Annotated in this window: 227 protein-coding genes and 3 pseudogenes (1 of these 230 cut by a window edge); 109 read left to right on the top strand and 121 right to left on the bottom strand. The window is 63.0% G+C overall.

All coding sequences use genetic code 11. The features are described from left to right. The 8 genes from M729_RS0116095 to M729_RS0116060 form a co-directional block, all read right to left on the bottom strand. Window positions 1-1092, bottom strand: the 5' portion of a protein-coding gene (locus M729_RS0116095) for a formate--tetrahydrofolate ligase (RefSeq protein WP_013529948.1). The gene continues 588 nt to the left of window position 1, outside the view; 1092 of the gene's 1680 nt are visible here — the first part of the coding sequence; it begins with the start codon at window positions 1090-1092; its stop codon lies beyond the left edge, outside the window. 313 nt (window positions 1093-1405) lie between these two features. Continuing rightward, the gene (locus M729_RS0116090; protein ID WP_013529949.1) at window positions 1406-2530 is read right to left on the bottom strand and encodes a DUF2333 family protein; all 1125 of its coding nucleotides are present in this window, start codon (window positions 2528-2530) and stop codon (window positions 1406-1408) included. 106 nt (window positions 2531-2636) lie between these two features. Next, the gene (locus tag M729_RS0116085; protein WP_027162177.1) at window positions 2637-3941 is read right to left on the bottom strand and encodes a DUF6638 family protein; all 1305 of its coding nucleotides are present in this window, start codon (window positions 3939-3941) and stop codon (window positions 2637-2639) included. A 42-nt stretch (window positions 3942-3983) separates the two neighbouring features. Continuing rightward, the gene (locus M729_RS0116080; RefSeq protein ID WP_027162176.1) at window positions 3984-5894 is read right to left on the bottom strand and encodes an ATP-binding protein; all 1911 of its coding nucleotides are present in this window, start codon (window positions 5892-5894) and stop codon (window positions 3984-3986) included. A gap of 24 nt (window positions 5895-5918) precedes the next feature. Further along, window positions 5919-7064 carry a hypothetical protein gene (locus M729_RS0116075; RefSeq protein WP_027162175.1) on the bottom strand — a complete coding sequence of 382 codons (1146 nt, stop codon included), beginning with the start codon at window positions 7062-7064 and terminating at the stop codon, window positions 5919-5921. Window positions 7065-7095: 31 nt separating this feature from the next. Further along, the gene (locus M729_RS0116070) at window positions 7096-8184 is read right to left on the bottom strand and encodes a hypothetical protein (protein WP_024504535.1); all 1089 of its coding nucleotides are present in this window, start codon (window positions 8182-8184) and stop codon (window positions 7096-7098) included. Window positions 8185-8495: 311 nt separating this feature from the next. Continuing rightward, the gene (locus M729_RS0116065; protein ID WP_027162174.1) at window positions 8496-8885 is read right to left on the bottom strand and encodes a cytochrome c family protein; all 390 of its coding nucleotides are present in this window, start codon (window positions 8883-8885) and stop codon (window positions 8496-8498) included. Between the two features lie 89 nt (window positions 8886-8974). Next, on the bottom strand, window positions 8975-9586 hold the full coding sequence (locus tag M729_RS0116060) for a thymidine kinase (RefSeq protein WP_027162173.1): 612 nt from the start codon (window positions 9584-9586) through the stop codon (window positions 8975-8977). 237 nt (window positions 9587-9823) lie between these two features. On the opposite strand from M729_RS0116060, the gene M729_RS0116055 reads away from it, so the two are divergent. The 3 genes from M729_RS0116055 to choV all read left to right on the top strand — a co-directional run bounded on the left by M729_RS0116055 (window position 9824) and on the right by choV (window position 12926). Next, window positions 9824-10759, top strand: coding sequence for a choline ABC transporter substrate-binding protein (locus M729_RS0116055; protein ID WP_013529956.1), 936 nt, complete (start codon window positions 9824-9826; stop codon window positions 10757-10759). Between the two features lie 134 nt (window positions 10760-10893). Further along, window positions 10894-11748 carry a choline ABC transporter permease subunit gene (choW, locus tag M729_RS0116050; protein WP_024504538.1) on the top strand — a complete coding sequence of 285 codons (855 nt, stop codon included), beginning with the start codon at window positions 10894-10896 and terminating at the stop codon, window positions 11746-11748. After that, window positions 11745-12926 carry a choline ABC transporter ATP-binding protein gene (choV, locus tag M729_RS0116045; protein WP_013529958.1) on the top strand — a complete coding sequence of 394 codons (1182 nt, stop codon included), beginning with the start codon at window positions 11745-11747 and terminating at the stop codon, window positions 12924-12926. Before choW ends, choV begins: the two co-directional genes overlap by 4 nt. A gap of 52 nt (window positions 12927-12978) precedes the next feature. Here the strand turns inward: choV and M729_RS0116040 are convergent, their stop codons facing one another. Further along, window positions 12979-14385 (bottom strand): ATP-binding protein, encoded by a 1407-nt coding sequence (locus M729_RS0116040; RefSeq protein WP_024504540.1) that lies wholly within the window; start codon window positions 14383-14385, stop codon window positions 12979-12981. Then, on the bottom strand, window positions 14382-15098 hold the full coding sequence (locus M729_RS0116035; protein ID WP_027162172.1) for a response regulator transcription factor: 717 nt from the start codon (window positions 15096-15098) through the stop codon (window positions 14382-14384). Before M729_RS0116035 ends, M729_RS0116040 begins: the two co-directional genes overlap by 4 nt. A gap of 253 nt (window positions 15099-15351) precedes the next feature. Between M729_RS0116035 and M729_RS1000000138840 the strand changes: the two genes are divergently transcribed. From M729_RS1000000138840 to clpS, 4 genes are all read left to right on the top strand, one after another. After that, window positions 15352-15654, top strand: coding sequence for a hypothetical protein (locus M729_RS1000000138840; RefSeq protein ID WP_024504541.1), 303 nt, complete (start codon window positions 15352-15354; stop codon window positions 15652-15654). 39 nt (window positions 15655-15693) lie between these two features. Then, complete coding sequence (locus M729_RS0116025; protein ID WP_013529962.1) at window positions 15694-15927, top strand: hypothetical protein; 234 nt, start codon at window positions 15694-15696, stop codon at window positions 15925-15927. Between the two features lie 216 nt (window positions 15928-16143). Further along, complete coding sequence (locus tag M729_RS0116020) at window positions 16144-16509, top strand: hypothetical protein (RefSeq protein ID WP_027162171.1); 366 nt, start codon at window positions 16144-16146, stop codon at window positions 16507-16509. Window positions 16510-16648: 139 nt separating this feature from the next. Then, the gene (gene clpS, locus M729_RS0116015; RefSeq protein WP_013529964.1) at window positions 16649-16954 is read left to right on the top strand and encodes an ATP-dependent Clp protease adapter ClpS; all 306 of its coding nucleotides are present in this window, start codon (window positions 16649-16651) and stop codon (window positions 16952-16954) included. 55 nt (window positions 16955-17009) lie between these two features. Here clpS and M729_RS0116010 read toward each other — a convergent pair whose 3' ends face one another. The 4 genes from M729_RS0116010 to M729_RS0115995 all read right to left on the bottom strand — a co-directional run bounded on the left by M729_RS0116010 (window position 17010) and on the right by M729_RS0115995 (window position 23937). Continuing rightward, window positions 17010-19088, bottom strand: a complete 2079-nt coding sequence (locus M729_RS0116010; protein WP_027162170.1) for a membrane protein — start codon at window positions 19086-19088, stop codon at window positions 17010-17012. Between the two features lie 63 nt (window positions 19089-19151). Further along, window positions 19152-21974 (bottom strand): DUF4159 domain-containing protein, encoded by a 2823-nt coding sequence (locus M729_RS0116005; protein WP_027162169.1) that lies wholly within the window; start codon window positions 21972-21974, stop codon window positions 19152-19154. Continuing rightward, entirely contained in the window at window positions 21971-22933 is a 963-nt protein-coding gene (locus M729_RS0116000) for a DUF58 domain-containing protein (RefSeq protein ID WP_013529967.1), read from the bottom strand. Before M729_RS0116000 ends, M729_RS0116005 begins: the two co-directional genes overlap by 4 nt. Continuing rightward, window positions 22933-23937 (bottom strand): MoxR family ATPase, encoded by a 1005-nt coding sequence (locus M729_RS0115995; RefSeq protein ID WP_013529968.1) that lies wholly within the window; start codon window positions 23935-23937, stop codon window positions 22933-22935. The genes M729_RS0116000 and M729_RS0115995 overlap by 1 nt, the downstream gene beginning before the upstream one ends. Window positions 23938-24091: 154 nt before the next feature. Between M729_RS0115995 and M729_RS0115990 the strand changes: the two genes are divergently transcribed. Genes M729_RS0115990 through M729_RS0115980 form a run of 3 tightly spaced genes read left to right on the top strand, consistent with a single transcriptional unit; the run spans window position 24092 to window position 26618 of the window. Then, the gene (locus M729_RS0115990) at window positions 24092-24721 is read left to right on the top strand and encodes a DUF1285 domain-containing protein (RefSeq protein WP_024504545.1); all 630 of its coding nucleotides are present in this window, start codon (window positions 24092-24094) and stop codon (window positions 24719-24721) included. Beyond that, a complete protein-coding gene (locus tag M729_RS0115985; RefSeq protein ID WP_027162168.1) occupies window positions 24721-25356 on the top strand; it encodes a CoA pyrophosphatase in 636 nt (211 codons plus the stop codon). The genes M729_RS0115990 and M729_RS0115985 overlap by 1 nt, the downstream gene beginning before the upstream one ends. After that, entirely contained in the window at window positions 25353-26618 is a 1266-nt protein-coding gene (locus M729_RS0115980; protein ID WP_027162167.1) for a CCA tRNA nucleotidyltransferase, read from the top strand. Before M729_RS0115985 ends, M729_RS0115980 begins: the two co-directional genes overlap by 4 nt. Window position 26619: 1 nt before the next feature. Here M729_RS0115980 and M729_RS0115975 read toward each other — a convergent pair whose 3' ends face one another. The 3 genes from M729_RS0115975 to hemF form a co-directional block, all read right to left on the bottom strand. Continuing rightward, on the bottom strand, window positions 26620-26805 hold the full coding sequence (locus M729_RS0115975; RefSeq protein ID WP_013529972.1) for a DUF1059 domain-containing protein: 186 nt from the start codon (window positions 26803-26805) through the stop codon (window positions 26620-26622). A 233-nt stretch (window positions 26806-27038) separates the two neighbouring features. Beyond that, window positions 27039-27299, bottom strand: coding sequence for a DUF1344 domain-containing protein (locus M729_RS0115970; protein WP_013529973.1), 261 nt, complete (start codon window positions 27297-27299; stop codon window positions 27039-27041). A gap of 311 nt (window positions 27300-27610) precedes the next feature. Beyond that, window positions 27611-28525 carry an oxygen-dependent coproporphyrinogen oxidase gene (gene hemF / locus M729_RS0115965; RefSeq protein ID WP_024504549.1) on the bottom strand — a complete coding sequence of 305 codons (915 nt, stop codon included), beginning with the start codon at window positions 28523-28525 and terminating at the stop codon, window positions 27611-27613. A 114-nt stretch (window positions 28526-28639) separates the two neighbouring features. On the opposite strand from hemF, the gene M729_RS0115960 reads away from it, so the two are divergent. After that, window positions 28640-28897 carry a hypothetical protein gene (locus M729_RS0115960; RefSeq protein WP_013529975.1) on the top strand — a complete coding sequence of 86 codons (258 nt, stop codon included), beginning with the start codon at window positions 28640-28642 and terminating at the stop codon, window positions 28895-28897. Window positions 28898-29000: 103 nt separating this feature from the next. On the opposite strand, the gene soxR is transcribed toward M729_RS0115960, so the two are convergent. Then, window positions 29001-29474: a redox-sensitive transcriptional activator SoxR gene (soxR, locus tag M729_RS0115955; protein ID WP_027162166.1), complete on the bottom strand. Its 474-nt coding sequence runs from the start codon at window positions 29472-29474 to the stop codon at window positions 29001-29003. 132 nt (window positions 29475-29606) lie between these two features. Further along, the gene (locus M729_RS0115950; RefSeq protein ID WP_027162165.1) at window positions 29607-30065 is read right to left on the bottom strand and encodes a tRNA (cytidine(34)-2'-O)-methyltransferase; all 459 of its coding nucleotides are present in this window, start codon (window positions 30063-30065) and stop codon (window positions 29607-29609) included. 443 nt (window positions 30066-30508) lie between these two features. On the opposite strand from M729_RS0115950, the gene M729_RS0115945 reads away from it, so the two are divergent. From M729_RS0115945 to M729_RS0115925, 5 genes are all read left to right on the top strand, one after another. Then, on the top strand, window positions 30509-30904 hold the full coding sequence (locus M729_RS0115945; protein ID WP_084652660.1) for a hypothetical protein: 396 nt from the start codon (window positions 30509-30511) through the stop codon (window positions 30902-30904). 29 nt (window positions 30905-30933) lie between these two features. Continuing rightward, window positions 30934-32820 (top strand): ABC transporter ATP-binding protein, encoded by a 1887-nt coding sequence (locus M729_RS0115940; protein ID WP_032808610.1) that lies wholly within the window; start codon window positions 30934-30936, stop codon window positions 32818-32820. Window positions 32821-32830: 10 nt separating this feature from the next. Further along, window positions 32831-34714, top strand: a complete 1884-nt coding sequence (locus M729_RS01000000135255) for an ABC transporter ATP-binding protein (protein ID WP_032808649.1) — start codon at window positions 32831-32833, stop codon at window positions 34712-34714. A gap of 4 nt (window positions 34715-34718) precedes the next feature. Continuing rightward, complete coding sequence (locus M729_RS01000000135250) at window positions 34719-35126, top strand: GNAT family N-acetyltransferase (RefSeq protein WP_245267588.1); 408 nt, start codon at window positions 34719-34721, stop codon at window positions 35124-35126. Between the two features lie 74 nt (window positions 35127-35200). Next, window positions 35201-35512, top strand: a complete 312-nt coding sequence (locus M729_RS0115925; protein ID WP_013529982.1) for a DUF6665 family protein — start codon at window positions 35201-35203, stop codon at window positions 35510-35512. A 3-nt stretch (window positions 35513-35515) separates the two neighbouring features. Here M729_RS0115925 and M729_RS0115920 read toward each other — a convergent pair whose 3' ends face one another. Beyond that, window positions 35516-35860: a cupin domain-containing protein gene (locus tag M729_RS0115920; RefSeq protein WP_027162162.1), complete on the bottom strand. Its 345-nt coding sequence runs from the start codon at window positions 35858-35860 to the stop codon at window positions 35516-35518. A gap of 314 nt (window positions 35861-36174) precedes the next feature. On the opposite strand from M729_RS0115920, the gene petA reads away from it, so the two are divergent. From petA to M729_RS0115890, 6 genes are all read left to right on the top strand, one after another. Then, window positions 36175-36735 carry a ubiquinol-cytochrome c reductase iron-sulfur subunit gene (petA, locus tag M729_RS0115915; RefSeq protein ID WP_013529984.1) on the top strand — a complete coding sequence of 187 codons (561 nt, stop codon included), beginning with the start codon at window positions 36175-36177 and terminating at the stop codon, window positions 36733-36735. Window positions 36736-36752: 17 nt separating this feature from the next. Continuing rightward, a complete protein-coding gene (locus M729_RS0115910) occupies window positions 36753-38054 on the top strand; it encodes a cytochrome b N-terminal domain-containing protein (RefSeq protein WP_013529985.1) in 1302 nt (433 codons plus the stop codon). Between the two features lie 28 nt (window positions 38055-38082). Next, a complete protein-coding gene (locus tag M729_RS0115905) occupies window positions 38083-38955 on the top strand; it encodes a cytochrome c1 (RefSeq protein WP_013529986.1) in 873 nt (290 codons plus the stop codon). A 127-nt stretch (window positions 38956-39082) separates the two neighbouring features. After that, complete coding sequence (locus tag M729_RS0115900; RefSeq protein ID WP_027162161.1) at window positions 39083-39778, top strand: phosphatase PAP2 family protein; 696 nt, start codon at window positions 39083-39085, stop codon at window positions 39776-39778. Between the two features lie 176 nt (window positions 39779-39954). Then, the gene (locus tag M729_RS0115895; RefSeq protein WP_027162160.1) at window positions 39955-41100 is read left to right on the top strand and encodes an alpha-hydroxy acid oxidase; all 1146 of its coding nucleotides are present in this window, start codon (window positions 39955-39957) and stop codon (window positions 41098-41100) included. 9 nt (window positions 41101-41109) lie between these two features. Next, window positions 41110-41655 (top strand): adenine phosphoribosyltransferase, encoded by a 546-nt coding sequence (locus M729_RS0115890; protein WP_013529989.1) that lies wholly within the window; start codon window positions 41110-41112, stop codon window positions 41653-41655. A gap of 45 nt (window positions 41656-41700) precedes the next feature. Here M729_RS0115890 and M729_RS0115885 read toward each other — a convergent pair whose 3' ends face one another. From M729_RS0115885 to M729_RS0115850, 8 genes are all read right to left on the bottom strand, one after another. Continuing rightward, the gene (locus M729_RS0115885; RefSeq protein ID WP_027162159.1) at window positions 41701-42171 is read right to left on the bottom strand and encodes a MaoC family dehydratase; all 471 of its coding nucleotides are present in this window, start codon (window positions 42169-42171) and stop codon (window positions 41701-41703) included. Next, window positions 42168-42644, bottom strand: a complete 477-nt coding sequence (locus M729_RS0115880; protein ID WP_013529991.1) for a MaoC family dehydratase — start codon at window positions 42642-42644, stop codon at window positions 42168-42170. The genes M729_RS0115885 and M729_RS0115880 overlap by 4 nt, the downstream gene beginning before the upstream one ends. A 123-nt stretch (window positions 42645-42767) precedes the next feature. Next, window positions 42768-43742 (bottom strand): magnesium/cobalt transporter CorA, encoded by a 975-nt coding sequence (gene corA, locus M729_RS0115875; protein WP_013529992.1) that lies wholly within the window; start codon window positions 43740-43742, stop codon window positions 42768-42770. 189 nt (window positions 43743-43931) lie between these two features. After that, a complete protein-coding gene (locus M729_RS0115870; RefSeq protein ID WP_032808607.1) occupies window positions 43932-44603 on the bottom strand; it encodes an HAD family phosphatase in 672 nt (223 codons plus the stop codon). A gap of 66 nt (window positions 44604-44669) precedes the next feature. Beyond that, window positions 44670-45773 carry a redox-regulated ATPase YchF gene (gene ychF / locus M729_RS0115865; RefSeq protein ID WP_024505635.1) on the bottom strand — a complete coding sequence of 368 codons (1104 nt, stop codon included), beginning with the start codon at window positions 45771-45773 and terminating at the stop codon, window positions 44670-44672. Window positions 45774-45862: 89 nt separating this feature from the next. Continuing rightward, window positions 45863-46588, bottom strand: a complete 726-nt coding sequence (pth, locus tag M729_RS0115860; RefSeq protein WP_027162157.1) for an aminoacyl-tRNA hydrolase — start codon at window positions 46586-46588, stop codon at window positions 45863-45865. A 23-nt stretch (window positions 46589-46611) separates the two neighbouring features. After that, on the bottom strand, window positions 46612-47253 hold the full coding sequence (locus M729_RS0115855) for a 50S ribosomal protein L25/general stress protein Ctc (RefSeq protein ID WP_013529995.1): 642 nt from the start codon (window positions 47251-47253) through the stop codon (window positions 46612-46614). A gap of 249 nt (window positions 47254-47502) precedes the next feature. After that, entirely contained in the window at window positions 47503-48537 is a 1035-nt protein-coding gene (locus M729_RS0115850; RefSeq protein WP_013529996.1) for a methyltransferase, read from the bottom strand. Between the two features lie 295 nt (window positions 48538-48832). On the opposite strand from M729_RS0115850, the gene M729_RS0115845 reads away from it, so the two are divergent. Then, the gene (locus M729_RS0115845) at window positions 48833-50839 is read left to right on the top strand and encodes an EAL domain-containing protein (protein WP_032808605.1); all 2007 of its coding nucleotides are present in this window, start codon (window positions 48833-48835) and stop codon (window positions 50837-50839) included. A gap of 46 nt (window positions 50840-50885) precedes the next feature. On the opposite strand, the gene M729_RS0115840 is transcribed toward M729_RS0115845, so the two are convergent. Then, complete coding sequence (locus tag M729_RS0115840; RefSeq protein WP_013529998.1) at window positions 50886-51314, bottom strand: MarR family transcriptional regulator; 429 nt, start codon at window positions 51312-51314, stop codon at window positions 50886-50888. A gap of 151 nt (window positions 51315-51465) precedes the next feature. Here M729_RS0115840 and M729_RS0115835 point away from each other — a divergent pair, with 151 nt between their 5' ends. Beyond that, window positions 51466-52323, top strand: coding sequence for an alpha/beta hydrolase (locus M729_RS0115835; protein WP_027162155.1), 858 nt, complete (start codon window positions 51466-51468; stop codon window positions 52321-52323). Window positions 52324-52391: 68 nt separating this feature from the next. On the opposite strand, the gene M729_RS0115830 is transcribed toward M729_RS0115835, so the two are convergent. Continuing rightward, window positions 52392-53633, bottom strand: a complete 1242-nt coding sequence (locus M729_RS0115830; RefSeq protein ID WP_032808647.1) for an MFS transporter — start codon at window positions 53631-53633, stop codon at window positions 52392-52394. 151 nt (window positions 53634-53784) lie between these two features. Between M729_RS0115830 and M729_RS0115825 the strand changes: the two genes are divergently transcribed. Beyond that, window positions 53785-54669 carry a helix-turn-helix transcriptional regulator gene (locus tag M729_RS0115825; protein WP_024505630.1) on the top strand — a complete coding sequence of 295 codons (885 nt, stop codon included), beginning with the start codon at window positions 53785-53787 and terminating at the stop codon, window positions 54667-54669. A gap of 12 nt (window positions 54670-54681) precedes the next feature. Here the strand turns inward: M729_RS0115825 and M729_RS0115820 are convergent, their stop codons facing one another. The 6 genes from M729_RS0115820 to lgt form a co-directional block, all read right to left on the bottom strand. Then, a complete protein-coding gene (locus M729_RS0115820; protein ID WP_013530002.1) occupies window positions 54682-55617 on the bottom strand; it encodes a ribose-phosphate pyrophosphokinase in 936 nt (311 codons plus the stop codon). 237 nt (window positions 55618-55854) lie between these two features. After that, entirely contained in the window at window positions 55855-56484 is a 630-nt protein-coding gene (locus M729_RS0115815; RefSeq protein ID WP_027162153.1) for a hypothetical protein, read from the bottom strand. A gap of 43 nt (window positions 56485-56527) precedes the next feature. Then, window positions 56528-57679, bottom strand: coding sequence for a Xaa-Pro peptidase family protein (locus M729_RS0115810; protein WP_027162152.1), 1152 nt, complete (start codon window positions 57677-57679; stop codon window positions 56528-56530). Then, a complete protein-coding gene (gene pgeF, locus M729_RS0115805) occupies window positions 57679-58473 on the bottom strand; it encodes a peptidoglycan editing factor PgeF (RefSeq protein ID WP_027162151.1) in 795 nt (264 codons plus the stop codon). The genes M729_RS0115810 and pgeF overlap by 1 nt, the downstream gene beginning before the upstream one ends. A 105-nt stretch (window positions 58474-58578) precedes the next feature. Then, window positions 58579-59667, bottom strand: coding sequence for a class I SAM-dependent methyltransferase (locus tag M729_RS0115800; protein WP_027162150.1), 1089 nt, complete (start codon window positions 59665-59667; stop codon window positions 58579-58581). Further along, window positions 59664-60518, bottom strand: a complete 855-nt coding sequence (gene lgt / locus M729_RS0115795; RefSeq protein ID WP_027162149.1) for a prolipoprotein diacylglyceryl transferase — start codon at window positions 60516-60518, stop codon at window positions 59664-59666. Before lgt ends, M729_RS0115800 begins: the two co-directional genes overlap by 4 nt. Window positions 60519-60687: 169 nt before the next feature. Here lgt and M729_RS0115790 point away from each other — a divergent pair, with 169 nt between their 5' ends. From M729_RS0115790 to M729_RS0115780, 3 genes are all read left to right on the top strand, one after another. Then, window positions 60688-60990, top strand: coding sequence for an accessory factor UbiK family protein (locus M729_RS0115790; protein WP_013530008.1), 303 nt, complete (start codon window positions 60688-60690; stop codon window positions 60988-60990). 344 nt (window positions 60991-61334) lie between these two features. Then, entirely contained in the window at window positions 61335-61835 is a 501-nt protein-coding gene (locus M729_RS0115785; RefSeq protein ID WP_013530009.1) for a YbjN domain-containing protein, read from the top strand. Between the two features lie 27 nt (window positions 61836-61862). Further along, window positions 61863-62222: a tRNA-binding protein gene (locus M729_RS0115780; RefSeq protein WP_013530010.1), complete on the top strand. Its 360-nt coding sequence runs from the start codon at window positions 61863-61865 to the stop codon at window positions 62220-62222. On the opposite strand, the gene M729_RS0115775 is transcribed toward M729_RS0115780, so the two are convergent. The 4 genes from M729_RS0115775 to M729_RS0115760 all read right to left on the bottom strand — a co-directional run bounded on the left by M729_RS0115775 (window position 62219) and on the right by M729_RS0115760 (window position 66166). Beyond that, complete coding sequence (locus tag M729_RS0115775; RefSeq protein WP_027162148.1) at window positions 62219-63241, bottom strand: glycosyltransferase family 1 protein; 1023 nt, start codon at window positions 63239-63241, stop codon at window positions 62219-62221. The genes M729_RS0115780 and M729_RS0115775 overlap by 4 nt on opposite strands. Window positions 63242-63461: 220 nt before the next feature. Next, window positions 63462-64877, bottom strand: coding sequence for an ATP-binding protein (locus tag M729_RS0115770; protein ID WP_013530013.1), 1416 nt, complete (start codon window positions 64875-64877; stop codon window positions 63462-63464). A gap of 49 nt (window positions 64878-64926) precedes the next feature. Beyond that, the gene (locus M729_RS0115765; RefSeq protein WP_013530014.1) at window positions 64927-65646 is read right to left on the bottom strand and encodes a response regulator transcription factor; all 720 of its coding nucleotides are present in this window, start codon (window positions 65644-65646) and stop codon (window positions 64927-64929) included. Then, complete coding sequence (locus M729_RS0115760; protein WP_024505623.1) at window positions 65633-66166, bottom strand: MarR family transcriptional regulator; 534 nt, start codon at window positions 66164-66166, stop codon at window positions 65633-65635. Before M729_RS0115760 ends, M729_RS0115765 begins: the two co-directional genes overlap by 14 nt. 246 nt (window positions 66167-66412) lie before the next feature. Here M729_RS0115760 and M729_RS0115755 point away from each other — a divergent pair, with 246 nt between their 5' ends. From M729_RS0115755 to M729_RS0115745, 3 genes are all read left to right on the top strand, one after another. Continuing rightward, window positions 66413-67306 (top strand): branched-chain amino acid aminotransferase, encoded by an 894-nt coding sequence (locus M729_RS0115755; protein ID WP_013530016.1) that lies wholly within the window; start codon window positions 66413-66415, stop codon window positions 67304-67306. A gap of 145 nt (window positions 67307-67451) precedes the next feature. Beyond that, window positions 67452-67769, top strand: a complete 318-nt coding sequence (locus M729_RS0115750) for a hypothetical protein (protein ID WP_013530017.1) — start codon at window positions 67452-67454, stop codon at window positions 67767-67769. Window positions 67770-67906: 137 nt separating this feature from the next. Further along, window positions 67907-68545, top strand: coding sequence for an MBL fold metallo-hydrolase (locus M729_RS0115745; RefSeq protein ID WP_024505622.1), 639 nt, complete (start codon window positions 67907-67909; stop codon window positions 68543-68545). A 126-nt stretch (window positions 68546-68671) separates the two neighbouring features. On the opposite strand, the gene M729_RS0115740 is transcribed toward M729_RS0115745, so the two are convergent. The 3 genes from M729_RS0115740 to M729_RS0115730 all read right to left on the bottom strand — a co-directional run bounded on the left by M729_RS0115740 (window position 68672) and on the right by M729_RS0115730 (window position 70031). Then, window positions 68672-69103 carry a BA14K family protein gene (locus tag M729_RS0115740; protein WP_013530019.1) on the bottom strand — a complete coding sequence of 144 codons (432 nt, stop codon included), beginning with the start codon at window positions 69101-69103 and terminating at the stop codon, window positions 68672-68674. 183 nt (window positions 69104-69286) lie between these two features. Next, the gene (locus M729_RS0115735; RefSeq protein WP_013530020.1) at window positions 69287-69499 is read right to left on the bottom strand and encodes a cold-shock protein; all 213 of its coding nucleotides are present in this window, start codon (window positions 69497-69499) and stop codon (window positions 69287-69289) included. Between the two features lie 319 nt (window positions 69500-69818). Next, window positions 69819-70031, bottom strand: coding sequence for a cold-shock protein (locus tag M729_RS0115730; RefSeq protein ID WP_006202520.1), 213 nt, complete (start codon window positions 70029-70031; stop codon window positions 69819-69821). Window positions 70032-70532: 501 nt separating this feature from the next. Between M729_RS0115730 and M729_RS0115725 the strand changes: the two genes are divergently transcribed. Beyond that, window positions 70533-70952: a Kazal-type serine protease inhibitor domain-containing protein gene (locus M729_RS0115725; protein ID WP_013530021.1), complete on the top strand. Its 420-nt coding sequence runs from the start codon at window positions 70533-70535 to the stop codon at window positions 70950-70952. Window positions 70953-70983: 31 nt separating this feature from the next. Here M729_RS0115725 and M729_RS0115720 read toward each other — a convergent pair. Then, window positions 70984-71422: pseudogene (locus M729_RS0115720) on the bottom strand (EAL domain-containing protein); the annotation flags it as partial. A gap of 195 nt (window positions 71423-71617) precedes the next feature. On the opposite strand from M729_RS0115720, the gene M729_RS0115715 reads away from it, so the two are divergent. Further along, complete coding sequence (locus tag M729_RS0115715) at window positions 71618-73240, top strand: sulfotransferase (RefSeq protein ID WP_224621480.1); 1623 nt, start codon at window positions 71618-71620, stop codon at window positions 73238-73240. A 67-nt stretch (window positions 73241-73307) separates the two neighbouring features. On the opposite strand, the gene M729_RS0115710 is transcribed toward M729_RS0115715, so the two are convergent. Together M729_RS0115710 and M729_RS0115705 are read right to left on the bottom strand one after the other, a co-directional pair. Beyond that, window positions 73308-73661 (bottom strand): DUF1428 family protein, encoded by a 354-nt coding sequence (locus M729_RS0115710; RefSeq protein WP_027162146.1) that lies wholly within the window; start codon window positions 73659-73661, stop codon window positions 73308-73310. Window positions 73662-73735: 74 nt separating this feature from the next. Then, the gene (locus tag M729_RS0115705) at window positions 73736-74164 is read right to left on the bottom strand and encodes a glyoxalase/bleomycin resistance/extradiol dioxygenase family protein (protein ID WP_013530024.1); all 429 of its coding nucleotides are present in this window, start codon (window positions 74162-74164) and stop codon (window positions 73736-73738) included. Window positions 74165-74401: 237 nt separating this feature from the next. Here M729_RS0115705 and M729_RS0115700 point away from each other — a divergent pair, with 237 nt between their 5' ends. After that, the gene (locus M729_RS0115700) at window positions 74402-75016 is read left to right on the top strand and encodes a glutathione S-transferase (RefSeq protein WP_024504188.1); all 615 of its coding nucleotides are present in this window, start codon (window positions 74402-74404) and stop codon (window positions 75014-75016) included. Window positions 75017-75032: 16 nt separating this feature from the next. Here the strand turns inward: M729_RS0115700 and M729_RS1000000137310 are convergent, their stop codons facing one another. From M729_RS1000000137310 to M729_RS0115650, 9 genes and pseudogenes are all read right to left on the bottom strand, one after another. Then, window positions 75033-75191 (bottom strand): hypothetical protein, encoded by a 159-nt coding sequence (locus tag M729_RS1000000137310; RefSeq protein ID WP_013530026.1) that lies wholly within the window; start codon window positions 75189-75191, stop codon window positions 75033-75035. A 143-nt stretch (window positions 75192-75334) separates the two neighbouring features. Further along, a complete protein-coding gene (locus M729_RS0115690) occupies window positions 75335-75634 on the bottom strand; it encodes a HigA family addiction module antitoxin (protein WP_024504187.1) in 300 nt (99 codons plus the stop codon). Between the two features lie 12 nt (window positions 75635-75646). Continuing rightward, window positions 75647-75929 (bottom strand): annotated as a pseudogene (locus tag M729_RS01000000135245) (type II toxin-antitoxin system RelE/ParE family toxin). A 128-nt stretch (window positions 75930-76057) separates the two neighbouring features. After that, complete coding sequence (locus M729_RS0115680) at window positions 76058-77584, bottom strand: ABC-F family ATP-binding cassette domain-containing protein (RefSeq protein WP_027162145.1); 1527 nt, start codon at window positions 77582-77584, stop codon at window positions 76058-76060. Between the two features lie 294 nt (window positions 77585-77878). Next, window positions 77879-78358, bottom strand: coding sequence for a hypothetical protein (locus tag M729_RS0115670; protein ID WP_164919876.1), 480 nt, complete (start codon window positions 78356-78358; stop codon window positions 77879-77881). A 183-nt stretch (window positions 78359-78541) separates the two neighbouring features. Next, entirely contained in the window at window positions 78542-78877 is a 336-nt protein-coding gene (locus M729_RS0115665; protein ID WP_013530030.1) for a hypothetical protein, read from the bottom strand. Window positions 78878-78940: 63 nt separating this feature from the next. Then, window positions 78941-82111, bottom strand: coding sequence for an excinuclease ABC subunit UvrB (uvrB, locus tag M729_RS0115660; protein WP_027162143.1), 3171 nt, complete (start codon window positions 82109-82111; stop codon window positions 78941-78943). A 125-nt stretch (window positions 82112-82236) separates the two neighbouring features. Beyond that, on the bottom strand, window positions 82237-83841 hold the full coding sequence (locus tag M729_RS0115655) for a DUF2778 domain-containing protein (RefSeq protein WP_027162142.1): 1605 nt from the start codon (window positions 83839-83841) through the stop codon (window positions 82237-82239). Between the two features lie 437 nt (window positions 83842-84278). Further along, window positions 84279-85544 (bottom strand): hypothetical protein, encoded by a 1266-nt coding sequence (locus M729_RS0115650; protein WP_027162141.1) that lies wholly within the window; start codon window positions 85542-85544, stop codon window positions 84279-84281. A 107-nt stretch (window positions 85545-85651) separates the two neighbouring features. Between M729_RS0115650 and M729_RS0115645 the strand changes: the two genes are divergently transcribed. Both M729_RS0115645 and M729_RS0115640 read left to right on the top strand, forming a co-directional pair. Further along, window positions 85652-86707: a CapA family protein gene (locus tag M729_RS0115645; protein WP_027162140.1), complete on the top strand. Its 1056-nt coding sequence runs from the start codon at window positions 85652-85654 to the stop codon at window positions 86705-86707. An 83-nt stretch (window positions 86708-86790) separates the two neighbouring features. Further along, window positions 86791-87741 carry a DUF3137 domain-containing protein gene (locus M729_RS0115640; protein ID WP_164747158.1) on the top strand — a complete coding sequence of 317 codons (951 nt, stop codon included), beginning with the start codon at window positions 86791-86793 and terminating at the stop codon, window positions 87739-87741. 13 nt (window positions 87742-87754) lie between these two features. On the opposite strand, the gene M729_RS0115635 is transcribed toward M729_RS0115640, so the two are convergent. Continuing rightward, the gene (locus M729_RS0115635; protein WP_224621473.1) at window positions 87755-88225 is read right to left on the bottom strand and encodes a DUF2314 domain-containing protein; all 471 of its coding nucleotides are present in this window, start codon (window positions 88223-88225) and stop codon (window positions 87755-87757) included. 470 nt (window positions 88226-88695) lie between these two features. Here M729_RS0115635 and M729_RS0115625 point away from each other — a divergent pair, with 470 nt between their 5' ends. From M729_RS0115625 to M729_RS0115610, 4 genes are all read left to right on the top strand, one after another. Further along, complete coding sequence (locus tag M729_RS0115625; RefSeq protein ID WP_027162139.1) at window positions 88696-88938, top strand: DUF1344 domain-containing protein; 243 nt, start codon at window positions 88696-88698, stop codon at window positions 88936-88938. Between the two features lie 187 nt (window positions 88939-89125). Further along, window positions 89126-90748: an FAD-binding oxidoreductase gene (locus M729_RS0115620; protein ID WP_027162138.1), complete on the top strand. Its 1623-nt coding sequence runs from the start codon at window positions 89126-89128 to the stop codon at window positions 90746-90748. 17 nt (window positions 90749-90765) lie between these two features. Continuing rightward, window positions 90766-91398 carry a hypothetical protein gene (locus M729_RS0115615; protein ID WP_024504178.1) on the top strand — a complete coding sequence of 211 codons (633 nt, stop codon included), beginning with the start codon at window positions 90766-90768 and terminating at the stop codon, window positions 91396-91398. Between the two features lie 88 nt (window positions 91399-91486). Then, on the top strand, window positions 91487-92017 hold the full coding sequence (locus M729_RS0115610; protein WP_027162137.1) for a dihydrofolate reductase family protein: 531 nt from the start codon (window positions 91487-91489) through the stop codon (window positions 92015-92017). A 33-nt stretch (window positions 92018-92050) separates the two neighbouring features. On the opposite strand, the gene M729_RS0115605 is transcribed toward M729_RS0115610, so the two are convergent. The 3 genes from M729_RS0115605 to M729_RS0115595 form a co-directional block, all read right to left on the bottom strand. Continuing rightward, entirely contained in the window at window positions 92051-92572 is a 522-nt protein-coding gene (locus tag M729_RS0115605) for a hypothetical protein (RefSeq protein ID WP_013530041.1), read from the bottom strand. 150 nt (window positions 92573-92722) lie between these two features. Then, window positions 92723-93853 (bottom strand): hypothetical protein, encoded by a 1131-nt coding sequence (locus M729_RS0115600; RefSeq protein ID WP_027162136.1) that lies wholly within the window; start codon window positions 93851-93853, stop codon window positions 92723-92725. Between the two features lie 6 nt (window positions 93854-93859). Beyond that, window positions 93860-94294, bottom strand: coding sequence for a DUF4383 domain-containing protein (locus M729_RS0115595; protein WP_013530043.1), 435 nt, complete (start codon window positions 94292-94294; stop codon window positions 93860-93862). Window positions 94295-95153: 859 nt separating this feature from the next. On the opposite strand from M729_RS0115595, the gene M729_RS0115590 reads away from it, so the two are divergent. Next, window positions 95154-96092: a diacylglycerol kinase family protein gene (locus tag M729_RS0115590; protein WP_027162135.1), complete on the top strand. Its 939-nt coding sequence runs from the start codon at window positions 95154-95156 to the stop codon at window positions 96090-96092. Between the two features lie 79 nt (window positions 96093-96171). Here the strand turns inward: M729_RS0115590 and M729_RS0115585 are convergent, their stop codons facing one another. From M729_RS0115585 to M729_RS0115575, 3 genes are read right to left on the bottom strand one after another with little or no spacing between them, the layout of a single operon-like run. Continuing rightward, window positions 96172-97089 (bottom strand): NAD(P)-dependent oxidoreductase, encoded by a 918-nt coding sequence (locus tag M729_RS0115585; protein WP_027162134.1) that lies wholly within the window; start codon window positions 97087-97089, stop codon window positions 96172-96174. After that, window positions 97086-98297, bottom strand: a complete 1212-nt coding sequence (locus M729_RS0115580) for a mandelate racemase/muconate lactonizing enzyme family protein (RefSeq protein WP_027162133.1) — start codon at window positions 98295-98297, stop codon at window positions 97086-97088. Before M729_RS0115580 ends, M729_RS0115585 begins: the two co-directional genes overlap by 4 nt. After that, window positions 98294-99910 carry a GMC family oxidoreductase N-terminal domain-containing protein gene (locus tag M729_RS0115575; RefSeq protein WP_027162132.1) on the bottom strand — a complete coding sequence of 539 codons (1617 nt, stop codon included), beginning with the start codon at window positions 99908-99910 and terminating at the stop codon, window positions 98294-98296. The genes M729_RS0115580 and M729_RS0115575 overlap by 4 nt, the downstream gene beginning before the upstream one ends. Window positions 99911-100148: 238 nt before the next feature. Between M729_RS0115575 and M729_RS0115570 the strand changes: the two genes are divergently transcribed. Together M729_RS0115570 and M729_RS0115565 are read left to right on the top strand one after the other, a co-directional pair. Further along, a complete protein-coding gene (locus tag M729_RS0115570; protein ID WP_027162131.1) occupies window positions 100149-101090 on the top strand; it encodes a phosphoribosylaminoimidazolesuccinocarboxamide synthase in 942 nt (313 codons plus the stop codon). 237 nt (window positions 101091-101327) lie between these two features. After that, window positions 101328-101723 carry an acyl-CoA thioesterase gene (locus tag M729_RS0115565; protein WP_024504171.1) on the top strand — a complete coding sequence of 132 codons (396 nt, stop codon included), beginning with the start codon at window positions 101328-101330 and terminating at the stop codon, window positions 101721-101723. A gap of 14 nt (window positions 101724-101737) precedes the next feature. Here the strand turns inward: M729_RS0115565 and M729_RS1000000136525 are convergent, their stop codons facing one another. The 4 genes from M729_RS1000000136525 to M729_RS0115545 all read right to left on the bottom strand — a co-directional run bounded on the left by M729_RS1000000136525 (window position 101738) and on the right by M729_RS0115545 (window position 109417). Next, a complete protein-coding gene (locus M729_RS1000000136525) occupies window positions 101738-105814 on the bottom strand; it encodes an autotransporter domain-containing protein (RefSeq protein ID WP_050596269.1) in 4077 nt (1358 codons plus the stop codon). 118 nt (window positions 105815-105932) lie between these two features. Beyond that, window positions 105933-107828, bottom strand: a complete 1896-nt coding sequence (locus tag M729_RS0115555; protein ID WP_084652653.1) for a 7TM diverse intracellular signaling domain-containing protein — start codon at window positions 107826-107828, stop codon at window positions 105933-105935. After that, window positions 107738-108472: a response regulator transcription factor gene (locus M729_RS0115550; protein ID WP_032808595.1), complete on the bottom strand. Its 735-nt coding sequence runs from the start codon at window positions 108470-108472 to the stop codon at window positions 107738-107740. The genes M729_RS0115555 and M729_RS0115550 overlap by 91 nt, the downstream gene beginning before the upstream one ends. A gap of 576 nt (window positions 108473-109048) precedes the next feature. Next, window positions 109049-109417 carry a helix-turn-helix domain-containing protein gene (locus M729_RS0115545; protein ID WP_027162128.1) on the bottom strand — a complete coding sequence of 123 codons (369 nt, stop codon included), beginning with the start codon at window positions 109415-109417 and terminating at the stop codon, window positions 109049-109051. An 89-nt stretch (window positions 109418-109506) separates the two neighbouring features. Here M729_RS0115545 and M729_RS0115540 point away from each other — a divergent pair, with 89 nt between their 5' ends. Then, window positions 109507-110112, top strand: a complete 606-nt coding sequence (locus tag M729_RS0115540; RefSeq protein ID WP_013530052.1) for an NADPH-dependent FMN reductase — start codon at window positions 109507-109509, stop codon at window positions 110110-110112. A gap of 60 nt (window positions 110113-110172) precedes the next feature. Here the strand turns inward: M729_RS0115540 and M729_RS1000000137300 are convergent, their stop codons facing one another. Then, window positions 110173-110895: an MBL fold metallo-hydrolase gene (locus M729_RS1000000137300; protein WP_245267589.1), complete on the bottom strand. Its 723-nt coding sequence runs from the start codon at window positions 110893-110895 to the stop codon at window positions 110173-110175. Window positions 110896-111261: 366 nt separating this feature from the next. Between M729_RS1000000137300 and M729_RS0115530 the strand changes: the two genes are divergently transcribed. Further along, window positions 111262-112188 (top strand): DMT family transporter, encoded by a 927-nt coding sequence (locus M729_RS0115530; RefSeq protein ID WP_027162126.1) that lies wholly within the window; start codon window positions 111262-111264, stop codon window positions 112186-112188. A 10-nt stretch (window positions 112189-112198) separates the two neighbouring features. Here the strand turns inward: M729_RS0115530 and M729_RS0115525 are convergent, their stop codons facing one another. After that, the gene (locus tag M729_RS0115525; RefSeq protein WP_245267587.1) at window positions 112199-113227 is read right to left on the bottom strand and encodes an alpha/beta hydrolase; all 1029 of its coding nucleotides are present in this window, start codon (window positions 113225-113227) and stop codon (window positions 112199-112201) included. On the opposite strand from M729_RS0115525, the gene M729_RS0115520 reads away from it, so the two are divergent. Beyond that, the gene (locus M729_RS0115520; protein ID WP_027162124.1) at window positions 113226-113822 is read left to right on the top strand and encodes a CGNR zinc finger domain-containing protein; all 597 of its coding nucleotides are present in this window, start codon (window positions 113226-113228) and stop codon (window positions 113820-113822) included. The genes M729_RS0115525 and M729_RS0115520 overlap by 2 nt on opposite strands. Before the next feature lie 54 nt (window positions 113823-113876). On the opposite strand, the gene M729_RS0115515 is transcribed toward M729_RS0115520, so the two are convergent. Continuing rightward, window positions 113877-115385, bottom strand: a complete 1509-nt coding sequence (locus tag M729_RS0115515; protein ID WP_027162123.1) for a winged helix-turn-helix domain-containing tetratricopeptide repeat protein — start codon at window positions 115383-115385, stop codon at window positions 113877-113879. A gap of 139 nt (window positions 115386-115524) precedes the next feature. Between M729_RS0115515 and M729_RS0115510 the strand changes: the two genes are divergently transcribed. Then, window positions 115525-115767 carry a hypothetical protein gene (locus M729_RS0115510; protein ID WP_013530057.1) on the top strand — a complete coding sequence of 81 codons (243 nt, stop codon included), beginning with the start codon at window positions 115525-115527 and terminating at the stop codon, window positions 115765-115767. Between the two features lie 28 nt (window positions 115768-115795). On the opposite strand, the gene M729_RS0115505 is transcribed toward M729_RS0115510, so the two are convergent. Both M729_RS0115505 and M729_RS0115500 read right to left on the bottom strand, forming a co-directional pair. Next, on the bottom strand, window positions 115796-117106 hold the full coding sequence (locus tag M729_RS0115505; protein ID WP_027162121.1) for a hemolysin family protein: 1311 nt from the start codon (window positions 117104-117106) through the stop codon (window positions 115796-115798). Between the two features lie 75 nt (window positions 117107-117181). Then, the gene (locus M729_RS0115500; protein WP_027162120.1) at window positions 117182-118096 is read right to left on the bottom strand and encodes a LysR family transcriptional regulator; all 915 of its coding nucleotides are present in this window, start codon (window positions 118094-118096) and stop codon (window positions 117182-117184) included. A gap of 156 nt (window positions 118097-118252) precedes the next feature. On the opposite strand from M729_RS0115500, the gene M729_RS0115495 reads away from it, so the two are divergent. Next, on the top strand, window positions 118253-119245 hold the full coding sequence (locus tag M729_RS0115495; RefSeq protein ID WP_027162119.1) for an NAD(P)-dependent alcohol dehydrogenase: 993 nt from the start codon (window positions 118253-118255) through the stop codon (window positions 119243-119245). Between the two features lie 11 nt (window positions 119246-119256). On the opposite strand, the gene M729_RS0115490 is transcribed toward M729_RS0115495, so the two are convergent. The 4 genes from M729_RS0115490 to M729_RS0115475 all read right to left on the bottom strand — a co-directional run bounded on the left by M729_RS0115490 (window position 119257) and on the right by M729_RS0115475 (window position 122653). Then, a complete protein-coding gene (locus M729_RS0115490; protein ID WP_027162118.1) occupies window positions 119257-119964 on the bottom strand; it encodes an LssY C-terminal domain-containing protein in 708 nt (235 codons plus the stop codon). A gap of 74 nt (window positions 119965-120038) precedes the next feature. Further along, entirely contained in the window at window positions 120039-120845 is an 807-nt protein-coding gene (locus tag M729_RS0115485; protein ID WP_027162117.1) for an extensin family protein, read from the bottom strand. 116 nt (window positions 120846-120961) lie between these two features. Next, a complete protein-coding gene (locus M729_RS0115480) occupies window positions 120962-122095 on the bottom strand; it encodes an extensin family protein (RefSeq protein WP_050596270.1) in 1134 nt (377 codons plus the stop codon). 132 nt (window positions 122096-122227) lie between these two features. Then, window positions 122228-122653: a DUF3775 domain-containing protein gene (locus M729_RS0115475; RefSeq protein ID WP_013530064.1), complete on the bottom strand. Its 426-nt coding sequence runs from the start codon at window positions 122651-122653 to the stop codon at window positions 122228-122230. A gap of 142 nt (window positions 122654-122795) precedes the next feature. Here M729_RS0115475 and M729_RS0115470 point away from each other — a divergent pair, with 142 nt between their 5' ends. Beyond that, on the top strand, window positions 122796-123335 hold the full coding sequence (locus M729_RS0115470; protein ID WP_027162115.1) for a tetratricopeptide repeat protein: 540 nt from the start codon (window positions 122796-122798) through the stop codon (window positions 123333-123335). Between the two features lie 271 nt (window positions 123336-123606). Continuing rightward, on the top strand, window positions 123607-124080 hold the full coding sequence (gene greA, locus M729_RS0115465) for a transcription elongation factor GreA (protein ID WP_013530066.1): 474 nt from the start codon (window positions 123607-123609) through the stop codon (window positions 124078-124080). A 239-nt stretch (window positions 124081-124319) separates the two neighbouring features. On the opposite strand, the gene waaC is transcribed toward greA, so the two are convergent. From waaC to rfaD, 3 genes are read right to left on the bottom strand one after another with little or no spacing between them, the layout of a single operon-like run. After that, window positions 124320-125294 (bottom strand): lipopolysaccharide heptosyltransferase I, encoded by a 975-nt coding sequence (gene waaC, locus M729_RS0115460; protein WP_027162114.1) that lies wholly within the window; start codon window positions 125292-125294, stop codon window positions 124320-124322. Next, a complete protein-coding gene (waaF, locus tag M729_RS0115455) occupies window positions 125291-126298 on the bottom strand; it encodes a lipopolysaccharide heptosyltransferase II (protein WP_027162113.1) in 1008 nt (335 codons plus the stop codon). The genes waaC and waaF overlap by 4 nt, the downstream gene beginning before the upstream one ends. Next, window positions 126271-127227: an ADP-glyceromanno-heptose 6-epimerase gene (gene rfaD / locus M729_RS0115450; protein WP_027162210.1), complete on the bottom strand. Its 957-nt coding sequence runs from the start codon at window positions 127225-127227 to the stop codon at window positions 126271-126273. The genes waaF and rfaD overlap by 28 nt, the downstream gene beginning before the upstream one ends. Here rfaD and M729_RS1000000139285 point away from each other — a divergent pair. The 5 genes from M729_RS1000000139285 to M729_RS0115420 all read left to right on the top strand — a co-directional run bounded on the left by M729_RS1000000139285 (window position 127199) and on the right by M729_RS0115420 (window position 131552). Further along, window positions 127199-127612 carry a type II toxin-antitoxin system Phd/YefM family antitoxin gene (locus tag M729_RS1000000139285; RefSeq protein ID WP_245267586.1) on the top strand — a complete coding sequence of 138 codons (414 nt, stop codon included), beginning with the start codon at window positions 127199-127201 and terminating at the stop codon, window positions 127610-127612. The genes rfaD and M729_RS1000000139285 overlap by 29 nt on opposite strands. Window positions 127613-128053: 441 nt before the next feature. Next, the gene (locus M729_RS0115435) at window positions 128054-128686 is read left to right on the top strand and encodes a LysE family translocator (RefSeq protein ID WP_027162112.1); all 633 of its coding nucleotides are present in this window, start codon (window positions 128054-128056) and stop codon (window positions 128684-128686) included. A gap of 140 nt (window positions 128687-128826) precedes the next feature. Then, window positions 128827-130320 carry a D-glycero-beta-D-manno-heptose-7-phosphate kinase gene (gene rfaE1, locus M729_RS0115430; RefSeq protein WP_027162111.1) on the top strand — a complete coding sequence of 498 codons (1494 nt, stop codon included), beginning with the start codon at window positions 128827-128829 and terminating at the stop codon, window positions 130318-130320. A 7-nt stretch (window positions 130321-130327) separates the two neighbouring features. Beyond that, complete coding sequence (locus tag M729_RS0115425) at window positions 130328-130900, top strand: SIS domain-containing protein (protein ID WP_024504153.1); 573 nt, start codon at window positions 130328-130330, stop codon at window positions 130898-130900. Then, complete coding sequence (locus M729_RS0115420) at window positions 130893-131552, top strand: HAD family hydrolase (protein ID WP_027162110.1); 660 nt, start codon at window positions 130893-130895, stop codon at window positions 131550-131552. The genes M729_RS0115425 and M729_RS0115420 overlap by 8 nt, the downstream gene beginning before the upstream one ends. Window positions 131553-131556: 4 nt before the next feature. Here the strand turns inward: M729_RS0115420 and M729_RS0115415 are convergent, their stop codons facing one another. Together M729_RS0115415 and M729_RS0115410 are read right to left on the bottom strand one after the other, a co-directional pair. Then, window positions 131557-132351, bottom strand: coding sequence for a glycosyltransferase family 2 protein (locus tag M729_RS0115415; RefSeq protein WP_027162109.1), 795 nt, complete (start codon window positions 132349-132351; stop codon window positions 131557-131559). A gap of 252 nt (window positions 132352-132603) precedes the next feature. After that, window positions 132604-133083 carry an Lrp/AsnC family transcriptional regulator gene (locus tag M729_RS0115410; RefSeq protein ID WP_023809735.1) on the bottom strand — a complete coding sequence of 160 codons (480 nt, stop codon included), beginning with the start codon at window positions 133081-133083 and terminating at the stop codon, window positions 132604-132606. A 249-nt stretch (window positions 133084-133332) separates the two neighbouring features. Between M729_RS0115410 and trxB the strand changes: the two genes are divergently transcribed. Together trxB and M729_RS0115400 are read left to right on the top strand one after the other, a co-directional pair. Beyond that, a complete protein-coding gene (gene trxB, locus M729_RS0115405) occupies window positions 133333-134307 on the top strand; it encodes a thioredoxin-disulfide reductase (RefSeq protein ID WP_013530078.1) in 975 nt (324 codons plus the stop codon). Window positions 134308-134386: 79 nt separating this feature from the next. Continuing rightward, window positions 134387-135283: a LysR family transcriptional regulator gene (locus M729_RS0115400; RefSeq protein ID WP_013530079.1), complete on the top strand. Its 897-nt coding sequence runs from the start codon at window positions 134387-134389 to the stop codon at window positions 135281-135283. Between the two features lie 66 nt (window positions 135284-135349). On the opposite strand, the gene M729_RS0115395 is transcribed toward M729_RS0115400, so the two are convergent. Next, entirely contained in the window at window positions 135350-135847 is a 498-nt protein-coding gene (locus M729_RS0115395) for an isoprenylcysteine carboxylmethyltransferase family protein (RefSeq protein ID WP_027162108.1), read from the bottom strand. A gap of 720 nt (window positions 135848-136567) precedes the next feature. Beyond that, entirely contained in the window at window positions 136568-138619 is a 2052-nt protein-coding gene (locus tag M729_RS0115390; protein WP_013530081.1) for an elongation factor G, read from the bottom strand. Window positions 138620-138929: 310 nt separating this feature from the next. Here M729_RS0115390 and M729_RS0115385 point away from each other — a divergent pair, with 310 nt between their 5' ends. Then, window positions 138930-139325, top strand: a complete 396-nt coding sequence (locus M729_RS0115385) for a cupin domain-containing protein (protein ID WP_027162107.1) — start codon at window positions 138930-138932, stop codon at window positions 139323-139325. 178 nt (window positions 139326-139503) lie between these two features. After that, a complete protein-coding gene (locus M729_RS01000000135225; protein ID WP_084652649.1) occupies window positions 139504-141021 on the top strand; it encodes an MFS transporter in 1518 nt (505 codons plus the stop codon). A gap of 60 nt (window positions 141022-141081) precedes the next feature. On the opposite strand, the gene M729_RS0115375 is transcribed toward M729_RS01000000135225, so the two are convergent. Continuing rightward, window positions 141082-142284 (bottom strand): pyridoxal phosphate-dependent aminotransferase, encoded by a 1203-nt coding sequence (locus tag M729_RS0115375; protein WP_027162106.1) that lies wholly within the window; start codon window positions 142282-142284, stop codon window positions 141082-141084. Window positions 142285-142491: 207 nt separating this feature from the next. Here M729_RS0115375 and M729_RS0115370 point away from each other — a divergent pair, with 207 nt between their 5' ends. The 3 genes from M729_RS0115370 to M729_RS0115360 all read left to right on the top strand — a co-directional run bounded on the left by M729_RS0115370 (window position 142492) and on the right by M729_RS0115360 (window position 144951). Next, complete coding sequence (locus M729_RS0115370; protein ID WP_013530085.1) at window positions 142492-143385, top strand: EAL domain-containing protein; 894 nt, start codon at window positions 142492-142494, stop codon at window positions 143383-143385. After that, entirely contained in the window at window positions 143382-144230 is an 849-nt protein-coding gene (locus tag M729_RS0115365) for an EAL domain-containing protein (protein WP_027162105.1), read from the top strand. Before M729_RS0115370 ends, M729_RS0115365 begins: the two co-directional genes overlap by 4 nt. Window positions 144231-144342: 112 nt before the next feature. After that, the gene (locus M729_RS0115360; RefSeq protein WP_013530087.1) at window positions 144343-144951 is read left to right on the top strand and encodes a glutathione S-transferase family protein; all 609 of its coding nucleotides are present in this window, start codon (window positions 144343-144345) and stop codon (window positions 144949-144951) included. Window positions 144952-144973: 22 nt separating this feature from the next. Here the strand turns inward: M729_RS0115360 and M729_RS1000000139275 are convergent. The 3 genes and pseudogenes from M729_RS1000000139275 to M729_RS0115345 form a co-directional block, all read right to left on the bottom strand. Next, window positions 144974-145227 (bottom strand): annotated as a pseudogene (locus tag M729_RS1000000139275) (hypothetical protein). Further along, entirely contained in the window at window positions 145224-145424 is a 201-nt protein-coding gene (locus M729_RS0115350) for a hypothetical protein (RefSeq protein WP_013530089.1), read from the bottom strand. The pseudogene M729_RS1000000139275 and the gene M729_RS0115350 overlap by 4 nt, the downstream one beginning before the upstream one ends. 271 nt (window positions 145425-145695) lie before the next feature. Further along, window positions 145696-145908: a cold-shock protein gene (locus tag M729_RS0115345; protein WP_010910991.1), complete on the bottom strand. Its 213-nt coding sequence runs from the start codon at window positions 145906-145908 to the stop codon at window positions 145696-145698. 274 nt (window positions 145909-146182) lie between these two features. Here M729_RS0115345 and M729_RS0115335 point away from each other — a divergent pair, with 274 nt between their 5' ends. Then, entirely contained in the window at window positions 146183-146512 is a 330-nt protein-coding gene (locus M729_RS0115335) for a hypothetical protein (protein WP_027162103.1), read from the top strand. A gap of 26 nt (window positions 146513-146538) precedes the next feature. Here the strand turns inward: M729_RS0115335 and M729_RS0115330 are convergent, their stop codons facing one another. Next, complete coding sequence (locus M729_RS0115330) at window positions 146539-147429, bottom strand: LysR family transcriptional regulator (protein ID WP_024504141.1); 891 nt, start codon at window positions 147427-147429, stop codon at window positions 146539-146541. A 149-nt stretch (window positions 147430-147578) separates the two neighbouring features. Between M729_RS0115330 and M729_RS0115325 the strand changes: the two genes are divergently transcribed. The 3 genes from M729_RS0115325 to M729_RS0115315 are packed head-to-tail and all read left to right on the top strand — an operon-like array spanning window position 147579 to window position 149387. Continuing rightward, the gene (locus tag M729_RS0115325; RefSeq protein WP_027162102.1) at window positions 147579-148481 is read left to right on the top strand and encodes an MBL fold metallo-hydrolase; all 903 of its coding nucleotides are present in this window, start codon (window positions 147579-147581) and stop codon (window positions 148479-148481) included. A 1-nt stretch (window position 148482) separates the two neighbouring features. Then, window positions 148483-148872: a nuclear transport factor 2 family protein gene (locus M729_RS0115320; RefSeq protein ID WP_013530093.1), complete on the top strand. Its 390-nt coding sequence runs from the start codon at window positions 148483-148485 to the stop codon at window positions 148870-148872. A gap of 26 nt (window positions 148873-148898) precedes the next feature. Beyond that, on the top strand, window positions 148899-149387 hold the full coding sequence (locus tag M729_RS0115315) for a nuclear transport factor 2 family protein (protein WP_027162101.1): 489 nt from the start codon (window positions 148899-148901) through the stop codon (window positions 149385-149387). Between the two features lie 30 nt (window positions 149388-149417). Here the strand turns inward: M729_RS0115315 and M729_RS0115310 are convergent, their stop codons facing one another. Then, window positions 149418-149987: a methylated-DNA--[protein]-cysteine S-methyltransferase gene (locus M729_RS0115310; RefSeq protein WP_027162100.1), complete on the bottom strand. Its 570-nt coding sequence runs from the start codon at window positions 149985-149987 to the stop codon at window positions 149418-149420. Between the two features lie 181 nt (window positions 149988-150168). Here M729_RS0115310 and M729_RS0115305 point away from each other — a divergent pair, with 181 nt between their 5' ends. From M729_RS0115305 to M729_RS0115285, 5 genes are all read left to right on the top strand, one after another. Beyond that, window positions 150169-151074 carry a lytic transglycosylase domain-containing protein gene (locus M729_RS0115305; RefSeq protein ID WP_027162099.1) on the top strand — a complete coding sequence of 302 codons (906 nt, stop codon included), beginning with the start codon at window positions 150169-150171 and terminating at the stop codon, window positions 151072-151074. Between the two features lie 5 nt (window positions 151075-151079). Further along, a complete protein-coding gene (locus M729_RS0115300; RefSeq protein ID WP_024504138.1) occupies window positions 151080-151568 on the top strand; it encodes a GNAT family N-acetyltransferase in 489 nt (162 codons plus the stop codon). Window positions 151569-151852: 284 nt separating this feature from the next. Further along, entirely contained in the window at window positions 151853-153121 is a 1269-nt protein-coding gene (locus M729_RS0115295; protein WP_027162098.1) for an ABC transporter substrate-binding protein, read from the top strand. A 46-nt stretch (window positions 153122-153167) separates the two neighbouring features. After that, on the top strand, window positions 153168-154130 hold the full coding sequence (locus M729_RS0115290; RefSeq protein WP_050596268.1) for a sugar ABC transporter permease: 963 nt from the start codon (window positions 153168-153170) through the stop codon (window positions 154128-154130). 1 nt (window position 154131) lies between these two features. Then, complete coding sequence (locus M729_RS0115285; protein ID WP_027162096.1) at window positions 154132-154956, top strand: carbohydrate ABC transporter permease; 825 nt, start codon at window positions 154132-154134, stop codon at window positions 154954-154956. A 28-nt stretch (window positions 154957-154984) separates the two neighbouring features. Here the strand turns inward: M729_RS0115285 and M729_RS0115280 are convergent, their stop codons facing one another. Continuing rightward, window positions 154985-155320 (bottom strand): hypothetical protein, encoded by a 336-nt coding sequence (locus tag M729_RS0115280; RefSeq protein WP_013530101.1) that lies wholly within the window; start codon window positions 155318-155320, stop codon window positions 154985-154987. Between the two features lie 145 nt (window positions 155321-155465). Between M729_RS0115280 and M729_RS0115275 the strand changes: the two genes are divergently transcribed. Together M729_RS0115275 and M729_RS0115270 are read left to right on the top strand one after the other, a co-directional pair. Next, the gene (locus M729_RS0115275; RefSeq protein WP_032808587.1) at window positions 155466-156209 is read left to right on the top strand and encodes a DUF899 family protein; all 744 of its coding nucleotides are present in this window, start codon (window positions 155466-155468) and stop codon (window positions 156207-156209) included. Window positions 156210-156343: 134 nt separating this feature from the next. Continuing rightward, the gene (locus tag M729_RS0115270) at window positions 156344-156898 is read left to right on the top strand and encodes a DUF4142 domain-containing protein (protein WP_027162094.1); all 555 of its coding nucleotides are present in this window, start codon (window positions 156344-156346) and stop codon (window positions 156896-156898) included. Window positions 156899-157060: 162 nt separating this feature from the next. Here the strand turns inward: M729_RS0115270 and M729_RS0115265 are convergent, their stop codons facing one another. Then, window positions 157061-157381 (bottom strand): DUF1476 domain-containing protein, encoded by a 321-nt coding sequence (locus M729_RS0115265; RefSeq protein WP_027162093.1) that lies wholly within the window; start codon window positions 157379-157381, stop codon window positions 157061-157063. Window positions 157382-157592: 211 nt separating this feature from the next. Between M729_RS0115265 and M729_RS0115260 the strand changes: the two genes are divergently transcribed. The 5 genes from M729_RS0115260 to M729_RS1000000136520 all read left to right on the top strand — a co-directional run bounded on the left by M729_RS0115260 (window position 157593) and on the right by M729_RS1000000136520 (window position 161632). After that, window positions 157593-157976, top strand: a complete 384-nt coding sequence (locus M729_RS0115260; RefSeq protein WP_027162092.1) for a DUF6152 family protein — start codon at window positions 157593-157595, stop codon at window positions 157974-157976. Next, window positions 157977-158438, top strand: coding sequence for a DUF6644 family protein (locus M729_RS0115255; protein WP_027162091.1), 462 nt, complete (start codon window positions 157977-157979; stop codon window positions 158436-158438). It abuts the gene before it with no gap. Between the two features lie 226 nt (window positions 158439-158664). After that, the gene (locus tag M729_RS0115250; protein WP_027162090.1) at window positions 158665-159057 is read left to right on the top strand and encodes a RidA family protein; all 393 of its coding nucleotides are present in this window, start codon (window positions 158665-158667) and stop codon (window positions 159055-159057) included. A gap of 164 nt (window positions 159058-159221) precedes the next feature. After that, a complete protein-coding gene (locus tag M729_RS0115245) occupies window positions 159222-160010 on the top strand; it encodes a type I restriction enzyme HsdR N-terminal domain-containing protein (protein WP_050596267.1) in 789 nt (262 codons plus the stop codon). Between the two features lie 119 nt (window positions 160011-160129). Then, window positions 160130-161632, top strand: a complete 1503-nt coding sequence (locus M729_RS1000000136520; protein WP_156949302.1) for an RNA-directed DNA polymerase — start codon at window positions 160130-160132, stop codon at window positions 161630-161632. Between the two features lie 51 nt (window positions 161633-161683). Here the strand turns inward: M729_RS1000000136520 and carB are convergent, their stop codons facing one another. From carB to M729_RS0115220, 4 genes are all read right to left on the bottom strand, one after another. Then, window positions 161684-165190 carry a carbamoyl-phosphate synthase large subunit gene (gene carB, locus M729_RS0115235; protein ID WP_027162088.1) on the bottom strand — a complete coding sequence of 1169 codons (3507 nt, stop codon included), beginning with the start codon at window positions 165188-165190 and terminating at the stop codon, window positions 161684-161686. 309 nt (window positions 165191-165499) lie between these two features. After that, entirely contained in the window at window positions 165500-166402 is a 903-nt protein-coding gene (locus M729_RS0115230) for an SH3 domain-containing protein (protein ID WP_027162087.1), read from the bottom strand. Between the two features lie 123 nt (window positions 166403-166525). Then, entirely contained in the window at window positions 166526-167290 is a 765-nt protein-coding gene (locus M729_RS0115225) for a metallophosphoesterase family protein (protein WP_027162086.1), read from the bottom strand. Between the two features lie 68 nt (window positions 167291-167358). Beyond that, complete coding sequence (locus tag M729_RS0115220) at window positions 167359-167721, bottom strand: helix-turn-helix transcriptional regulator (protein WP_013530112.1); 363 nt, start codon at window positions 167719-167721, stop codon at window positions 167359-167361. A 208-nt stretch (window positions 167722-167929) separates the two neighbouring features. Here M729_RS0115220 and M729_RS0115215 point away from each other — a divergent pair, with 208 nt between their 5' ends. Beyond that, window positions 167930-169108 carry an MFS transporter gene (locus M729_RS0115215; RefSeq protein WP_027162085.1) on the top strand — a complete coding sequence of 393 codons (1179 nt, stop codon included), beginning with the start codon at window positions 167930-167932 and terminating at the stop codon, window positions 169106-169108. A gap of 21 nt (window positions 169109-169129) precedes the next feature. Here M729_RS0115215 and M729_RS0115210 read toward each other — a convergent pair whose 3' ends face one another. Next, window positions 169130-169588, bottom strand: coding sequence for a MarR family winged helix-turn-helix transcriptional regulator (locus M729_RS0115210; protein WP_024504123.1), 459 nt, complete (start codon window positions 169586-169588; stop codon window positions 169130-169132). Window positions 169589-169798: 210 nt separating this feature from the next. On the opposite strand from M729_RS0115210, the gene M729_RS0115205 reads away from it, so the two are divergent. Next, window positions 169799-170593, top strand: a complete 795-nt coding sequence (locus M729_RS0115205) for an SDR family oxidoreductase (protein ID WP_013530115.1) — start codon at window positions 169799-169801, stop codon at window positions 170591-170593. Between the two features lie 235 nt (window positions 170594-170828). Here M729_RS0115205 and M729_RS0115200 read toward each other — a convergent pair whose 3' ends face one another. Continuing rightward, window positions 170829-171428 (bottom strand): LysE family translocator, encoded by a 600-nt coding sequence (locus M729_RS0115200; protein ID WP_027162084.1) that lies wholly within the window; start codon window positions 171426-171428, stop codon window positions 170829-170831. Window positions 171429-171526: 98 nt separating this feature from the next. Between M729_RS0115200 and M729_RS0115195 the strand changes: the two genes are divergently transcribed. Next, on the top strand, window positions 171527-172396 hold the full coding sequence (locus tag M729_RS0115195) for a LysR family transcriptional regulator (RefSeq protein ID WP_027162083.1): 870 nt from the start codon (window positions 171527-171529) through the stop codon (window positions 172394-172396). Between the two features lie 79 nt (window positions 172397-172475). Here M729_RS0115195 and M729_RS0115190 read toward each other — a convergent pair whose 3' ends face one another. From M729_RS0115190 to M729_RS0115180, 3 genes are all read right to left on the bottom strand, one after another. Beyond that, window positions 172476-173126: a dihydrofolate reductase family protein gene (locus M729_RS0115190; protein WP_027162082.1), complete on the bottom strand. Its 651-nt coding sequence runs from the start codon at window positions 173124-173126 to the stop codon at window positions 172476-172478. Between the two features lie 102 nt (window positions 173127-173228). Continuing rightward, the gene (locus tag M729_RS0115185; RefSeq protein WP_032808633.1) at window positions 173229-174077 is read right to left on the bottom strand and encodes a protein-L-isoaspartate O-methyltransferase; all 849 of its coding nucleotides are present in this window, start codon (window positions 174075-174077) and stop codon (window positions 173229-173231) included. A gap of 87 nt (window positions 174078-174164) precedes the next feature. Continuing rightward, window positions 174165-175529, bottom strand: a complete 1365-nt coding sequence (locus M729_RS0115180) for an Nramp family divalent metal transporter (protein WP_013530120.1) — start codon at window positions 175527-175529, stop codon at window positions 174165-174167. 235 nt (window positions 175530-175764) lie between these two features. Between M729_RS0115180 and mntR the strand changes: the two genes are divergently transcribed. From mntR to M729_RS0115160, 4 genes are all read left to right on the top strand, one after another. After that, a complete protein-coding gene (gene mntR / locus M729_RS0115175) occupies window positions 175765-176214 on the top strand; it encodes a manganese-binding transcriptional regulator MntR (protein ID WP_024504117.1) in 450 nt (149 codons plus the stop codon). A gap of 89 nt (window positions 176215-176303) precedes the next feature. Next, entirely contained in the window at window positions 176304-176492 is a 189-nt protein-coding gene (locus M729_RS0115170; protein ID WP_013530122.1) for a hypothetical protein, read from the top strand. Window positions 176493-176691: 199 nt separating this feature from the next. Continuing rightward, entirely contained in the window at window positions 176692-177612 is a 921-nt protein-coding gene (locus M729_RS0115165; protein WP_027162080.1) for a neutral zinc metallopeptidase, read from the top strand. A 156-nt stretch (window positions 177613-177768) separates the two neighbouring features. After that, window positions 177769-179034, top strand: a complete 1266-nt coding sequence (locus M729_RS0115160; protein WP_027162079.1) for a tetracycline resistance MFS efflux pump — start codon at window positions 177769-177771, stop codon at window positions 179032-179034. A 73-nt stretch (window positions 179035-179107) separates the two neighbouring features. Here the strand turns inward: M729_RS0115160 and carA are convergent, their stop codons facing one another. Further along, window positions 179108-180325 (bottom strand): glutamine-hydrolyzing carbamoyl-phosphate synthase small subunit, encoded by a 1218-nt coding sequence (gene carA / locus M729_RS0115155; RefSeq protein ID WP_027162078.1) that lies wholly within the window; start codon window positions 180323-180325, stop codon window positions 179108-179110. Window positions 180326-180601: 276 nt separating this feature from the next. On the opposite strand from carA, the gene M729_RS0115150 reads away from it, so the two are divergent. Together M729_RS0115150 and M729_RS0115145 are read left to right on the top strand one after the other, a co-directional pair. Beyond that, window positions 180602-181051 (top strand): GatB/YqeY domain-containing protein, encoded by a 450-nt coding sequence (locus M729_RS0115150; protein ID WP_027162077.1) that lies wholly within the window; start codon window positions 180602-180604, stop codon window positions 181049-181051. 127 nt (window positions 181052-181178) lie between these two features. Beyond that, entirely contained in the window at window positions 181179-181493 is a 315-nt protein-coding gene (locus M729_RS0115145) for a hypothetical protein (protein WP_027162076.1), read from the top strand. Window positions 181494-181538: 45 nt separating this feature from the next. On the opposite strand, the gene M729_RS0115140 is transcribed toward M729_RS0115145, so the two are convergent. After that, window positions 181539-182513, bottom strand: a complete 975-nt coding sequence (locus M729_RS0115140) for a LysR family transcriptional regulator (RefSeq protein ID WP_027162075.1) — start codon at window positions 182511-182513, stop codon at window positions 181539-181541. 101 nt (window positions 182514-182614) lie between these two features. Here M729_RS0115140 and M729_RS0115135 point away from each other — a divergent pair, with 101 nt between their 5' ends. The 3 genes from M729_RS0115135 (at window position 182615) to M729_RS0115125 (ending at window position 184216) form a co-directional block, all read left to right on the top strand. Continuing rightward, window positions 182615-183517, top strand: coding sequence for an alpha/beta fold hydrolase (locus M729_RS0115135; RefSeq protein ID WP_027162074.1), 903 nt, complete (start codon window positions 182615-182617; stop codon window positions 183515-183517). 180 nt (window positions 183518-183697) lie between these two features. Further along, the gene (locus tag M729_RS0115130; RefSeq protein WP_027162073.1) at window positions 183698-183943 is read left to right on the top strand and encodes a hypothetical protein; all 246 of its coding nucleotides are present in this window, start codon (window positions 183698-183700) and stop codon (window positions 183941-183943) included. 57 nt (window positions 183944-184000) lie between these two features. Beyond that, a complete protein-coding gene (locus M729_RS0115125; protein ID WP_013530133.1) occupies window positions 184001-184216 on the top strand; it encodes a hypothetical protein in 216 nt (71 codons plus the stop codon). A 62-nt stretch (window positions 184217-184278) separates the two neighbouring features. Here M729_RS0115125 and M729_RS0115120 read toward each other — a convergent pair whose 3' ends face one another. Next, on the bottom strand, window positions 184279-184719 hold the full coding sequence (locus M729_RS0115120) for a DUF2267 domain-containing protein (protein WP_027162072.1): 441 nt from the start codon (window positions 184717-184719) through the stop codon (window positions 184279-184281). 167 nt (window positions 184720-184886) lie between these two features. Between M729_RS0115120 and M729_RS0115115 the strand changes: the two genes are divergently transcribed. Further along, window positions 184887-185636, top strand: coding sequence for a hypothetical protein (locus M729_RS0115115; RefSeq protein ID WP_245267585.1), 750 nt, complete (start codon window positions 184887-184889; stop codon window positions 185634-185636). A gap of 32 nt (window positions 185637-185668) precedes the next feature. Here M729_RS0115115 and M729_RS0115110 read toward each other — a convergent pair whose 3' ends face one another. The 3 genes from M729_RS0115110 to M729_RS0115100 form a co-directional block, all read right to left on the bottom strand. After that, complete coding sequence (locus M729_RS0115110) at window positions 185669-186586, bottom strand: NADP-dependent oxidoreductase (protein ID WP_027162070.1); 918 nt, start codon at window positions 186584-186586, stop codon at window positions 185669-185671. Between the two features lie 212 nt (window positions 186587-186798). Then, complete coding sequence (locus M729_RS0115105) at window positions 186799-187155, bottom strand: SPW repeat protein (protein WP_027162069.1); 357 nt, start codon at window positions 187153-187155, stop codon at window positions 186799-186801. A gap of 577 nt (window positions 187156-187732) precedes the next feature. Further along, window positions 187733-188710 carry a hypothetical protein gene (locus tag M729_RS0115100; RefSeq protein WP_027162068.1) on the bottom strand — a complete coding sequence of 326 codons (978 nt, stop codon included), beginning with the start codon at window positions 188708-188710 and terminating at the stop codon, window positions 187733-187735. Between the two features lie 582 nt (window positions 188711-189292). Between M729_RS0115100 and M729_RS0115095 the strand changes: the two genes are divergently transcribed. After that, window positions 189293-190006, top strand: a complete 714-nt coding sequence (locus tag M729_RS0115095) for a DNA helicase (protein ID WP_027162067.1) — start codon at window positions 189293-189295, stop codon at window positions 190004-190006. Between the two features lie 20 nt (window positions 190007-190026). Here the strand turns inward: M729_RS0115095 and M729_RS0115090 are convergent, their stop codons facing one another. Then, complete coding sequence (locus M729_RS0115090) at window positions 190027-190980, bottom strand: hydrogen peroxide-inducible genes activator (protein WP_027162066.1); 954 nt, start codon at window positions 190978-190980, stop codon at window positions 190027-190029. A 265-nt stretch (window positions 190981-191245) separates the two neighbouring features. On the opposite strand from M729_RS0115090, the gene katG reads away from it, so the two are divergent. Both katG and M729_RS0115080 read left to right on the top strand, forming a co-directional pair. Beyond that, a complete protein-coding gene (gene katG, locus M729_RS0115085; RefSeq protein WP_027162065.1) occupies window positions 191246-193441 on the top strand; it encodes a catalase/peroxidase HPI in 2196 nt (731 codons plus the stop codon). A gap of 182 nt (window positions 193442-193623) precedes the next feature. Then, window positions 193624-194181: a GNAT family N-acetyltransferase gene (locus M729_RS0115080; protein ID WP_027162064.1), complete on the top strand. Its 558-nt coding sequence runs from the start codon at window positions 193624-193626 to the stop codon at window positions 194179-194181. An 8-nt stretch (window positions 194182-194189) separates the two neighbouring features. On the opposite strand, the gene M729_RS0115075 is transcribed toward M729_RS0115080, so the two are convergent. Beyond that, window positions 194190-194606, bottom strand: a complete 417-nt coding sequence (locus M729_RS0115075) for a helix-turn-helix domain-containing protein (RefSeq protein WP_013530143.1) — start codon at window positions 194604-194606, stop codon at window positions 194190-194192. 104 nt (window positions 194607-194710) lie between these two features. Between M729_RS0115075 and M729_RS0115070 the strand changes: the two genes are divergently transcribed. After that, entirely contained in the window at window positions 194711-196924 is a 2214-nt protein-coding gene (locus M729_RS0115070) for a heavy metal translocating P-type ATPase (protein WP_027162063.1), read from the top strand. 61 nt (window positions 196925-196985) lie between these two features. Here M729_RS0115070 and M729_RS0115065 read toward each other — a convergent pair whose 3' ends face one another. After that, window positions 196986-198170 (bottom strand): MFS transporter, encoded by a 1185-nt coding sequence (locus M729_RS0115065; RefSeq protein WP_027162062.1) that lies wholly within the window; start codon window positions 198168-198170, stop codon window positions 196986-196988. A gap of 146 nt (window positions 198171-198316) precedes the next feature. Beyond that, complete coding sequence (locus M729_RS0115060) at window positions 198317-199981, bottom strand: Na/Pi cotransporter family protein (protein WP_013530146.1); 1665 nt, start codon at window positions 199979-199981, stop codon at window positions 198317-198319. A 387-nt stretch (window positions 199982-200368) separates the two neighbouring features. Here M729_RS0115060 and M729_RS0115055 point away from each other — a divergent pair, with 387 nt between their 5' ends. From M729_RS0115055 to M729_RS0115025, 7 genes are all read left to right on the top strand, one after another. Continuing rightward, entirely contained in the window at window positions 200369-200740 is a 372-nt protein-coding gene (locus tag M729_RS0115055) for an RcnB family protein (protein WP_013530147.1), read from the top strand. A gap of 140 nt (window positions 200741-200880) precedes the next feature. Then, window positions 200881-202818, top strand: coding sequence for a DNA primase (gene dnaG / locus M729_RS0115050; protein WP_013530148.1), 1938 nt, complete (start codon window positions 200881-200883; stop codon window positions 202816-202818). A 426-nt stretch (window positions 202819-203244) separates the two neighbouring features. Next, on the top strand, window positions 203245-205266 hold the full coding sequence (gene rpoD / locus M729_RS0115045) for an RNA polymerase sigma factor RpoD (protein WP_013530149.1): 2022 nt from the start codon (window positions 203245-203247) through the stop codon (window positions 205264-205266). A 181-nt stretch (window positions 205267-205447) separates the two neighbouring features. Further along, window positions 205448-205741 carry a GYD domain-containing protein gene (locus M729_RS0115040; RefSeq protein ID WP_027162061.1) on the top strand — a complete coding sequence of 98 codons (294 nt, stop codon included), beginning with the start codon at window positions 205448-205450 and terminating at the stop codon, window positions 205739-205741. 131 nt (window positions 205742-205872) lie between these two features. Further along, the gene (locus M729_RS0115035; protein ID WP_027162060.1) at window positions 205873-206241 is read left to right on the top strand and encodes a DCC1-like thiol-disulfide oxidoreductase family protein; all 369 of its coding nucleotides are present in this window, start codon (window positions 205873-205875) and stop codon (window positions 206239-206241) included. A 159-nt stretch (window positions 206242-206400) separates the two neighbouring features. Further along, window positions 206401-207087, top strand: coding sequence for a PadR family transcriptional regulator (locus tag M729_RS0115030; RefSeq protein WP_027162059.1), 687 nt, complete (start codon window positions 206401-206403; stop codon window positions 207085-207087). Between the two features lie 113 nt (window positions 207088-207200). Continuing rightward, complete coding sequence (locus tag M729_RS0115025; RefSeq protein ID WP_024505488.1) at window positions 207201-207500, top strand: HlyU family transcriptional regulator; 300 nt, start codon at window positions 207201-207203, stop codon at window positions 207498-207500. Between the two features lie 147 nt (window positions 207501-207647). On the opposite strand, the gene M729_RS1000000138835 is transcribed toward M729_RS0115025, so the two are convergent. From M729_RS1000000138835 to M729_RS0114980, 7 genes are all read right to left on the bottom strand, one after another. Further along, window positions 207648-208490 (bottom strand): hypothetical protein, encoded by an 843-nt coding sequence (locus M729_RS1000000138835; protein ID WP_198032102.1) that lies wholly within the window; start codon window positions 208488-208490, stop codon window positions 207648-207650. 278 nt (window positions 208491-208768) lie between these two features. Further along, window positions 208769-208978, bottom strand: a complete 210-nt coding sequence (locus tag M729_RS0115010; RefSeq protein WP_013530154.1) for a hypothetical protein — start codon at window positions 208976-208978, stop codon at window positions 208769-208771. 92 nt (window positions 208979-209070) lie between these two features. Next, the gene (locus tag M729_RS0115005; protein ID WP_027162056.1) at window positions 209071-209706 is read right to left on the bottom strand and encodes an outer membrane lipoprotein carrier protein LolA; all 636 of its coding nucleotides are present in this window, start codon (window positions 209704-209706) and stop codon (window positions 209071-209073) included. Window positions 209707-209762: 56 nt separating this feature from the next. Next, window positions 209763-210026, bottom strand: a complete 264-nt coding sequence (locus M729_RS0115000) for a YMGG-like glycine zipper-containing protein (protein ID WP_013530156.1) — start codon at window positions 210024-210026, stop codon at window positions 209763-209765. A gap of 118 nt (window positions 210027-210144) precedes the next feature. Then, complete coding sequence (locus tag M729_RS0114995) at window positions 210145-210828, bottom strand: hypothetical protein (RefSeq protein ID WP_245267584.1); 684 nt, start codon at window positions 210826-210828, stop codon at window positions 210145-210147. Between the two features lie 20 nt (window positions 210829-210848). After that, window positions 210849-212051 (bottom strand): MFS transporter, encoded by a 1203-nt coding sequence (locus M729_RS0114985; RefSeq protein ID WP_027162053.1) that lies wholly within the window; start codon window positions 212049-212051, stop codon window positions 210849-210851. 126 nt (window positions 212052-212177) lie between these two features. After that, a complete protein-coding gene (locus M729_RS0114980; RefSeq protein WP_027162052.1) occupies window positions 212178-212636 on the bottom strand; it encodes an Lrp/AsnC family transcriptional regulator in 459 nt (152 codons plus the stop codon). A gap of 170 nt (window positions 212637-212806) precedes the next feature. On the opposite strand from M729_RS0114980, the gene M729_RS0114975 reads away from it, so the two are divergent. Together M729_RS0114975 and M729_RS0114970 are read left to right on the top strand one after the other, a co-directional pair. Then, a complete protein-coding gene (locus M729_RS0114975; protein ID WP_027162051.1) occupies window positions 212807-213541 on the top strand; it encodes an AzlC family ABC transporter permease in 735 nt (244 codons plus the stop codon). Continuing rightward, on the top strand, window positions 213538-213837 hold the full coding sequence (locus M729_RS0114970; protein WP_024505491.1) for an AzlD family protein: 300 nt from the start codon (window positions 213538-213540) through the stop codon (window positions 213835-213837). Before M729_RS0114975 ends, M729_RS0114970 begins: the two co-directional genes overlap by 4 nt. A 54-nt stretch (window positions 213838-213891) precedes the next feature. Here the strand turns inward: M729_RS0114970 and M729_RS0114965 are convergent, their stop codons facing one another. Next, window positions 213892-214527 (bottom strand): FMN-dependent NADH-azoreductase, encoded by a 636-nt coding sequence (locus M729_RS0114965; protein ID WP_027162050.1) that lies wholly within the window; start codon window positions 214525-214527, stop codon window positions 213892-213894. 113 nt (window positions 214528-214640) lie between these two features. Here M729_RS0114965 and M729_RS0114960 point away from each other — a divergent pair, with 113 nt between their 5' ends. Beyond that, the gene (locus M729_RS0114960) at window positions 214641-215597 is read left to right on the top strand and encodes a LysR family transcriptional regulator (RefSeq protein WP_027162049.1); all 957 of its coding nucleotides are present in this window, start codon (window positions 214641-214643) and stop codon (window positions 215595-215597) included. On the opposite strand, the gene M729_RS0114955 is transcribed toward M729_RS0114960, so the two are convergent. Next, entirely contained in the window at window positions 215530-216156 is a 627-nt protein-coding gene (locus M729_RS0114955) for a TetR/AcrR family transcriptional regulator (RefSeq protein ID WP_027162048.1), read from the bottom strand. The two genes, M729_RS0114960 and M729_RS0114955, sit on opposite strands and share 68 nt — an antisense overlap. Window positions 216157-216222: 66 nt before the next feature. Here M729_RS0114955 and M729_RS0114950 point away from each other — a divergent pair, with 66 nt between their 5' ends. Next, window positions 216223-216648, top strand: a complete 426-nt coding sequence (locus M729_RS0114950; protein WP_013530166.1) for a VOC family protein — start codon at window positions 216223-216225, stop codon at window positions 216646-216648. 9 nt (window positions 216649-216657) lie between these two features. On the opposite strand, the gene M729_RS0114945 is transcribed toward M729_RS0114950, so the two are convergent. Further along, on the bottom strand, window positions 216658-217608 hold the full coding sequence (locus tag M729_RS0114945; RefSeq protein WP_027162047.1) for a trypsin-like peptidase domain-containing protein: 951 nt from the start codon (window positions 217606-217608) through the stop codon (window positions 216658-216660). A 226-nt stretch (window positions 217609-217834) separates the two neighbouring features. Here M729_RS0114945 and M729_RS0114940 point away from each other — a divergent pair, with 226 nt between their 5' ends. From M729_RS0114940 to M729_RS0114930, 3 genes are all read left to right on the top strand, one after another. Then, complete coding sequence (locus M729_RS0114940) at window positions 217835-218707, top strand: S1C family serine protease (protein ID WP_027162046.1); 873 nt, start codon at window positions 217835-217837, stop codon at window positions 218705-218707. A gap of 8 nt (window positions 218708-218715) precedes the next feature. After that, window positions 218716-219345: a helix-turn-helix transcriptional regulator gene (locus M729_RS0114935; protein ID WP_027162045.1), complete on the top strand. Its 630-nt coding sequence runs from the start codon at window positions 218716-218718 to the stop codon at window positions 219343-219345. A 110-nt stretch (window positions 219346-219455) separates the two neighbouring features. Then, window positions 219456-220322 (top strand): NAD(P)-dependent oxidoreductase, encoded by an 867-nt coding sequence (locus M729_RS0114930; RefSeq protein ID WP_027162044.1) that lies wholly within the window; start codon window positions 219456-219458, stop codon window positions 220320-220322. A gap of 133 nt (window positions 220323-220455) precedes the next feature. Here M729_RS0114930 and M729_RS0114925 read toward each other — a convergent pair whose 3' ends face one another. Then, the gene (locus M729_RS0114925) at window positions 220456-220971 is read right to left on the bottom strand and encodes a TIGR00645 family protein (protein WP_013530171.1); all 516 of its coding nucleotides are present in this window, start codon (window positions 220969-220971) and stop codon (window positions 220456-220458) included. Between the two features lie 304 nt (window positions 220972-221275). Beyond that, window positions 221276-222904 (bottom strand): OmpA family protein (locus M729_RS0114920; RefSeq protein WP_027162042.1); only part of this gene is annotated, 1629 nt, incomplete at its 5' end.

The raw sequence follows: 222904 nt of genomic DNA, 5'->3' as shown, positions 1-222904 counted from the left end.
GCCAAGATTGGCGCAGCCCTTCTTCACCGCTTCGACGTTTTCCTTGCCGAGGTCTTCCTTCTTGACGCCGCCATTCATCTTCATGGCGCGCACGGTGGCGACGATGACCGCCGCTGCCGGCTTCAGGCCCGCCTTGCGGCACTTGATGTCGAAGAACTTTTCAGCACCCAAATCGGCGCCGAAGCCGGCTTCGGTGACGACATAGTCGGCGAGCTTGAGCGCCGTCGTGGTGGCGACGACCGAGTTGCAGCCATGCGCGATGTTGGCGAACGGGCCGCCATGCACGAAGGCCGGGTTGTTCTCCAGCGTCTGCACCAGGTTCGGCTGCATGGCGTCCTTCAGCAGCACAGCCATGGCGCCGTCGGCCTTGAGGTCGCGGGCATAGACGGCTGACTTGTCGCGGCGATAGGCGACGATGATGTCGCCGAGGCGCTTTTCCAGGTCCTTCAGGTCGGTCGACAGGCAGAGGATCGCCATGACTTCCGAGGCGACGGTGATGTCGAAACCGCCCTCGCGCGGGAAGCCGTTGGCGACGCCGCCGAGCGAGCAGATGATCTCGCGCAGCGCGCGGTCGTTCATGTCCATGACGCGGCGCCAGACGACCCGGCGGGTGTCGATGCCGAGCTCATTGCCCCAGTAGATGTGGTTGTCGATCAGCGCCGAAAGCAGGTTGTGTGCGGTGGTGATGGCGTGGAAGTCGCCGGTGAAGTGGAGGTTCATGTCCTCCATCGGCACGACCTGCGCATAGCCGCCGCCGGCGGCACCGCCCTTGACGCCGAAGTTCGGGCCGAGCGAAGCCTCGCGGATGCAGACGATCGCCTTCTTGCCGATGCGGTTCAGGCCGTCGCCGAGACCAACCGTGGTCGTGGTCTTGCCTTCGCCGGCCGGCGTCGGGTTGATGGCGGTTACGAGGATCAGCTTGCCGTCCTTGTTGCCCTTCACCGATTTGATGAATTCGGCTGATATCTTGGCCTTGTCGTGGCCGTAGGGCAGCAGGTGTTCGGTCGGGATGCCGATCTTCTGGCCGATCTCCTGGATCTGCTTTTTCCTGGCGCCGCGCGCGATCTCGATGTCGGACTTCACTTCGGCCATGACGGCTTTCCTCTGGATTGGACGGTGGAGGGGACGGGTTTGGTCTTACTGGCAAGCAGGTTGGAACCGGGCGGGGGCATGTTCTAACCCTGTCGCTGCCGCGGCGTCAACTTGTATGCAACTATGTTTCCTCTTGAGAAAATTCTTCTGCGGACCGGCCGACCTGTCGTCGGTTCTTCCTGGCTCCGTTGCCGCGCCGTATAGAAGCCAGAGGACGCGTCGTTCCGCCGTCTCAAAACAGCCGCACAATGCACGGAATGCGACAGAGGCGACGGCGCAAATTCACCATCGCCTGGTCCCTAATGGAACAGCGCTACTGCGTCAGAACGTTGCTGATTTCGACCATGTTGGAGCGCACCCTGAGCACATAGAAGCCCATCGTCGTCAGATGCGTCGGCAACAGCCAGCCATCCTCGCGGCCATTGGCGATGATGAAAGGCTGGATCTTCAGCGCCGAAACGAACTGCGAGTCCATCGTGTCCCACAGGTTCTGCAGATGCTTTTCCTTGATGACGTCCTCGAAGTCGGCCTGGGCGCCCTTCATCAGGCCGTAATAGCCATAGAGCTGGCCATAGGCGAACCAGTAGCGGTCGTCGGCGCGGAAGTCGAACCAGCCATTGTTGTGGTTCTCGGCGCGTTCCTTGAGGATCGCCGAGGTCGAGCCGATGTCGGACGAGATGCGGTCGATATACTGTTTCAGATTGTCGGCGCGGGCGTCGAATGTCGCCTGGCAGGTGGCAAGGCGAGCGTTGAAGGAACGCAGCATGCGCACGGCGTCGCGATAGTAGCTCGGCGTCGGTGTCTTGGGGCCGAACGGGTTCAGGCCGAAATACCAGGTCTCCTCGTCGAACTGCAGGTTGCCGCGGGCATTCTGCAGATCGCTGTCGATCTGCGAGGTGGTGCGGACGCGGCCGAGATTGTCGGCGAGTTCGGTCGCCGTGCGCCGCACCGCCTGGTTGATGCCGCGCTGGAAGGAGGCCTTGTTGTCCATCCACGGCGTGTTGTCCCAGTCGATGCCGAACAGGCCGAGCTTGTAGAGGATCATCGACGAGATCCAGGCATTCTGGTTGACGTTGAAGTCGGTCAGGTCGGCGGCGATCTGGGCAATGCCGGAGTTGCCGCAGGTCTTGGCCGTGTCGGTGCCGGCGCCGGCGGAGACCTGTTCGCCAGCGGAGACATTGCGCTTCTCGAACGTGTAGGTGTCTGGATAGTTCGGGTTGAAATTGTTCCACCACTGGGTGGCGTAGAAGAAATTGGCATAGAGGCCGATCAGCACCAGCAGAGCAAGGCCGACCGCCGCCTTGAGGATCCAGCCGCGCTGCGTGTACCAGCGTCCGGCCCACAGGAACGGCCACAGGATGACGCCGATCAAAAGCCCGATACCGCGGCCGATCCACTGGAAAATGCGGGTGAAGAAGTTCACGATCGGATCGAGCATGGCTGTGTCACCCCCTCAAAGCATGATGCCAAAAAGTTGCAGACTTTTTGGATAACATTATGCGCCAAAACAAGAAGTTAGAACAAAATAAACGGTTCATTTCGTTCTAGTCAGTCAGGCCGTAGAGGCGCGTGCGAAACGCCACCTTGTCCTTCAAATATGTGGTTTTGAGAACGTCCACAACATGCGATCGCCAGGCGTCGCTGAAGCCGCCATAGTCCTTGTAGAAGCCGTCCTTGTTGAAGATGTAGCGCGAGACGAAGTCCGACGGTACGAAATCCGAGATCAGCCGGTTGGTCAGCCAGGCGTCAGGATGGTCAGGCTTGGCGCGGATCACCAGGAAGCGCTGCTGCGGGAAGACATCCTCGATCTTCAGGTGGCCGAGCTGGGCGATCTCGCGCTTGGCGGCGTTGAGGAAAGGGAAATTGCCGTCCCTGGTGATCAGGTCGGCATGGCTCTGGATCCAGGTCTGCAGCCAGACCTTGTCGACATTGGTCAAGTTGCGGTTCGGCTCGGCATCGCGGATCAGCGCGCGCACCACCATCTCGGCGCGGTGCTCGAGATAGCCCGAGGCCTCGACCCAGGAGGCGCGCGGCAACTCGATGCGGCCGGTGGTGGCGAGGAACTTGAACACCTTGTCGGCGTCGTTAATGGAGAGATAGCTGACCTGCCACGGCCGCGAACGGCGGAAGCCTGGCGCCGCAGGATCGCTGATCACCGTCGTCACATCCGGGTCGACGAAGACGTAAAGGCCACCGAAATGGCTGGTCCAGTAGGCGTTGTGGCGGAAGATCACCTGGTCGGGCACCAGCGCGTTCTCGCGGATGTCGCCGCAGATCTTGGCGAGCTCGACCATGCGGTTCAGCATGGCGCTGTCGCGCCAGGCGTCGGGCTCCTGCTTCAACCAGTCGACGAGCTTGCCGAGCTCGGCGGCCTTGCCCAGCACATCCTCAGCCGACAGCACCTTGAACTCGACCTGGCTGATCGACAGCAGGTCCTCGATATCGTTGACCTTGGGAACGGAATCCTCGATCTCGCCGTAGATGACATCCTTGATCGTCAGCGCATCGATGGCGCGCTGGTTCTTGGACATGAACTCGAACATCAGCTGCGAGGTATTGGAGAAGGCGGTGTGCACCACCGGCAGGTCGATCTGCGACGGCGTCAGGATGATGAAACGGCGGTTGACCTCGTTGGGATCGAGATAGTCGTAGTCGTCGCATTCCTCGGCCACTTCGGGCGAAAAGCCGGTGCGATCGATCTGGAAGGTCTTCAGCTTGGTCGGCTTCAAGCCGAATGCGGCGAGCGCCTTGTTGTAGCGCTGGATCAGATGCGGCTCGTCGACCGTCAGCAGCCGGCCATAGATCAGCTCATTGTCGCGCAGGAGATCGGGTTTCTTGGCGGGGCTCATCTTGCCTTCTCCCACAAGGGGTGAAGGGAAGGCCGGCGCAGCTCACGCATTCCATAGCCCCTTCTTCTTCATCTCCTCCATCTCGCGCGCAGCCCGTTCGCGCAGGCGGGCGTCGCGCAGCAGTTTTTCCACGGCGGAGTCGTCGGACTTGTCGGAATAGCGGAACTCCGAGTCGGCGTAGCGGTTGATCTCCTGCATGACCATGTCCATCGAGAACGGCCCGCGCAGTTCCTCGATCATCGCTTTCTTCTCGTCGTAGCCCTTGTGCATGAAGACTTCCGGCTTCTCGAACCAATCGTCGGGAAGCTCGATGTCCATGGCGCGCATCTTGATGGCGTCGGTGACATTCTTGATGGCGCGACCGGTGAAGCGGGGCTCGGCATCCTTGATCAGGTGCAGATAGGTGCCGATATCGGCCATCGATTTCGGCGCGCCGTTCTCCTTCATGTAGCGCTCGTAGACCTTCATCAGCCCATCTTCCTGCGGCTTCTCGTGCTCCTCATAGGCTTCGGTCACGGCGCGCTGGATTTCCTGCGCGGCGTAGAGGTCGTGGTCGCCGAGCGGGATCTTGTGGTTTTTCCCCGCCAGCAGGACAAAAATATCGATGTAGTCGTCGCGGCTCTGCGGCCCGTCGACCAGCCAGCGGGCGCCGGCGCGCTGGCGCAGCGCGTCGTCGACATTTTCGGGGTAGTTGGAGAACATGCCGAACGAGCAGTTGCCGCGCACCACGGTGGCGGCGCCGGCGAAGGCGTCCATCAAGACGCCTGTTATCTCCTGCTGGCCGGCGGAGGCGCGGTCGTCGGAGCGTCTGGCGGCCACCTGGTCGATGTCGTCGATGGTGCCGAAGCCGATGACGCGTGGGTTCAAGACATTGTTGATGAACTGGCGGCAGTTCTGGCCCGACTTGCCCTGGTAGGACGAGATCTGGTCGACGCCGAAATTCTCGTAGGCGAAGGGATAGCCGGCGACCTGGCAATAGCCGTTGACGAGGCCGGCGATCATCTGGATCAGCGTCGTCTTGCCGGTGCCGGGGGCGCCGTCGCCGATGAAGGTGAACAGGAAGCCGCCGAGCTCGACGAACGGATTGAGTTCGCGCTCGAAATCATAGGCCATCAGCATCTTGGCGAGCTTGACCGACTGGTATTTGGCGATGTGGTTGCCGACGACCTCTTCCGGCTTCTTGAAGGTCATCACCAGCGGTTTTGAGCGCTTGCCCGGCGCGACGTCGAAACCATCGAGAGTGAAATCGTCGGCATCGATGCGGATATGGGCGTTCTCGAACGGGCCGATGCCGTCGAAGCGGCCCTTGCGGGCCAGAAGCCCGTCGATGGCGACGCGGGCGAAGGCGCGTGCCCTTGTCATCAAATCGGCATCATCGGACGATCCCGAGATCGCCTTGTCGAGGCCAGCGAGGATCGACTTCACCGCATCCTGCGGCGTGTCGAACAGGAAGTCCGGCTCGGGGATGTCGTTGGGTGCCTCGCCGTCGCTGTCGATCAGCTGGAACAGGTAGGAGGCGAGGCTGAAGGCGGAGATGTAAGCCGAGGCCGACAGAAGCTTCTTGAAGGTGGCCGCTTCGTCGCCTTCGAGCGGCGCGCGGGTATTCCTGGCCTGCAGGCTTTCGAGGTCGGAGCCTTCGGCAAAGACGTCCGATATGGCCAGCGCGATCGCCGTGCCGCGCCGGGCGCGAAACAGGAGCGTGTGCTGCGGGATGGTCAGCAGCTGGTCGTCGGGATGAACGGCGCCGACGGTCTTGGCCAGCTCGACCTCGCGCGTGCGACGCACCGAGCCGACCGAGACGGTCGAGACGAAGCGGCGGTTGGTGCCGGCAAGCGCGGTGCCGGACTCCCGTGACAGGTCCTCCAGCACGACGATGCGGGTGATGAAGCTCTGCGCGGTGGCGCGGTGCTTCTCGATGGCGGCTTCCGGAATGGTGGTCAGGCCGGTATCCATGAAGGGTGCTCCGTGGTGTGACGGTCAGACGTCTGAGATGACCTGTCCGTTGGACAGGATATGAACCTTGTAGCCGGCAAAAATCTTCTGTGCTTCGCCGGCGGCGTAGAGTGCCTGATAGGCCTCGTGCGGAATCAGCGCATGGTTTTCATAGCTCGACACGCCCTGACGCGCGGCTTCCAGATCATCAGTGTTGATGAAGAATTCCTGCGTTGTCTTCTCACTCGAAAACAGGCCCTTGCGGCCGGGCTTCTCGCTCTTGGAATAGACCTCCTGGATCGTCCAGGTCAAAAGCCAGGCATTTTGCGGCTTGCGCACCTTGGCCAGAACCTCGGTCACCGTCGAATTGTTGTCGGTAATCCCCACCGAATAGAACGGGCCGAGCACGACGCGGCGCAGCTGCTTGGGGTGCAGCGGTTCGAAATCCTTGTCGAGGTTGACCGCGATGGTTGCCGGCGACAGCGTATAGGCGGAGTTCTTCTCGGTGAAATCGTCGAAACGATGGGCAAGCTCGGGATTGAGCAGGCCGTCGACCGGCAGCGGAATGTCGACCGTCTCGTTGAGTTTGCCGTTTCTGTCGACAAGCTGGCGGATCATCGCGTCGGAAGAATCCTCCACCGTCACCATGTAGACCAGAGGCAGGTTGGCGCTGCCGTCGAACGTCGCCCAATGGACGAGATAATAGGGCCGTCCCGTCTTCGGATTGACCGAGACCTTGGCGGTTTGCGCCAGCGTGAAGGGACCGAAGGTGTTCTCGCTTTTCACGTCCTCGAGATAGAGCCGCTCGGCCATCGACTTCTGCAGCGCCTCGGGGAATTCCTTGTGGCGCAGGATGAAGTCGGCCATTTCCTCGCGCAATTCGCCGGCGAGCGGGATGTTGGCAAGCCGCGCGTCGGCCTGGCGGCGGTCGTTTTCCAGTTCGAGCAGGTTCTGGAACACCGGGAATCCGCTTTCGGCCCGCGAAATGCGGAACGTGTCCATGAAGCCCAGCCGGTTGCGCCAGCAGGAAAACGACTTGTCGAGCCGGGCGATGTATTCGGCGACGATCTTGGCGACGATGCCGTGCCGGTAAAGCGGCGAGCGATCGTCGCGCATGAACACTTCAAGGCCGCTCAGCGCGGCCGTGATGGCGGAGAAATATCGTGCCGCCGCTTCGTTTTCGGGGGTCATGCCTGTGCGCTCGCGGGCAGTCCTATCACCCCTAAGACTGCACGTAGTTTGCCGAATTGTGCTTCTTCAGCACCTCGTCGAAGCGGCGGGCAAAGGCATCGTCGGCCAGCTTCTTGCGGCGCTGGATGTCGGCGGTGGCGACCATGTTCTTCTCGTGCATCTCGAGTAGGTCGCCGATGTGTTTTTGCGAAGCAGCACCGATGCCGGCCATGGTTTCCTCGGCGGTGTTGTCGACCTGGCTGCCCAGCGTGTTGATCTTGTGGGCGACGTCCTGCTGGGCGGCGGTCTTCAGCGAATCTTCCAGCGCCTTGTAGAGCACGATGCGCTGCTCGGTATCGATGGTCAGCTTGTTGATCAGCGTCGATTGCGCGGCGATCTGGTTGTTGAGCGAATCGACGAAGGTCTGGAACATCGAGGTGTAGCGCTCGAGCGTCTGGCTCTCGGCCAGCAGCTCCTGCTCCTTGGCCTGCTTTTCGTTGTATTCCGTCGCCAGCTTGGAGCGTTCGCCTTCGAGCTGCGTGCGGTCCTTCTGGCTGGTCGAAGCGGCGATCTTGTTTTCGATGTCGAGCAGCATCGGGTTGAGCTCCTCGATGCGCTTCTGCACGGCTTCGAGGTTGGTCATGGTGGTCTTGCGGCGCTCGATCACCTGCGACAGGCTGGTTTCCGAGGTCTTGTAGCGCTGGTCGAGGACCTCTTTCTGCGCCTTCAATATGCCGACGATGGTGTCGGATTTGACCAGCAATTCCTGCAGATTGCCCGCCAGCGACATGTTGCGGACGCGGTCGGTGCGCATGCGCTGCTTGCTCTGGCTGGAGAAGATACCGATGAATTTTTCCCAGCCGGTGTAGTTCTTCATGCTCTCGAACTCGGAGCCGAAGACGTTGGTGGCGTCCTCCAGGCCGATGATCAGGTCGGCAATGTTGCCTTCCATCACCTTTTGCTGCTTCAGCACATCCTCGATGCGGGCGTTCTCGAGGTCGAAATTGGCGTCGCCGATCTTCTTGTCCGATGTGGCGAGCGTATCAAGCATGGTGCCGGACTGCTCGATCTTGGAGCGCATGTCCTGCACGACCTGCTTGGTCTTGGCAATTTCGGCGTCGAAATTCTGCAATGTCGCCATTGGGGCCTCCCGCTTCGGCATGACGTCGCTGGTCGCGAACAGCGGCGAATATATGTGGGGCATCGGGGGATTGAAAGACGTGAGGACAAGGGCGGCGTGAAAACAAAAGAATCCATCAGGGTCTTGAAAACCAGTGAAGGCGGGGGCCTGGCGTGATTAGCTTGCCTGCCAGCCGTAGTTCAGCTGTCATTGAACTTTCATGCGGCAAGCCGATGGCGCACGGATGCCTTTGTATTCGGCAAACGACTGAAGCAATCGCGGCCGCGATATGCGAGGGGAAAGCCGGTTTTACAGAGCTGACGAACAGCGGATCAAGGCTTGGGATCGGCCTTCAGATAGGCGATGACATTGGCGATGTCGTCGTCATTGGTCAGGCCGCCGAAGGCCATCTTGTTGCCCGGCACCTTCAGCTTTGGGGCCTTGAGATACTCGGCGAGATTGGCTTCATCCCAGACCAGGCCGGCGGCGCCAGCACTCTTCATCGCCTCGGAATAGTGGCCAAGAAAGCTCTCGGCGCTGCCGGCGGTGCGGCCAACGACGCCCAACAGATGCGGACCGACCTTGTCGCGGTCGGTGGCTGCGTCATGGCAGGCCATGCATCGGTTGAAGACCTTCTTGCCCAGGGCAGGATCACCGCCGGCATGGGCTACGAGCGAGCTGGCAAGGAGAAGGATACTGGCGAACGAAGCGGCTCGAAGCATGGCTGACCCCGGGGAGCTCTGGCTGGCTGCGTTATAGTACCGAGGCCTTAAGAAACGCTGCATAGGGCCGGGGTCAAGGCCGCCGACCGTCAGCCCTTGATAAAGCCGATGAAGTCGTCTGGCGCGGCGCGGCCCATCTCTTCCTCCCAGTGGCGGCGGCAGAGCGAGACATAGACGTCCTTGCCGATCGCCACCTGCTCGCCCTGGCGCGCCACCTTGCCATCGGGGCCGAGGCGCACGACCATCGTCGCCTTGCGGCCGCATCGGCAGATGGTGCGCACTTCTCGCAAATCGTCGGCGATGGCCAGCAGCGCGCGCGAGCCGGGAAACAGCTTGCCCTGGAAATCGGTGCGCAGGCCGTAGCACATGACCGGGATGTTCAGCCGGTCGGCGATGCGGGCGAGCTGCCAGACCTGCTCTTCCTCGAGGAACTGCGCCTCGTCGACGAAGACGCAATGCACCGACGTATGCGCGTGATGAGCGGCGACGCGGGCGAACAGATCGTCGCCGTCGCGAAACATCTCGGCTTCCGTCTCCAGGCCTATGCGCGACGAGATCAGGCCTGTATCGCCCTTGCGGTAGTGGCCGGCGACGAACAGCATCGTGCCCATGCCGCGCTCGCGGTAATTGTAAGAGGCCTGCAAGAGCATCGTCGTCTTGCCGGCGTTCATCGTCGCGTAGTGGAAGTAAAGCTTGGCCATGCCGCTCTTTTAAGCCGACTTGGCCTGACACGGGGAGGGGCCAGAGCGGCATTCCCCTGAAAAAGCCGGCTGGCCAGACAAAAGCGCCTGATGTGTCGCTGATTGGCCAGCCCGCGCCGTTGATCGTGATTGTCTTAATGCTTGAAACCACACCAGAATGGTGTTTGGCTGACGAAACAAGGCGGGCATAGAAACCGTAGCTACGCTTCGCCAAAGAATCACAATGGGAGACTGTCTATGTCGCGTATGAACTCTTTCGTCGCCGGCCTCGGCCTGGCGGCTTTTTTGTCCACCAGCGCTGCCTACGCCGGTGATCCGGCGAGCTGCAAGGCGGTGCGCCTTTCCGATGTCGGATGGACCGACATCCAGGCGACGACCGGCGTCGCCTCCGTGCTGCTGACCGCGCTCGGCTATGAGCCGCAAACGATCCAGCTGTCGGTGCCGGTGACCATGGCGTCGCTGAAGAACAAGGATCTCGACGTGTTCCTCGGCAACTGGATGCCGTCGATGACCAACGACATCAAGGACTATACAGCCGACGGTTCGGTCGAGACGATCAGCACCAACCTGACCGGCGCCGGCTACGGCATCGTCGTGCCGACCTATGTCGCCGACGCCGGCGTCAAATCGCTGACCGATATCGGCAAGTTCAAGGACAAGTTCAACGGCAAGATCTATGGCATCGAGGCCGGCAATGACGGCAACCGCATCATCCTCGACATGATCAAGAACCCGAAGGACAATCTCGAAGGCTTCGAGCTGGTCGAATCCTCGGAAGCCGGCATGCTGACGCAGGCCGAGCAGTCGATGAAGAACAATGAATGGATCGCCTTCCTCGGCTGGACGCCGCATCCGGTGATGGGCGCCATGAAGATCACCTATCTCGACGGCATGGGCGACAGCGGCTTCGGCGCCGCCACCGTCTACACCAATGTGCGCAAGGGCTACACCACCGAATGCCCGAACGCCGGCAAGTTCATCGCCAACCTGAAGTTCAACCTGGACATGGAAGGCGAGATGATGGACGCGATCCTCAAGGGCGGCGACGCCAATACGGTTGCAACCGACTGGCTGAAGAAGCACCCGGATGCCGTTGCCCCGTGGATAGCCGGCGTGACTACCTTCGACGGCGGTGACGCTGCCGCCGCCATCAAGACCGCGCTCGGAAGCTGAGCCGACTGAATTCGGCAAAGCCGAACCAGGAAGGGCAGCCATCTTAGAAAAGGCTGCCCTTTTTCATATCCTGTGACAAGATGACGACGGCCGAGGCCGAGGGGCAGGGCGGTCTCCTGCACGAGAGGGGCGATATGGATCCGATTTCGAAATTCATGGTCGATCACAAGATTCCGATCGGCGCCTGGGGAAAGGCCTTCTTCGGTTTCCTCACCGACAATTTCGACACTGTGTTCAGGGCCTTTTCGAATGGCCTCAATTTCCTGCTGGATGGGCTGGTCGGCATCCTCTTGATGGTGCCGCCGGTGCTGCTGGCGCTGGTCATCGCCGTTGTCGCCTGGCTGCTGCAACGCTCGCGGCCACTTGCCATCGGCGTCTTTCTCGGCCTGATCTTCATCATCAACCAGAACCTTTGGAAGCAGACGGTGCAGACGCTGGTGCTGGTCGTCGCGGCCGCTGCCATGGCCATGGCCATCGGCGTGCCGCTCGGCATCTGGGCAGCGCACAAGCCGAAGGTCTACCGCGTCATGCTGCCGGTGCTCGACCTGATGCAGACGCTGCCGACCTTCGTCTACCTGATCCCGGTGCTGACGCTGTTCGGCCTCGGCAACGCGCCCGGCCTCATCGTCACCATCATCTTCGTCATTCCGACCGCGGTCCGGCTCACGCATCTGGGCGTCGTCTCGGTGCCGAAGTCGATCGTCGAGGCCGGCGAGGCTTTCGGCGCCACCAAGAGCCAGCTGCTGTGGAAGGTGGAACTGCCGTCGGCACTGCCCACCATCATGGCCGGCCTGACGCAATCGATCATGCTGTCGCTGTCGATGGTGGTGTTTGCCGCACTGATCGGCGCCGGCGGGCTCGGCACCGAGATCAACCGGGCGCTCGGCTCGCGCCGCATCGACCTCGGGCTTGAGGCGGGGCTTGCCATCGTCGTTTTGGCCATCGTGCTCGACCGGATGACCCGCATCGCCGTTGGAGGCAAGAAATGACCGTCGCCGTCGATTTCAGGAACGTCGATATCGTCTTCGGGGCCGACCAGGCCGGATCGCTGAAGATGATCGACGCCGGCGCCAGCCGCGCCGAGATCCTCGAAAAGACCGGCAATGTACTGGGCTGCGCCGGCGCCAGCCTGACCGTGAACGAGGGCGAGATCTCCGTTCTGATGGGCCTCTCCGGTTCGGGCAAGTCGACATTGCTGCGGGCGGTCAACCGGCTCAACGTGGTGTCGCGCGGCCAGGTGCTGGTCAAGGATGGCGACAAGACCGTCGATGTCGTCACCTGCGACGAGGCGACCTTGCGGCGCCTGCGCCAGAAACAGGTGGCGATGGTGTTCCAGCAGTTCGGCCTTTTGCCCTGGCGCACGGTGGAGGAGAATGTCGGTCTCGGCCTCGAACTGGCCGGCGTCCCGGAAGCCGAACGCAAGGAGCGCGTCCAACGCCAGCTCAAGCTGGTCAATCTCGACCAGTGGTCGAAGAAATATGCGCATGAGCTTTCGGGCGGCATGCAGCAGCGCGTCGGCCTGGCGCGGGCCTTCGCCACCGAGGCGCCGATCCTGTTGATGGATGAGCCGTTCTCGGCGCTCGACCCGCTCATCCGCACCAAGCTGCAGGACGAATTGCTGCAGCTGCAGACTGAATTGAAGAAGACCATCATCTTCGTCAGCCACGACCTCGAGGAGGCGCTGAAGATCGGCTCCCACATCACCATCATGGAGGGTGGGCGCATCGTGCAAACCGGCGCGCCCGAAGACATCGTGCTGCGGCCCGCCAACGACTATGTCCGAGACTTCATCGCCAATGTGAACCCGCTGTCGGTGCTGACCGCCTGGAACGTGATGCGCGACCGTCGCGATCTGGAGCACGGCAAGGACGGCTGGGTCTGGCTCGACCGCCGCAAGACGACGCGCTTCAAGATCGACGATCACGGGCTGGTTGCGGCGGCCGAACGCGACGGCAAGCCGGCGGTCTGGGTGTCGTGCGCCGACGTCGAAGGCCAATCCGAGGAAGCCGCGCAAGTGTTCTGGGCCAACCCGGGCACCTCGCTGAAAACCGTCATGCTGGCCATGCACCGTTCGCAGACCGCTCCGGTAGCGCTGTTTGACGACCAGTCGCGCTTCGTCGGCGCCATCGGCATTCGCGACGTGCTGAGCGCGGTGTTGCGGCGGTAGTTTCTCCGGAATCCAACGGCGGCGAGGCGCGGCGACCGGGCGCGCCTTGTTTTTATGCCGCCAGCGGCAGGCGCAGTTGCGTCAGCAGGCCGCCGCCGGGATTGTTGGACAGGCGGATCTCGCCACCTGCGGCGCGCGCGATGTTGCGGGCAATGGTCAGGCCGAGACCAAGACCGCCGGTCTGGCGGTTGCGCGATTGTTCGAGGCGCACGAACGAGCCGAACACGGCGTCGATCTGCGCCTGCGGTATGCCAGGCCCTTCATCGCGGATGGTGAGCAGGATCATGTCCTCCGACCGGCGCAGCGAAAGATGCGCCTTCTTGCCGTAGGTGACCGCGTTCTGCACCAGATTGGTGACGCAGCGCTTGAGCGCGACCGGCCGCGCCATGCAGATCAGCCCGCGCGAACGGGTCTCGTCGTCGAACGAGACGTCGTCATAGCCGTCGGCGATCGATTCCACGAGCGACCAGAAGTCGATGCGTTCGTTCTTTTCCTCGGTCACTTCGAAGGTGGCGAAGTCGATCACCGAGCTGGCGATGCTCTCGACATCGGCGAGGTCGTGCGCCAGCGCCTCGCGGACCGCCGATTTGCGCAACAGCTCCAGGCGCAGGCGCATCCTGGTCATCGGCGTGCGCAGGTCATGCGCCAGTGCCGCCGCCAGATGTTCGCGGTCCTCGACATATTCGCGCAATCTCGCCTGCATGGCATTGATCGCCTTGGCGGCGGCACGCACCTCGCGGCTGCCGCTCTCGGCGATCGGCGGGCTCTTCAGATCCTTGCCGATCCGGTTCACGGCGGTTTCCATCATCCGGTAGGGCGCCGTCAGCCGGCGCAGCGACCAGATCGACATGATCACCACCAGCCCTGCGATCAGCGAATAGAGCGGCAGGCTGTCGAAGCTCAGGATCGGGCCGACGGGCGTGATCGGTTCGGTGAAATTCAGCCATTGGCCGTCGGCGAAGCGCAGCGATGCCGTCAGCTTGTCGCTCTGGGCGAAGTCGGCGGCCAGCACCAGAAGGTCGCGCTCGACCTGGCCGATGTCGGGTCCTGGCGTCGTGCCGTCCGCGTCGTCGGCCTCGCGCGTCGCCGGATCGCGGCGCACGCGTGCATCGGTGATGCCGAATTTGGACAGCCGGCCGACGAGGATGTCTTCGAGTTCGGCCAGTTCGTCATCGCCGGCGATCGACGAAGTGACCGCCGGCGTGTCCGAAACGGTGAGCGCGTAGGTGGAGTTGAACAGGCCGGTCGCCGTCGCCTTGCGCTCGTCCGGACTGGCGTCATGCATGAGCTGCACCAGCGAGAAGGCACGGTCGTTGAGCCGGTAGAGGTCGACGACGTCGTTGGCGGCAGCGCGGTCGCGCGAGACGATGTAGAGGGTCGCGACCTGGCTGATCAGCAGGCCGGCAATGACGATCAGCAGCACCCAGACAGGCAAGGTCTGCGGCAGGAAACGTCTCATTCGGAGGTCGTCTCGGGCAGGAACTGGTAGCCGCCGCTGCGTACGGTCAGGATCAGCTTGGGCGCCTTCGGGTCGTCCTCCATCTTGCGCCGCAACCGGCTGACCAGGATGTCGATGCTGCGGTCGAAGGAATAGTCGCTGTCGCCGCCGGACAGTTCGATGAGCTGGTCGCGGGTCAGCACACGCTGCGCACTCTTGACGAAGGTCTGCAGCAGGTTGAATTCGGCCATGGTCAGCTCGACCCTGACATCGTCGGGTGCGATCAGCCGGCGCCGGGCACAGTCCATCGTCCAGCCGGCGAAGCGGTAGATCTGCTTGGTGGTGGCGCGCTTCGGCTCGGCGGCGCCATTGCGCCTGAGCACGGCCCGGATGCGCGCCAAAAGCTCGCGCGGGTCGAAGGGCTTGGGCACATAGTCGTCGGCGCCCATTTCCAGGCCGACGACGCGGTCGGTCGTCTCGGTGACGGCGGTCAGCATGATGATCGGCGTCGAATACTGGGCGCGCAGGTCGCGGCACAGCTCCAGCCCGCTTTTGCCGGGCAGCATCACGTCGAGGACGATGAGGTCCACCTGGACGCGCCGCAGGATGGTCTCCATCTCGATGCCGTCGGCCGCAACCGAGGTGTGCAGGCCCCGCTTCTGGAAGAATTCCTGCAGCAGGTCGCGGATGCCCTTGTCGTCGTCGACGATCAGTATGTGTGCATCGGATTTCACAGCAGCCCTGTCATTGTTGCCAAGCCCTTCTGTCTTTGATTGCCAAGCCCTTCGGTCGCAACCCACACGATAGAATTCAGGCCATATGTTGGCCAGTGGCTATGATGGGGTTCACACCGGCTTTCTCAGACACACTCCAGAAACAAAATTCTACAGTTCAGAAAAACTCCTGAAAAATTTCAAAGGCATAACTGATCTCGTGGCGGTCAGGTCATCGGCTGCGACGCTAGTCTCCGGGTTTACGGATAAACCGATGCCAAGGTTGTCGATCAGTTTGTTGGGTGCGTTGCTGGGCTTCTGCCTGGTCACTGCCGCTGTCGGACAATCGGACGCAAAGGCGACGCTCACAACCCGGAGCGAACGGTGCGCCAATCTCAGCCACCAATTTGATGAAGCCCTCGAAACCCATGCCACGGCAACGCAGGTCACCGCGGCAAAGGCACTTCAGAGAAAGGGCAACCGGTACTGCGCCGCCAAGAAACAGGCACAGGGCATCCGGATGCTCGCCAATGCTTTGAAGCTGCTTGGAGTGACGCCGAACGACCCGGTTCAGTAACGCTCCGAAACTTGACCCGCATAAAAAGGAAACGAAGCCATGAAAAAGTCCATCCTCTCCGCAACCGGTCTCGCCGTCGCTCTCGCTTTCGCGATGCCGGCTCTCGGCAACGCCGCCGCCACCACGACCGCTGCTCCGGCTGCTTCGACGACCACCGCTCCGGCGACTGCCGCTCCGGCCAAGGCTGCTCCGAAGAAGGTCGTCAAGAAGACCGTCAAGAAGCACAAGAAGGCTGCTGAGAAGGCCGTCAAGAAGGACGCCCCGAAGACCTGATAAGGTCCGGCATAAAATGCCGGCCTGTTGACCAAGGCCGCTCCAGCTGGTTTCGGTTGGAGCGGCCTTCTTCCTGTCCGAGCCGCTGAAGCCCTGACATTGGCGATGAAGCGGGTCGATGGGTTCAACTGATCTTTGGCGAAGTCTGGCACCGGCAGTTTCCGCCTCGACTGACACTTAACCCGTTTGCAACGCCGGCCGTGTAGGACAATCCGCATGAAGAAGCGGCTTTCGTCCATTTTGCGCTCGATGGTGATCGGCGGTCTGGTTGCCACCGGCCTCGCCAGAGTGCTTATCCTGTTCACCGCCAGCCCGGTCCCCGATCCGGCCAGCGGACGCACCGAGCCTTCGCTGTTCGCGCCGGCGATTTCCACCAACTGGGACTACATAACGCCGGCACAGACCTGGCTGCTGGTCGTGCTGACCGGCGCGACGTTGATCTGCGTCGCCGCGTGGCCGATCGCGACCTGGCTGGAACGCCGGGCGGATGCCGGCGGAAACCGTTTTCGGTCCGATATACCGCCCGCTGCGGCCGTGCGGCAGATTCCCGGCCGTCGCATATTCGGCCGCCAGGGCCGTTGAACGGCAACCGACACTTTCCCACATGATTGTGAATGGCCGCGTCGGCGGACACCGGTTTCGCGCGTCGATCAAAATGGACGACCGTTTTCACCGGTGCCAGAATGGCGGTCACGTCGCTTACGCAAAACTGTCGGTTCCGATGCCTGAAATCACCACAAAACCGCGTACCCAGATCAAGCCGCAAGTCGAACGGCCAAAACTCTACAAGGTCATCCTCATCAACGACGATTTCACGCCGCGCGAATTCGTGGTGACGGTGCTGAAGGGCGAGTTCAAACTCAGCGAGGACCAAGCGCACCGGGTGATGATCACTGCGCATCGGCGTGGCGTCTGCGTCGTCGCCGTGTTCACCAAGGATGTCGCCGAGACCAAGGCGACGCGCGCCACCGATGCCGGCAAGGCCAAGGGCTATCCGCTGATGTTCACGACGGAGCCGGAGGAGTAGAGCAGGGGGCTTTCCCTTCTCCCACAACAAGGGGAGAAGGAAAAAGAGCGCCGCGCTACCGTCCCTCGCGGTACCACATCGAACCCATTGCCAGAAGCAGCAGGCCGAGGCCGAGGAAGCCGCCGAACAGCGGCACGCGCGAGACGGCTTTGAGCACGCTGTCGTCTGTCGTGCGCAGGCCGATCCAGTCGCTGCCGGATGCGGCACCAGCCGAGCGCACCGGCACGATGGAAGGCAGCGTCACGTCGCTGCCAAGGGCTGTGGAAGACGCCAGCCGGCGCACGCTGCCGCCGGTGGCTTCCGCCGGCGCCTTCAGCCGGTTTTCGGTGGAAATGACGTCGGCGAATTCCGGTGCGTTGACCGGCCCGACATGGGCGAGCGCGGTGAGGTCGCCATTGGCGACCTGGTAGAGCCCGATCTCGCTGGTCTCGACGCTGCCGAGGAAGACCCCGGGCTCGGCTTTGTCGAGCTTGACCGTCAAGGTTTTGCCGGACGGAGTGATGATCTGCGCGGCGCCGGGATCGTCGGCCATCGTCTGGCGGCGGATTTCCAGCACCATGCCACGACCATCGGCGGTCAGCCGCTCCTCCTCGAGCTCCGGCTCCTTCATCAGCCAGTGCGCGATGCGCCGATAAAGCTGGACATGCGGGCCGCCGCCCTCGAAGCCGCGCGCCCACAGCCAGCCCTGATCGGACAGCAGCATGCCGACGCGGCCTTCTCCCTTGCGGTCGAGCAGCAGCAGCGGCCGGTTGTCGGCGCCCTTCATGACCACTTCGCCTTCCGGGTTCTGCACGCCTATGGTGCGGAACCAGCGGCTCCAGTGCGGCGGCTCGGTGGCCGAGCCATCGAGCCCACGCGTCACCGGGTGGCGCTGGCCGAGTTCGGTGAGGCGCGGATAGAAGGCCTTGTCGACAACTTCGCCGGTCGGCATCGCCGGCAGGGCGGCCATCAGCGGCGTGCGCGCGATCGAGCTTTCGCCGGCATATTCGGGGCCGGCCGCGATCAGCAGCGCGCCGCCCTTTTCGACATATTCGGAGATGTAGTCGTAATAGAGGATCGGCAGCACGTCGCGATGCTGGTAGCGGTCGAAGATGATGAGGTCGAAATCCTTGATCTTCTCGACGAACAGTTCGCGGGTCGGGAAGGCGATAAGCGACAATTCGTTGATCGGCGTGCCATCCTGCTTTTCCGGCGGCCGCAGGATGGTGAAATGGACAAGATCGACCGAGGCGTCGGATTTCAGCAGGTTGCGCCAGGTGCGCTCGCCGGCATGCGGCTCGCCGGAGACGAGCAGCACACGCAGGTTCTCGCGAATGCCGTCGATCAGTGCGATGGCGCGGTTGTTGGTGTCGGTCAGTTCGCCCGGCTCGCGATCGATGGCGAGTTCGACGATGTTGCGGCCGGCACCCGGAATGGTGACCTGCAGCGGCATGGCCTGGCCAACGGTGGCGTGCTCGACGGCGACCTGCTCGCCATTGACCGAGACGCGCACATCGACCGGGCCAGTCTCGTTTTCGGTCGAGATGACGCGGTAGGTCATGTCGAGCGGCTTGCCAACAAGGCCGAAGCGCGGCGCGTTCTCGAAGCGGATGCGGCGGTCCTTTTCGTGGTCGTTGCCGGTGATCAGCGCATGCAGCGGGGCGTTGAAATCGGGCGCGCCCGGCGGCGCGTCATGGACCTCGCCATCGGTGATCATGATCGCGCCGCCGATGCGTGACGGCGGCACGTCGCGGAAGGCGCCTTCAAGCGCGCCGAACAGCCGTGTCTCGGTGCGCTCTTCGGCGGCCTCGGATTTGCCGGCCTCGACGACCCGCACGTCGAACTGCTTGAAGCGGCCAAGCCGCTGCTGCAGCCCGGCCAGCGCCTCGTCGGTCTGCTTGGTGCGATCGCCGATATCCTGGCTCTGGCTGCGGTCGACGACGAGGGCGACAACGCTTTTCAGCGGCTCGCGCTCCTCGTTGAGGAACACCGGGTTGAACAAAGCGGCGGCGAGCGCCAAAAGGGCGATGAAGCGGAAGACCGAGCCGCGCTGGCGAAACCACAGGCCGACAAGCGCCAGCAGCGCCAGCGGCACCAGCGCCAAGGCCAACAGGGGCCAGGAGATCAGCGGTTCGAAGGAAATCGACCAGTTCATCCCTTACCCTCCTCTTTTTGGGGAGGGTTTATCCGCGACCGGAGGGAACCAAACAAACTCATCTTACTGCCCCAGCCGTTCGAGCAGTATGGGCACGTGCACCTGGTCGGATTTGTAGTTGCCGGTCAGCATGTACATCATGATGTTGACGCCGGCGCGCAGCGCGTAGACGCGCTGCATCGGGTCCGCCGGTACGGTCGGCAGCAGCGGATCGCCATTCTCGTCGACCGCCCAGGCGCCGGCAAAATCATTGGCGGTGATCATGATAGGCGAGACGCCGTCGCCGGTGCGCACCGGCCGGTTCTCGGCATTGCTGGCGTCGAGCGACGCCTCGACCCACAGTGGGCTGCCGGCGAAGCGGCCGGGGAATTCGGGCAGGATGAAGAAGGATTTGGTCAGCACGTGGTCGGACGGCACCGGCTCCAGCGGCGGCACGTTGAGGTTGCCGAGGATGTCGCGCAGCCGCTCCGTCGCCGGGCTGGTCGAATCGGCGCCGATGCCGTTGGCGAACTGGTCGCGGGTGTCGAACAGCACCGTGCCGCCCTGCTGCATATAGGCGTCGATGCGGGCGATGGCGGCCTGGCTCGGCATCGGGGCGGCCGGATCGATCGGCCAGTAGATCAAAGGATAGAACGACAGCTCGTCCTTCGAAATGTCGACACCGGCTGGTGCGCCCGGTTCAAGGGCCGTCTTTTCGACCAGGAAGCGGGTCAGGCCCTCGAGCCCGGCACGGCTGATCGAATCGTCGCCCGGCACACCGGTCAGCACATAGGCGATGCGGGTCTTCGAAATCGCCTCGATGGCAATTTCGTCACCCGGCTTGGCGTCGTCGGCGCGGGCAAGGTCGGCATGACCAAACAAGCTACCCAGCGCAATCAGGACCGCGGCGGTGGTTGCCACGGCACCGGCGCGGCGCGGTCGGCGTGAGAACAGGCCGCCCATCCAGAACACCGCCAGCGTATCGAGCAGCATCAGCACCAGGGCGGCCGCGACCAGCGCGCCCTTCAAATTGCGCGATTCGTCAAAGGCATACTGGATCGAGGTGACGGGAACAGTGATTTGCGGGCGCGCCAGCGGGGCCAGCGTGCTGTCGGCTTCAAGCAGATTATGGGCAAACACGCCCGTCTCGGAACCATAGAGACCGGGCGGGTTTTCAAAGGTCACCGGCAGCGCGCCGGCGCCCGGTACAAGCGGCCGTGCATCCGGCGTCGGCGGCACCAGCGAGCCGTCGGCTGCAATCATGCGATAGGGCGCCAGCGACGCCGCGGCGGCTTCGGCATTGGCGATGGCCGCGCCCTGGTTGCGCGACAGCTGCACGATGCGGCGCAGCATCTCGACGAAGCTGCCGGAGATCGGCAGGTTCGACCAGGTTGCCTCAGGGGTGACGTGGAACAGCACCAGCGTGCCCTTGCCTTTCTTCAATCCGGTGACCAGCGGCGTGCCGTCGGCAAGGGCCGCCCAGGTGCGCTCGACGATATCGGGTGTCGGCTCGGCCAGCACCTGTCTGCTGACAGTGACCTCGGCCGGCGGCGCCAGATCGGCGAACGGGCCGGCCTTGGGGAATTCGGTGACAGGCTGCGGCGACGTCCATGACAGCGCGCCGCCGAGCGAACGCTCGCCGGTGCGCAGGCGGACCGGCAGCAAATCGTCGTCATCGCCTGCGGTGGCCAGCCGCGAACCGGCGAAACGCACCAGCGTGCCGCCATTGTTGACCCAATCGACAAGTCTCTGCCGGACCTGTCCGGGAATGGTGCCGATATCGGCCATGACAATCATCGCGGGCTTCTGGTCGAGGATCTGCGGGATGGCGTCAGCGAGGTCGGCGCTGGAGGGTTCGACCAGATCGGCGAAGGGCTGCAGCGCCCGCCTGATGTAGTAGAGCGGCGACAAAAGCGGCTGCGCCTGGTCGGCCTCGGCCTGCGACAGCAGCCCGACGCGGCGACGCTTGGAGCTTTCGTCGAGGACGCGCACCGCACCGGCCTGCCGCTCGCCGTCGAGCGCGATCGAAGCGAAGTCGTTGCGCAATTCGAACGGCACCGCCATGGTGCCGGTGGCGGTGGTTTCGCCAGGCGAAAAGGTCAGCGTCGCATCGGCGATGCGGCGGCCCTTGTCGTCGAAGGCGCCGGCGGTGACCTGCGCCGGGGCAGGGTCGCCCGGCGCGCGGATGGCGGTCAGCGCAAAGCCGTCGACCTGGTTGTCGGCGGCGGTCAGGCCCGTCAGCGATAGCCTGTCGGCGGTTGCCCAGACGACACGGGCGGCATTTTTCGACAAAAGCGTGTTGAAGGCGGCTTCATCGCCTTTTGCCGCCAGGCCGTCGGCAAGCACGGCGACACTGGCCCCGGGCAAGGTCTCCAGCACGCCGGCGACGCGGGTATAGACGGCCGGCCGGTCGGTCGGGATCGGCCGCGGCTTGGCGGCGCGCAGCCGGTCAAGGGCGGTGGCGGCATCGAACGGGCCGATCTCGGCATTGGCCTTTTCGGCAGTGAAGGCGATGACGACCGGCACGCCGTTGGAGCCGGCGTCGTTGATCAGCCGCTCGGCGGTGGCGACGCGTTTGCCCCAGTCGGCGGCACTTGCCCAGTCATTGTCGATGACCAGGGCAAGGGCGGCTCCCTCGGCCGGCAGCTTTTCGCGCGGATTGAAGACCGGGTCGGCCAATGCCGCGACGATGAGGGCCGCCATCAAGAGCCTGAGCAGCGTCAGCCACCACGGACTCTGCTGCGGCGTCTCCTCGCGCTTCAGTACGCGCGCCAGGATCTTCAGCGGCGGGAAGATCTCGGTCTGCGGCTTGGGCGGCGTCAGCCTGAGCAGCCACCAGATCACCGGCAGTGCCAGCAGGCCCCACAGCACCATGGGGGCGCCAAAGGAGAGCGGCAGCCAACTCATGCGACAGCCTTTCCTGGCCGATCGCCACCAGCGATGCCTGCACGACCGCCAGCGGTCGGCCTGACCGAGGGGCCATCAGTGGTCATCGCCATGTGCAGCCGCACCAGCGCGTCGGAGGCGAGCCGATCGGTGTGGTTGACGGTAAAGCTCCAGCCAAGCCGCTTGCACCAGGCGGCCAGTTCGTGGCGGCGGGCGGTGTAGAGCAGGCGATACTCATCACCCAGCATTTCGGCGCGGCCGGCGGTCAGCTTGTCGCCGGTCTCGGGATCGGTGAATTCGGTGCGGCCGGCATAGGGGAAGGTCTCCTCGGCCGGGTCGGCGACCTCGATCAGGTGGGCACGCACGCCGTGGCGGGCCAGCACGTCGAGCCAGGCCATCGTCTCCTCGACAGGATCGAGGAAGTCGCTGACGATGACGATGTCGCAGAAGCGCCTGATGTCGGACAGGTCGGGTTTTGCCGGCAGCTCGCCGGCATGCATCAACTGGGCGGCAATGCGTTCGGCGCCGTTGCGGGCGGTGAACGGGTCGGTGAGGCCCGGCCAGGCGATGCGTTCGCCGCTGCGCGACAACAGCTCGGCCATGGCCAGCGCCAGCACCAGCGCGCGCGATTGCTTGGAAACGCTGGCGCCTGTCGATTTGTAGAGCATCGACGGCGAGGGGTCGGCCCACAGCCAGACGGTATGGGCGGCTTCCCATTCGCGGTCGCGCACATAGGTGTGATCGTCGCGGGCCGAGCGGCGCCAGTCGATGCGCGAGGAATCACCCTCGACGTAGGGGCGGAACTGCCAGAAATTCTCGCCGATGCCGCGCTTGCGGCGGCCGTGCCAGCCGGCGATCACGGTGTTGACGATGCGCCGCGCCTCGACCAGCAGGTCTGGCACAAGCGAGGCCCGCAACCGGCCACGGGCGAGCGCGTCGCGCGTCGCTGCCGGAGCCTGGACCTCGCCGATGCGCGGCATCAAATCCCTTTCACGAGTTTCGCCACCACGTCACGCACGCTGGTGCCTTCGGCGCGGGCGGCGAAGGTCAGCGCCATACGATGCTGCAGCACCGGCTCGGCCAGCGCACGGACGTCGTCGACCGAGGGCGCCAGCCGTCCGTCGTAAAGCGCGCGCGCCCTTGTGCACAGCATCAGCGCCTGGCTGGCGCGCGGGCCGGGACCCCAGGCGACGTTCTTGTCGGTCTCGGCATTGCCTTGGCCGGGACGCGCCGAGCGCACCAGCGTCAGGATCGCCTCGACGACGCTTTCAGGCACCGGCATGCGGCGGATCAGCGTCTGGATCTCCTTCAGCCGCACCGGCTGCAGCACGTTTTGCGCTTTCGCGTCCTCGATGCCGGTGGTTTCCAGAAGGATGCGGCGCTCCGCCTCGATTTCGGGATAGAGGATGTCCACCTGCATCAGGAAGCGGTCAAGCTGTGCCTCGGGCAGCGGATAGGTGCCCTCCTGCTCCAGCGGGTTCTGGGTTGCCAGCACGTGGAAGGGCGCCGGCAGGTCATGGCGGGCGCCGGCAATGGTGACGTGGTATTCCTGCATGGCCTGCAGCAGCGCCGACTGGGTGCGCGGCGACGCGCGATTGATCTCGTCGGCCATCAGCAGCTGGGCGAAGATCGGCCCGGAGATGAAGCGGAAGGAGCGTTTTCCGGTCTCGTCCTGCTCCATCACTTCGGAGCCGAGGATATCGGACGGCATCAGATCCGGCGTGAACTGGATGCGACGCGAATCGAGGCCGAGCACGATGCCAAGTGTTTCGACCAGCTTGGTTTTGGCGAGACCCGGCACCCCGACCAGCAGCGCATGGCCACCGGCCAGCAGCGCCACCAGCGTGCGCTCGACGACGCTTTCCTGTCCGAAGATGACCCGGCCGACCCCGTCGCGGATCCGGGAGATGTCGGCAAGCGCCTTTTCGGCCTCGGCGATCATGTCCTTTTCGCTGATCGGGCTTTCCTTGACCATCACGCTCATGCCGCATCGATCCTTGTGGTTGGAATACCATGGCTGGAACAACGGCTGCACCATACCATAAGTTGCCGCGATTCGGCCTCGCGTGGCGCCTACATCGAAACTTAAATCACAGACTTAGGCTGACAAGCGGAACAACAGTGACTATTTCGTGACCATGACGGGACCCTTGGGACATCGTGAAGAAAGCCTGACTGATGCCACCGAGGCGCGTGGTCTCGAGGCGCTGATCTCGCGCGCCGCCCGTGCCGGCAAGGGCGCGGCACCTGTCGAACGCTGGAATCCCGACTTCTGCGGCGATCTGGACATGGAGATCAAGGCCGACGGCACCTGGTTCTATCTGGGCACGCCGATCGGGCGCATGCCGCTGGTGCAGCTTTTCTCCTCGGTGCTGCGCAAGGACGCCGATGGCAGGACCTATCTGGTGACACCGGTGGAAAAGGTCGGCATCCGCGTCGCCGATGCGCCGTTCATCGCCGTCGAAATGGACGTTTCGGGCAGCGGCGAGGCGCAGACAATCACCTTCCGCACCAATGTCGGCGACGTCGTCGAAGCCGGGCCGCAACGGCCGCTGCGGTTTGTCGACGAGAACGAGACCGGCGGGTTGAAGCCCTATGTGCTGGTGCGTGGCCGTCTGGAGGCGCTGGTGGCGCGGCCGGTGATGTATGAACTGGTCGGGCATGGCGAGGAGATCGAAATCGACGGCGAGACGATGTTCGCGGTGCGCTCCAAGGGCGCCGTGTTCCCGATCATGCCGGCGGACCAGTTGAAGCGGTTGAGCGCGTGATGGACCAGGCGACGCCGGCGCCGTTTTCATCCGCGGATTTTCGCGCGCGCTTTGCCGTGCAGCCCGATGCGCATGCAGGCGACGACGACTATGGCGACCATCGCTTCAACCCCGGCCATCCGCGCCTCAACCAGGGCAAGGCGCTGCGCAATGCCGCGGTGCTGATCCCGGTGGTCGATCATGAGGGCGATGCGACGGTTCTTCTGACCAAACGGGCCGAAAAGCTGCGCAGCCATTCGGGGCAGGTGGCCTTTCCCGGCGGCACTATCGATCCGACCGATCCGAGCCCTGAGGCGGCGGCGCTGCGCGAGACCTTCGAGGAGATCGGGCTTGGCCGAGATCGCATCGAGATCATCGGCCGCATGCCCGACTATGTCGCCGGCAGCGGCTACCGCATCGCCCCGGTGCTTGGCATCGTGCGGCCCGGTTTCCAACTGACGCTCAACGCAGACGAGGTCGATGCCGCTTTCGAAGTGCCGCTGCGCTTCCTGATGGACCCGGCCAACCACAAGCGCGACAGCCGTATGTGGAACGATCTCGAATGGTTCTTCTACGACATGCCTTACGGCGACCGGCGCATCTGGGGCGTCACCGCCGGCATCATTCGTACTCTCTATGAAAGGCTCTATGCGTGAGTGTCTCGATCGCAGGCAGGGCCGATTGGCTCACCGACAAGCATCTGCAGCGCCTGCTGTTCGCACTGGCCGAAGGCGGTGAAGAGGCGCGAGTCGCCGGCGGCGCGGTGCGCAACACACTGATGGGCCAGCCGGTCGCCGACATCGACATCGCCACCACCTGCTTGCCGCAGGAAACCCTCCGCCGCGCCGAAGCGGAAGGGTTCAAGGCGGTGCCAACCGGTATCGAGCATGGGACAATCACCGTGGTTGCCGGTGGAAAGCCCTATGAAATCACCACCTTGCGCGCCGATATCGAAACCGACGGGCGGCGCGCGAAAGTGTCGTTCGGGCGCGACTGGAAGCTCGATGCCGAGCGGCGCGACTTCACCATCAACGCGCTCTATGCCGAGGCCGATGGCAAGGTGGTCGACCTGGTCGGCGGCATTGCCGACATCGAGGCGCGCCGGCTGCGATTCATCGGCGACCCGGAAGCGCGCATTCGCGAAGACTACCTGCGCATCCTGCGCTTCTTCCGCTTCTTCGCCTGGTACGGCGACGGACGGCCGGACGCCGAGGGGCTGAAAGCCTGCGCCCGTCTGAAGGAAGGGCTGGCCCAGCTTTCGTCCGAGCGCATCTGGTCGGAACTGAAGAAACTTTTGTCGGCGCCCGATCCGTCACGGGCGCTGCTTTGGATGCGGCAGGCAGGTGTCTTGACCGCGGCGCTGCCGGAAAGCGAGAAATGGGGTATCGATGCCATCCATGGGTTGGCCAAGGCCGGCAAGGATCTGGGCTGGGCACCCGACCCGCTGCTCAGACTGGAAGCGATCGTGCCGCCCGATGCCGCTCGCATGAAGTCGCTCGCCGAGCGGCTCAAACTCTCGACCGCCGAAGCGGATCGCCTGCGCCACTGGGCGCTCGCCACCGCCGTCGAGCCGAAGACGACCGAGGGCGAACTGGCAAAAAGGCTCTATCGCGGCGACCGGCAGGGGTTTGTCGACCGTCTGCGGCTGTCGCTTGCGGCAGCCAGGATGCGCGCCGTCGAGGACAATGAGGCGCTGCTCGAAGCCGGTGGCTTTTCGCGCCTGCTTGGCTTCGCCACCAAATGGGAAAAGCCGTTGTTTCCGCTGAAAGGTGCCGATCTGACGGTGCTCGGCGCAACTCCAGGCCCGAAACTCGGCGAAATCCTGAGGAATCTCGAAGCGGAATGGGTCGAAGCCGGGTTTGCCCCTGATCGCGACGCGCTCCTCAAGCGCGCCGCCGAAGCCTTGCAGGCCGGGTAGATCAGGCCGCGTCGCGGGTCTTTTCGATGCGCGAACGGATCGCCTCGATCATCGTCTCGCGGATGACCGTCTCGCCATGTGTCTCGCGCATGTGCTCGACGGCACGGCGCATGACCTCGGCTTCCTCGTCGGCACGTGTGTGCCAGTCACAGCCGGGCACGAGCGACCCGCAGTGAAATTCCTTCATGAGATTTCTCCTTTTCCTCCGTGGAGCCTGGTCGAGGCTCCGGCACTTTTTTTGGCTCATGTCCGGTTCCAGGGTTGAAACCGCGGACCGCGAACGGGTGAGAAGCATAACACAGATGGGGTGGTATTGGTTGCCGTCAACGGCAAAAGGGCGGAGCAGCATCGCTCCGCCCTCTAAACACTACCCCGAAACAGGGCCAGACATCGTCTCGTCCCGTTTTGGCGGGCAGGCCTTCACTTGGCGATCTTGACAGCCTCGGCAATCTTTTTCTTGCCGCTCATGTCCCATGAGACACGGACCTTTTCACCGACCTGCAGGCCAGGATCCTTGAAGGTCTTGGGAAGCGTAAAAGACGATCCATCGTCGAGGACCAGGCTCATGGCCGTCGTGTCAAAGGTCTTGATCGTCCCGGTGGTGTGCTTGACGGCGGCGAACGCCACCGAACCGGAAGCAAGAAGGGCAGCGGCGGCCGCCGAAACAATGATCTTGCGCATTGCGAAGTACTCCTGGAAAGGCGGGTATCTTTTTGACGAAGATGTCCCGCGTCGTCTTGGGCCGTCCGGTCGCGTCGGGTCGCGGCTCGCTTTGTCTTGACGCAATTCCGGTCGGAAAGCCGTTTCGCACTTTCCTGAAATTGCGCGCAGGCGAACCGCCGGCGCTTCCCGACCCCGCGCCACAAATAGACCAGTCTTTTCAAGAGCCTATTAGACGAAAAAGAAATTTTTCGCCGCACCGTGTGCCACATTCCATGCCCATTTCGAGCGAATGGGACATCAATGCGGCTCACGCCGGGCTCACCATTTTGTTACGGCCAGCGGACCTCGGGCGGCAGGCTGGAGAGGATGGCGGCGACATTGCCGCCGGTCTTCAGTCCGAATATGGTGCCGCGATCGTGAAGCAGATTGAATTCGACGTAGCGGCCGCGGCGGATGAGCTGTTCGTCACGGTCGCCATCGGTCCAGTTCTCGTTGAAGTTGGCGCGCACAAGGTGGCCGTAGACGACGAGAAAAGCGCGGCCGACATCCTGGACGAAGTTGAAATCGGCATTCCAGCCGCCCTTGTCCTCACCCGAATGCAGCCAGTCGAAGAAGATGCCGCCGGTGCCGCGCGGCTCGTTGCGGTGCGACAGATAGAAGTACTCGTCGCACCAGGCCTTGAATTTTGGGTAATCGGCCACCGCGACATTCTTCTCGCAAGCGAATTGCATGGCGCGGTGGAAGGCGACCGTGTCGGGGTCGTCCTGGGTGCGGCGGCGATCGAGCACCGGTGTCAGATCGGCACCGCCGCCGAACCATTGGCTGGATGTGACCACCATGCGCGTGTTCATGTGCACGGCCGGAACGTTGGGATTCCATGGGTGCGCGATCAGCGAAATGCCGGATGCCCAGAAGCGCGGGTCTTCCTCGGCCCCGGGCATCTGCTTCCTGAATTCGGGTGAGAACTCGCCATGGACGGTCGATGTGTGGACGCCGACCTTTTCGAAGACGCGACCGTGCATCATCGACATGGTGCCGCCGCCGCCGCGCCCCTCGTCACGTTCCCATGGCGTCTTTTCGAAGCGGCCGGGTGACCACGAGGCCAGCGGCCCGCCAAGATCCTGCTCGATCTGCTCGAAGGTGGCGCAGATGCGTTCGCGCAGCGCCTCGAACCAGAGGCGCGCCTTCATCTTCTTCTGTTCGATGTCGGCGGGCAGGCCCGCCGGTATTTCTGGTCGTTCCAAATGCCGTCTCCGGTTGGGGCGGCGAGTCCCACAAATGACTCGTCTTTTGCCGGCGCGATCCCTAATCTCTTAGGGGACAGGGTCAAGTGTCATTACGGTGCAAGGAGTTGTTTCGTGCGCACCCCGGCAAGACCGCCGCTGGATGGCCTAAAGAAAAGGCTCGACCAAAGCCGTGCCGAGCGCGTGCGTATGCCGCGCGACGGTTTCCTGCGCGAGACCTTCGTGCTGCCACGCTCCGATGCCCGGCTCAAGGCCAAGGAATGGTTCGAGCGCTTTCCCAAGCAGGCCTACTGGACCGAGATCGAAAGCTGGTTCGAGCGGCCGGGCGACCTGATCGAGTTCACCATCAGGCGGTTGCCTGCGGCCGACTAGGATTTCGTCGCCCCGTTTACGGGGAGAGGGTGCCGGCAGGCAGGTTGAGGAGCGGCACGAACCTCTCAATGCTGGCGCCGCCCCTCATCTGCCTTCACTGCGTTCAGGCACCTTCTCCCCGTGAACGGGGAGAAGGAAGAGCGACCAGCCTCCTTGCCCCCGTTCCCTCGCGTGCCAGCCGGTCACCCTTGTTGCGCAGCGGGCATTTGTCGATCGACATGCAGCCGCAGCCGATGCAGTCGGTCAGCCCTTCGCGCAGTTTCTTCAACTGGGCGATCTTGTGATCGAGCCCGTCGCGCCAGGCGGTCGACAAAAGGTTCCAGTCGTCGCGCGTCGGCGTGCGGCTTTCGGGCAGTGATTCAAGTGCGGCACCGATTTCGGCCAGCGAGATGCCGACCTCCTGTGCAACCTTGATGATCGCCACGCGCCGCAGCACGTCGCGGCCGTAGCGGCGCTGGTTGCCCGACGTGCGGTGGCTGCGGATCAAGCCGCGGGCCTCGTAGAAATGCAGCGCCGACACCGCCACCCCGCTGCGCATGGCCATCTGGCCAACCGTTAATTCCGTTACAGGCGCCATGTCTGATTTTCCGTCCCGATTTTTCTGCTTGACCTCAAGTTAAGTTGAGCTTGTAGCGAAGAAACCCTGGATGTGCAAACGAAGGAGAAGGCGATGTGCGCCTGGGTCAAGATGTCGGGAGACGGAGTGCCGTTATCCGAGTTGCCGGATGGCTTCGCCCACCACCATGGCGACGGAGAGCGCCACGTTGATGCTGCGCGCCGTACCCTGCATGGGGATGGTCAGGCGCGCATCCGCCGCCTGATGGACAGGATCCGGCACGCCTGCGGATTCGCGGCCGAACAGGAGGACGTCACCGTCCGCGAAGCTGAAGCTGGTGTAGGCCGTCGTGGCTTTGGTCGACAGCAGCACCAGCCGGTGCGAATCAGCCTTGCGCCATTCCTCGAAGGCGTGCCAGTCGACGTGCCGGGTCAGGGCAGCCATTTCGAGGTAGTCCATGCCGGCTCGCTTGAGCGCCTTGTCGGAGAGCGGAAATCCGACCGGTTCGATGATGTCGACGCCAAGTCCGAGGCACGCGGCGAAGCGCAGGATTGTTCCGGTGTTGCCGGCAATGTCAGGCTGGTAGAGCGCGATGCGGAGACGACGGTTCATTTCCGCGTCCTTCTAATAAGTGGCGGATCGGCCACAGCGGCTTGGCGGTTTTGGAAATTGCTGGACCTGCGGGTGGCCATTTTCTGCGAAGTCGGGTATACAACCAGCATTGTCAACCCGAACCGATGGAGGGGTAATTCATGATGACCATGCACATCCAGCGCCCCTCTCGTGGGCTTACCTGCCTGCCGGCGGTTTCGGTACGACGATTCTCCTGACTCTCTAAGACTTGATCGCACCGATTCCCGCCGAAACGATTTTTCGGCTCTCGAAGGAATCCTGCGATGTTTTTCAAAAAGTCAAAAGGGCTGAACGCCCCAACTGAAGCTGTCCGGACCGACACTCGTCATGTCCGGACCGATGCAATGCGTGTCTCCGGGCGAATGCCGGCGGACGATATTGCTTCGCCTTTTTATCTCGATTTTCACACGGAGGACGGACCGATGTTCGATCCCTACAGAATACCGGGCTCGAGGAGCCTGCATATCCACCGACTGCCGACCTGGGCGCTGCTGATCGGCGACACCTATTCGTCGGCGGTTCACGCCGAGGTTCGCCGCCGGCCGCATCGCGGCATGCTGCCGGATGTCGATTTTTCGCGCGCGGTTCCCGATCCCGGGCGGCCGTCGCTGGTGCGCCGGATCATCCGGCTGATCCGGCCTGGCCCGAAAAACCGGGCTGGCGGCACCGTGTCGTCAGGATCGTCTGGCGCAGCTGTCGGCGAAAAGCCCGCGAGCCCCTATATTGCGCGAAGCATTGCCGACGGTCCGGGTGATTCCGGACCGTCGGCACTCGACGCCATCGGTTCCGGGGACTTCGTACGCTCACGTGCCGCGTAAGCGGCAAACCCATTTCACAGGCATGACCTATGTTGTTGTTTAGCTGGTTTGAAAAAAGGCTCGATCCGTTCCCCGCGGCGGAACCGGTCGAGCCGCCCAAGACGCTGGTTGCCTTCTGCCTGCATTATACGCGCGGCGCCTGGCCCTATATCCTTTTCGACGCAGTGCTGGTGACGGCCATCGCGATCGCGGAAGTGTGGATGTTCGGCTTCCTCGGCCGCATCGTCGACTGGCTGTCGGGACAGAATCGCGAAACCTTCCTGCAGACGGAAGCCTGGAAGCTTGCCGGCATGGCCTTCATCGTGCTGTTCGCACTGCCGGGCACCGTATGGCTGCATTCGCTCCTCAACCAGCAAACGCTGATGGGCAACTATCCCATGCGCATCCGCTGGCAGGTGCACCGCTATCTGCTCAAGCAGTCGATGAGTTTCTACCAGGACGAGTTCGCCGGCCGCATCGCGACCAAGCTGATGCAGACGGCTCTCGCCGTGCGCGAATGCGTCATCAAGGTGATCGACGTCCTGAATTACGTTATCGTCTACTTCCTCGGCATGCTGCTCATCGTCGGCTCGGCCGACTGGCGGCTGGCCGCGCCGCTCGGCGTCTGGCTGGTCGGCTATATCCTTTTGCTGCGGTTTTTCATTCCCCGGCTGGGCAAGGTCGGCGAGGAACAGGCCAATGCGCGCTCGATCATGACGGGCCGGGTCGTCGACAGCTACTCAAACATCCAGACGGTCAAGCTGTTCAGCCATGCACGCCGCGAAGCGTCATTCGCCAAAGACGGTATGTCCGGCTTTCTCGAAACGGTCTACCGGTCGATGCGCCTGGTGACAGTGCTTTTCGGCTCGCTCTACATACTGAACGCGCTGCTCTTGTTCTCGGTGACCGCGATGGCGCTGTGGCTGTGGCTGGGGCGAGCAGTGACGATCGGCGCGGTCGCCGTGGTCATCGGCCTTGTGCTCAGGTTGTGGGGCATGTCGCAATGGATCATGTGGGAAATGTCGGGCCTGTTCGAGAACATCGGCACGGTGCAGGACGGTATCGCCTCGATCTCGCTGCCGCGCCTTGTCGAGGACCGGCCGGACGCGAAGGAGATCAGCGTCTCCAGGGGTGAGATCCGCTTCGAGGACATCCGCTTCCACTACGGCAAGCAGAAGGGTGTGATCGAGGGCCTGTCGCTGGCGGTGAAGCCGGGCGAGAAGGTCGGCATCGTCGGCCGTTCCGGCGCCGGCAAGTCGACGCTGGTCAACCTGTTGCTGCGCTTCTACGACCTCGAAGCCGGGCAGATATTGGTCGATGGCCAGGAAATCGCCGCTGTGAAGCAGGATTCGCTTCGTGCGCAGATCGGCATGGTCACGCAGGACACCTCGCTGCTGCATCGTTCGGTGCGCGAGAACATCCTTTATGGCCGGCCCGATGCAACCGACGAGATGCTTGCCGAGGCGGCGCGGCGCGCCGAGGCGCTGGACTTCATATCAGGGCTTTCGGATGCCAGCGGCCGCAAGGGCTTCGACGCCCATGTCGGTGACCGCGGCGTCAAATTGTCCGGTGGCCAGCGGCAACGCGTCGCCATTGCTCGCGTTATGTTGAAGGACGCACCTATACTTATCCTTGACGAAGCGACCTCGGCGCTTGATTCCGAAGCCGAGGCGGCGATCCAGGAGAATCTCTACAAGCTCATGCAAGGCAAGACCGTCATCGCCATCGCGCACCGGCTGTCGACCATCGCGGCGATGGACAGGCTGGTGGTGATGGACAAGGGCCGTGTCATCGAGGAAGGTTCGCACGAAGAACTCGTCGCCAAGGGCGGGCTCTACGCGCAGCTCTGGCAGCGCCAGTCGGGCGGGTTCCTGCTTGAGGACGGTCCCGCCGACGCCGCCAACGACGCACTTGCAAAGGGGCAAGCCGCAGAATGATGGCCGCCGCATGATGACAGCCGTCTATCGCTGGTTCGAGAACTGGGTCTATCCGTTCAGGGAGCCGGCGAATCTTCGGCCACCGATCAGTGTCGGCGGCTTTCTCTGGCACTATGTCGGCCAGGCGAAGTTCGCCTTCTTCGCCATGCTGGTCATCGGCGGCATCGCGCCGCTGGTCGAGGCCGGCCTGTTCTACTTCGTCGGGCGGCTGGTCGATATTCTCGACCAGCTTCCCGCCGAGCGCAGCTGGCACGCACTGTGGGCCGCTGCCGGCCCTGAACTGGTTTTCATGGCCGTGGTGGTGCTGGTCATCCGCACCGTCGTCGTCGGCTTGTCGGCGCTGGTCGACGAACAGACGATCACGCCGGGCTTCTACAATCTGGTGCGCTGGCAGGCGCACCGGCATGTCTCGCGCCAGTCCTACGCTTTTTTCCAGAACGATTTCGCCGGCCGCATCGCGACAAAGGTCTGGCAGGCGGGCCAGGCGACCGGCGACTTGATGGAAAGCTTCATCGAGGTCGTCTGGTTTATGATCGTCTACACGGTGACGACGCTGGCGCTGGTCGCAGGCCTCGATCTCAGGCTGGCGGTTCTGGTGGTGATCTGGATTTCCGCCTTCGGCTGGCTGGCCAAGCTCTATTTGCCGGCAATCCGCAAGCATGCCGAGGAAACAGCCGAGGCCGGCTCGATGATCACCGGCCGCATCGTCGATTCCTATTCCAACGTGCAGACGCTGAAACTGTTCTCGGCCGATGGCGACGACCGCTACATCAGGAACGGTTTCGACATCTATCTCGACGCATTGCGCCCGTTCACCCGCCGGCTGACCGGCGTGCGCATGGCGCTGACCACGCTGTCAGGCATCATGATCACGGCGATCGGCTGCTTTGCCGTCTATCTCTGGGTCGAGGGCTCGATCACCGTCGGCGCGGTCGCCTTCACCCTGTCGCTGGTGCTGCGGCTCAACATGCTGCTCGGCCGGCTGATGATGCAGCTCAACAGCATCTTGCGAAACCTCGGCGTGCTGGAGAACTCCAAGGCGCTGATTTCGCAGCCGCTCGGCCTCACCGATGCGCCCGACGCCAAGGAACTCGTCGTGGCAGGCGGCCGTATCGCGGTGAAGAACGTCGAGTTCCACTACGGCAAAGGTTTCGGCGTGCTGAACGGCATCGACCTTGTCGTCAGGCCAGGCGAGAAGGTCGGGCTGGTCGGACCGTCCGGCGCCGGCAAGACGACCCTCGCCAATCTGATCCTGCGCCTCTACGATCTCGAGAGCGGGTCGATCACCATCGATGGCCAGGATGTCGCCAAAGTTACGCAGAATTCGCTGCGCGCCAATATCGGCGTCGTCAGCCAGGACACGGCGCTGTTCCACCGTTCGCTGCGCGACAACATCAAGCTCGGCATGCCTGACGCGACCGATGCGGAGGTGATCGCGGCGGCGAAAAAGGCCGAGGCGCACGAGTTCATCCTGACCTTGCGCGACAACAGGGACCGCGCCGGCTACGAGGCGTTTGTCGGCGAGCGCGGCGTCAAGCTGTCGGGAGGCCAGCGCCAGCGCGTGGCGATCGCCCGCGTCTTCCTCAAGGATGCGCCGATCCTGATTCTCGATGAGGCGACCTCGGCACTCGATTCCGACATCGAGGCGGCGATCCAGGAGAATCTGACACGGCTGATGGAAAACAAGACGGTCATCGCCATCGCCCACCGGCTGTCGACGATCGCAGCACTCGATCGTCTGGTGGTGCTCGACGGCGGCCGCATTGTCGAGCAAGGCACGCATGACCAATTGGTGGCGCTCGACGGGCTCTATGCGCGGCTGTGGAAGCGGCAGTCCGGCGGTTTTCTCTATCACGAAGACAGCGTGCTCGAAGAGACGCGCCCGGCGGAGTAGCTCCATGGGTGGATCGACAGGCGCCATCCCAGAGGTCGGCTACGTGCTCAAGCGGCTCCGGCCGACCATGCCGGCCTTCGACACGCTGAAGGAAGAGAGCCGGCTGGAAGGCTACTGGATGCTGGTACGCCTTGCGGATGGCTGGGCAAGTGGCCGCAACAAGTTCCTGAAACGGGGGGAGGCGCTGTACGGAGCATGGTATGGAAGGGAACTCGCCGGCGTGTGCGGGTTGAACATCGATCCCTATTTCGAGGGCAGGGGCCACGGCCGGGTCCGGCACCTGTTTGTGAGCGCGCGCCACCGTCGCGCCGGCCTTGGCCGGATGCTGGTCGAAACCGTTGTCGACAGGGCACGTCACCATTTCGCCATGCTGAACACCCGCGCGCCGCAAGAAGCCTTTCAGTTTTTATGAACGGCTTGGCTTTCAGCGCGTAGCAGGCGAAGAGTTCGTCACACACCGCATGGTTTTCGGGAAAGGAGGCTGAAATGTCCTTGCGTCCGCCATCTCATCTTGCCGGCGCCTCGGCCGCCGAAGCCGCCTTCGACGCGCTCGGCCATGAAATATTGGCGGAAAAGGCGGCAGCACTCGGCCGCGCCGGCCAGCGGGTAGAGGAAACGCTGGCCAGGCTGCGCGACAATGCCGACGAGCAACTGCGCCCCCTTCTGCTCAAGGATGCCGCCGAGGCGGTGCATGGCTATTTCATCCAGCGCGAGCTGTGCGGCTTGCGCAAGCACGATGCCGTCATTCGTGAATACAACATCCCGAAAGCGGTGCTGGCCAGGCTCGGCGCGAAATAGGGATCACTCCAGCCATTCGGTGATGAAGCTGCCATTCTCGTGGATGTCGGTCGTTTCCAGCGGGCCTGGGCCGAGATTGGTGAATTTGTGCGGCGTATTGGGTGGCACGATCAGGATCTGGCCGGCGGATGCCTCGATTTCCTGGTCGCCGACAGTGAACAGGCCGGTGCCCTGGCGGATGATGAAGATCTCCGCGTAGGGATGTGTGTGCAGGCGCGGGCCGCCGCCGACATCAGACAGATAGTTGAAGATCAGGCAGGAGTTGGAGCCGTAGGCGCCACATTGCAACTCGCCCTTCCAATGGTCCGAGCGAACGGCCCAGGTGTCGCGGTCTATGACGTGTGCCATGATGACAAGGATAGACCCGGCTGGGGCCTTGTGTCGAGCCGAACAAGGGCGTCGGATTTGCGGTTGTTTCCCGGTTGTTTAGTGATGGTTGGCGGCTATCCGGCGTCGTGTTGACCGGCGGCGGATTTTGTCCCCGCGACAATCTGCCCTTGTGCCTTCACCCGTCTGGACAAAAACGGGCTTCACGCATAAACCGAAGTCCAAATGCCGGAGGAATTCGCAAGCCTGTTCGCCATGCGCTGTCGGGTTGGCGTAATTGAGCGGGGAACAAGGCTCAACCACCGGCACGGAAGAGGCGAAAGGATCAGGCACCCGTGAGCGCAACCGACACCCAGGATCCCAACCGTCGTGATTTTCTCTACGTCGCCACCGGCATGGCCGCAGTGGTCGGCGCGGGTGCTTTCGCGTGGCCGTTCATCGACCAGATGCGCCCTGACGCCTCGACGCTGGCGCTCGCCTCGGTCGAAGTCGACGTCGCCTCGCTGACGCCGGGTATGTCGCTGATCGTCAAATGGCGCGGCAAGCCGGTCGTGGTCCGCAACCGCACCGAACAGGAAATGAAGGACGGCGAGGCGGTCAAGCTGGCCGATCTCAAGGATCCGATCGCCCGCAACGCCAATCTCCCGGCCGACGCACCGGCGACCGACGCCAATCGCACCACGCCCGGCAAGGAAGCCTGGATGGTGATGGTTCAGGTCTGCACGCATCTCGGCTGCATTCCGCTTGGCCAGGAAGGCGATTTCGGCGGCTGGTTCTGCCCGTGCCACGGTTCGCAATACGACACCGCCGGCCGCATCCGCAAAGGCCCGGCGCCGGAGAACATGGCGGTTCCGGTATTCAAGTTCATTTCCGATACCAAGATCCTTATCGGTTGAGGCAGGGGGATATTTCGATGAGCGAGGGACACTCGACCTATACGCCCAAAACCGGTCTCGGACGCTGGTTCGACGCCCGCATGCCGCTGCCGCGGCTGGTCTATGACAGCTTCGTTGCCTATCCGGTGCCGCGCAACCTCAACTATGCATGGACCTTTGGCGGCATCCTGTCGATCATGCTGGTGGCGCAGATCCTGACCGGCATCGTGCTGGCCATGCATTACACGGCCGACACCAATCTGGCCTTCGGCTCGGTCGAGAAGATCATGCGCGACGTGAATTCGGGCTGGCTGCTGCGCTACATGCATTCGAACGGCGCCTCGTTTTTCTTCGTCGCCGTCTACATCCACATCTTCCGTGGCCTCTATTACGGCTCCTACAAGGCGCCGCGCGAACTGCTGTGGATCCTCGGCTGCATCATCTATCTCCTGATGATGGCGACCGGCTTCATGGGCTACGTGCTGCCATGGGGCCAGATGAGCTTCTGGGGCGCCACCGTCATCACCGGCTTCTTCAGCGCCATTCCGCTGGTCGGCGACTGGATCCAGCAGCTGCTGCTCGGCGGCTTTGCCGTCGACAACCCGACGCTGAATCGTTTCTTTGCACTGCACTACCTGCTGCCGTTCATGATTGCCGGCGTCGTCGTTTTGCACATCTGGGCGCTGCATGTCGTCGGCCAGTCGAACCCGACGGGCATCGAGGTCAAGTCGAAGACCGACACCGTCGCCTTCACTCCTTACGCGACCATCAAGGACGCGTTCGGCATGATCGTGTTCCTGTTCTTCTTCGCCTATTTCGTCTTCTACCTGCCGAACTATCTCGGCCATCCCGACAACTACATCGTCGCCAACCCGCTGAAGACGCCGGCCCACATCGTGCCCGAATGGTACTTCCTGCCGTTCTACGCGATCCTGCGCGCCATCACCTTCAATGTCGGGCCGATCAACTCCAAGCTCGGCGGCGTGCTATGCATGTTCGGCGCCATCGTCATGTTGTTCCTGGTGCCGTGGCTCGACACTTCGAAGGTGCGCTCGGCTGTTTACCGGCCCTGGTACAAGCTGTTCTTCTGGCTGTTCGTGGCCGATGCCATCCTGCTTGGCTGGCTGGGCTCGCAGCCGGCGGAAGGCAGCTATGTGTTCATGGCGCAGATGGCGACATTGTTCTACTTCGCCTTCTTCCTGATCGCGCTGCCGGTGCTCGGCCTGATTGAGACGCCGCGACGGTTGCCGAACTCGATCACCGAGGCGGTGCTCGAGAAGAACAAGGGCGGCAGCGGACATCCGGCGGGCGCTACGGCGGCTCCGGAAACCAAAGGCTGAGCGGGTAGAGAATCTAAGGGGATTTGGCATGAAAAAGATTCTCACCTCGCTGGCGCTGATCGGCCTTGTGGCCGTCGCCGCTGGGGCCGCGGGCACTCGGGCGATCGCCGCCGAAGAGGCACACAATGTGGCCAATCCGACGCATTTCCCGATCGACGAGCCGAAGGAAATGGACTGGAGTTTCACCGGCCCATTCGGCACCTATGACAAGGCGCAGCTGCAGCGCGGCCTCAAGGTCTACAAGGAAGTCTGCTCGGCCTGCCATTCGATGAACCTGGTGGCGTTCCGCACGCTGTCGGACCTCGGCTATTCCGATGCGCAGATCAAGACGCTGTCGGCCGAGTACACCATCCACGACGGTCCCAACGATGCCGGCGACATGTTCGACCGTCCCGGCAAGCCGTCCGACCACTTCCCGCCGCCCTTCGCCAATGAGGAAGCCGCCGCTGCCTCCAATGGCGGTGCTGCTCCGCCAGACATGTCCCTGCTGGCCAAGGCTCGCGGTGTCGAACGCGGTTTTCCGCAGTTCGTCTTCGATATCTTCACCCAGTATGACGCGGGCGGCCCCGACTATATCCACTCGCTGCTGACCGGCTACGACCAGACGCCGCCTGCCGGCATGGTGATCCCGGAAGGCACCCACTACAATCCGTACTTCATGTCCGGCGTGTCGCTGAAGATGCCCAAGCCGCTCTCCGACGGCCAGGTGACCTATGATGACGGTGCGCCGCAGACCATCGACCAGTATTCCCGCGACGTCTCCGCCTTCCTGGCATGGGCGGCCGAGCCGCATATGGAAGACCGCAAGAAGACCGGTTTTCGCGTTCTGGTGTTCCTGCTTTTGTTCGGCGCGCTGGTCTATCTCACCAAGCGCAAGGTGTGGGAAGGCGTGGCGCATTAAGCCACACGATCAAGTGATCACGAAGGGCGCCGAGAGGCGCCCTTTTGCATTTCCAGAAGCCGGCCATGTCACATGGCCGTCACCGCATCCGGCGATCCTGTGCTGCTCTCATCAAAGGATCGCACCCATGAAAAGATACGCATCGCTCGCGGCAGGCCTGTTGCTGCTCATCGTCGGCTCGGCCGCGCAAGCGGAAGACGCCCAGCCTTTCGTCACCAACAAGGATGTCGACCTGACGATGATCCTGCCGCCGCCGCCGGCAAACGATTCGGCGCAGACCAAGGCCGAACTCGGCGAGGTGCTGATGCTGCAGGTGACACGCACGCCCGAGATGGTAGCCAGCGCCGTCGCCGATGCCGACGAGAATGTCTGGCGCTTCGCCAACGTCATGGGGCCGAAATTCAACAAGGAAACGCTGCCCAAATTCAGCGCCTTCTTCGATCGCGTCGTGGCCACCGAAGGCGCCGTCGTCGATCCGGCCAAGGATTTCTGGAAGCGCCCGCGTCCGCACCAGCTCAGCGACCTCGTCAAGCCGGCGGTCAAGTTGTCGAGCTCCGGTTCCTGGCCGTCCGGCCACGCCACCGTCGGCACCATGATGGGCATTATCCTGTCCGATATGGTTCCTGAAAAGCGCGCAGAGATCATGGCGCGTGCGGCCGAATACGCCCACAACCGCGAGGTCGGCGGCATCCACTATGCGTCCGACGTCGAGATGGGCAGGATTTCCGGCAGCGTCATCGCCGCGGTCCTGCTCAACCGGGACGACTTCAAGGCCGAGTATGAAGTGGCCAGGGCCGAGCTTCGTTCGGATCTCGGCATGTAATCTTCGTCAGTCGGATTAGACCAGAAAGGGGCGCTTCGGCGTCCCTTTTTTTGCTCATGGCCATGTCCGGAGGGCAGCTCGAAAAATAGTCCGTTGGCACGCCGACAACAGGTTGATATTCGATGCATCGAACGGTGGCGAGAAACTTGTCCCGCCATGGCCTTTGGAATTCGATGATGCGGCTCAGCGACTGTCACAACTTTTCCGATTACCGCCGCATGGCGCAGCAGCGGCTGCCGGGGCCGATCTTTAACTACATCGACGGCGCGGCCGACGACGAGGTCACCTATCGCCGCAACACCGAAAGCTTCGAGACCTGCGATCTGGTTCCCAACGTGCTGCGCGGGGTGAGCGAGGTCGACATGTCGGTGACGGTCATGGGCCAGAAGCTGGCGATGCCGTTCTATTGCTCGCCGACCGCCTTGCAGCGCCTGTTCCATCACCAGGGCGAGCGCGCGGTCGCCAAGGCCGCCGCCAAATACGGCACGATGTTCGGCGTGTCGTCGCTGGGCACTGTCAGCCTCGAGGAGGCGCGCAGCATCAGCAGCGGCCCGCAAGTCTACCAGTTCTATTTCCACCGGGATCGCGGTCTTAACCGGGCGATGATGCAGCGGGCAAAGGCGGTCGGGGTCGAGGTGATGATGCTGACCGTCGACAGCATCACCGGGGGAAACCGCGAGCGCGACAAACGAACCGGCTTTGCCATTCCCTTCAAGCTCAACCTTACCGGAATGGCGCAGTTCGCGCTCAAGCCGGCCTGGGCGATCAACTATTTCACCCATGAGGGCTTCAAGCTGCCGCAGCTCGACGAGCATGTCGACATGGGCGGCGGCACGATGTCGATCAGCCGTTACTTCACCGAGATGCTCGATCCGTCGATGACATGGGACGACGTCGCCGAGATGGTCAAGCTCTGGTCGGGTCCGTTCTGCCTCAAGGGCGTCATGTCGGTGGAGGATGCCAAACGCGCTGTCGACATCGGCTGCAGCGGCATCGTGCTGTCGAACCATGGCGGGCGGCAGTTGGATGGCTCACGGGCGGCGTTCGACCAGCTTGCCGAGATCGTCGATGCCGTTGGCGACAGGATCGACGTCATCATGGATGGCGGCGTGCAGCGCGGCACACACGTGCTGAAAGCGCTGTCGCTCGGCGCCAAGGCCGTCGGCGTCGGACGCTACTATCTGTTTCCGCTCGCGGCGGCCGGCCAGCCCGGCGTGGAACGGGCGCTCGAACAGATGCGGGTCGAGATCGAACGCGGCATGAAGCTGATGGGCTGCAGCTCTATCGAACAATTGTCGCGCAACAATCTCCGTTTCAGGTAATCTCGACCCATGAAATCCTCGCTCGAAGACACGCTGCTTGCCGCGATCCGCACCATTCCGGACTATCCCAAGCCCGGCATCCTGTTTCGCGACATCACCACGCTGCTTGGCAATGCGCGCGCCTTCCGCCGCGCCATCGACGAACTGGTGCATCCCTATGCCGGCCAGAAGATCGACAAGATCGCCGGCATCGAGGCGCGCGGCTTTATCCTTGGCGGCGCCGTCGCCCATCAGCTCTCGGCCGGTTTCGTGCCGATCCGCAAGAAGGGCAAGCTGCCCTACGAGACGGTGCGCGTCGCCTACAGCCTGGAATACGGGCTGGACGAAATGGAGATGCACAAGGACGGTGTTGCTCCGGGCGAGAAAGTGATCCTGGTCGACGATCTGATCGCCACCGGCGGCACGGCTGAAGCGGCGGTCAAGCTGCTGCGCCAGATCGGCGCCGACATCCTCGCCGCCTGTTTCGTCATCGACCTGCCGGACCTCGGCGGCCGCGCCAAGCTGGAAGCGCTTGGCGTGCCGGTGCGGACGCTGATTGGGTTCGAGGGGCATTGAGTGTTCTTCCCTTCTCCCACATGGGAGAAGAAAGAAGCGCCGCCTCTACTCGGCCTTCACCAGCACGGCGCTTTCGAACTCGAGCACTTTGTCGCCGGTCGAATCGAAAGCTTCCGAACGCAGCGCCAGCAGCCGCCAGCCGGGGCGTGAGGCAATCGGGCGGTGCGACAGCGCGGTGCGCGTAAAGGTGATGGTTTGCCCGGCATAGACCGGCTTCAGCCATTTCAGGTTCTTGAAGCCAGGCGAGGGGCCGAATTCCGGCACCGGACCGGGGCCGCTCCACGCAGCGATCTCGGCGTCCATGCGGTTTTCGAGATTGAGTTTCATCCAGGTGGCGGCGGTGTGCCAGCCGGATGCGCAGAGCCCGCCGAGCACGCTTTTCTTCGCGGCCTCCTCGTCGGTATGGAAGATCTGCGGGTCGTATTTGCGGGCGAAGGCCTTGATCGCCTCGGGCTCGAATGTGTGCGAGCCGAGCGTCACCGTGGTGCCGATACGAAAGAACTCGTCCAGTGTCATGCTTGGCTCCCCGCGGCATCGCGCGTGAGGAACATGGCGGAGTTCTCGAGCTCGAAGACGCTTTCGCCGCGCTGGTTGAACAGTTCGCTGCGCATTGTAACGAAGCCGAGTTGCGGCTTCGATTTGGACAGGCGCTTGGCAACGACCACCAGGGTGCCGGTCAGTTGATCGCCGGCCAGGACCGGCTTCTTCCATTTGACCTGATCGACGCCGGGCGCGCCCTGGCAGGTCGAGTCCAACAGGAAGGCATCGCACAGCATGCGCATGAACATGGCGCAGGTGTGCCAGCCCGACGCCGCCAGCCCACCGAGGATGCTGGCCTTGCCGGCTTCCTCGTCGAGATGCATCGGCTGCGGGTCGAATTCTCCGGCGAATTCGACGATCTCGGCGGCACTCACGAGCTTCGAGCCGAGGTCGATCGATGCACCCTCGATGAAGTCCTCATAGGCCCATGTTTTTATCTCTGCGGTCATGGTCTGGAATCCGGCTTGTCGACCCACGATCCTCAGGATCGGGGTTTCCGGATGCAGGCCGGCGTTCATTTGGTCAAGCGATTTCTACTGCGCCAGCCTGTGGCAGCCGATCGACAGGCCCACTCAGAGCCAGCCGCGGCGGCGGAAATACCAGAAGGGCAGGATCGCCGACAGCACCATCATGGCGATGGCGAAGGGATAGCCAAGTTCCCATTTCAACTCGGGGATGACGTCGAAATTCATGCCGTAGATCGAGGCGACCAAAGTCGGCGGCAGGAAGATGACGGCGGCGACCGAAAAGATCTTGATGATGGCGTTCTGCTCGATCGAGATCATGCCGAGCGTCGCGTCGAGCAGGAAGGAGATCTTCTGCGACAGGAAGGTGGCGTGGTCGGCGAGTGACAGCACGTCGCGAGACAGCGTCTTGATGCGCGCCTTGGTGTCCTTGCTCATCTTGGTGCGGGTCGAGGCATGGGCGAAAAAGCCCGCCAGGCGCTGCAGCGAGATCAGGCTGTCGCGGATCGAAGACGCGATGTCCTCCTTGCGGCCGATGGCTTTCAACAATTCCTGGAAGTCGCGATTGCGCTTGGAAACCTTGGTCGATCGCGCCTCGAAGATATCGCGCGAGATCGCCTCGATGTCACGGCCGGCACGCTCCAGAATGTCGGCGAGACGGTCGACGATCGCCTCCAGCAAGCCGATCAGGATGGTGTCGCCGCTGGTGCAGCCGGTCGCCACCTTCTCGGCGCGCTGCGGAAAGGTCTTGAAGGCCTTCGGCTCGTGGTAGCGCACAGTGATCAACCTTGTGCCGGCGAGCACGAAGGTGACCGGCGACATCAAGGGATCGTCGACCTCGGTCTGGGCGGGCAGGGTTGCGGTCATGAAGTAGGCGCCGTCCTCGACATAGAGGCGGCTCGAAATCTCGATCTCCTCCATCTCCTCGCGTGTCGGAATGGCCACGCCGAGCCAGCTCTCGATCGTCGCTTCCTCTTCCTTTGTCGGGTTGAACAGGTCCGCCCAGACGATGGTCTCGCTGTTTGCCAGGAGATCGTCGACGAGGCGCAGGCGATCATTGTCCACGACGAAGGCCTTGATCATCGCCTGATATCCCTTGCTGGGGCCAAAGGGTGTGTTCGGATTGACGCGTCGTGTTGGATTGCACGGTTCCCGGCGCCAGCGCCGACCGTGCGTCTGCCGCTTAGACCTGTGACGTGACAAAATCAAGACAAGCCCGAATCGGGCCGGGGGACGGCCCTCGCGGCTCGGAAGCCGCGTCAGCGGATCGATCTAAAGACTGGCTAGAGTGACCTCCAAGTCCTCGTATGCGCCGACGAGGGCATCCGCGCCATGTCGCAACAGAGCATCGCCATGAGTGCCGGTGCAATGACTGCCAGCGGTAAATCCGATCACGCGCATACCTGCTGCCTTGCCCGCCAGGACGCCATTCACGCTGTCCTCGACCACGATGCACTCCTTTGCATGAACACCGATCGTGTCCGCCGCATGCAAGAACAGGTCTGGTTCCGGCTTTCCATTGACGACCATGTCCGATGAAAAAATATTAGGATCGAAAAGGTCGACAAGGCCCGTGTGTTCGAGTTTCCAACGCAATCGGGCCAGCGGCGTGCTTGACGCCACACATCTCCATGCGGCGAGCCGGCCAATCACATTCCGTGCATCGGGTAAGGCCGCCAGATTCTTACGCAAGCGTTCGTTGGTGTGGTCGGCAAGCTGTTCAAAAAAGAGCGGAGAGAGCGGCTTGGCTCGCTCTTGGCCGATCGCTTCGAGCTTCGCCTGCCACATAGCGGGAGACAATCCCATGAAGGCTTGCGTATAGGCGCTTGGTTCGAACGTGATGCCGGCCGCCGCCAGATATTCAAGCTCGGTTGCCTGGTATATCTCCTCGCTGTTCACGAGGACGCCGTCACAATCAAATATTATCAGCTTTATAGGCGACACTTTGGGCCTGATATCTGGTGGTCGGCTCAGCCGGCCCGCGGACAGTCTCGAAGGACTTCCATCAAATCACGTGTTGAACTTGAACAGCAGGATGTCGCCGTCCTGGACGACATATTCCTTGCCTTCGTCGCGGGCCTTGCCGGCTTCCTTGGCCGCCACTTCGCCGCCCAGTGTGACGAAGTCATTGTAGGCGATGGTCTGGGCGCGGATGAAGCCGCGCTCGAAATCGGTGTGGATGACGCCGGCGGCCTGGGGGGCCTTGTCGCCCTTATGGATGGTCCAGGCGCGCGTCTCCTTCGGCCCGACGGTGAAGTAGGTGATGAGGTGCAACAGATCGTAGCCGGCGCGGATGACCTTGTTGAGGCCGGGCTCGTCGAGGCCGAGCGAGGACAGGAATTCCATCTCTTCCTCATCGGAGAGCTGTGCGACCTCGGCTTCGATGGCGGCCGAGATCACCACGGTGCCGGCGCCCTGGGCGGTCGCCATCTTTTCCACGGCCCTGGTGTGCTCGTTGCCGGTGGCTGCGTCGGCCTCGGCGACGTTGCAGACATAGAGCACGGGATGCGAGGTCAGAAGGTTCAGGCCCTGCAGGATGCGCAAATCTTCGGCCGAAATATCCTTGAGCAGGATGCGGGTCGGCTTGCCGGCCTGCAGCAGTTCTAGCGCTGCCTCCATCATCGGCAGCACTGACGTCGCTTCCTTGTCCTTGCTGCCGGCGCGCTTGCGGAATTGCACGATGCGGCGCTCGAGGCTGTCGAGGTCGGCGAGCATCAGCTCGGTTTCGACCGTCTCGGCATCGGCCACCGGGTCGATGCGGCCCTCGACATGGGTAATGTCGTCATCCTCGAAGCAGCGCAGCACATGCACGATGGCGTCGACCTCGCGGATGTTGGCGAGGAACTGGTTGCCCAGCCCTTCGCCCTTCGAGGCGCCGCGCACCAGACCGGCAATGTCGACGAAGGAGATGCGGGTCGGGATGATCTCCTTTGACTTGCCAATCGCCGCGATCTTCTGCAGGCGCGGATCGGGCACCGCGACCTCGCCGGTATTCGGTTCGATGGTGCAGAACGGATAGTTGGCGGCCTGCGCCGCAGCCGTTCTGGTCAACGCGTTGAAAAGCGTCGACTTGCCGACGTTGGGCAAGCCAACGATGCCGCATTTGAAACCCATTTTGTCCGGTCCTATCGGGAAATAGAAATTTGATCAGGGCTATGGGCGATAGGGGTGATCAACGTCAAGCCCTTCGGTTCCCTTGATGCTCAGTCCTTGCCGCCGAACAGCTTCTTCAGCATGGCGGCCATCGGACCGCTTTCCGGCAGCTTGGCCAGGGGCTGTTGGGGCCGTGCCTGGCGGACGTGACTTTGCTGCTTCTGCGCCGGCTGCTTAGGTGCCGATTTTTCGGGCTCCGGCCCGGCCTTGCCCTGGACGGCGAGACTGGCTTTGTTCATGAAGCCGGATTCGTCGCCTTTGGCGATCATGGCGGCGTTGTCGGCGATCGCGTCGAGCAGCGGGTCAAGCCATTCGCGGTCGGCCTTGTCGAAATCGCCGAGCACATGGTGCTGGACCATTTCCTTGACGCCTGGATGGCCGACGCCGATGCGTACGCGGCGATAGGCGTTGCCGACATGGCCATCGATCGAACGGATGCCGTTATGGCCGCCGGCGCCGCCGCCGGTCTTTATGCGCAGCTTGCCTTCGGCAAGATCGATCTCGTCATAGAAGACGGTGAGCGCGGAAAGCTCGAGCTTGTAGAAGCGCAGCGCTTCGCCGACCGACTGGCCGGACAGGTTCATGAAGGTCTGCGGCTTGATCAGGACGACTTTTTCGCCGCCGAGCGAGCCCTCGGCGATCAGGCCCTGAAATTTCTTCGACCAGGGCGAAAAGGAATGGCGGCGGGCGATTGCGTCCGCCGCCATGAAACCGACATTGTGCCGATTGCCGGCGTATTTCGCGCCCGGATTGCCGAGACCTGCAAACAGCAGCATCGCCTGCTCCGGGCGTGAAAGAGTTACTTCTCTTCGGCGGCAGGAGCCGCTTCAGGTGCAGCCGCTTCAGCCGTCTCTTCCGTCTCCGGCTTCATCGCCGACGAACCGGCAATGGTCGCGATGGTGAAGTCGCGGTCGGAGATCACAGGCTTGACCCCAGCCGGCAGCTTGACCGCCGAGATGTGGATCGAATCGCCAATGTTGGCGCCGGTGAGATCGACGGTGATGAATTCCGGGATCGCATTGGCCGGGCAGTGGAACTCGACTTCGTGACGCACGATGTTGAGCACGCCGCCGCGCTTGATGCCGGGCGACTTGTCCTCGTTGATGAAGTGGACAGGCACGTCGACATTGACTTCGGTGTCCTTGCCGATGCGCAGGAAGTCGACATGGACAGGGAAATCCTTGACCGGGTCGAGCTGGAAGTCCTTCGGCAGGACCTGGATCTTCTTGCCGTCGACATCGATCGTGGCGATCGTGGTCAGGAATCCGCCGCCATGGATCTTGTAGTAGATGTCCTTGTAGGTGAGCGCGATAGCCAGGGGAGGCTGCTTGTCACCATAAATTACTGCAGGCACTTTACCGTTGCGGCGAACTGCACGGGCGGACCCCTTACCGACCTGTTCGCGTGCTTCGGCCTTGAGCTCGTAAGTGTCGTGGCTCATGGCATTTCCTTTCGGTTTGTTCTGGAGCGCTCACGGTGGGCAGAGTGCCTGGACCGTAAACGTCGAAAGCCGACATACCCATGCATGATCTGGTCCGAAAACCGGAATCCACTTTTCGGGATCATGCGGGAAGGCGGCCTTCCGCCGCGTTGCCTCCAAGGGTGTCTACGCGGGTGGCGGCTCTATAGCGGAAGGCGGCCGGAGGTGCAAGCCAAAGGCACGACCGGCCTGGTGCAGCCCAGACGGCCGCTATCCGCGCTTTTCGATGACGGCATAGAGCACGTTGCGGTTCTCGCCGAAGAATACCTGCGCCTCGACGGTGTTGCGGTCGACGCTGGCATTGACGATGTTCCACATATCGACCTCCGATCGCAGCAGCAACACCCAGTCCATGAACGTCTCCCGATACCCCGCGTCGGGGGTGCCCTCGGCGTAGTTGGCGAACAGGAATGTTCCGTTCGGCTTCAACATCTGCAGGCAGGTCTTCGTGAGTTTCACCGCGACGTTGTGGGCGAGGTAGTCGTAAAGGCCGGAGGCGTAGATGAAGTCGAATTTGCCGAGCTTGTGGCCCCGCGTGAGCACGGTTCGCACCGAGCCGTCGATGGCTTCGACGGCGGTGCCCTGGAAGTCGCGCGAGATCAGCCCAACGCTCTGGGGATCCTGGTCGAGCGCAACCCAGCGCTTGAGACGGCCCTCCGTCAGGGCGACCGAACGATTGGCTTCCCGCAAATGGCCGGCCGCGATCGCCAGAACCTCGGTTTCCGGTCCGTTCTTGGCCGCGATCTCGTCGACATATCGGGTCAGGAGGTCGCGTCGTTCCCGGGCCGCGACGCATGACGGTACGTTCTGGGTATGGCTATAGAGTGCTTTGCCGACCTCCGAGGCGTTCGCCACGCTCTCTGCCACGTGCGGATCACAATAGATGTAGTCGAGCAACTGCGCGTCGCCGGAATAGCCCCTAGGTTTGGTGAAGGACCAGTGCGTCAGTGGATCCTCGAGAAAATACTTCAGGATCGGATGGTTCTGCGCGACCGGTATCAACGCATGCCAGACGTCGGGATGAACCTTGGAATGCAGGCCATTGAGGAAGGACAGCAAGCGGCCGACGATCTCGGCCGGGTTCTTGTCCTGTTCGACCTGCTGCTGTGTCGCGTGGAGAATGAGGGCAAGCTCCGCGCGCGCGGTTTCGAACGCCTCGCCATGATGCTCGATCTTTCCCCGAGGCAGCGTGCCGGCGAGCATCTCGGCAGTAATCAAGCTTTTGCCATCAAGAACGGTCTGCACGCCATCACTCCATAGTTAACAGTCGGTTAACTTATTGCGTAGAATGCTCCCTTTGCCAATGTCGGGCCGACGGCATTTTAGGTTTATGATTAATTTCCCGCCAACCATGTTCGTTGGTTAATCAGTTTCCGAGCCGGATTCCGGGTTCGAGTTAACGGAAACTTGTCTTGCGCGATTGCATTTGTTTGCCCGGCGTTCGCAATCGCCGTCGCGTCCCAAGGAGCCGGCCCGCGTGGGGGCAGAAGCTGGAAATGAGTTCGGAAAACAAAATCCCTTTCAAAAGGGGTCGATTGTGATGAACGAACACGTGTCATCCGCATTGGCCGATACGGTTGACGCTGAGCCGTACGAGCCGCGCTACGAACTGGGGGCCGACGAACTTCGCGCCCTCTACCGCACCGAAGCCCGGGCGACGCGAAGAGGGGAAGCCAGGCCAGGGCTTTGGATCGCAGTTGCGATCTATCTCTTGTTTTCGGCAACGGATCTGCTGCTGATCCCGGATGTGGCCGCCTATACGATCACGGCGCGCTTCGCGGTCGGCTTGAGCGCGCTTTTGATCCTGGAAGCGCAGCTTCGCCACGGCGTCGGGACGGAATGGCTCGACGTGACCTGCGCCGGGGCCATCATCTTTGGCTATGTTGGTTGGCTGTGTCCGGCGATTATGGGCGCGGACAAGGAAAGCGTCTCTTACTATATGGTCTTTGGGACCATATTCATGATGAGCGCCAATCTTTTCTTTACATTCAATTTCAAGCTTTCTATCGTAACCTCGACAATAATCTTATGTATACTTTATATCGTAAATTACTTTGTTCCATCAACCCTCATATACAAAATGGTATTTGGGGCTTTCTATGTTTCTTGTTTCACGTTCACCTCATATGTGAACTGGAAACTGAACGAGGAACGCTACAACGTCTTCCTGAACGCCCTGGAAGCCAAGATCCAGCACAATGAGGCGACCGAACGCGGCAAGGCCCTGCTGAGGTTGTCGCGGACCGATCCGCTCACGGGTCTGGAGAACCGGCGCGCGATCGACGAGAAGCTGCGAGACTACTGGAACGATTGGCAAAAGGTCGGCACCAGCTTTGGGGCGATCCTCATCGACGTGGACTTCTTCAAGAAGTTCAATGACTGCTACGGCCATCAGGAAGGCGACCGCTGCCTGATCCATGTCGCCAATGCCCTTAGCGATATGATCAAACAGTATAATGGCTCCATCGGCCGCTATGGCGGCGAAGAGTTCATCGTCCTGGCTCGCATGGAGAAAAAGGAGCAGATCCTGGACATTGCGGAAGCCATTTGCAGCACGGTGGAGAACCTGGCTCTGACGCACGAACTGCGGCGCGACGGCGTCTCGATCGTAACGGTAAGCGTTGGCGCCGCATTCACCCGGACGCAGACCGGGGCCAAGCTGGAGAAAATCATTCACGAGGCCGATCGCGCTCTCTATCTGGCAAAAGCCGGCGGCCGAAATTGTGCCCGGCTGTTCGATCCAACCGACCCGCAAAGCAGTGACGAGAGCGAGAACATTGCGGCTTTGCTGAAGATCGCGATCGGCCAGAATCTCGTTTCACTCGTTTACCAGCCTATCCAGGATGTCAAATCGGACCGGGTTGAAGCGGTGGAGGCTCTGATGCGCCTCAAGATGCTCGACGGCACATCGGTTCCGCCGAGCCTGTTCATTCCGGTCGCCGAACGGACCGGTGCGATCCTGGAACTCGGGCGCTGGGCGATAAGGACAGTGTGCGCCGAACTGCTGGCGGACGACCACGTCCGTGTCGTCAGTGTCAACGTCTCCCCGATCCAGCTCAAGACACCGGGCTTCGCGACGTCGGTCGCGACCATTCTGGGCGAGACGGGTGTCGCAGGCAGCAGGCTGGCCTTCGAGATCACCGAAGGGCTGGAGATGGAGATGCACTCCGACATCCTGCGCTGCATCAGCGACCTGAAGCTGCTCGGGATCAAGATCTGGCTTGATGATTTCGGGACCGGCTTTGCGGGCCTTTCGTGGCTTCGCCTGATCGATTTCGATACGGTGAAGATCGATCGCTCGTTTCTGCATGACTGCAGCTCCCCGAGCGGCAAGGCGATGCTGCAGGACATTATCACCCTGGTTCGAAATCGCGGCCACAAAATCCTGGTCGAAGGGGTGGAGACAGACGAGCAGATGGCCCTTATGCGCGAATTCGGCATAGACAAGATCCAGGGCTTCCATGTCGGCCGTCCCGCTCCCGCCGTCAGTTTCCAGGCAAAGCGGGCCATGCGCAAACGGCCATTTGCCGTGCTTAAGTCCGCATGATGGTGGCCTCTTCCGACGTTTGGCTTAGCCGTCGTCAAAAGCCGTGCTAGCGGTCGCCGGTCAACGCGGCGCGTAACGCCTGGATCTGCCGGTTCAGCGCATCGAGCTCAGTCAGCGTCATGCCCGAGCGTTCGACCAAGGCTTCGTTCAGGCAGTTGCATTGGACAAGCAGTGCGCGCCCGGCTGATGTCAGATCGACCTGCACCTGGCGCTCGTCGGTCTGGCTGCGCTGGCGGGTCACCAGCCCGGCCTGCTCCATTCGCTTCACCAGCGGCGTGACGGTGCTCGATTCCAAAGCGAGCCGATGGGCGATGGTGCCGACCGACATGCCGTCGGCCTCTCCAAGCGCGTTCAACACCAGGTACTGCGGATAGGTGATGCCCATCTCGTCCAGCATCGGCTTGTAGGTGCGGTTGATGGCCATGCTGGTGGCATAGAGCGTGAAACAGAGCTGATTGTCCAACGGGAGAGGCACGGCGCATTCCTTTTGCCAATGTGGGCATCAAATCGATACCACGAAAAATGATATCGCGATACATATTTTTGTGGACAAGGGTTTTAGGCCGCGTTAGCTATATCGATATCGCGATATTGTTTATCGCGAAAATAACCAGAAGGAGATTGAGATGACCTCGCAAACCAAACCCAGCTCCGGCAGCGGCATGATCACCACCAGGGACGGAACGCAGATTTACTACAAGGACTGGGGGACCGGGCAGCCTGTCGTCTTTCATCACGGCTGGCCGTTGAGCAGCGACGATTGGGACGCCCAGATGCTGTTCTTCGTGTCACAGGGCTACCGTGTCATTGCCCATGATCGCCGAGGCCATGGCCGCTCGACCCAGACGGATATCGGCAACGAGATGGACACCTATGCCGCCGACGTCGCGGAACTCGCAGCCCATCTGGAACTCAAGAACGCCATCCATGTCGGCCATTCGACCGGCGGCGGCGAAGTGGCGCGTTATGTCGCCAAGTATGGCGCCGGCGGCCGTGTCGCCAAGGCGGTGCTGATCGGCGCGGTGCCGCCAATCATGCTCAAGACTGCCGCCAATCCCGGCGGCCTGCCGATCGAAGTGTTCGACGGCTTCCGCTCCGCGCAGGCAGCCAATCGCGCCCAGTTCTTCCGCGACGTTCCATCAGGTCCGTTCTACGGCTTCAACCGCCTGGGCGCAGAGGTATCGCAGGGCGTCATCGACAATTGGTGGCGCCAGGGCATGATGGGCGGCACCAAGGCGCATTATGATTGCATCAAGGCCTTTTCGGAAACCGACTTCACCGAGGATCTGAAGGCGATCGACGTGCCTGTGCTGGTCATGCACGGCGACGACGACCAGATCGTTCCCATCGCGGACTCGGCGCTGCTGACGATCAAGCTGCTCAAGAAGGGCGAGCTCAAGGTCTACAAGGGCTTCCCGCACGGCATGGCCACGACCCATGCAGACATCGTCAACGCCGACCTGCTGGCCTTCTTCAAAGCATAGGCCGTTGGAACGAAAAAAGCACCCGCCGTCCGGCGGGTGCTTTTCCTTGCGTGGGTTTCAGGCCTGATCTAGGCGGCCGCCTGCGCCTTGCGCGCTTCCTTCATGTTGGGCAGGAACACGGTCAGCAATCCAAGGAACGGCAAATAGGAGCAGATCTGGAAGACGAAATCGATGCCCTTCATGTCGGCGACGACGCCGAGCACGGCCGCCGCGATGCCGCCCATGCCGAAGGCGAAGCCGAAGAAGATGCCGGCGATCATGCCGACGCGGCCCGGCACGAGTTCCTGCGCAAAGACGACAATGTTGGAGAAGGCCGAGGAGAGGATCAGCCCGATCAGCACCGTCAGCACCATCGTCCATTCCAGATTGGCGTAGGGCAGGGCGAGCGTGAAGGGCAGCACGCCGACGATGGAGAACCAGATCATCGCCTTTTGCCCATAGCGGTCGCCGAACGGGCCGCCGAGCAGGATGCCCAGCGCCGAGGCACCGAGGAACAGGAACAGCATGACCTGGCTCATCTGCACAGAAACGCCGAACTTATGCATGGAATAAAAGGTGTAGTAGCTGGCGAGGCTGGCGATGTAGGCATTCTTGCTCAGCACCAGCAGTGTCAGCACCATCAGTGCAGTCATCACCTTGCGGCGCGGGAAGGGCGAAACGAAGCTCGCCGCCTTGCGGGTGCCCTGCGCGGCACGCAGCCGGCTGTACCAGCCGCCGACCTGCCACAAAACGATGATGCCGATCAGCGAGCCGACGGCGAACCAGGAAATGCTGGTCTGGCCGAACGGCACGACGATGAAGGCCGCCAGCAGCGGCCCCATGGACTGGCCGAAATTGCCGCCCACCTGGAACAGCGACTGCGCCAGGCCGAAGCGGCCGCCGGAAGCGAAGCGGGCGATGCGCGAGGATTCCGGGTGGAAGATCGCCGAGCCGATGCCGATCAGCGAGGCGCCGATCAGCAGCAGCGAATAATGCCCGGCATAGGCGAGCACGATCAGGCCGATCAGCGACGACGCCATGCCGTAGGGCAGCGAATAGGGCATCGGCCGCTTGTCGGTGATCATGCCGATCAGCGGCTGCAGCAAGGATGCGGTCACCTGGAAAGTGAAGGTCAACAAGCCGATCTGCCAGAAATCGAGGCCATAATTCTCTTTCAGGAGCGGGTAAATGGCCGATAGCAGCGACTGCATGATGTCGTTGATGCAGTGGCAGAAGCTCACCGCCAGGATGACGGTGAAGGCCGTCGCCTGGGCTGAGGCGTGACTGGCGCTCGCCGGTGGGGCGACGCTGGCTGCTGTCGTATCGGTCAAGGTAGGCTCCGTGGTCTTTTTGGCGGGCACGCCCGCAGGCAACTGGCGGACGCTCCTTGCGGCCACCCTAGGGACGGTGCCTTATAAGCCGCTTGCGAGACGACTTCTTTCGTGGTTTGGTCCAATAGTTTCGCAAGTGGGCCATAACTAGATGCCGCACGGCAAAGAAGTCTTTCACGCTGGCAATGCCAATCTCGGCCAGTTGCACGAGAGCCGCTGGCAGTGGCTTGAGCAAGTGGCCGGGCCGGCGGTGGCATTGCCGACCGAATATCCTGACGGCTACCGCGTGCCACAGCACCGCCACAGCCGCAGCCAGCTCTTGCATGCGCTTGTCGGTGTGGTGCTGGTGACGACACGCTACGGGCGCTGGATGGTGCCGCCCGACCACGCGATGTGGATTCCAGCCGGCACCGAGCATTCCGTCGAGATGCTGGGCGACGTCTCGATGCGTTCGGTTTATGTCATGCCACAGGCGATCCCCGGGCTGCCCGAAGGCTTGCGCGTCGTCGGCGTCACCGACCTGATGCACAGCCTGATCGTGGAATCGGAGAAGCTCCCGCAAGGCGGCGTTCTGGAAGGACGCGGTGGGCTGATCATGAACCTTCTGCTGCACGAAATCCCGACCTTGCCGGAACGGCCTCTCGGGCTGCCATTTCCGTCGGATCCAAGATTGTCGGCGCTGTGCCGACGCTTCGTCGCAGCACCATCGCCGCATGCGACCATCGACGAGTGGGCCGATGCAGCCGGCATGAGCCGCCGTTCCTTCACGCGCGCCTTCCAGCGCCAGACCGGCCTGCCGCTGTCGACATGGCGCCAGCAGGCCTGCCTGTTCGCGGCGCTGCCCAGGCTGGCGGACGGCGAGCCGATCACCAGGGTGGCGCTTGATCTCGGCTATGACAGCGTGCCGGCCTTCATCACCATGTTCAAGCGCATGCTGGGGACCTCGCCGCGCGGCTATATGCGCGGCGCACGCGAGAACGTCGAGGTCGCTCGTCGCCTGATCGGCCCGGTTCGGTTGGAAAGCTCCGCGCCTTAAGGGCAGGCGGGTTTAGTCGAACAGGCTGGACACCGATTCCTCAGTCGCCGTGCGCGAGATGGCTTCGCCCATCAGGTCGGCGATCGAGATGACGCGGATGTTGGGCGCGTCGAGCACGCCCTGGGTCGGCTGGATGGAATCGGTGATCACCAGTTCCTGCAGCTTCGAGCCGCTGATGCGGGCAACGGCACCGCCCGACAGCACGCCGTGGGTGATATAGGCGGTGACGCTGGTGGCGCCGTTGGCCAGCAGCGCATCGGCGGCGTTGCACAGCGTGCCGCCGGAATCGACGATGTCGTCGATCAGCAGGCAATCCTTGCCGGCGACCGCGCCGATGATGTTCATGACTTCCGATTCGCCCGGCCGTTCGCGGCGCTTGTCGACGATGGCCAGTTGCGCATCGAAGCGCTTGGCCAGCGCACGGGCGCGGACCACGCCGCCAATGTCGGGCGAAACCACCACGACGTTGCCGAGTTGCTTGTATTTGGCCTTCACGTCGCGGGCCATCACCGGCACGGAAAACAGATTGTCGGTCGGGATGTCGAAGAAGCCCTGGATCTGGCCGGCATGCAGGTCGAGCGTCAGAACGCGGTCGACGCCGGCGCGGGTGATCATGTTGGCAACCAGCTTGGCCGAGATCGGCGTGCGGCCGGAGGCGCGGCGGTCCTGCCTGGCGTAGCCGAAATAAGGGATGACCGCCGTGATGCGCTTGGCCGAGGAGCGCATGAAGGCATCGATCATGATAAGCAATTCCATCAAATGATCGTTGGTCGGGAACGAGGTCGACTGCAAGATGAAGACATCCTCGCCGCGCACGTTTTCCTGGATTTCGACGAAGATTTCCTGGTCGGCGAAGCGCCTGACCGTGGCTTTGCCCAGCGGGACGTTGAGGTACCGGGCGACTGCTTCGGCCAGCACCCTGTTGGAATTGCCCGCGAAGAGTTTCATGCACGGTTCCTGGTGGAGGATGATGAGGCCTGACGGACTCGCTTGCGCCCTTTAACCGGGCTTTTAGCGGCCCGCGCTGGTATTGCAAGCGCCGAGATCGGGAATCCGCCGGCTAAACTCAAGAAAGCTCCGCGCCATCGCCGGACTGCAACAGGGAGCAGGGGACTTGTGCTGGTTCTTCTTCTCATTGGGCATCGGATTTTCCCAAAACCGTCTCCACTCTGGGGTCCGATGCCTCTAGCCCGCCTTGCCGCCGAGCCAGGCGGCGAACTGGTCGATGGTCTGGTCGGCGATCGCCTGCATGGTGGCCGGCGAGATCCCCTTCCAGCTGTCGCCGCCCGCGCTGGCGCCGGAATTGACCGACGGAGCCTTCTGCTGGCCATTGATGCGGTGCAGCCGGTTGCCAGCGGGGTCATAGACGTCCCAGACATAGATGACGGTGGTGTCGGCGCCTTCCGACATCGTCGAGAAATAGCCTTTCAGCACATGTGTCACGGTCTGGTCGGCGCTGCCGGCGAGAGTGATGCCGCGCTGCCTGGCACGGGTCTGCAACTCCGCCGTCAGAGGTGTCGCAGCTTCCACCGAAGCGCCTACGATCGGCGCGATCTGCAAGCGGGTCTTCGACAGGATGGCAGTGCTTTGGGCCGATGTGACCGGTGCGGCGGCGGTTGCGGGAGCGCCAGACGTGCTGGTGGCGGGCCCGGCCGGAACCGTTGCCGCCGTGTTGCCTGACGTTGCGGGCAGCGTCTGGGTCGACGTCGCCGGCGGGGTGATCGCCGACGGTTCGAGCACGTCCTTTGCGTTGGTGCAGGCGGCAAGAGCCAATGCCACAAGCAATGACACGGTCGTCACATGCGATCGTCTCATTTGCCTTCTAACTCCTTGGCGAAGAACGCCTCCCACTGTGGATTCACTTTACGATCAAGTCGAGATCATGGCGGGACAGCGGCCTGGGCTGGGATTCGGTGGTCAGGTAGGTGCGGCCAAGCGTCATCGCCGTCTCGGTGTCGGAGTCCATGATGATCATATGGGCGAACAGCGTCATGTTGGGCGCGATCGGTTCGGGATTGCCCTGGTAGAACATCGGCATGTCCATCCAGGACGGGGTGAAGCGGGCGCCGACCGAATAGCCGCAGGCGTTCAGCCGGTGCTTGGTCAGGCCGTGTGCCTCCATGGTGCGGGCATGCGCATCGAAGACGTCGCCGAAGCTGTTGCCCGGCATCATCGCCTTCTCGACAGCCAGGAGTGCTGCGCGGGCGGCGTCGAACAGTTCCTGATGGCGCTTCGACACCTTGCCGGTCAGCACCGTGCGCATCATCGGCGCATGGTAGTGGTTGAAGACGCCGGCCCATTCGAGCGTCAGCTGGTCGTTCTTGGTGAGCTTGCGGCGGCCGGCCTTGTAGCGGCACAGCAGCGCATCGACGCCGGAGCCGATGATGAACTCGTTGGCCGGATAGTCGCCGCCGCCGGCGAAGATCGCGCCCTGCATGGCGGCCAGGATCAGAGCTTCGTCGCCGCCTTGCTTGATCAGCGGCAGTGCCGCGTCGAACGCATCGTCGGAGAGATTGGCGGCCTTCTCGGCCTTGGCGATCTCGGCCGGGCTCTTGAACAGGCGCAGCCGGCCGACAATGCCGGACGCATCGGCGATCTGGCCGAAGGTCTGCAACTGCTCGTCCAGGCGGCGGCCGTTGAAGGCGGTCAGGCCGTGGGTGTCATATTCGACACCGATGCGGGCGCCGAGCAGGTCGAGTTCGTTGAGCAGATTGCGCAGGTCGACCGCGGGATTGGCGCCGTTGCGGTCGGTCCACAAGACGATGTTGTCGATAATCGAGGTCTGACGTGCCTGGCGCAGGTCGGCCGAGCGGGTCAGAAGCACCATCGAACCGTCGGCCTTGACCACCAGGCACTGGAAGAAGCAGAAGCCGAACGTGTCGTAGCCGGTCAGCCAATACATGCTTTCCTGCGCGAACAGCAGGATGGCGTCGAGCTTCTTTTCGGCCATCTCGATGATCAGCCGGTCGCGCCGCGCGTCAAATTCAGATCGTTCAAAATGCAGCGCCATTATTCCCTCTCCAAGACAATTGCCGAAACCTGCCGGCCGTAATCGGGCTCCTTGCGATGCGTGGTGCGCCGATAGGAGTAGAACAGGCCTTCCTCAGCGTAAGTGCAGCGGTCGAGGCCCTCAGCCGTCACGCCTGCCTTGGCCAGCCGGTCAACCGTGTAGCGGTTGAGGTCGAACATCGCATGGCCGGCATTGGCGGACGGAGCGAAATAGAGGATGTTTTCGGCGTCGGATTCGACAAAGCGGGCGACGAATTCCGGGCCGACCTCGTAGTTTCGCGGGCCGATGGAGGGGCCTAGCACGGCGACGATGTTTTGGCGCCGGGCGCCGAGGCTTTCCATCGCCAGGATGGTGTTTTCGAGCACGCCGGTGAACGCGCCTTTCCAGCCGGCATGCGCAGCGCCGATGATGCGCGCCTGCGCATCAGCGAACAGCACGGGACCGCAATCGGCGGTCGAGGCGCCGATGGCGATGCCCGGCCGATCGGTGACGATGGCGTCCGCCTTGGGGCGCTCGCCGGCAAAGGGCTCCCTGGCAATGACGACATCGGGCGAATGGATTTGCCAGGCGGTCAACAGATGGCTTGCCGGCACGCCCATCCAGGCAGCGACACGGGCGCGGTTCTCGGCAACCAGCGTCTGGTCGTCATTCGATCCGGTGCCGATGTTGAGGCCCTGATAGATGCCGCCGGAAACACCGCCGACGCGGGTGAAATAGCCGTGGCGGATGCCTTGTGCCTGCGCCTCGTCCAGCAGCGGCGACCGAACGGGATCCGGTTTGGTCTGATTCAGCATGCGGGCGTTGTTGTCCGTGTGGGCGGTTTCGTCAAGAAGAAGGTGCTTGGTCGAGAACAGGCTGCAAAGCGCGGACGGGAGATTGGGAGGGGCGGCGGTAAAAAGTCAATCCGCCTCGGCAAAGGGCCGAACCGCCACGCCGCGAGGCAGCACCGCAAGCACCTTGAACAGCTCGCCCATGGCTTGCGGCCCGGCGAGGCGCTCGACGTCGCCGGCGATCCTTTCGCGCGCCGCCTGACCGGCATCGGCGCCAAGGCGGCCGGCGCGCTCGAGGATGCCCATGCCGAGCAGGAAGTCGCCCTGTGTCGTCAGATGGGCTTCGAGGCCATGTGCACGCGCGATCGCGGCAAGGGCGGCGAAATCGACGTGGGACGTGAGGTCGGCCTCACCGGGATTGGCCAGCACATCTTCGTGATCGTGGCTGCGCAAGGCCTGCAGCGTGTCCCCGACACCCGGCTGGAAATGGCCGTAATCGAGAAACAGGCCGGCGCCGCCATGCCTGGATATGCGCTCGGCGATTGTTGCCATCAGCGCGGTGCGGGCAGGTGCCACTTCGGCGATCGCGCCTTGCGGCGCGTGAGCGGCATCGGCGGGCAGCAGCGTCGGGTCGACCGAGCCGGCGCCGGCGAAGAAGCAAAGGTCGTTGGTCTCGTCGAGGCCGACCATGCGCTCGCGCCAGCCGGCGCCGGCGCGGATGAACTGGCGGATGGGAACGGCGTCGAACAGTTCGTTGCCGACGATGAACAGCGATTGTTGCGGCAAGGTCTCGATGGTTTCGTGCCAGCCAACCGCGAAGGGTGTGACGCCAAGCGTCTTTTTTTGCACCTCGGTCAGGCGCGGGCTTGTCTCGATCATGGCGAAGGTGGCGCCGTTGGCCAGGTCAGGATCGAGCCGCGACAGCGTGCGCAGCATGTCCTTCATCAGCGTGCCGCGGCCGGGTCCGATCTCGGCGATGGTGGCCGACCGCGACCGGCCGCCCGCCAGCCAGGCTTGATAAAGCCACACGGCGACCAGTTCGCCGAACATCTGGCTGATTTCCGGCGCGGTGATGAAGTCGCCGCCCGCACCAAAGGGCTCGCGCGTCGTGTAGTAGCCGTCCGCCGGGTCGAACAGGCAGAGCGCCATGTACTCGTTGACGGGAAGCGGCCCCAGGGCCTCGATCAGGTCGACGATGCGGGTCTTCAGCCGTGTCATGCCGGCTGCGGCTGTGCCACCGGCTTGGCGGTCAGCATCGCCCAGATGCCGGCCAACACCATCGGCGACGACAGGATCATGCCCATGGTCAACCAGTTGGTGCCGAGGAGATAGCCGAGCTGCTGGTCGGGTTCGCGGAAGAACTCGACGAAGATACGCGACAGGCCGTAGCCGCAGATGAAGGCGCCGCCGACGAAGCGCGGCGTCTTCAGCTTAAGGCGCGAATGGGTGAGGATGCGCAGCACGAGGAACAGCACCACGCCCTCCAGAAGCGCCTCGTAAAGCTGGCTCGGATGACGGGCAAACGGCCCGCCATTGGGGAATTCGAACGCCCAGGGCACGTCGGTTGGCCGGCCCCACAGCTCGGAATTGATGAAGTTGGCGACGCGCACCAGGCCAAGGCCGACCGGCACGCCGGCCGCCACGACATCGAACAGCGACCAGGTGCGGATGCCGCGCTTGATGGAAAACAGCGTCATGGCGAGGATGACGCCGAGCAGGCCGCCATGGAACGACATCCCGCCCTGCCACACGGCGAAGATATCGAGCGGGTGCGCGATGTAGCGCGCCAGATCATAGAAGAGCACATAGCCGGTGCGGCCTCCGAGCACGACGCCGATGGCCGCCCAGACGATGAAATCGTCGAGATCCTCCGGCTTCATCGGCAGGACGCCGTTCGGCCACAGCCTGGCATTGGCGGCGAGCCGCTTGGCATACCACCAGGCGAACAGGATGCCGACGATATAGCCGACGCCATACCAGTGCACCGCCAGCGGCCCGATCTGGATGAGGATCGGGTTGATGTTGGGGAAGGGCAGGGAGGCCAGCGGCAGCAGGAAATATTCGTTCAACGGGGAACTCTCGATTGCGAGCGTGTTTGGGCGCGGACCATGCGGCAGGGTTTTGGCAGGGTCAAGGCAAGGTGGGCGCACTCGACTTGATGCCGCAGCAAGGTGCAACAAGCTTGCATTCGACGCGCGGCGCCACTACGTCAATTTTGTGCAAGCGCGAGGATTTGCCATGTCGACCGGACCGAACCGCATTCTCGATGAATTCGCCAAGCTGATGACCGACGCCGCCGGCGCCGCCCAGGGCGTGCGCCGTGAGGTGGAGACCGCCTTCAAGGGTCAGGCCGAGCGCATTCTCAACACGATGGACGTGGTGCAGCGCGAAGAGTTCGAAGCCGCGCGCGAGATGGCCGCCAAGGCGCGGGAAGAAAACACCCGCCTTGCCGCCCGCATCGAGGCGCTCGAGGCGAAGCTTGCCGAACTGGCCGGTGACGCCACACCAGCGACGGCCGCCAAGCCGCGCACAAAAAAATAATCGTTAAACTTTTCCACATAGCCCGATCCTGAAAAGCGCTTTGCCGTGAATCGCTTAACGGCATTGCATGAATCTTTGTGACAGCGGCTTTCCACATGCGAATGACGCAGTGCGAAAAATTGGGCTGTTCACGCGACTCCCGATCAATAGACTGAATTTGTTGCATGATTCGGAGCAGGATCATGCGACCGGGCGGTGGGGTCCGGTCTGGGGTCTTTGCGTCGAGAAGTCGTCTTTGCGCGAAGAAAGTCCTGGCCGTCCGAGTTCTAGACAAGATTGTTCGTTGTGTGTGCCCTCCCGCGGAGCGTGTGGCGGCGCTCGTACAGAACGACAGGAAGCATTCCATGGAACTTCTCGAACTCGAATTCTCCCGCGAAATCCATCCGGTGGATGTTATCGAGCAGGTGGCCCACAACAACGACTGGTCCTTCGAGCGGGCCGGCGACGACGAGATTTCGATCTCGGTTGCCGGAAGCTGGACCGACTATCACGTCTCCTTTTCGTGGATGGAGGATTTCGAGGCGCTGCACCTGGCCTGCGCCTTCGATATCAAGGTGCCGGAGACCCGCACGCTGGAAGTGATGCGGCTCTTGTCGCTGATCAACGAGCAGATGCTGTTTGGCCATTTCGACCTCTGGGAGCAGGAGGGCGCGATCATGTTCCGCCAGTCGCTGCTGCTGGCCGGCGGGGTCGAGCCGTCGAGCCAGCAGGTCGAAGTGTTGCTGTCGTCGGCGCTGGAAGCCTGCGAATGCTATTTCCAGGCATTCCAGTTCGTCGTCTGGTCGGGAACCTCGGCCAAGGATGCCCTGGCCGGCGTGCTGTTCGAGACTTACGGCAACGCCTGAGTCCCCGTTAAGGCAGACAAGACCAAGATGAGTTCGAACACCGAGCGCAAGCCCGAGATCAGTTTTGCCGATTTCGATCGTGTCGACATCCGCGCCGGCACGATCGTCGAGGCCGAACCGTTTCCCGAGGCGCGCAAGCCCGCGTTCAAGCTGAAGATCGATTTCGGCGCCGGCATCGGTATCAAGAAATCGTCGGCGCAGATCACCAAATACTATACACCGGAGACGCTGATCGGCCGGCAGGTGTTCGCGGTGGTCAATTTCCCGCCGCGCCAGATCGGTCCATTCATGTCGGAAGTGCTCACTCTCGGCTTTCCCGACGAAGAGGGCGCCGTGGTGCTCGGCGCGATCGAGCGTAAGGTGCCGGATGGCGGGCGGTTGTTTTAGGCCGCCAGCTTTCGCGGTGTGCCCAGTGCTTCCTCGACCGTATCGAGGAACATTTCCGCACAGGCCTTCCAGCTATAGCGCATGGCGCGTTCGCGGGCTTCGGCACGGTCGACGTTGAGCGCGGCGAGTGAGGCCTCGCGCAAATCGTTGGAGACCGCGCCGCCAAAACCATCGCCGACAATGTCGATCGGCCCGGTCACCGGATAGGCGGCAACCGGCGTGCCGCTGGCCAGTGCCTCGATGATGACGTTGCCGAACGTGTCGGTGCGGCTCGGGAAGACGAAGACGTCGGCCGAGGCATAGATCTCGGCCAGTTCGTCGTTGGGGCGATGGCCGAGGAAATGCGCTTGCGGATATTTCGCCTTCAGTCTGGCAAGCTCGGGGCCTTCGCCGACGATCACCTTGCTGCCGGGCAGGTCGAGGTCGAGGAAAGCACCCAGGTTCTTTTCGATGGCGACGCGGCCGACGCAGAGGAAGATCGGGCCGGGGAAGCCGAGGTCCTTCTTCCTGTCCGGGCGGAAATGGTCGGTGTCGACGCCGCGCGTCCATGGCCGCAGCTTGGTGAAGCCGCGCGCGGAAAGGTCGTCGGCGAGCGACTGGGTGGCCACCAGCGTGCCCTGGCCGGAATTATGGAAATCGCGCAGCCAGCGATAGGCCCAGCTTTCCGGCACCGGCAGGCGGGCGCTGAGATATTCGGGAAAGCGCGTGTGATAGCTGGTGGTGAATGGACGGCCGGCATTGCGGCAATAGCGCCGCGCCATGATGCCCAGCGGTCCTTCGGTGACGATGTGGATGTGGTCGGCCTTGCCGGCGTCGATCAGGCGCGCGACATGGCCGGGCGTGGTCAGCGCCAGCCTGATGTCGGGATAGGTCGGCAAGGGCAGGGTGCGAAAGATATTGGGCGTCAGGAAATCCACCGCGACGTCGAAGGATTTCAGCGTCTCGGTGAGCCGCTCCAACGTGTGGACGACGCCGTTGACCTGCGGGCGCCAGGCATCGGTGACCATCAGTATGCGCATGGCGGCCCTTTGCTTGAAAGGTCGACGGTTGCCTTGAGACGATGCCGGAACGGCGACCAGCCTGCTGCTCTCGCTTCGCTCCAGCGCACCCGGACAGGTACGGGGTCGAAGATAGGCGGCAAGGCCGAATCAATTGAGGTCGCGCGCTTCATGCGCGCTCTTGATCATGGTTTCATGACGGGCGGATGAAGCGGTTTCCACTTTTCGGAATCGTGCCCGGTTATGCCGGAACCTTGATGATGGCGCGCAGTCCGCCGAGCGGGCTGTCTTCAAGAGTGATGTCTCCGCCATGGGAGCGGGCGATGTCGCGGGCGATCGACAGGCCGAGCCCGGTGCCGCTGGCATCGAGGTTGCGGGCCTCGTCGAGCCGCACGAAAGGCTTGAACACGTCTTCGCGTCGGTCGGCGGGAATGCCCGGACCATCGTCATCGATGGTGACCAGCAGCGAGCCGCGGCCATGGGTGGCGTTGACCTCCACCGTCTTGGCATAGCGGAAGGCGTTGCCGATGACGTTGGACATCAGCCGGGCAAAGGCATTGGGCCGCACATGCACATCGTGATCGCCGGCAAGCGTCGTCGACAGCTTACGCTTGCGCAGCCTGGCTTCCTCGTCGAGCTTTTCGAAATAGGCCTCGAGATCGAACCGTCCGGCGTCTTCCGAAGCTTCGCCGCGGGCAAAGGACAGATAGCCTTCGAGCATCGACTGCATGTCGTCGATGTCCTGGTCGAGCGCTGCCTTGGTCTCGGCCTTGCCGCCGGAAAGCGCCAGCTGCAGCTTGAAGCGAGTGAGGATGGTTCTGAGGTCATGGCTGACGCCGGTCAGCATGGCGGTGCGCTGTTCGATCTGGCGTTCGATGCGCTCGCGCATCTGCATGAAGGCAAAGCCGGCGCGGCGAACCTCCTCGGCGCCGCGCGGCCGGAAATCGCGCGGCATCGGCCGGCCCTTGCCAAAGCTTTCGGCGGCTTCGGCAAGCATCAGGATCGGCCGGATCTGGTTGCGCAGGAAGGGAATGGCGATCATCAGCAGCACCAGCGAGGTGCCGACCATCCAGATCAGGAAGATGTGGGTGTTCGAGGCATAGGCCTGGCTGCGGCGCACGAAGACGCGCAGCACCTTGCCCTCGAGCTGCACGCGCACCTCGACGATGTTGGAGTTGCCGACCGTGTCGATCCAGAACGGGCGGTTGATCTGGCGGGTGATCTCGGATGAGAGAACATCATCCAAAATCGAGAAAAACGGCTTTGGACCGGGCGCGGGGAGTGGGTCGGGCGGCAAGAGGTCGACCTTCAGCTGCATGCGGTCCTGGGCGATGCGGATGATGTTGGTGTAGTCGGCATCGCGCGGATAGGTCTCGATCAGGTCGATGATGGCGGCGATGTCGCGCACGGTGGCCTGCGACAGGCGCTGCGTCACGGTTGCCCAGTGACGTTCCATGAAGACGAAGGCGACGACCGATTGCAGCAGGATCATCGGCGCGATGACGATGATCAGCGAGCGGGCATAGAGCCGCTTGGGCATATAGAGCGAGACGAGGCGCCAGAAGCGGTTCCAGGCGCGCGGCACCGCCTTCAGCGTCCGCGCGGCGCGTGCGCTCAAGCCGCCATTGCCCGGCTGTTCCAGTTCCGTGGTTGCCATTCGCTCTTTTCGCTTGCCCGCAGCCGTTCAGCCGGCCGCAGGCGGCATTCTATTCCACGCTGAGCCGATACCCAATACCGCGTACGGTCTGCAGCCAGACCGGATTGGACGGATCGCGCTCGATCTTGCGGCGCAGGCGGTTGATCTGGACGTCGATGGTGCGCTCGCCGACTTCCGAATCGTCGCCGACAAGCTCGTGGCGGGGTATCGTCTCGCCCGCCCGCGCGGCGAAGATCGCCAGGATCTCCTGCTCGCGATCGGTCAGCTTCAACGCCTCGCCGCCACGCTTCAATTCGCGCCGGGCGATCTGGAACGTGTAGGGGCCGAAGACCAACTGCTCGACCTTGGGCGTGGTCGCCGGGCCACCGCGGCGCAGGATGTTGTTGATGCGCAGGATCAGCTCGCGCGGATCGAACGGCTTTGGCAGATAGTCGTCGGCGCCAGCCTCCAGCCCTGAGATGCGGCTGTCGGTCTCCGACAGCGCTGTGAGCATCAGGATCGGTACGTTCTTTTCGGCCCGCAGCGACTTGGTCAGGTCGACGCCCGTCTCGCCGGGCATCATGACGTCCAGCACCAGAAGGTCGAAGTCGAGGCCGGCAAGCTTGCGCCTGGCTTCGCCGGCATTGCCGGCAACGGTGACGCGAAAGCCATTTTCGGTCAGATACTGCTTGAGAAGATTGCGGATGCGGGTGTCGTCGTCGACGACAAGCAGATGCGGCGCGTCGTCGTCCGGCGCGGCCGCGTGATCGACCCGTTCAGTGCTCTCCATGGCTTTTCCCTGACATTTTTGCGGACCCAACGTCGATCTGCGCCCTCAGTTCCGGATTGACCATCGCTTCGAGGAACCGTTCCACCAAGGTCCGTTCGGTTACTCCGGAATCCCCCAATGCAGCATGGATGCGGCGCGACTGTGGCCGCGCCAGCGCCAGCGCCAGCGCACGGCCCTTGGCTGTCGGATAAAGTTCGCGCTGGCGGCGGTCGCGCGGACCTTGCAACTGCACGATATGGTCGGTGTCGATCAGTTGCTTGAGCACACGGGCCAGGCTCTGCTTGGTGATCTTCAGCACGTCGAGCAGTTCGGCGACCGTCAGGCCCGGCCTGCGGTTGACGAAATGCAGCACCCGGTGGTGGGCCCGGCCGAAGCCGTAATCGGCCAGGATCTGGTCCGGATCGGAGGTGAAGTCGCGATAGGCAAAGAAGAGCAGCTCGATGATGGCGAAGTCGATGCCGTCCTCGACCGACATTGCGGTCCTGATCGGTTTTCCGGCGGCTGGGCTTCGATCCGTCATTATTTCTCCGTGGGAAAGAGAGATTATGTCAGTACTATTGACGTAATTTCCCTGCAATGGTAATTTTTGACAAGCTTTTGGGCGGATTGCGAACGAAAAGGCAAGGGAAGCCGGTTTTTCCGGAATTTCCTAAGTTTGCCAGAGCGCAATTATCCGCCTACGCTCCACCATAAAAGCCGCTTTGGGCGGCCGACACGAAACACACAACGATACAACTATCCGGGCTGCCGCCCGTGGGAGGTTACCATGGCATCCGTTCCCTTCGATCAACTCGATGGCTTCATCTGGATGAACGGCGAATTCGTCCAATGGGGTGACGCCAAGATCCATGTGCTGACGCACGGGCTGCATTACGCCAGCGCTGTTTTCGAGGGAGAGCGCGCCTATGGCGGCGAGATCTTCAAGCTCAACGAACACACCGAGCGCCTGCATGAATCGGCACGCCTGCTCGGTTTCAAGATCCCCTATTCGGTGGCCGAGCTCAACGACGCCTCTTCCACGCTTCTCAAGAAGCAGGGTTTCCAGGACGCCTATGTCCGGCCGATCGCCTGGCGCGGCAGTGAGCAGATGGGCGTCTCGGCGCAGAACAACCGCATCAACTGCGCCATCGCCATCTGGCAATGGCCAAGCTATTTCGATCCTGCGCAGAAGCTGAAAGGCATCCGTCTCGATGTGGCGGAATGGCGCCGGCCCGACCCGCGCACCGCGCCTTCCAAGTCGAAGGCCGCCGGGCTCTACATGATCTGCACCATGTCCAAGCACGCCGCCGAGGCCAAGGGCTATGCCGACGCCATGATGCTCGACTGGCGTGGCCAGGTCGCCGAAGCGACCGGAGCCAACATCTTCTTCGTCAAGGACGGCAAGATCCACACACCCAAGCCCGACTGCTTCCTCGACGGCATCACCCGCCGCACGGTCATCGGGTTGGCCAAGGATCGCGGCCTGGAGGTAATTGAACGCGCCATCCTGCCGGAAGAGCTGGAAAGCTTCGAGCAGTGCTTCCTGACCGGGACGGCAGCGGAAGTGACGCCGGTTTCGGAGATCGGGCCTTACCGATTCGAGGTCGGCGAAATAGCCAAGAATCTTATGAATGACTATTCTGCGGCCGTTCAGCCCAAGCACGCGATCGCCGCAGAATAACGAAAGCCACAGCTTTTTTAAGAAGTAGGGGCGGTTTTCGGGCCGCCCCTTTTATTTCAGCGTTTCTGCATTTGACTTTCGTCCAATTCGGCGTCTCATGATGGTGTCGGCCCGGGAGGCTGACAGCTATGGAGGGACTAATCATATGGACATGAACACGCTTCTTCCGATCATCATACAGGTGATTACTGGCATCATCGGTGGTCAGGCGGTCGGTGCGGCGCTCAAGACGGCGGCGATGGGTCAGCTTCCCAAAATCCTGGGCGGAGCCATTGGCGGCGTCGGTGGTGCGGCGATCCTCGGCAGCCTGCTGGGTGGCGGTGCGGTCGATCCGGCGGCTGCGGCAGCAGCAACGAGCGGTCTCGGCAGCGCGCTGAACCTGCAGAACATCGTCGGCGGCGCCGGCGGCGGCGCGATCCTGACCGCCATTCTCGGCGCGGTCATGGGCGCCATGAAGAAGTAAGCAGGCCGTTTCGGTCTTTTCAAATGGGCGGCTTCGGCCGCCCATTTCCGTTTTGGGGCTACTGACTGTTCGTCTTTCGAGGGTGGACGCCCTTTGTCCGCGCCTCTACATCACCCGTGAACATCGAAAGGACGATCATGGGTCAGCTCAATGCCGGCATCGTGCCGGTCACACCGTTCCAGCAGAATTGCACCATCCTGTTCGACATGGATGACAAGCATGGCGTCGTCGTCGATCCGGGCGGCGATATCGACAAGGTACTGGCGGTGCTGAAGGACAATGCGATCTCAGCCGGAGCTATCTGGATAACGCATGGCCACATCGACCATGCCGGCGGTGCAATGGAGTTGAAGGAGGCGCTCGGCGTCGAGATCATCGGTCCGCATGAGGCCGACAAGTCGCTGCTCGACAATCTGGAAAACCAGGGCAAGCGCTACGGCATCGCCGGAGCGCGCAACTGCGTGCCCGACCGGTTCCTGGCCGAAGGCGAGACCGTGTCGTTCGGCGGCCATGTGTTCGAGGTGCTGCACTGCCCCGGCCATGCGCCCGGTCACGTCGTCTACTACAACCGCGCAGCCAAGTTCGCCCATGTCGGCGACGTGCTGTTCCGCGGCTCGGTCGGCCGCACCGACCTGCCGGGCGGCGACCACGCGGCGCTGATCGCTTCGATCAAGGACAAGCTCCTGCCGCTCGGCGACGACATCGGCTTCATCTGTGGCCACGGTCCCGGCGGACGTTTTGGCGAGGAGAGGCGGACCAATCCTTTTTTGACTTGAACCAGGCTCGGAACCGTAGCTGTTTTTCATCAGCCCAAGCGGACCGTTGACATTGTAGAGACCACAACAAAAAAGCGCTGGCCTTGCGGTCAGCGCTTTTCTGTTTTGGGGCAGGGAAGCCCTTGGTTAGTTGGCAGTGCAGAAATGCTGTTCGCCGTCATTGCCGGTGAACGTGCCGGTACGGGAATTGAAGCTGCGGTAGCGGTCCGAGCAATATTCGTACCAGTCACGCGTCCACGGTTCGGCATAACGATTGGCGTAGACCACCCGCGGCTCCGCATAATAGCGGCGGACCGGGGCCGGGCGCACCACGACGTCACGATCGTAGTAACCGTCATCGTAGTAGCGGTCAGCGTCGGGCGGCGGGCGGTCATTGGCCAATGCGCCACCGATCAGCGCCCCGGCCGCGAGGCCGAGCACGCCGGCGGCAATGGCATCGCCATTGCCATGATGGCCATGATGACGGCGCCAGTCGCGCGCATTGGCGGCGGGCAAGGCCGTGAGCGTGGTGGCGGCCACGGCAGCGGCCAGGACGGCGGTTTTGAAAATTCGGTTCATGTCGGTCTCCTTCGTTCCGGCCCGTGCAGTTTCGGGGATGCGGTCCGGCTTTACCGAAGACTAATATGCGACCGTGGCTGAACGGGGGCTGAACGGATTTTAACGTGTTTATTCAAAACGGACGTCAAAAATCACAGGCTCTCAAGGGAGCGATCTGCCCGGGAGCGCCGGTTCGAAGCCGGCTCAGCCGACCGACAGGTTGACGGCCTTGGGACCCTTGCCGCGCTTATCCGGCTCGGTATCGAACGACACTTTCTGCCCATCCTCGAGGCCGGGAAGACCGGACGCCTGCACAGCTGAAATATGGACGAAAACATCCTTCGCGCCATCATCGGGCGTGATGAAGCCGAAGCCCTTGGCATGATTGAAGAATTTGACGGTGCCGGTCTGCGGCATGGGAAGCTCCTTTGTCCCATAAACTCCAGTCTCGGGCCGGCAAATGCCCGAGTGGAAATTTGTCCTTTATTTTAGCGTCATCGGCAAGAGAAAGTTTTGCGGGCGTCTAAAGCACGTTGCGGCATGCTTCGGGTCTTTGTTTTTATGCAAGTCGTTGCCCAGAACCCGGCCGCTTGGGCGACATCACTGGCCCGCGCCTTCGATAAGGAAAAGGCGCGACGAAGATCGCCGCGCCTTTCCAAATTCAGATCCCTCTCCAGGCAGGTGCAGGCATGGAGCCTCCGTCGCACGTCTAAGTGACATGCGGCGCGCCGATGGCTCAGGCTGCGCGGAGGTTGACGGCCTTGGGGCCCTTGCCCATGCGGTCCGGCTCGACGTCGAAGGTGACCTTCTGGCCGTCAACGAGCGTGCGCAAGCCGGAAGCTTCGATCGCGGAGATATGGACGAACACATCCTTGGCGCCACCATCGGGCGTGATGAAACCGAAGCCTTTGGTCGCGTTGAAGAATTTAACGGTGCCGGTCTGGGCCATTGGGGAAACTCCTTCACCCGTTCAGTCTTTGGTGGTCCCGCCCGCCGCCTGGCGCAAAGGGCAGTTCCCGGTGGTTGCTTCGGCAGTCATGCATTGGCGCATGGTCAAACCCCCCGCCGAAAACGGGGCCGTCAGAGATTCACAGTATCGGGGAAAGGTCGTCCAAAACGTTCCGCTCTCCGGGTCGCAAATGCCCGAACACGGAATTTATCGCACGGAAACGTGATGGTTGCAAGATACCGCCGCGGGCCGCCGTACTGGCGCGTCCCGACGCATCAATCGACTGACCTGAGCATCGATGGGCTCGGCATAGGCTTGCTTGCCGGCCGGGTCATCGGCCAGAACCGGGCCACGAATGGGCCAGATGTCGAGGTGGCCGAGGAAGTCGACGCCGCCTACAGCCCCAGCGCGTTTCCGACTGAAAGGGCTGCAAACGGGGGTTGCATTTGGCAAGGGAATGGCGAGGATCGGCAACCGGGGACGCGATCGTGGGAGATCATCATGAAATATCTGGCGGCAATCTTTTCGCGGCAGGGTTTTGTCATCCTGTTGCTGTCGGCACTTCTTGCCGCCTGCACCGTCGTCGTCGATGACGGACCAGGGCCGCGTCCGCGTCCGCCCCGGCCGGAACCGCAATATTGCAGCAAGCAGTACGAGCCGGTCTGTGCCCGGCGCGGCGGCGATCGCCAGACCTTCGCCAATGCCTGTCTTGCCGACCGGGCCGGCTACCGCATCGTGCGCGACGGTCCGTGCCGCGACGGTGGCGGCGGTGGCGGTGGCGGCGGTGGTGAAGAGCAGACGTTCTGCACCCGCGAATATGCGCCGGTGTGCGCGCGCCGGCATGGCGAGATGCGCACCTTTCCCAATTCCTGCGAAGCCCGTGCCGCGGACTATCGCGTCGTTGGCGACGGGCCGTGCTGAGAACGCTGCGCCTCGTTGAGGAAGACAATCATCAAGCCGTCGGCTTCACCTGGCGACAGTCGGCGATGAACTCGGACGCGGGCATGGGTCTGGCAAACAGCCGGCCCTGGCCGTAGTCGACGTCGCGCGCCGCGAGGTAGTCGGCCTGCGCCTGCGTTTCCCCGCCTTCGGCAACGATCTTCAGCTTTAGTGTCTTGGCCATGTCGATGATATATGGGGCGACGGAACTGGTGGCGGAATTCGTGCTGATCGTATCGATGAACGATTTGTCGATTATGAGCGCATCGAGCGGCAGCCCCTCGAGATAGGACAGGCTGGAGTAGCCGGTGCCGAAGTCGTCGATTGCCACTGCGTGGCCAAGTTCGTGGGCACGAACGAGCGTTGAGCGGGCCGAGTTGATATTGATGAACGCGCGCTCCGTGGCCTCGAGCAGATTTGCTGGGGCCGGTCCCGGTGTGCTGATTTGATTTTTCCGCACCGACGAAAGGACGAGACAGCAAGCGAAGCCTTGAACCTGCGGCGCCGATGGCCTAGATCGCCACAGGCGGATAAAACACGGCAGGTTTCCCATCAACAGAGATCAAAGACGAGCGGCGGGTGCGGGAGCCAGGTCTGGCGCAGGCGGACAGCCGCCGCTGGGCCTCGACCAGTATGTGCAGCAGGCGTTGCAACTGCATCAGGCCGGGCGCCGGCAAGAGGCTGAGACGATCTACCGGCAGGTGCTGGCGCGTCAGCCCAAGCACGCGGCCGCGGCGCATTTCCTGGGACTGCTGCTTCACCAGACCGGGCGCAGCGAAGAAGGGCTGGATCTCATCGAACGGTCGGTGAGCCTGCAGCCGACGAATCCCGATTTCCTCAACAATTTCGGTACGGTGATGCGCGACCTCGGCCGCCCTGCTGCGGCCATCGATTTCTTCCGCGGCGCAGTAGATCTGCGGCCGGACCAACTCGCGGCGCGCGACAATCTCGGCTCATCGCTGAAACAGGTCGGCCAGTTCGAAGAGGCCGAAGAGATTTATCGCGGCACGGTTGCACGCAACCCATTTCATGTGCGCGCCCGCATCGGGCTTGCCGAAACCCTGCAGGAAGCCGGGCGGCTGGATGAGGCGCTGGCTGCCTTCCGCGAAGCGCTGGCGATCCGACCCAAGGATGCCGACCTGCTGCACGGGCTCGGCGTCGGGTTGATGGAAAAGGGCAAGCTCGACGAGGCGGCCGACCTGTTCCGGCAGGCGTTGGCGATCAACCCCGCCATGGCCACAGCCTGGCTGATGCTGACGCAGGTCAAGCGCCAGAAGGAGCGCGACAGCGAGCTTGGGGGCATGGAAGCCCAGCATGCCAAGGCGCCGCAGGACAGCCTGGCGCGCATGCAGCTGTCCTTCGGACTCGGCAAGGCGAATGACGATCTCAAGGATTATGGCCGGGCCTTCGACTATTTCGCCGAGGGCAATGCGATCCGCCGCAAAGGCATCGACTACGACCAGGCCAGGACGCGGGCCGAGTTCGAGGCGATGAAGGCCACCTTCGATGCCGGCTTCTTCGAGAAGCACAGGCCCAGCTCAATCAGCGACGACACGCCGATCTTCATTGTCGGCATGCCGCGTTCGGGCACGACGCTGGTCGAGCAGATCATTGCCAGCCATCCGCAGGTCTATGGCGCAGGCGAGCTCAGCATATTGAAGAAGGCGGTCGGCAGGCAGTTCCCGGCGACTATGCCGGGTGGCTTCCCATGGGGCGTATCGGATACGGGCGATTCGGATTTTGCCGAGGCAGGCCAAGCCTATCTCGACATGCTCCATGCCCGCTATCCGAACATGCGCCACGTCACCGACAAAATGCCGGGCAACTTCCTGCTTGTCGGCTTCATCCACATGATGATGCCGAAGGCCAGGATCATCCACTGCGCGCGCGATGCGGCGGCCACCTGCCTGTCGATCTACAAGGTGCATTTCCGCGGTGACAGCCATCGCTATGGCTACGATCTCGGCGAGCTCGCCGACTTCCACAATCTCTACACCGACATCATGAAGCATTGGCACACGGTGCTGCCAGGCGTCGTGCACGATGTACGCTACGAGGATTTTGTCGCCGACCAGGAAGGCCAGACGCGGGCATTGATCGCCCATCTCGGCCTGCCCTGGGACGACGCGGCACTATCGTTCCACGAGACCGACCGACCGGTGCGCACGGCTTCAGCCGCACAGGTGCGCCAGCCGATGTATCAGGGGTCGGTCGATCTATGGAAGCGCTATGGTGACCGGCTGAAGCCGCTTCTGGACAGGCTGGATTAGCGCAACGCTCCTGCTTCGTCCTAGGATGACGAAGCTGAGGGGCTTCTGCCAATCTGCTACCGGCTGCTCAAAGCTCTATGAATGGCTTGAAGCCACCGAAGATCATGCGCTTCCCGTCGAACGGCATGTCCGCCCAATCGGCCTTCAGGCGCGGATCTGCCATCACTTTGGCCATGACGGCATCGCGGCTCTCCCGCGACTCATAGAGGGCCCAGGCGAAGACGACGATCTCGTCGTCCTTGGCCTGCACGGCGCGCGGGAACGAAGTGACCTCGCCATAGGGCACGTCGTCGCCGATGCATTCGACATAGCCGAGCGCGCCGTGTTCCATCCATATAGGGCCTGCGAGGTTGGCCAGCCTCTTGTAGTCATCGAGATTTGCCTTGGGCACGGCAAGCACGAAGCCATCGACATAGGACATTGTGGGTCTCCTCCTGGAAGTTCACAATCCCTCACCGACGCCAGCCGGTGAGGGACTTCGCCATTTGCGATAGATCAGGCTTTCTTGACCGGCGCGTTCATCGCCCATTCGACGCCGAACGGGTCGCGCATATTGCCCCACTGGTCACCCCAGAACATGATCTGGAGCGGCACGGCGACTTCGCAGCCGGCATCGACGGCGCGCTTCCACCAGGCTTCGATGTCGTCGCTGCCGAGGTGAAGCTGCATGGTGTAACCCTGCGGCTTGACGGCAGGCATGCCGTTTTCGGGATAGAAGTCGGAGAGCATCAGCGTCGAGCCGTTGATGTGGAGGTGGATGTGCATGGTGCGGCCTTTTTCGTCCGCCGGATAGGCAAAGACCTGCTCGGCACCAAAGGCCTTCTTGTAGAATTCGGCAGCCTTGAAGGCGCCATCCAGCTGCAGATAGGGGGTCAATCCGCCGAGCACTTTGGCCGCGGGCTGAACGGGGGTCTGATCGGTCATCTGTTGTTCCTCTTTGCGTTTGGCCTTGCGAGCCAAAGGACGGATGAGGTGCCGGCGTTCCTACATGGCCGGCAGATTTTTTTGGCCGACCGGCCCTGGACAGTCCACGCAGCCGCAGTTGGACGAGAGGCGTGAAACGAACTTGCGTCGACCGCGCCCAATCAGAGCGCAATTCTCTCGGCTCGCAGGCTAGAACAGATGGATCAGGCGAACGCCTCTTCAAATCCTGGGACGACAATGATCCTCTACTATCAGACCCACTCACCCTTCGCGCGCAAGGCGCTCGTCTTCGCCCACGAGGTTGGCATTGCCGATCGGCTGGAGGTCATTCATCACGAGACCAGTCCGACCTTGCGCAATGCCCGCGTCTACGCCGAAAACCCGCTCGGCAAAGTGCCGGTGCTGTTGCGGCCCGACGCGTCGCCGATCTTCGATTCCGATGTCATCTGCGCCTATCTCGACACGCTGCATGACGGTCGCAAGCTGCTGCCGCAGGACGGCGAGGCGCGCTGGCAGGCATTGCGGTTGCAGGCGGTCGCCCAGGGCCTGGCGCAGACGGGTATAGCCTTGCGCTGGGAGACGGAAAGGAGACCCGAAAAGTTGCGCTATGGTGCTCTCGCCGACGGATACCGGGAAAAGATCGAGGCGAGCTACGACTGGATCGAGAGCACGCTGGACGACGAGGCGCCGCTCCATATCGGCCACATCGCCTTGGCCACCACGCTGTCCTGGATGGCGTTCCGTCACCTTCCGCCTTTTCGCTCACGGGCACTGCTGACGCGCTGGTTCGAGGCTTTCGAAAAACGCGTATCGATGCAGGCGACGCCGCTTTCGGGCGATACGCATGACTGACTGGCGCCCCGCGAGGTCAGGGGCGGCGGCCGTTTTGCGCATCGAAGACGTCCGGAAACCCGATATCCTTGCGCAGCGAGGCAGGCAGTGAACGCAGGACGCGTTCGCTGCGGTGACGAGCGCGCGCTGCCGCATACCGGGTTGCGATGCGACCGATGGACGAAAGAACCGACATGATAATTCTCCCTGGGTTGGGCCGGCATCATCGTGTCGGCATCCCAAGGACGCGACGGGCTGAGGCTATCCGACAGACCGTCGAGATTTTTTATCGCTAGCTCCGTAGCCTGCTTGAAGCGGGTTGTTGCTAACGCGATTACTTCAGGCCGCGGTTTGTAGACGTTCGATTGTTTCAAGATCGGCCTTCTTCGCCTCTCCCTCTACGGCGAGGTCGTAGCTCGCCTGCATATTCATCCAGAACTGCGGCGTGGTTCCGAAGAACTTCGCAAGGCGCAAAGCGGTGTCGGGCGTTACCGGTGTCGTCTCGCTGGCCAGGCGCTCGATGCGTGTGCGGGGCACATGCAGCTTTTTGGCCAGCGTGTAAGGCTTCAGATTGAGCGGCACGAGATATTCCTCACGGAGAATTTCTCCGGGATGGACAGGTGGGTTGATGTTCAGCATTTTGAACCCTCTTCAATGATAGTCGGTGATTTCAACATCCTCCGCTTGCCCTTCCACCCACCGAAAGCAGACGCGGAATTGATCGTTGATGCGGATCGAATGCTGGCCCGCACGGTTACCTTTCAGCGGCTCAAGCCTGTTGCCGGGAGGCGTCTTCAGATCCGACAGTTCGGCGGCGTTGTCGATCATGAACAGCTTCCGCTGGGCTGAGCGGACAAAGGTCCGATGGGAAGCCCTTCGGAGCCTTGCCGTTCGAAACGGCTTCGCTGGTCTTGTCTTTGAAGGAGCGTATCATCTTGCCGACCCGAGTGGCGTACCATGGCATGATACGCTTCGGAAGTCAAGAAGACGTCTCGTAGCATGATACGAAACTCCGGCCTGCGCTCGACAGGCCGGAACTTCATCGGCAGTTTTGTTCACCGATTAGCCAGCGCCCTCCCCCACCGAGCGGAAGAAATCCTCTGGGTCTTCGACTTCGGTCAGCCGCCGTTTCTCGATCAGCCAGAAGCGGTTGCCGATGGCGCGGATGAAGGAGCGGTCGTGCGAGGCGAGCACACAGCTTGCCTGATGTGCCAGCAGTTCCGCTTCCAGGGCTTCCTGGCCGTCGATGTCGAGATGGTTGGTCGGCTCGTCCAGCAGATAGAAGTTGGGATTGGCGAGCCTCAGCGCCAGCATCATCAGCCGCGCCTTCTGGCCGCCGGACAGCGCACCGATCTTTTTCTCCTGCATCTCGATGACCACGCCGGCGCCTGCCAGCAGCGAGCGGGCACGCTGCTCGCCGACATCGTAGCGGCGCGAGACCAGCATCAGCGGCGTGTCGTCGCCGCTGATGCCCGACAGCGCCTGGTCGCTGTAGCCTAGCACCGTCGACGGCGTCACCTTCACATTCGGCACCGTGTCCGGTTCGACAATGGCATTGCGGATCAGGGTGACGAAGCGCGACTTGCCGACGCCGTTGCGGCCGAGCAGCACGATGCGGTCGCCCTGGCAGATATGGCGCTTGCCGGTTCGAAACAGCGGGGTGCCGTCGGGTGTTTCCACAGCCGCGTCGTCGAGCGTGATCAGCACCTTGGCGTGGGTGCCGCGATTGGCCAGTTTTATGGCACCCGCCGACTTTTCGCGGTGCGCCGGTGCGGCCGCTTCTTCCAGTTTTTCGGCCCGCAGGTTGAGCTGCTTGGTCTTCACCGTCAAAAGGTCGCTGCCCGAATTGATGCCGATGTTGTTGAGCTTGGCCGCCTGCCGGCGCAATTGCTGCGCCACCTTCATGTCGCGCTGGAACTTGCGCTCGGTCGAAGCATCGACCTCGTCGAGCGCCTGCCTGGCGCGGGAGTAGGGCAGGGCAAACACCGGCGACTGTTCCGGGCGCAGGAATAGGGTCCGGTTGGTGGTGGCGTCGAGGAAGGCGCGGTCGTGGCTGGCGATGACGACGGGCACCTCGCGCGGCAGCGTGTTCAGCCAGGTTTCGAGCTGGCTGATGCGGACAAGGTCGAGATGGTTGGTCGGCTCGTCGAGTAACAGCACGTCCGGATCGGTGACCCAGACGCGTGCGATTAGCGCAAGCCTCTGCCAGCCGCCACTTAGCGCCTGCATTGGCCGCTCGCGCATCGGCTCGGGCACGTCGAGTGAATCCAGAACCACGTCGACACGCCACATCTCGCTTTCGGCCTGCTCGGACGGCAAGGCATCCGCCACCACCTGCCGGAACGTACGGGTGAGAAGGGCCTGGGCAACCGACTGTTCGACATGACCGACGCGCAGGCCGCGCGTGCGGGTGATGTCACCGGAGGTCGGCTCAATCTCGCCGGTCAGGCATTTCAGCAAAGTCGACTTGCCGCGGCCATTGGCGGCGACAATGCCGAGCCGGTCGCCGGTGCCGATGGTGAGGTCGAGATTGGCAAACAGCGGCGCACTCATGGTGACGCCGAGGGATTTGAGGCTGATCAGGGCCATTTTGATTTCTCTGGTCTTGCCGGAGCTACTCCGGTCCACTTTGACGGTGCGCTTTCCGGCCATCAGGCTCGGCATTACGCACCACGAAGGGCAGACCAAAAAATCGAAGCGGGAAAAACCCGGACCGTCCCTGGTCAGCCCTGCAAGCAAGCTCGCAGGGCAGAAATCGGGCCACGCTGACGATGGTGACGATGAAACGTAAACACGTGAGCCCTCCTTTCGAGACGTTCGAGTGTGGGGAGCGATTACACCAAAGGCGGGGCGGATGGCAAGTAGATGCTCTGCGGGCAGGCCTTAATCTCGCGGGCGGATTACCCAGTCACCCTTAGTTCGCTGGATTTCCTGCGGTGTCAGGAAGTGAAACTCCATCAGGATCGGTTCTTCCGGTCCCTTGAAGAAATGAAGCTCGGCGTGGGGGAGCACGAGCCGGCGGACAGTTTCAGATACGCTTTCCACCTTATATTCCTCGGCTTGCAGTCCTAGACCTGCGAGGAGCGTCCTGGCGGCCGAAATCGTCATTGCCGGGCCAAAGCCATCGAGATCGATTTGGCTGTTGCCGCTCCATTTCAAAGGCAAAGGCTTGGGGACATCAGGCATGTGCCAAAGTTTGATGCTGATGCGATGGACGCGTGCTCGATTGCGCCTGGTCAAAATGTCGATTTCCAGATCGCCATAACCTAGAAGAAAGCCGCACGGCTGATCCTGATAGACATATAGCCATTTAGGAAAGCCAAGATGTTTCTGGACCCGACCGAGATCAGCTCCGGCCCGCAAAGGCGTGTCCTTGCTGCCTAAGATTAGGGGGAGGATATGGAGTTTGCCTCGCTGTCGCATCGATCAAACCTTGGTTGGCTGGATATCCCGTCGCGGGAGCATATTCCGCCTGCCCTGACCATTGTGCTACCCAGCTGATTGGGCCCAGCGGATTAATTGAGCTTCACAGGTCAAGGGGCCGGATCAGACAGGTCTCAAGTAGCCGCCGCTTAGTCCATATTCTTTGTTGAGATCGAGTAGGAAATGCCCGAACACCGCGCTTCTGCCGAGATCGACAACGATCACAAGCAGGGCGTTGAACCTGCCGGTGCCAATCAAAACTTGATCAAACCGGTTTTGAACGTCCCGGTAAACATAATGGACGTCGTTCAAATAGGGCACGCCGACTTCGTCCAGATTTAGCGCGTCGACATAGGACCATATGTCTACGACAGCATTCGCCGTCGCGGTGATATTCGTCATCGGCTCGGCAAAGCAAGCCTTGAACTCCTCTTCATCAAGTCTGCGAACGACGACCATCACTCATTCTAAGCGGCGGCATCTGAAATCCGCAACCGATCGCAGGCTCGATGCTGCAGCTTCCTACCGTCCCGGCCGTCCCGTCTTCCCCGGCCGGCGTTTGTCGCGGCGGGCGTCGCCTGGATCCTCGTATGAGCCGATGCCGGCGCGCTGGCGAACGATTGGCTTAGCGGAATCGTCGCGTTCCTTCGCGCCTGTCCTGCCGGGCATCTCCCCCACTTGGGGGGAGATTGACTGCGGCTTGGCCGGCACTTTTCCTTCGACCGGCTTTTCCGTCCGCCGTACAGTCATTTCATCGAGCGAGTTCTTCTTGAACAGTGGCTTGGTGACGTCGCCGGGAATGCCGAAGTCGGAGCCGTGCGCCTCTTCGGCCGACTGTTTCTTGAACAGCGAGCGTGACACCGCGCCGGCCGGCGTCGGCATGTCGGTACCTGGACCCATGTCGTCGATCGAGGGTTTCGAAAACAGCGGCTTTTTCACCGGCACAGTGCCATCGGCGCCCATCTCGTCGAGATCAGGCTTGCGGAAGAGGTTGGGCCGGGCAGCCTTGGCTGCCTCTTCGGCGGCACGCGCTGCGTCGAGCTTGCGAAAACGCTCCTGTTCCTCTGCTGTACGATGTTTGGCCACGCCCTTGTTGTGCTTGCCCTTTTCGCGGCCGGAGGCCGGGCTTTCCATGTCGGCGTATTTGGCCAGCGGGTCTTCGGAGATGGACAGTTCCATCTCACGCAGGCGCTTGATTTCGTCGCGGATGCGGGCCGCCTTCTCGAAGTCGAGATTGGCCGCGGCATCGCGCATCTGCTTTTCCATCGCGTCGAGATGGGCCTTGAGGTTGTTGCCCATCATGGCGCCGGCACCGTCGGTGAACTGCGAGATATCGGCGCGGACGTGGTCCTTCTCGTAGACCGAATCGAGAATGTCGGAGATGCGCGACTTGACCGATTCCGGTGTGATGCCGTTGGCCGCGTTCCACTCCATCTGCTTTTCGCGGCGACGGTTGGTTTCGGCCATCGCCCGTTCCATCGAGCCGGTCACCTGGTCGGCATAGAGGATGACCTTGCCGTCGACGTTTCTGGCGGCGCGCCCGATGGTCTGGATCAGCGAGGTTTCCGATCGCAGGAAACCTTCCTTGTCGGCGTCGAGAATGGCGACGAAGCCGCATTCGGGAATGTCGAGGCCTTCGCGCAGAAGATTGATCCCGACCAGCACGTCGAAGGCGCCGAGGCGCAGATCGCGCAGGATCTCGATGCGCTCCAGCGTATCGATGTCGGAGTGCATGTAGCGGACGCGGATGCCCTGTTCATGCAGATACTCGGTCAAATCCTCGGCCATGCGCTTGGTCAGCACGGTGACCAAGGTGCGGTAGCCGGCCTTGGTGGTATCGCGAATCTCGCCGACGACATCGTCGACCTGGCTCTTGGCCGGGCGGACCTCGACCGGCGGATCGATCAGGCCGGTCGGACGGATGACCTGCTCGGCGAAGACGCCGCCGGCCTGTTCCATCTCCCAGGCGCCAGGGGTCGCCGAGACCGCGACCGAAAGCGGACGCATGGCATCCCACTCCTCGAAGCGCAGCGGCCGGTTGTCCATGCAGGACGGCAGACGGAAGCCGTATTCGGCCAGCGTCGCCTTGCGGCGAAAGTCGCCGCGATACATGCCGCCGATCTGCGGCACGGTGACATGGCTTTCGTCGATGAAGACCAGCGCGTTGTCGGGGATGTACTCAAACAGCGTCGGCGGCGGATCGCCCGGCTGGCGGCCGGTGAGATAGCGCGAATAGTTCTCGATGCCGGCGCACGAGCCGGTGGCTTCCAGCATTTCGAGGTCGAAGCGGCAGCGCTGTTCCAGCCGCTGTGCCTCAAGCAGGCGGCCGGCCCGCTCCAGTTCGACCAGCCGGTGCTTGAGCTCTTCCTTGATCGACTTGATCGCCTGGTTCAGCGTCGGGCGCGGCGTCACATAGTGCGAATTGGCGTAGATCTTGACGCTTTTCAGCTCGCCGGTCTTCTGGCCGGTCAGCGGGTCGAATTCGGTGATCTGCTCGATCTCGTCGCCGAACATCGAGATGCGCCAGGCGCGGTCTTCCAGGTGGGCCGGGAAGATTTCGATGGTGTCGCCGCGCACGCGGAACGAGCCGCGGACAAAGTTGATGTCCTGCCGCTTGTACTGCTGGGCGACGAGATCGGCGAGCAGCGCGCGCTGGTCGAGCCGGTCGCCGATCTGCATCTGGAAGGTCATCGCCGTATAGGTTTCGACCGAGCCTATACCGTAGATGCAGGACACAGAGGCGACGATGATGACGTCGTCGCGCTCAAGCAGCGAACGCGTCGCCGAGTGGCGCATGCGGTCGATCTGCTCGTTGATCGAGGATTCCTTCTCGATGAAAGTGTCGGTGCGCGGGACGTAGGCTTCCGGCTGGTAATAATCGTAGTAGGAGACGAAATACTCGACGGCGTTTTCCGGGAAGAATTTCTTGAACTCGGAATAGAGCTGCGCGGCAAGCGTCTTGTTCGGCGCCAAGATCAAGGCAGGCCGCTGCGTCTCCTCGATCACCTTGGCCATGGTGAAGGTTTTTCCTGAGCCGGTGACGCCGAGCAGCACCTGGGTGCGGTCGTGGTTATCGACGCCTTCGACCAGATCCTTGATCGCGGTCGGCTGGTCGCCGGCCGGCTCGAACTCCGACACCATCTTGATGGCGATGCCGCCTTCGGATTTTTCGGGGCGGGCAGGGCGGTGCGGCGTCCACAGCACGCCGTCCTTGTGCAGCGGATTGCCGGATTCGATTAGCGCCGACAGTGCCGCCACCGTCGCGGTGACGCTGCCCGAGGCCATGGTCTCGGCGTCCTCCAGCGAAATGTCGAGGCCGGCGACCGGATTGAGCCCGGCTGCCGTGCGCTCCCTGGCTGACGCCGCGCCACCCATCGAGGTGCCGCGCGAACTGCGCCCCGGCGAGCTTGAGCGCTCGGGTATCTTCTTCGACGGCTTCGGCGATTTGCCGCCGTCACCCTTGGCGACAAGACGTCCTTCGTTTTCGGCTTCCTGCTCGATCTGCTCGGCCCAATCCGCGATCGAACCGGTCAGCGGCGTGCCAGAGAGTTCCGGCTGCGGCATCTCGGCGAAGCCGCCTTTGTGCAGCGGCTCGGAGGCGTCGAGGAAATCGGTCAGCGGGCTGCGCCGCTTCGGCGCGGCGCGGTCGTCGTTCGCCGTCGGCGGCGTTTTCTGATCGGGAGATTTGGCCATGTCCCGAATATGGGATTTCCTGGCCAAAATGGAAAGAGCGCGGTGGGGAGAGGCGTGCCGGACAGCGCTGCTCCTGACAGCAGGCTGTCAGCAGCAGCGGGAAGGCGCCCGAAAGCCTCTTGTCGTTACACGCCCCTGGCGGCTGATGCGACCTGCGTCGCCGACCCGTTCAGGCGCGGCACCACGACGAGGCGTTTGATTTTGCCCTTCTTGAAAGCGGCGAGGAAGCGCGCATAGTCCTTGAAGGCGACGCAGCCGCTCGACTGGGCGTAGCGGCCCCGGAGCAGGTAGGTATGGGCCAGCAGGCCGTTGCGATTGTATTTGTTGCGGCCATCGACCGGTGTCAGGCGCAAGGCCTCCACTCCGTGGAAGCGCGACTCGCGCATCGACAGATTGTAGGTGTTGGGCGGCGTCGGTCCGCGATTCTTCTGGTCGGCATAACGCGGCTGGTCCGCCATGGCGCCGATGCCTGAATGCGCCTCGAGCCTCGAGCCGTCAGGCATGTAGACGGTCGCGCTGCTGATGTCGTACACGGCGACGCCATTGCCGGCTCCGCTCCTGGCGGCTGGCGAGTTGAAGAGGTTCCTGAACGCCTTGCCAAGGCCGCCCGAGGGCGTGTCGGGCTTGGCATAGGCCAGCACATCGCCGCCATCGGCCGGCCGGCCTTGCCGCGTCGGTTTTGCCGGCTGGGCCTGCTGGACCGTCTCGCGTGCCGGCTTCGGCTGCTGAACGGATTTCGGCTGCTGGACGGACTTAGGCTCCTGCTGGACCACTTTGGGCTGCGGCGCGTCGAATTGCGGACGCCGGGTCGGCAACGGCACGTCGTCGGTCAGAGCGTCCGGCAGGGAGGCGGCATCGCCGGGTTGATCCTGCTGGGTTTCGACGGGTGAAACCACGACATCGGCTGACGATTCCTCGATCGGCAGCGGTGAGGCGAACGCCTCGTCATCGGCCGGCAGGGACTGCACCAGAGCAAGCGCCAACTGCGAATTGTCCGGCGTACCGGATTGGGCAAAGCCCATCGGAGGCGGTGCGGTCTGAACGACCACCGAGTCGGTATCCAGCCGGGCGAAACGTTCGGCCGCCGGAACTGGCATGCTATCGGACAGGCTGGCTGTGACCTGGACGGAGGGCACCAACGACGCCTCGGCAATTCGCGGTGCGACTGTGGAGATCACCGGGCGGGTGTTGGCACTGGCGGCAGGCTTTCCGGCGTCGGCAAAGGCAGCGGCCAGCTTCATCGGCGAAAGCGACGCTTCCATGCGTTCGAAGCGCTCCTGCGCCTTCGACTTCACGGCGGCGGGCATCGGCTTTGCCTGCGCTACAAGACGTTCGGATTTTTCCGCCCGCGCGCTTACCCTGGCCAGCTTGAAACAGCTGGCGCCGCACTGCACCGAATGATCATGCAGGGCCTGAGTGCCGCCATTGGCGTTGGCCAGCACGAAGGGTGCTTTCAAAAAGTGCTGCTTCAGCGGATCGGCAAGTGCGAGCGATCCCGGTGTCGACAGTGTCTGGGGCAGGCCAACCGAAGTTGCCGATAGAGAGGCGCCGACGGAACTGAGGCCAGCCATGGTGCCGATCAACCAAAGGCCGATGGCGGTGCTGACGCAAGGCAGCGCGACCCAGCGGGCCACCCGGCCAGCGTTGAAGGAAGGGGAACGTGGAGCATCGACGAACTCGCCGCCCTCACGCTGTCCCCGGTTTTTTTTGTGTGTACTCAACAACGCCATGCAACCAATCTCGCTTCAATCGGTTTCCCCGTACGTGGCCTTGAGAGCCGCGACGACCATTCTGTGAGTGATCCCAGGTGGTCCCCGACGCGTTTGCCGCGTCTGTAGTTGGTTGCCGATTGCTTCAAAATATGGACAAAGTTGGTTAATCAATTCCTCTCAAAACCAACGACGAGATGTGGATTTTGGCCAAATCAGCCTTCGTCCACGGCCAGGAAAGTGGTGTTGTCGCCCTTCCGACCTGGTTTTGCTGCCTGTTTTTGGCGGCCGAGTCAAGCAAAACAGCCACTGCTAATTTTTACGCAGCGCCTCCGCGCGGTGTATGCAGCGAACCGACTGTCGGCAGACCTGCCTACAAAAGGCGCGCGTGTTTCCGGTAAAACTGTTGCCTGCCATGCTAGATTTCTCGCGGGAAGGCGGCCTCAAACGGCCCACCCTCAGTTGAACCAAAGCGCAAACGTCAAAAACCCGCCGCCGCCGAACTGGCGCTGGATCTGGTCGAAATCGTCGCTGGTCGCGAGCTCGCCGCTTTCGAGGTAGGGCGCGATGGCCGGGCCGGTGATCGACAGCACGAGATCGAAGTTTTTTGGCTCGTCGAAGAAGCGCTTCATGTTGATGCCAAGCCCAGTACTGGCGGTGACGCGGAAATGCGGCAGCAGCTTGCGGCCCTCCAGGAGATCCTCGGCCATGGTCAAGGCGGCGAGCCAGGCCTGGACCTGCTCCTCGCCGACTTCGAGGCCGGTGAGCGGGTTCTCGCCCTTCTGCTGCGGTCCAGGCAGCCATTCGCGGTCATTGTCGGTCTCGGCGCGGATCGCCTTCCAGTCCTCGCGCGACAGCCGGATCATTTCCAGCAGGTGGCGGCGCGCTGCTTGCCGGCGCTCCGGTTCGATCACCGGCCAGTTGACGAGATGCACCATCGAGATGAAATCGGCGATGCGCCATTCCGAGGAGAAGATGCTCGAGCCCATGTCGCCGGCCGGCGGCACCAGAATATCCTGCAGCGGCAATTTGGCGCGCGGGAACAGCATGTGAAACGAGCCGTCGAAGGTGCTCCTGAAATCATGCGCAAGCCAGAAATCGGCCTGCGCCATCAGGAACTCGGCATAGCCCTGCAGCCAGTAGCCGTCGGCGCGGTCGAAGCGGAAGGTGAGCGTGGGGGCGGCGGCGTCCGACGAGATACCGCCGCGCGAGAGTGAGGCGATGATCGCCGCCATGCTCTCGTCCGGCGCGATGGTGCCGTCCTCGTTGAGGTCGATGCCGGCATGGGTGAGATCGATGACCATGCCGATATCGGCATCGGGCGGCACCGAGGCAAACGTGGCTGCGGATTTCTCCAGCCGGTCACGGAAGCCGACCAGGATGGCGCGGAACTGCTCGTAAGTGAGCGGCTCGGGATTGGGATTGTCGGGCACCGGCAACCGCATCAGCGGCAGCATGAAGGATTGCGGGCTTTCGAAACCATGACGGTGCAGGCCGGTGGCCAGGATCTCCAGTGCGGTAAAGAACTCGCCCGCCCCGGCCGCATAGGCGGATGCCGGGTCTTTTGGCGCGGCAGCCTTCAGCGTCGAGAGAGCGGTGTCGCGCGCGGCCACGGTCTTCGCCTCAAACAATGTGGTTGCCGCTTCTGGCATTGCCGCCGACGCGGAAGACAGCGGCAGGAGCAGAATGAAAGCGGATGTCAGCAGGCCTGCCAGTCGTGTCATCTTTTCCCCCCAATGTTTGTCGCGCAGTGCAAACATACACCATTTGCAGCGTCGCGCTTCAACCCGCCCCGCGGACGGTCTACACAGGGCAAACAATTGGGCATCGCGTGTCGAATTATCCGTTTTCCTACAAGCTGTCCTGGCTGCCGCGTTTCCTGAAGCCGTCACTGGCCGGCGACGCTCAAGACTTTGCGCCGATGGCCGGGACGCTGATGGATCCACCGCCGAAGCAAGCGGTGCGGCTTGCCTTTGTCGGCGACATCTCGGCGGTGGCCAACCGCAGCGCGCCGGATTGCGATCCGGCGATCAAGGCGCTGCTCGGCGCTGCCGATCTGGTGATCGGCAATTGCGAAAGCCCTGTTGTGGACAGGCCAAGCGCGGTGCTGGGCACAAGGCTCGGCACGCATCATGCGATGAGCGAGCCGTTCCTGGCCGAGGCGCTGACGGCGGTTGGTGTTGCGCGCGAAAAACTCGTGCTGTCGCTGGCCAACAACCATGTGCTGGATCAGGGCATCGCCGGTTTCGACGAGACAATCGCGGCGTTGCTGCGGCTCGGCATCCGCACGATCGGCCTGGCCGACGGTCCGGTTGTGCCGATTCAGGTTGGATCGCTTGATATCGGCTTCGCCGCCTTCACGCTGTGGCGGAACGCCGATGAAAAACTGTTTGCCGGGCGCGTTTCGATGGACAGCGATCCGGCGAACTGGCCACCCGCTGGCTTGGACCTTCTCTGCGCCGTGCCGCATTGGGACTGGGAGTTCCGACATTTTCCGCGCGACGGGACGCGAGCGCTGGCCAGGCGGCTGGCCGGGCAGGGCGTCAGGCTGATCGCCGGCCATCATGCCCATGTCGTGCAGCCGGTGGAAAAGATTGACGGGACGATCGTCGCCTATGGGCTCGGCGATTTCCTCGGTACCGCCTTTGCCCGGCAGCCATGGCCGGGCCGCATCGGCTCTATCCTCGTTGTCGATGTCAGTGCCGATGCCGGTACGCGCGGCAGGATCGCGTCTTACCGGATGCATCCCTTCATGCGCCTGCGCGCTGGCGACCACGAGCGGCTGGTGTTGGTGGAGGCTTTGGAGGGCCGAATGCGTGACAGGGTCGCGGAGCGACTGAAAGCGGTCTTCCCTTCTCCACCAACCGATGAAGGCGTTCCCGCTTAACCATCTGGCGGCCCTTGCAAAACCAACTATCATGCTCCCGCAGAGGCAGGCTTGCGGGGGTAGCGGTGGAATCAGCGGATTTCATGCCGAGCGAAACGGTCATCGCCGGCATCCGAAAAGACATCGAGGCCTATGAAGCGGCGAGGGCTTCGGCGGTCCGGCAGGTGCGCTGGCGGGTGCCGGTGTTCGTGGGGCTGGTGCTGGTGGCCGTGGTGCTGGTCGCCTGGCTGTTCAACAAGGTCGCCGACCCCAACGAGCAATGGGTCTCGACGCCGCATGTATTTCTCTATGTGATCGGCTTCGCGGCTTCGATCCTGCTCTATTTCCAGGCCAGGAAACCGGCGACGCGGCTGCAGCAATCGTTCCGCGAGACGCTGCTGCCGATCATATTCGGCTTCATCGCCGACATGCGCTACCAGCATGGCGTGACGCCGAATTCCTTCGACCGGTTGCCGCGCACGGCGGTTGGTCCGTTCAACCGGCAGGCGTTCGACGACATCGTGGCGGGCCGCTATGAGGGGTTTCCGTTCGAGCTGTACGAGGCGCATCTGCGGGAAGGGTCGGGCAAGGGCTCCTCGACCGCCTTCCAGGGCGTCATCGTCGCTTTCGAGACCATCGCGCCGTTTCCCGGCATATTGGTGGCGACGCGGCGGACCAACGCGGTGATCAGCTTCTTTCGCGGCATATTTGCCAGCAAGCTGCAAGAGCTGTCCAGCGGCGATGCTTTGCTCGATGCCGCCTACGAGTTCCGCACCGACAATCTCGGGGCGGCACAGCCATTGGTGAGCGGCCGGCTGGCGCAGGCGCTGAAATGGCTTGGCGAAACCTGGCCGGACGACCCAGCCCGCGTCGCGCTCAACGGCAGCGATGGTTTCCTACTGTTGCCGCAGACGAAGAACTTCTTCGAGCTGCCGGATATTTCGGTGCCGCTCGACTACAGCAGGCATGTCGCGCCGATGATATCGGACATGGGCGCGATGCTGGCGACGGCGGCACTTGTGCGCAAGATCGGCGCGAAGGACGAAGCGGGTTGATCGGGCTGCGCTTTCAGCACTCGAAGCCGTATTTGTCACGCATGTAGTCCGCCTCTTCTTTCGACATTTTGTTGAACATGACGCACACGGTGAAGCTGCCGACCTGACGTCCGCCGCGTGTGTATCCCCAGTCGGAAATATCGTCCCTGGTGAATTCTATGTTCTGGCCGAGGACGACGTTGTGCACTTCCTCCGGCTGGTTTGCCAATATGCCGACAAATCCGGTTTCGGTGCGGCGGAACGGTATGACCCAGAAGTGTTCGGTGACGTTGCCGTCCCGTACCTTGACCTTCAATTTGAACCTCTCTGTGTCGGCGGGAGGCGCCTCGGACAGTGCCAGGAAGTCGTCCAGGCTGGCGAGCGCCTGCGCGGTCGCCGCTGCCATCTCTGGGTCGCCGGGAGTGAAGATAATTGTTTTGTCGTCGCCCGGATCCGTGGCTTGTGCGCCGGCCAATCCTGGAGCAAGCGCCAGCATCAGGGACATCGCAGTCCGGACTGCAAGCTTCATGGAAGGCCCCCCTTCATGTCAACGGTCGACACCATTCCGCATTCGAAGTCGGTTTGCAACCGTAGCGCGAGTTTGATCAGCGTTGGCGTGGCGGTTTTTGAACTGATCCGCGAAACAAAATGTGTATCGACGATCGGTCAGCGCTCTGTTTCGTGATGCCGCCCGAGATGGATTGCGGCGGCTGCGTGGTGATCGAAAGCCGCCCGTCACAATCGGCCAAGTGACTCTTTTCGCGGACAGAAGTGCGTTCATTGGGGGAGCCGAAGCGGCCTGAAATGATCTAGGTCGCAGATAATGTGTCGGAATTAAGCCTATGATATTGTTTGCGAAAATTCACCCAATGTGATTTGCGGAGGGTGCGCTTTCCGTCCAGTTTCAGGCCGTCCGGTGCTGTCGTTTCCCAAGGCGGCGGTCCGGAAAAGTGAAACAGCACGGAGTGCTTACCAATGAAGAAGACCCTCGCAACCTCCGCTGCTCTGCTCGCCTTCCTCGGCACCGCCTATGCCGCGACCGTTCAGGGCACCATCCAGGCCGTCGACCCGACGACCAAGTCGATCACCCTCGACGACGGCAAGATCTACCAGCTGTCGCCCGAAGCGACGATCGGGAAACTGAAGGTCGGCGCCAAGGTGGCGGTGACCGTCGATGACAAGACCGGCATCGTGACGTCGATCAAGAAGGCCTCGTAAGGCGAGGGCATCGTGCGTCGGCAGACCTGCTGACGCAATTTCAGACCCTGTTCCATTCTGGCCGGTCCTCCGGGGACCGGCCATTTCGTGCCCTTCACCCTCGACGCCAGGCAAACCGCCGTCCCGGGGGCGCCGCTATGGTTTTTGCCAAAGAGCCGCGCTATCCCTTGGCCAGCGGGGGATAGTCATGGCCGACGAGCAAAAAGGGTTTCGCCTGTCGCGGCGATTGCTGCTGGGTGCGGCTGTCGTCGGCGGCGCGGTGCTGTGGGGCGGCAACACGGTGGCGCGGCTGGCACGCGGACCTTCGGGGCCGAAGAACGCAGGACGGATAGCCGATATAGACGGCTTCGCGCTGCCTCTGAAGCCGCTGGACAATGCGCCGGCCTTCGATGCGTCACTGCCCTGGTCGGCAAAGGGTGGTGACATCAACGATGCCAGCGGCCTGTCGATGACGCCGGTCTACGGCGTGGTCGAGGTCAGCGGGGACGAGCACATCGCCAAGGCCCTGGCCTTCGCGCGTGCCAATGGGCTGAAAATATCGCTGGCCGCCATCCGCCATTCCATGGGCGGGCATGCCTTCGACGACAACGCGCTGGTGCTCGACCTCAGAAAGTTCAACAGGGTCACCGTCGATGCGGCGGCCAAGACCATGACCTTGCAGCCGGGCGCGCGCTGGCATGACATCCAGAACCTTCTGCATCCGCACTTCGCGGTGAAGGCGATGCAGTCGACCGACATCTTCTCGGTCGGCGGTTCGCTGTCGGTCAATGCGCATGGCATGGACCACCAGGCGGGTTCGGTGGCGGGCTCGATCCGCTCGATGCGGGTGATGCTGGCCGACGGTTCGGTGACGACCTGCTCGCCGACCGAGAACACCGATCTGTTCCGCCACGTCGTCGGCGGTTACGGCCTGTTCGGCGTGGTGCTGGAGGCGACGCTCGATATCGTCGACAACGCCGTCTACCGCACCTCGCGCGAAATCATCAAATCGGACGATTTTCCGGAATTCTTCGCCAAGGTGCTGGAGCCGAACAAGGATATCGGCCTGTTCTACGGCCATCTGTCGACGGCGCCCGGCAATTTCCTCGAGGACATGATCGTCTACCGTTACGACAAGGTGGCCGAGCGGCCGCCGGCCGATCAGCCCGAGATCGGCGAGCCGGGATCGGTCGGGTTGAAGCGGGTGATCATCAACCTGGCGAAATGGGGCAGCCTGTTCCAGGAATTGAAGTGGTTCACCGAAAAGACGCTGGAGCCAAAATTCGAAAGCTGCACGGTGGCGCGCACCTCGGCCATGGCCGAGGGCGAGGCCTGTCTCGTCACCCGCAACAACCCGATGCACGATTCGGTGCCCTATCTGTTCAACGATCAGATGGAAGAGACCGACATCCTGCACGAATATTTTATTCCGCGTGCCGCCTATGTCGAATTCATCGCGGAAGCGCGCGAGATCCTGCGCAAGCAGACGCTGCCGGTGCTCAATGCTTCGGTGCGCATCGTCCACAGGGAGGATGTGGCGCTGACCTACGCGCCGGAGCCGGCCTATTCGCTGGTGCTCTACGTCAACCAGCCGACCGATGCCGACGGCAATGCCAGGATGCGGGCGCTGACGCGGGCGCTGATCGACGTGACGATCAAGCATGGCGGGCGCTTCTTCCTGCCTTACCAGCTGCATTATACGGCCAGGGAATTGCTGGCCTCCTATCCCGAACTGCCGGCCTTCCTGGCGGCGAAGCGGCAGTATGACCCGACGGAACTGTTTTCCTCGACCTTCTACCGTGCCATCAAGGCGCTGAGCGGGGTGTCGTAAGAAGCAGGAGAACAGCCATGCGGATGGTATCGGCGGCGGCACTCATCCTCATCGCGCTGTGCGCTGGCCCTGCCGGAGGCGAGGATCTCAAGGCCTTCAAGCTGACCATCGACGGCGTGACGGTCGATATCGATCCCGGCGAGAGCGCCGATGTGACGCTGCCCGGCGGCAAGCAGAGCAAGGTGACGCTCGCGCGCAACGACTTCGCTACCTTTTCCGGCAGCGATTTTTCCTTCGTCCACCCCAGCGGCATTTCGGTGACCAAGACCGATCTCGGCGATGACATCACGCAGTATCTGATGGCCTCGGCGCTGGGCACGATTGTCGTCGTGCAGGAGTATGGCGCCATGAATCCGGTGTCGCTCAACCAATTGATGCTGCAGGAGATGACCAGGGAATCGGTGCAGGCCGGCGCCAAGCTGACGCAGGGGCCGACCACGCGCAAACTCGCCGACGGCAAGGAATTGACCGGGATCCGGGCCGAGGTGAAGACACGCACCGACACCGCCGATTTCGAGATCGTCGGCTTCGGCCTGGCCGATCGGGGGCTGCTGTTCATCACCCGCATTGCCGGCGAGGATGCAGCGACCGAAAAGCCGCTTGTCGACAAGTTCTGGCAGAGCCTGAAAGTCAGGTTCAGGCCGGACTAGGATCGTGTCTCAGTTTGGATTTCGGCTGGGGTTTTGCGTAACGGCGGCTCAAGTTATTCTGAAGACCCCGGGTTGGAGATCCTGCAGCATGGCGAAGCTCATTTTCAGAATGAACCAGTCACTCGACGGCTATGTCGACCACCAGAAAATGCCGTCGGGCCCGACGATCTTTCGTCACTGGATAGAGCAAGTGCGCAATTTGAGCGGCAGTGTGTACGGTCGCGGCATGTACGAGGTCATGCGCTATTGGGACGAAGATAGTCCTGAGTGGAGCGCGGAGGCGCATGAATTCGCGGCGGCGTGGCGGAGCCAACCGAAGTGGGTTGTGTCGCGCTCTCTGAAGTCGGCCGGCCCTAACGCAACACTTGTCGCGGATGACGTCGAGGCGGTGATACGCGGGCTTAAGGCTAAGCTCGTCGGGGAGATTTCAGTTTCTGGACCAGGCCTGGCACGAAGCCTGACCGACCTTGGTCTTGTAGATGCGTACCAACTCTACCTCCATCCGTTCGTGCTTGGTCATGGCAAGCCATTCTTCGCCGGCCCCCGGCCGCCGCTTCGCTTTGTGGCCAGCGATTTGATTGGCGACGACGTGATCAGGTTGACCTATGTGCCTGCCTGATCACGCGGTCGTCGAACCGAGACGCCAGCGGGCCTACAGCCCCTTCGGCATCAGGCCAGCCAGCCAGTTCACAGAGCGCTTCGCGGCGTCGGCGGTTGCCGAGGCGGCGCGGCCGAGATCGGTCTTAACCACGGCGTAGCCGTTCTTGGTGCGATAGAGCACACCGGTTCCGCCATCGACCACCTGTTCATAGGCGACGGGCCGGGCGGCGTCGGCTTCCATGGCGGTCGTCGGCGAACCGACCGAGACGCTCGGCCGGTGGCTGAGTTCCGGCGGCAGCGGGCTTTCGGTTCTGACGACGCGGCTGGCGGGCTTCAGTTCCGGGCGCGATGCGGTCGCGGCCAGTTGCGAGGAGGACGACGAACCCTTCGTGCGGCAAATGCCGGAGACGAGCGGATAGTTGAAATTGCGCTCGTGCAGCATCTGGCTCTTCATCGCGGCTTCGCACTCGGCGACGGTCGACCATTTGGCCGGCGTCTCGCCGATATATTCGCAAAGCTTGGCGTCGCAGTCGCAGCCGACAATGGTCATGGCGACAAGGGCGGTCTTGATCACGGTCTTGTCCCTTCGAGATGCCCCCCGGCAGCCCTTCCATTTCTTCCCATTCCTTCGCGCGCGAACAAGGCGGGATTTGGCCGCGATTGTGGAATGGGCGTGGCGGAGCCCAGGAAATGCCTAATCTTGGCCGGGCGTGACCGAAAGGCCTCAGTAATCGTAGACGTGTTCGAGCCTGGCGCCGGACTTGATCAGCGCCGGCAGCACGACATGCAGTTTGCGCACGGCAACGATCATGCCGGTGCGGCGCGTGGATTGATCGGCCGGCAGCGGATAGCTGAACAGGATGCGCATGCCTTCGGGAACGGCGATCGTATCGGTGGAGAGCACCGTGACCATGATCTCGTCATTGCCGCCGATCTCGACGAAGGAGACGCCCTTGTCGATCAGGCGCGGGATCATTTCGGTGAAGACCTGATAGCGCCTGGTGACGAAGACGGTGCCGTCAGCGCCCATGTCGCGTTCGAGCAAGGTGTCGGGCTCGTTGCGCGTGGCTTCGCCGACGGATCCCTTGGCCCAGACATGGATGTCGAGCAAGGCGGGGTCCATTGTGGCGGCGAGGGCTTTTTTTATCAGGTCGGCATAGCCCTGCTTGATGGTGTCGGCGAGGCCGAACGCCAGCTTGCGTTCGCTGGTGCGGATCGAGCTGTCGCCCGGCGCCGGCTGCACGGCAAACAGACCGGCACGCTTGTCGGCATAGGGGAACTGATACCACGGCACCTGGTCGAGAAACGCGGCATAGTCCGCCGCCACCTTGGCCTGATAAATGTCGGCGGCGGTGCGCTTGGCCGTCGTCGCCTCGGTGATGCGGCCGACCGTGTTCTCATAGGCCCACTGCAATATATGCTCGATCGAGTGGCTGGTGCCGATGATGACCAGCATCTGGTGGTTGGCGTAGTTGAACTTGTAGGGAGCGCTGGCGCGGATCACCATGGCGTAGTCCTGCCAGAAGCGGCCGATATAGGACCAGTAGGGGAAGCCGCTCGGTTGCTCCTTGTCGACGAAGCCGGCATATTCGCGCGCGGCGTAGACGATCGCCCATTCCGGATAGGTCAGGAAGGTCGATTCCTCCGGCCGCTGGTAACCCGGAATCTCGGCGCGGACCTTGTCGGCCAGCGCCTTGGGCGGGGCGCCGTCGGCAATGCCGGGCAGCGGCGTCTTGTCGAGCGACGACGTCGTCAGGAAGCCGTAGCTCAGCCCGGCGATCGGGATGAGGATGACGATGACGATCAGCCAGAGGATCGTCTTGATGAGGCGCTTCAGCCAGCGGAACAGGAACATGCCTGGTCAGGCCGTGGCGAAGTGGTCGTGTACGCGCCTGGCCAGCCGGAAGCCGACATAGACGGCGAAGCCGCCAATGACGATGTGCGGCAGGTTGGCGAAGAAGCGGGCCGGGAATTCGATATCGTTGAGAGAGCGGAAGCCGTTGATGAAGATACCGGCGTCGAGGCAGCCGGAACCGGTGACCAGCCCGAGCACGCCGTCGAACAGGTAGACCGAGCCGAACAGCTTGAAATAGAACACTGCCTGGCGGTGGGAGATGAAGGCGGCGGCCAGCGCCCAGACGCCGGAGAAGGCGTGCAGCAGGTCGTCGTACCATTGCAGCGAGAACAGGCCGAACAGATTGCCGTCGGCATCGTTGAAGGCCGGTATGTAGCCGATGGCGACGACGCCGAAGAACAGGAAAGCGTAGGCAACGGCAAGCTTCTGGACGAGCGTCATGAAGTATCCCCCTTCTACAAGCCCATTTGTAAACGCTACTCTGCCGGCCGCCTGACGCGGTTTTCTGCGCTTCCGATGCTCACGGACCCAAAGGTCCGCTACGCTTCGGTTCTCGAAAACCACGCCATCCGACTCGGCAGAGCGCGTTTTCAAACGGGCTCTGACCAGGCGATACTAACCGATTTTAGCGCGTGGAGAAGCGGCGCTCGCAAGATCGCCGCCAAAGGGCATCGGGGGGCCAAAAAGACAGTCGGCGCCGGGATTTCTCCCAGCGCCTCCCTGTCAGATCAGGACACGGTCGCGGCAGCAACTTCCGTAAAGTCGTCGCGCCTTGCCGGCCTTGATTTTGACGGTCCTGCCAGTCCGCCGCCCGAGAGCAGCGTCCGTTCGGGACCACGCCGGACTCCACCCTTGCGAGCTTTGCCCTGCGCACCATCGAAGGTTTTTGCCGTCCTTCATGGCAGCATCGGTCCGCCGTCGGCGTTGGCACGCTTTCCGCGGCCCCGTAGGTCTCGGCTCCGTCCCTCGAAACAGGCAAGCCTGCTCTCGCTTCGGGCCGTACGGGCCTCAGGAAATCCGCCTTTCACTTCGCCTTTCGGCTTGATGATCGGTAGCCGCCTGAGATGGGTTTAACGTACGCCGAGTAAGGGTCCTGGGGAATGGCCGCTGCCCTGTGGATAGCGGGATTACCGGGGATCGTTAGCCACAAACCGGGGAATTCGAGCGCCGGCTGCTTTAGACAGCCCGCCCGCTTTTTTGCGTACGAGCCGACAGCGCCCCTTGCTCCGCCGGTGGTCGCGGGCTTCAATGCCGGCAAAGGATCGGACCTGCATGTCCGGCGCCGGGGAGGGCGGGTATTTTGAAAGTCGGAGTGGTTCTCAACCCGATTTCCGGTGGCGGCCGGCTGAAACGGCATTGGCCTGATGTTGCCGTGTCGCTGAAAAAGCATTTCGGCGAATTCGAGCTGCGCGAAACGCAGGCCGAAGGCGATGCCGAAAGGCTGGCAATCGATCTCGCAATGATTGGCTTCGATCTGGTGATTGCGGCCGGCGGTGACGGCACCGCCAGCGAAGTGGCCGACGGGCTTCTGCAGGCGGCCCAGGAGAGCGGCCGGATCACTGAACTTGGCCTGTTGCCGTGCGGCACCGGCATCGATTTCGCGCGCGGGCTCGGCCTGCCGAAAGAGGTGGATGCCGTGCTGAAGCGGTTGGCCGAAGCCAAGGGCCGCAAGGTCGATGCCGGGCGCATCGGCTACATCGACGATCACGGCGCGCTGGCCAGCCGGCACTTCATCAACATCGCCAGTCTGGGACTTTCCGGCGCCACCGACCGCGCCGTCAATGCCGACAAGCGCAAGGGCAGGATGTCGGCCAAGGCACTGTTCCTGTGGCGCACCGTGGTGGAGTTCATCCGCTACCGTTTTCAGGACGTCAGGATCACGGTCGACGACGGCGCACCCGTCGAAGCGCGCATGGCGCTGGTGGCGGTCGCCAATGGAAAGTTCTTCGGCGGCGGCATGATGATCGCGCCGGATGCGGAAATCACCGACGGGCAGTTCGACATCGTCATCCTGCGCGCCGCCGGCAAGCTGAAGCTGATCTGGGACATCCGGCTGCTCTATGGCGGCCGGCACCGCAACCATCCGGCGATCACCATCCTGCGCGGCAGGAAAGTGGTGGTCGAGCCGCTCGGCGATGCGTCAGAGAATGGCGCGCTGGTCGATATAGACGGCGAGTCGCCGGGACGCATACCCGCGACCTTCGAGATCCTGCCGGGTGCATTGACGCTCAGAGACTGAATCAAGCCGTTGACAGATTGATTCAGATGAATCCGCCCATCAATCCAACGTCCTGAAATCGCTTGATAACTGGCTGATGTCAGAGTTCCAGCTTGGCCGGAAACCCGGGCGCGCGCAGGTCGGTATCGACGGCATCCTCGAGCAATTTGACGATCTGGGTGGACCAGGCGCTGCCGCCATATTCCTGTTTGCCCATCTGGAAAATCTCACTCACAAGCGGCGCCAGTTGGAGCGGCAGTCTGAATTCCCTGCCCATCGCCAGCGCGAAGCCGAGGTCCTTCAGCGCCAGGTCCATGGTGAAGCCGATGTCGTAGGAGCCGTTCAAGATGAGCTGGCTTTCGGTCTCATGGACGAAGCTGTTGCCGGAGGAGGCTGAGATGGCATGGTAGGACTGGGCGAGGTCGAGCCCGCCCTGTTTCGCCAGCATCAGCGCCTCGCCGGCGGCGACGAGATGGATGAAGGCGAGCATGTTGGTGATCACCTTGATCACCGCCGCCGAGCCGACCGGACCCATCAGGAACGACTTTGCGCACATCGCCTCGATGGCCGGCCGATGACGTTCGTAGAGCGCTGGATCGCCGCCGACCAGCGCGGTGATCTTGCCAGCCGCCGCCAGATGCACGCCACCGGTGACCGGGCATTCCAGCGTCTCGACGCCCCTGGCCGAGGCGAGGGCCGCAAGGCGAAGAATCTCGTCGCGGCCGTTGGTGGACATCTCGATCCAGGTGCCGTCTTGGGGTAGGCCCTCCAGCAATCCGCCGGGTCCGGCCAGCACCGCTTCGCTGACCTTGGGCGAAGGCAGGCACGTGATGGCATTGCCGGCCCGGGCGGCGGCCTCGGCCGGGCTGCTCGCGGCAGTGGCGCCGAGCGCCACCAGGCGCTCGACGGCGGCCGGATCGCGGTCGAAGACGGTGACGGCAAAGCCGTTGCGGATCAGGCTGGCGGCAAGGTTGCCGCCGAGATGGCCAAGGCCGATGAAGGCGTAGCTCTCGCTCACGGCATCAGCGGGGTCTGCATCATCTGCAGATGCAGGTCGTTGCCCGTATAGGGATGCGCGTCGCAGACCGCTTCGTTCAATTCGACGCCGAGGCCGGGCTCCCTCGAGGGGATGACATTGCCGTCCTGCCACTCGATCTTCTTCTTCAAGAGCGTGGCGTGGAAACCGTCCCACTGCTTCAGCGATTCCAGGATGAGGAAGTTGGGCAGCGTCACCGCCAGCTGGATGTTGGCCGCACCGACGATCGGCCCGCAATAGCAGTGAGGGGCGACCTGGATGTGGTAGGCCTCGGCCATCGCCGCGATCTTCTTGGTTTCGAGAATGCCGCCGGAGCGGCCAAGGTCCGGCTGCAGGATGGTCGCGGCGCGGTTCTCGATGACGCGGGCGAACTCGAACTTGGTGGTCAGCCGTTCGCCGGTGGCGATCGGGATCGAGGTCGCGCGGGCCACTTGCGCCATGACTTCGGGCATGTCAGGCGGCACCGGCTCCTCGAACCACAAGGGATCATAGGGCTCGATGGCGCGCGCCATGCGCAGCGCGCCGGACGCTGTGAACTGGCCGTGCGTGCCAAACAGGATGTCGGCGCGGGTGCCGACCGCCTCGCGGATCGCCTTGATCATGCGGGTGGACAGGTCGATATCGACAAGACGTGGCTGGTGGCCGTCGAAGGCGGTGTAGGGGCCGGCCGGGTCCAGTTTGACGGCGTTGAACCCCTGTTCGACATATTCGAGCGCGCAGGCGGCGGCGAGATCGGGGTCGTTGTAGACGTTCTTGCCGTGCGCATCCTCGGAGTGGACGCTGCCGGTGTGCGGATAAAGATAGGTGTAGGAACGCAGCGTTTCGTGCACCTGGCCGCCGAGCAGTTTGTAGACCGGCTTGTCGGCCTCCTTGCCGATGATGTCCCAGCAGGCCATTTCCAGCGCCGAGAAGCAGCCCATGCCTGACACGTCGGGCCGCTGGGTGAAGCCGGACGAATAGGCGCGGCGGAAGAAGTTCTCGATGTCGTGCGGATCGCGGCCGACGAGATAGCGCTCGGCCATGTCCTCGACCATCCGGGCGGTAACATGGGCGGAGAAGGTGGCGTTGTAGGCCTCGCCATAGCCGACCACGCCGCCATCGGTGGTCAACTTGACGAAGATGAAATACTTGCCGCCGATGCCGGGCGGCGGATTGTCGACAACCCAGGTCTTGACGTCGGTGATCTTCATTTTTGGTCCTCCAGAACCAGTTCGGCGCCCTTCCAACCGGTCATGATCGAGGCGGCGTTGGTGTTGCCGGTGATGTTGTCGGGGAAGATCGAGGCGTCGATGACGCGCAGGCCGTCGATGCCGTGCACCTTGAGACGCGGGTCGACGACGGCGCGCGCCGGATCGGGCCCCATGCGGCAGGTCGAGACCGGATGATAGACGGTGCCCGAGCGCTTCCTGAAATCCTGAATCAGGTCTGCATCGGAAGTGATTGACGGGCCTGGCAAAACCTCTTCCTCGATGATCTCGGCCATGGCAGGCATCGAGGCGATCTTGCGGACGAATTTCACCGCCGCCAGCATCTCCTCGACATCGGCATTGGTGGAGTAGGCATTGGCCGTTATCCTGGGGTACTCGCGCGGGTTGGCCGAGCGGATCATGATCTCGCCACGGCTCGACGGGCGGCAGTTGGACAGGCCGATGGAAAAGCCCGGCCATGGGTCGGGCGTCAGGATCGGGCGCTCGCCGCTCTTGGGAATGACGGTCGAGAATGCCTGGAAATAGAGCTGCATGTTGGGCCGCGTCGCCGCCGGGTCGGTGCGGAAGAAGCCACCGGCATTGTTCATCGACAGCGACAGCGGGCCCGAACGGGTCAGGATATATTGCATGCCGACCAGCAGCTTGCCCCACCAGGGACGCAGCGTCTGGTTGAGCGTCGGCAGCTTGCCCTTGAAGGTGTAGTTGATGCCGACATGATCCTGCAGATGCGCGCCGACATTCTCGTTGGCGTGGACCATCCGGATGCCCAGGCCTTTCAGCAGCGCGGAAGGCCCGACGCCGGACAGCTGCAGCAATTGCGGCGAGTTGACCGAGCCGCCCGACAGGATGACTTCGCGACCGGCACGCGCCGACTTCGTCTCGCCGTTCTGCTGGTATTCGACACCGACGGCGCGCTTGCCCTCGAACAGCACCCTGGTCGCCAGCGCCTTCATCTCGACGCGGACGTTGGCGCGCTTCATCGCCGGGCGCAGGAAAGCGCGCGCCGCCGACATGCGGCGGCCGTTGCGGGTCGAGATCTGGTAGACGCCGACGCCTTCCTGGGCAGCGCCGTTGAAATCCGGGTTGAAGGGCAAGCCGGCCTGCTGGCCGGCGGCGAGATAGCGTTTGGTCAGCGGGTGGACGGCGCCCGAACAGTCTGTGACATGCAGCGGGCCGCCGACGCCGCGCCATTGGTCCGCGCCGGCTTGGTTGTCCTCGAGCGCCTTGAAGGCGGGCAGCAGATCGTCATAGCCCCAGCCGGGATTGCCGGCGGCGGCCCAGGCATCGAAATCCTCGCGCGCGCCCCTGATCCAGACCATGGCGTTGATCGAGCTCGAACCGCCGAGCAGCTTGCCGCGCGGCCAGTGGTCGGCATTGCCGGCGAGCCCCGGGTCCGGCTCGGCCTTGTAGTTCCAGTTGACGTCGGGATCGAAGAAGGTCTTGCCGTAGCCGAGCGGCATCTGCACGTAGAAGCGGCGGTCGCTGCCGCCGGCCTCCAGCACCAGCACCGAGAAGCGCCCCGAGGCCGACAGTTTTTCAGCCAGGACCGAGCCGGCCGAGCCGGAGCCGACGATGATGAAATCATAGGTCTGCATGATGGAAATGGGAGGCTCCGAAAAATTGGCTGCAGCCTAGACGCGACGGCATTCCGAAGTCGCCGCGCCATCCGGCATCAGTTGTGAAAAAAGCGACCGTCGAACCGATCAGGTTTGCGGGGATTCCCGACAATCGCGCTTGATATCTATCGTCCCGACAGCCTATGCGATGGCACTATCTTGGCGCATAACTTTTCGGAATTATGCTCTGGCCACTCTGCGGAAGGCAGGAAATCATATGCGGACCCTCCCTGACGCGTTCATTCCCGAACTGCCGGGCCACTACAGCGGCAAGGTCCGCGAAAACTACGATCTGGCGGATGGCCGGCGCATCATCATCGCCACCGACCGGCTCAGTGCCTTCGACATCATCCTGACCTCGATCCCCTACAAGGGCGAGATACTGACCCAGACGGCGCGCTACTGGTTCGAGGAAACCGCCGATATCTGTCCGAACCATGTTCTCGAATACCCCGACCCGAACGTCGTCGTCGGCACAAGGCTCGACATCCTGCCGGTCGAGATCGTCGTGCGCGGCTATCTGGCGGGAACCACCAGCACCTCGATCCTGACTCGCTACAAGCGCGGTGACCGTGACATGTACGGCATCCGCCTGGCGGATGGCCTGCGCGACAATGAAAGACTGGCGGAGCCGATCATCACGCCGACCAGCAAGGCCGCGCATGGCGGCCATGACGAACCGCTGTCCAAAGCGGAGATTATCGAGCAGGGCCTGCTTACGCCAGCGCAGTGGGACACCGTGTCGGACTACGCCTTGCGGCTGTTCGGCTGCGGCCAGCAGCGCGCCGCGGAACGCGGCCTGATCCTCGCCGACACGAAGTACGAATTCGGCACCGACAAGGATGGGACCATCATTCTTGCCGATGAAATCCACACCCCGGACAGCAGCCGGTATTGGATCGCATCGAGTTACGAACAGGCGCTCGCCAGCGGCAGCCGGCCGGAGAGTTTCGACAAGGATTTCATCCGCTCGTGGGTCTCGGCGCGCTGCGATCCCTATAGCGACCCGATCCCCAAAATACCCGACGAGATCGTCGAACAGGCCTCGCGGGTTTACGCGCAGGCTTATGAGGCGATCACCGGCAAGGAATTCTCGCCGGACCTTTCCGGGGACAGCGTGCTCGATCGTATTCGCACGAACCTCAGGCGCTATTTCTGATCAACCTTTGCCGGGCGTTGGCTGACGGTGCATCAAACGAAAAACCCGCCTGTGCGGCGGGTCACTGGCGCAAATCAGCACCATAGGCAAAAATGTACCATAGCTGAGGTCACCGAGTCAAGAAAAAATTCCTATCGGGAGAAGCTCCGGGGCCTCGTGGCCATGCCGTGGCGCGTTGACCTTCGGGCGCCGTGACGATACGGGATCGAGGGCAGCCGGTCTCGAAGGATTTCTCGCATGGTGCACTACGCTGAAGGACGGCCGCTTGGCGATCTGACGCTGCGCACCCTGGCCATGCCTTCGGACGCCAATGCGGCCGGCGACATTTTCGGCGGCTGGGTGATGGCGCAGATGGACCTGGCCTGCGGCATCCGCGCCGCCGAGCGCGCCAAGGGCCGCGTGGTGACGGCGGCGGTGAAGGAGATGTCGTTCGCCAAGGCGATGAAGATCGGCGACACGCTGTGCATCTACACCCATGTCGAGCGCGTCGGCCGCACCTCGATGACGCTCAAGGTCGAGGCCTGGGCGCAGCGCTACCTCTCCGACCTGATGGAGAAGGTCACCCATGCCGATTTCGTCATGGTGGCGCTGGATGGCGAGGGCAAACCGAAAGCGGTTCCCGCCGAAGGCTGACGCAAGCCGAAAAATCAGAACCGCACTTGCATCGTGGCGCGGACGCCCTGATCGGCCGCTTTCGTCCCGAACTGGCCGGAGTAGCTGATCCCCAGCGTGGTGCTGTCGGCGATCCGGAAATCGAGCCCGGCTCCGACGATGGCTGTATCCCTGGCGATCGGCGCGCCGGCAATGGTGAAGAGGTCGCCACCGGCGAAGGCCATGTCCGCGGTCGGCGTGGTGTCGCCGAAGGCATGACGCCAGCCGAGCGTACCCTGCGCGCTTGCCTGCACCCCGCCGAGGTCGAAGCCGGCCGAGGCACGGAGGCCCAGCGTGGTGAAGGTGGTCTCGGTGGTCGAGGCAGCGGATGTGAGTGCGGCGGCGCCACCCTTTTCCGTGAAGCCGTCGGTGTGCAGGTTGACATAGGCGAGACCGGCGAAGGGCTCGAAGGCAGCCATGCGCGTCTCGACGCGATAGCCGGCCTCGCCGAAGACCTGCGCGGTGCCGGCATCGTATTTCGCCGTCAGCGCATCGGCGAAGCCTGGAACGACGACGTTGCGGCTGGTGTCGATCCGGTTCCAGCTGTAGGCGACGCCGCCGCGCAGGCCCAGGCCGTCCCACTGTCCACCGCCATAAAGGCCGATGTGATAGCTGTCGCTGGAGCCGGACGAGGCACGATCGTCGACGTCGAAACTGGCGTGGCTGTAGCCGGTCAGCATGCCGACCCGCCAGGCTTCGCCGATCGCGGTGTCGCCGCCGGCGAGGAAGCCGCCAGTGGAGCGGTCGAGGCCGGCGGCATTGCCGTCGCCGCTCGCCGTGCCCCAGGAGCCGAAAGCTTGCCCCCACACGACGAAACGGCTGGTATCAGCCTCGACCAGCTCCGGGCCGCCCTCGCCATAAGCCATCACTGGCATGGCGGGAGCGGCAACGTCGCCCATGGCCGCCCGGACGCGGGCGGTTGCGGCATCGGCGACGAAGCGGCTGTCCTCGATCAGCATCCCCTTGGCCGACGCATGAACCTCGCCCGACGCGGCATCCAGCGCCAGGCGCGCGGCATCCTCGTCGGTCATCAGCAGCATGGTCCGTGCAAGCGCATTGCCTTCGCCGAGCCGATCGAGCGCTCCGGCGGTCGCGACCTGGTTGCGGGTGGTGGCGACGTTGGCGACCGCGACGTCGTTGCGCGCCAGGGTGAGGGTGATGTCGTTGCCGTCGCCGCCCTGGTAGTTGAGGAGATGGTCGAGGAAGAGAAGGTCGTTGAGATCGCCGACGGAGGCGAAGGTACCGGCGACATCGGCCGCGCCATTGTTCTGGATGATCGTGTACGGCCCGTTGAGCAGGTTCCAGCTCTCGGCCGTCGCCGGCGTCAGGACCAGGTTCAGCGTCGCGCCCGATATGTCGACCGTGCCGCCGACGATCAGTCTGTCGGCGCCGGCCGGGGTCGCCTCGACTTCGAATATGCCGTGGTTGACATAGTTGCCGCCGACCGTCTGCACGCCGATGGAATTGCCGACGCCATGCGTGCCGAGGATGGTGACATTGCCGCCAATGGTGCCGATGCCGCCAAGGCGCGCGCCGGAATCGACCGTGACATCGCCGGCGAGGCTCGCTGTGCCATGGCCGTCGTCGCCGACCACCAGCGTTCCCATGCCGACCGTGGTCAGGCCCGCATAGCTGTTCTGTCCGTTGAGCGTCAGCTTGCCCGTGCCGGTCTTTGTCAGGGAGCCGTTTCCGGAAATGGTGCCGCCGATGACGTCGTCATGGCCGAGCGAGCCGAGCGAAAGCTGTGGCGCCAGCTGTGAATCGTCGATTTGTATGGCCCCATCGCCCGACAGCGAGCCGACATCGAGCACCGAGTCCTGGTCCCGGAAGCGCACCAGCACGCTGCCGCCGGCGCCGTTGAGGATGGTTGCGTGCGCCGCCTGCGATGCCTGCTGGAAATCGAGCGTGCCGCCGGCCTCATTGACCAGCGTTGCCGCTCCGCCGTCCGAATGTCCGTAAAAAGTGGTCGAGCCGCCATTCCTGTTGGTTATCGTGGCGTCTCCGGCGGAGGAGAATTCATTGCTCGAATAATCGTCGTCGAAGGTCGTCCTGCTGAAATAATACGGTATGCCCAGCCCGTCATTGACGATCGTCGCCTGGTCCGCGCTTGCCCCCGTGAAGGCGATGAAACCGCCGCCCTGGTTGGTGATGCTGGCTGTGCCGGCATCGGTTCCGGTGCCGAAATTGAGCCCGCCATAGCCGTCCTGCGCCAGGACGATGGTGGCCGCGCCGGCGGTCGCATTGCCCTGGAAGTTGAGGTCGCCCCGGCCGACGGTGATCGAGAGGTCCTGGGCGCTGACTGGATTGGCGGCATCGGTTCCGGAGAAATAGAGTTTTGGCCAACCGGAGCCGCTTCCGTCGGCGTCCACACGGACAGGCCCGCTGCCGAGCCCGCCCGTTGCTTCCACCACGGTTGCTCCGCCGCCGATGATCGTCCCGCCGCTATAGCTGTTGGCGGAAGTCAGGTGCAGCGTTCCTCTGCCGGTCGTCGACAGCGAGCCCGCGCCGTTGATGTCGCCATTGGCGGAATCGATGAAAAGCCCTTTGCCGGCGCCGACATCGAAGGTGCCGCCATTGGCGCCCAGGGTGATGCCGCGGCTCATATAGAGCGATAGCGCGACGGGCGTTACTTTCAATGTGCCGCCGTCCAGCGTCAGCGCTCCCGCCGCATCGCCAAGGGCCGCATCACGGCTGATGCTCAACGTCCCGCTGTTGACGAAGGTGCCGCCCGAATAGGTGTTGGTGCCGGTCAGCGTCAGGGTTCCGGCGCCGAGCTTGGTGAGCCCTCCTTGGCCCGTCAGTGCCTGGCTCACGGTGAAGGTGTTGGCGCTGTCGGCAATGTCGAAGCTGCCGCCGCCGGGGCCCCAGTTGATCGTGCGGGTGGTGGACTTGAACGAGGTGCCGGTCACTTGCAGCACGCCGCCGTTGAATGTCAGGGCGCCTGAGGCCGCTCCGAGATTGGCGTCCGACGACACCGACAATGTGCCCTGATCGATGGTCCACGACGTCACCGCGTTGGTGCTGCCGGTCAGGGTCCATGCGCCGGTGCCGGTCTTTTCGTAAATTCCGAAACCCTGGTATTGCTGTCCGACGCCTGAGACGTCGAAGCTGCTGTCGACGTTCCCGCCGAGCCTCAACGTGTCGTCGGCGCTGAAGGCCTCCACAGTGCCGCTGATCGCCGAGCCGGCGCGCAGCTCCAGCGTATTGGCACCGCCGGTAAACTGGATCGCATCCGCCTGTGGGCCGCCGCCGTCGATCGAGAATCCACCAGCGAGGGTGCCGCTGTTGGTCACGGTGAGATCGGCGCCGACAATGCCGACCCCGCCGGATCCGGCGAGGTAGCGTGGATCGCCATAGCCGCTGGCGCCGCCCGTGCCGCCCTGCACGGTGCCGCTGTTCTCGATCGTGCCGCCACCCGACATGACGATGCCGCCGCCGCCGACGCCACCGCTACCGTCGGTGCAGCCACAGCCATTCGCGATGCCGCCGCCGCCACCACCGCCACCGGAAATGGTGCCACTGTTGGTCAGGACAATATGGGCACCAGAGAACATGGCGCCGTCGCCGCCGTCGCCGCCGTTGCCATTGATACTGCCGCCGCCGCCGCCGCCGCCGCCAACCAGACGACCGCCGCTGTTGACGAGAGAAGCATTGTCTGCTGATGAGGCGAGGCCATTGCCGCCATTGCCGCCGACGCCGCTTGGGTCTCCGCCGTCGCTTCGGCCACCGCCGCCGCCGCCGCCGCCTGTTATGGAGTCGCCATCGTTGATCAAGGTGGTAGCGGAATTGCCGACGCCACCGTCGCCACCGTCGACGCCGGGGGAGCCGCCGGTTCCGCCGGAGCCGGCCACACTGCCATCGCTGCCGCTGCCGCCATTGCCCGCTATCGCTCCGTTGCCGCCGGTTCCCGATGTGCCTGCGCCGTTCCCGCCACCACCCTGGCCGCCGCCGTTGCCGCCATTCCCGCCGGTGCCGTCGGCCATGGCGGGGCTCCAGGCCAGGGTGGCCAGCAGGCAGCCCGCGCGGGCGGTCGAGCGCAGCAGGCCGCACTTCGAGATGGCAATTCCTGTCAAGGCCAGGCTCCCCAGATCAGCACCGACGCAGTCGTGCATGTTCCCCGGGGCATAGCACCCGACATCAAGGGCGGGTATCGTTGAAACTAGCTATGCCCGCCGCGCCGCGATCCGCCGCTCAGGCCGCGGGCACATGCAGGGCCAGCACGGTTTCGCCGCGCCGCGACCTTGTGTCGAGCGTGCCGCCCAGCCGTCCGGCCCGGGCCCGCATCGAGCGCAGGCCGGTGCCCGGGACGGGCGCTTCCGAGGCGGCATCGAAGCCGACGCCATTGTCCTGGATGGCCAGGCTCAGCGTCTCGCCGCGCCGGTGCAGGTCGATGACGACGCGGCTTGCCTGGCTGTGCTTGAGCACGTTGGTCAGGCCTTCCTGCAGGATACGGACGAGATCGAGGCTTCGCGCCGCCGGCAGGTGGCAGTCCTCCAGCCCGGTCAGGTTCCACACGCAATCGATGTCGCGGCTTTCGCATGCCAGCGTTTGGCGGCGGCGCAGCGGCGCGATCCACTCGGCCAGCGACTGGCCGCCCGTCGGGTCGTCGGCGGCGGTGTCGATGATCACCCGCAACTCGTCGCGCAGTTCCTTCAGCACGGACAGGAAGCGATCGGCCGGAAGGTTCTGCGGCGCATGCTCCAGCATGGCGATCGAATTGACCAGGGTGCCGCCCATGCCGTCATGCAGATTGTGGGAAAGGGACACACGCTCGGCCAGCCTGGTGTTGGCCAGGATGACCTCATGCTGCTGATGCAGCGTCAGCGCAAGTTCCTCCCTGGCGGTTTCGATCTTGGCCGTGAGCTCGTCGTTGAACCCTTCGATGCGGCGCATGTTGGCGACGAAGTTCCAGGCCAGCACCAGCGCCATGCCGACCATCTGGAAGTGGGATGTCAGCGTGATGTAGTAGACGTTGCCAAGAAGGATGCCGAGATAGGTCATCAGGTCATGCACCGCGGCCACGACGGTGAGCGCGTTGACGATATGGAGGACGATGTGGTCCAGCCGATTGCTGCGCCAGGTCAGGCCGATCGACAGGAAACAGGCGCCGATGTAAAGCAGCGACCAGGACAAGGCCAGGAGGTTGAGCATCGGGCCGAGCCACGAATGCGGCGTGGCAAACAGGGCTGCGGCACCGATTGCCAGCGCGGTCCACAGCACTGCTTCGCCCCGGGGAAAGCGGCGCTCGGCGAAACGGATGACGAACAGCACGAAGGCGGCGGCCATGACCATGAAAGAGAGCATGATGAAACGCTGCCATGTGTCGGTCGTCCCGAACGGCCAGGGGCTCGTCACCACGAAATTGAGCGAATAGCAAAACCACGCAATCGTCATCAGGGCGAACCAGCCATAGGCCTTCAGGCTTCGGCGCAGCAGCCAGACGACGAAAAAGAAAGTGCCAAGCGCCGCGGTGACGCCGAGATAGAAGACCGGCAGCTCGCGGCGAATCCAGAATTGCTGGACAAAATGGGCACGCGTCGCGGAAGGCGGGCCGATCAGGACCGGACCAAGGCCTGGCTGGTATGGCGCCAGGCCCGAGACCCTGATCAGCAGCGTGTTGGTGCCGGCATGCAGGACCGGGTCCGCGAACTGCCAGTAGCGGGGCACGTTCCATGAGCGCGTCAACGGCTCGACGAGGAATTCGTCGCGTCCGAGTTCCGCTCCGTTGACGGAGATCGATCCGGCCAGTGTCCAGTAGTTCAGCGCCAGGCCCAGCGGTTCGGCTGCGTCGGGCCTGTCGAAGGTGAGGCGGTACCAGACCACGCCGTCGAAACCGGGCCAGCGCGTCGTCCAATCGTCGGGCAAGGTCACGCTGGTCCAGCCGGTGGCCGGCGGCGCGGCGGCGTCCCAGCCGGATCGCACGGCCTCGATCGTCTTGAACGGCACGGCCCCGTCGGCGGCAAAGGCGATGCCGCCCGGCGCGAGGAGCAGGAATATCAGGGCAAGAAGCCTTGCGACCGCGCCTCGAAGATCGCTTCCGTCCGGGATTTGACCGACAGCTTCTTGTAGATGTTGCGAATGTGGCATTCGACCGTGAACCTGGAGAGGGAAAGGACTCCCGAAATCTCTCGATTGGTGAGCCCCTTGGCAACGAGGTTCAGGATCTCGACCTCGCGCGGCGTCAAGAGAGGCGGGGCCGCGGCGGGCTTGCCGCGCCCCGGCCTGTCGGTGGAAGAACGGGCACGCCCGGACGGCGCCGGCGCCGACACCAGTTCCAGGATGCGCCGGGCGATGAAGGGATCGATCGGCGCGCCGCCGCGAATGGTGCTGCGAATCGAAAGCGAAAGCTCGACGTCGTCGCGCTCCTTCAAGAGATACCCGGTCGCCCCGGCACGCAGGGCTTCGAGGATGGTGTTTTCGTTGCTCCAGGCCGAGATGACGAGAATCGGCAGCGCCGCGTCGTGCTCGTGCAGGGAGCCGATGAGGTCGATGCCGTTGCCATCGGGCAGGCCGACATCGACCAGCGTCATGGCGAAGGGTTGGTCGACGAGCAGGGCCTTGGCCTGCGCGATCGAGCCGGCGAAAAACAGCTCCTCCTGAGCGTAGCCAAGGCCCCTCAGGATCGAGCGCAACCGCACCTGCATCATCGGCTCGTCCTCGACGACAAGCAGCGGGCTCGGCAGCAGTGCTTCCGATGGCAGGTCGATGGCGGGATGTTCCTTGGACGACATGAACCTCGACGCGAATGGGGCTTTCACCGATAGCAGCCGGGGCAGAAAATACCCAGCTGATCGCACCCAGTCTGCCATGGATCGGTTGCCGCCGACATAGCTGGGATCAGGTAGAGCGGGCCGGGCATGGCCGTTTGTAACTGGAGCCGTGTAGCGGACCGGTTTCGCGACATCCAACGGTTGCCTCTAGGCCCGATCCTGCTGCAATCGGAGGAGTGACAATGCGTCAACATCTGCTGAACGGTTGGCTCGTGGCAGCCCTTGTCGCGACGACATGCCTGCTCGGCGTGACCGCTTACGCGGAGGTGAAGGAAGACATCTCGCGCGTCGCCTGCACGCGTGGAGGAAAGGCTCCTGGCGAGCGGGGCGCACGGTGTGATACCTGTGCCGCCGCGCGATGCGATGTGCGCGCATCAGGAGCCTGAGCGGCAGCCGTCAGGGGACGGCATGAGCGGCAATCCGCCAGCCAAACCGGCGCGTGCATTCGGTTCAACGATCCGCGCAGCCGAGATAGAATTTCCGATCAGACAAGCCGGATGTTGCGTGCGGGGCTGAATCCCTTGCCGCGCAAGGGTTTCAGACGCGGGCGCCGTCGAATCTTTCGCGCGCCGCCTTGACGCGCATGGTGTTGGCGCGCGCCCATTCGCTCAGTGCGCTGACGGGGATCAGCAGCTCGTGGCCGAGCTCGGTCAGCTCATAATCGACGCGCGGCGGAATGGTTGGAAACACGGTGCGGGTGACGAAGCCGTCACGCTCCAGTCCGCGCAAGGTGGTGGTCAGCATCTTCTGCGAGATGCCGCCGACGGCTGCGCGCAATTCGTTGAAACGCAGCGGTCCGTCGCCCAGCTTGCCGACGACCAGAACGGTCCATTTGTCGCCGACGCGCTGCAGGATTTCCGAGATGGCGCGGCAGTCTTCAGAGCGGTGTGGGTGCCTCGGTAACAAAAAAGTGCCTTCTTGTGCATCGCGTTTGCAGTATCTCATATAGCGCAGGTATCCAAATGATACCAGTACTTCGTGCAAGGAGAGCCCTTATGTCCAAACCCAAAATTGCCATCGTCGTCGGATCGACGCGCGCCGCTCGTTTCGCCGATGTGCCAACCCAGTGGATCGCCAAGATCGCCAAGTCGCATGCCGACATCGATGTCGAGATCGTCGACCTTCGCGACTTCCCGCTGCCGTTCTTCGACGAGGTCGCATCCTCCGCATGGGCGCCGTCGCAGAACGAAGTGGCACAGCGCTGGCAGAAGAAGGTCGCCGAATTCGACGGCTTCATCTTCACCGCCGCCGAATACAATCACGGCCCGACGGCGGTGCTGAAGAATGCCATCGACTACGCCGCCAATGAATGGAACAAGAAGCCGGCCGGCTTCGTCGGCTATGGCAGCGTCGGTGGCGCTCGCGCCGTCGAACAGCTCCGCCTTCATGCCGTCGAATTGCAGATGGCGCCGGTCAAGTCGGCCGTCCATATCGCCTGGGGCGATTTCCTCGCCGTCCGCCAGGGCGAGAAGAAGCTGGAAGACCTCGAGCATCTGAACCAGGCCGCCACGGCGCTGGTCAACGACGTTGCCTGGTGGGCCAAGGTGCTCAAGGCAGCGCGTCAGGCCGACGCCGTCGCCGAGGAAGTCAAGGCGGCCTGACCGCCGGTTCGAATTATCCTCCCAAGGATCCGGGGCGGCGCTTGCGCCGCCCTTTTTCAATTATAGCGGCTCAAACCGAAAGCTGGCGCCGGATCGGACGACGCGGCCGATACCGGGCGAATCCAGATGCGCGCCGGCGACGAAACAATGATCGTCGGCAGCAAGCGCCAGCAACCGCAACCGGCTTTCGCGCGCCTGGTCCTGATCGGCATCGAATTCCCACGTCACCTCAGGTCGATCGAACTGAAGCGATGGGACGTGAACGGTGTCGCCCCAAATCAGAATGCGTTCGCCACCGCTCGAAACACGAAAGCAGCTGTGTCCCGCTTCATGGCCATGGGCTTCGACAATGTCGACATGTGTCCCGATACGGTCTCCGGCTTCGAAGGGTTCCGCCATGCCGTGAAATCGTTCGAGCCGCGCTTCGGCGCGAAAAAAGCCGAGTTCTTCCCCGGGAACGAGCAAACGCCCCAGGCGCGGGAAAGCGTCGCGGCCGTCGGCAAGCACAAGACCATGGATGTGGTCGAGATGGGTGTGGGTGAAACAGACGGCACGGACTCGTCCGGCATCGATGCCAGCTTCGTCCAGCGCCTCGGGAAGTCGGCCCATGGTGGGATGCCAGGCGTTCGAGGCACCGGTATCGATCAGGATGATTCCGTATCCATCGTCAATCGCGAAGGCATTGACGGACAGTCTGAGTTGACCACCAACCAATGCGACTTGTTGCGGCAATTCATCGCCAAATGGCTTGTCGCCGGGTTGCCGAAGCCGTCCGATCGGCATGTCGACATAGCCATCGCGCAAGGAGGTGATGCGCAAGTCACCAAGATCGTAGGTCTGATAAAGGTCGCCCGAAGCCATGCGGTGCATTTTTTCCGATCCGTTCTGCAGACAACCGGCAACATGCGACGGGCCAGCTGCGTCGGCAACCCGCCCCGTCAATTCGATCTGTGCCATGTGTGCGTGCGTCGCCTGCCGTGGCCGGATGATGCAGTCGGCGAGGCGGTCCGTTTCGTTCAACTCGCCGGCACGGTGCTGATACCCTGATGTCACGATAGCCTCGGCCCAATCGGGGTTGGACTGCTACATCGACCGGGCTGCCATCTGGTCGCGCCCTTTGCCCTGATATATCCGGCTGCGATCCGTCACATGAGTGAAGCCGTGAAGACATCCAGCCCGACCGGCGCCGTTTCCCCGATGATCCCGGTGCTCGTATGCGCGCTTGCGATCTTCCTGCTGTCCGGGATGGATGCGGCGATGAAGATCCTGGTCATCGCGATCGGGGTCTACAACACCTTGCTGTGGCGCAGCATGGTCGCGGCCGTGGTCGCGGGCGCAGCCTGGTTGGCGGGACCACGCTTAAAGCCGACCATTCCGGTGCTGAGGCTGCATGCGCTGCGTGCCGCAATTGTCGGCGTCGTGCTGATATCCTTCTTCTGGGGCTTGGCCAGGCTGCCGCTCGCGGAGGCGATCGGGCTCAGCTTCGTGGCGCCCTTGTTTGCGCTGTTTCTCGCCGCGCTGCTGCTGGGCGAACGGATCCGACGCCAGGCTGTCTGGGCATCGTTGGCCGGCATCGCCGGCGTCGCCATCATCATGGCCGGCCAGTTCGGGCAGGCAGACTATTCGCAGGACGCCATGCTCGGCACGGCAGCGGTGCTCGTGTCGACGGTGTTCTACGGATACAATCTGATCCTCGCCCGGCAACAGGCGCAGTTGGCCAAGCCGATCGAGATCATGCTGTTCCAGAACCTTTGCGTTGCCATCCTGCTCGGCCTCGCGGCACCCTGGCTCGCCGTCGCCCTGCCGAGCGATCTTTGGCTTCCTTTGGCTGGGGTGACGGTGCTGTCGCTCGCCGGGCAATTCCTGATGAGCTGGTCCTACGCCCGCGCCGAAGCGCAATATCTGATCCCGACGGAATACTCGGCCTTCATCTGGGCGGTCGCGCTTGGCTGGTTCTTCTTCGGCGAGGAGGCGACCTGGACCACGCTGACGGGAGCGTGCCTGATCGTCGCCGGCTGCCTGATCGCCGCGCGGGCCAATCCCAGGCTTGCCGAGCCCATCGAAGTGGCGGTTTGAACGTCGACGTTCAACGCCCCGCAGGATCGCGAAATACCCCAGTCTCCACCTCGTGCATGAAGTGAGCGATGAGAGCCGCGCATTGGCGATGATGCGTTTCGAGAAGCATGTGCCCGCTCTCAAAGACATGGATTTCGACGGCGTCGAGATCGCGGCTGTAGGCCATGATCTCGTCCAGCGCGAAGAAGGCGTCGTGGCGCCCCCACAGCACCAGGCATGCTGGCTGTTGGTCGCGGAGATAGGCCTGGATGGCCGGGAAGCGCGCGATGTGCGAGCCATAATCGGTGAAGAGTTCGAACTGAATGTCGGTGTTGCCGGGCCTCGCCAGGCGCTCCGTATCGAGATGCCAACCCTCGGGCGGAAACAACACTTTCAGACGCTCGGGGAGACCGCCGATATATTGGTTTCGGGTCCCCTCGAAATTCATCCAGTCCGGCAGTCTGGCGCGGTTTTCTTCAGTCGGTTCGGCGAAGAACGCCTTCGGCGCGTCCCATTCCGGTCCCAGCCCCTCGTCATGAGCGTTGCTGTCCTGGGCGATCAGGCCGAGGATTCGATCCGGACGCCGTGTGGCGAGATGATAGCCGACGGGCGTGCCGAAGTCAGTGATGTGGAGGAAGAATCGCTGGAGGCCGAGGGCCTCGATGAAGGCTTCGATCGTGCTGGCCAGGTTGTCGAACGTGCAGTCATAGGTATCGATGGAAGGGGCGGACGAAAAGCCGAAACCGGGCAGATCCGGCGCCACCACATAGGCTGTCTCCGCCAGCGGTTCGATGACATTGCGATAGACGTGCGACGAAGTCGGATATCCGTGCAGCAGCAGGATTGCCGGTCTGCCGGGATCGCCGGCATGACGGTAGAAGATGTCGAGGCCGTCGACATTGATGGTTTCGTGGCGGGTCTTGTAACGATTGCTGCACATCCTCTCCCTCCCGGGGGTTCCGCGCCGATCTGGCGACGCGCTGGCTTTGACACCACGTATCCGTATGATAGTGGTTACATCATGTAACCGTATAATCCGGTTAATGAGGTTATGTTCCATGGGCGATGCATACACCGAATGGGTACCGGATCACTTCATAGGCGGGCATCCCGCTTTGGACCTGTCGAACGCCGTGTTCGACCGGCGGGCGCCGGCAGCAGACAATGAACTCTTCAAGTCCGTCCGGGATGTTGCGAACTGGTTCAGCGCCTCAGGGCTTGCCGACGATCGCCAGGCGCAGGCCGTTGCCGAGATAGCGGATGGGCGGTTCGTGGAAGGGGTCCGCGAAATGCGGGAGGCGTCATTTCAGGTTTTCGATCCAATCGCCGCGGGCAAACCGTCTGCGGTCGAACCGCTCGGCGTGTTGTTCTCGCGCACGGCAAGCTCGCTTGCCGCCGGGTCTATCGAGCTGGATGGCACCAGGCCGGAGCTTGCCCTTGGCCGGTGGCGCGATCCGGACGCCGTCACCGCGTTGCTGGCCATGCTATCCATCCAAGCGTTCTTCACCCTGCCGCGCGACAGGCTGCATTCCTGCCCTCGCTGTGGCTGGCTTTTCCTCGATACGTCGCGAGGTGGCAAGCGGCGCTGGTGCAGCATGCGCACCTGCGGCAACCGCGAGAAGGTGTCGCGCCACCGAGATCATACCGACGTCTAGACTGGGTTAGCGCACCACGTCGCCTTTGCTGCGGGTGGGCCGGATGCCGGCGCGTCACTCCGGAAGACCGGCCTTGCGAAAACCATCGACGAAATGCTCGAGCGTAGCGGCGTCGCGGAATGGCTCGGTCGTCGCCCAGTGATGGGTTGTGAAATGCGGGTTGCCGACGAGGAACAGTTCAGCCTCTGCGCGCGCCTCGTCGAGCCGGCCGAGTTGGGCCATGCTTGCCGCCAGGAAACGGCGTGAGCTTGTGCGATAGGTCTCGTCACGGCGCAACGTCTCGATAGCGGCTTGGTAGTCGCGCGCCGCATATTGCGCCTGGCCGAGCGTCAGATAGTACCAGCTCGCCGGAAACGGGTTCAGCCGGAACGCCTTGCCGATGTGCTCGAGGCCCTCTTCGACCCGTCCGGCCAGGACCGCGATGTCAGACAATGCCGCCCAGGTGTCGGCCTCGTTCGGGTCGAGCTCGATCGCTTTGGCGAATTCCGCATCCGCTTCAGTGAAGTTGCGCTCATAGGCAAGCAGATAAGCCAGGATCCAGCGACAGCCGGCATCGTTGGGATCGATCGCCACCGCCTTGCGCGCCAGCTCCAGGGCAACGCTGCGGGCAGCCTCGGTTGGTCCGCCCCAATGCACCTGTCCCATCCAGTGGTTCATGGCAAGCCAACGATAGGGCTCGGCATAATCAGGATCGAGCGACACCGCGCGCGTCAGCATCAGATGCGCTTCCTGCGCCATCTGCGGCGAGTCGTCGATCAGCTTTCGCGCCCGCACGCAGAGGTCGTAGGCCTCCAGATTTCGCGGCCGATTGCGCGGCGGCGGCGCGCGCAGCCGGCCAAGCAGCGCTTCCACGATCTTGGCCGTCACCTCGTCTTGAACGGCAAAGATATCCTCCAGGCCGCGATCGAAGCGTTCCGCCCACAGATGATCGCCACTCATCGCGTCGACCAGCTGTGCGTTGATGCGCATGCGCCCCGCGGCGCGTCTTGCACTGCCTTCCAACAGGTAGCGCACGCCAAGATCCCCGGCGATCTCGCGCACGTCCATCGCTTTTCCCTTGTAGGCAAAGGTGGAGTTGCGGGCGATGACGAACAGGCCGGAGATTCTGGACAGGTCGGTGATCAGGTCTTCCGTCAACCCATCCACGAAGGGATCCTGCTCGGGATCGTTGCTGAAATTGACGAAGGGCAGCACGGCTATTGACGGTTTGTCGGGCAGCGGCAAGGGTTTTCGCCTGGCCTCGCCCAGCTGTTCGACGGCCCCCGTGAAACGGTAGCCGACGCGCGGAACGGTGGATATCCATTCGCCGTTGTCGCCGACGGGGCCAAGCAGCTTGCGCAGCTGCGCGATCTGGACGGTGAGATTGCCTTCCTCGACGGCCGTGCCCGGCCACGCGGCGTCCATCAGTTCGGCTTTTCCGAGGATTTCGCCGGGCCGCCCGACGAGTGCCGCAAGCAGGCTCAGCCCGCGATAGCCGACGGCAACGGGGACATCGTTCCGAAGCAGCGTTCCCGCACGCGGATCAAGCACGAACGGACCAAAGGCAAAACGCGATCCCTGCATAGGCGCATCTATAGGGCCGCTCTAGCTCGTTTGGAAGTTTTGGGAACTATTTGGGAGGGCTTAATTACGGCGCCGTCCGTATCGCGCAGAATTCAACCTCATCGAGAGCCCCAGGCCCTCAAACCATATGGAGGTTGCCATGACCAATACCCTCACTTGTGCAGCGCGGCCGGGAACGCCCGTGCGGCCGGCATCGCGCCGGCTCCTGAAGACCCTGCGAAGCATCATCGCGAGCTGGCACGATCGGACCTGGCGCGAGCGGATACGCTTTCGCTGGCAGCTCAGGCAAATGTCGAAGGACAATCCGCATCTGATCGACGACATCGGCCTGACGATACAGCAGGTCGAGGGAGAGATCGCCAAGTCCTTCTGGGAACGATAGAGCGAAATGCCGCAAATCGCGTCGACCGTCAGCGCACCGCCTCGCGATGGGCGCCGGCCAGGCGGGTGGCGATCAGCTTGTCGATGCGGCGGCCGTCGAGATCGACCACCTCGAAGCGCCAGCCCTGCGCGTCGACGCATTCGCCAGTCGCCGGCAGATGGTGCATATGCGACAGCACATAGCCGGCGACGGTTTCGTAATCGCGGTTTTCCGGCAGGTCGATGCCGAGAATGTCGGCCATCTCGTCGGCCTGCATGTAGCCGGCGAGCAGCCACGAGCCGTCCTCGCGCTTGACCGCGTTTTCCTCGTCGCCGGCGTCGGTGTCGGCGCGGAACACGCCGGTGATGGCTTCCAGAATGTCGGCCGGGGTGACGATGCCTTCGAAATGGCCGTATTCGTCATGCACCAGCGCCATCGGCACGTCGGATTCCTTTAGCTTCTGCAGCACATCGAGCGCGTCGGCCTGGTCGTAGACGATGGGGGCTGCGCGCACATGCCTGCGCGGATCGAGCACGCGGCCGGCAAGCAGTGCGGCCAGCACATCACGCGTCTGGACGACGCCGACCATGACGTCGACGCCGCCGTCGCCTGCCGGCAGGCGCGAATGCTGGGTTTCCATGAGCAGCTTGCGGATGGCCGCCTCGTCGGATTGCAGATTGATCCAGTCGACTTCGGTGCGCGGCGTCATCACCGCGCGCACGGCGCGGTCGCCAAGCCGCATGACGCCGGCGATCATGCGCCGCTCGTCGGATTCGATGGTGCCGTGATGCTCGGCCTCGGCGACCAGCATCTTGATCTCCTCGTCGGTGACCTTTTCCTCGCTTTCGCCGCGCTGACCGAGCAGCCACAATATGGTGCGGCCGGAGAAGTCGAGCAGGAAGACCAGCGGCGCCGACACCGTGGCGAGGATGGTCATCGCCGGAGCGACCCTGGCGGCGACCCGCTCGGGATCACGCAACGCGATCTGCTTGGGCACCAGCTCGCCGACGATCAGCGAGAAATAGGTGATGATAGCAACGACGATGCCGACGCCGAGCGGGTCGGCGACAGTCTCGCGGATGCCGGTCGAAGCCAGGAACTGCGCCAGCCGTTCGCCGAGCGTGGCGCCGGAAAAGGCGCCGGAGAGGACGCCGACCAAGGTGATGCCGATCTGCACCGAGGACAGGAACTTGCCGGGATTTGAGCCAAGATCAAGGGCGCGGCCGGCGCCATTGGTGCCGCGGTCGATCATCGCTTTCAGCCTGGCCGGGCGCGACGAGACGATGGCGAGCTCGGACATCGACAAAAGGCCGTTCACGCAGATGAGGACGACCACGATAGCGATTTCGACGTATAACATGAGCGGTCAATAGCATTGCGGCGCGGTCTTCGAAAATAGTCCGGCGTGATTTTTGAGAAATGACCGGTATTTCGCTCACGCGGCATCCCAGGGCGGCGCCGAAAAATGTTCGACGAGGGCGTCGACGACAACCCGCACCTTTGGCGTGAGCGCGCGCGTCACCGGCCAGACGGCATGCACGACGATGTTCTCGACCAGGCATTCCGACAGCACCATTTCGAGATCGCCGCTTTTGAGGCTGTCGGCGGCCAGCCATGTCGGCAGGAAGGCGATGCCGCAGCCGGCGAGCGCCGCATCCAGCATCGGTTCGCCATGGCCGAGAACGAGCCGCGCCTTGGGCACGAAGGTTGCGAGATGGCCGTCGGAATGTCTGATCACCCAGGGGCGGACGATGCCCTCGCGACCGTAGCCAATGACGCTGTGATCGGCGAGATCCTCGACCGATTGCGGCCGGCCATGCCTGTCGAGATAGTCGCGAGCCGCGCATATGGCCGAGCGCTGAGCGTAGAGGCGCCTGGCCGCTAGCGACAGGCTGTCGTCGAGTTCGCCCATGCGGATCGCCAGGTCGATGCCCTCCTCGATCAGGTCGACGCGGCGGTCATTGAAGGAGACTTCAACCGTCAGGTCCGGAAATTTCCTCGAAATCTCGAACAGCACCGGGGCGACGCAGCGTCGGCCGAAGGCCAGCGGCACGTCGACCCGAAGCCGGCCAGACGGGACCTGCCGACGCGAGGCGAGCAGCGACTGTGCGGCTTCGATCTCGGCCAGGGCCCGGACGCAGGCTTCATAGTAGCTGATGCCTTCGCTGGTCGGACTGAGACTGCGGGTGGTGCGGTTCAGCAAGCGAACGCCGAGCCTCTGCTCCAGCTGCGCGATCGATTTGCCGATCGCCGACTTCGTCACATGCAGCCGCTCGCCGGCGCTAGTGAAGCTGCCGGCCTCCACCGCCTGAACAAACGCAACGGTGCCTTGCAGGTCGGCCGTTTCCATGGCAATTTCCTATTGTCGACTTTTAGTCCGCAATCAGTGTCAAATTATACCGCACGGAAGCACTATTTTCTATAGTCGAAAGGCATAAATGTCTCGCCTGGCATCAATGCACGGAGCGCGAGACGACATGAGCAACCAATCAACAGATCCTGGCAGATGAGCGGTTTTGGCCTGTCGAGGCTAAGCCAGGTGGAAGGCAAGGTGCCCGAGCCAGGGCCGCACGATTTGCTGGTGCGGACCAAGGCCGTATCGCTCAACTACAAGGACAAGATGATCGTGGACGGCGTGCTGATCCCCGACCTTGCCTTTCCCTTCGTGCCGACATCCGACGCGGTGGGCGAAGTGGTGGCCGTCGGCAGTGCGGTCAGCCGCTTTCAGGTCGGCCAGCGCGTGCTTGGCCAGGTGATCGCCGATTGGCCGGATGGCGACGCACCGCCGGTGCTGCATAAGCACACGCTGGGGTCGTCGCTGTCGGGTATGCTTTCCGATCATGTCATCTTCGGCGAGGACGCCGCGGTGCTGGCGCCGCCGTCGCTCGGCGACATCGAGGCCGCGACATTGCCGATCGCGGCGCTGACGGCCTGGTTCGCCATGGCCGAGGCGACCAAACCGGTGCCGGGTCAGACCATTCTGATCCAGGGCACCGGCGGCGTGTCGCTGTTTGCGCTGCAGTTCGCCACTGCGTTCGGCCTGCGCGCCATCGTCACCTCAAGCAGCGATGAAAAGCTTGAGCGGGCGAGAAAGCTTGGCGCCTGGCAAGGGATCAACTACCGCACGCAACCGGCCTGGGACGATGCCGCGCGTGAGCTGACGAACGGGCTGGGCGTGAACCACGTGCTGGAAATGGTCGGCGGCGACAATGCACGGCGATCTCTGAACGCGCTGGCCGCCGACGGCCGGCTGTCGATCATCGGCCTGCTGGGCGCGATGGAGCTCAGCTTTCCCATCCTGCCCTTCATGCGCAACCGTATCACCGTGCAGGGCCTGTCGATCGGCCATCGCCGTGCTTTCGAGCGCATGAATCAGGCGATCGAGGCGCTGGCGATCAAGCCGGTCATCGACAAGGTTTTTGGCTTCGATGAGGTGCCGCAGGCCTTGCAACATCTGGAGAAAGGGCCGTTCGGCAAGATCGTGATCACCACGACCTGACTTTTGCGATGTCATGGCAACTGCTTCAACACGCCGACAATTGCCTCGCCGTCCGTAAAATAGGGATCGCCGCCGCCATTGCGTCCCGCCTTGGTGGCGCCGACGCCCGATATGTCGCTGGTCGAGAGCAGCATGCCGGCAGTGGCCAGGTCGCGCATCAGGAAATCGCGCTCGGCGTCGATATCGGGGCCGATATGGTGGGTGACGGCGCCGGTGTCGTGGCTGAAGCCGACGCCGCGATCGAAGCTGGCCGAGCCCAGCCACAGCGGCCGGCCATCGTCGCCGCTTGCATCGGTCTGCCAGAAGCGGACATGATGCCGTCGGTCGGCGCTGATGCCCTCCGGCTTTTCGAAGGCGAGATCCTGGGCACGGCCATCGAACAGCAGCCTGCTGACCGGCGCATCGGGATAGGGGTGGTCGAACAGCACGCTTTCACCGATCTCGATCGCGGTCTTCAGGGTGACGGCGTCGGCGGTGTCCCAGCCGGCAACGGCAAAGGCGTGGACCACCTCCTTGCGCGTACCGACAAGGCCGACATTGATCGGGTCGCCCGGAATGCCTTGCGGCGTGTGCGTCAGCATCTCGAAGCGATGCGTGCGAAAACCTCGATCGCGGAACGTCCAGAATTCCGGTGCGGCGAAATAGGCGAGCGCCAGATACGCGGCCAACAAGCTCGCCGCCCAGATCATAATGCGTCGCCGAACGCTTCGTTGACCCATGAATGCCGCTCAAATGTTCCGGCATCACATTAGGCGTTGTCATGGCATTCAGGCAAAGGATACCCGGCACCGATCTAACGGCAGGCGCGATAACCGTTCTTGCGGTTCTTGATGTCGAAATGAAAATGGTTGCGGTGGTCGTAATTGTAGCCGGGGCCGAGCACGGTGGTGAAGTACTGGCACCCGTCGGCGCGCACATTGTTGAGGAAGCCACGGGTGCGGAAGGCGAACAGGCCGGGCTTGCGCACGTCGATGTCGTCGCCATTGTTGAGCTCGATGCTCATGACGTCGAGCGCATTGCCCTTGCCGTGTTCGGACAGGACGCCTTCGCCGGCAATCCGGCGGCAGGAATAGCTGGAGCCCTGGTGTATGGTCCTGACGCCGGAGAAATAACGCCAGCGGGCGGAGGGAACGAGTTCGTTCTTCGTCCAGCCGGCAAAGGTAGCTGCCATGTCGCAGGTCAGGGTTGCGGCGGGTTTCATCTGGATGTTGCCGATGGCCGAGACCTTGACCGGATAATCGATGCCGCATTGGCCTTCATGGATCGGCGCCAGGTCGGTGTAGGCGACATCGAGGCGCTTCAATTGCTGACGGCAGTCGGTTTCGCTGGCCGGCATCTGCTCGACGGGCGACATCGGCTCGTCCATGCGCGGATAAGCGGCCTGCGTCATGTACGGATTGGAAGGGACAAGCTTCTGCATGCCGGCATATTGCGGCACGGCAGCCGTCTGCGCGCCGACGTCGACGGCCGGCTGCAGCGACAGCACACTGCCGGTGTTGCAGGCGGAAAGCGCCGCCAGCGCCAGACCGGCGGTCAGCATTGCTGCATATTTTGACTGGCGCGCGGTGGCGAAAAACACGGCCCGAAATTTGCCGGCCATTGGCGGAATCCCGTTGATGGATATCCGGCATTTTAACGATCAAGGGTAAAGGAAAACTCAGCGTCCGCGTTCATGCCTGCGGCCGAATTGCGGCACGCGGCCTGGATCAGCCATGATCACTGGCAGAACGTTCCGCCATGACGGCGCGGTTCGAGATCGAGATGGAAATGCAGGGAATGATCGGCGTCGGCGCCTGGGCCGAGCACCGTCTTGAAGGGTCCGCAGGCGGCCTTGCGAACATTGTTGAGGAATTTGGCGTCTTTCTCCGGCGGCGCCGGGCCGACCTCGATCTTCTTGCCGTCCGACAGCGTGAAGCTGGCGATGTCGAGCGCGTTGCCGAACGCGTGTTCCGACAGTTTTCGTGTGCCGTTGCGTGGCCGGCAGACAAAAGCCGATGCCTGGCCGATCGATTTCAGGTCCGCACCGAATTCGGCCTTTGCCGCCGGCTGGATGACATCGGCGGCAAAACGCGCCGTCGCCTCGGCCATCTTGCAGTTGAGCTCGGTGCCTGGGGCAATCGCGATCGACTTTCCAAGGGTCTTCAGCACGATGGGGTAGGGAATCGAACAGCCGATTTCGGGCTGGCTTTCCGCCTTGTGCTCTTCGAATTCGACGCCGAGCGTCTTTAGCCGTTCGCGGCATGCGACTTCCTCGGCCGGCATTTTTTCATCTGGCACGTCGGCCGAGCGCGGATCGGGCAGCATCTTCTCCTCGTCCGCGTCCGCCGGCTTTTGCGGTGGCTGCGGGGCGACGGTTGGCGGCTGGGCCTCGGGTTCTGCAATGTCAGGCTTTCGTGTCGGCGTTGGCGCGACGTCCGGCGGCTCCGGCTCGTTTTCCCCGGTTGATGGCTCCGGAGCCAATGGCTCGGGACGTGCCTGCTTTTCCTGGTGGGATTTTTCTTCCTTGAAACGGTCGGGCGCTTCCGCGGCCTTCGGCCCTACGCGCTTTTGCTCCTCGGTCTTTGCAGCTTCAGCCTTTTGTGCGTCCGCCGGGCGTGGTTCGGGCACCGGAATGCCGGGTTGGGTTATCGGAGTGCCGGGTTCGGGCACGGGAACATCGGCAGGCGAGGGCAGCGATGTCTGCGTTTTCTGCTGTGTCTGCTTTGGCGTGACCTGCCGGTGGCGCCGTGGTTTCAAACGCTTTCCGCCCCTCGGTTTCAGGGGCTGGTCGGCTCGTGGTGTCAGCGGCTGCTCGACCCGCGGCGTCGGGGGCTTATGATGCCGATGGCGATGTCTCGCCTCGACCGGCATCACCAGCAAGGCCGTGACGGCCACGGTCAACGCAATCCTGCATATTCGGGAAAAGACGATCGACCCCATCGCCCTCAACGGCGCCGACGCAAGGTGGTTGCCTTGGCCGCATCACGAACGGTAACCGCTCCGTTACGCACCGATCGCTTCCAGCCCTTCCTCCAGCCAGTCGGCGAGCAGCGGCATGCCAAGCAGGTATTTCGCGGTGCGCTTGTTGGCGCGTTCGCGCGCGGCGGCCAGCGCGTCCGCCCATTCGGTGGCGTCGTAGTCGCCGCGACCGACCCAGGCCAACGCGATCAGCTCGGCTGCTTCGTCGACATTGAGGTCGTTGATCAGCTCGCGCAGCTCTTCTTCGGTCAGGTTCTCGGAGCTTTCCTCGGCAAGGCCGTCATGGTGATGGTTGACATGGGACTCGCCGTCGAGTTCGACCTCGTGCTCGGCGCCATCGGCATAGTCTTCATTGACGGCCGCACTCAGTGCCTTGGCCTTGAGGATGAACAGGCGCACCGTGTCGGGGCCGATCGAAAGCTCCCAGTCCTTTTCAAGCCGCCGCTGCAAGGGCCGTCTCCCTCAGGTCGTTTGCCGGATGATAGCGGATTCGCGGCATCCGTCACCTGATGTTCTCCCGCCCGCATTTTTCCGGGATGAAACGCAAGTCGACCGGCGTTAGTATTGCATTCTCACCCTCCAGGAGGTTTCGATGCATAAAAGAATGCTGATCCAGGCTGCGACCGCGCTTCTCGCGCTGCAGTTCCTCGCTGTTCCCGTGTACGCCGCCGGCAGCGGCGGCAGCGGCGGTGACGAAACCGTCACCCATTGCAAGAAGGGCCAGGTCTGGGACAAGAAGAAGAAAAAGTGCGTCGCGCCCCAGGAAGGCATGCTCGACGACGACAGCATCTATGATGCAGGCCACGCGCTGGCGATGGCCGGGCGCTATGACGAGGCGATTGCCGTGCTCAGCCTCGCCGCCAACAAGCAGGATCCGCGCATCCTCAACTATCTCGGCTATTCGCACCGCCATTCCGGCCGCGTCACCGTCGGCCTTGGCTATTACGAGGAAGCGCTGCGCATCGATCCGAACTACACGCTGGTGCGCGAATATCTCGGCGAAGCGCATCTGCAGATCGGCGATCTGGCCGGCGCCCAGCAGCAGTTGATGGAGATCGAGAAGCGGACCGGCAAGGGTTCGCGTGAATATGGCATGCTGGCCGAGCAGATCGACCATTTCATGAGAAGCTGAAAAGATCCCAGGGCTCTTCCAAGCGGCCGCGAGCGATCGCGGCCGCTTTTTGTTGCTCCCGGTCTCATTCATCGTCCCCGACTGATGAAAACGGGGATGATTTTAGCAAAACCGATTTTTGGGCGTGAAAAACCCGCTGACATTGCTATATTCAGGGAAATTGCGGTGAAACGGTTCCGTAAGCTCGAGGCTGCCGGACCCGTTTTCTTTTTGTACCCATCGACAAGGCTTTCCCCGATACGCGGGGGTGGCAGCAGGAAAGGCAGGCATCATGAACAAGGTCCCGATGACAGGCGAGGGGTTCGCGTCATTGAAGGAAGAACTGCGCTGGCGCCAGCAGGAAGAGCGGCCGCGCATCATCGAGGCGATCTCCGAAGCGCGCTCGCATGGCGACCTGTCCGAAAATGCCGAATATCATGCCGCCAAAGAGGCGCAGAGCCTCAACGAGGGCCGCGTCAACGAGCTTGAAGATTATATTGCGCGCGCCGAGGTGATCGACGTCAGCAAGCTCAGCGGCGACAAGATCAAGTTCGGCGCCACCGTGGTGCTGGTCGACGAGGACACAGAGGAAAAGAAGACCTACCGGATCGTCGGCGACCAGGAGGCGGACGTGAAGTCCGGCCGCATCTCGATCTCCTCGCCGATCGCGCGTGCGCTCATCGGCAAGGAAGTCGGCGATGCCATCGAGGTCAACGCGCCTGGCGGCGCCAGGGGGTATGAGATCGTCCAGGTGCAGTTCATCTAGGACCTTTGATAATTCTACTCTGGCGGCCGACTACAGCGCCGCGCGTCCTCTCGGACGCGCAAAGGACGCTGTAGGATTTTCAGTTAGCGCATGATCCCTTTCCGAAAATCAATTACGATTTTCGGGGTCATGCGCGGGCGGTTTTCTGCGCTTCCGGTGCTCACGTACTTTAAGTACGCGCCGCTCCGGTTCTCGAAGAACCACGCTATTCGACTCGCCAGAGCGAATTCTGAAAGGTCCTATGCCGGCGCTTGTAGTTTAAGTGCCAATAGCTTTTCTGCTTCCGCCACTACCTCCACCGGCACAACACGCCCCCCATGCGAGGCCAGCAGTGTCGATGCGTAGCGTCCGCGCGGGCCGGTCAGACCCGGCTCTGTTGCCAGGAAAATTGCGACCGTCGGCAGGCCAAAGGCACTGGCGAGGTGAGTGAGCCCGGTGTCGGCGCCGATAACCAGCGTCGAGCGGCCAAGGATGGCGGCGATTTCGGACAGCGGCGATTTCGGTACCACGATCGTTGACGGCACGGCGCCTGCGATTGCCTCGGCCACGGTTTTCTCGCGCTCGTTCGACCAGGTCGTGACCGGCGTCATCCCCCGCTCAATCAGGAGGCGGGCGGTTCCGATCCAGTCTTCGGCCGGCCATTTCTTGTCTTCGCGGCTGGTTCCGTGCAGCAGGAAGGCGGTTTTTCCAGAAGTGCCCGCCAGGGTGCCGGCGGGCGGCACGATGCCGGAGTCCAGCGTCGAAAGATCGGGCTGATAGGCGAGCGCCAGGCCAAACAACCGCCGCGTCCGTTCGATGGCGTGGAGATCGCGCGGGACGGCATACGTGGCATCGTAGAACAGCGTCGCCGAGGGTTCGCGCGCGCTCGAACGGTCGAAGCCGGCAATGGGTGAGCCCGCCTGTCTTGCCACCAGGGCCGATTTCAGCAGGCCTTGCGCGTCGATGACCAGATCGTAGCGGCAATTGCGCAAGGTGCGGCGCAGGGCGGCCGCCTCGCGCCAGGTGGCGCCGTCAAGCAGCGCCTTGCGCCAGCGCCGGATCGCCACCGTATGAATCTTGTCGATCGCCGGGTGAAGCGCGACGACTCCGGCGAATGCCTCTTCGACGCACCAGTCGAAGGTCAGGTCCGGGCGGTGGCGACGGGCATCCTCGACCGCCGGAAAGGTGTGGATGACATCGCCCATCGACGACGTCTTGACGATCAGCACCTTCATGCCGCGGCCGGAATTTCCAGCAGCCGGTCCGCCGCTGCCGCGACCTGGCCGACTTCCAGCGTCTTCAGGCAGTTGAGGTGGCCGAGCGGACAGACCTTCTGGTGGCAGGGCGAGCACGACAGGCCGAGCCAGACCAGCTCGCGGCGCTCCGCCAGCGGTGGCGTGTTTTCGGGCGAGGTCGAGCCGTAGACGGCGACGATCGGCGTGCCGACGGCGGCCGCGACATGCATCAGTCCGCTGTCGTTGGACACAGCCAGCCTGGCGGCGGATATCAGGTCGATGGCGTCCTCCAGCCGCGTCTGTCCGGCGAGGTCGACGACGCCGGGGGCCAGGGCTGCGATCTCCGCCGTCACGTCGCGGTCGTTCTTCGAGCCAAACAGCGCAACCTTCAAGCCTTTGCCCATGAAACCGCTGGCAAGCCCGGCATAGCTTTCGCTGGGCCAGCGCTTGGCAGGGCCGAATTCCGCACCGGGCATCAGGGCCACGAATTTCTGCGGCGCCAGCCCGAAACGGCCGAGCAGGTCGACCTGGTTTTTCGTGTCCACGCTAAGCCGGGGCGCCCGGAAACTGCCGCCCTGGGCAAGGCCGAAATAGGCCTGCGCGGTGCGTCGTTTGATGCTGTCGGGCAATGGCACGATGTCGGTCAGCAGGGCATAGCGCATCTCGCGCAGATTGCCGACACGGCGCGGAATGCGGGCAAAGAACGGAATCAGCGCCGACTTCCAGCTGCCCGGCAGGATATAGGCCATGTCGTAGCGGCCGCGCAGCAGGCGGCCGAAGCGGCGGCGATGGGTGAATTCGAGCGCGCCGGGTTTGAGCGGAAAGTCGATCTGCTGGCGGATTTCGGGCATGCGCTTGACCAGGGGTGCTGCCCAGGCAGGCGCCAGCACATCGATGGCGGCGTTGGGATGCAACTCCTTCAGCGCCGAAAACAGGCACTGCGCCATCACCATGTCGCCCACCCAGCGTGGGCCGATCACGAGGATCGTTGGGCTTTCAGCCATTCGACATAGTCTCTGACACCGGTTTCCACTGTCCGGAATTGGCCATTGTAACCGGCCGCGCGCAAACGGGACATATCAGCTTGCGTAAAGCTCTGGTAGCTGCCCTTGAGATGGTCGGGAAAGGGGATGAATTCAATCTCCCCTTTACCCAACGTGTCGATCACCGTTTCGGCGATGGCGCGGAAGGGCTGGGCACGGCCGGTGCCGCAATTAAAGATGCCGCTTGAGCCCCGTTTCCACAGCCACAGATTGACGTCGGCGACATCACCGACATGGATGAAGTCACGGCTTTGTTCGCCGGGTCCGAACCCGTCATAGGCGCCGAACAGTTTCGGGTTCTCGCCTCGCTCGACCTGGTTGAACAGATGGAAGGCGACGGAGGCCATGGCGCCCTTGTGCGCTTCGCGCGGGCCATAGACGTTGAAGTAGCGCAAGCCCACGACCTGTGAATGGTCGGCCTGCCCGGCGAACACGGTTCGCCTGACATAGTCGTCGAACAGCTTCTTGGAATAGGCGTATACGTTGAGCGGCCGTTCCAGCGCGGGATCCTCGAGGAACTCCGAGCCGCCGCCATAGACGGAAGCCGAGGAGGCATAAAGGAAAGGCACGCGCAACGCCTGGCTTGCATGCAGCAACCGTTTCGAGAAGGCGTAATTCACCTCCATCATGAATTTGCCATTCCACTCGGTGGTGGTCGAGCAGGCGCCCTGGTGGAACACGGCCTCGATGCGGCCGAGCGAGCCGGCCTCCATGCGGGGCAGGAAATCGTCCTTGTCGAGATAGTCGGCGATCTTGAGATCGGCAAGATTGACGATCTTGTGACCGTCGGTAAGGTCGTCGACGACGAGGATGTCGTCATGCCCTTCGGCATTCAGCGCGGCGACGATGTTGGAGCCGATCATGCCGGCGCCGCCCGTGACGATGATCATGAAGGACCTCTGGTTGCTTGCGATTCCGGTCCTTATAGGGGAGGCTAGCCGGGCTGTCGACAAAGCCAGGTGCATGCGCCTGTCCTGCCATTTTATGCGCTTGTCTATTTTGTCCATTTTGTCTATTATGGACAAAACAGGGTATCCCATGAAAAACTATCCGTCGACCGATCTGAAACAGAATCTTGGAGATGTGCTTGCAGCTGCCAGCCAGCAGCCGGTCTCCATCACTCGCCACAACAAGCCGAGATACGTCCTGATGAGCATCGAGGCCTACGAAGCGCGCTTCGGCAACGACAGCCGCCGCGTCTACGCTGCGAAGGACGCCCCGACCGAACATGTCGAGATGCTCGAGGAGTACGCCGCGGAATTGGACCGTGATTAAACCCGCTGCTGCGGACGTCTGGCGATATCCATATCTTTGGCATCGCCAACACGGAGACGGCGAGACCGAAGGCCGGAAGTCACGGCCTGTGGCCTTTGTGGCTGTCCTTCCTGGGAAGCCGGGGGTACCAACCTCTTCATACTTGCAATCACTTCCACACAGCCGGGCCGTGATCGCGTTGCCGTCAGCATCCCGGAAATTGAACGCCACCGTGCGGGCCTCGATCCTATGCCCCTTTGGGTCATGGTCGATGAGTACAATCATGATATCCTGGAAGCGTCGGCCTATTTCGAGCCGGGTGCGCGAATTGGCGCGTTCAGCCCGTCATTTCACAAGAAAATTATGTTCGCTTTTACTGCGGTTGTCCGCACGGGTCAGTCCAAAGCAATCCCGCGCGCGGACTGAATCGACAGGGCAGAGCACGATCGTGAGGGACCAAAAATGCCATCGACCGAACTGCTCATCGCGTTTTTCGCCACCACGGCGATCTTCGCCTACATTCCAGGCCCGGCCATGCTCTATGCCGCCGCGCAGACGATGGCGCGCGGCCGCTGGTCCGGCCTGACGGCGGCGCTGGGCATTCATCTGGGCGGCTACGTGCATGTTTTCGCCGCGGCCGCCGGGCTGTCGGTGCTGTTTCATGCCGTGCCGACGCTCTACCTGGCGGTCAAGCTGGTCGGTGCGCTCTATCTGATCTGGCTTGGCATCTCGCTGTTTCGCAAGCGCGCGGACGGCGATGCGGCGCTGCCCGCGATCGAGCGCAAATCGGCGCGGCGCGCCTTTTTCGAGAGCATCACCGTCGAGGTGCTCAATCCGAAGACAGCGATCTTCTTCATGGCGTTCCTGCCGCAATTCATCGACGCCTCGGCGGCGTTTCCGGTCTGGCTGCAGTTCGTCGTGCTCGGCACGATAGTCAATCTGATGTTCTCCTCGGCCGATATCGTCTGCGTGTTCCTGGCGGGCGCCGTGATCGGCCGCCTGCGGCGTTCGAGCCGCGCCCAGCGGCTGATGCAGCGGGCGGGAGGGGCGGTGCTGGTCGGGCTGGGCATCCATGTTGCCCTGCAGAAGAGCTGACGCATCGGACACTCGCGGGTCATGTCCTGACGTTGCGCTGCGTGGATTTGCGGTATATCGGCAGGCATGAACGATCCGGCCCGTAAATTGACAATTTTCATCACGATTGAGATTTGCCTTACCCTCGCGTTGCCAGTGACATGATCAAGCACAATCCGCCTTCTCCAGAACCATTGCACCGCGCCATTGCGCGGTTCGGCCAAGCCACCGTGCTGGTGGTCGGCGACTTCATCCTTGATCGTTTCGTCAACGGCGTCATCGAGCGGATCTCGCCGGAAGCGCCGATCCCGGTGCTGCATGGGCGCGGCGAGACCTCGACCATGGGCGGCGCCGGCAATGTCGTGGCCAACATCGTTTCGCTCGGCGCTGCCGCTGTCCCCGTTTCCGTAATCGGCGCCGATCTGGCGGGCGACAGTCTGGTGCGGATGCTGCGGGAACTTGGCGCCGATACGGCGGGCCTCGCGCAGGAGCGTGGTCGCATGACATCATCCAAAAGCCGCTTCAGCGCGCTCAACCAGCAGGTGCTGCGTTTCGATGAAGAGGAAATCAAGCCGCTCGGCGCCGCGGAGCGAGCCGGCCTGATCCGCCATTTCCGCGCCGCGCTGGCGCACGCCGACATCGTCATCCTGTCCGATTACGGCAAGGGCATCCTGCTCGACGGCGTCGCCGGCGACTTGATCGCCATCTGCCGCGAGGCTGGAAAGCCGGTGCTGGTCGACCCGAAGGGCCGCGATTACGCGCGCTATGCCGGGGCGACCGCCATCACCCCCAACCGCAAGGAACTCGGCGAGGCCGTCGGCCATGCGGTGTTCGCCGATGACGAGATCGTGGCTGCCGCGCGCCAGCTGATTTCGGCACATGGTTTCGATTTCGTCGTTGCGACGCGCAGCGAAAAGGGCATGAGCGTGGTCGGCCCCGACGAGGCGCGCCACATCGCCACCCAGGCGCGCGAAGTGTTCGACGTTTCGGGCGCCGGCGATACGGTGATCGCGAGCTTCGCGCTGGCGCTGGCCGTAGGCGCCGATACGGTCATGGCCGCTTCGATCGCCAATGCCGCTGGTGGCGTCGTTGTGGGAAAACGCGGCACAGCGCGGCTGACGGTCGAGGAACTCACCGGTGCGCTGTTCCGTTCACATGGGCCGACCGCCCACAAGGACGCCATCCTCGACGCCACATCGGCCGCCCGCATGGTGGCGGCGTGGAAGCAAGAGGGCCTGAGCGTCGGCTTCACCAATGGTTGCTTCGACATCCTGCATGCCGGCCATGTCAGCTTGCTGCACGCGGCGCGAAGCCAGTGCGACCGGCTGGTGCTCGGCCTCAACAGCGATGCCTCGGTGCGGCGCCTGAAGGGCGCCGGCCGGCCGGTCAACAACCAGCACGACCGCGCCTGCGTGCTGGCAGCACTCGCCTCGGTCGACGCGGTCGTGGTGTTTGAGGAAGATACGCCGCTGGCGCTGATCGAAGCGCTGCTGCCCGACATACTGGTCAAGGGCGCCGATTACACGGTCGATACCGTGGTCGGCGCCGATGTGGTGCAGAAGGCCGGCGGACGCGTCGTGCTGGTCGATCTCGTCGCTGGAAAGAGCACCACCAACACCATTGGCAAATTGCGCGCCGGCGGCACCACAAACTGAGGGTTTCATGTCCGACTTGAACGATTACCTTGTCCGCTCGGCGGCTGCCATATCAGCCATGGTCGAACGGGACCTGACCGGTGAGATGGAGCGGGCAGCGAGCGCGGTGGTGACGGCGCTTTCGTCGGGGAAGGCCTTGCTCATCGCCGGCAATGGCGGCTCGGCCAGCGACGCCATCCACATTGCCGGCGAACTGGTCGGCCGCTTTCTCAAGGAGCGCAAGGCCTACAATGTCATCGCGCTGCCGGCCAATGCAGCGGTGCTGACCGCCTGGGGCAACGACTATGGCTTCGACACGGTGTTTTCGCGCCAGGTCGAGGCGCATGGCGCGGCCGGCGGCGTGCTTCTGGCAATCTCGACCAGCGGCAATTCGCCGAGCATCCTCGCCGCCGCCGAACAGGCACGGAGGATGGACATGACGGTGATCGGCATGACCGGCGATACCGGCGGCAAGCTGAAACCTCTGTCCGATATCCTGCTCAACGTTCCGTCGACCTCGACGCCGATCATCCAGCAGGGGCATCTGTGCCTTTATCATCATCTGTGCGAGGTGGTCGAAGCGCGCCTCAGCAATGGCTGATCCCACGACCTCTGGCCGCTATCCGCTGGCTGAGCCGGGCCTGTGGGTCGAGCAGGTCGGCTCAAAGGTGTTCGCCGCCGGCTCGCCGGCGCTGTTCCTCGATCGCGACGGCACCATCAATATCGATACGGGCTATCCGGATGATCCTGCCGAAATGGTGCTGCGCGCGGATATAGCCGCGGTGATAGCCGCCGCCAACGGGGCCGGCATTCCCGTCATCGTCGTCACCAACCAGTCCGGCATCGCGCGCGGCTATTTCGGCTGGAGCGATTTCGCCGCCGTCAATGGCCGCGTGCTCGAACTGCTACGCGCCGACAATGCGTTCGTCGACATGGTCCTTGCCTGCGCCTATCACGAGGCGGGCTCCGGCCCGCTCGCGGCCGCAGATCATCCGATGCGCAAGCCCAATCCGGGCATGCTGCTGGAGGCGGCCAGGCGCCTCGGGCTCGATCTGCGGCGTTCGCTGATCGTCGGCGACAAGGAGGCCGACATGGAGGCGGGACAACGCGCCGGCCTCTCGCAGGGCTGGCTGGTAGACGGGCAAGCGGCTGTCCGACGGGGCTTCACAATTCGGCCTTGGTGCGACCGCGCGGACTTCGACGGCCTGCTCGCCGCAATAGCTGCACTTGGGGCCGCCTCGGGCGCGCCCTAACGGTTTATACCCGATCGTTGTCCCGCCAGGCTTCATAGAGCTTGGCCTCGGTGGCGAACGAATACACCATCACCAGCATCGAATAGACGAACCCGTGCCGGCCGCACAGGAAGTAGCGCTTGGCCAGGTAAAACTTCAGGAAGTTGCCAAGCGGCGACAGCACCAGTCTTATCAGGCCAGGCTTCTTGGCTCGTTCGACCAGCGTGGCGACCTTGAGGCTGGAGTAGGTGTTGGCTCTCGCCAGATCCTCGGCAATAGTCATTTCGCGGCGATGCAGCAGCACGCCATTTTCTATGGTGCCGGTTTCGCCCGGCACCTCGAACGACTCATGGACCCGCAGATTGAGGTCCATGGTCGCCTTGTCGCGCCGGAAAAGACGCAGCAGCCTGTTGTGAAGCACCCAGCGGTGCGCATAACCATAACCCTTCAGCTTGTCGCGGCGCCTGATGTACCATCCGTCGAAAGCATCGTTCCCAAGCTGCGTCACACTCGTGATCGACTGCCTGAGAACGTCATCGATGGCCTCGTCGGCTTCAATCGAAAGGCACCACGGTTGGGTGGCCTGATCGAGCGCGAATTGCCGCTGACGAGGAAAGCCCGGCCAATCATTGTGAAACAGCCTTATCGGGTAGCCCTTGGCGATGAACGCATTGACGACGTCCAGAGTGCTGTCCGTCGAGCCTGAATCGACGACGATGATCTCGGCGCAGAAGTCGACGCTCTCCAGGCATTCGCCGATCATGTCGGCCTCGTTCATACAGATGACCAGCGCCGAAACCGGGCTAGAAAATCGAGTCATCGTCCCACCCCACGGCACACTGTTCTCGGAATTGGGCTGCCCTGCGCCACCTGTATTATGCAATCCCGAAAGCGCTATGCGCTTTTCCCAGGAAAACCGTTACACACTTTTTCTGGAATTGCTCTAGGAAACCAGCAAGGCGGCTACGGCAGGACATCCGGCTTCACAGAAGTGCCTATCGAACGCCAAAGCGGCGCTGATATGGCGAGGCGTTCAAGCCGCATCGGCGAAAGCCGGTTGCGGTTCACCGGCTCAAGGCTGTGCGAACGAGACCAAGCCTTCGTCCTTGACCCGGCGGATGGTGAGCGCTGTGCGCACCGTGTCGACATTCGGGGTCGAGGTCAGTTCCTCGATGACGAAGGTCTGGAAGGCGCCGAGGTCGCTCGCCACGCAATGCAGGAGGAAATCGGATTCGCCCGACACCATCCAGGCGTCGCGTACGATCGGCCAGCCGCGGGTGCGCTCGGCAAAGATGCGCAGCTCGGCATCGGCTTGATGATGCAGGCCGACCAGGCAGAAGGCAACGACATCAAGGCCGAGCGCTGGTGCGTTGAGCAGAGCGCGGTAGCCACGGATGATGCCGGCTTCCTCCAGGCGCTTGACGCGGCGCAGGCATGGCGGTGCCGAAATGCCGACGCGGTTCGACAGTTCGACATTGGTCATGCGGCCGTCGCCCTGCAATTCGCGCAGGATCTTCCAGTCGATGGCGTCGAGGTCGGCCTTGAGCGGCATGGGGGCTCTCGATCCTGAGGGGCAATACGCAAGAATCTTGCGTGATTTTGTAATTAAACGACTTCGCTGTCCATTCCATCCTTCGCCCGGAATATTTCGCGGGATCCGCAGGCGACAGGGTGTGACAAAGCTTTCCGGGGACGAACTCCAACTTGCCTTGCTGGCGTCGTGGGCAACACTTACATTACGCGCGACAATGATCGAGTTTTCCATGCCGCAATTGCCGGCAGCCCTCCGCAGAGGCTTTAGATGACCACCAAGCACGCGCCCGTTCTCATCATCGGTTCCGGCCCGGCCGGCTATACGGCGGCGGTCTACGCCGCCCGCGCCATGCTGAAGCCGATGCTGGTCGCCGGCCTGCAGCAGGGCGGGCAGTTGATGATCACCACCGATGTCGAGAACTATCCCGGCTTCGCCGACCCGATCCAGGGTCCGTGGCTGATGGAGCAGATGCTGAAACAGGCCGAGCATGTCGGCACCGACATCATCAACGACATCATCACCGAGGTCGACCTCAACGTGCGACCGTTCCGTGCCAAGGGCGATTCCGGCACCACCTACACCGCCGACGCGCTGATCATCGCCACCGGCGCGCAAGCGAAATGGCTGGGCATCCCGACCGAGCAGGATTTTATGGGTTTTGGAGTCTCGGCCTGCGCCACCTGCGACGGCTTCTTCTACCGGGGCAAGGATGTCGCGGTGATCGGCGGCGGCAATTCGGCGGTGGAAGAGGCGCTCTATCTGTCCAATCTCGCCAAGAGCGTGACGGTGATCCACAGGCGCAGCGATTTTCGCGCCGAACGTATCCTGCGCGAGCGGCTTCTGAAGAAGGACAATGTCCGCGTCATCTGGGACACGATCGTCGACGAGATCACCGGTCGGCCCGGCAAGACGCCGCTGCCGCCCTCGGTCGAAGGGCTGAAGCTCAAGCATGCGGTGACCGGCGAGGTGTCGCACCTCAAGATCGACGGCGTGTTCGTGGCCATCGGCCATGCGCCGGCGGTTGAACTGTTCGCCGGCAAGCTCAAGCAGAAGCCGAACGGCTATCTGTGGACGGCGCCGGATTCGACCCGCACCGATGTGCCGGGCGTGTTCGCGGCCGGCGATGTGACCGACGATATCTACCGCCAGGCGGTGACGGCAGCGGGGCTTGGCTGCATGGCCGCACTCGAGGCGGAGAAGTATCTGGCCGGCATCGAAGTGCATCGCGAAGCGGCCGAGTAGAGAGTTCAGAGAGCGGCTTAGAAACGCCGTGTAAAAGCCTGATTTTTCATTCAGACGCCAAAACAGAACGAGGGGAATCATGGCGTTGGACTGGGACAAGCTACGCGTGTTTCACGCTGCGGCGGAGGCGGGGTCGTTTACCCATGCGGCCGAGACATTGCATCTGTCACAATCGGCGATCTCGCGGCAGGTCAGCGCGCTCGAGCATGATGTCGGCGTGCCGCTGTTCAACCGCCACGCCCGCGGGCTGGTGTTGACCGAGCAGGGTGAGATGCTGTTTCGCACGGCGCATGACGTGCTGATGAAGCTGGAGACCATCAAGTCCCGGCTGACCGAGACCAAGGATCGCCCGTCGGGCGTGCTGCGGGTAACGACGACGGTGGGGCTGGGCGCCGGCTGGCTAACCGAGCGGGTGCAGGAATTCATCGAACTCTATCCTGAAATCAGCCTGCAGTTGATCCTCGCCAACGAGGAGCTCGATCTCACCATGCGCCAGGCCGATTGCGCCATTCGGCTGCGCCAGCCGCAGCAGCCGGACCTGATCCAGCGCCGCCTGTTCACCGTGCATTTCCACCTCTACGCGGCCCCATCCTATGTCGCCAAGCATGGCAGGCCGTCTTCCGTCGCCGAGCTGAAGGCCCATCGCATCGTCACCTTCGGCGTGCCGGTGCCGTCGCATCTGTCGGAGCTGAACTGGCTGGAAACGGTCGGTGATTTCGAAGGCGGGCAAAGGGTGCCGACGCTGCAGATCAACGACATATTGTCGATCAAGCGGGCGGTGCAGGGCGGTGCCGGTATCGCCATGCTGCCCGACTATGTGATCAGCAAGGACTCCGACCTCGTGCAGCTGCTGCCGGAGACCGAGGTGCCGTCTTTCGACACCTATTTTGCCTATCCGGACGCGATGAAGAACCAGGCCAAGCTGCACGTGTTCCGGGACTTTATCATCGCCAAGGCGAGAAGCTGGTCATTCTAAGGACATGTCGATTGCCTGGCCCGACCTGAGCCTCAACATGCCCTGAGACGGCGCTGCCGGTTTCACCTACCCCCGCCAGGGCGACAGTCGAGGCAACCAGCCGGGTACGTTGCGGCGGTAGGCGTCGTATTCGGCGCCGTACCGATGAGCCAAAGTCGGCTCCTCGTAGAACCGCACGAAAGAGCCCATGGCGATCGCGCCGATGACCGCATAAGCGGCCAGCGTCCAGCTCGAGAACAGCAATGCCTGGCCGAGGATGATCGACAGCACGGCGACATACATCGGGTTGCGGACATGACGGTAGATGCCGCCGATCACCAGCCTCTCGGTTGGCGCGACCGGAGCGGGCGTGCCGAGGCCCTCAAGCGCGAATCGACCGAAGGCATGCAGCAGTGCTGCGATCGCGACGGCGATCAGAAGCCCGCCGACAGGGACAAAGCCCGGCAGACCAGACCACGGCAAGCCCCAGCGATCGGTCAACAGCCAGGGCACCAGCCCGGCAACCACGCAGGGCGCCGCGATGAAGAAGGCCGCACTGCCGGCGATCGCCGAAAACGTCCGCATTGGCTGCTTCCTCCCCGATTGCCTTAGAAATGCACGCCTGCTGCCTGCTTCCACATCATTGCCCGGTTTGGGCATTTTGAGCCGAAAGCCAGCCGAGATCGGCGATTCTGTAGTTGCAATTGCCCGATTCGGCGGCCCATTTCGACGATTCTGCTGGTCCTATTGGCTTCTGGAATGGGTTAGACCACAGCCTGCGTCTTTTTGCATGCGTGTGTTGCAAAATAGATGCTTGTTTCTTGGGCATGATGAGCACATATATAGATCATCTCCTGGGCGCGTTCTCCTCCCATTAGCGCCCTCGAGTGTTCCCCTCTGGAGGTTAGCCTTAACAGGCACTCCAATCAAACTCAGCCGGATCTTCATTGATCCGGCTTTTTTGTTGCCTGTGCTCTGCTGGGCCGGCAAAAAATTCCATCACAATTGCCACGTAACGGTGACATGTAACCTCTGGTAACATAGCCCGGACGCCCGCGACCTGCTATGTGGATCATAGGACGCGGTGTGGTTCGGACGGGAGATGGGGGCATCACTCGTACGGCCCGGGCTCAGGCGGCTACCGCGTCCGAACCGTTTTTTCCGCCGAACTCGGCGGCACCAAATGCGGCGGACCTGCCGTTTTACCTCCCAAGGAAACGGTCCGCGAACAAAACGACGTCCGGTCCCCGCCGGACGTCGTTTTCTTTTGTCCCCTCGAAGCAGTTCGAGAGGAACGCTACGCCATCAGGCAGCCTTGCCGTTGGTGTTCATCGCCTCGTCGGCCAGACGGCCGGTGAGTTCGGCCATGTGGTCGAAGACGGCACGGTAGCTGGCAACGCCCGCGGTCGCCGAGCGCAACTCGATGATAAGGTCGCCGATCTCGGCTTGCGGCATGGTTGCCTCGACGACATCCCATCCTGGCCAGCCAGGCCGCGCGTCGTAGCCGAGTATCTGGCCGCGCCGTTGCGGGATGAGAGCGATGATCTTCGAGGTGGCGTCGGAGGGTGTGACGATCTCGACCTTCATCACAGGCTCCAGGAGCACCGGCAAGCACGCGGCCATGCCTTCCTTCATTGCCAGCCTGGCCGCCATCTGGAAGGCCATGTCGGAGGAATCGACCGCATGGTAGGAGCCGTCCGACAGGTTGACTGCGACATCCACGACCGGAAAGCCCAGCGGTCCGGATTTCAGATAGTCGCGCACCCCGGTCTCGACCGACTGGATGTAGGTCTTGGGCACGACGCCGCCGGTGATGGTGTCGGTGAACTGGAAGCCGGAGCCGCGAGGCAGCGGCTTGATCTCGATCACCACGTCACCGAACTGGCCATGTCCGCCGGACTGTTTCTTGTGACGGCCGCGCTGTTGCGCCGATTTGCGGATCGTCTCGCGATAGGGCACCGCCGGCGGATGGCCTTCGACCGGTATCTGGTTCTTGCCTTCCAGCCGCTCGCGCACCACGCGCAGATGCATCTCGCCATGGCCCGACAGCACGGTTTCAGCCGAGTCCTGGTTGTGGCGCAGGCTGAGCGAGGGGTCCTCCTCGGCCAGCCGCTGGATGGCAGCCGACATCTTCACTTCGTCCTTGCGCTCCTTGGGACGGAGCGCGAAGGCGAAGACCGGCTGCGGCGGCTCGAACTGGACGAGCGGCTTGATGCCGCCCTTGGCCGAACTCAACGTCTGGCCGGTCTTGACCTCGTCCAGCTTGCCCAGCGCGACCGTATCGCCGGCCTTGGCGATGGAGAGCTTGGACTGGTCCTTGCCGAGCATCCGGTAGATGCCGGAAACCTTGGCCGTGTCGCCGCCGGGCAGCCAGAGTTCGGAACCGTCGACGACCTGGCCGGAGAGGATGCGCGACACCGACAGCTTGCCGCCATGCGAGGTGTGGATGGTCTTCATCACCTGGACCAGGGTAGCCGCGCCGTCGGGTGCACCGAGCCGCTTGCGGGTCGCCTCGATGTCGGGCGCGTCGTGGCGGATCGCCTTCAGGAGACGCAGCACGCCGTTGCCTTTCTCGGCGGTGCCGATCAGCACCGGGGTCACCGCGCCGTCGCGCAGGTCGGCGGCGAGATCGTCGAAGATCGCGTCCTTTGGCGGTTCGATCTCCTCGAGCAGCTGTTCCATCAACTGGTCATCATGGTCGGCCAGCGTCTCCAGCATCGAGAAACGCGCTTCGAGCTCGCGCGCCTTCTCGTCGCCGGGAATCTGCGCCACCTCGCTTTCGGCATATTCGCGATAGATGTAGGCGCGCTCCAGCGCCAGGTCGATCGAACCAATGACGACGCCGTCCTTGCGCAGCGGAATCTGGCGCAGCAGCAATGGCACGGCACTGGCCGGCTGCAGCATCTTCAGCGTGTCTCGCACGCCGGTGATTGCCTTGTCGACCTTGTTGAGAAACAGGATGCGCGGCACGCCAAGATCGTCGAGCTTGCGCATGATCAGTTGCAGGGCAGGGATCTTCTTTTCATCGGCCTCGGCCACGACCACCGCGAGGTCGCAGGCGGCCAGCACCGGTTCGGCTTCGAAAGAGAATTCGATGGAGCCGGGACAGTCGACGAAGGTGATCTGCTCGCCCATGAATTCGGTGGTGGCGATCGTCGCCTCGACGCTCATGGCGTGGGCGCGCGCCTCGGGCGAATGATCTGAAACGGTGTTGCCTGATGAAACGGGATTTTGTCGGGGAATTGAGCCCGTACGGGCCAATATGGCTTCGAGAAGTGTCGTCTTACCGCTTGCGAAGGGACCGACTATGGCAATGCATTTCGGTCCCGTGCGTCGTCCTCCGGCGCGAGTACCCATGACTGACCTCCACTCAGGCGTTTCCCGTAGGACCGACTGGCATGCATGGTTCAGGCGTGGTCAATCGGTCCTGAGCGGCGGCCGGCCTGTTCGACCGTCGCGGGCGGGGTTCTTTTCAAGTCCACCTGCCCAAAGCCATCGTCCCACTTGTTTGCCGGCAGGGCAAGGAAAATAGAAATCCTTTGCTCGGCCGTGGACCCGTGCTGGCCATATAGGGGGCTGGCAGCCGGAAGCTGTTGCACGTCGGCCGATATCGGCGGAAACTGAAGCAGGCGACCCGTCGCCCGCTGTTTTGAAGGACCATCGACCCATGAAGATCATTGCCTGCGGCAGCGTGCCGACCGTCATCGCGCCGGAAAAATACTTCACCGGCCGGGTGCTGCAGACGCCGATCATCGAGAAAGAGGCGCCGGCGCGGCTGCGAGCCACGCTGGTCAGCTTCGAGCCGGGCGCGCGCACCCACTGGCATACGCATCCGCTTGGCCAGACGCTCTACGTGACGGTGGGCGCCGGGCTTGCCCAGACGTGGGGCGGCCCGGTCCAGGAGATCAGGGCGGGCGACGTCATCTCGTTCGCGCCTGGCGAAAAACACTGGCATGGCGCGGCGCCGAAATCGGCGATGACGCATATCGCCATGCAGGAGGCGCTCGACGATGTCCATGCCGACTGGCTGGAAGCGGTGACATCGGAACAATATGACGGCTGAATGCTCAGTCCGCAGGAACCCGGCTTCTATTCAGCCGCGATATTATTAGAAGAGGGCGATTCGCGGCGAGTCCCGTACCATGGCGCAGGCCATACTCAATCGCCGGATCGACAGCGCCATGCCGCCCGTTCAACTGACCGTCGGTCAGTAATTTGCGAAACTCACGTCCGGACTAGCCATGTCAAAGCACCGTTTGCCCCTGGTCGCCGCTGTCTATCTTGGTTCGTTCGTGGCTCTGCTCGACGTCAGCATCGTCAATGTCGCGCTGCCGACCATCCAGCAGGCGTTGCAAACCGATTTCGGCGGCCTGCAATGGGTGGTCGACGCCTACACGCTGTGCCTGTCGGCCTTCATGCTGTCGTCCGGCCTGATCGGCGACCGCTATGGCCGCAAGCGCTCATGGCTGGCCGGCGTCGGCATCTTCGTGGCCGGCTCGCTGATCTGCGCCGTCGCGCCCAATTTGCCGGTGCTGCTGGCTGGCCGGGTCGTACAGGGCATCGCCGGCTCGCTGCTCATTCCAGGCGCGCTGTCGATCCTGACGCAAGCCTTTCCCGATGCGCGCCAGCGCGCCGGCGTCATTGGCGGCTGGGCGTCGTTCGCCGCCATCTCTCTGCTCGTTGGTCCCGTCCTCGGTGGCATCCTGGTCGAGACCGTCGGCTGGCAAAGCATCTTCCTGATCAACCTGCCGCTTGGTCTGATCACGATCGCGCTCGGTGCTGCTTCGATCAACGAGACGGCGCATCCCGAACATGCCCATCTCGATCTCGTCGGCCTGGCTCTCAGCATCCTGTGGCTGGGGGCGCTGACCTTTGGCCTGATCTCGGCCGGCGAGAATGGTTGGGGCGAGCCAAGGACGGTCACGGCGCTCATCGCAGGGGTCGTCGGCCTGGCTGCTTTCCTCGGCTTCGAGGCGCGCACGGCACGGCCGATGCTGCCGCTTGGCCTGTTCCGTGACGTCCGCTTTGCCGTCGCCAATGTCGCTTCGTTCGCGCTCGGCTTCACCTCCTATTCCAGCGTCTTCTTCTTCTCGATGTTCCTGCAGCAGGTGCAGGGCTGGTCGCCGACGCAGACCGGCCTGCGCATGGCGCCGGCCTTCATCGTCCAGATCGTGGTGTCGCCGTGGATCGGCAGGCTGAGCGCGCGCTATGGTCACTCCGCGCTGATGACCATCGGCTATGTTGCTATCGGCCTGTCCATGCTCGGCATGTGCTGGACCGGTCCTTCGACGTCCTACGCGACGCTGTGCCTTCTGTTCGCCATCGGCGGCCTCGGCAATGCGCTTGCAATCCCGACCGGCAGCGCTGCCGCCATGTCCTATGCGCCGCGCGAACGCTCGGGCATGGTGTCGGCGGTCATCAATGCCACCCGCCAGAGCGGTCTTGCCATCGGCATCGCCTTGCTCGGCGCCTTGATGAGCATGCGGGCAACCAACCTTTTGACCGGGTATCTCGGCGATGCCGGTGTCGCCAACGCGGAAGCGGTCGCTCGTGCTGCAATTTCGCGGCATGATTTCGCAACCGATGCGGCGATGGGCGAAAGCGGCGTGCATGAACTCTATGCTGCCGCCTATGCCGGCGGCTTCAATGCCGCCATGCTGACGGCAGCGATCGGCGCGTTCCTCACCGCCGCACTGCTGGTTGCCGTGCTGGCGCCGGCCGAGGCGCGCTCGGCCAAAGAGACCAAGCACGAGGCGTGAGGCTGACGGCCCATTGAAAACCCGGCAGTGAAGCCGGGTTCTGCGTTCAAAGCGCGCCGCTCAGGTCAGCGAAGCCGTAAAGCGCTGGATGCGCGTGCAGGCTTCCTCCAGAAGCGTCTCCGAGGTGGCGTAGGAGATGCGGAAGTTGGGGCCGAGGCCGAAGGCCGAGCCGAACACCACCGCGACGCCCTCGGCTTCGAGCAATTCCGAGCAGAAGGTTTCGTCGGTGTCGATCGGCTTGCCGGCCTTGGTCTTCTTGCCGATCAACTGGGCGCAGGAGGGATAGACATAGAAGGCCCCTTCCGGCGACGGACAGGTGATGCCGCGCGCCTGGTTGAGCATCGAGACGACGAGGTCGCGACGGCCTTGAAAGATCGCCTTGTTTTTGGCGATGAAATCCTGCGGGCCATTCAGCGCCTCGACGGATGCCCATTGCGCGATGGTGCAGGCGCCCGATGTCTGCTGACCCTGGATCATGTCCATCGCCTTGATCAGTTGGACCGGGCCCGCCGCATAACCGATGCGCCAGCCGGTCATTGCATAGGCTTTCGACACGCCGTTCATGGTCAGCGTGCGCTCGTAGAGCTTAGGCTCGACCTCGGCGATGGTCCTGAAGACGAAATCGCCATAGGTCAGGTGCTCGTACATGTCGTCGGTCAGCGTCCAGACATGCGGATGCTTCAACAGCACGTCGGCCAGAGCGCGCAGTTCGGCCTCGGTATAGGCGGCACCCGACGGGTTCGACGGCGAGTTCATCAGCAGCCATTTGGTCTTCGGCGTGATCGCCTTTTCCAGCACGGAAGCGGTCAGTTTGAAGCCGTTGTCGATCGAGGTGTCGGCAAACACGGAGGTGCCGCCGCAGATCGCCACCATCTCGGGGTAGCTGACCCAGTAGGGGCGAGGAATGATGACCTCGTCGCCGGGGTTCAGCGTCGCCATGAAGGCGTTGAACAGGATCTGCTTGCCGCCCGTACCGACGATGGTCTGCTCGGGCTTGTAGTCGAGATTGTTCTCGCGCTTGAACTTTTTTGCGATCGCCTCGCGCAGCGGCACGATGCCCGAAACCGGCGGATACTTGGTTTCGCCGCGGCGGATCGCCTCGATTGCCGCATTCTTGATGTTGTCGGGCGTGTCGAAATCCGGTTCGCCGGCGCCGAGGCCGATAATGTCACGGCCGGCATTTTTCAGCTCGCGCGCTTTCTGCGTGACCGCGATGGTGGCGGAAGGCTTCACGCGCGAAAGGGTGTCGGCAAGAAAGGCCATGAGCTTGACGTCTCCATGGAAGATCGGCGCGGCCAGGAGCGACCGCGGCGCTTCTCATGTCGCATGATTTCGCGCAACGCAAGCATTGTCGGCTGATCCAGATCTCAAGGAGCTGTGATCGGACCCGGGGTCGGCAACAATAAATTCATTAACGAGCGGTAGAGGCTTGAGTGGCAGGATCGCAGACCAATTGCGGAGCGAGGAACCGTGTCGCGCAGCGTCGGGCTTGCCCACATCATCCGTCAGGACGACGGCACCTCCACCGGTGTCTGGGGCATCTACACGTTGCAAAGCGCTTTCCAGCCGATCTTCGCCTTCAAGGAAGGCAAGCTGTCGGTGGTCGCGTTCGAAGGGCTGATCCGACCGTTCCGCGACGGCGAGCCACAATCGCCGATGAATTTCTTCTCGACCTGTCCGGCCGCCGACCGGCTGCATATCGAGGCGCTGACCAGGACGCTGCATCTTCTCAACGCCGGTGCCTGCCTGCCGCGGGAAGCGTCGATCTTTGTCAATTTCGACCCGTCGGTGTTCACCGAACGCACTGTTGCCGACGCTGCCTTGCGCGAGATGCGGCTCGTGCTGCACGAGGCCGGCATTGACCCGCGTCGGGTCGTCTGCGAGGTGACCGAGCAGCGGTCGGCGTCGCAGGAAGCCTTGCACGGCTTCGTCGCGGCACTGAGAGCCAACGGTTTCCGCATCGCCGTCGACGACTATGGCGCCGACGATTCCGACATCAACCGGGTCAAGGAGTTGAAGCCGGATATCGTCAAGTTCGATGCCTACTGGATCACGCAGCTGATGGAGTCCGGCGCCGGCTTCGCGTTGCTGACCACCATGGTGAAGAACTTCGAGGAGCAAGGCATCCATACGGTGTTCGAAGGCATCGAGGAGGGCTGGCAACTGGAGCTCGCCGAGAAATCGGGTGCGTCGATGGTGCAGGGTTTCGTGCTGGCGCGACCCGAATTGGCGCCGACCAGCTTTGGCGTCTTCGACAAGGCCGGGCAGGCGCCTGTCGCTGCTGCCGTCGACACGTCTGCTGCTGCCGTGGCAACGCCTTCGGCGCGGCCGGTCAAGGCCTTTGGGCGCCGCGTGGCGACATGAGAGGTGATCGGCGGCGCAATGTCGGCGATGCGATCCGGGTCGACGAAGTCGGCATCGAATACGGCATGTATGGCGAGTTCCGGCTGCGCAGCGCCTATCAGCCGATTTTCGCGCCGCGCGGCCGGTTCCTTCACGCGGTCGCGGCCGAAGCCCTGATCGAGCCGCACCGTGCGGGCCGCCCCGGCGCGCCAAAGATGTTCTTCGAAAGCGTTGCCGTCTCGGACCGGCTGTTTGTGGAAACCATGTGCCGGGCGCTGCATCTCAGGAATTTTCGCAATATCGGCGTCGACGGGCTCGACCTGTTCTTCAACTACAATCCGTTGATCAACGACCATGCCGGGCGGGCACTGGCCGAGATTCGCCTGATGACCAGGCATCTCGGCGAGTTCGGCCTGGCGCCGGCCATGCTGGTCTGCGAAATCACCGAACAGGCGGCGGACGACGCGCTTCTCGCGCGGCTGGTGCGCGAAATGCGGCGCGACGGCATCCGCATCGCCATCGATGATTTCGGCACCGGGCACTCGACCGAGGAGCGGGTGAGCCTGCTCAAGCCCGACATCGTCAAGATCGATGGCACCTGGTTCGCGGAGTTCTGTCGCCACGCTGCCGCTGAACGGTTCTTCCGCCCGCTGGTTTCCAGCTTGCATGACCGCGGCGCCAAGGTGCTGGTCGAAGGCATCGAGCAGCCCACCCATCTGCGCGTCGCGCTCGAGGGCGGCGTCGACCTGCTGCAGGGTTTTCTCCTCGCCCGCCCAGCCTTGGCGGGGACCGTTTTCGAGGAAGAGCCACTCAACATCGACACGCTGCTGGGTACCGGCGGCAATGTCGTCCCGCTGTTCGGCTAGGGGCGCCACTATTCACACATCAGCGGCGCTGATCGTCGCGACAAAACAAATCATTGGTTGAGTCCGCCGCCGCTGCGATAATCGCGCGGAGAGAGTGCTCGGGGGAACAGCCATGATACTTTACGGCATGATCGACAGCGGCAATTGTTACAAGCCGCGCCTGCTGATGGCGAAGCTTGGCCTGGCCTTCACCAACGTCGAGGTGAGTTCGCACACAGGCGACACACGCAAAGCCGACTTTGTCGCCAAGAACCCGAACGCCATGGTGCCGCTGCTCGAGTTCGACGATGGCCGGCGGCTGGCCGAATCCAACGCCATCCTGCTCTATCTCGCCGAAGGCACACGCTTCCTGCCGGCGGACAGGTATGAGCGTGGGCTCGCGTATCAATGGCTGTTCTTCGAACAATACAGCCACGAGCCCTACATCGCCGTGCGCAAGGCGCTGCTGACCTTTCCCGAACGTGCTGGGGATGCGACCCCGGAGCGGCTGGCGGTGACGCTGGAGCGCGGCAACAAGGCGCTCGGCGTGATGAACAGGCATCTGGAAAACAATGCCTTCTTCGCCGGCAGCGCGCTCAGCGTCGCCGACATCGCGCTCTATGCCTATACGCATACGGCGGAGCAGGGCGGTTTCCAGCTCGACGCCTATCCGGCGGTGTCGGCATGGCTTGGCCGCGTGGAAGCGGATCCGGGGCATGTGCCGATCGAGTGGGTGGGGTAGCCTTCTCCTCCTGAAGGAGGGGCTATTTCAACAAATGATCGGAGTCGGCGTGGGTGCCGACCCAGAACCAGATCACATCTTCATTGTTGCGTATGGCAACAGCCCGATAGTTTTCGTCAACTCGCGCCGACCAATAGCGACCGACCTGTTTGAAATGCAGTGAGGGATGAAAAGGATCGAACGCAGTCGGGCAAAACGCCTGTCCGCCTTTGCTCTGATTGACGATGGCAGTTTTTCATAAGCCTCCCAGAACGATGGAGAGGCGACGTGGTTCACAGAGGCCGCGTCCGACCAGCGCGATGGTCAGCCAGCGCCTGTTCGGCAAGCCTGTCCAAACGGCCCGCCTTCGCGTCGGCTTCCATCTGCCGGTCCCACATATCCGCCTGGAGCGCCTCGAACCAGGCGGCAAACGCCTTCAGTTCCTCGGGGCTCAGTTCGGCGACGGATTTTTCGATCTGCTCAAGTTTGGTCATGGCCGAATGGTACCACTACTGGGCTAAAAGTACCACAAGTTGGAACCATAGTGCGGGCTGCGCCACCTAACCCAGACAGCAAAAAAGGCGGGATAAATCCCGCCTTCCCATGCTTGGTAGCCTGATCGGGAGCGTCCGGTCCGGGCTGGCAGCTATCTGCTGATCCAGCTTGTCGGGTCTTTCCGCTCCAGCGCGCTTCTCGCGCGACTGTCAGTACATCCGTGACTTGCCGCGCGCCCCGAACTCTCGCCCGGCGCGCGCTATCGCAAAATCAGGCTGCCTTGCTCAGAGATCCAGCGGACGACTTGCCAGTGCGGCGGTCCTGCTCGATCTCGAAGTTGATCTTCTGGCCTTCGACCAGGGTCGACAGTCCAGCACGCTCGACAGCGGAGATGTGGACGAATACGTCCGCGCCGCCCGCGTCAGGCTGAATGAAGCCGAAGCCCTTGGTGGCGTTGAACCACTTGACCGTTCCAGTTGCCATTTAGATAGTCCTTCACATTTGCTTTAGATTGACCGGACCGAGGTCCAGCCGGTGTGCATCGAGATTTTGGAGATAGACGTCAGCAAACGCGATTATCGCGAGGCCCGGATCGATCGGCCGAAATATCAATGGAAGGCATATAGGCTGCTTTCGCACAAAAAACAAGACTGTGTGAGAAAGCCGTGATCAGGGCGCTGCCCAATGGCCGCCCCAATCGCGTGAGAGCGTCACGACGGATCGCGACGTCCCTGGGCGGCGGATCAGGGAGAGGACCATGAAAACCATTCTGCTTGCCGCCTGCCTGACGCTTGTCGCCGCTCAGGCTCAGGCGATCTCGCGCTACGACCCGACGCGTATGAGCTGCGGCAAGGTTCAGGCGACGATCGCCCGGCAGGGGGCGGTCATCCTGCGCTACCAGTCGAAGCGGGTGCCGGGACTGCCGCTCTACGACCGCTATGTGCAGAGCCAGCGATTCTGCAGCATGGGCGAGGTGAGGACACGAGCCTACGTGCCGAGCGCCGACACAAAGTCCTGCCCGGTCTACAACTGCAAGCGGCCGGACAACGACCGGCATTTCCGCCGGCGGTTCTTCCATAACAACTAGCGCTTGTCGACCGGCAGCCATTGCTCTCAATCCCGGATATGCTCCGTGAGCATGGATACGAATTGCGTCACCTTTTGCGGGCGAAAGCGCGCCGCCGGATAGACCACGTGAATGCCGCCGGAGGGCAGCGCCCAGTCGGGGAGCACGTGGACGAGGCGCCCCTGCGATAGATAGTCGACGACCAGATAGTCCGGCAGAACTGCCAGTCCGCCGCCGGCGAGCGTCGCTTCCAGTACGGCGGGCGTCGAGTTGATGGAGAACGCCTCGCGCAGGGTGATGGTGCGCGGCTCGGAATCGCCTCGGGTGAAGTTCCAGGTGAACGGCTTGCGAAGCACGGCATTGGCAACGAGCGGCAAGGAAGAAAGATCTTCCGGCTTGTCCACCCTGATCCCGGCCGCGAAATCCCGCGACGCGACCAGGATTTGCCGGAAGGTGCCGATGCGTCGCGCCTGCTGGCTGGAGTCATCCAGCCAGCCAACCCGGATGGACAGGTCGATCTTGTTGCCGATCAAGTCAATTATGGCATCGGAAATGACCAGTTCGACGCCGCAGGCCGGAAATCTCTGGCGAAAGCGGGCGGCGATCGGGGCCAGCACGATCGCGCCATAGTCATTGGACGCGGAAACACGCAGCACACCGGCCACCTCGGCGTTGGCCTCGCCAACCTCGGCGACCGCTTCTTCGACATCCCGCAGGATCAGAACGCAGCGTGCATGCAGAAGACGGCCTGCTTCCGTCGGCTCGACCCTTCGCGTCGTGCGCACGAGAAGCGTGGTCCGCAGCTCAGCCTCGAGGCGAGCGACTTGTTGGCTGACGACTGTTTTCGTGATGCCAAGCCGCTCGGCCGCGCGGGTAAAGGAACCTGCGTCGACCACGGTGGCAAAATAGGCGAGGCGATTGAGGTTTATCGATTCCACCACGAAGGCTCATTGTAAGCTTTCAACATACAGCTTGTATTATTACGGCCAATTTATTGATTAATCCAGAGGGCTTACCGTGCCGTCTACCGTCCGCCCTGCGGGCCCGTAGCCGCACCCGATCCCCTTTCATTCAACGGAGATATTCCATGTTCACGAGGAGACAGATCATGAAGACCTCATTGGTCCTCGGCGCAACCGCCGTTTTCGCGCCCATCGACAGCGGCCAGGCCGCCGGCGCCAAGCTTGGCTGGAAACACTTCCCGGCGGGTCCAAACGGTTTCTTCCGTGCGCCGGTGCTGCTGTCGGGGCCGAGCGAGGCCCTGTTGATCGACGGCGGCTTCACCTATCCGGACGGCAGGGCGCTCGCCGGTGCCATCAAGGCCACCGGCAAGAAGCTGACCACCATCTATGTCACTCAGTCTGATCCCGATTACTACTTCGGCCTGAAGCCGGTGCGGGACGCCTTCCCGGAGGCAAAAGTCATCGCTGCCTCCGCCACGCTGGAAGCCATCAAGGGCAATGTGGAGAAGAAGCTCGCCGTCTGGAGTCCGCAACTGAAGGAAAATGGCCCGCAGGCGCTTTCCGACATCGTCCTCCCCGAGGCAGTCGACGGCGCAACGCTGACGGTCGATGGCGAGACTGTAGAGATCGTCAATGCGGAAGAAGGATTGGCCAACCGCCGCTATCTGTTCGTGCCGTCGCTCAATGCCGTTTTCGGCGGGGTGATGATCTTCTCGGGCGTTCACGTCTGGACCGCCGACACGCAGACCAGGGAAAGCCGCGCCGCCTGGATCAAGACGCTGGACGCGATTGCCGCCCGCAAGCCCGCTGTCGTGGTGCCCGGCCACATGGCCCCCGATGCCGCGATCGGTCCTTCGGCGGTGGAGTTCACCAAGTCCTATCTCCTCACCTTCGAGGAAGAACTGGACAAGGCGGCAGACAGCGCCGCGTTGAAGGCCGCCATGGAGACCCGCTTCCCCGGCCTCGGTATGGGCGTCGCCCTCGATGTCGGATCCAAGGTCGCCAAGGGCGAGATGAAGTGGGGCTGACATGGCGACGAACCTCGATTTGATCCGTGGAACCTACGAGGGAACTTCCGAGGAGAACGGCCGCAATCTGCTGGCCGTTCTTTCCGCCGACATCGAATGGACCGAGGCGGAAGGATTCCCCTATGCCGGCACCTATGTCGGCATCGAGGCCCTGATGCAGGGGGTCTTCAAGCGGCTCGGCTCGGAGTGGATCGGATACCACGCCGACGTGCACAGCTTCATTGCCGATGGCGACCGGGTGGCGGCCTTCGGCGTGTATTCCGGTACATACAAGGCGACGGGAAAATCCATGACTGCCCCCTTCGCTCATCTCTACGAGCTGCGGGACGGCAAGATCATCCGCATGCGGCAGTATGTCGATACGGTGCTCGTTGCGCGCGCACTGGCCTGACACCGAAGCAACCGAGGGAGACATCCGTGCTGCAACTTAAATCCTTCGCGGCGGCCGCTTTCGTGGTCGCGGCGCTCACCGCCGCGGCGCATGCGGGAAACACCAAGCCGGTCAAGCAGGTGCTGCAACAGCATGAATTGACTCAAAAAAACAGGACGCTTGTCCTGAAAGCCTATCAGGCGCTGTTCGGCGACCATGACCTTACCGCGCTGGACCGCTATTGGGCCGAGGCTTACATTCAGCATAACCCGACGATGACGGATGGCCGAGACTCGGTCAAAAAGCTTCTCGAAAGCATGGGTGTCGCCAATTGGCCAAAACAAAAAGTCGACTTCAAGCGGGTGATCGCCGAAGGCGACCTCGTCATGACCCAGGTCGTTCAACCGAGGGCAGGCAACATGCCGGAGACCGTCATCGTGGACATTTTTCGCGTTGAAAACGGCAAGATCGCCGAGCATTGGGACGTGATGCAGCCGGTGCCCGCCAACCCGGTCAATAAGCGACCGATGTACTGATCCAGGCCTTCTGCCAGCGCCGGCCGCCGCTCAAAACCCGAACGATACCTGCGCCGGCGGCGGCGGGCCGACGCGCACGCCTTCCATGGCCAGCATCCTCTCCTTGGTGACCGAGCCGCCCGGCGCCGAGAAGCCGCCGATCTTGCCGCCGGCGGCAAGGATGCGATGGCAAGGGATGACCAGCGGCACCGGATTGGCTCCAAGGGCGGCCCCGGTTTCGCGGGCGAGCCCGGCATGGCCGGCGGTCTTGGCCAACTCGCCATAGGTGGTGGTTTCGCCGAAGGAGAGTTTTCGCGCCGCGTCGTAAATGGCGAGGCGGAAATCGTCGACGCCGTCGAGATCGACCGGTACGGCGGAGAAATCGACATCCTCGCCCGCCGCATAGGCCTTGATCGCTGCGATCAGCTCGACGACCCATGGCGGCTGCGCCGTGGCGCTGGAAACGCCGCCATGGCGCAGCAGGCGCCGTTCCACCGCTTCGCGGTTGCGTTCGGGCAGGCAGAGCCGGATCAGGCCCTTTTCGCTCCAGGCAATGCCCATGAAGCCGATCACTGTTTCTAACACTGCGTGGCCGGCCGTGATCGAAGCTGTCGTGACCATGATGCGTTCCTTCCCGCAAAGTGGCGAAATCCGGGATTCGTCCCAGTACATATCCGGAACAATATGGCATCGCCGCCCGCGTCTCGCCACCCGAAAACCACCTGATCGCCCCGATTGCCCGGCCTGAATCGCTGGTGTAAGGGATTTCTTAACAACCCGACAAACCGGACCCGAGCGCGGCTTGCCAGCAAAACTCAACCTTATCGCGATCGGCGTGATCCTGGCCGCCGCCGGCATCAGCGGCTGCACGTCGACCTCGCAGATGAAGTCCGCGCCTGCTCTCACCGAAACAGCGACCGCCGCCGGCGCTGATGCCGGCTTCACCGTGCCTCTGCCGGAGACGGTTTCGGTGCTGCCGGAATCATCGGGGATCGCCCCCGTTCAGACGGCCGAGCTGCCGCCCGATTCCGCCGCACAGCCGGCTGCGGCGACCGCCGCTTTTGCCGGATCGACACCGGCGGCACCAGCCGTGCCCGCGGTGATGACCGCCAATGCCTGGCAGGCGCCGCCGCCGGCAAATGCGAACGAACCGGTCAAGGCGGCCGAGACTTATACGACCGCGGGGCTGATCGTGCCGGCAACCGCCAAGGGCGACCGCATGCCCGGCGTCCAGCAGGTCGCCTATGTCGTGCCGCAGAACCCGGCGGCCCTGGTCCAGTTTCCGGCAGGGCCCGTGCAAGAAGAACACGCGACGGGCGTGCGTGGCGATGTCGAGCGGCTGATCGAGAAATATGCGGCGATCTATCAGGTGCCGGTGGATCTGGTGCGCCATGTCGTCAACCGCGAGAGCACCTTCAACCCGAAAGCCTACAACAACGGCCATTGGGGACTGATGCAGATCAAGCACGCGACGGCACGCGGCATGGGCTATGACGGACCGGCCAAGGGCCTGTTCGACGCCGAAACCAATCTAAAATACGCGGTCAAATATCTGCGCGGCGCCTGGCTGGTGGCCGGGGGCAACGCCAAGAAGGCCGACTGGCTCTATCAGACCGGCTATTATTACGACGCCAAGCGCAAGGGCCTGCTCGAGGCGACCGGCCTTGGCCGCGACCGCCAGCGCCGTCGCCTGCAACCCGACGCCTGAGTGCGATGCCTGAACCGCGCCCGCCGGCTCTGAACGACATCCGGCTGCGCAAGATCCTCGACGAGACGCTGGTTCCGCCGCACTGGCCCGACGGCTTTGTCATGCGCAGTTTCGAGCCTGGTGACGCGCCCGCCCTGCATGCGCTTTTGACGGAAGTGTTCGATGACGGCGCCGATGGTCCGTTCGACGAGTGGTGGCCGCGTATCGCGGACGATCCCGAATTCGACCCGGCGCTGTGCTTCCTCGTCATCGACGCCAAGGGCCGGCTGGCGGCGGCGGCGCTGTGCTGGACCCGCGCCTTCGTCAAGGATCTTGCCGTTCATCCCGAGGCGCGCGGCAAGGGTGTTGCCGAAGCGCTGATGTGGCACGCCTTCGCCGTTTTTCGCGAACGCGGCGCCGACCATGTCGACCTCAAGACCAACACGGTCGAGAATCCCGCCGCCGTCCGGCTCTATGAGCGGCTGGGTATGATGCCTGTCGCCTGGGAAGGCTAGGGTGTGCTGATATTCAGGTGATGCCGGCCCGCAAATGATCGCTTCCTGCGCTTCCGGTGCTCACGTACCCAAAAGTACGCTCCGCTCCCGGTTCTCGGAAACCACCATTTTCGACTCGGCCTGACCTGAATCTCAACACCCCCTGATGGGTGTCGCCTCACGCAGGAACGGCGCGATTTGGGAACCCAAAGCGCCGCTTCGCATTCAATGGGAGGTGAGGGCCTGACAAGCTGCCGGCGCGTGGAGTGTTTCCTGTCGCCGGCTGCGGAGGGACATCCGTCACCATGAAGTTTTCTCACGCATTCCTGGCGCTCGGCGTCGCCGCCATGCTGGTTGGTACGCCGGCGCGGGCCGTCGAGCTGTCGATGGTGTCGGGCGATACCGGCGACGGCATCAAGGTGCTGCGCGAGATCCTCGACCGTTACGAGAAAGACAGCGGCAACAAGGTCAACATCGTCGTCATGCCGACGTCCGGGACCGACCAGTTCGGCCAGTACCGGCTGTGGCTTGCCGCCGGAAACAGCGACATCGACGTCTACCAGACGGACGTGATCTGGGCGCCGCAGCTCGCCAGCCAGCTCGTCGATTTGACCGCAGCGACCAAGGAGATCGTGGCCGAGCATTTCCCGTCGATCATCCGGTCGCAGACCGTCAATGGCAAGCTCGTCGCCTTGCCGATCTTCACCGATGCGCCGGCGCTCTACTACCGCAAGGATCTCCTCGACAAATATGGCGCCAAGGTGCCGGCCACCTGGAAGGAACTGGCGGACACCGCCAGGCTGGTCATGGATAAGGAACGTGCAGCCGGCAATCGGGATATCTGGGGCTTCGTCTTTCAGGGCAACGCCTATGAGGGGCTGACCTGCGACGCGCTCGAATGGGTGATGTCGAATGGCGGCGGCCAGATCATCGAGCCGGACGGCTCCATCTCCATCAGCAATCCAAAAGCGGCGGCGGTGCTCGATATGGTCAAGGGCTGGGTTGGGACCATCGCGCCGCCCGGCGTGCTCGCCTACCAGGAAGAGGAATCGCGCGGCGTCTGGCAGACCGGCAACGCGGTGTTCATGCGCAACTGGCCCTATGCCTATGCGCTCGGCAACGGCGAGGGCTCGCCGATCAAGGGCAAGTTCGACGTGGCGCCGCTGCCGGCCGGCACCGGCGAAGGCGCCCGACCGGTCGCGACGCTGGGTGGCTGGAACCTCGCGGTCTCCAAATATTCGAAGCATCCGGATGCCGCGATCGAGCTGGTCAAGTTCATTGCCTCGCCCGCGATGCAGAAATACCGCGCGCTGAAGACGTCCAATCTGCCGACCATCCAGGCGCTGTATGACGATGCCGACATTGCCATGGAACACCCGATTATTCCGCGCTGGAAGCAGATCTTTCTCAATGCGGTGCCGCGCCCCTCGGCCGCGACCAGGATCAAATACAACGAGGCGTCGAGCCAGTTCTGGAACGCCGTTCACAACACTCTCTCGGGCGACGGCACTGCCGCCGACAATCTGGCCGACCTCGAAGCGACGCTGACCAAGCTGAAGGGCCGAGGCTGGTGACGATACTGGGACAGCCGGCCGGCGGGACCGCAGCGAGCGGAGCGAGATGACAGGGATGAAACCGGAAACAGCCAAGGCCGCGCACGCGCCGTTGAGGGCACAGCGCGTTCGCTCGGCGTGGCTTTTCCTGGCGCCAATGCTTCTGGTGCTCGCGGCGGCGGCCGGCTGGCCGCTTGCCCGCACGGTCTATTTCAGCTTCACCGACGCCTCGCTGGCCGATCTCGACGCGCGCCAATGGGTCGGCTTCGCCAATTACTTTTCGGTACTTCACATGCCAAGCGGCCGGACCCTCTATGACGGGTTGCTGGTCGACCCTGTCTGGTGGCGTGCCGTCTGGAACACGGTGCGCTTCACCGTGATTTCGGTGACCTGCGAGACCATCCTCGGCACCATCGTTGCCCTGGTTCTCAACGCCGAATTCCCAGGCCGCGGCATCGTCAGGGCGGCGATCCTGATCCCCTGGGCGATCCCGACGATCGTCTCGGCGAAGATGTGGCAATGGATGCTCAACGACCAGTTCGGCATCATCAATGTGGTGCTGCTCAATCTTGGCCTGATCAGCACCAAGATCGCCTGGACGGCTAACGCCGACACCGCGATGGCGGCGGTCCTCATCGTCGATATCTGGAAGGCGACGCCATTCATGACGCTGCTCATCCTGGCCGCGCTGCAGATGCTGCCGAGGGAGATCATCGAGGTCGCCAGGCTCGACGGCGCCAACCCCTGGCAGATCTTCTGGCGGGTGACCTTGCCGCTGATCCGCCCCGCGCTGTTGGTGGCGGTGATCTTCCGCGCGCTCGATGCGCTGCGTATCTTCGACCTGGTCTATGTGCTGACACCCAACAATGTGCACACCAAGTCGATGTCGGTGTTCGCCCGCGAGAACCTGTTCGAGTTCGACAAGTTCGCCTATGGCTCCGCCGCCTCGACCCTGCTCTTCCTCATTCTCGCTCTGCTTACCATCGTCACCATCCGGATCGGCCGGATCAGCCTGGACGGGGACCGCTGAGATGTGGATCGTGAAGCGCACGGCCTTTTACCTGCTGGTCGCGGTCATCGTCTTCGTCGCGGTGTTCCCGTTCTATTACGCGATCGTCACCAGCCTGAAATCCGGGACCGATCTGTTCCGGGCTGATCTGTGGCCAACGACGATCAGTTTCGCCAATTACCGGAATGTGCTGATCGAGGGCGCCTTCGTGCGCAACCTCGCGAACTCGCTCTTCGTCTCCGGCGCAGTCGTCGCGCTGTCGCTGTTGCTCGGCGTCACATCAGCCTACGCGCTGGCGCGCATTCGATTCCGCGGCCGCTCGGCCCTGCTGTTCATCATCCTGTCGGTGTCGATGTTCCCGCAGGTGGCGCTGCTGGCCGGGCTGTTCGAACTGGTCCGCATCTTCGGCCTCTACAATTCGCTGTTCGCGCTGATCTTCTCCTACATGATCTTCACCTTGCCGTTCACCGTCTGGGTGCTCACCACCTTCGTCCGCGACCTGCCGGTCGAGGTCGAGGAGGCGGCGATCCTCGACGGCGCCACGCCGTGGATCATCGTCACCCGGGTCTTCCTGCCGCTGATGTGGCCGGCGCTGGCGACCACCGGCCTGCTGGCCTTCATCGGTGCGTGGAACGAGTTCCTGTTTGCCCTGACCTTCACCTCCAACAACGCACAGCGGACCGTGCCGGTCGCGATCGCGCTGCTCTCCGGCAACTCGCAGTTCGAGATCCCCTGGGGCAACATCATGGCGGCCTCGGTGATCGTCACGGTGCCGCTGGTGGTGCTGGTGCTGATCTTCCAGCGCAAGATCGTCTCCGGCCTGACCGCCGGCGGGGTCAAGGGGTGAGGAACGGTCAGCGTAGTGCGGACCGTTGTCAGATGTCCGGCGCGTTGCCGATCTTCTGCTTGAGATCAAGCGCCCAGGTGCGGCCTTCATCGCCGCCCCACAGCAGCCAGGCGATGTAGCCGGCCGAAGGGTTCTGCTCATTGCCGTAGTTCCTGCCGCGCTTGTCGACCTCGTGGCGGGCGAAATAGCTGACCATGCGGCGAATGGTGGAGGGCGCGAGCTTTTCCCGGTTCTTCAGTTCGGTGGCGCGGGCGACGCCGATCTCGGTGCCGCCGCGGCCGAATTCTCCGCGCAGTCTGAGGCCCTTGGCGGCATTGTCGGCCACCACTTGCGGGCAGCGCAGATCGATCTCGTCGTCGTGCATTTCGTCCCCCGGATCACGCTGCCCGAACAGGGATTACGACATCTCACCATGCGCAATAAATGTCGGAGCCGATCACCGCCAAACGTCCTTGGGTCGCAGAGCAACCGCGCCGGGACGCCGGCGCCGCGACTTGAAGGAGCCGATTATGATCACCTTTCCCAACGAATCCGCGAAATACCGCACCGCGCGCGAAAAATTGCTGAAGAAGGAAATCGAGCTGCGCCGCGCCATGGAAGAGGTCGCCGAGGCCCGGCGCGCGCTGCCGCCGGGCGGGCTGATCCGCCAGGACTATGAATTCGACGCACTGGATGCCCAGGGCAAGCCCGCGAAGACAAGGCTGTCGGAGCTGTTCGCGCCCGGCAAGAACAGCCTGATCCTCTACAACATGATGTTTCCGCGTCACCCGCAGGAGAAGCGCGACGTCGCGACCAGCGGCGGCACGGCCAGGCTTGCCCGGCAGGACCAGCCATGTCCGTCCTGTACGGCGCTACTCGACCAGTTCGACGGCGCCGTCGGCCATCTCCAGGCGGCCGGCTTCAATTTCGCGGTGGTGGGCAAGACCGCGCTCGAAAACCTGGTCACGCTCGGCCGCGATCGGGGCTGGCGCAACATGCGGCTGGTGTCTTCGGCGGCCAACAGCTTCAAGCGCGACTACAATGCGGAGGCGGCCGACGGCTCACAGATCCCGCTGCTGTCGGTGTTTCACCGCGACCCCGAAGGCATACGCCATTTCTGGAGTTCGGAACTGGATTTCGCACCGACGGAGCCCGGTCAGGATCCGCGTGGCCTCGGCACCTGCGAAACGCTGTGGAACCTGATGGATTTCACGCCGGAAGGTCGGCCGAGCTGGAACGAGCAGCTGCAATATGGCGAGGCGTGTTGCCACTGAAAGGTAGCTCTGGTTAGCCCGCCGCGGTTCGGGTAATCGAGGCGATACGCGCAGGCTTCTTCCTTATGACCTGCAACCGGAGTGCCCAAGCGACGTTGGATTGTCCGAGGGACAATTCCAACCGGAGACATGCCATGAAGACGCTTACCATTCTGACCGCAGCAGCATTGCTTGCCGGCGCGCCGGCCTTTGCCCAGTCGAACACGACCGCCACGACCACGCCGCTCGCCGCCACGACGAAGGTCGACACTTCGACCTTCATCAAGACGGTGCCGAGCGCCAATGAGTTCGAGATCCAGTCCAGCAAGCTCGCCGAGCAACAGGCAACCGACGCCGACGTCAAGGCGTTCGCCAAACAGATGATCGCCGATCACACCAAGGCCGGCGAGGAATTCAAGGCGGCGCTTGCCCAGGGCCAGACAACCTCGGCCACCGCACCGTCCGGTCCGGCCCTGCAGCCCAAGGAGCAAAAGATGCTCGATGAGCTGAAGAGTGCCAGCGGCGATCAATTCCAGGCCAAATACATCGAGATGCAGACCAACGCTCACAAGGAAGCCGTCGCGCTGTTCAGCGGCTATGCGAAATCCGGCGACGACCCGGCAATGAAGGAATTCGCCAAGAAAACCCTGCCGACGCTGCAGATGCACGAAAAACACGTGAAGGAACTGGCCGCCGCGCATCAGGGGTGAGGGCGGTTCACTACGGCGCCCCCCTCTGTCCTGCCCGGCAGGACAGAGGGGGGCGCCGTAGAGCGCTACGATGGAAGCCAGCCCGCTTGGCCAACCAACACCACAATATGGCCCTGTGCCTTAAGCACGGCACGCCCTATACCGATCAAGGCTGAGCGATGCTCAGGTCGATCTGATCTGCTCGACCGCGGTCACCAGCAGGGTTTCCATGGCGCTGCGTATCTGGGCATCCGACAGAGAAATGCCTGCCGCGTCGAAGTCGGCGCGGACCTTGCGGAACACATCGTTGTCGCCTGCCTCTTCGAAATCCGCGTGCACGACTTCCTTGGCATAGGCGTCGGCGTCAGCACCGGATTTGCCGAGCTGTTCGGCGGCCCACAGGCCGAGCAGCTTGTTGCGGCGCGCCATGGCCCTGAACTTCGTTTCCTCATCCATCGCAAACTTCTTTTCGAAGCCTTCCTGACGGTCTCTCATGCTGTTCATGTTCGCCTCGTTTCCGATGGGAGTCCGATCTTCAGCCCAGGGGAAGAACGGCCAGGAAAGAGAGAGTGGCGCGCATGGGTGTCATTAACAAGGCGTCATGCCGGCGATTGGGCGGGCGCTTGGCGGTCCAGTCTTTCGCTCGATATGATTTGACGTTGCCGCGCCGTGTCCTACTCTCAAGTGCCTGCGGGATGAACCGAGGAGACGAGCGATGCAGTTCAAGGCAATTCGCAGCGTCGCGCTGACGGCGGCCGTGATGCTTGCCGCCGGCACCGCGGCCTATGCCCATCACGGCTGGTCGTGGACACAGGATGGGTTTTTCGAACTCAAGGGCAAGATCACGGCCATCTATATCGGCAATCCGCACGCCACGCTGGATGTCGACGCGGAGGGTGAGGCCTGGCGGGTGGAGATGGCGCCGCCATCACGCACGATCGCCGCCGGCTTCACGGAGGAGGTGGCCAAGGTCGGCGACGAGGTGACCGCGATCGGCAACCGCTCGCTCGAGGCGAGCGAAAAGCGCATGAAAGCAGTCCGCGTCATCGTGGGCGGGAAAACCTATGATGTCTATCCCGACCGAGTGCCGCCGGCGTAAATGGCCGAGTTCCTCGCCGGCATTGAGCATCTTGCGTTGGCGCGGTGGCTGAAGGCTTCCTTCGTCGCCTATCCCGTGGTCAATGCGCTCCACATCATGTCGATCGGTGCGCTGCTGACCAGCGTCGTTCTCATGGACCTCAGGATCTGCGGTGCCTTCCGTTCGCTGCCGCAAGCCGCATTCGTCGCGCTGCTGCGCCGCATTGCATTAAGTGCGTTCGCGGGTGCGCTCGTCACAGGCTCGCTGCTGTTTTCGGTCACGGCGGGCACCTATGCGGCGATGCCGGTTTTCCTCGCCAAGATGGCACTCATCCTTCTCGCCGGCGTCAATTTCCTCGCCTTCATGCGCTTGCGCCGCGCAACAGGCGGCGACGAGCTGGCCGGCAGCACCATCCTGGCTGTGCTCTCGATACTGCTGTGGACTTCGGTGCTTTTCGCCGGACGGTTCATCGGATTTCTCTAGCGCCGCACTGGCCTTCTCCCCCTGTGGGAGAAGGTGGCCTCGCGAAGCGAGGTCGGATGAGGGGTGTTCCAGGGAACGCCGCCGCCTCATTCCGCTGGAACACCCCTCAACCGTCTCGGCGCTAACGCGCCGATCCACCTTCTCCCACAAGGGGAGAAGGGAAGAACGGCGCTCTGGCGTTCCGCCCGTGCCGAGATAAGCTCCCTACAACCCAAGGAGAACTGCCATGACCAAACAAATCATCGAAGTGCCTGTCATGTCGGACAAGGTGCGGGCGCTCGGGCTGCCCTGTTCGACGGCGGTCAAGGCCAACGGCTTCGTGTTCATCTCGGCGACGCCGCCGGTGGACATGGTGACCGGCGAGATGGTGCGCGGCGACATCGAGGTGCAGACCGAGGCGTCGCTGAAGGCGCTGAAACATTGCCTGGAAGCGGCCGGCACCTCGCTCGACAATGTGGTGATGGTGCGCATCTACGCCGTCAATTCCGGCTTCTACAACGCGATTAACCGGGTTTATGCGAGGTATTTCAGCGTCAATCCGCCGGCGCGGAGTTTTGTGCCGGTGGCTTCGTGGCCGATGGAGTTCGATATTGAGATTGAGTGTGTGGCTGTGGCGTGAGGGGTGAGAAGCGGTCCGCGTAGCGGACGAAAAGCCAATTGCTTGGCTTTTCGAGCTTCGAACGCCCTGAGCCTGCGAAGGGCCGCAATCTCTAACATAAGTTTTTACTTGTCTTTCAAGTAAACTCGTCCTCAATTCATATTGGGGATAGGGAGGGCGAGTCATTGAACAAATTGCCGAAGAAATTCGTCGAACGTGTAGCGTCGAATCTCAAGAAATATCAACGGATCACGCTGGCTCAGCAGAAATCCGACGTGGCGGAGGCCGACACGGTTACGTTGATCAAGGACATTTTGGCCGAGGTGTTTGGCTACGACAAATATGACGAACTCACATCAGAACATCAGATCAAATCCACATACTGCGATCTTGCTATAAAGATTGGTGGAAAACTGCGGCTGCTCGTCGAAGTGAAATCAGCTGGCAGCGGGCTTGCCGACAATCATCTACGGCAAGTCATCGACTACGGGGCTCATCAAGGCATTCACTGGGTGATCCTGACCAATGCGGTCGAATGGCGGCTGGTCCGTATCTACGTGGCAAATCAGATCAGCCACGAAGAAGTTTGTCGCATTGTCCTTGCCGACATGAATCCCAAGAATGAGGATCATCTGCAGTGCCTCTTCCTGTTTGCTAAGGAAGGGCTGACGACGGATGCAATGGATGCCTTTCATCAGCAGGCCCAGCTGTTTAACAAGTTTACGGTTTCGGCGATTATCCGGTCGGAAGCGGTGATTTCGGTGGTGCGTCGCGAAATCCGGAAGCTCTTTCCAGACATCAAAGTCGGCAACGAGAACTTGTCGCAGTTGGTCGAAAACGAAGTGATCAAGCGAGACACGATTGAAGGCGACAAGGCGAAGGAAGCGGTCGCTAGAATGCGGAAGGCAATGAACAAGCTGGAAAGAGCTAAGGCCAAGGCAGCTAAGGTAGTTGTCACCGAGGTCGTGAACTAATGGAGCCCTTCATTGCCGGACTTTGTCTTCTGGCGCCTATTACGACGTTCACTCCTAACTTTCGAATGATACTGATCTAAGTAATAGAAATTCGGTTCCTTGGGGGGATTTTGACAAAATTGACTGAAGAGGGTCTCGATTTTGCGCGCCGTCATCTTGAGCGCTTTGAGGACAGTGACTTCTTTCCCAAGTTGCCAGCATACCAAGCAGTATGGGCCGACTGGGAGAATGTACGTGATCGCCTTATGTCATCCAACATTAGAAAGCTTCCAATAGTTCCTGCAGATTCAATGCCGGTGGCTAAGGGGAAGTGCTCGTATAGAATTGTTCACCAGCTTGATCCGTTGACGTGCCTTACCTATACGGCCTTAGCCTACCGAGTTGGTCCGGCAATCGAGGCGGCGAGAGTGCAGGTGAGCCAAGAGGTTGCATTCTCCAATAGGTTTTCACCGTCAGATGGTGCCTTTTTCTCAGCAGGCACCGGCTATGATGCGTACAAAGAAAAGTCGCGGCAACTGGCTAACAATCACAGTTTTGCTGCAACCGCCGATATTTCCGATTTTTTCAACCAGATTTATTCTCACCGCGTGCGCGGTTCAATAGAGGCTGCCGACCCTCAACTGGATGAGGTGGCGCAAGATTTTGAGTCGGTGATACATTCAATAAATGCCGGGGCGTCAAAAGGCATACCCGTTGGACCAAATGCTAGCAATTTAATCTCCGAGGCAGTTCTAATTGACGTTGATCAACTTTTGATTCGCAATGGATTTAAGCACGTCAGGTATGTGGATGACATTCGCATTTTCGACAACGATAGAAATTCGTTACAAAACGCGATAGAATTATTATCGATATATTTGTACGAGAATCATCGCCTCAATTTAAATGGACGAAAGACTAATATATATTCTATAGAAGAATTTGTCGAGAAAGTTCTTCAAGATCATATGGATACTGAAACCAAGGCCGCGATGCAGAGAATGTCGGCGCTTGACCCTTATGGTGAGCACGCCGACGTAGAAATCGGACCAGCGATAAACGCCGAAATTCTTGATGAAATCGGAAGGACAATACGAGAGAAGTTCATTGCAGATGGCTACGTCGATCTTAATTTAATCAAGGCGTATATTAGGAGATCCCGTTCTAGCAATTCTCATCAGTTTATCGATGTTGCGCGCGCTTCCATTGATGCCTTCCTTCCCGTTTTCCATGAGCTAGCGAAGGCCCTAGACGGTGTAATTCAGTCTGGAGGGCATGAGATTGCCTTGCCGCTAATCAGGCAGATCGCGGTATCCGGATACTATCAGCGACAGGCAGTGCGCCGTTGGTGGGATTGGATTTGTGCCGGTAGTGCAAATCTGTTGCAAATCAGGGCGATCCAAAACGCTGTGTTCTCGGGAGAGATCCGGTCGCAAGCGAGAGCGGCTGTTTCTCTTAAGGACTTGGCGTGGGTGCGTTCTCACCGATCAAGTTTTATGCAGTTTGCATCGATGGATCGGGCAGCCGTGGTGGGAGCAATGGAAATACTCGGGCGCGATGAGAGAAGAGCAATACTCAATCAGATAGACGACACACATGCCTCTCCGATCGACCTAGCCATGAAAAGGTTTGTCCTTAGGTAATTTGAAGCGCGGCCTTGCCGATACTGCTCTAAACAGAGATCAGCCAATCGCCTACGCAAAATACTCCTGCAGCGGCCTCACTTCCAAACTCCCCGCCTTCAGCGCCGCAATCGCCTCCGCCACCGCCGCCGCACCTGACAGCGTCGTGTAATACGGCACCTTCTGCATCAGCGTGGCACGGCGGAGCGACTTGGAGTCCGATACCGCCTTCTGGCCATCCGTGGTGTTGAAGACGATCTGCACCTGGCGGTTGCGGATGGCGTCTTCGATGTGGGGGCGGCCTTCCAGCACCTTGTTTATTTTCTGGGCGTCGACGCCGTTTTCGGCGAGGAAGCGGGCGGTGCCTGAGGTGGCCAGCACCTTGAAGCCGAGGCCGGCGAGGCGCTTGACCGCCGGCAGGATGCCTTTCTTGTCCTCGTCGCGCACCGAGACGAACAGCGTGCCGGAGCGTGGCAGGTCGACGCCGGCGCCGAGCTGGCTCTTGGCGAAGGCCAGCGCAAAATCGCGGTCGAGGCCCATGACCTCGCCGGTCGAGCGCATTTCCGGGCCGAGCAATATGTCGACGCCGGGGAAGCGGGCGAAGGGGAAGACGGCTTCCTTGACCGCGATGTGGCCGGGGTTCCTGGGATCAGGCATGGCGCCGTAATGGGCGAAGGCGTCTTCCAGTTTTTCGCCGGCCATGATGCGGGCGGCGATCTTCGCAATTGGCCGGCCGATGGTCTTGGCGACGAAGGGCACGGTGCGCGATGCGCGCGGGTTGACCTCCAGCACATAGACCGTGCCGTCCTTGATCGCGTATTGCACGTTCATCAGGCCGCCGACATTGAGCGCGCGGGCAAGGGCTGCCGTCTGGCGCTCCAGCTCGTCGACCAGTTCGGAAGGCAGCGAGTGCACCGGCAGCGAGCAGGCACTGTCGCCCGAATGGATGCCGGCTTCCTCGATGTGTTCAAGAATGCCGGAGACGAAGGTCGCCTTGCCGTCGCAGAGGCAGTCGACATCGACCTCGATGGCACCGGAGAGATAGGTGTCGAACAGCAGCGGGTTCTTGCCCAGCAGCGTGTTGATCTGACCGGTCTTGTCGTTGGGGTATTTCTGCTTGATGTCCTCCGGCACCAGGCCGGGCACGGTGTCGAGCAGGTAGGTCTGCAGCATGCCCTCGTCATGAATGATCTGCATGGCGCGGCCGCCCAGCACATAGGACGGGCGCACCACCAAGGGGAAACCGAGCTCGCCGGCAACCAGCCGGGCCTGCTCGACCGAATAGGCGATGCCGTTCTTCGGCTGGCTGAGGTTGAGCTTGTGCAGGAGCTTCTGGAAGCGGTCGCGGTCTTCGGCGAGATCGATCATGTCGGGCGAGGTGCCGAGGATCGGGATGCCGGCCTTCTCCAGCGCGTCCGCCAGCTTCAGCGGCGTCTGGCCGCCGAACTGGACGATGACGCCGACCAGCTCGCCCGAGGCCTGCTCGGCGCGCAGGATCTCCAGCACGTCTTCCGCCGTCAGCGGCTCGAAATAGAGCCGGTCCGAGGTGTCGTAGTCGGTCGAGACCGTCTCCGGGTTGCAGTTGATCATGATCGCTTCATAGCCGGCGTCGCGCAGTGCGAAGGCGGCGTGGCAGCAGCAATAGTCGAACTCGATGCCCTGGCCGATGCGGTTGGGGCCGCCGCCGAGGATGACGACCTTCTTGCGCGACGAGACCTGTGCCTCGTTGGCCAGCGCGCCGGCGAACGGCACTTCATAGGTCGAGTACATGTAGGCGGTGGGCGAGGCGAACTCGGCCGCGCAAGTGTCGATGCGTTTATAAACAGGATGAACGTCGAGCTTTTCGCGAGCTTTCTGAATCACTTCGGCGTCGGTCTTCGTCAGCGACGCGAGGCGCGCATCGGAAAAACCCATCGCCTTCAGCATGCGCAGGTTGACGGCATCCTCGGGAATGCCGTGCTCGCGGATGCGGGCTTCCATGGCGACGATGCCGGCGATCTGTTCGAGGAACCACGGGTCGATCTTGCACATGGCGTGCACGTCTTCCAACGAGGTGCCCATGCGGATCGCCTGCGCCACCATGCGCAACCGGTCGGGCGTCGGCGTGCCGAGCGCTGCACGAATGGCGTTGCGGTCGTCGGCATGGTTGGCGGAACCGAGGCCCCCATGGCTGAGACCGGGAATCTCGATCTCGTCCAAACCGGTCAGGCCGGTTTCCAGTCCACGCAGCGCCTTCTGGAGCGATTCCTGGAAGGTGCGGCCGATGGCCATGACTTCGCCGACCGACTTCATGGCGGTGGTCAGCACCGGCTCGGCGCCGGGGAATTTCTCGAAGGCGAAACGCGGGATCTTCGTGACGACGTAATCGATGCTCGGTTCGAACGAGGCTGGCGTCGCGCCGCCGGTGATGTCGTTCTCCAGCTCGTCCAGCGTGTAGCCGACGGCGAGCTTTGCGGCGATCTTGGCGATCGGGAAACCGGTCGCTTTGGAGGCCAGGGCCGACGAACGCGAGACGCGCGGGTTCATCTCGATGACGACGAGGCGGCCATCGGCCGGGTTGACGGCGAACTGCACGTTGGAGCCGCCGGTCTCGACGCCGATCTCGCGCAGCACCGCGATCGAGGCGTTGCGCATCATCTGGTATTCTTTGTCGGTCAGCGTCAGGGCAGGGGCGACGGTGATCGAGTCGCCCGTATGCACGCCCATCGGGTCGATGTTCTCGATCGAGCAGACGATGATGCAATTGTCCGCTCTGTCGCGGACGACCTCCATCTCATACTCCTTCCAGCCGAGCACGCTCTCCTCGATCAGCACTTCGGTGGTCGGCGAGGCGTCGAGGCCGGACTGGACGATCTCGTAGAATTCGGCGCGGTTGTAGGCGATGCCGCCGCCGGTGCCGCCCATGGTGAAGGAGGGGCGGATGATGGCGGGCAGGCCGACATGGTCGAGCGCCTGGGCGGCGATCGCCATGCCATGGCTGATATAGCGCTGCTTGCGGTCGCCTTCGCCGAGGTTCCAGCGGGTTTCCAGCGCATCGAGCGCGGCGTCGAGATCGGCCGGCTTCTCGGCCTTGAGCGCCGCGCGCTCGGCCTCATGCGTCTTGCGGTCGGTGTTCTTGACGTCGGTGGCGTTGGCCAGCATCGACTTCGGCGTTTCCAGGCCGATCTTCTTCATCGCCTCGCGAAACAGCGCGCGGTCCTCGGCCTTGTCGATGGCGGTAGCATCGGCGCCGATCATCTCGACATTGTAGCGCTCGAGCACGCCCATGCGGCGCAGCGACAGAGCGGTGTTGAGCGCGGTCTGGCCGCCCATGGTCGGCAGCAGCGCGTCGGGCCGCTCCTTGGCGATGATCTTGGCCACCACTTCAGGCGTGATCGGCTCGATATAGGTGGCGTCGGCCAGTTCCGGGTCGGTCATGATGGTGGCCGGGTTGGAATTGACCAGGATGACGCGGAAGCCTTCCTCTTTCAGCGCCTTGCAGGCCTGCGTGCCGGAATAGTCGAACTCGCAGGCCTGGCCGATGACGATGGGGCCGGCCCCGATGATCAGGATCGACTTGATGTCAGTGCGTCTTGGCATGTCAAAGGTCCGTTCGGCGGGCGGCTTGCACAAAAAACCGGGACGGGAAGACCCGGCCGGTTGTGCTCGCGATTCTGGTATCAGGCTAGGAGGGCCTTATAGGGAAGAGTTTTGACTGATGTAACCCCGAAAATGCGAGGTAGGGGAATAGGGGAGTAGGGGAATAGGGGAGTAGGGGAGTAGGGGAGTAGGGGAGTAGGGGAGTAGGGGAGTAGGGGAGTAGGGGAGTAGGGGAGTAGGGGAATAGGGTGGGTTCGAGAGAATTCCAAACATACTCCCTTATTCCCTGCTCCCTTACTCCCCTGAATTCTAATTCCCCAGCGCCAACTGATCCGTGATCTCAAACCGCTCCGAGACGCCGACACGGATCATGTTGAGGCTGCCTTCCCTGGTGAAGCGGAAGTCGCCGGGCGCGTCGGAACCGGCCGGCTGGCCGGCACGGAAGGAGATGATACGCGTGCCGCCATCGGGCCAGGTCACAGTGATGTTCGCCTTGTCGGCGCTGTGCACCACGCTGACCTTGCAGCGCTCCATCGGCTGGCCGACATAGCGGGCGCAAGGAATTTCGGGGCCAGAAGCCAGCGTCGGAGCGGAATCAAGCGGGACGTCAGGCGCCGCCAGCGCCAGTAGGTACGCATCCTGCATGGCGGCGTGGCCGATTTCCTCAGGCGATTTCGGCGTGCTTTCTGCTGCCGGGCTGGCGCCGCCAAGCCGGGCTGTCAGGTCGGGCGGTGCGACCTGAGGGCTGTTGGCCGAGCCGATGGCCTGCGATTGGTCCGGTGCCGAGGCCTGCTCGGCCCCACTGCCGGTGGAGGCAACCACCGGCGCACCGGCCGGTCTTGGCTCACCTTCGACATAGGGGTTCGGATTGAGGGGGATGAGATAGCGCGCCGGTGCCCAGCCGCTCAGCTTCTCCTTGCCCGTGCTTTCGACCTTGCACCATTTGTAGCCGTTGATGTCGTTGCAGCCGAGATTGGTGACCATGTCGCCGCTGCTCAGCCGCGCCTCGACCGTGGCGACCGGCGATGCGGTGGTGCGGACCTTGAGAAGGTCGTCCGGCGCCAGGCCGGTGACGACGGAGATGACGAGCTCCGGCGCCTCTTGGGCCATCTCTTCAGCCATAGCGGGGGCAATCACCGGCCACGCCGTCATCAGCAGCGGAGCAGCAATCAGCGCATGGAGGATTGTTCGGAGCGTAACTGTGCGCCTCATCGTTTGGCCGTGCGCTGATACCGTGCCGCGGCGGATCGAGCCCGCCGCAAGCCCGGCTGGTTTTATAAGGGACGACGCGGCGCCATGTAAGCCCGAAAATTCGGGCCGCCGTTTCGCCAGCCTTCAGCCGGGCAGGGGCATGAACCCGGTTCTGAGCGCGTGAGCCCATTCCGGCCGGCCCGCTTGTTCGGCCTGCCTTGCGGCCGCCTCGTGGTCGTAGTCGACGGCGATGGCCTCGAAGCCGTCGGGCTGGCCGTTGCTGCCCGAGGTGGCGATGCCGTAGCGCGCATGCGGCGAGCCCTGCTCGGAGACATGCGCCGGCGGCGTGGAATCGTCATAGGCAGGGCAGCCGATGCTGCCCGGATTGAAGATGACGGGACCGTCGGGGATGCGGATCAGTTCCGCGCGGTGGCTGTGGCCGCACAGCGCGATGCGGCAAGCCGGGTCGAGCGCCTTCAGCCGCCGCCGGATCGCCGTCAGCGGCGCGCGCACCAGCTGGCCATTGACGATCGTATCAGTGAGATATTTCTCGTCATGGTCGGGACGGGCGTGGAAAGCGATGATTCCGGGTGCGATCTCCAGCGTCAACGGCTGGGCGAACAGCACCTGGCGCTGTGCCTCGGTCAGCCGCTCCTGCGCATAGACGTCGGAGGGCCACATGGTGTCATCAGCGGGGTCGGCGGCAACACGGCGGTCGTGGTTGCCGCGCACCGTCGGCAGGTTCAGCGCCTGCAGCCGTTCCATCGTTTCGCGCGGCCATAGCGGGCCGGAAACGCTGTCGCCGAGATTGACGGTCAGGTCGGCGCCGCCGCGCCGGCGCAGGTCGTCAAGCACGGCGTCGAGCGCCAGCACATTGCCGTGGATGTCGGCGAGGACGGCGATGCGCATTTCGGGAAGCTCCTGTGTGACGCCGCTTTTCCTTTTCCGCACGTTCGTGGGCGAAGAACCCAAGTCCTTCAGGGTCGGGCGTGCACTTCGATATCGTGGCCGCCAACCGCCGGCAGTGCCGGATCGTCGCCGGCGGCGGCGATGACGCTGTCGAGCAGGCCGGGGAAGCGGGCGTCGAGATCGGCGCGGCGCAGTGTGATCATGCGGTTGGTGCCGACCACCTCGGCGCGGGTGACGCCGGCCTCGCGCAATTTGGCGAGGTGGTAGCTCAGATTGGTCTTCGAGCCGAAATCGAGGAACTGGCTGCAGTTCAGCGGCACGCCCTGCTTGCTGGCGAGATAGCGCACGATGGCAAGCCGCGTCGGGTCGCCGAGCACGCCAAGCACGATCGGCAGGCTGATCTGGTCCGTATTGGGGTGTGGCAAGGTCATGTCTCGAAACTAAGCACAGTCGGGTCCGATTTCAACGCATCCATCATTGTTGGCTCCACATGGCCTTTCTCCGTCTCGCGCGAACCCCGCCCGGCCTGTGCTGACACAGGGCTGTCAGGAAGGTTCAGCTATTTTTCCCTGGCTTCATTAACATGATGCCCCATTATGTCCAATTGTTCAATAACTTTTGAACTAAGGACATCCCGCCATGGACAAGCGCCTCTTCTGGCTCGCGCTCGGATCGTTCACGATCTCGACCGAAGGCTTCGTCATCTCCAGCCTTCTGCCCGACATCGCGGCGGATGCCGGCATCTCCATTCCGCTGGCCGGCACGCTGATTACCGCCTTCGCGCTCGCCTATGCGGTCGGCACGCCGATCCTGGCGACGCTGACCGGCGAATGGGACCGGCGCCGCGTCATCCTGTGGACGCTGGTGTTCTTCGTCATCGGCAACATCGCCGCCGCCTTGAGTTCCTCCTTCGAACTGCTTCTGGTCGCGCGCATCGTCATGGCGCTGTCGTCGGGCCTGTTCGCCGCAACCGCGCAGGGCACCGCGGTAGCGCTGGTCGATGATCATCACCGGGCGCGTGCCATCGCCGTCGTCGTCGGCGGCACCACTGTGGCCGTTGCGCTCGGTGCGCCGCTCGGCGCGCTCGTTGCCACCGTCGCCGGCTGGCGCGGCACCTTCTTTGCCATCGCCGGCCTTGGCGCGCTTGCAGGCGCGATCCTGTGGTACCGGCTGCCGCAGGGCATCGTTGGCACCAGGCTGCCCTTGAAGCGCAGGTTGGCGGCAGCGCTGCGTCCCGGCGTGATGCCGATCCTGTTGACGACAGTGCTGGCGCTGATCGGCGCCTTCACCGTCTTTGCCTATGTCGCGCCGCTTGCCATCGAGGGCGGCGGTCTCAGCCAGATCGCGCTGCCCGGCATGCTGCTCGCCTTCGGCGTCGGCGCCGTCATCGGCAACATTGGCGGCGGCCAGGCCGCCGACCGGTTCGGTGCGACCCGCACCGTCGGCTGGTCGCTGGCGCTGAGTGCCGGCATGCTGGTCTTATTGTCGGTCATCCCGACCTTCCTGCCGCACCATATTGCCGGGCCGGCGCTGATGGCGATGATGGTGCCGTGGGGCATCGTCGGCTGGGCGTTCCCGCCGGCGCAGGCGAGCCGCATCATCAAGCTGGCGCCCGATGCCGCCCCGATCGTGCTGTCGCTCAACGCCTCGGCGCTCTATCTCGGCGTGGCGCTGGGTGCCGTGGTCGGTGGTGCCGTGCTGCGCTACGGCGCGCCGGCCGATCTCGGCCTGGTGGCCGCGATCTTCCCGATCGTCGGGCTTGGCGTCGTGGTCGCCGGCCGCTGGGCGGCTCGGCCTGTAGAAATGCCTGCCGAGTAGAGTCTTTGGCAAACGCTGGCCTTAGGGCGTGGCCGGCGGCAGATCAAAATCCAGCGCGGCGATCTCATCCAGAGCCGCGCGCAAATCTTCGGCCTTGTCCTTGCCGACGACATCCTCGAAGCGCTGCTGGGCGATTTGCCACAGTTTCATCGCTTCCTCGATCTTGTCCAGGCCCTTTGGCGTCAGTCGTACACGCTTGACGCGGCGGTCCTCCGGGTCGGCGAAGGTCTCGACATAGCCGTCGCGGATCAGCGGTTTCAGCGTATGGCCGAGCGCCGACAGGTCCATGATCAGCGACGTGGCGATGGCGCCCATCGCCGGCTCATCGCCCATATGGATCTGGTAAAGCAGGCCCTGCTGCGTCGCCTTGAGGCCTGACGGCTCCACCACATCATCATAAAACTTGCCGAGCTTGCGCGCCGCGCGGCGCAGCGCGGCGTTGTTGCAGAGCGTGAGGCCGGGCAGGCTGTCCTTTGACATGATGGTCCCTGGCGCCGGGGAATGAGGCCCGGCTGCTCCCCTCAAATAATCCCCGCCCGTCTCATTGACAAGATAGTGGCATATGCCTACTTTACGATTAGTGGTATATGCCACTAAATCAGATCAAGCGGCTTTCCGACAGCGCGGCAGATGCCACGGTGCCGGGGGTCATTCGAAACGAACAAGATCAGTTGAAGAAGGAACAGGACAATGAGTGGACAGGGCAACAAGGGCACGGCGGTCGTCACCGGTGCTTCGTCGGGCATCGGCGCGGTCTATGCCGACCGGCTGGCGGGGCAGGGCTACGATCTGGTGCTGGTGGCGCGGCGCGCCGACCGGCTGGAGGAACTGGCCGGGAAGCTGCGCCAGACCTATAGCCGCAAGGTCGGCGTGATCAGCGCCGATCTTGCAAACGACGATGATGTGCGCCGCGTCGAGCAAGCTGTAACAGCCGACGAGAGCATCACACTGCTGGTCAACAATGCCGGCATCGGCGGCCAGGCCGTCGTGGCCACCGCCGATGTCGACGCGGCCGAGCGCATGATCAAGGTCAACACCATCGCCTTGACGCGTCTAACCCGCGCCGTGCTGCCGGGGCTTTTGGCACGCAACCGCGGCGGCATCGTCAACATCGCCTCGGTGCTCGCCTTCGACACCTCCTTCGGCGGCATCTACAGCGGCACCAAAGCTTATGTGGTCAACTTCACCGAAGCCCTGCACCGTGAGGTCGAGGGCACCAATGTGAAGGTGCAGGTGGTGCTGCCGGGCGCGACCCGGACCGATTTCTGGGAACTTGCCGGCACCGATATCGCAAACGTTCCGAAGGAGATCATCATGACCGCCGACGACATGGTCGATGCCGCACTTGTCGGCTTGGCCAAAGGCGAGGCGGTCACCGTGCCCGCGCTTGCCGATGCGGCCAAGCTCGACACATTCCTCGGCGCCCGGCAAGCCTTCTACGGCAGCCTGCACGCCGACAAGCCGGCGGCGCGTTACGGGGTTTGACGGTTGAGAGGCTGGTTCGCTTTGCGAACCAGGACCCCCAGCCCGCTGCTTCGCAGCGACTTGCCGGGGCGAGCCACGGGTCTCGCCCGCCTTCGGACCCCCACAAGGGGGAAGGTTAGGGGCGCGCGCCACCCTCCTTGAGGCTTGGAAAAGGCGCGCTCCCTACCTCCCCCTTGTGGGGAGGTCGGACCGAAGGCCCGGGTGGGGGGCTGGCGCGGGTTTTGGCTTGAGCGCTTTACACCGACCGCCACATCGGAATGATCGAGGCGGCCAGCACCAGCGCCAGCACGACGTTGAGCGCGCGCCATTGCCACTCGGTCTTGAGCAGCCGCGCCAGCACCATGCCGGCCACGCACCACAGTGAAAGCGAGGCGGCGGCCGCGAGGCCGAAAGTGGCGCCGAGCAGCAGCGCGAGCTGCATCGGTCCGCTGGCCAATGCCGCGAACGACGCCGCGGCGCCCAGTCCCATCGCCCATCCCTTCGGGTTCATCCATTGAATGCCGGCGCCGCCGAGAAAGCTGTTCGGCCTGGCCATGGTTACATCCAGATTAGGCGGTCCGCTGCGGCCGATCTTGATCGCCAGCCAGACGAGATAAAGTGAGCCGGTGACCTTCATCGCCAGTTGCAGCGAGGGCACGGCGAGCAGCAGGCCGGCGAGCCCGGCGGCGGCGGCGCTCGTCACCGTGGCGAGGCCGGCGGCGCTGCCGATCAGCAGGGGTACGGAACGGCGAAAGCCGAACTGTGCGCCCGATGCCGTCGACAGGGTCGTGGCGATGCCGGGCGTGGTGGTGGCGACGATGGCAAACAGGATGAGCGGGAAAATGGGCTCGAGCATGCGGCGTCCTCGGTGGGAGGGCTGCCATCGTAGCTGCGCACGAACTTCAGTAAATGCAATGTTTGCTATGGTTGACATTAGCAAGCATAATGCCAACCATGATCCGAAATCTCGACATGGCGCTGATCCGCACCTTTATCACCGTCGCCGACAAGGCCAGCATGACAGCGGCGGCCAATGCACTGCACCTGACGCAAGGTGCTGTCAGCCAGCAGGTCAAACGGCTGGAGGAGGCGTTCGGCTCGAGCCTCTTCGAGCGCGACCGGCGCGGCTTGCGGCTGACGCGCGCCGGTGAACAGCTGTTCGGCAGGGGCAAGCGGCTGCTGGCCTTGAATGACGAGATTTGGGCCGAAATGGCTGGGACACCGGTGGCCGGCCAGGTGCGGCTCGGCGTGCCCTACGACCTTGTCGGCACCTTGCTGGCGCCGGTGCTGAAGACCTATGCCGAGACCTATCCGCAGGTCGAGATATCGCTGGTCTGCGCCTCGTCGCCAGAATTGACTGCTGCCCTTGCGGCCGGGACCATCGAACTTGCCGTGATCGAGGAATGCGCCGGCCCGTCGGCCGGCGAATGCCTCGTCGTTGACCGGCTGGTCTGGGTCGGTGCCAAGGGCGGCGTTGCCCGCGCCAAGCGGCCGCTGCCGGTCTCGATCGTCGCCGACACCTGCGCTTTCCGGCCGGCTGTGCTGGCGGCGCTCGGTGAGCATGGGCTGGAGTGGCGCACCGTGTTCGAGAACGGCAACATCGACGCGACGACCGCGACGGTGCGCTCCGACCTCGCCGTCACCACCTGGCTGGCCTCCACGGTGCCAGCCGATCTCGACATATTGCCATCGGAGTCCGGCCTGCCGCCGCTGCCGAATTTTGCCATCAACCTGCATCTGCCGAGGCATGGGGTAGGCCCCGCGGCGCAGGAATTCGCACGGCATATACGGGAAGGGCTGGCGCGGCGACCAGTCGCTGCTTGAAGCTTCTCAGAACTGGGGTTCCTCTCCCCCGTCGCTCTCCCCCCTCCGGAGGGAGAGGAAAGGTGCCAAGGCCGTCCCGCTACTTCCAATTCCTGCGCCGCTCGAGCTCGGCTTCCGACGGCTCTCCCGTGACAAACGACCCGACCTTGACCTCGCCCGCGCGTTCGTAGGTCGCCATGATGACGCCGGTGCCGGTTGCCTGCGACTTGATGAGCTTGAAGGCGGCCGGGATCGCGCTGTCGCCGAACAGCCGCTTGCCCTTACCCAGCAACAGCGGGAAGACCATCAGCCGGATCTCGTCGATCAGCCCGTTGGCGAGCAGCGTTTGGATCAGGTTGCCCGATCCCTGGATGAGCAGGTCGGGTCCATCCTCCTGCTTGAGGCGGCGCAACTCCGCAACGATATCAGGGCCGAGCGATTGCGTGTTCTGCCAGGTGAGGGTGTCGGGCCGATGCGTCGCGACATATTTGGCCGCAGGGTTGAAGGCATCCGCGATCGGATCTTTCTGATATGGCCAGTAGGCGGCGAAGATATCGTAGGTCCTGCGGCCGAGAAGCAGGGCGAAAGGCTTGGAGAACAGTTCATCCATCGCCGCGCCCCCCGCCTCGTCGAAGTAATGGAAGGTCCAGCCGCCGAACTTGAAGCCGCCGACCGGATCCTCTTGCGGGCCGCCGGGCGCCTGCATGACGCCGTCGAGGCTGATGAATGTCGCAGAGATGATCTTTCTCATTCCAATGCTCCCGTTCTTCGGTCCACGCCGTCGTGGCGGACTTCAGCCCAAGGACGGGCGACGAGCCACCGGTCCGACAGGACAGGACGAAATTTTGGAAAATCACCGTTGCTTGCGAGGCTCGGTGTGGAGATTTTCCGACGAGAACCAGACATCGCCTGATATGGCGGTGGCGGTGTCGTCCGGCGCCCTGTCCTGCGCCAGCCAGATCGAGCGGCTGCGCGCGGCCTGCTCGCCGGTGGGGATCATCGCCGCGGGGTCCGCGACCGAGGCGCCGACACAGGGAATGAACCACGACCGCATGAACGGATCGCAGGCGAAGCCTTTCTGCGTGCGTGTCACCATCACCGCCAGCGGGACGCGCTCGGCCGGCCGCCAGGGAAAGATCATGCGGCCGCCTGGCCGCAGCGCCTTCAGCCATCCGGCCGGGGGCGCTGCGACCCCGGCATTGACATAGATGATGTCGGATGGCGGCAACGGCGTCGTCACGGCATCGCCATGGATAACAGTTGCATTGCCATAGGCTTCGAGATTTTGGCGCGCCAGATCGGCCAGCTTCTCGTCGAGTTCGAAAGCGGTGACGATGCCGCCTGGCGAAACCAGCCGGGCCAGCACGGCGGTGTAGTAGCCGGTGCCGGCGCCGATATGGCAAACCGCCTCACCGGGTTTCGGTTCAAGCTTTCCAATCCACATGGCGTGCAGGAATGGCTCGCCATTGTTGATGCCCTTGTCATCGTCGAGCGCCACCAGCACGTTCTGATAGATATGAGCCGGATCGGCGCTCGGTGTTCTGACCTTGCCGTTGCCGGCGACGACCGTCCACGGCCCGGGACCGAGAAACGCTTCGCGCGGCACGTCGGCGAAAGCCGCTTCCAGACGTGGGTCGGGCGAGCCGGCATTGGCGCCCAGCAGCCGCGCGTAGAATTTCCTGATGTCTTCGATCCGGGTCATGATGCCGGAAAACATAGCGCGGATTGCCGATTTGTCGCGAGGCTGCCCCCTGCGCAGAGGGCAGCCGGTTTCCAGGCGAAGCGGAACTCAGCCGACCCCGAACATGGTGTCGTAGAGCAGCTTGAAGTTGAGCACCAGGATGATCGCGGCGACCACCCAGGCAAGGGCTGCGACGCCGCGCGGAATGGCGAGATTGCCCATCTTCTTCTTGTCGGAGACGAACTGCACCAGCGGGACGACCGCGAAGGGCAGTTGCATCGACAGGATGACCTGGCTGAACACCAGCAACTGGCCGGTGCCCTTTTCGCCATAGAGCGCGGTGACGACCACCACCGGGATGATGGCGAGGCCGCGGGTCAAAAGCCGGCGCGCCCAGTTGGGGATGCGCAGGCGCAGGAACCCTTCCATGACGATCTGGCCGGCGAGCGTGGCCGTCACCGTCGAGTTCAGGCCGGAAGCCAGCAGCGCCACCGCGAACAGGATCGAGGCGATGCCGAGGCCGAGCAGCGGCGACAGCAGCTCGAAGGCCTGGCCGATCTCTGCGACGTCCTGGTGGCCGGTGTTGTGAAAGGCGACCGCGGACACGATCAGGATCGAGGCGTTGACGAACAAAGCCAGCATCAGGGCGATGGTCGAGTCCGTCGTTGCCCATTTGATGGCGTCGCGCTTGCCCTTGTCGGTGCGTTCATAGGCGCGGGTCTGCACGATCGAGGAGTGCAGATAGAGATTATGCGGCATGACGGTGGCGCCGATGATGCCGATGGCGATGTAGAGCATCGCCGGATTGGTGACGATTTCCGACGACGGCACGAACATGGCATGCAGGATCGAACCGGCCGGCGGGGCGGCGACGAAGATCTGGATGGCGAAGCAGCTGAAGATGATGATCAAAAGCGCGATGACGAAGGCTTCGAGATAGCGAAACCCCTTGTTCATCAGGAGCAGCACGAGGAAGGCGTCGAGCGCCGTCAGCATGGCGCCGCCGATCAGCGGAATGCCGAACAGAAGCTGCAATGCGATCGCGGTGCCGATGACTTCGGCCAGGTCGCAGGCGATGATGGCCAGCTCGCAGGCGATCCACAGCACGAAGTTCACCGGCCGGGGATAATAGGCCCGGCAGGCCTGGGCGAGGTCGCGGCCGGTGGCGATGCCGAGCCGTGCCGCCAGCGCCTGCAAAAGGATCGCCATCAGGTTGGACAGCATGATGATGAACAGCAGCGTGTAACCGAACTGGGCGCCGCCGGCGAGGTCGGTCGCCCAGTTGCCGGGGTCCATATAGCCGACCGAGACCATGTAGCCGGGACCCATGAAGGCGAACAGGCGACGGAACCAGACGCCCGAGTTCGGCACGGCGATAGAGGAATTGACTTCGCGCAGGCTGGGCTGCTCGTCCTCGTCGGGCCTGGCGAACCGCCATGAGGAACGGGAGGCTGTGGCTTCGGCTTCGGACATGAAGGAGGGCTTTCCGCGAGACTGGACGATGTTGCCTTAAGCTATGCCATGGCTCAACATTATGCAATATGCTATATTTCATTGTCGTTGCTTTTTATCCGGCTGGCGGCCATCGGGTGAAACGGCGATCGGAAGCCCCGGTTGCACCTGTTGCGGAATGCAAATAAACGGCCTGAAGAATCAGAGCCCGTGCTATGAAAGCATGGATGGCAAATAGTCCTGGGAGGAGCGCGTATTGGTGCTGAAGAACAGACCAGTTCCGCGCGAGCCGCTGCTCGACGCCGAAATTCATTCGGAGGGCTTCCGGCAGCAGCGCGAAGCGCGCCGCAGTGCGTTGGTCGAGGATTATGTCGAACTGATCGCCGACCTGATCGAAGACGGCAACGAGGCGCGTCAGGTCGACATCGCCGCACGGCTCGGTGTCGCGCAGCCGACAGTGGCCAAGATGCTGACCAGGCTGTGCGCCGACGGTCTGGTGTCGAGAAAACCCTATCGTGGCGTGTTCCTGACCGAAGCCGGCCGCAAAGTCGCGGAGGAAAGCCGCATCCGCCACCAGACGGTGGAAGCTTTCTTGCGCTCGCTCGGTGTCAGTGCGGAGACAGCGCGCATCGATGCCGAGGGCATCGAGCACCATGTCAGCGCCGAGACGCTGGAAGCCTTCCGCAAGGCGATGACGGCGCGCTGAGCGCCAGAGTTCCCGCGTCGCCGGAACCGTCGCACGCCAGACACGTTTGCACCAGATCCGTGCGATTGGCGCGCGAAAGGGAGGAAACGATGGGCATCGAACAAACGCCGGCGGCAAAGGGCAAGCAGGCAGCCGAGGGACTGAAACAGGCGGCGGCCAGGGATGAGCGCAAGACCGAAGCCGAAACCGGCCATCCGCTGAAAAAGGGCGCGGCGCGTTTCGAGGAGCGTTCGAAGAGCTCCGACGGTAAGAGCGCCGGCGCCAAGCAGGAAGATTAGCTCTCTGTCGGGCTTACGTGATCGGCTGTAGGCCACGGGGACGATTGCCACGCCGAGCCGCTCGCCACAACGAACTTGGCCGCAAGGCAACCCGTGTGGCCAAAAAGGCCATCGAAAAATGCTGTGACTTGGCGCAACCATTGGGATAATTGTCTGGTGCCCCGGAGCAACGGGGAGGTTTGCTGCACGAGGAGTTGCCATGCTCTGGAAGGGCCGTCGTCAGAGTGACAATATCGAGGACGACCGCAGCGACAGCGGCGGTGGCGGACTCGGCGGCGGCGGTGGCCAGTTCCGCATTCCGATCGGCGGCCGTACCGGTGGCGGCGGCAGCATCTTCCTCGTCATCCTGGTGGTGCTGGCCGGATGGTATTTCGGCTTCGATCCTTCGACGATCCTGGGTGGCGGCGACGGCGGCCTGCTGCCGGGCGGCGGCGGCCAGATCACCGACAACAGCGGCCAGGACAGCGGCACCGCCCCCGCCAATGACGAGATGAAGCAGTTCGTGGCGACCGTGCTGGCCGAGACCGAGGACACCTGGACCGGCATCTTCAAGTCGCAGGGATTGACCTACGAGGATCCCAAGCTGGTGCTGTTTTCCGGCCAGGTCCGTTCGGCCTGCGGCTTTGCCTCCGCGGCGGCCGGACCGTTCTATTGTCCCGGCGACCACAAGGTCTATCTGGACATGACCTTCTTCCAGCAACTCGACCAGCAGTTCGGCGCTTCGGGCGAATTTGCCCGCGCCTATGTGATCGCGCATGAGATCGGCCATCATGTGCAGAACCTGACCGGCATCATGTCCAAGTTCAACCAGATGCGGCAGAGCATGGGCGAGGTCGAGGCCAACCAGATGTCGGTGCGAATCGAGCTTCAGGCCGACTGCTTTGCCGGTGTGTGGGCCCACTACACCGGACAGAAAGGCATATTGGAGCAGGGCGACATCGAAAGCGCGCTGAACGCCGCCAAGCAGATCGGCGACGACACGCTGCAGAAGAAGATGCAGGGCTATGTCGTGCCGGAAAGCTTCAACCACGGCACCTCGCAGCAGCGGCAGACCTGGCTGGCGCGTGGTTACAAGAGCGGCAAGCTGTCGGATTGCAACACGCTGAGTGGGCCGATCTGACCAGACCGTTGTCGAGCTTCACCTGCCGGCGATGCTGCCGTCAGGTGGTGTCAGGATGAATAGATTCGGCCTGTTCCTGCATTGTTCCTTTCCGCGAGCTCGCCTATAAGGTGCGTCCGCCTGCGCCTGAGGGCGAGCAGAGGAGCTTGATCCTGCATGATCGACCCCAAAACCGCCAGACGGGGCCTTGCGCTCGTCTTCACCACGCTGCTGCTCGACATTATCGGCTTCGGCATGATCATGCCGGTGCTGCCGGCCTATCTCCGGGAATTGACCGGGGTCAGCATCAGCGGCGCGGCGATCGAAGGCGGCTGGCTGTTCTTCGTCTATGCGGCGATGCAGTTCTTCTTCGCGCCGATCATGGGCGGCTTGAGCGACCGGTTCGGGCGGCGGCCGATCCTGCTCGCATCGGTGCTGACCTTCTCCATCGACAATCTGATCTGCGCCGTCGCCTGGTCCTACCCGATGCTGTTCATCGGGCGCGTGCTGGCCGGCATTTCGGGCGCCAGCTATTCGACGACATCGGCCTTCATCGCCGACATCTCGAACGATGACAATCGGGCTAAGAATTTCGGCCTGCTCGGCATCGCATTTGGCGTCGGCTTCGTCATCGGGCCGGTTCTGGGCGGGCTGCTCGGCACGTTCGGGCCGCGCGTGCCGTTCTATTTCGCCGCCGGGCTCGCCTTCGTGAATTTCCTCATCGCGTTGTTTTTCCTGCCGGAAACGCTCGATGACAAGCACCGCCGCCGCTTCGAGTGGAAACGCGCCAACCCTGTCGGCACGCTTCTGCAGATGCGCCAATATCAAGGCATCGGCTGGATCGGGCTTGTCTTCTTCCTGATGACGCTCGGGCATATGATGTATCCGGCGGTCTGGTCGTTCGTCTCCAGCTACCGCTATGGCTGGAGCGAGCAGCAGATCGGCTTCTCGCTCGGCGCCTTCGGCCTGTGCGGCGCGATCGTCATGGCGACGGTGCTGCCGCGCGTCATCCCGAGGCTTGGCGAGTGGAAGACGGCGGTCATCGGCCTGACATTCACGGCAGCCAGCGCCTTCGGCTACGCCTTCGCGTCGCAAGGCTGGATGATCTATGCGGTGATCGTCGTCGGCTGCCTGGAAGCGCTGGCCGACCCGCCGCTGCGGAGCCTCGCCGCCGCCAAGGTGCCGCCTTCGGCGCAAGGCGAACTGCAGGGCGCGATGACCTCGATCTTCTCGATCACCTCGATCATCACGCCGCTGCTCTACACGGCGATCTTTTCCTGGTTCACCGGGCCAAGCGCGCCGGTGACCTTCGGCGGCGCGCCCTATCTGCTGGGAGCGTGCTTCCTGACGCTGGCGGTCATCGTCTTTGTGACGAAAGTTGCGAGGCCGGCAGCGCGCACGAATGTCGCCACCGATGTCGCTGAGGATGGAGCACAGGTGTGAGTCACAACCGCATTGCGCTCACCAGGGAGCGCCATCCCGGCAGGGCAATGAGGGGCGGCGCTACAGGATCGCGCTAAGCCCGTTCGGCCAGCAATTCCTCACCGCGCTTTTTGCGGATCAAATTGACGAAGCGGCGGAACAGGTAATGCGAATCCTGCGGGCCGGGTGAGGCCTCGGGGTGATGCTGGACCGAGAACACCGGCCGGCCGGTCAGCGTGATGCCGCAATTCGAACCGTCGAACAGCGAGACATGGGTTTCCTCGACGCCCGATGGCAGCGAGTCGGCATCCACGGCAAAGCCGTGGTTCATCGAGACGATCTCGACCTTGCCGGTGGTGTGGTCCTTGACCGGATGGTTGGCGCCGTGATGGCCCTGGTGCATCTTGGCGGTCTTGCCGCCCAGCGCCAGCGCCAGCATCTGGTGGCCAAGGCAGATGCCGAACACCGGGATGTCGGTCTTCAGCAGATCCCGGATGACCGGAACGGCATAGTCGCCGGTGGCTTCCGGGTCGCCGGGGCCGTTGGAGAGAAAAATGCCGTCCGGCTGCATGGCGAGGATTTCCTCGGCGCCGGACTTGGCCGGCACCACGGTGACCTTGGCGCCGAGGCCGGCGAGCAGGCGCAAGATGTTGCGTTTGACGCCGTAGTCGATGGCGACGACGTGCATTGTCGGTTCGATCTGTTCGCCAAAGCCTTCGTTCCACACCCAGGGCGTCTCGCGCCAGACCGAGGACTGGCCCGAGGTGACCTCCTTGGCGAGATCCAGCCCGATCAGGCCCGACCATGCGGCGGCGCGGCGCTTCAGATCGTCGATGTCGAACACGCCATCGGGCGCATGCGCGATGACGGCGTTGGGCATGCCCTTTTCACGGATCAGCGCGGTGAGCGCACGGGTGTCGATGCCCGACAAAGCGACGATGCCGCGCTTCTTCAGCCACTGGTCGAGACCAGTGCCGGCACGGTAGTTGGACGGGTTGGTGACATCGGCCTTGAACACGGCGCCGACGGCGCCGGCGCGGGCGAGCGGATTGAGATCCTCGATGTCCTCGTCATTGGTGCCGATGTTGCCGATATGCGGGAAGGTGAAGGTGACGATCTGGCCGGCATAGGACGGATCGGTGAGGATTTCCTGATAGCCGGTCAGCGCCGTGTTGAAGCAGACTTCGGCGACAGCGGAGCCGGTGGCGCCGAGACCGCGACCTTCGATGACGGTGCCGTCGGCCAGCACCAGAAGGGCGGTCGGCTTTTCCGTGGCCCAAGCGGGGGTCAAGGCGGGCGTCATCTCGGCCATGCGGCACTCCTGTCAGGCCGCGCGCTGCAACCGGCCCGGCGGGCCATCTGCGCGGCAAACGGCGCGAAGCGGCGATTTCGCGGCTTCCACGCAGTCAAATTTCCGTTCATGCAAGGCCCAGTACATAGGGGAAGGGGGCAGGGCGGTCAATGATCATGCGAAATGCCGCCATATTTTATTTCGCCTAGCAAAATCAGTGGCTTGCCTCGGCACATCAGAGTTTGCCTTGGCTCGCCCGCGGCGCTATTGTCCGCGCCGATCGAAGGAGAATGCACCATGCGCGGCAAAATCGCCGAATCCCTGAAGAGCGCGATGAAGGCGCAGGACAAGCACCGGCTGCCGACATTGCGGCTGATCCAGGCCGCCATTCACGACCGCGACATTGCCAATCGCGGGTCAGGCAAGGAGCCGGCCAGCGACGAGGAGATCCTGCAGATCCTGGCCAAGATGGTGAAGCAGCGCGAGGAATCGGCCAAAGCCTTCGATGACGGCAAGCGGCCGGAACTGGCCGCGCAGGAGCGCGGCGAGATGGAGATCATCCGCACCTTCCTGCCGACGCAGCTGGATGATACGGCGGTAACTGCTGCGGCGCGCGAGGCGATCGCCGCGACCGGTGCGGCCAGCCAGAAGGACATGGGCAAGGTGATTGCCGCGCTGAAACAGAAATATGCCGGTCAGATGGATTTCGGCAAGGCGAGCGGCATCGTCAAGGGTCTGCTGCAGTAGGGTGCTGCTCATCTCGTCGCTTGGGTGGCCGACCGGGCGGAATCCAGATCCGTCCGGAATCCAAGTCGAGGAATTGGAACCCGGATAGCGCCGAGATGTTTATCCGTCATGCAACTGGAGAGATGCCATGACTGAGAACGAAACCCGCTATGAAACCGGTGCGACGAAATATCCGGCAAAGACCGGTGCCGACGCTTCCGATGAATTCTCCCAGGATGCGGCCGCCAACGAGAAGCCTGCCGGCGGAATAGGGCTCACCCGCCGGATGGGCGAAGTGGAAGACCGCACCCGCCAGTCGGAGGGACAAAACCCGCCAAGACAAGTCACGCCGAGCGCCGCAACCGAAAAGACGTCCGGGGCCGGCCCCGCTATCGCGGAGCGTTCAAAGGACGCCAAGCCTCCGAAGAGCAGCCGCCAGCCTGGAGCGTATGTCAAGGAATGATCGCTGGACGGGACCCGAGAGGTCCTGGCATTGCACGGCCGGTCATTAATGGCCGATTTCCACTTGCGCCTTTCGCGACTGGTTGGTCGGTACCTGTCCGTCGGGCCTCCTCGGGTCCAAGGCACGGCGCAATGCCGGCGCTTCCTGCTGGATATGATCCCACAGCCGGTTCGCGATCGGCCCATGCGGCCGGTCGCGGCGGCGCGCCACCACCAGTTCGTCGGTGCGGCCCGGCAGATGACGGCCGGCAACGGAGTGCAGGCGTCCGTCCTGCAGTTCTTCCTCGATCAGGAAGCGGGGCAGGTGGCCCCAGCCAAGGCCCTGCAGGATGATCTCCTTCTTCATGCCCTGGTCGGCGACGAGGCATTGCGGCGCGCCTTCGATCAGCGAATAGTTTTGTTGTGGCGAATGGCGGGCGCTGTCGCGCATGACGCATTGGGTGAGTGCCTGCATCTGGTCCGGGGTGATCGGCTGCTCGATACGCTGAGGCAGAAAGCCCGGCGCCACCACGGGAATGAAGGACACCTTGCACAAATCGACCCATTCCACCCGCGCATCGCCCTTGTCGACCCAGTGCAGGATCAGGTCGGCTTCGTCGTCGAAGAGACGCTCCCATGGGCCGCCCACCGCTTCGAAGTGCAGATGCAGGCGCGTGCCGGGCAACTGTGCGAAGAATCGCCCGAGCATGCCCAGCACCTGCGGGCGCGGGCACAGGTCGCCGATCACCACATGGATCTCGCTTTCCTCACCCATCGCCAACTGGGCGGCATGGACGCGCAAACCGTCCATCTCGCGCAGCAGCGATAGCGCTCGGCGGTGGAACGACAGCCCGGCCTCGGTCGGACGCACGCGATAGCCGCTGCGATCCAAAAGGACGAGGCCGAGCTGTCGCTCCAGCTTGGCGACGGCGGCGAACACCGCGGGGTGCGAGCGATACAGCATGGCCGCCGCAGGCTGAAAACCGCCGGTGCGGACCACCGCATCGAAGCATTGCAGATCGTGCAGGGTGAATTCGGCCATGTCAATTTTTGTTACAGAGCTTGTCTTATCTTTGTAATATCAACAAAATCGCTCCACGGCTAGGCTCTGTCTCGTTCAACGTTCCAGAAGGAATCTTCATCATGAATGAGCTGAATTTCGTCACAACGGGCGACGGCACGCGCATCGCCTACCGCTTCGACGGCGACGCAAGCAAGCCGGTGCTGGTGCTGTCGAATTCCATCGGCACCACGCTGCACATGTGGGATGGGCAGGTCGGCGAATTGGCGAAGCATTTTCGTGTCCTGCGCTACGACTTTCGCGGCCATGGCGGATCGAGCGTTCCGGTCGGCGCCTATTCGCTGGACCGGCTTGGCCGCGACGTCATCGAGTTGCTCGATGCGCTCGACCTGCAACGCGTACATTTCCTTGGCCTGTCGCTCGGCGGGTTCGTCGCGCAGTGGCTCGGCATCCACGCGCCCGAGCGGATCGACCGGCTGATCCTGAGCAACACCTCGTCGCATCTGGCGCCGGCAAGCTATTTCGACGAGCGGATCGCTGCGGTGCGCCAGGCGCCGGACATGTCGGAAACCGCTGAGACGTTCCTGAGCAACTGGTTCCCCGCGTCGCTGGTTGCCGCCAACGAGCCTGTGGTCGAAGACTTTCGCGCCATGCTGCTGGCTATCGACCGGCAGGGCCTGGCGGGTCTGTTCGCGGCGGTTCGCGACGCGGACCTTCGCCGCACCGTGGCACTGATACCCCGGCCGACGCTGGTGATCGCCGGTCGGCACGACACGGTGACGGCAGCCAGCCACAGCGAGCTGATCGCCGCGACGGTACCCGGCGCGAAGCTGGTTGTGCTGCCTGCGGTCCATCTGTCGAACATCGAATATCCGGCGGAGTTCATCCAGGCTGTCATCGATTTCTGCGCGGAGCCGAGTGCCGCGACGGCAAAGGCATCCGGCACCAGCCCGGCGGTTGCCGAGCGTTCAAAGGACGCTGCGGTTCACAAGGGCGGGCGCCAGCCGGAGCCTGCGTCAATGTGAGCGCCGGGCCGAGCCGAGCCATCTGGCGAGAAGCTTTTCAACGCCTTTCGGAACGATCCCGTCACCTTGCCATTATCAGCACGAAGGCAGGCTCGGCCAGGCAAACGCCGTAACCGACCTTAGAGACGGTCGGCGACGCACCACTTTCGGGCGCCGACACGAACACGCCGGAGGAAAGCGATGACTGGACGCAAAACCCACGATCAACAAATTCGCATCATTGAAGAGCGGGAAAACACAAAGAACGCCGGCAAGGATTTTGATGCCGAGGCGGATCTGAAACGATCAGCGGCGGAACGCGAAGCACTGCGCAAGGGATCGGATATGAGGACCGATACACCGGACCTCGTCGATCCAGACGACCGCAACATGCTTCGCGGCAAGAATCAGGAAAGCGCCCATCACAAGAACCGTGCCGACGACTAAAGCGCGTCACGGACCAGCAACGCTCCTGGAACATTCGTCATAGATTGGAGGCAGCCCATGGCACGCGGCAGCAAGAAGCACATCGGAGCAGGTTCACAAGGAAAGGGTTCCGGCACAGGCGCCATGACCGTGACGCCAAAAGACAAGCTCGAAGAAAACAAGGTTCTGTCCAATCGCGACAAGGCACAGCATTCCAAAGAACGCGGTTTGGACTCCAGGCAGGTCGCGACCGAGCAGCATCAGGATCATGCCGCCAACCGTTTGCGGGACTGACGCCCGACAGGGGCGCCAGCCTCGGCCTGGCTGTCCGGGGAGCCGTCAGATTCGTACCATCTCTATTTGACACCGAGGCTTTCAGGCCAGAGCGCCTGGATTTCCTTCGGCAGCGCATCGCGCACCTTAGCCGATTGGCCAAGATCAACATGCCGTGCAAGAACTCGGAATACCGAGCGTGCTGCATCCTCGGGATCGACGGGGCGGATCGATTTCAATTCCTCGCCGATGTGCTGCGAGAAGTTTTCCAGGGAGCGCGTTTTGTCCGGCTCGGCTGCGGGCCGGTAGTGGTCGTAATAGGCGCCGCGCACCAGGAGCGGCAGTTCCGCCCCAAGTTTGGCCGCAAGCCCGATCTGCAGCCTGTCCCTTACGGTCCGCAGGACCGCGCCCAATATGTGCCATGCAATTCGCCGATCCGGACCATGATCGTCCATGATCTCGTCGAGCCAGATGTTGGTTGTCTGCAGCGTCCTGTCAAAGACATCCAAACCGGTAGCGCTCATCATCGCCTCCTCATCAAATTCATGTCTGGTTTCGAAACGATGCTCAGGGACAATCGTTTCGCTATCTGTCGACAAAATTGGCTCGGCCTGTGATCCGGCTCTGCCCCGGGATCCACGGTAGTGGTCTTGGTTGCGCCGGAACCCCTTCCGAAGCAGTTCGTTCCTGGGTGGGCGGCTTTGAGGAGCTGGTTGGGGGGAGCGCGTCCTGCAACGGGTTTTTTGCGATGCCTGCAAGGAAGACAAAAACCACTGAAGGCGAGAACCGACAGCAACTCCTGCAGATGATGACGACGGAGCATTTGGTGCTGGGGACCGCCAGGGCGGCGACTATTCAGGAGGCAAATCAGCGCGCAAATTTGTTCCTGACTTCGGTATCCAGCGCCACGATCGCCCTTGCTTTCGTGGCCCAGGTGACGAGGATGGGGCTTCCTTTCATGCTGTTCAGCCTGATCCTGTTGCCGTGCCTCTACTTCATTGGGCTGGTGACATTCGTCAGGGCTGTGCAGGTGGCCATCGAAGACATGGTCCACGCCCGCGGCATGGCACGCATCAGGCACTGCTACACCGAGCTCACCCCTTCGATGGCGCGCTATCTGGTTCACTCCACCCATGACAACCAAACGGCTCTGCTGGCCGATGTCGGCCTCAAGCCAAGGTCCTGGCAAGCGTTCGCCGGAACCGCAGGGATGGTGAATGTCGTCAACGGTGCCATCGCCGGTGTCTTTGCCGGCGTGATGCTCAAGGTCGTCGTTGGCTCGACGGTCAGTCTCGCCGTGACTGTCGGCATTCTAGCTTTTGCGGTGAGCAACTGGTGCCTGTGGCAACATCACAGGCGCAGTTGGGCAAGCGCGGAACACAAGCTGAAGGTGCTGTTTCCAAACGTGCCGGACAGCGACGGCAAGGCGCGGATCGGATAACCCGTTCGAGAGGGCAGGAGCATCAACTCGCGCTAGGCGGAAACCTCAAGCACGATCTTGCCACGCACATGCTCATTTTCCAGCCGTTCTTCCGCTTTGGCGACCTCTCCAAGCGGGTAGGTGGCTTGCACGAAGGGGGTGACCTTGCCGGCCTCGATGAGGCGGCCGATCTCGGCAAGATGCGCCGCATTCGGCTCGGCCAGGTAGGAGACGCCACGCGCCCGACGCAAGTTTGCCTTTTCCTGCGACGGTTGGGAAAGCGTGGAAACGAGCGTCCCGCCAGGCTTGAGCACCTCCCAGGAGCGCTCCTGCGTGTCGCCCGCGACAAGATCGAACACCAGGTCGACCGCATCGACGACCTCTTCGAAACGCTGATTCTTGTAGTCGACCGTCTGATCGGCGCCAAGCTCACGCACGAAAACGACGTCCTCGGCGGAAACGGTTGTCGCGACGAACGCGCCCGCGGCCTTGGCCAGCTGGATCGCCAGATGACCGACGCCGCCGGCGCCGCCATGGATGAGAACCCGTTGTCCGGATTTGAGGCCGCCATGATCGAAAAGGCCTTGCCATGCGGTGATGCCGGCAAGCGGCACCGCCGCGGCTTCGACATGGCTTAGACGATCCGGTTTGGCAGCCGGCTCCGTCGCCTTGACCACGACATATTCGGCATTGCCGCCCCGGTCATGACCAAGCATCGCAAACAACGGGTCGCCCTTCTTCAACGTATGCGCCCGCGTACCGCATATTTCCACCGTGCCGGATACGTCGCGCCCGAGCGTGACCGGCAGGGTCTCGCTCACCGACCCTTCGCGGGTCTTGTAGTCGATCGGATTGACGCTTGCGGCGCGGACCCTGAGCACAACCTCGTCGTCTAGCGGCTGAGGCGAGGGGACCTGATCGATCGAAAGGACCTCAGGTCCGCCAAAAGCGTGGATGCGGATTGCTTTCATGTCGGCATACCTCCTGTTGTCTGGCTTTCGGCGACGCTTTCTGCAGGGCTGTCGTCAGCGGCTGTGCAGCCGAGGTTGCGGCGGCAGGCACGCTGGCCTCCCGGGGGGCCACCGTCAGATGATTTTCCACCGTCATCGGCGACCCAGCGGGATGCCAATTTGTCGGCGGCCAATCCGTCACGATCAGGCCGCCGCAAGGACGCCCAGTCCTGCTAGGCCGTAGACTGCGTCGGCGGGTTCTGGTTCATCATCCACAGCTCGATCGCAGCCAGCACCGCGACCAGAACGCCGATTACAACATGCACGCCCATGGCTGTGGTTGCCTGGAATCCAAGCACCCAGGGAGACACGACTACCCAAAGACCCACAACGAGGTTCAGCCATTCCTCCCAGACAGCAAAGGCGAAGAGGGCGGCAACCGAAAGCACGACAATCACGATGCCGCTGCCCATGGCATTCTGGGACTGTGTCCCCGCCGCGAAGGCGAATATCCATGGAGAGAAGAAGAGAATTGCTCCGAGGACCAGATTTGCTACGTCACAGAGCTTGGCGTTTGACCATTGGTTCATGATTTTCTCCATCAAGCGTGCTCTCCACGCTTCCGAAGCTCAATCGGCGGCCTTGAAACCGTCGGTCACATGGCGGCAAGGCTACAACCAGACTTGCTGGCTTTCTAACTGGAGAGCAGGCCGTTGGTTCCAACCAATCGGCCTGGACACGGCACCGGGAACTCTCCTCGCCGGGAGCATTCAGCCACTCCCGATCCGTTCGCGACATACAACGCGGGCGGGAAAGTGCGAGGCGCAGGCGATTACCCATGTCTCGATCATAGTCGTCACCCGGAGCGCCAGTCCTCGAAGAAGACGTTCAATGTAAGCGTGATGTGTTCGCGTTCTGGCAGCCTTCTGTGCCGCTTCCTTCCTGCCGCGGGTACCCTTGGTCCGGCGGCGGCCGCCCGCGCCATGGGCGCGCGTTGTCTCTGGGGACCAACGCGCCGAGGTTACAAATGAACCTATCCCAGCCTTTGGCTACCGACATCGACGACGCGCGGGGAGTCAGACGCTGGCAAACCTCGGAGATCGGGATCGATACCGGTTCACGACGGGTTGCTGATCAATGCGCATGGTTCGCATGCCGAAGCGGACGTCACGGCTGCGTGCAAATCGGCACTGGCTGCGGCGGCGGTGCCGGATGATCCTTCCTGTATTGGGCGATGATCGGCTCGAGGGTCTTTCGCGGCCAGAATTTCGGTGTGCCGATTTCCTTCAGGCAGGACGCGTTCCAATAGGTGCCCGGCTGTGAATGGTTGGCTGCGACCGCGGCGATGTCGCGCGATTCCGGGTAGATGTAGAGCGTCGTCGGATTGTCCTTGACCATCGGGATAATCTGCTGCGCATCCGCCGGCGACCAACTGGTGCAGCCATTGCTGCGACCGCCGGCATAATCCACCAGCTTGCCGAACGGCACGAAGCCGTCATGGTCGGCATGCGAGCTGTTCGGATTTTTGCGCAGGCACAGGCCGTGCAGCACCTGGGCCGCGTGGCCGCCGATCACCCGCTGCCTGGCGTTCGCGGCTTCGCCTTCGCCGTCGAACTGGATGAAGGTGCGCTGGAAAGCCACGTCCCGTTTCGCACCAGTGCGGTAATAACCCTTGAACGAGGTTTTCGCCTCGCGGGTCATATAGGCGCCGCCGGCCGTCAACGATGAATCCATCGCATTGCCGAAGTTCCTAGCGCACCGCTTGCCATTCGAAAAATCGACGACGCCCTTCAGATTCCGCCCGCTGCCATGACCCGACGAAATCGCGCGGAAGGACTCGCTGGCCTCGCAGATGACGTAGTAGCGGCGGCCGAGCACGCCATTGCCCAGATCGCTGGGGCGTGTCGCATCCAAGGCGAAGTAGCAGGGGTTCTTGACGGCCCCTTGGGCGACCTTCTTCCGATAAAGCGCGCGGGCTCGTTCGAGGACAATCTGTGAGATCTGGCCGTCGCTGTTGCCGACATGAGCCTGCAGCCAGGCCGGAACGTCAGATGATGCGGCAAAGGATCGAGCCGACACCGTCACGGCGATGACGGCGACGAAAAAGCTGGCGACGACGCCCAGACAAACAGATCTCAACCGCACGGATCAATTCTCCTGTCGAAGCGAATGGCTATTTCTTGCGGTATTGCCGCGAGAATCGATCATAGATGGCCTCGCATTATCAGGCGAAACACATCTTGTTTAGCGTACCCGCATGAAGATCCGTAAAGCAGGTCGATGCATGCAAACGCCTACGCCGACATGCTGGCTCCAGGCTTGCGGCGGACGTCTTCGCATCCTTGAAGCAGGGCAACAAACTCGGGTTGGCGGGTTTCTTCGAGCTCGTCGGCGCGTTGGCTGACGGAGCATCAAACGAAAAACCCGCCTGTGCGGCGGGCCATTGGCGCAAATCAGCACCATGGACAAATATGTACCATAGCTGAGTGCAGGGAGTCAAGAAAAAATTCCTATCGCGAAAAGCCGCGGGTTCGGAACCTATTCTCTAGAGGTCCGCGATTTTCGATACGCAGGCATTGAGCTATCATCTGATTCTGGCGTGGCCCACGCCCCCTCCCTCCGCCGGGAAAGCATCATCCATGCAGGGCTCTCTCATCACCGAACCAACTGTTCGAGCGCTTGGCATAAGGAGGGGTTGCGAAAACGGCTCGCACCAGGAGGTTTGTCATGAAACTGTCCGCGCCCGTCTATCATCTGAAGCGTCAAGCCAGGCTTTTGTCCCGCGAGGCCAAAATTCCGCTCCACGAAGCGCTTGATCGCGTTGCAGTACGGGAAGGCTTCGCCAGTTGGAGCCTGCTTGCGGCCAAGGCAGCCGGGGCGGCGCCTGCCGGCACACTGTTTGCGCAACTTGCGCCCGGCGATCTGGTCCTGGTCGGTGCACGACCCGGCCACGGCAAGACGCTGATGAGTCTCGAACTGGCAATCGAAGCCATGAAGTCCGGCAGTCGGGGCGTGTTCTTCACGCTGGAGTATACGCAGCGGGATGTGCTCGACCGGTTTCGAGCCATCGGGGCAGACCCGGTGCAGTTCAACGACCGGTTCGTGTTCGACAATTCCGACGCCATCAGCGCCGACTATATCGTCAGGGCATTGGGCTCGGCGCCGCGCGGCACGCTGGTGGTGATCGACTATCTGCAACTGCTCGACCAGAAGCGGCAAAATCCGGAGCTGATGGCGCAGGTTCGCACGCTGAAGGCGTTTGCCGGCGACAGGGGATTGATCCTCGTCTTCATCTCGCAGATCGACCGGTCCTACGACCCGGCGCAGAAGCCGGTTCCCGATATCGGCGATGTGCGGTTGCCGAACCCTCTGGATCTGTCGCTGTTCAACAAGACCTGCTTCCTGAACAAGGGCGAAATCCGAATCCACGCGGCAGGCTGACGATCCGGTCAGCCAAGCCTTCATTGAGCGGCTGCCGGCAGATTCACGGGCTGCGCAAGCAATGCCGAGCCGTGCTGCGCCCGCAACGTATCGGCCGCCTGGCGAACCACTTCGGATATAAGCAGCAGCTGTTTGGCGATCGGACTTGTCTTGCGCCAGATCATGCCGATCGTCCGCGACGGTTGGGGGTTGGCAAAGTGGGCGACAGACACCGCCGCCGAGCGCGTCTCCACCGGCACGGCCATTTCGGGAATCAAGGTGACGCCGACACCGGCGCCGACCATTTGCACCAGGGTCGACAGCGAGCTGCCGTCCAGCAACTCCCTTGGCCGCGCCGAATGCATGTTGCAGAACGACAGCGCCTGGTCGCGAAAACAATGGCCTTCCTCCAGCAGAAGCAGCCGCATCTCGCGCAGCATTTCGCGGTTGGGGACCGGCTTTCCCTCGTCCTCGCCGGGCCGGACCAGCACGAAGTTCTCGGCAAACAGCACGATTTCCGTCAGCGAGGGTTCCGACACCGGCAAGGCGACGATGGCCGCGTCGAGCCGGCCGTCGGCCAGTTCCTGGATCAGCTTCTGCGTTTGCGTTTCGCGCACGTGGATATCGAGCCCGTCATGCATGCGGGCGAGGTTGCCGATGATGGCAGGCAGAAGGTAGGGTGCGATCGTCGGGATCACGCCGATGCGCAACCGTCCCACCAGCCGGTCGCGCGAGGCGCGGGCCAGATCCGTCAGCTCATCCACCGAGCGCAGGATGTCGCGGACGCGCAAGGCGAATTCCTCGCCGAAATTGGTCAGCCGGACCTGGCGTGGGCCTCTTTGGAAAAGCTCCGTGCCCAGCGTTTCCTCCAACTCCCGGATCTGCACCGAGATGGCGGGCTGCGAGATCGAGCAGGCATCGGCGGCGCGGCCGAAATGATTGTGCCGGGCCAGCGCCTCGAAATAACGCAGCTGCTTCAGCGTCAGGTTTGTCATAATGTCATCTTATCGCTGCAATCAGGAAATCCAACTTAAATTAATCAAGCGGCTTTGCTATAGGAGTCGTAACGAAGATGAGGAGCAGCCGGGACCGCCTGGTGAGGCGCATGCCCGCAGCAACAGGACATCCAACATATTCGGTCGCGTATCGGGCTCAGGTCATCGCGCCAGCCATGAAACGGACCGCCTACAGGGACATTTTTGTGTCCCTGTTCACGCAGCAGTTGAACAGCTCAACACAGCCACGATCGGAGAGAAGAACATGGACGCACAGACCGATGATCCCAGTGCCGGCAAATGCCCCGTTGCGCACGGATCCTCCAGCAGGACGAACCGTGACTGGTGGCCGAACCAACTGGACCTTGGCGTTCTGCATCAGCAGTCGAACCTTTCGGACCCGATGGGCGAAGAGTTCGACTATGCCGAGGAATTCAAGTCGCTCGATCTCGATGCGGTGATCAAGGACCTGCACCAGGTGATGACGGATTCGCAGGATTGGTGGCCGGCCGACTTCGGCCATTACGGGCCGCTGTTCATCCGCATGGCCTGGCACAGTGCCGGCACCTACCGCATCGGCGACGGCCGTGGCGGCGCCGGGGCCGGCCAGCAGCGTTTTGCTCCGCTCAACAGCTGGCCGGACAATGCCAATCTCGACAAGGCGCGCCGGCTGCTGTGGCCGGTCAAGCAGAAATATGGGCGCAAGATCTCCTGGGCCGACCTGCTGATCCTCACCGGCAACGTCGCGCTGGAATCGATGGGCTTCAAGACCTTCGGTTTTGCTGGCGGCCGCGCCGACGTCTGGGAACCCGAACAGGACGTCGATTGGGGTTCGGAAACCAAGTGGCTCGACGACAAGCGCTACTCCGGCGACCGCGAACTCCAGGGCCATCTCGGCGCCGTCCAGATGGGTCTGATCTATGTCAATCCGGAAGGGCCGAACGGTAAGCCGGATCCGCTGGCCTCGGCACGCGATATTCGCGAGACGTTCGGCCGCATGGCCATGAACGACGAGGAGACCGTGGCGCTGATCGCCGGCGGCCACACCTTCGGCAAAACCCACGGCGCCGGCGATGCCTCGCTTGTGGGTGCGGAGCCGGAAGGCGCCGGCATCGAGGCGCAGGGCCTCGGCTGGTCGAGCAAGCATGCCACGGGCATCGCCGGCGATGCCATCACCTCGGGCCTCGAGGTGACCTGGACCACGACGCCGACCAAGTGGAGCAACAACTTCTTCGACAATCTGTTCAACTTCGAATGGGAGCTGACCACGAGCCCTGCGGGCGCCCATCAGTGGACGCCGAAGGGCGGCGCCGGTGCCGGCACCGTGCCGGATGCCCACGATCCGTCCAAGCGCCGCGCGCCTGCCATGCTGACGACCGATCTCGCGCTGCGGGTCGATCCGGCCTACGAGAAGATCTCGCGGCGCTTCCATGAGCATCCGGACCAGTTCGCCGACGCCTTTGCCCGCGCATGGTTCAAGCTGACCCATCGCGACATGGGTCCGGTCGTTCGCTATCTCGGCCCGCTCGTGCCCAAGGAAGAACTGATCTGGCAGGATCCGATCCCCGCGGTCGACCACGAACTGGTCAGCGAGCAGGACATTGCGTCGCTGAAGGCGAAGATCCTGGCATCGGGCCTGTCGGTTTCCGAATTGGTCTCGACGGCGTGGGCCTCGGCCTCGACGTTCCGCAATTCCGACAAGCGCGGTGGTGCCAATGGTGCACGTATCCGGCTGGCGCCGCAGAAGGATTGGGAGGTCAACCAGCCGGCGGAACTGTCGAAGGTGCTGGCCAGGCTGGAAGCCATCCAGAAGGAGTTCAACGCGGCACAGACCGGCGGGAAAAAGATCTCGCTGGCCGACCTCATCGTTCTCGGCGGTGTCGCCGCTGTCGAGAAGGCGGCGAAGGATGGCGGCCACGAGGCCAAGGTGCCGTTCACGCCGGGTCGCATGGATGCTTCGCAGGAACAGACGGATGTCCATTCCTTTGCCGCGCTCGAGCCGAAAGTCGATGGCTTCCGCAACTATGTCAGGGGCAAGCAGCCGATGTCGGTCGAAGCCATGCTGGTCGACCGGGCGCAATTGCTGTCGCTGACCGCACCCGAAATGACGGTGCTGGTCGGCGGTCTTCGTGTGCTCGGCGCCAACACGGCCAACTCGAAGCACGGCGTGTTCACCGACCGGCCGGGTACGTTGACCAACGACTTCTTCGTCAACCTGCTCAGCATGAACACGGTCTGGGATCCGGCCGCCGGCTCCGACGAAGTCTACGAGGCGCGTGACCGCAACACCAAGGCGGTCAAGTGGACCGGCACCCGTGCCGACCTGATCTTCGGCTCGCACGCCCAATTGCGCGCGCTTGCCGAGGTCTACGGGTCGGCGGACGCCAAGGCGAAATTCACCAGGGATTTCGTTGCGGCATGGACCAAGGTGATGAACGCCGACCGCTTCGACATCGCCTGAGATCGCTAAAGGTGCTCCGGCGCGGCCGCGCCGGATCGCCGGTCCTCCCAAGGACACAACGCCAGGGCCGCGTTTCCAGTGATGGGAGCGCGGCCTTTGTCGTATGGGGCCGCGCTTTGGTGGACCGTGCCTCCCTGGTCAAGCATGCTATTTTGTGGGCATCGCGTCTGCACCGGTGCACCATGATCGAAATCGTCAAACCCGCGTTCGAACATCTGCCGTCCTACAAGGCGGCACTCGAACGCGGCTGGTCGCCGGACAATGTGCGATTGCTGGAAGCGACGCGCGAGCAGCTTGCGGCAATCGAAAGGGATCCCGTGGCTTTTCTCGCCGACCTCGATGATCCCCAGGCCAGGGGCGGTCCGATCACCTTGCCCGACGGCAAAAAAGTGCCGCGCCTGCCGGGCTTCCGCCGCTGGATCTGGGACGGCGAGGCGTCGGGCTCGATCGGCTTTCGCTGGCAGAAGGGCACGTCGGACCTGCCGCCGCATGTGCTCGGCCATATCGGCTATGCGGTGGTGCCGTGGAAGCGGCGGCGCGGCTACGCTACACAGGCGCTGCGCCTGATGCTGGAGGAGGCGAGGGCGGTCGGCCTGGCTCACGTCGAGATCACCGCCAAACCGGGCAATCCGGCCTCGCACAAGGTGATCCTGGCCAATAGCGGCAAGCTCGTCGAACGCTTTTTCGAGGACGCCGCCTATGGCGGAGCGGAAAGCTTGCGGTTCCGGATCGAGCTGTAGGATGTATCTCAACCATGCTCATCGGCGCACAGCGCATGATCCGATAGCGCGCGGATGACGTAGCAGTCGCCGACCGTCTGGCCATTGCAGCACGTGGCGATGCGTTCGAGCTCGGCCTCGAGCCGCTTCAACTGGGCAATCTTTTCCCGCACCGAGATCAGTTGCTCCTCGGCGATCTTGTCGGCGTGGCCGCAGGGTTGCTCGGGGTGGCCGCTCAAATCGATCAGAGAGCGGATGTCCTCGACGGCGAAACCGAGATCGCGGGCGTGGCGGATGAAGGCCAACCGCTCCAGCTCCTGCCTGGAATAGCGGCGCTGGTTGCCTTCCGAGCGCTCGGGTGCGGCAACAAGGCCCATCTGCTCGTAGTAGCGGATGGTCGGCACCTTGACCCCGGTGCGGCGCGAGAGATCACCAATCGAAAACATGAATTGCCTCTTGAAGCTCTAGTGACTAGAGCAATTACAGTGCCTGACATCAGCGTTCAAGACCATGCGGCGACGCCGCGCGGGCAAGACAGACAGGTGATGTGATGACGGCGCCCCTCGACCAGGTAAAAATAAGGCAGACGCGGTTCAAGATCGGCGGCATGGATTGCGCCTCTTGCGCAACCAAGATCGATACGGCGGTGCGTCGCCTAGACGGCGTCGCCGATGTCTCGGTTTCGGTGACCGGTGCCAGCATGACGGTCAGCCATGGCGGCGCGTTGCCGGAAGGCAGGGTGCTGCAGCAGGTTGCTCGGCTCGGCTACGGCATCGTCAGGGCCGAGGCACATGTATCGCCGATGTTAGACAAGGCGCACGCCGATTACGTGCACAATGACCATGAAGGCCACGATCATGCGATCCACGATCCCGATCCCGATCATGGCCATTCCGAGACGGGGCAGGCGTGGTGGCGTTCCCGCCGGGCGGTGCTGACGCTCGCCTGCGCGGCAGCGCTTCTCGCCGCATACGGCATCGGCCATCTGTTCCCGGTGGCGGAACGCGGGGTGTTCCTGGCCGCGCTGTTGGTCGGCCTGGTGCCGATCGCACGGCGCGCGCTGATGGCGGCATTGGCCGGCACGCCGTTTTCGATCGAGATGCTGATGACCATCGCGGCGATAGGCGCCGTGATGATCGGTGCCACTGAAGAGGCCGCCGCCGTGGTGGTGCTCTTCCTGATCGGCGAGCTTCTGGAGGGTGTCGCCGCCGGCCGGGCGCGGGCGAGCATCCAGGGACTTGCCGATCTGGTGCCGAAGACGGGCTTGGTCGAGCGCGCAGGCGGCACATCGGAGTGTCCCGCCGAAGACCTTGCGGTCGGCGACATCATCCTGGTGCGGCCGGGCGACCGCATCCCGGCCGATGGCGAGATCATCGAGGGCGCGAGCGAAATCGACGAGGCGCCGGTGACCGGCGAGAGCACGCCCAAGCGCAAGGGCGTCGCTGACGCCGTCTTTGCCGGCACGATCAGCATCGACGGCGTGCTCAAGGTGCGGGTGACGGCGGCCGCTTCCGACAACACCATCGCCCGAATCGTGCGGCTGGTGGAGGAGGCGCATGAGGCCAAGGCGCCGACCGAGCGCTTCATCGACCGCTTCTCGCGCACCTACACGCCGGCGGTGCTGGCGGTCGGTGCGCTGGTGGCATTGTTGCCGCCGCTGCTTGCCGGCGGCGACTGGAACGAATGGATCTACAAGGGCCTTGCGATCCTGCTGATCGGCTGCCCCTGCGCGCTGGTCATCTCGACCCCGGCGGCGATCGCCGCGGGCCTGGCGACCGGCGCGCGGCGTGGCCTGTTGATGAAAGGCGGTGCGGTGCTGGAAGGCTTTCGCCGGCTCACGGCGGTCACCTTCGACAAGACCGGTACGCTGACCGCAGGCAAGCCTGTCGTCACCGACATCGTGGCGTATGGAAGGGATGAACGCACCGTGCTGGCGCTGGCGGCAGCACTGGAGCAGGGCTCCAGCCATCCGTTGGCGATGGCGATCCTGGACCGGGCCAAGGCCGACAAGGCGCCGGTGCCGCCGGCTCTCGCGGCGAAGGCAATCTCGGGCAAGGGTGTCGAGGGCAGCGTTGGCGGCGTCGCCGTCTTCCTCGGCTCCGGCCAGGCGGCGGGCGAACGCGCCGACATGACGCAAGCGCAGCGCCTCGTCGTCGACAGCTTCAACGGCCAGGGCAAGACGGTGTCAGTGCTCGTCGCCGATGGCGTGGTGGCCGGGCTGATTGCCATGCGCGACGAGCCGCGGCCGGATGCTGCGGCCGGGATCGCGGCGCTGAAGGCCGAGAGCATCCGCGCAGTGATGCTGACCGGCGACAACCGCCGCACGGCGCAAGCCATCGCCGCTTCGCTCGGCATCGAGGCGCGGGCGGAGCTGTTGCCCCAGGACAAGCAGCGCATCGTCGGCGAATTGCAGCGCGAGGGTTTCAAGGTCGCCAAGGTCGGCGACGGCATCAACGACGCGCCGGCGCTCGCGGCCGCCGATATCGGCATTGCCATGGGCGGCGGCACCGACGTGGCGCTGGAGACCGCGGACGCGGCGATCCTGCACGGCCGCGTCATGGACATCGCGCGTATGGTGAAACTGTCGCGGGCGGTGATGGCCAATATCGGCCAGAACATCACCGTGGCGCTGGGGCTGAAGGCGGTGTTCCTGGTCACCACCATTTTGGGCATCACCGGCCTGTGGCCGGCGATCCTGGCCGATACCGGCGCGACCGTGCTGGTCACCGCCAACGCCATGCGCCTGCTGCGCTGGCGCGGGTGAAGTGTTTTTGGTTGATCGCGATCTTTTCGGAAAACCGGCGTCCACTTTTCCGGATCGTGATCTACTCGGCTGGGGCTGTCAGCGGCGGCGTGGCGTTGCTGCGCCCTTCCCAGACATAAGAGGCGAGCGCCACTGCCACGGCAACCAGCATGGCGATGGCGCCCAGCAGCGGCAGGCTGCGGTAGCCATAGCCGCTGTTCAGCATCGCGGCGCCCAACGAAGCGGCCAGCGCGATGCCGACATTGAAGCCGGAGGGAATGAGCGACGAGGCAAGGTTCGAGGCGTCCGCGGTCCAGGCCAGGATGCGGGTCTGGATCGGCGTGCCGATGGCGAAGTTGAGACCGCCCCAGATGACGATCGCCACAACCATCGGCAGGGGATAGGGGCTGACGGCATAGATCACGCCAAGCGTCACCGCCTGCAGGGCCTGCATGGTGATCAATGACGGCATCAGCTTCCAGTCGGAGAGCTTGCCGCCGAGGAAGACTCCAAGGGTTGCGCCGACGCCGTTGAGCAGCAGCACCCACGGCACCAGGTTCTCGTCGAGACCGGTGACTTCGAGCAGTGTCGGCGTGATGTAGGTGAACAGGCCGAACTGGCCGATCATCAGCATCAGCATCAGGATCAGCGATGTCCAGACCTGCTGGCGGGCCAGCACGCGGACCTCGCGGGCGAAACCGGCGGGCTTGGCCGATGAGCCGGTGGTGCGCGGCAAAAGGGCTGCCATGGCAAGCGTTGCCGCGACACCCAGCGCGCACATCACCCAGAAAGTCGCACGCCAGCCCCAGATGTTGCCGATCGCGGTGCCGGCCGGCACGCCGATGACGTTGGAGACGGTGAGGCCGGACAGGATGACGGCGACAGCCATGCCGCGCTGGTCCTCGCGCACGAGACCGACGGCGACGACCATGGCGACGCCGAAATAGGCGCCATGCGCGACCGCCACGGCAATGCGCAACAGAAGCATCGAGGTGAAATCGGGCGCCAGCGCGCAAGCCGCCTGGCCAATGGTGAAGGCGATGGCGAGGCCGAGCAGCAAGGTCTTGCGCGACAATGACTTGGTGGCGAGCGCCAGCAGCGGGCCGCCGATGGCGATGCCGCCGGCATAGCCGGAGACGAGATAGCCGGCGGAGGGAACCGAGACGCCCAGGCCTTGCGCCACCTGCGGCAGCACGCCGGCAATGACGAATTCGGTGGTGCCGAAGGCAAAGGCGGCGATGAACAGGGCGATGAGCGGAAGCGACATGGGGAAGCCTTAGCTGGAAGCGCCTCAAACCACGGATGGGCTTTGCGGGCAATCCAGAAATTTTTGTCGCGAGTTTAGGTTTTTCTTGAATTGGATGCGAGCAGCCGCTTCCCTTCTCCCCTGGGGAGAAGGGAAAGTGGCGCTTCTCAGCTCGCCTTCAACCGCGACCCCGTCAGCAGGCCGCGCTCTTCAAGCACCGGATAGGCCATCGAGGCCAGCAGCGAATTGATCTGTTTCAGGTCGCGGATGGTGTCGAGATGGATCGAGCTGGTTTCGACGCTCTTGGCGGTGCCGTCGCGCAGCCGCACGAAATGGCTGGCGCTGGTTTCCTTTTCGCGGTCGCGCAGCCGGTCCTTTTCCAGCACCAGCTGACGGGCGGTCTCGGGATCGCGCGACACCAGAACGTTGAAGGCAAGCCGCGCATTGGCCAGAACCGAGCCATGGAAGGCGCACAACTCGGCCCAGCCCTCGTCGGTGAATTCCAGTCCGCGCTCGAACTTCTTCTTCACATGCACCAGCATGTTGCGCACGATGATGTCGCCGACCTGCTCGAGCTTGACGCAGGCGCCGATCAGTTCCTGGCAGCGCAGCGCCTCGTCCTCGGTCAGCGGGTTCCTGGTCAGTTTGGCGAGGTAGAGCTTGATCGCGGCGTGCTTGCGGTCGACGCGGTCGTCGAGTGCGGCCAGCGCCTTGATCTTGTCGGCGTCGGCACTTTCATAGAGTTCGATGATACGCTTGAGCATGATCTCGATCGTCTCGCAGACCCGCACCACCTCGCGGGTGGCATTGGCCAGCGCCTGGCTCGGCACGTCGAGCGCGCTTTCGTTGAGCGCGGACAGCTCGACGACGTCAAGCGAGGCGGCCGGCACGGGCTTGGTGCCAAGTGCGACGATCTTCTCCGAAGCGCGGTAGACGAAGCCTGCCAGCGGCAGGCCGGCGAGCAGGATCAGCACATTGAACAGGATGTGGGCATTGACGATCTGGTCCGCCGCCGTCGAACCGAGAAAGGCGAAGTGCGGCCTGAAGATCATGACCAGGATCAGCATGACCAGCGAGCCAAGCCCGCGCATCAGGAGATTGCCGATCGGCACGACGCGCACTTCGGGGCTCGACGAGCGGGTCAGCATCGGCGCGATGATCGAGGAGCCGAGGTTGACGCCAAGGATGAGAACGACGCCAAGTTCGGGCGTGATCAGGCCACGGCCTGCCAGCGTCGCCATCAACAGCACCGCCGCGATGCTCGACTGGAACAGCCAGGTGATCAGTGCCGCCAGCAGATAGGCGGTGATGGAATCGGTCGAGAAGTAGTTGATGATGACCGGCATGAGCTGGCTGTTGCGCAGGGGCTCCGATGCCTGGCCGATCATCTCCAGCGACAGGATCAGAAGGCCGATGCCGACCAGGATGCGGCCGGACTGGCGCCAGTCGCGCCGTTCGGTGGCCATGAACATGACCGTGCCGGTGATCAGGCACAGCGGCACCAGCAAGGTGAGGTCGAAGGTCAGCAGCTTGACCACCAGCGCCGAGCCGATCTCGGCGCCGCGCACCGCCAATTGGCCCGCGGCGCCCGAGACGATGCCAGAGCCGGCGAAGGAGCCGACCAGCAGCGTGACGGCGGTGGAGCTCTGCAGGGCGATGGCAAGGCCGGTGCCGGCCAGCACCGCCATGATCGGATTGCGCATGGTGGCGCGGAGGCGATGGCGCAGCACGTCGCCATAGGCGCGTTCAACGCCGGTCTTCACCATGCGGGTGGCAAACAGCATCAGCGCCACGGCGCCGGCCAGATGCAGAAGGACGACGGACCCGCTCATTTCGTCCCCCGCATGCAAACAGGGCGCCCGCCCTGTTTTGCGTGGCGATCAGAAGGAAAAACGAGGGAACGAATCATGTTCATGGCGGTGACTTATAATAGCTCGAATATTTTAGCCGGATAATAAAATCTTGTCGATTTCAAGGGCCGTTGCCGCGCGACAAGCGGTGTCGGAAAATGGACGGACGCGCAAATGGTTGCATCGCGGGGCGGGCGCGAAGCGGCGGATAGGCCGAGTTTGCGGTGCGACTGGCTCCTGCCTTTGCGATCATGTTCAGCTTCCTTGGGTAAATCAAGGAATCCATTACATAATTGTAATGCGTGCGTTCAGTTTCGGTTCATCGATGGGCAGCTACTGCTTCGATATCGACAACCAAGGAGACTTCTCATGAAACGCATCGTCCTTTCCGCACTCGCTTTCTCGATGCTGGCCGCCACGTCGCTCACCGGCCAGGCCGCACCGCTGAATGCGCCGAACGCGCCGCAGTCGAACTACAGCCAGGTCGACTGGCAGAAGCCCGGCCACCACAGCGATGTGAGGAAGCGTGTTTACAAGAAGAAGGTCGTCGTCGTGAAGCGCAACAACTGGCGGCATGGCCAGAAATATTCCGGCTGGAAGCGCCATCAGCCGATCCGCGACTATGGCCGCTACGGCCTGCATCGCCCCGGCCGCGGCCAGGAATGGATCCGCGTCGGCAACGACTATGTGCTGGTCGGCATCCTCTCCGGCGTCATCTTCGGCGCGCTTGCCGCGCATTAATCGGCACCTGCCGGACATTGAAAAGGGAGGCGGCCCGCTACGGCCGCCTTTCTTTTTGCCTGTGGAAACCGGGTATGGCCCGCATTAAGGGTCGTCGGATTTCGCGGGCGTGATTATATAATCGGGAAACGAGTTCCCCGATGCGCTTTCCACCCGCCTTCCTCGACGAGATACGCGACCGCGTGCCGATTTCATCGGTGATCGGCCAGCGCGTCGCGTGGGACCGCAAGAAGACCAACGCACCACGCGGCGACTATTGGGCGTGCTGCCCGTTTCATGGCGAGAAGAGCCCTTCCTTCCACTGCGAGGACAAGAAGGGCCGCTACCATTGTTTCGGCTGTTCGGTCTCGGGCGATCATTTCAAGTTCCTCACCGAACTGGACGGGATGAGCTTTCCCGAGGCGGTCGAGAAGATCGCCGACATGGCCGGGGTGCCGATGCCGGTCCGCGATGCGCAGGAGGAGCGGCGCGAAAAGGAACGCGCCAGCCTGACCGACGTCATGGAGATGGCGACCGCCTTCTTCCAGGAACGGCTGCAGGGACCGGAAGGCGCCAAGGCGCGTGCCTATCTGCGCGACCGCGGCCTGACGCCGGCGACGCAGCAATCGTTCCGGCTCGGTTTTGCGCCCGACAGCCGCAATGCGCTGAAGGAGCATCTCGCCGCCAGGGGCGTGCCGAAAGCCGATATCGAGGCCTGCGGACTGGTGCGCCACGGCGACGACATCCCGGTTTCCTATGACTGGTTCCGCGACCGCATCATGTTTCCGATCCCGGATTCCAGGGGGAAGATCATCGCCTTTGGCGGCCGCGCGCTGCAGCCCGATGCGCTGGCCAAATACATGAACTCGCCCGACACCGAGCTCTTCCACAAGGGCAACGTGCTTTATAATTTCGCCCGCGCCCGCAAGGCCTTGGCCAAGGGCGGCACGGTCATCGCCGTCGAAGGCTATATGGATGTCATCGCGCTGGCACAGGCCGGCTTCGAGAATGTCGTGGCGCCGCTCGGCACCGCGCTTACCGAGAACCAGCTCGAGCTGCTGTGGCGCATGGCGCCGGAGCCGATGTTATGCTTCGACGGCGACAAGGCCGGGCTGAAGGCGGCGTGGCGGGCCGCCGACATGGCGCTGCCGTCGGTGCAGGCGGGGCGCTCGGCGCGCTTCGCGCTGCTGCCGGAAGGCAAGGATCCCGACGACCTCGTCAAGGCCGAAGGACCGGATGCGTTTCGTAGCGTGCTGGCCGAGGCGCGGCCGCTGGTCGACCTTTTGTGGATGCGTGAGACGGCGGGCGGCGTCTTCGATACGCCGGAGCGGCGGGCCGAGCTCGAGAAGACGCTGCGCGAACTGACCAGCCGCATCCGCGATGAAAGTCTCCGCTATCATTATCAACAGGAGATGCGCGAGCGTGTGCTGAGCTTCTTCGGCTCGCAGCGCAGTGGGCGTCAGGATGGCGGCCGGCCAGGTCAGCGCGGCCAGGGCAAGGCAGCCGCTCCCGGCGGGCAGTTCGCCAAGAGCGGTGGCGGCCGCATTGCGATCACCGAAAGTCTCGGCCAGTCGGCTTTGGTCAAACGCGGCGGCGAGGGGATGTCGGTGCGCGAGGCGACGATCATCGTCGCATTGGTCAACCATCCGGCACTGATCGACGAGAATTTCGCCCATATCGAGTTTCTCGATCTCGCCAACTCCGATCTGAGGCGGCTGCATGCGGCAATCCTCGATGCAATGGCGCATGACATGGCCAATGATCGCCAGGCGGTGATTGCGACGATCGAACGCGCCGGCTGCGCCGAGATCTGGGAGCGGGCCGTCGGGTTGATCCGGCGGATGCGGCAATGGCCGGCGCTGGAGACCGCCGCCCTTGAAGATGCCCGCGATGCTTTCAGCCAGGCCCTGCACTTGCAGCGCAGCGCGCGCACCTTACATAAGGAGCTGAAACAGGCGGAAGCGGCGCTCGCCACCGATCCCACAGACGAAAACTACCGGCACCTGATCGAAATTCAGGCGCAATTCCAGGATGTGCAAGCCACGGAAGCGCTGATCGAAGGGTTTGGCGTCTCCTCGGGCAGGGCAGGGCGAGCTTAGTTGGAAGCGAGTGAATTGAGAAAGCGTCGTTGCGCGTCGAAATGGCGCGTAACGGGCTAAGTCGGGTAATTGATTCGCTTTTTTCATGCGAATCATGCGAGAGGCGCTTGACCTTCTGGCAGATTGGCGGAATCAGGACGATTCGAAACGTTAACCCGAACCCGCGTCGACGGGAAATAAGCGATGTGAGGTACTGGTCACTGGACAGGCAGCCCGCCTGCCACAGATATCAGGGTTAATCTGGACTTAATGGATGTCGCCCAAAAAGGGGAAACCCGGTTTTGGGGCAACGACATACACCAAACGAAACGAGTTGATGCAGTTACTGGCCCGGTGAAGCGCGTTTCATAAGCGAGCGCATCCGATTTGACTGGTCCGACAGCTTACGCGGCTTTGAAGTTCGGCCGCTAGGAGAAGATAAAGACTATGGCGACAAAGGAAAAGGAAGAGGTCGAAACCGAACGCGAAGGCGCCACCGATGGCCCTCTGCTCGACCTTTCCGATGATGCTGTCAAGAAGATGATCAAGGCCGCCAAGAAGCGCGGCTATGTCACCATGGACGAGCTGAATTCGGTGCTGCCCTCAGAGGAAGTGACCTCCGAGCAGATCGAGGACACGATGGCGATGCTGTCCGACATGGGCATCAACGTGGTCGAGGACGACGAGCAGGGCGAGGAGCCCGAGGCCGCCGACACCGCGGCCGATGCCGAGGAAGACGCCAACGAGCTGGCTGAGCAGACCGGCACCGCGGTCGCCGCCACCACCACCAAGAAAGAACCGACCGATCGCACCGACGATCCGGTGCGCATGTATCTGCGCGAGATGGGCTCGGTGGAGCTTTTGTCGCGCGAGGGCGAAATTGCCATCGCCAAACGCATCGAGGCCGGTCGCGAGACGATGATCGCGGGTCTGTGCGAAAGCCCGCTGACCTTCCAGGCCATCATCATCTGGCGCGACGAACTCAACGAATCCAAGATCCTGCTGCGTGAGATCATCGATCTCGAAGCCACCTATGCCGGCCCCGAGGCCAAGCAGGCGCCGGTGGTCGAGCGCGTCGAGGAAGCCAAGGTCGAGGACAAGCCGCGCCGTTCGCGCGACGACGAAGACGACATCACCAATGTCGGCGCCGATACGCGTGGGCTGACGGATGACGACGACGAAGACGAGGACGAAGCGAGCCTGTCGCTGGCCGCGATGGAAGCGGAACTCCGCCCGCAGGTGATGGAGACGCTCGACGTTATCGCCGACACCTACAAAAAGCTGCGCAAGCTGCAGGACCAGCAGGTCGAGAACCGTCTGGCCGCGGCCGGCACGCTGTCGCCCAGCCAGGATCGCCGGCTGAAGGAGCTGAAGGACCAGCTGATCAAGGCGGTGAAGTCGCTGTCGCTCAACACGGCGCGCATCGAGGCGCTGGTCGAGCAGCTCTACGACATCAACAAGCGCCTGGTGCAGAACGAAGGCAAGCTGCTCAGGCTCGCCGAAAGCTACGGCGTGCGTCGCGAAGAGTTCCTGAAGGAATATCAGGGTTCCGAGCTCGACCCGAACTGGACGCGCTCGATCGGCAACCTGACCTCGCGCGGCTGGAAGGAATTCACCAAGAACGAGAAGGATGCGATCAAGGACCTGCGCGCCGAGATCCAGAACCTCGCCACCGAAACGGCGATCTCGATCCTGGAATTCCGCAAGATCGTCAACCAGGTGCAGAAGGGCGAGCGCGAAGCGGCGATCGCGAAGAAGGAAATGGTCGAGGCCAATCTGCGCCTCGTCATCTCAATCGCCAAGAAATACACCAATCGCGGCCTGCAGTTCCTCGACCTGATCCAGGAAGGCAATATCGGCCTGATGAAGGCGGTCGACAAATTCGAATACCGCCGTGGTTACAAGTTCTCGACCTACGCGACGTGGTGGATCCGGCAGGCGATCACGCGTTCGATCGCCGATCAGGCGCGCACCATCCGCATTCCGGTGCACATGATCGAAACGATCAACAAGATCGTGCGCACCTCGCGCCAGATGCTGCACGAGATCGGCCGCGAGCCGACGCCGGAAGAACTGGCCGAAAAGCTTGCCATGCCGCTCGAAAAGGTGCGCAAGGTCTTGAAGATCGCCAAGGAGCCGATCTCGCTCGAAACGCCGGTCGGCGACGAGGAGGATTCGCATCTGGGCGATTTCATCGAGGACAAGATGGCGATCCTGCCGATCGACGCGGCGATCCAGGCCAATTTGCGCGAGACCACCACGCGCGTGCTGGCCTCGCTGACGCCGCGCGAGGAGCGCGTGCTCAGAATGCGCTTCGGTATCGGCATGAACACCGACCACACGCTGGAAGAAGTCGGCCAGCAGTTCTCGGTTACCCGCGAGCGTATCCGCCAGATCGAAGCCAAGGCGCTGCGCAAGCTCAAGCACCCGAGCAGGTCGCGCAAGCTGCGCAGCTTCCTGGATAGCTGAGACTTACCGATGCAAAGAGTTCAAGGGCGCCGATGGCGCCCTTTTTTGTTTGTTGGGCGCACTCTTGCGGGCCAGGCCCTTCGGGAGGATAATTTCGCTGTCGGATGCATTTCTGGGCGATAACCCGGATGCCCGCCCCGGCGAAGCCGCCGTGCTCCGTGGCCCCGGAGGGAGGTGTGCCATGACAAGCTACATCGTGCTGATGAACTGGACGGAGCAGGGTGCCAGAAACGTGCGCGAGTCACCGAAGCGGCTCGACGCCGCCAGGAGGCAACTGGGAGACATGGGCGGATCGTTCAAGGCGTTTTACCTGACCATGGGCGAATACGACATGGTGGCGGTGGTCGAAGCGCCCGACGACGCGGTGCTGGCGCGCTTCTCGCTGATGCTGGCGGCGGCCGGCAATGTCAGGACGCGGACGCTGAAGGCGTTCCCCGAATTGGCCTACCGCGAGATCGTCACCTCGCTCGGATAAAGCCCGTAGCGGAAGGGCCGGACCGGCTGGCCCGATACATTCTCCTTCGCGCGAGCGACCGAGCGACGTCTTGACGGCGCCCGATCGTTCGTGGTCCTTCAAGTTTGCGCTACCAACCAAATGCCGGAACTATGCTGACCGTCTGGTACAACACGCGCTGCCCGGTCTGCGATGCCGGGATCAGCAGGCAGAAGCGGCGGCTGATCGAAGCGATCAAGGCTGGGCGGATCAAGTTCCGAGACATCAATCTTGAACCGGCAGCGCTAGCCGGATTTGGCGCGTCGCTTGAGGATATCCGCCGCCGGCTGCACGCCACCGATGCCGAGGGCCGACTGCTGGTCGGCGCCGATGTCGCCATCGCGGTATGGAAGGTCACGCCGGGCGAGGGCTGGTTGGCGACGCTGTTCGGCAATCCGGTTGCCTTGCCGCTGACACGCTTTGCCTACGATCGCTTTGCCGATCTTCTCTATGCCTGGAACCGGCGCATGGGGCGCTGGTAGCCGAATTTATCGGTGGCCGCCGTTCGCAACGAAGCGGCCGAGACTGGAAAATCGAGCCCGCTGGTGCTGCATTCAGATACATCGTAAGATATATCTTGACTCCATCGATTGGCTTGCCTAATTAAGATATATCGTAAGATACAACTCAAGGAGCAATCAATGCACAAACACAATCATTTCGGGCGCGGTCATTTCGGCGAGCGCATGTTCATGCACATGGCCAGCAAATTCGGTGGCAGAGGGGGCGGCGGCTTTGGCCCGTTCGGCCACGGTGGCCGTGGTGGCGGGCGCGGCGGTCCGGGCGACATGTTCCGCGCCGGACGCATGCTGGCCGACGGCGACCTCAAGCTGATCACGCTGTCGCTGCTGGCCGAAGCGCCGCGTCACGGCTACGAGATCATCAAGGCCCTGGAAGAGCGCACCAGCGGCATCTACAGCCCGAGCCCGGGCGTGGTCTACCCGACGCTGACCTTCCTGGAAGAGGCCGGCTATGCCGCCTCCGCCGCCGACGGCAACAAGAAGGTGTTTTCGATCACCGAGGCGGGCCAGGCGCATCTCGCCGACAACCGCGAGATGATCGACGGCGTGCTCGACCATCTCGAGCGCTTCGGCCGCAAAATGGCCAAGGCGCGCGACTGGTTCGGCTGGAACGACGAAAGCGAAGAGGGCGGGCGTCGCGGCGGCCGCGGGGATCGTTCGGAAGCGCGCGACGAATTCCGCGCAGTCCGTCACCGGCTGCGCGCGGCTCTGGGCGACTTCGTCGACGCCCCGGCCGACAAGCAGGCCGAGGCCATCGCCATCCTCGAAGCCGCCGCCGAGGCGCTGGAAGCGCTGTCGCACAAGTAAGCTCGTCCAGCCGACCGGACGCAGCCCTTGCCCGCTGGCCCAAGGACCGATAGTGAAATTCATCCCGCGTCACTCTACATGGTGCGGGATGAAATGCTGTTGGAGGAAGTCCGATGTCTTTTCTGAAGCGTCTTTTCGGCGGTGGCGGCGGCGGAACCCAGACGGCTGAGCCGACGAGTGCAGCGCCAGCCAAGCAGGTCGAGCACAAGGGCTTTCTGATCAGCGCCACGCCCTACAAGGCCGATGGCCAGTACCAGACCTGCGGCGTCGTCTCCAAGGAGATCGACGGCGTGGTGAAGGAACACAAATTCATCCGCGCCGACCGCTTTGCCGGGCTCGACGACGCCGTCGACATCTCGATCAAGAAGGGCATCCAACTGGTCGACGAGCAGGGTGATCGGGTTTTTGGATAGGCAGGACCGGTCGAGGCGAAAATCTTCGGCATCTCGCAATGAGCCCAACCGATCAGCGTGAAGATGCTGTCAAGCGTGTTAGGAACGCCAAACAAGGCCTGGTCTCCGCAATGCCATCAAAGCCGGCTCACTCTACAGGCCGCCTTGCTATGGCACTAAATGCATGAGTTCGTCCGGCATTGTGGTAACCGCCGGCACCGGAGTAGCCGCCGGCGTGGGATCGGCCGGATCGGCAACATTCGTTCCACCGATGACGTAGCCCGGTTCTTCCGAGTACGAGTAGACTTTCGTTATGATGCCTGATTTGAGCGCTTCAGCGTCCCAGACGTTATAAAGGCCCTGCGGCGTTGCCAGCCCCATCATGGCGAACACATCGGCGCTGTTGACGCCCATTTCGTCGAAATAGTCGGACAGCAACTGCTTCAGCGCCGGATCAGGCACCGTCGAAATCTCATCAAGGCTTCTTCTGCCGTTGTGCATTCGGGGTGTCTTCCGGCCGTTCGTTATCTGATGGACGGCGATCCGGGCATTGGCAGCTGCGGCGCGGACCTGGCCCCCAGCCAAGGCCCATGGGCAGGCCGAGAAACAGTACGCCCCACCAGAATGAACTTCCCCTTCCGACCAGCCGTTCCTGACCATCTTTTGCGGACAGCGTGGCACCAGCATCGGGCAGCCGTTCAACTGCGTCCTGCCTATCGCAGTTTCGAGGCCGGCGGCGCGGATCATGTGTCCCATTTCGAGCGCCGCATCCACGTTCCCGCCGCCAGACTGAAACACGACAGGAAGCCTTTCTCCCTTCAGTTTCCGCAGAAATTTCTCAAATTGCCTGGCGGTATCAGGTTTTATTATGCCCTCGGCAGATATCCATTGGACGCAGTTGACGTTGCAATCGCCGTTCCGAACCAGAATGAAGTTCATCGGCCATTCTTCGGGCGCTTTCTGCTTTGCGACGGCCGATGCAGTTGCAGTCAAGGCGACAAAGGCGATCAAGCAAAAGGTTACCAGCGGACCCAGGCGAGTTGTCACGATGAAAGCCCCACTTACCGACGAATAACTACTATCGCCTTAGGTCTGTCTGATACAACCTTCTTTAACTCTCCGCTCGACGACGCCGTCGACATCTCGATCAAGAAGGGCATCCAGTTGGTCGACGAGCAGGGCGATCGGATTTTTGGGTAAGGGCCGGACCATCGCCGAACCGAGCGCCGCCCGGGCCTTGCGCCACGATAGACCTATCGCTCAGGGGTTGACGTGCGACCGCCAGCGGGTCAATTCGTCCTGGCGGGATCGATCGTCATCAGGCGTGCCCTTGCCTCGATCAGGTGCCTTTGCGCGGCTCTTATCCGGCTGCACAATGCCAGATTGAGGGCGACGCCACCTTCCTCATCCAGCAAGTCGTTCGCGCACTTCAAAGAGTGCTCAGCTCTCCTTATACGCAGTCTGGCTTTGGCCGCTTCCATGCTGTGAATTTCAATCATTGCGCCGCGTCCTTTGCGGTTCCGGTCCCTTCATGGACTAAACCGCTGATGATCGCATTGGTTCCGGCCAGGGAATATGCCCGCGGCTTCGGCTATTTCGTTGTCGTGTTGAATTCACGGTTTGCCGTGTAATCGATCACGAAGGTGCCCTCGGGAGCGCGAACGCCCTGCTTCACATTTGATATAGTCACCGTTGTGGTAAGTCCCTTCTCGTCGGTGAGGCTCCATCTGCGCAGATCGAGAGATTTACTGTCGAACACCATGGAGATGCTCGAATTGCCGAAGGTCGATCTGTCGGCCAGCTTGACGGTAACTTGGGCGCCATCGTCCCTGATGCTTTTCACGCGATTGCCGGAGAAGTCGACCTTATTGTCGAGCAGCAGCTTAAGCGGCGTCTTCGAGAGAGCATAAAGCCGCGATGTCTTCAGCTTTCTGTTATAAACCACCAGGGATTTGCCATCTGCAATCACGCTGATCCCTGATTGGCCTGCATAGTTGAATCGGATCTTGCCGGGGCGTTGTAGAAAAAACCTGCCACGGGTCCTCTCCGCATTTGGACCCGACTGGACGAAGTCCCCGGACATGGACTTTACCGATGAGAGGTGATCGGCAATCGTCTTGGCATCAACAGGCGCGGCGGAGATCGCGGCGGTGGATGCCGCATACATCGCGGCAGCGCTGGCAACGGCGAACCAGCAACCCAGCAGTACTTTGATCCGATAGCCCATCGCTTATCCCACCTCCGGAGCAGGCGCGTGATCGAAAGAGATCACGCGCCTCCAGGTCAGTAACCCTCCGGGCATCGTGCAACGTAAACCCGGCCATACTGATCGCGATATCTGCACTGGCCGGCTTCGCTGGCGTGCCCGATGACGGCCCCGGCTATCGCGCCAACCGCACCGCCAACAACCGCCCCTTGCACAGGATCGCCGGCCACCGCGGCGCCTACCGCTGCGCCACCCAAGCCGCCGACGGCAGCGCCTTGTTCTGTACGGGAGCACGCCGAGAGCGGAATGAGCAGGCTCAAAATGAGCAGCGTCTTTTTCATTGGTTCTCTCCTGGGCTACTATTAGCCAAAGCTTAAATGCTCAAGAAAGCTTTTCGATCCATCGTGGGTTGCCTGTCCTTCAAGCGCCGGGCCGTGGCGGACTCGTGTGCCCTCCGGCTCAAACGCCTGCAATCGCCAAAAGCCAGGCCAGGATATCGAGCAGCAGAAACAGCAGCGCAATCTGCAGCGCCACCCGCAGCCGCTGGATAATTCGCCAGTTGCCGGCCATGTCCGCCTTGATGCGAAGCGCAAGCGCGCGGCGCATGGCCGACATCGTCGTCGGCCTGTCGCCGTCGACATATTGATCAAGCAACTCTTCGGGATCGAAGCGGAATGTGTATTGGTGGTAGGGCCAAAGCATGAAGACGATCAGCCCGCCAATGCCGAACAGCAGGGCCACCGCAATCCAGTCCCAAGGCCCAAGCCCGTTGGAAAGGGCCGCACCGCCAAGCAACGAGTTTGCGAAGGCGGTGGCGAAGACAAGGCTGCCGGCGCGGCTGCTCATGTTCTCCACAAGGGTTTGCTGTTGCGTGAGACCTCTCACTGCTTCCTGATAAATGAATGCAAGACGCGGATCGTCGTCGGCAACAGCGCTTGCGGCAATTCTGTTGCTTTCGCTTCCACTCGGATGTTCGACCATCAGGGTGTCCTCTCTGGCGTGGACTGGATGCGCGAGCTCAGTCGAGATCGCTTGGTGCAAACGTTGGCCGTAAACTGCCTCGCAAGGGGGGAACGGATGAAACAGGGGACAGGATCCGCAGTGAACCGAACGGGCCAGGCTGATTGCGCGCCCGGCCAGCAAGGTGTGGAAATCGACGCGGACTAAGCCGGCTGCAACTCCCTGCGCGGCAGCGGCGGAAACGCGATGGCGATGCCGACCGCCCCGAGCCCGATAAGAGCCGAGCCGATGAACAGCCAGGAATAGTTGGCGTAGGCGTCGAATACCATGCCGCCGGCAAGCGGGCCCAGCGCCATGCCGAGGCTGGACAGCATGGTGGCGGCGCCGAACACGGTGCCGAGGATGCGCTGGCCGAAATATTCGCGCGCCAGCACCGCATAGAGCGGCATGACGCCGCCATAGGTGGCACCGAAGATAACGGCCAGCATGTAGAACTGCTCAAGCCGGCTGATCGAGAGATAGGCGGCAATGACGATCGCCTGGATCGCCAGGCCCGCGATCAGCACCGGCTTGACGCCCAGCCGGTCGGCCAGCACGCCGTAGAAGAGCCGGCCGCCGAGGCCTGCCAGGCCTTCGACACTGTAGATCGAGACCGCTGCCATGGGGGCGACGCCACACAGCATGGCATAGCTGACCATATGGAAGATCGGGCCGGAATGCGCCGCGCAGCAGGCAAAGAAGGTCAGCCCCAGCACGATGAACTGCGGTGAGCGCAGCGCCTTGCCGACCGTCAGGCCGGCGCCTTCGGCAACCGGCGCGGAGCCGGTATCGGCCATGACGGGCTTCGGTGGTTGGCGCACCAGCAGCACCGCCGGCAACAGCAATACCCAGGCGGTAATGCCGATGTCGAACATGGCGGTGCGCCAGTCATAGGCGGAGATCAGCCAGCGGGCGAAGGGCGAAATCGTCATCGGCGCCACGCCCATGCCGGCCGAGACCAGCGAGACGGCGAGGCTGCGGTTGGTGTCGAACCAGCCTGTGGTCAGCGCGATCATCGGCGCGAAAAAGGCGCTTGCCGCGAGGCCGACCAGCACGCCATAGGTAATCTGGAAGCTCAGCAGCGAACCGGCCCGGCTGGCCAGCACCAGCGCCAGCCCGAGCAGAACCGCGCCGGTCATCACGACGATGCGGGCGCCAAAACGGTCCGATATCGCGCCCCAGGCGAAGCCGCCAAGGCCCATCACCAGGAAGTTGAGCGTCATGGCGCTCGAAATGCCGGCGCGCGACCAGTTGGTGTCGATCGCCATCGGCTCGAGAAAGATCGCCAGCGAAAACATCGTCCCGATGGCGACACAGGACATCAGCGCGCCAGCCGCGACGATGACCCAACGATAGGAAAAGCTCATTCAAATCTCCCATGCCAGAGGGCAGCGCTCAGCGCTGCTTGCATCCGAAGGACGCCGGCAGCGAGGCTGATCCTACAATCCGGTTGCATTTTTTATCCAGTCTGGCCCGACGCCGTTTTCAGCAGATCAGACCGGCAGTTCCGACGTGTATTTGATCGTCTGGCTGGGGACGTCGGTTTTGACGTTCTGCACGCCCTTGATGCGGCTCAGATGCTCCGACTGGAAGCGGCGGTAGTCGTCGATGCCGGCCGCCACCACGCGCACCATGGCGTCGCAATCGCCGAGCATCAGGTAGCACTCCATCACCTGCGGCAGCTTGGCGACTTCGGTGGCGAAATGCTCGATCGTGTCCTCGTCCTGCGTCTTCAGCCAGATGCGGGTGAAGAAGGTCAGACCCTTGCCGATGCTGGTCGGGTTGAGCACGGCGACGTAGCGGTCGATGACACCGGCTTCCTCCAGCAGCTTCACGCGACGCAGGCAAGGCGATGGCGACAGCCCGACCTCATTGGCCAGATCATTGTTGGCCATGCGGCCGTCGCGCTGCAGCGCCCGCAGAATCCGCTTGTCGATCTCATCCAGCTTCATGGCTACAGATTCCATCTATTCGAAAATTTGTAACATAAAATGCCAGAATTCGGCGAAATACAACAATCTCCGCAACCAAATTGCGGACCGATTTCGGTATGTTTGCTGCCGACATCAGTTGATTTCAAACGCAGGGAAGCGGCGGCCGCGAGGTCAGCCGATGAAGACACATGAGCATTTCACAGGCAGTCGAGACGGTGGCAGATGGTTCGAAATCCGAATTCCGCCGTGGCGTGGCGTCCTGCGCGCCGGTGCTGTTCGGCACCATCCCCTATGCGCTGGTGCTTGGCGCCCAGGCGACGCAGAAAGGCTTGAGCACGGTCGAACTGTCTGCCATGACAGGGCTGAATTTCGCCGGCGGTTCGGAATTCGCGGCGATCCAGTTGTGGACGTCGCCGCCGCACATCGTGCTCATCGTCGCCATCACCTTCCTGGTCAACAGCCGTCACCTGCTGATGGGTGCGGCACTGGCGCCGTTCCTGCGCGACCTGCCACGGCGCAAGGTGTTTCCGGCGCTTTTCCTTATGTGCGATGAAAGCTGGGCGCTGGGCTTGGCCGATGCCAAACAGCGTACTGCTGCCGGCATCACGCCGGCCTTCAGCCCGCGCTACTATATGGGCGCGGCGCTGGCGATGTATCTCACCTGGGTGGCCTTCACCACGCTGGGTGCCTTGCTCGGTCCGATGCTCGGCCATGTCGAGACCTATGGTTTTGACATGGCGTTCCCGGCTGTCTTCCTGGTGCTGATGCGCGGCATATGGACGGGTATGGCGGCGGCGCGGCCCTGGCTGGTCAGCCTGGTCGTTGCAGCACTGGTCTATCTCTTCGTTCCCGGTGCCTGGTATGTCGCCGCCGGCGCCATGTCGGGTCTGGTCGCGGCCTGGCTGATGGCGGGTGATGCATGATCGATGCAACGACCCTTTTCACCATCGTGCTGATGGCCGGCGTCACTTACCTGACGCGGATCGGCGGCTATGTCGTCCTGCGCAACCGCACGCTGGGCGCCCGTGCCACGGCTGTGATGGAAGCTGCGCCCGGCTGCGTGCTGATCTCTGTCATCGCACCGGCCTTCGTATCGAAGTCCCCGGCGGATCTTCTGGCGCTGGCTGTTACTCTGGCAGCCGCCACGCGGTTTTCCATGCTGCCGACCGTGCTGATCGGGGTCAGCGCCGCTGGTCTGCTGAGGCACCTCATCGGCTAGAACGCAAAAGGCAGGCGCGAACGCCTGCCTTCGATGCGGACAAATTTCGGCTGTTTACGCGGCAGCCGCGACACCCTGACTGGCGGCCACAACGGCGTCGACCTTGGCGGTCGCCTTGGCGAGCGCTGCTGTCACCGCGTCAGGGCCCATGCCGACACCTTCGATGCGGATGACATCGACATCGGTCATGCCGAGGAAGCCGAGCACGCCACGCAGGTAGGGAATGGCGTGATCGAACTGCACGGCCGCACCTTCCGAATAGATGCCGCCGGAAGCCAGCACGATATAGACCTTCTTGCCGGTGACCAGACCCTTGGGGCCGTTCTCGCCATAGGCAAAGCTCTTGCCAGAGCGGGAGATATGGTCGACCCATGACTTCAGGGTCGAGGAGATGTTGAAGTTGATGAAGCCGGTGGCCAGGATCACCGTGTCGGCGGCGAATAGCTCGTCGAGCACGACATCGGAGACGCCGACGACTTCAGCCTGGCGCGGGGTGCGCGCTTCGGCCGGGGTATAGATGCCCGTCGCATAGTCGGCATCGATGTGCGGCAACGGATTGGCGACGAGGTCGCGCACGACGAGCGTGTTCGACGGATCGGCGGCGACGAGCTTTTCGGCGAATTCGGTGGCGATGCGGGTCGAATGCGAGGCAGCGCCGCGCGGGCTCGAAGTGACAAGAAGAATGGACATTTTGGGCTCTCTCCAGCGGTTGGAATGATTTGTCCCGCCAGATATGGGGCTTTCAATCCATTCAATAAACTGGTATATTTTCTATACGATCCATCCATAAATTGGATATAACGATGCAACCCAACCCGACGCTCGATCAACTTCAGATCTTTGTGACAGTCGCCGAAGCCGGCAGCTTCTCGGCCGCCGGCCGCAAGCTCAACCGGGCACAGTCCGTCATCAGCTACGGCATCGCCAATCTCGAGGCGCAGCTTGGGCTGAAACTGTTCGAGCGCGAGGGCACGCGCGAGCCGCAATTGACGGAGATCGGCCGGGCAATGCTGGAGGACGCACGGCGCATGATCGGCGTGCTGCAGCGCATCCGCTCGCGCGTCGACGGCCACCACCAGGGGCTCGAGGCCGAGGTCGCGCTGTCGGTCGACGCGACGCTGCCGTCACCGGTGCTGGTTCGGGTGCTGAAGGCATTCGAGGCGCAGTTTCCGACCGTGATGCTGCGGCTGCACATCGGCACGCTCGGCCTGATCCCCGACCATGTCGTCAGCGGTCAGGCCGACCTTGGCATTGGCGGCCTGCTGGGCGATGTCGACGTGAACCTTGTGCGCATCGGCTTCATGTCGATCGTGCTGGCCGCCGCGCCCACCCACCCGCTGGCCTTGCTGCCGAAACCGGTGGCGATCGAGGATGCGCGCGAACACACCCAACTTGTCGTCACCGACCAGTCGGAGCGCACCAAGGGGCGCGACTTCGGCGTCTATGCCTACCGTACCTGGCGGCTGACGGATGTGCGCACCAAGCATATGCTGATGCGCGAGGGGCTGGGCTGGGGCGGGCTGCCGCGCTGGCTGATATCAGACGACCTGGCGAGCGGCCGGCTGGTCGAGATCGACCTCGAATCCTTCAGGGAGGTGAGCTCGCCGCTGTTTGCCATGCATCGCAGCGATCGCAGCCCGAAGCCAGCGGCGGCCTGGCTGATCGACCAGTTCAAGCGCCAGCTCGGCTGCTTCAACGAGTTCGAACCGGGCGAGGTGCCGGATGAGGAGCACGAGACAGTCCATCGATCAGCGCCATGAGCACGGCACGGTAGTCCTCGGCCGAGGCGCCGGCCTCGATGGCCAGGGCGGCACGGTCGAAGGCGGAGCCGAGCAGTGCGGTCAGCGCTTCGGCCGGCAATCTCGTCATCGTCTGCGCCCGCATCGCCGCGACCAGCCCTTCGCGCAGAGAGCGGTTGCCGTGGCGATTGTCGATCGCGTCCATGGCGGCGCGGCCAAGCACGGCCGGGCCGTCGAGCAGCAGCAGCCGCGTGCGTCCGGGCGCGCGCATGGCGGCGAGATAGGCGTCGGAGCCGGCAATCAGCGCGTCATGGGCAAACAGCGATGGCGGCGAGGCGCGCTCGATCTCCTCGGCGACCGCTGCCGCCTCCTGCTCGACCACGGCAGCAAACAGTGCCTGCTTGTCAGCAAAATGATGGTAGAGCGCGCCGCGCGTCACGCCGGCGGCGGCGACGATCTCCGGCGTGCCGGTCTCGGAATAGGATTTCTCCGTGAACAGCTTTCGCGCCGCGGCAATCAGGTGGGCGCGCGTCGCTTCGGTGCGGTCGCGGTTGGAACGACGCGCGAAATCGTGTTGCATACATGCAGCCTGTATGTTAATTCGGTTTACATGCAGATTGTATGTTAATTGACGGGAGAAGGAAAGATGAAGACCACGAGCTATTACCCGGTGCTGATGACCGGCGACGTCGCCGGCACGGCGGCCTTTTATGTGAAGCATTTCCGCTTCCAGCCCCTGTTCGAAAGCGACTGGTATGTGCATCTGCAATCGGGGGAGGACAGAAGAGTCAATCTCGGCATCGTCCAGGGCGACCATGAGACCATCCCGGAAGAGGGGCGGGGCCGCGCTTCGGGCCTGCTGATCAATTTCGAGGTTCGCGACCCGGACGCTGTCTATGAGCGCGTCGTCGCCGCCGGCCTGCCGATCCTGCGCTCGCTGCGCGACGAGCCCTTCGGCCAGCGCCATTTCATCACCAAGGACCCCAATGGCGTGCTGATCGACGTCATCAAGCCGATCCCGCCGAGCGAGGCGTTTCTGGCGCAGTATGCGGAAGGGGTGGCGGGAGCCTGAGCGCCCGCCTCAACTGGCCCTTGCCACCGGCGTCACCGTCACCTGGCTGACACCGGTGCGGCGCACGACGGTGCACAGCGTCTCGCGGCCAATGCGTTCGGCGTCGAGCATGCGCACCAGGTCGTCGACGCCGGTGACAGGACGGCCGTCGATGGCGGCGATGATGTCGCCTTCTTTCAGGCCGGCCTTGGCCGCCGGGCCGTCCTTCTCGACGCTGCGCAGGCGAACCGCCGTGCTGGTCGAGACTTGCGACAACAGGGCGGCGCGGCGCGGCAAACTGGCAGTGTCGGCCGAGACGCCGATGAAGGCGCGGCGGACACGGCCGAAGCGGATGATCTCCGAAATGACGAAATTGGCGGTATTGGAGGCGACCGCGAAGGCGATGCCCTGCACGCCATGGATCATGGCGGTGTTGACGCCGATCACCTCGCCGGCCGACGAAACCAGCGGCCCGCCGGAATTGCCGGGGTTGAGCGCTGCGTCGGTCTGGATGACGTCGTCAATCAGCCGGCCGGTCGAGGCGCGCATGGAGCGGCCGAGCGCCGAGACGACGCCGGAGGTGACGGTCCATTCAAAGCCGAGCGGATTGCCGATGGCGATGGCGATCTGGCCGCGCCGCAGCCGCTTGGAATCGGCGAGCGGTGCGACATCGGCAAAGCTGCCGTCGGCGCGCACCAGCGCGATGTCGGTGTCGGGATCGCGGCCAAGCACGCGGCCTTCGCGGGAGGCGCCGTCCGGCATCGAGACGCGCACTGTCCTGGCATCGCCGACGACGTGGAAATTGGTGACGACCAGTCCGTCCGGCGCGATGACGAAGCCGGAGCCGTGGCCGCCCTGGCCGCCGCCGCGTTCGATGCGGCAGACGGCCGGGCCGATGCGGTCGACGGCGTCCGCAACGGTCGTCGAATATGCGTCGAGCAATGTATCGTCAGGTTCGAATTTGGCTGCGGCGAGGGCCATGGAAGGGCTCCGTATTTTCGGGCGAAAGGATGATTTTTTTCCTGTGCGTGTCGTTGTGCCAAAACTGCTGAGCACTTTTGGGCGACACGCACTATATGTGCGGAGCGGCTGGAACCGCCGCGACCTGACCAGATGGCCAGTCAAATCGGCAACTAGCCGTCAGGCGAGTACCTCTGAACGCGCTGTCGAGCGATATCTGGGGCATGGATGAACCCAGGAGACCAATATGAGCGATTTCAATCTGAGTGCGTTTTCGCAAGCCATCGCCGATCTCGCCTCCCAGGCGGCACCGGCAACGGCTGGTTTCGCCACGCATCATCACCGCACGGCAAGCGCCTTCCACTGGCGTGACGGTTATTTCGTCACCGCCGAGGAGGCTGTCGAGGCCGGCGAGGAGATCGAGCTGACGCTGGCCTCGGGTGAGGCGGTGAAGGCAGAACTGGTCGGCCGCGATCCGTCGACTGGCGTTGCCCTGCTGAAGCCGGCTACGGCCATCAACGCCGTGCCGTTGGCCAAGGCTGACGCGGTGCGGCCAGGCAACATTGCCATCGCCATCGGCAATAGCAACGGGTCGGCTCTGGCCGTTTCGGGCTCGGTCGGCGAAGTCGGTCCGGCCTGGCGCTCGATGCGCGGCGGCACCATCGACCGGCGCATCAATCTGGCCGTCGGTGCCGGCGGCCGTTTCGAGGGCGGCCCGGTTCTCGACGCCAAGGGTGCGCTGATCGGCATGCTGCTGTTCGGGCCGCGCCACCGGGCGCTGGTCATGCCTTACGAGACGATCGAGCGGGCGGTTGCGACGCTGCGCGAAAAGGGCCATGTCGCGCGCGGTTATCTCGGCGCCGGCCTACATCCGGTACGCGACCGCGACGCGCATGGCGCGATGGTGATGAGCCTCGATGACGATGGTCCCGCCAAGGCCGCCGGTCTCTCTCTCGGCGATATCATCGTGGCGTGGAACGGTGAGGCGGTGCATGGCCCGCGCGACCTGATCCGCAGGCTCGGACCAGACAGTGCGGGCGCTTCGGTGACGCTCGGCGTGGTGCGCGGCGGCGAACAGCGCGATGTCGGGCTGACCATCGGCGAAAAGCCGCTGAGCTGAGGGCATCCATGGACACGCTCACCAGCGATCGGATCATGCATGACGGTGCCGTCTCGCGGCGGCTGGTGGTGCTGATTGCGCTTGGCGATGCGTCGCGCGCCGAGCGCCTGGCGGCCTCGCTGGCCGCGAGCGATGACCTGCTGCCGGTGGTGGCCGGCAGGGCTGACGTCGCCATCGTTGACGACATGAGCGGCGGTGCCGTGCCGGCCGCCATTCCCCGGGTTCTGCTATCGGGAGGCGCCAATGGCGAACGGCCCGCGGGCGAGGTGTTGGCCGTCCTCCAAACGGGCGCGGACGATTTGTTGATCGCTGCGGCGGCGCGGCTGGCGGCGGCCGGCTATCGGGTATCGGGCGAGCGCAGAACCGGACGCCATGAGGATTTCCATACTGGCGATGGCGAGCCGTTCGAAGATGAAGCCTCCGAGGAGCATGCCGTCCGTCCTTCGCTGTCGCCGCGCGAGGCGGAAGTGCTGGCGCTGCTGGCCGAGGGCGCACCCAACAAGGTGATCGCGCGGCGGCTGAACATTTCCGTGCACACCGCGAAGTTCCATGTCGCCGCAATCCTGATCAAGCTCGGTGCCGCCAACCGCACCGACGCGATTGCCACTGCGATGCGGCAGGGGCTGGTGCTGGTTTAGTCATAAACCCTACGCTGCGTAACGCGGTGTCCGGCGTGTCGGGTCTTGCGCTGTGGTCGCCCGCCGCGCAAAGCTTCGCGTCTGACGTGTTGCAAGGGAGGCGCAAGGAAATGTCGCTCAAGAGAAAGACGCTGTTCATCTCCGGCGGATCGCGCGGCATCGGGCTGGCGATCGCGCTGCGCGCGGCGCGCGACGGCGCCAATGTGACGATCGCGGCCAAAACCGCCGAACCGCATCCGAAGCTGCCCGGCACAATCTATAGCGCGGCAGAAGAGATCGAGCAGGCCGGCGGCAAGGCGCTGCCCGTGCTGTGCGACATCCGTGAAGAGGCACAGGTGGCCGAGGCGGTCGCCAGGACCGTGGAAAAGTTCGGCGGCATCGATATCTGCGTCAACAATGCCAGCGCCATCCAGCTCACCGGCACGCTGGAAACCGACATGAAGCGCTACGACCTGATGCATCAGATCAACACGCGCGGCACCTTCCTGGTGTCCAAAATGTGCATTCCGCACCTGAAGTTGGCCAGCAATCCTCACATCCTGAATCTGGCACCGCCGCTCGACATGAAGGCCAAGTGGTTCAAGAACCATGTCGCCTACACGATGGCCAAGTTCGGCATGTCGATGTGCACGCTGGGCATGAGCGCCGAGTTCGCCAAGGACGGCATCGCCGTCAATTCACTGTGGCCGATTTCGACCATCGACACGGCAGCCGTGCGCAATCTGCTGGGCGGCGCGACGGTGGCGGCAATGAGCCGTTTGCCCGACATCATGGCCGATGCTGCGCATGCCATCTTCATGCGGCCAGCGCGCGAAGCGACCGGCAATTTCTACATCGACGAAGAGGTGCTGCGCGCCGAGGGCGTCAGCGATTTCTCGATCTATGCGCCTGATGCGACCGGGCCGCTGGCCGGCGACTTTTTTGTCCCCGACGAGGTGTTTGCCCGCACGGACAGCAAGATCAGGAATATTTACTAGAGCTGTTCGTTTTGACGCGACGGGCGTCGAGCCAAGACCTTCGCCACCAGCAGAGTCGTGGGAAAGCCCTGCTCGAACAAGGCGGTAGGGCATCGTTCCTGCGGGATTGATTCAACGTCCGGCAGGCGCAGGCTCACGCCTCGTCCTTCTTGCCTTTGCTCAGGCCCATCAGCCGGTCGATATAGGCGAGCATGAGCGCCGAGACGACGAAGGCGAGATGAATGATGGTCAGCCACATCAACTGGTCGGTCGTGTAGGACGATGAGTTCAAGAACACCTGCAAGAGGTGGATCGACGAGATGGCGACGATGGTCGAGGCAACCTTGACCTTCAGCGAACCGACATCGATGGTGCCCAGCCAGTGCACACCGCCGTCCTGGTCGTCGAAGCGGCTGACGAAATTCTCGTAGCCCGAGATGATGACCATCACCACCAGCGAGGCAACCAGCGCGGCATCGATCAAGCCGAGCATCTTCAGGATGGTGTCGGTGTCACCGAGCGTGAACGCCAGGCTAATGAACTCATAGAGCTTCTTGCCGAAGGACAGCGCATAGACGGCCAATGCCAGGGCCAGGCCTATATAGAAAACGACGAGCAGCCAGCGTGAAGCGAGAATGATCGATTCGATGGCGAGTTCGAGACGCTTCATGGGATGATTCCGGAGGGTTATCTCTCAGCAATGGCCGTATTCGACGAGGCCGCCACCGTTTGCAAGACAAAAAACCCCGCCGAACAAGATCCGGCGGGGCTCAATGCGTCCCGCTGGAGTCGGGACGGGGCAGGGAACGCCCAGCACCGAATCTGGGGTGGCTGCGCTCGCGATTCAATGAGCCGTGTCTAACGCCCGTACAATTCTTGTTGAACCCCGCACATCCATCCACCCCCGGCTGTGCCGGGGGTGGATGCTTCTCTTGCCGATTCCACAAACCGGGTCATGATTTTGAAATCATGACCTAATTGTTGCTGGCGACCGGTGCCACCAGCGAGGTGATGCGGCGGATGGCGACGCGGCGGTTCTCGCGGTTGGGCGCCGCCGTGTTGACCTTCAGATACTCCTCGCCATAGCCCTGTGTCGTCAGGTTTTCCGGCGGGATGCCGAAGGCATTGGTCAGAGCCTCCGCCACCGCTTCCGCACGGCGATCGGAAAGAGCGAGGTTAGCCTCCGGTGTGCCGACCGCGTCGGTGTGACCTTCGATCAGGAAGGTCTCGGCCGGGTTCTTCTTCAACAGCTTCTCCATGGCCGTCGCTACGCCCTCGAGCTTCTGCACCTCGGTGTCGGAGATGGAGGCCGAACCGAATTCGAAGTTGAGCGTGTCGAGATCGACGCGACGTGCGATGTCGCGCACGCGGGCCGAACGCTTGACCTCGTCGATCGAATAGAGGCGCTGGACCTTCTCGACCGGGGGCTGTTCGAGGAACTCGTAGTAGTCATCGGGGCTCTCGACGTCCTCGGAATCGAGGATGTATTCCCGGCGCGGGATGGTCAGCCGCATCGGCGGCAGGTCGTCGCCGGGATCACGCCAGTCGCTGTCATCTTGATAGTGCCGCTCGTCGACATAGCTCAGCACATATTCGCGTCCATCCGGCGCGATGCGCGAACGCTGGATAACGTCGCCATAGCGGTTGCGGATGGTGACGATCCGGACACCGTTGTCACGCTCGACGATTTCCCGGGTGCGATCGCCCGACAGATCCTCATAGTAGACTTCTTTGGCACCGCGGGTGACGCGCGGGGCGTCATTGCTCTGGACAAATGTCTGGTTGTTGAACTGCAGGATGACGCGATCGCCGAGTTTCCTGACGACGTCGACGCCTTTCGGACGCCGACGATCGCGGGCGATCTCATCGGGCGCACGCTCTACGCGCGTGCCCTTCTCCTCGGTCACCGGGACGATCTTCTCGGGCTTGATCTCCTGCTGTGCGGCCCTGTCGTCGGTGGGCGGCGGACCCTGCTCGATGGGAGCAGCCACCGGCTTGCGGCCCTGATCGCCACCTTGCTGGGCATTTTGCCCGCCATTCTGCTGCTCGCCATCCTGCTGAGCATTCTTGTCGCCACGTTTGCGGCCGCCACCCCTGCGCTCGGCGTCCTTCTGGCTGTCCAGGATGGGAGCGGCGTTTGGATCGGCCGGTGCTTCGCCTTGCACCGGGTTTTCGCCCTGTGCCGGTGCTGCCGTCTGACCATTGGCCGGTTGTTCGCCGGTGGCGGGTTGTTCGGCCGTCGCCGGCTGCTCGCCAGCAGGTTTCCTGCCGTGCTTCTTCGTCGTGTCCTGGGGCTGCTCGCCTTGGGCCGCCGGCTGCTCGCCGGCAGGGGCCGTCGCCTCTCCAGCGGGAGCTTCCTTCGGCGCCGGGGCGACTTCAGGTTGGGCTTGCTGATCCTGCCTGTTCTTCTTGCGCGGCTGGGCCTGTTCGCCGGGCTGATTGTCGTTGGCCGGCGCGACCTGTTCGGCCGGCGTCTGCTCGGTCTGCTGCTGCTGATCACGCTTCTTCCTGCGCGGCTGCTGTTCCCCTGCGGGTGCTGCCTGTTCGGCCGGCGCCTGCTCGGTCTGCTGCTGCTGGTCACGCTTCTTTCTGCGCGGCTGCTG

Origin of the sequence: Mesorhizobium sp. WSM1293 (assembly GCF_000513875.1) — a bacterium.
Taxonomy (GTDB): domain Bacteria; phylum Pseudomonadota; class Alphaproteobacteria; order Rhizobiales; family Rhizobiaceae; genus Mesorhizobium; species Mesorhizobium ciceri.
This window is presented reverse-complemented; position numbering and strand designations above follow the sequence as displayed.

Excerpts from the sequence above, each read along its gene's own strand:
- M729_RS0116090 (WP_013529949.1), bottom strand. The coding sequence starts at position 2,530 with ATGCTCGATCCGATCGTGAACTTCTTCACCCGCATTTTCCAGTGGATC.
- M729_RS0116085 (WP_027162177.1), bottom strand. The coding sequence starts at position 3,941 with ATGAGCCCCGCCAAGAAACCCGATCTCCTGCGCGACAATGAGCTGATC.
- M729_RS0116080 (WP_027162176.1), bottom strand. The coding sequence starts at position 5,894 with ATGGATACCGGCCTGACCACCATTCCGGAAGCCGCCATCGAGAAGCAC.
- M729_RS0116075 (WP_027162175.1), bottom strand. The coding sequence starts at position 7,064 with ATGACCCCCGAAAACGAAGCGGCGGCACGATATTTCTCCGCCATCACG.
- M729_RS0116070 (WP_024504535.1), bottom strand. The coding sequence starts at position 8,184 with ATGGCGACATTGCAGAATTTCGACGCCGAAATTGCCAAGACCAAGCAG.
- M729_RS0116065 (WP_027162174.1), bottom strand. The coding sequence starts at position 8,885 with ATGCTTCGAGCCGCTTCGTTCGCCAGTATCCTTCTCCTTGCCAGCTCG.
- M729_RS0116060 (WP_027162173.1), bottom strand. The coding sequence starts at position 9,586 with ATGGCCAAGCTTTACTTCCACTACGCGACGATGAACGCCGGCAAGACG.
- M729_RS0116055 (WP_013529956.1), top strand. The coding sequence starts at position 9,824 with ATGTCGCGTATGAACTCTTTCGTCGCCGGCCTCGGCCTGGCGGCTTTT.
- choW (WP_024504538.1), top strand. The coding sequence starts at position 10,894 with ATGGATCCGATTTCGAAATTCATGGTCGATCACAAGATTCCGATCGGC.
- choV (WP_013529958.1), top strand. The coding sequence starts at position 11,745 with ATGACCGTCGCCGTCGATTTCAGGAACGTCGATATCGTCTTCGGGGCC.
- M729_RS0116040 (WP_024504540.1), bottom strand. The coding sequence starts at position 14,385 with ATGAGACGTTTCCTGCCGCAGACCTTGCCTGTCTGGGTGCTGCTGATC.
- M729_RS1000000138840 (WP_024504541.1), top strand. The coding sequence starts at position 15,352 with ATGCCAAGGTTGTCGATCAGTTTGTTGGGTGCGTTGCTGGGCTTCTGC.
- M729_RS0116025 (WP_013529962.1), top strand. The coding sequence starts at position 15,694 with ATGAAAAAGTCCATCCTCTCCGCAACCGGTCTCGCCGTCGCTCTCGCT.
- M729_RS0116020 (WP_027162171.1), top strand. The coding sequence starts at position 16,144 with ATGAAGAAGCGGCTTTCGTCCATTTTGCGCTCGATGGTGATCGGCGGT.
- clpS (WP_013529964.1), top strand. The coding sequence starts at position 16,649 with ATGCCTGAAATCACCACAAAACCGCGTACCCAGATCAAGCCGCAAGTC.
- M729_RS0116010 (WP_027162170.1), bottom strand. The coding sequence starts at position 19,088 with ATGAACTGGTCGATTTCCTTCGAACCGCTGATCTCCTGGCCCCTGTTG.
- M729_RS0116005 (WP_027162169.1), bottom strand. The coding sequence starts at position 21,974 with ATGAGTTGGCTGCCGCTCTCCTTTGGCGCCCCCATGGTGCTGTGGGGC.
- M729_RS0116000 (WP_013529967.1), bottom strand. The coding sequence starts at position 22,933 with ATGCCGCGCATCGGCGAGGTCCAGGCTCCGGCAGCGACGCGCGACGCG.
- M729_RS0115995 (WP_013529968.1), bottom strand. The coding sequence starts at position 23,937 with ATGAGCGTGATGGTCAAGGAAAGCCCGATCAGCGAAAAGGACATGATC.
- M729_RS0115990 (WP_024504545.1), top strand. The coding sequence starts at position 24,092 with ATGACGGGACCCTTGGGACATCGTGAAGAAAGCCTGACTGATGCCACC.
- M729_RS0115985 (WP_027162168.1), top strand. The coding sequence starts at position 24,721 with ATGGACCAGGCGACGCCGGCGCCGTTTTCATCCGCGGATTTTCGCGCG.
- M729_RS0115975 (WP_013529972.1), bottom strand. The coding sequence starts at position 26,805 with ATGAAGGAATTTCACTGCGGGTCGCTCGTGCCCGGCTGTGACTGGCAC.
- M729_RS0115970 (WP_013529973.1), bottom strand. The coding sequence starts at position 27,299 with ATGCGCAAGATCATTGTTTCGGCGGCCGCCGCTGCCCTTCTTGCTTCC.
- soxR (WP_027162166.1), bottom strand. The coding sequence starts at position 29,474 with ATGGCGCCTGTAACGGAATTAACGGTTGGCCAGATGGCCATGCGCAGC.
- M729_RS0115950 (WP_027162165.1), bottom strand. The coding sequence starts at position 30,065 with ATGAACCGTCGTCTCCGCATCGCGCTCTACCAGCCTGACATTGCCGGC.
- M729_RS0115945 (WP_084652660.1), top strand. The coding sequence starts at position 30,509 with ATGTTCGATCCCTACAGAATACCGGGCTCGAGGAGCCTGCATATCCAC.
- M729_RS0115940 (WP_032808610.1), top strand. The coding sequence starts at position 30,934 with ATGTTGTTGTTTAGCTGGTTTGAAAAAAGGCTCGATCCGTTCCCCGCG.
- M729_RS01000000135255 (WP_032808649.1), top strand. The coding sequence starts at position 32,831 with ATGATGACAGCCGTCTATCGCTGGTTCGAGAACTGGGTCTATCCGTTC.
- M729_RS01000000135250 (WP_245267588.1), top strand. The coding sequence starts at position 34,719 with ATGGGTGGATCGACAGGCGCCATCCCAGAGGTCGGCTACGTGCTCAAG.
- M729_RS0115925 (WP_013529982.1), top strand. The coding sequence starts at position 35,201 with ATGTCCTTGCGTCCGCCATCTCATCTTGCCGGCGCCTCGGCCGCCGAA.
- M729_RS0115920 (WP_027162162.1), bottom strand. The coding sequence starts at position 35,860 with ATGGCACACGTCATAGACCGCGACACCTGGGCCGTTCGCTCGGACCAT.
- M729_RS0115910 (WP_013529985.1), top strand. The coding sequence starts at position 36,753 with ATGAGCGAGGGACACTCGACCTATACGCCCAAAACCGGTCTCGGACGC.
- M729_RS0115905 (WP_013529986.1), top strand. The coding sequence starts at position 38,083 with ATGAAAAAGATTCTCACCTCGCTGGCGCTGATCGGCCTTGTGGCCGTC.
- M729_RS0115900 (WP_027162161.1), top strand. The coding sequence starts at position 39,083 with ATGAAAAGATACGCATCGCTCGCGGCAGGCCTGTTGCTGCTCATCGTC.
- M729_RS0115895 (WP_027162160.1), top strand. The coding sequence starts at position 39,955 with ATGCGGCTCAGCGACTGTCACAACTTTTCCGATTACCGCCGCATGGCG.
- M729_RS0115890 (WP_013529989.1), top strand. The coding sequence starts at position 41,110 with ATGAAATCCTCGCTCGAAGACACGCTGCTTGCCGCGATCCGCACCATT.
- M729_RS0115885 (WP_027162159.1), bottom strand. The coding sequence starts at position 42,171 with ATGACACTGGACGAGTTCTTTCGTATCGGCACCACGGTGACGCTCGGC.
- M729_RS0115880 (WP_013529991.1), bottom strand. The coding sequence starts at position 42,644 with ATGACCGCAGAGATAAAAACATGGGCCTATGAGGACTTCATCGAGGGT.
- corA (WP_013529992.1), bottom strand. The coding sequence starts at position 43,742 with ATGATCAAGGCCTTCGTCGTGGACAATGATCGCCTGCGCCTCGTCGAC.
- ychF (WP_024505635.1), bottom strand. The coding sequence starts at position 45,773 with ATGGGTTTCAAATGCGGCATCGTTGGCTTGCCCAACGTCGGCAAGTCG.
- pth (WP_027162157.1), bottom strand. The coding sequence starts at position 46,588 with ATGCTGCTGTTTGCAGGTCTCGGCAATCCGGGCGCGAAATACGCCGGC.
- M729_RS0115855 (WP_013529995.1), bottom strand. The coding sequence starts at position 47,253 with ATGAGCCACGACACTTACGAGCTCAAGGCCGAAGCACGCGAACAGGTC.
- M729_RS0115845 (WP_032808605.1), top strand. The coding sequence starts at position 48,833 with ATGAACGAACACGTGTCATCCGCATTGGCCGATACGGTTGACGCTGAG.
- M729_RS0115835 (WP_027162155.1), top strand. The coding sequence starts at position 51,466 with ATGACCTCGCAAACCAAACCCAGCTCCGGCAGCGGCATGATCACCACC.
- M729_RS0115825 (WP_024505630.1), top strand. The coding sequence starts at position 53,785 with ATGCCGCACGGCAAAGAAGTCTTTCACGCTGGCAATGCCAATCTCGGC.
- M729_RS0115820 (WP_013530002.1), bottom strand. The coding sequence starts at position 55,617 with ATGAAACTCTTCGCGGGCAATTCCAACAGGGTGCTGGCCGAAGCAGTC.
- M729_RS0115815 (WP_027162153.1), bottom strand. The coding sequence starts at position 56,484 with ATGAGACGATCGCATGTGACGACCGTGTCATTGCTTGTGGCATTGGCT.
- M729_RS0115810 (WP_027162152.1), bottom strand. The coding sequence starts at position 57,679 with ATGGCGCTGCATTTTGAACGATCTGAATTTGACGCGCGGCGCGACCGG.
- pgeF (WP_027162151.1), bottom strand. The coding sequence starts at position 58,473 with ATGCTGAATCAGACCAAACCGGATCCCGTTCGGTCGCCGCTGCTGGAC.
- M729_RS0115800 (WP_027162150.1), bottom strand. The coding sequence starts at position 59,667 with ATGACACGGCTGAAGACCCGCATCGTCGACCTGATCGAGGCCCTGGGG.
- M729_RS0115790 (WP_013530008.1), top strand. The coding sequence starts at position 60,688 with ATGTCGACCGGACCGAACCGCATTCTCGATGAATTCGCCAAGCTGATG.
- M729_RS0115785 (WP_013530009.1), top strand. The coding sequence starts at position 61,335 with ATGGAACTTCTCGAACTCGAATTCTCCCGCGAAATCCATCCGGTGGAT.
- M729_RS0115780 (WP_013530010.1), top strand. The coding sequence starts at position 61,863 with ATGAGTTCGAACACCGAGCGCAAGCCCGAGATCAGTTTTGCCGATTTC.
- M729_RS0115775 (WP_027162148.1), bottom strand. The coding sequence starts at position 63,241 with ATGCGCATACTGATGGTCACCGATGCCTGGCGCCCGCAGGTCAACGGC.
- M729_RS0115770 (WP_013530013.1), bottom strand. The coding sequence starts at position 64,877 with ATGGCAACCACGGAACTGGAACAGCCGGGCAATGGCGGCTTGAGCGCA.
- M729_RS0115765 (WP_013530014.1), bottom strand. The coding sequence starts at position 65,646 with ATGGAGAGCACTGAACGGGTCGATCACGCGGCCGCGCCGGACGACGAC.
- M729_RS0115760 (WP_024505623.1), bottom strand. The coding sequence starts at position 66,166 with ATGACGGATCGAAGCCCAGCCGCCGGAAAACCGATCAGGACCGCAATG.
- M729_RS0115755 (WP_013530016.1), top strand. The coding sequence starts at position 66,413 with ATGGCATCCGTTCCCTTCGATCAACTCGATGGCTTCATCTGGATGAAC.
- M729_RS0115750 (WP_013530017.1), top strand. The coding sequence starts at position 67,452 with ATGGACATGAACACGCTTCTTCCGATCATCATACAGGTGATTACTGGC.
- M729_RS0115745 (WP_024505622.1), top strand. The coding sequence starts at position 67,907 with ATGGGTCAGCTCAATGCCGGCATCGTGCCGGTCACACCGTTCCAGCAG.
- M729_RS0115740 (WP_013530019.1), bottom strand. The coding sequence starts at position 69,103 with ATGAACCGAATTTTCAAAACCGCCGTCCTGGCCGCTGCCGTGGCCGCC.
- M729_RS0115735 (WP_013530020.1), bottom strand. The coding sequence starts at position 69,499 with ATGCCGCAGACCGGCACCGTCAAATTCTTCAATCATGCCAAGGGCTTC.
- M729_RS0115730 (WP_006202520.1), bottom strand. The coding sequence starts at position 70,031 with ATGGCCCAGACCGGCACCGTTAAATTCTTCAACGCGACCAAAGGCTTC.
- M729_RS0115725 (WP_013530021.1), top strand. The coding sequence starts at position 70,533 with ATGAAATATCTGGCGGCAATCTTTTCGCGGCAGGGTTTTGTCATCCTG.
- M729_RS0115710 (WP_027162146.1), bottom strand. The coding sequence starts at position 73,661 with ATGTCCTATGTCGATGGCTTCGTGCTTGCCGTGCCCAAGGCAAATCTC.
- M729_RS0115705 (WP_013530024.1), bottom strand. The coding sequence starts at position 74,164 with ATGACCGATCAGACCCCCGTTCAGCCCGCGGCCAAAGTGCTCGGCGGA.
- M729_RS0115700 (WP_024504188.1), top strand. The coding sequence starts at position 74,402 with ATGATCCTCTACTATCAGACCCACTCACCCTTCGCGCGCAAGGCGCTC.
- M729_RS1000000137310 (WP_013530026.1), bottom strand. The coding sequence starts at position 75,191 with ATGTCGGTTCTTTCGTCCATCGGTCGCATCGCAACCCGGTATGCGGCA.
- M729_RS0115690 (WP_024504187.1), bottom strand. The coding sequence starts at position 75,634 with ATGCTGAACATCAACCCACCTGTCCATCCCGGAGAAATTCTCCGTGAG.
- M729_RS0115680 (WP_027162145.1), bottom strand. The coding sequence starts at position 77,584 with ATGGCCCTGATCAGCCTCAAATCCCTCGGCGTCACCATGAGTGCGCCG.
- M729_RS0115665 (WP_013530030.1), bottom strand. The coding sequence starts at position 78,877 with ATGGTCGTCGTTCGCAGACTTGATGAAGAGGAGTTCAAGGCTTGCTTT.
- uvrB (WP_027162143.1), bottom strand. The coding sequence starts at position 82,111 with ATGGCCAAATCTCCCGATCAGAAAACGCCGCCGACGGCGAACGACGAC.
- M729_RS0115655 (WP_027162142.1), bottom strand. The coding sequence starts at position 83,841 with ATGGCGTTGTTGAGTACACACAAAAAAAACCGGGGACAGCGTGAGGGC.
- M729_RS0115650 (WP_027162141.1), bottom strand. The coding sequence starts at position 85,544 with ATGACACGACTGGCAGGCCTGCTGACATCCGCTTTCATTCTGCTCCTG.
- M729_RS0115640 (WP_164747158.1), top strand. The coding sequence starts at position 86,791 with ATGCCGAGCGAAACGGTCATCGCCGGCATCCGAAAAGACATCGAGGCC.
- M729_RS0115635 (WP_224621473.1), bottom strand. The coding sequence starts at position 88,225 with ATGTCCCTGATGCTGGCGCTTGCTCCAGGATTGGCCGGCGCACAAGCC.
- M729_RS0115625 (WP_027162139.1), top strand. The coding sequence starts at position 88,696 with ATGAAGAAGACCCTCGCAACCTCCGCTGCTCTGCTCGCCTTCCTCGGC.
- M729_RS0115620 (WP_027162138.1), top strand. The coding sequence starts at position 89,126 with ATGGCCGACGAGCAAAAAGGGTTTCGCCTGTCGCGGCGATTGCTGCTG.
- M729_RS0115615 (WP_024504178.1), top strand. The coding sequence starts at position 90,766 with ATGCGGATGGTATCGGCGGCGGCACTCATCCTCATCGCGCTGTGCGCT.
- M729_RS0115610 (WP_027162137.1), top strand. The coding sequence starts at position 91,487 with ATGGCGAAGCTCATTTTCAGAATGAACCAGTCACTCGACGGCTATGTC.
- M729_RS0115600 (WP_027162136.1), bottom strand. The coding sequence starts at position 93,853 with ATGTTCCTGTTCCGCTGGCTGAAGCGCCTCATCAAGACGATCCTCTGG.
- M729_RS0115595 (WP_013530043.1), bottom strand. The coding sequence starts at position 94,294 with ATGACGCTCGTCCAGAAGCTTGCCGTTGCCTACGCTTTCCTGTTCTTC.
- M729_RS0115580 (WP_027162133.1), bottom strand. The coding sequence starts at position 98,297 with ATGAAGATCACCGACGTCAAGACCTGGGTTGTCGACAATCCGCCGCCC.
- M729_RS0115575 (WP_027162132.1), bottom strand. The coding sequence starts at position 99,910 with ATGCAGACCTATGATTTCATCATCGTCGGCTCCGGCTCGGCCGGCTCG.
- M729_RS0115570 (WP_027162131.1), top strand. The coding sequence starts at position 100,149 with ATGCGGACCCTCCCTGACGCGTTCATTCCCGAACTGCCGGGCCACTAC.
- M729_RS0115565 (WP_024504171.1), top strand. The coding sequence starts at position 101,328 with ATGGTGCACTACGCTGAAGGACGGCCGCTTGGCGATCTGACGCTGCGC.
- M729_RS0115555 (WP_084652653.1), bottom strand. The coding sequence starts at position 107,828 with ATGCCACATTCGCAACATCTACAAGAAGCTGTCGGTCAAATCCCGGAC.
- M729_RS0115550 (WP_032808595.1), bottom strand. The coding sequence starts at position 108,472 with ATGTCGTCCAAGGAACATCCCGCCATCGACCTGCCATCGGAAGCACTG.
- M729_RS0115540 (WP_013530052.1), top strand. The coding sequence starts at position 109,507 with ATGTCCAAACCCAAAATTGCCATCGTCGTCGGATCGACGCGCGCCGCT.
- M729_RS1000000137300 (WP_245267589.1), bottom strand. The coding sequence starts at position 110,895 with ATGCCGATCGGACGGCTTCGGCAACCCGGCGACAAGCCATTTGGCGAT.
- M729_RS0115530 (WP_027162126.1), top strand. The coding sequence starts at position 111,262 with ATGAGTGAAGCCGTGAAGACATCCAGCCCGACCGGCGCCGTTTCCCCG.
- M729_RS0115520 (WP_027162124.1), top strand. The coding sequence starts at position 113,226 with ATGGGCGATGCATACACCGAATGGGTACCGGATCACTTCATAGGCGGG.
- M729_RS0115525 (WP_245267587.1), bottom strand. The coding sequence starts at position 113,227 with ATGGAACATAACCTCATTAACCGGATTATACGGTTACATGATGTAACC.
- M729_RS0115515 (WP_027162123.1), bottom strand. The coding sequence starts at position 115,385 with ATGCAGGGATCGCGTTTTGCCTTTGGTCCGTTCGTGCTTGATCCGCGT.
- M729_RS0115510 (WP_013530057.1), top strand. The coding sequence starts at position 115,525 with ATGACCAATACCCTCACTTGTGCAGCGCGGCCGGGAACGCCCGTGCGG.
- M729_RS0115505 (WP_027162121.1), bottom strand. The coding sequence starts at position 117,106 with ATGTTATACGTCGAAATCGCTATCGTGGTCGTCCTCATCTGCGTGAAC.
- M729_RS0115500 (WP_027162120.1), bottom strand. The coding sequence starts at position 118,096 with ATGGAAACGGCCGACCTGCAAGGCACCGTTGCGTTTGTTCAGGCGGTG.
- M729_RS0115495 (WP_027162119.1), top strand. The coding sequence starts at position 118,253 with ATGAGCGGTTTTGGCCTGTCGAGGCTAAGCCAGGTGGAAGGCAAGGTG.
- M729_RS0115490 (WP_027162118.1), bottom strand. The coding sequence starts at position 119,964 with ATGGGTCAACGAAGCGTTCGGCGACGCATTATGATCTGGGCGGCGAGC.
- M729_RS0115485 (WP_027162117.1), bottom strand. The coding sequence starts at position 120,845 with ATGGCCGGCAAATTTCGGGCCGTGTTTTTCGCCACCGCGCGCCAGTCA.
- M729_RS0115480 (WP_050596270.1), bottom strand. The coding sequence starts at position 122,095 with ATGCCGGTCGAGGCGAGACATCGCCATCGGCATCATAAGCCCCCGACG.
- M729_RS0115470 (WP_027162115.1), top strand. The coding sequence starts at position 122,796 with ATGCATAAAAGAATGCTGATCCAGGCTGCGACCGCGCTTCTCGCGCTG.
- greA (WP_013530066.1), top strand. The coding sequence starts at position 123,607 with ATGAACAAGGTCCCGATGACAGGCGAGGGGTTCGCGTCATTGAAGGAA.
- waaC (WP_027162114.1), bottom strand. The coding sequence starts at position 125,294 with ATGAAGGTGCTGATCGTCAAGACGTCGTCGATGGGCGATGTCATCCAC.
- waaF (WP_027162113.1), bottom strand. The coding sequence starts at position 126,298 with ATGGCTGAAAGCCCAACGATCCTCGTGATCGGCCCACGCTGGGTGGGC.
- M729_RS1000000139285 (WP_245267586.1), top strand. The coding sequence starts at position 127,199 with ATGCCGGCGCCGCCCGTGACGATGATCATGAAGGACCTCTGGTTGCTT.
- rfaD (WP_027162210.1), bottom strand. The coding sequence starts at position 127,227 with ATGATCATCGTCACGGGCGGCGCCGGCATGATCGGCTCCAACATCGTC.
- M729_RS0115435 (WP_027162112.1), top strand. The coding sequence starts at position 128,054 with ATGCCATCGACCGAACTGCTCATCGCGTTTTTCGCCACCACGGCGATC.
- rfaE1 (WP_027162111.1), top strand. The coding sequence starts at position 128,827 with ATGATCAAGCACAATCCGCCTTCTCCAGAACCATTGCACCGCGCCATT.
- M729_RS0115425 (WP_024504153.1), top strand. The coding sequence starts at position 130,328 with ATGTCCGACTTGAACGATTACCTTGTCCGCTCGGCGGCTGCCATATCA.
- M729_RS0115420 (WP_027162110.1), top strand. The coding sequence starts at position 130,893 with ATGGCTGATCCCACGACCTCTGGCCGCTATCCGCTGGCTGAGCCGGGC.
- M729_RS0115415 (WP_027162109.1), bottom strand. The coding sequence starts at position 132,351 with ATGACTCGATTTTCTAGCCCGGTTTCGGCGCTGGTCATCTGTATGAAC.
- M729_RS0115410 (WP_023809735.1), bottom strand. The coding sequence starts at position 133,083 with ATGCCGCTCAAGGCCGACCTCGACGCCATCGACTGGAAGATCCTGCGC.
- trxB (WP_013530078.1), top strand. The coding sequence starts at position 133,333 with ATGACCACCAAGCACGCGCCCGTTCTCATCATCGGTTCCGGCCCGGCC.
- M729_RS0115400 (WP_013530079.1), top strand. The coding sequence starts at position 134,387 with ATGGCGTTGGACTGGGACAAGCTACGCGTGTTTCACGCTGCGGCGGAG.
- M729_RS0115395 (WP_027162108.1), bottom strand. The coding sequence starts at position 135,847 with ATGCGGACGTTTTCGGCGATCGCCGGCAGTGCGGCCTTCTTCATCGCG.
- M729_RS0115390 (WP_013530081.1), bottom strand. The coding sequence starts at position 138,619 with ATGGGTACTCGCGCCGGAGGACGACGCACGGGACCGAAATGCATTGCC.
- M729_RS0115385 (WP_027162107.1), top strand. The coding sequence starts at position 138,930 with ATGAAGATCATTGCCTGCGGCAGCGTGCCGACCGTCATCGCGCCGGAA.
- M729_RS01000000135225 (WP_084652649.1), top strand. The coding sequence starts at position 139,504 with ATGTCAAAGCACCGTTTGCCCCTGGTCGCCGCTGTCTATCTTGGTTCG.
- M729_RS0115375 (WP_027162106.1), bottom strand. The coding sequence starts at position 142,284 with ATGGCCTTTCTTGCCGACACCCTTTCGCGCGTGAAGCCTTCCGCCACC.
- M729_RS0115365 (WP_027162105.1), top strand. The coding sequence starts at position 143,382 with ATGAGAGGTGATCGGCGGCGCAATGTCGGCGATGCGATCCGGGTCGAC.
- M729_RS0115360 (WP_013530087.1), top strand. The coding sequence starts at position 144,343 with ATGATACTTTACGGCATGATCGACAGCGGCAATTGTTACAAGCCGCGC.
- M729_RS0115350 (WP_013530089.1), bottom strand. The coding sequence starts at position 145,424 with ATGACCAAACTTGAGCAGATCGAAAAATCCGTCGCCGAACTGAGCCCC.
- M729_RS0115345 (WP_010910991.1), bottom strand. The coding sequence starts at position 145,908 with ATGGCAACTGGAACGGTCAAGTGGTTCAACGCCACCAAGGGCTTCGGC.
- M729_RS0115335 (WP_027162103.1), top strand. The coding sequence starts at position 146,183 with ATGAAAACCATTCTGCTTGCCGCCTGCCTGACGCTTGTCGCCGCTCAG.
- M729_RS0115325 (WP_027162102.1), top strand. The coding sequence starts at position 147,579 with ATGTTCACGAGGAGACAGATCATGAAGACCTCATTGGTCCTCGGCGCA.
- M729_RS0115320 (WP_013530093.1), top strand. The coding sequence starts at position 148,483 with ATGGCGACGAACCTCGATTTGATCCGTGGAACCTACGAGGGAACTTCC.
- M729_RS0115310 (WP_027162100.1), bottom strand. The coding sequence starts at position 149,987 with ATGGTCACGACAGCTTCGATCACGGCCGGCCACGCAGTGTTAGAAACA.
- M729_RS0115300 (WP_024504138.1), top strand. The coding sequence starts at position 151,080 with ATGCCTGAACCGCGCCCGCCGGCTCTGAACGACATCCGGCTGCGCAAG.
- M729_RS0115295 (WP_027162098.1), top strand. The coding sequence starts at position 151,853 with ATGAAGTTTTCTCACGCATTCCTGGCGCTCGGCGTCGCCGCCATGCTG.
- M729_RS0115290 (WP_050596268.1), top strand. The coding sequence starts at position 153,168 with ATGACAGGGATGAAACCGGAAACAGCCAAGGCCGCGCACGCGCCGTTG.
- M729_RS0115285 (WP_027162096.1), top strand. The coding sequence starts at position 154,132 with ATGTGGATCGTGAAGCGCACGGCCTTTTACCTGCTGGTCGCGGTCATC.
- M729_RS0115280 (WP_013530101.1), bottom strand. The coding sequence starts at position 155,320 with ATGCACGACGACGAGATCGATCTGCGCTGCCCGCAAGTGGTGGCCGAC.
- M729_RS0115275 (WP_032808587.1), top strand. The coding sequence starts at position 155,466 with ATGATCACCTTTCCCAACGAATCCGCGAAATACCGCACCGCGCGCGAA.
- M729_RS0115270 (WP_027162094.1), top strand. The coding sequence starts at position 156,344 with ATGAAGACGCTTACCATTCTGACCGCAGCAGCATTGCTTGCCGGCGCG.
- M729_RS0115265 (WP_027162093.1), bottom strand. The coding sequence starts at position 157,381 with ATGAACAGCATGAGAGACCGTCAGGAAGGCTTCGAAAAGAAGTTTGCG.
- M729_RS0115260 (WP_027162092.1), top strand. The coding sequence starts at position 157,593 with ATGCAGTTCAAGGCAATTCGCAGCGTCGCGCTGACGGCGGCCGTGATG.
- M729_RS0115255 (WP_027162091.1), top strand. The coding sequence starts at position 157,977 with ATGGCCGAGTTCCTCGCCGGCATTGAGCATCTTGCGTTGGCGCGGTGG.
- M729_RS0115250 (WP_027162090.1), top strand. The coding sequence starts at position 158,665 with ATGACCAAACAAATCATCGAAGTGCCTGTCATGTCGGACAAGGTGCGG.
- carB (WP_027162088.1), bottom strand. The coding sequence starts at position 165,190 with ATGCCAAGACGCACTGACATCAAGTCGATCCTGATCATCGGGGCCGGC.
- M729_RS0115230 (WP_027162087.1), bottom strand. The coding sequence starts at position 166,402 with ATGAGGCGCACAGTTACGCTCCGAACAATCCTCCATGCGCTGATTGCT.
- M729_RS0115225 (WP_027162086.1), bottom strand. The coding sequence starts at position 167,290 with ATGCGCATCGCCGTCCTCGCCGACATCCACGGCAATGTGCTGGCGCTC.
- M729_RS0115220 (WP_013530112.1), bottom strand. The coding sequence starts at position 167,721 with ATGACCTTGCCACACCCCAATACGGACCAGATCAGCCTGCCGATCGTG.
- M729_RS0115215 (WP_027162085.1), top strand. The coding sequence starts at position 167,930 with ATGGACAAGCGCCTCTTCTGGCTCGCGCTCGGATCGTTCACGATCTCG.
- M729_RS0115210 (WP_024504123.1), bottom strand. The coding sequence starts at position 169,588 with ATGTCAAAGGACAGCCTGCCCGGCCTCACGCTCTGCAACAACGCCGCG.
- M729_RS0115205 (WP_013530115.1), top strand. The coding sequence starts at position 169,799 with ATGAGTGGACAGGGCAACAAGGGCACGGCGGTCGTCACCGGTGCTTCG.
- M729_RS0115200 (WP_027162084.1), bottom strand. The coding sequence starts at position 171,428 with ATGCTCGAGCCCATTTTCCCGCTCATCCTGTTTGCCATCGTCGCCACC.
- M729_RS0115195 (WP_027162083.1), top strand. The coding sequence starts at position 171,527 with ATGATCCGAAATCTCGACATGGCGCTGATCCGCACCTTTATCACCGTC.
- M729_RS0115190 (WP_027162082.1), bottom strand. The coding sequence starts at position 173,126 with ATGAGAAAGATCATCTCTGCGACATTCATCAGCCTCGACGGCGTCATG.
- M729_RS0115185 (WP_032808633.1), bottom strand. The coding sequence starts at position 174,077 with ATGACCCGGATCGAAGACATCAGGAAATTCTACGCGCGGCTGCTGGGC.
- M729_RS0115180 (WP_013530120.1), bottom strand. The coding sequence starts at position 175,529 with ATGTCCGAAGCCGAAGCCACAGCCTCCCGTTCCTCATGGCGGTTCGCC.
- M729_RS0115170 (WP_013530122.1), top strand. The coding sequence starts at position 176,304 with ATGGGCATCGAACAAACGCCGGCGGCAAAGGGCAAGCAGGCAGCCGAG.
- M729_RS0115165 (WP_027162080.1), top strand. The coding sequence starts at position 176,692 with ATGCTCTGGAAGGGCCGTCGTCAGAGTGACAATATCGAGGACGACCGC.
- M729_RS0115160 (WP_027162079.1), top strand. The coding sequence starts at position 177,769 with ATGATCGACCCCAAAACCGCCAGACGGGGCCTTGCGCTCGTCTTCACC.
- carA (WP_027162078.1), bottom strand. The coding sequence starts at position 180,325 with ATGGCCGAGATGACGCCCGCCTTGACCCCCGCTTGGGCCACGGAAAAG.
- M729_RS0115150 (WP_027162077.1), top strand. The coding sequence starts at position 180,602 with ATGCGCGGCAAAATCGCCGAATCCCTGAAGAGCGCGATGAAGGCGCAG.
- M729_RS0115145 (WP_027162076.1), top strand. The coding sequence starts at position 181,179 with ATGACTGAGAACGAAACCCGCTATGAAACCGGTGCGACGAAATATCCG.
- M729_RS0115140 (WP_027162075.1), bottom strand. The coding sequence starts at position 182,513 with ATGGCCGAATTCACCCTGCACGATCTGCAATGCTTCGATGCGGTGGTC.
- M729_RS0115135 (WP_027162074.1), top strand. The coding sequence starts at position 182,615 with ATGAATGAGCTGAATTTCGTCACAACGGGCGACGGCACGCGCATCGCC.
- M729_RS0115130 (WP_027162073.1), top strand. The coding sequence starts at position 183,698 with ATGACTGGACGCAAAACCCACGATCAACAAATTCGCATCATTGAAGAG.
- M729_RS0115125 (WP_013530133.1), top strand. The coding sequence starts at position 184,001 with ATGGCACGCGGCAGCAAGAAGCACATCGGAGCAGGTTCACAAGGAAAG.
- M729_RS0115120 (WP_027162072.1), bottom strand. The coding sequence starts at position 184,719 with ATGAGCGCTACCGGTTTGGATGTCTTTGACAGGACGCTGCAGACAACC.
- M729_RS0115110 (WP_027162070.1), bottom strand. The coding sequence starts at position 186,586 with ATGAAAGCAATCCGCATCCACGCTTTTGGCGGACCTGAGGTCCTTTCG.
- M729_RS0115105 (WP_027162069.1), bottom strand. The coding sequence starts at position 187,155 with ATGAACCAATGGTCAAACGCCAAGCTCTGTGACGTAGCAAATCTGGTC.
- M729_RS0115095 (WP_027162067.1), top strand. The coding sequence starts at position 189,293 with ATGAAACTGTCCGCGCCCGTCTATCATCTGAAGCGTCAAGCCAGGCTT.
- M729_RS0115090 (WP_027162066.1), bottom strand. The coding sequence starts at position 190,980 with ATGACAAACCTGACGCTGAAGCAGCTGCGTTATTTCGAGGCGCTGGCC.
- katG (WP_027162065.1), top strand. The coding sequence starts at position 191,246 with ATGGACGCACAGACCGATGATCCCAGTGCCGGCAAATGCCCCGTTGCG.
- M729_RS0115080 (WP_027162064.1), top strand. The coding sequence starts at position 193,624 with ATGATCGAAATCGTCAAACCCGCGTTCGAACATCTGCCGTCCTACAAG.
- M729_RS0115075 (WP_013530143.1), bottom strand. The coding sequence starts at position 194,606 with ATGTTTTCGATTGGTGATCTCTCGCGCCGCACCGGGGTCAAGGTGCCG.
- M729_RS0115070 (WP_027162063.1), top strand. The coding sequence starts at position 194,711 with ATGACGGCGCCCCTCGACCAGGTAAAAATAAGGCAGACGCGGTTCAAG.
- M729_RS0115065 (WP_027162062.1), bottom strand. The coding sequence starts at position 198,170 with ATGTCGCTTCCGCTCATCGCCCTGTTCATCGCCGCCTTTGCCTTCGGC.
- M729_RS0115060 (WP_013530146.1), bottom strand. The coding sequence starts at position 199,981 with ATGAGCGGGTCCGTCGTCCTTCTGCATCTGGCCGGCGCCGTGGCGCTG.
- M729_RS0115055 (WP_013530147.1), top strand. The coding sequence starts at position 200,369 with ATGAAACGCATCGTCCTTTCCGCACTCGCTTTCTCGATGCTGGCCGCC.
- dnaG (WP_013530148.1), top strand. The coding sequence starts at position 200,881 with ATGCGCTTTCCACCCGCCTTCCTCGACGAGATACGCGACCGCGTGCCG.
- rpoD (WP_013530149.1), top strand. The coding sequence starts at position 203,245 with ATGGCGACAAAGGAAAAGGAAGAGGTCGAAACCGAACGCGAAGGCGCC.
- M729_RS0115040 (WP_027162061.1), top strand. The coding sequence starts at position 205,448 with ATGACAAGCTACATCGTGCTGATGAACTGGACGGAGCAGGGTGCCAGA.
- M729_RS0115035 (WP_027162060.1), top strand. The coding sequence starts at position 205,873 with ATGCTGACCGTCTGGTACAACACGCGCTGCCCGGTCTGCGATGCCGGG.
- M729_RS0115030 (WP_027162059.1), top strand. The coding sequence starts at position 206,401 with ATGCACAAACACAATCATTTCGGGCGCGGTCATTTCGGCGAGCGCATG.
- M729_RS0115025 (WP_024505488.1), top strand. The coding sequence starts at position 207,201 with ATGTCTTTTCTGAAGCGTCTTTTCGGCGGTGGCGGCGGCGGAACCCAG.
- M729_RS0115010 (WP_013530154.1), bottom strand. The coding sequence starts at position 208,978 with ATGATTGAAATTCACAGCATGGAAGCGGCCAAAGCCAGACTGCGTATA.
- M729_RS0115005 (WP_027162056.1), bottom strand. The coding sequence starts at position 209,706 with ATGGGCTATCGGATCAAAGTACTGCTGGGTTGCTGGTTCGCCGTTGCC.
- M729_RS0115000 (WP_013530156.1), bottom strand. The coding sequence starts at position 210,026 with ATGAAAAAGACGCTGCTCATTTTGAGCCTGCTCATTCCGCTCTCGGCG.
- M729_RS0114985 (WP_027162053.1), bottom strand. The coding sequence starts at position 212,051 with ATGAGCTTTTCCTATCGTTGGGTCATCGTCGCGGCTGGCGCGCTGATG.
- M729_RS0114980 (WP_027162052.1), bottom strand. The coding sequence starts at position 212,636 with ATGAAGCTGGATGAGATCGACAAGCGGATTCTGCGGGCGCTGCAGCGC.
- M729_RS0114975 (WP_027162051.1), top strand. The coding sequence starts at position 212,807 with ATGAGCATTTCACAGGCAGTCGAGACGGTGGCAGATGGTTCGAAATCC.
- M729_RS0114970 (WP_024505491.1), top strand. The coding sequence starts at position 213,538 with ATGATCGATGCAACGACCCTTTTCACCATCGTGCTGATGGCCGGCGTC.
- M729_RS0114965 (WP_027162050.1), bottom strand. The coding sequence starts at position 214,527 with ATGTCCATTCTTCTTGTCACTTCGAGCCCGCGCGGCGCTGCCTCGCAT.
- M729_RS0114960 (WP_027162049.1), top strand. The coding sequence starts at position 214,641 with ATGCAACCCAACCCGACGCTCGATCAACTTCAGATCTTTGTGACAGTC.
- M729_RS0114955 (WP_027162048.1), bottom strand. The coding sequence starts at position 216,156 with ATGCAACACGATTTCGCGCGTCGTTCCAACCGCGACCGCACCGAAGCG.
- M729_RS0114950 (WP_013530166.1), top strand. The coding sequence starts at position 216,223 with ATGAAGACCACGAGCTATTACCCGGTGCTGATGACCGGCGACGTCGCC.
- M729_RS0114945 (WP_027162047.1), bottom strand. The coding sequence starts at position 217,608 with ATGGCCCTCGCCGCAGCCAAATTCGAACCTGACGATACATTGCTCGAC.
- M729_RS0114940 (WP_027162046.1), top strand. The coding sequence starts at position 217,835 with ATGAGCGATTTCAATCTGAGTGCGTTTTCGCAAGCCATCGCCGATCTC.
- M729_RS0114935 (WP_027162045.1), top strand. The coding sequence starts at position 218,716 with ATGGACACGCTCACCAGCGATCGGATCATGCATGACGGTGCCGTCTCG.
- M729_RS0114930 (WP_027162044.1), top strand. The coding sequence starts at position 219,456 with ATGTCGCTCAAGAGAAAGACGCTGTTCATCTCCGGCGGATCGCGCGGC.
- M729_RS0114925 (WP_013530171.1), bottom strand. The coding sequence starts at position 220,971 with ATGAAGCGTCTCGAACTCGCCATCGAATCGATCATTCTCGCTTCACGC.